The sequence below is a fragment of the Micromonospora sp. C95 genome (genome assembly GCF_018070465.1).
Taxonomy (GTDB): Bacteria; Actinomycetota; Actinomycetes; order Mycobacteriales; family Micromonosporaceae; genus Micromonospora.
The window spans coordinates 227,326-458,011 of sequence record NZ_JAGPXT010000002.1; the positions used below are offsets into that span (position 1 = coordinate 227,326).

A 230,686-nucleotide genomic window follows, 5' to 3' on the forward strand; every position below is an offset into this window, starting at 1 on the left:
CCAGCCCGGCCACCGCCGCGGCGTCGGTCGGGGCGAGCACCGCGCCGAGCACCCAGGCCACCGCCGGGTCGACACCGAAGCGCTGCAGGACCAGCGACACCGCGACCATCGTGACCCCGACCAGGCCGATCGCCAGCAAGGCGATGACCACGATGTTCGCCCTGATCTCCCGCAGACTGACGACCAGGCTCTCCCGGTACAGGATCGCCGGCAGGAACAGCAGCAGCACCACGTCGGGCGCGAGGACCACGTGCGAGAACGGGGGCAGCAACGCCACCAGGGCGCCCAGGCAGATGAGCAGCACCGGCGGGGCGACCCGGTACCGGCCGCCGATGGTGGTGCCGACCAGCACCACGACGCCCAGCGTGATGACCAGCAGCAGCTCGCGCACCTCACCCCCCGTTCGTCGCCCCCCACATGGTGGTACGCCGACGAGCCACCCCGGGCCGATTCGCCGCAGCCTCGGGGCCCTCGACCGGGCTCAGCGACCGGGACCGGCGCTCAGGTCCTCCTCGATGCGCCTGGCGGTGGCCAGTAGCGGTGGCAGCAGTTCCTTTCGGATCATCTCGAACGAGCCTCGGCTGGCGTGGGCGGAGACGTTCACCGCGGCCACCACCGAGCCGTTGTCGCCTCGGATCGGCGCGGCAAGTGACCGCAGCCCCTCCTCCAGCTCCTGGTCGACCAGGGCGTACCCCTGGCTGGCAATCTTCGTCAGGAGGCCGCGCAGCTTGGCCGGGTCGGTCACGGTGCGCCGGGTCAGCGGGCGCAGCTGCGCCGTGGCGAGGTAGTCGTCCAGCCATCGGGACGGCTGCGCGGCGAGCAGCACCCGGCCCATCGACGTCGCGTACGCGGGGAACCGGGTGCCGACGCTGATCCCCACCGTCATGATCCGCTTGGTGGGCACCCGGGCGACGTAGACGACCTCGTCGCCGTCGAGGACCGACACGGAGCAGGACTCGTGCACCTGCGCGACCAGCGCCTCCATGTGCGGCTGGGCCACCTCGGGCAGGCTCAGGCTGGACAGGTAGGCGTAACCGAGGTCGAGGATGCGCGGACGCAGCGAGAACAGCCGCCCGTCGGTGCGTACGTAGCCGAGTTCGACGAGGGTCAGCAGGAAGCGTCGGGCCGCGGCCCGGGTCAGCCCGGTGTTGCGGGCCACGTCGCTGAGGGTGAGCTGCGGGTGGTCGGCGTCGAAGGCCCGGATCACCGCGAGCCCGCGTTCCAGCGACTGGACGAACTCGCCGGGGCGGGCCGTCGCCTCGCCGGTCACCGGCCCTCCTGCCGCAGCGTCTCCTGGGCCACCTTGAACGCCCGGTTCGCCGCCGGTACGCCGGCGTAGACGGCCACCTGGAGCAGCACCTCCCCGATCTCGTCGGGGGTCAGGCCGTTGCGCAGAGCGGCGCGTACGTGCATGGCCAGTTCCTCGTCGTGGTGCAGGGTGGCCAGCACGGCGAGGGTGACGCAGCTGCGGGTCCGCCGGTCCAGCCCGTCCCGGGTCCAGATCTCACCCCACGCGTAGCGGGTGATCAGGTCCTGGAAGTCGGTGGTGAACCCGTCGGTGCCCGCGATGGCCCGGTCGACGTGCGCGTCACCGAGCACCTGCCGGCGTACCGTCATGCCGGCCTCGTACCGCTGCTGGTCGGTCATCTGTTCACCGCGCCCTCCGGGTCGAGGTGGTCGGCGAGCAGTCGGGCGACGGCCTCGGGTTGCTCGACGTTGGCCAGGTGCGCCGCGCCGTCGAGCACCACCAGGCGGGCCGAGGGGATCCGCCCGGCGATGGTGGCGGCCTGCTCCGGTGGCGTCGCCGGATCGTCGGCGGCACCGATCACCAGCGTCGGGGCGCGGACGGCGGCCAGGTCCGGGCGTAGATCCATCGCGGCGATCGCCTCACAGCAGCCGGCGTAGCCGGCGGCGGGGGTGCTGACCAGCATGTCCCGGTAGGCGGCGACGGTGTCCGGTCGGGTCGCGGCGAAGGCGGGAGTGAACCAGCGTTGGACGATCGCGTCGGCGATGCTGTCCAGCCGACCGGCCCGGACGGTGGCGGCCCGGGACCGCCAGCCGTCCGCCGGTCCGAGCGATGCGGAGGTGCAGAGCAGGGCGAGGCGGTCGATCCGGTCGGCGGCGTGTGCGGCCAGCCACATGCCGACCATCCCGCCGAGGGAGAGCCCGGCGTAGTGGACCCGGGCGACGCCCAGGGCGTCCAGCAGTCGCAGCACCTTCCGGCCGAGCAGGTCGATGGTGTACGGCCCGGCCGGCACCGCGGAACCGCCGTGGCCGAGATGGTCGTAGCGGACCACGCGGTACCGCTCGGTCAGCGCCGCCATCTGCGGTTGCCACATCGCGCCCGTGGTGCCCAGGGAGCTGCCGAGCAGCAGCACCGGCGCGTCCGCCGGGCCGTCGACGGTGACGTGCAGCCCGCCGCTCACGGCTGCGCCTCGCGGTCCGGTCCGGCGGTGGCGGCCGGGCCGCCCGTCGCCGCGCGGTCCGGTCCGATGGTCGCGGCCGGGCCGCCCGTCGCCTCGCGGTGCAGGTCGAGGGCGCGGTCGATGAGCTGCCCGGCGCTGCCGAGCCAGCCGGCCGGGTCGAGCGCGGCATCGACGTCCGCTTCGGACAGGTGGGCGCGCAGGTCCGCCTCGGCCAGCAGCCCCGCCCGGAAATCGGGCCGGGCGGCGGCGCGGCGGACCAGGTCGTGGGCGGCGGCACGGCCGAGGGCCGGTGCCAGCCGGGCGGCCACCGCCTCGGCGAGCAGCAGGCCGCCGCTGGCGTCCAGATTGGCGCGCATCCGCTGCGGACGCACGTCGAGGCCGGCGAGCATGCGGGCGGTACGGGCGGTCGCCCCCCCGGCGAGGTGCACCAGGTCGAGCAGTGGCTCCCACTCGGCGTGCCAGCCGCCGGTGGCCCGCTCGTGCTCCTGCGCGGCGGCGGCGAACAACGTGCCGACGAGCCCGGGGCCACGCCGGGCCGCGGCGGTGACCAGCACCGAGTCCACCGGGTTGCGCTTGTGCGGCATCGCCGAGGAGCCGCCGCGCCCCGGCCCACCCTCGGCCACCTCACCGACCTCGCTCTGCGCGAGCAGGCCCACGTCGAGGGCGATCTTGCCGGTGGCGGCGAGCAACCCGCCGAGGGCTGCGGCCAGGTCGAGCAGGGGCTGACGGCGGGTGTGCCAGGGCAACGGGCTCGCCGCCAGACCCAGGTGCGCGGCGTACCGGTCGGCCATCGCCGGCCCGGCCGGGCCGTACCCGGCGAGGGTGCCGACCGCCCCGCCGAGCTGTGCGGGCAGGTCGGCGCACGCTCGGCTCAGCCGGGTCCGCGACTGCACCAGAGCGACCAGCCAGCCGGCCGCCTTGAGCCCGAAGGTGGTCGGCGCGGCCTGCTGGCCGAGCGTGCGGGCGGCCATCAGGGTGTCTCGGTGGGTCCGGGCCAGCCGGGCGGCGGCGTCGGCGGCGTCGGCGAGGTGCCGCAGCAGCGGCCCGGCGGCGCGGACCGCCACCAGCGACAGGGCGGTGTCGAGCACGTCCTGGCTGGTGGCGCCGTGGTGCACCCAGGGCCGGGCCGGTGCGGCGACCGCGGCGGTCAACTCGCGCACCAGTGGGACGACGGGGTTGCCGGCCGCCTCGGCCGCGGCACCGAGCACGGCCGGGTCGTACCGCTCGGTGCGGCACTGCCGGACGATCTCGTCGGCGGCCTCGGTGGGCAGCAGCCCGACGTCGGCGCCGGCCCGGGCGAGGGCTGCCTCCGCGTCCAGCAGCGCCCGCAGCAGGGCGTGGTCGCCGAGTTCGGCGTCGACGTCGGGGGTGCCGGAGAGCCCGCGCAGCAGTGCCTCAGACGGCGAAGAAGACGGTCTCATGCTCTCCCTGCAGCCGGATGTCGAACTGGAACCCGTCCGTGGCCGGCCGGGCCAGCAGCGTGTCACGACGCTGCGGGTCGACGGTACGCAGCACCGGGTCGGTGGCGTTGGCCGCCTCGCCGGGAAAGTAGACCCGGGTGACGAGGCGGTGCAGCAGCCCCCGCCCGAACACCGACAGGGTCAGGTGCGGTGCCTCGGTGTCGCCGTCGAAGGTGGGCAGCGGGCCCGGCCTGACGGTGTGCAACGCGTACCGGCCCTCGGTGTCGGTCTCGGCCCGACCGAAACCCCGGAAGCCGGGGACCGTCGACGGCCGGGCGCCACGGGGATCGTCGGGGTGGTCGAAGCGACCGTCGGGATCGGCCTGCCAGCTCTCCACCATCGCGTCGACCACGGCCGCGCCGGTGCCGTCGACGATCCGGCCGCGCAGCCAGAACGCCTCCGGCGTGCCCTCCGGCACCACGTACGGCCCGTCCGGCCAGCTCAGCCCGATGTGCAGGTACGGCCCGACGGTCTGGGCGGGCGTGACGCCCAACGACTCACTCATCGTCGTCCTCGTCCTCGAACACGGTGGCCTCCCGGCCCCGCAGCACGATGTCGAACTCGTAGGCGAGCGCCCACTCGGGGCGGGTCGCGGCGTGGTCGTAGCGGGCCACCATCCGCTGTCGGGCCTGCTCGTCGCGGACCGAGTTGAAGATCGGGTCCTGGGAGAACAGCGGGTCGCCCGGGAAGTACATCTGGGTCACCAGCCGCTGGGTGAAGGCGCGGCCGAAGAGGGAGAAGTGGATGTGCGCGGGCCGCCAGGCGTTGTCGTGGTTGCGCCACGGGTAGGCGCCGGGCTGCACGGTGACGAAGTGGTAACGCCCGTCGGCGTCGGTCAGGGCGCGCCCGACGCCGGTGAAATTCGGGTCCAGTGGCGCCGGCCAGGTGTCGGCGGCGTGCCGGTAGCGGCCGGCGGCGTTGGCCTGCCAGATCTCGACCAGGGTGTGCGGCACCGCGCGGCCGTCGCCGTCGACGACCCGGCCGTGCACGATGATCCGCTGCCCGAGGGGTTCGCCGTCGTGCTGGCGGGTCAGGTCGTGGTCCAGCTCGCCGAGGCGGCCCTCGCCGAGCAGCGGGCCGGTGACCTCGGTGAGCCGCTGCGGCAGGTAGGTCAACGGCTGCTGAGGTGCCCGGACGACGGTCGACCGGTAGCCGGGGCTGAGCAGCGGCGGATGGGCGTCGACATCGTCGCGCCGGTAGCTCGGCAGGATCAGTCTCCGCTCGGCGTCCTGGGTCACGGCCGCTCCTCTCCGTCAGTCGATCCGAGTATCCGCGACCCGGAGGATTCGAGCGGGTGCCCACTGACGATCGCACCGCCCGGCGGTTCGAGCTGAGGCTGGTCGGTCATGCCGCCGCCCGCATGGTCGCTTCCAGGGCGCGCAGTACGGCGAGTTCCTCGGCGGTGGGCGGCTCGACGGTGCTCAGATCCTGGGCGACGGCGAGCGGCCAGCCGGTGGCCTCGCGGGCCCGCTCGACGGTGACGCCCGGATGCAGTCGGGTGAGGGTGAGTTCGCAGCTGTCCGGGTCGGCCTCGAGGATGCCGAGGTCGGTGATGACGGTGCGGGGTCCACCACCGCGCAGCCCCAGCCGGGCCCGGTCACCGGGGCCGGCGCCGTAGCCGACCGAGGTGACGAAGTCGACGCGCTCGGTGAACGTACGCCGGCTCTGCCGGACGATCACCACCACCTCGCCGCAGGAGGCGGCGATCTCGGGAGCGCCACCGGCACCGGGCAGGCGCACCTTCGGGTCGGTGTAGTCGCCACCGATGACTGTCGTGTTGATGTTGCCGTACCGGTCGAGCTGCGCGGCACCGAGGAAGCCGACGTCGATGCGGCCGGGTTGCAGCCAGTAGTTGAACACCTCGGGCACCGGGATCACCGCGTCGGCGGTGTCGGCCAGGACACCGTCACCGATGGACAGCGGCAGCCGGTCGGGCTTGGCACCGAGACAACCGGACTCGTAGATCAGCACCAGCTCGGGCGCGTGGGTGGCGCGGGCCAGGTTCGCCGCGGTGCTGGGCAGGCCGATCCCGACGAAGCAGGCGGTGCCGTCGCGCAACTGTCGGGCGGCCGCCACCGTCATCATCTCGTCGGCGGTGTACTGACTCATGCCTTCGCCTCCGCCTTGCGCACGTGCCGTTCGATCCACTGTTGGAACGTGTCACGGTCCCGGCTGATCTCGTCCCAGGCCACGTAGAAGGCGTTGTCCCGCACCGAGTATCCCTGCGCGTAGGAGGGATGGGCGCCGCCGGGGACGTGCGCCACGGCGGTGACCGCCCAGCCGGGCAGCACCACCTGGCCGGGTACCGGAGTCAGCTCGTCGACGATCTCCTCGACGGTGACCAGGGACCGGCGGGCGGCCAGCACCGCCTCCTTCTGTACGCCGGTGATGCCCCACATCTGCACGTTGCCGGCGCGGTCGGCGCGCTGGGCGTGCACCACCGTCACGTCGGGGTTCAGCGCGGGGACCGCGGTCAGTGTCTCCCCGGTGAACGGGCAGTCGATGCTGCGGATGTTCGTGGTGTGTCGGGGCAGGTCGGTGCCGGTGTAGCCACGCAGCACGGCGAAGGGCAGGCCGGAGGCACCGGCGACGTAGCGGTTGGCCATCCCGGCGTGGCTGTGTTCCTCCAGCTCCAGCGGGACGGGCCAGGAGTTCTGCACGGCGTCGCGGAAGCGGTGCAGCGACCCCACACCGGGGTTGCCGCCCCAGGAGAAGACCAGGCGGCGGGCGCAGCCGGCGCCGATGAGCTGGTCGTAGACGACGTCGGGGGTCATCCGCACCAGCGTCAGGTCGCGCCGCTCCTGCCGGATGATCTCGTGGCCGGCGGCGAACGGGATCAGGTGGGTGAATCCCTCAAGGGCCACCGTGTCACCGTCGCGGACCAGCTCCGCGACGCCGTCGGCAAGCGAGACGAGCTTCGCCATGAGCCTCCCTGCCTCCTGTGTCGAACGCCCACCGACAAGTGTTCGGTATGCGGACCGGCGTACTTATCTCGAACGTAATCGGCGTTGGTGACGTTCGTCAACGCGCCCCGGCCGACCGGCTTCCCGGACCCGATCCCATTGCAGAAATGTTGCGGCGATCCGTTGACGCGGCTCGGGTACCGTGCAAATGTCCTTGATGAGAACGCTTGTTCGGCAGGCGAACAAGCGACGCGCGACCGGCCCGGGCCACCGCCGGGGCCGCCGCACGTATCAGCCGTGGCCGGACCCATCCCGCCGGCCACCGCCCGTGGCCGTCCCACCTGCGGCGCAAGGAGGATCACCATGCCCCTGCTCGACACCGACACCTGGCACGGCCGGATCTACAGCGACGGCTGGGTGCGGGCCTCCGGCGGCACCGCCGCCGTCCGCGCCCCCGCCACCGGCGAGGAGATCGGCCAGGTCGGCGTGGCCGACGCCGACGACGTCGCGCGAGCCAGCATCCGGGCCGCCGCCGCGCAGCGGGCCTGGGCCGCCACCAGCTACACCGAGCGGGCCGCCGTGCTGCGCCGGGCCGGCGCGTTGTGGGAGCAGCACGCCGCCGAGGTCGGCGAGTGGGTGGTCCGCGAGTCCGGGTCGATCCCGCCGAAGGGCGGCCTGGAGACCGGCACCGCCGCGCAGGAGTGCTACGAGGCCGCGACGCTGCCCTCGCAGTCGCTCGGTGAGATCATCCCGAGCGCTCAGCCCCGACTGAGCCTGGCCCGCCGGCTACCGGTCGGCGTGGTGGGCGTCATCTCGCCGTTCAACGCCCCGCTGATCCTGGCGATCCGCTCGGTGGCTCCGGCGCTGGCGCTGGGCAACGCGGTGGTGCTCAAACCGGACCTGCGTACGGCGGTCTGCGGTGGGCTGTCCATCGCCCGGGTCTTCGAGGAGGCCGGGCTGCCCGAGGGCCTGCTGCACGTGCTGCCGGGCGGCGTCGCGACCGGCGAGGCGCTGGTCGCCGACCCGCGCGTACGGGTGATCAGCTTCACCGGGTCGTCCGCCGCCGGCCGCAAGGTCGGCGAGGCCGCCGCCCGGCACCTGAAGCGGGCCCACCTGGAACTGGGCGGCAACTCCGCGCTGGTGGTGCTCGACGACGCGGACCTGGACCTCGCCGTCTCGGCCGGCGCGTGGGGTTCCTTCCTGCACCAGGGGCAGATCTGCATGACCACCGGCCGGCACCTGGTGCACGAGAGCCTCGCCGAGCGGTACGTCACCGAGTTGGCCGCCAAGGCCGACCACCTGCCGGTCGGTGACCCCGCCAAGGAGCAGGTGGCGCTCGGACCGATCATCGACGAGGCGCAGCGCGACAAGATCCACTCCCTGGTCACGTCGAGCGTGGACGCGGGCGCCCGGCTGGCCGCCGGCGGCACCTACGAGGGGCTGTTCTACCGGCCCACCGTGCTCGCCGACGTCACCCCGGACACCCCGGCGTACGCGCAGGAGGTCTTCGGTCCGGTGGCCCCGGTGCTCACCTTCGGCGACCTGGACGAGGCGGCGGCGCTGGCCGGCGCCAGCGAGTACGGGCTGTCGCTGGGCATCCTCAGCCGCGACGTGATGAAGGCGATGGCGCTGGCCGAGCGCATTCCCAGTGGCATCGTGCACATCAACGACCAGACCGTCAGCGACGAGGCGGTGGCGCCGTTCGGCGGGGTCGGCGCCTCCGGCACCGGTTCCCGCTTCGGTGGGGCGGCGGCCAACATCGAGGCGTTCACCGAGACGCAGTGGCTCACGATGCAGGGTGACGTCACCCGCTACCCGTTCTAGGCCGTCGGAACCAAGGAGGCATGGATGCGTACCCAGGTCGGCATCATCGGAGCGGGACCGGCCGGTCTCATGCTGTCGCACCTGCTGCACCGGCACGGCATCGACTCGGTGGTGCTGGAGAGCCGCAGCCGGGAGTACGTGGAGCACCGGCTACGCGCCGGCGTGCTCGAACAGGGCTCGGTCGACCTGCTGCGCGACACCGGCCTGGGGGCCCGGCTGGACCGGGAGGGGATGCGGCACGAGGGCATCGAGCTGCGCTTCGACGGCGAGTCGCACCGGGTGCCGATGACCGAGCTGACCGGCCGGGCGATCACCGTGTACGGCCAGCAGGAGGTGGTCAAGGACATGATCGCCGCCCGGGTGGCGGCCGGCGGGACGATCCTGTTCGAGGCACCCGCCGACCGGCTGTCCGGGCTGGACAGCGCCCCGGTGATCCACTTTCGGCACCAGGGCCGGGACGAGGAGTTGCACTGCGACTTCGTGGTCGGTTGCGACGGCTACCACGGGATCAGCCGGCCGACCGTGCCCGACGGGGTGCTGACCACCTACGAGCGCACCTACCCGTTCGCCTGGCTGGGCGTCCTCGCCGCCGCCCCACCTGCGGTGGAGGAGCTGATCTACGCCCACCACGAACGCGGTTTCGCCCTCTACAGCATGCGCTCGCCGCAGATCTCGCGGCTGTATCTCCAGGTGCCGGCCGACGAGGACATCGCCGACTGGCCGGACGAGCGGATCTGGGCCGAGCTGCGGACCCGGTTGGAGACGGTGCCGAACTGGACGCTCAACGAGGGGCCGGTGCTGGAGAAGTCGATCACCCCGTTGCGCAGCCTGGTGGTCGAGCCGATGCAGTGGCAACGGCTGTACCTGGCCGGCGACGCGGTGCACATCGTGCCGCCGACCGGTGCCAAGGGCATGAACCTGGCCCTTGCCGACGTCGCGTTGCTCGGTGACGCCTTCGCCGCCTGGTACGCCGACGGCAGCACCGACCTGCTGGACGGCTACTCGCGCACCGCGCTGCGCCGGGTCTGGCGGGCGCAGCAGTTCTCCTGGTGGATGACCTCGATGCTGCACCGGCTCAACGCCGACGACCCGTACGAGGCGAAGCTCCAGTCGGCGACCCTGCGCTACGTCACCACGTCTCCGGCGTACGCCACCAGCCTCGCCGAGAACTACGTCGGCCTGCCCGAGGTGTGAGGGAGGGGCCTTTCAACGTCTCAGGAGTGCGCGTCCGACGTCTCAGGAGTGCGCGGCAGCCTTGCGCGCGAGGATGAGCTGGAAGCGGGGGCTGCCGTCGCGGTGCGTGCCCAGGGCGGGCAAGGCGGCATCCGTCGCGGTGAAGCCGGCCGCCGTCAGGTCGGCACAGAGCGCGGGCAACGGCGCGCTGTGGTAGTACATGACGAACGGCGGGCGCCAGACGACGTTGCGTACCCGCATGACCAGGTCGAATCCGCGCGTCATCCAGTGCGACACCGAGGTGAGCGGTGCCCTGCCGATCGGGATGGCGAAGAGTCCGCCGGGCCGCAGCGCCCGGTACACCCCGGCGAAGAGCGCGGGCCGTTCGGTCGGCAGGAAGTGTCCGAGCGCTCCGGCGCTGACCGCGAGGTCGAAGCCCGCGGCGAACGGCAGCGCCCGAGCGTCGGCCCGGACCCAGGTGGCATCCGGGTACGCGCGGCGGGCCTGGGCGAGCATTCCGGCGCTGAAGTCGACGCCGGTGATCCCTTCGGAACACAGGGACCGGAGCACCCGCATGCCCGCGCCGGTACCGCAGCACACGTCCAGGCCGTGCGCGAACGACCCGAGTTCGGACAGCGCCTCGACGGTCGCGTCGAGCACGCTTTCCGGCGTACGAAAGGGCGTGTGGTCGAACTTCGGCGCCAGCAGGTCGTAGCCGCGCTCGACCGAGGAGAGCGCCTGGACGCACAGCTCCCGCAGCGACGGGCCTTGTGGCGAGAACACCGGCCGAGGGTACCTGCCGACCGTCACCCGCTCCGGCCGAAGTCGGGCCGTACCGCAGTTCGTCAGCTGCGGTTCGCGGTCACGTAGTCGAGGGAGGCGGTGAATTTCTCGACCGGGTCGCCGAGGATCATCCACGGCCACCTGGTGACCATGCCGTCCAGCAGTGCGAACGCGTGCCAGGCCGCGTCGAACTCGTCGGCCAGTTCGAAGGCCATCGCGAACGTCGCAACTCGGGGTGCCCAGCCCGGGCCGGCAGGAATGTAATCCGGGTGGAAGATGGAGTTCTCCGCCGCGGCGAGCAGCTCCGTCCGGACCTCGTCCGAGACGATGTAATCGTTGGCCTCCGCTCGTTCGGTGCGGGCCCACTTCTCGATGTGGGCGACGGCCACCAGCTCATGCAGGAGACTGTTGGGTCCGGCCGCAGCGGCAGCACCCCGGGCGAAGTCGAACATCTGCTCATGACTACCGGACCATTTCGCGCACAGGTACTGCAGCTGCTGCTCGTGCGCGACGAGGTGCCCGGGGTGCAGTCGAGTCACCGCGTCGAACCGCCGCTGAGCCTCGACCGCACCGACGCCCAGCCCGCGGGAACTGGTCACCAGCCACGCCCACGCCGTCACGTTGTCCGGTTCGCGGGCGATCACCTGCTGCAACGTCGCCTCGGCGTAGTGCAACCGCTCGTGGAATCCTCTGAACTGCTCGGCACTTGTGTACTTGGCCAGTTTGCCGCCGCGTGCCTCCCACGCCCAGTGCACCGCGTGACAACCGGCTACCAGCAGCGGCAGCGTCGACTCCGGTTCGGCGTCGATCCATTCGCCGATCCAGTCCTGGATCCCGTCGACCCCGCCGACGGCCTCCATCAGAAAGGCCAGTTCGTCCGGGTCGGCTGCCATGGTGAGCAGCTCCCGGGCCCACTTCCACTTGCGCTTCTCCAGCGCCCGGATCAGGGCCTTGCAATGCGGGTCACCGTAGGTCGGGTCCAGGACCGGCTCCGTCGGGTGCCTCTTGAACGGCCACATGCCAACCCAACCTCCGTGTCGTGCGCCGCACCGGCCGCCGATCCTAGACGATCAAGGTTGGGCGCAACGACGTCGGCCCACCGAGGTCTACTCGCCCCCGGGCGAAATCGGTCCGGCGGCAGGCATGGCGTGCAGCCGCTTCAAGGGGTAGAAACAGGTCGGCGAGAGAGCGCTCTCACGCCACCTTGATCCACCGCTTCGTCCGGGCCCGGGACCGCACCGCGCCCGACGGGAAGGACGTCCGCATGCCGACCTCACCACCACACCGGAGACTCGGTCGCGCTCTGGCCTTAGGACTTGCGCTGACCACCGCCGCCGTCGCCACGAACGCCCCGGTCAGCGCCGGCCCGCCGCATCAGCAGCCCGGGCGCGCCGCAGATCGGCCGGCCACCGCCAACCTCGGGCCCAACGTCACGATCTTCGACCCGAGCATGCCGGTCAGCCAGATCCAGGCGACCCTCGACGCGGCACACGCCGCGCAGGTCGACAACGAGATGGGCACCAGCCGGCACGCCTACCTGTTCCGGCCCGGCCAGTACGGCACCGCCGAGCAGCCGCTCCAGATCAAGGTGGGCTACTACACCGAGATATCCGGCCTGGGCGCCTCCCCCACCGACGTGGTCATCACCGGCAAGGTCGAGGCGTACAACCGCTGCCTGACCGAGGGCGGCACGGCCAACTGCATCGCGCTCGTCAACTTCTGGCGCACGCTGAGCAACCTGTCGCTGCGGATCAACGCCACCGGCCAGGACGACTGCCGCGCCTCGGCCAACTTCTGGGCGGTGTCGCAGGCCGTGTCGATGCGCCGGCTCGACATCAGTGGCGGCGGACTGTCCCTGATGGACTACTGCACCAACGGGCCGCAGTACGCCAGTGGCGGCTTCATCGCCGACTCCCGGCTGCCGGCCACCACCAATGGCTCGCAGCAGCAGTGGCTGACCCGCAACAGCGAGGTCGAGAGCTGGTCCAACGCCGTGTGGAACCAGGTGTTCGCCGGGGTGGTCGGCGCGCCCGACGACGCCGGCTTCCCCGACCCGCCGTACACCACGCTGGACACCACTCCGCTGAGCCGGGAGAAGCCGTACCTGTTCGTCGACGCCAGGGGGAAGTACCAGGTCCGGGTGCCCGCCGTACGCCGCGACACGCGCGGCATCACCTGGGGTAACCGGATGACGCCGGGACGGACCATCCCGATCAGCGACTTCTTCGTCGCCCGGCCGTCCGATCCGGTGCACGTCATCAACCGGGAACTCGCCCGGGGCCGGCACCTGCTGCTCACCCCCGGCGTGTACGACGTGGCCCGCAGCATCGAGGTCCGCCGGCCCGACACGATCGTGCTCGGCATCGGGCACGCCACCCTGACCGCGGTCGACGGCGCGGTGCCGCTCAACGTCGCCGGAGTGCCCGGGGTGGTCGTCGCCGGGGTCACCATCGACGCGGGTCTGAAGGAATCACCGGTGCTGCTGCGGGTCGGCCGCGAGCACGGCCGCAACCACAGCACCCCGCGCAACCCGATCACGCTCTCCGACGTGTACTTCCGGGTCGGCGGCCCGCACATCGGCAAGACGGACACCGCCCTGGAGGTCAACAGCGACCACGTCCTGATCGACCACACCTGGGTGTGGCGGGGCGACCACGGTGTCGAGGGCTTCACCGAAGGCGTCAACGGCGACACCGACCGCTGGCGGACCAACACTGGTCGCTACGGCGTCGTCGTCAACGGCGACCACGTCACCGCCACCGGCCTGTTCGTCGAGCACTTCCAGCGCTACAACACCGTGTGGAACGGTGAGCACGGCACCACGATCCTCTACCAGAACGAGCTGCCGTACGACCCGCCCACCCAGGCGGACTGGCACAACGGCACGGTCAACGGGTGGGCCGGCTACAAGGTCGGCGACCGGGTCCGCCACCACACCCTGCACGGTGGCGGGGTGTACGTGTTCAACCAGAACAACCCGTCGATCCGTACCGAGAACGGCTTCGAGGTGCCGGTACGCCCCGGCATCCGGCTGCACCACATCATGACGGTGAACCTCAGCGCCGGCACCATCGACCACGTGGTCAACGGGGTCGGCGAGGCGGCCGACATGGACCGGGTCGGCGCTCCGGTCTACCTGGAGCAGTACCCGTAACACCGCAGGCGGGGGCCGGCGGCTCGCCGGCCCCCGCCGACGCGGTTCAGTGCACGACCGGGCTGCGGCGTTCCAGCAGGACGACGTCGCGCCAGCGGCCGTGGTGGCGGCCCACCCGCTCGCGGGTGCCGACCACCCGGAAGCCGGCCCGCCGGTGCAGCGCCAGGCTGGCGGTGTTCTCGGGGAAGACGCCGGACTGGATCGTCCAGATGCCGGCCGCGTCGGTCGACTCGATAAGCGCGTCGAGCAGCAGCCGGGCCACCCCTCGCCCCTGTGCGGCCGGGTCGACGTAGACGGAGTGCTCCACCACCCCGGCGTACACCGCCCGGGCAGAGGTCGGCGACACGGCGATCCAGCCGACGACCGGCCCGTCCCCGTCGACCGCCACCAGCCGGTGCGCCGGCAACCGGCCGGCATCGAAGTCGGCCCAGGTCGGTGCGACGGTCTCGAAGCTGGCGTTGCCGCCGTCCAGCCCGGCCTGGTAGATCGCCAGTACCCGGTCGGCGTCGTCCGCCGTCATCGGGCGCAGCCGCACCTCGGCCCCCGCCGGCTCGTCTCGGATCATGGTCGAATCGTAGGCGAGGACGCCGGGACGGCCCGCACGCCGATCGGCACCGCGCCGCAGCACCGCCACCTCGGGCCGGACCGGTCGCGGATCGAAGCGCCATTCGCCGGTCGGGGCCGGACCCGACGACCGCTGCTGGCCAGCGCACTAGCTTGCAGGCCCCCGCCGGTAGCGCTCGACGTGGCAGCCAGGTCGACGTGAGCGGAGCCGCCGGGCCGGGCGCGTCCGGCCGGCGAGTGGGCCCGGCACGGTCGAGTCGCGCTCCCCCTCGGCCACCTCGACGACCGTGTCGAAGGTGCTGGTGAAGCGCTGCCGCAGGGACGGCGGCAGGGGTGCCCGGCTGACCCAGCGGCGCAGCCGGGGCAACGACTCCCGGCCCCGGGCCGCGTCGAGCAGGGCCGCGTACATCGCCGACGTGCCGTGGAAGACGGTGACCTGCTCGCGCAGCATGAGATCGAGCGCCGCCGGGCCGGTGAAGCGGCCCAGCAGCACCAGGGTCGCTCCCGCCCGGAAGGTGCCGGTAAGCGTGACGGCCTGACCGAACCGGCCGCCCAACGGCAGACAGCCGAGCACCACGTCGGTGTCGTCCGGGTCGGCCTCGGTCCGGCCGGCGGGGTCGAGGTCGGTGTCCGCGAACCCGCCGGTCTGGCCGGGTGGGACGTCGCCGAGATCCTCCAACCGGGGCACGTCGGACGGGCCCCGGCCGGGACCGACCGTGAGCAGCGGGACGCCGGCCCGGACGCTGATCCGCCGCCCGGCTGCCAGGTGCGAGGTGTGGCAGACCAGCAGCCGCGCCTCCCGGGCCAGGTGGACGGCCTGCGGACCGACCGGCACGCCGACCGGTACGGCGACCGCACCGGCGGCGAGGGCACCGAAGTAGACCCGGGGGAAGTCCACCACGTTCGGCGCGAGCAGGGCCACCGTGTCGCCGTCGCGTACCCCGGCGGTCCGCAGCCCGGCGCCGTAGCAGCGGGCCTCCAACCACAGTTCGGCGTACGTGACCCGGGCCCGACCGTCGACGACGGCGACGGTGTCGGCGTGCCGGTCGGCGGAACCGGCCAGCACGGTCACCGGGGAGAGCGCGGTCATCGGGGCGGGTCCGCGTACAGCCGGCTCACCGTCTCGGCCACGCAGACCGGCTTGCCGCCGCCGTCGCCGTCCACGGTCACCGTGGCCACCAGCTGCGCCCCGCCGTCGAACGGGCTGACCTGGTCGATCGTGGCGACGACGCGCACCGCGCTGCCGACCCGTACCGGCGCCGGAAAGCGGACCCGGTTGAGGCCGTAGTTGACCCCCATTTGCACCCCGTCCACCCGGTACAGGCGGCCGACCAGGGCGGGCAGCAGAGCGAGCGTCAGGTAGCCGTGGGCGATGGTGCCGCCGTACGGCCCGGCCGCCGCCCGTTCCTGGTCGAGGTGGATCCACTGGTGGTCGTCGGTGGCGTCGGCGAACAGGTTCACCCGATGCTGGTCGATCGGAAACCACGGACCCGGGCCGAGTCGCTCGCCGACCGCGCCGGCCAACTCCTCGATGTTGGCGAAGCTTCTCATCCCAGGTGCCCTCCGAGCTTCGTGTAGCCGCGCAGCAGGTCGCGGGAGATGATCAGGCGCTGCATCTCGTCGGTGCCCTCGAAGATCCGGTACAGCCGCACCTGCCGGTACCAGCGTTCGATCGGCAGCTCGCGGGTGTAGCCCATGCCGCCGTGGATCTGCATGACCCGGTCGACCACCCGGTTGACCATGCCGGCGCCGTAGAGCTTCGCCATCGAGGAGGCGTGCCTCGGGTCCAGGCCGGCGTCTACCGTCCAGGCGGCGCGCAGGATGAGCCAGCGGGCCGCCTCCAGCTCGGTCTCCGAGTCGGCGATCATCCACTGGATGGCCTGGTTGGTGCCGATCTTGGACCCGAAGGTCTCCCGGGTGTTGGCGTGGTCGACGGCCATCCGCAGCGCGCGTTCGGCGATGCCGACGGCGTGCGAGGGGATCGTGTAACGCCCCTTGCCGATCCACTGCATCGCGAGGGTGAAGCCCTGCCCGACCTCGCCGAGGATGTTGCGGTTCGGCACCCGTACGTCGTCGAAGAACAGCGAGGCGGGCCCGCCCTCGCCCATGGTGGGGATGAACTCCGACCGCCAGCCCATCGCCCGGTCCACCAGGAACGCGGTCGCCCCGCCGTCGCGGGCCCCCCGAGCGGGGTCGGTGACCGCGATGACGATGGCGAAGTCCGCCTCGTTGCCGCCGGTGATGAAGGTCTTCTCACCGTTGAGGATCCAGTCGTCGCCGTCGCGGCGGGCCCGGAACCGGATGTTCGCCGCGTCGGAGCCGGCACCCGGCTCGGTGATGGCGAAGCAGGAGTTGCGCTCCCCCTCGATGGTGGGCAGCAGGAACTCCTGCCGCTGCTCGTCGGTGGCGTGGAACAGGATGTTGTCCGCCTCGCCACCGAAGCGGAACGGCACGAAGCTGCGGCCGATCTCCGTCCAGATCAGCGACTGGACGACGGCCGGCAGGTCCATGCCGCCGTACTCCGCCGGCGTGGCCAGCCCCCAGAAGCCGAACTTGCGGGCCTTGAGCTGCAACTCGCGCAGCTCGGAGGGTTCCAGGCCGGGTTGGTGGGCCCGCTCCCGGCGCAGCAGCTCCTGCTCCAGCGGCATGACTTCCCGGGTGATGAAGTCACGGGCGGTGTCGCGGATGGCCCGCTCCTCGTCGGACAGCCCGAAGTCCATGTGCGCACGCTTCCTCTCGCGTTCAGAAGGCGTTGACGCCGGTGAGCGCCCGCCCGATGAGTAACTGCTGAATCTGGCTGGTGCCCTCGTAGAGGGTGGCGACGCGGGCGTCGCGCAGGTACTTGCCGACCGGGTACTCGTCGATGTAGCCGTACCCGCCGAAGACCTGGATGGCGTCGTTCGCCGCGCGGACGGCGGCCTCGCTGGCGAACAGCTTGGCCATCGACGCCTCGGTGGCGAACGGCTGGCCCCGGTCGATCAGGTCGGCGACCCGCCAGACCAGCAGCCGCGCCGCGGCGGTGTCGACCGCGATGCGGGCGAGCAGTTGCTGCACGAGCTGATGCCCGGCGATCGGCTTGCCGAACTGCGTGCGCGTCCCGGCGTAGCCGACGGCGGCGTCCAGGCAGCCCTGGGCGATGCCGACGCAGCCGGCGGCGACCGACATCCGTCCCTTGGCGAGGGTGGCGAGCGCCAGCTTGAAGCCGCCGCCGCACTCGCCGAGGCGGGCGCCATCGGGCACCCGGACGGCGTCGAGGACGAGTTCGGCGGTGGCCTGCCCGCGCAGGCCAAGCTTGCCCTTGATCTCCGACCGGCTCAGGCCGGGGCTGTCGGTCGGCACCAGGAAGGCGGTGATGCCCCGGTGGCCCGGACCACCGGTACGGGCGAAGGTCAGCGCCACGTCGGCCGTGGTGCCGTTGGTGATGAACGTCTTGCGGCCGGTCAGCAGCCAGTCGTCGCCGTCGCGGACCGCGCGGGTGGCCAGCGCCGCCGCGTCCGAGCCGCTGTCCGGTTCGGTGAGCGCGAAGCAGCCGAGCGCGGCGCCGGAGCAGAGCGGCGGCAGCCACCGTTCCCGCTGCTCCGGGGTGCCGTGGGTGGCGATCGACTTGGCGACCAGGCCCAGCGAGACCGACACGATGCCCCGGACGGCGGTGTCCCCCCGGCCGAGTTCCTCAAGCACCAGGCAGTACGCGAGGTGGTCGCCGCCGGAGCCGCCGTGCTCCTCGGCGATGGTGAGGCCGAGGAAGCCGACCTCGCCGAGCTTGCCGACGATCCCAGGGTCGACCGCCTCGCGCCGGTCCCAGGCCGTTGCGTGCGGCACCACCTCGCGGTTGACGAAGTCGGCGGCGAGCGCCCGGACCGCGACCTGCTCGGCGGAGAGGTGAAGGTCCATGGCAGTAAACTAGCGGTGCAAGTTTTATGCTGTCCAGACCCCGGTGTGGCAAAGTTCCCCGCGAGCCACCCACCCGAAGGAGGACGCCCATGCCCCGGCCGCGACAGGCCCTGCTCAGCCGGGACCGGATCGTCGAGGCCGCCGCCGCGTTGATCGACGCCGAGGGGCTCGACGCGTTCTCCACCCGCCGGCTCGCCGCCGCGCTCGGCGTACGCGGACCCTCGCTCTACAACCACTTCGCCACCAAGGACGAGATCCTCGACGCGGTCGCGGACAGCATCACCGGCCAGGTCGACGTGTCGTACTTCGGCCAGGTCGACTGGCGCGACGCGCTGCGCCGCTGGGGGCACTCCTACCGGGCCGCCCTCGCCGCCCATCCGAACATCGTGCCGCACCTGGCCCGGGGCCCCGGTCGACGCCCGGCGGCGCTGGCCATGGCCGACGCCGTCTACGGCGGGCTGGTCGCGGCGGGTTGGCCGCCCGCCCGGGCGACGCACATCGGCGCGCTGATGCGCTACTTCGTGACCGGTTCGGCGCTCGGGTCGTTCGCCCGGGGCTTCGTGGAGGACCCGGGGCTCTACGCGGAGCAGTACCCGCACCTGAGCCAGGCCCACCGCCTCGCCGAGCACCAGCACCAGGTCGACGAGGGCGCCTTCGCGCTGGGCCTGGAGGCGCTGCTCGACGGGCTGTCGCACACCTACGAGCGCGTGGTCGGCCCGCTGCCGCCCCTCCCGCCGGGCCGTCCGGCGTACTAGAGTCCAAACTTGCACCGCTAGTTTTGGTCGAGGTGAGGAGCCCATGGAATCCGTACGGACCGACTTCTACCTCGACGGACGTTGGGTGCGCGCTGCCGGCGGTGAGCCGCTGGAGGTGCACAACCCGACGACCGAGGAGGTCATCGGCACCGTCCCGGCCGGCACGGCCGGCGACGTCGACCGGGCCGTGGCCGCCGCGCGGGCCGCCTTCGAGGGCTGGGCGGCGACCGATCCCGCCGACCGGGCCGCCCACCTCGACCGGCTGCACGCCGCCCTGACCGCCCGCGCCGACGACATCGCGCACACCGTCGCCGCGGAACTCGGCACCCCGCTGAAGGTCGCCACCCGCGTCCAGGCCGGGCTGCCGCTGACCGTCCTGGGCAGCTACGTCGACCTGGCCGCCCACCCGCCCGCGCCGCAGACCGTGGGCAACTCCCTGGTGGTACGCGAACCCGTCGGCGTGGTCGGCGCGATCACCCCGTGGAACTACCCGCTGCACCAGATCGTCGCCAAGCTGGCGCCCGCCCTGGCCGCCGGTTGCACGCTGGTGCTGAAGCCGAGCGAACTGACCCCGCTCACCGCGTACCTGCTCTTCGACGCCATCGACGAAGCGGGCCTGCCGCCCGGCGTGGTCAACCTGGTCACCGGCACCGGGCCGGTGGTCGGCGAGGCGCTCGCCGGCCACCCCGGCGTGGACCTGGTCTCCTTCACCGGCTCCACCGCCACCGGCCGGCGGATCACGCACCTGGCCGCCGACCGGATCGCCCGGGTGTCGTTGGAGCTGGGCGGCAAGTCGGCGAACGTGATCCTCGACGACGCCGACCTGGCCACCGCGGTCAAGGTGGGCGTCGGCAACGCCTTCCTCAACTCGGGCCAGACCTGCACCGCCTGGACCCGGATGCTGGTGCACCGGGACCGCTACGACGAGGCCCTCGACCTGGCCGCAAAGGCGACCGACGGCTACCGGCTCGGTGACCCGCTCGACCCGGACACCCGGCTCGGTCCGCTGGTCTCCGCCCAACAGCGCGACCGGGTACGCGACCACATCACCCGGGGCCTGGCCGACGGCGGCCGGCTGGTGGCCGGTGGCCTGGACGCCCCCGTCCCGCCGCGGGGTTGGTTCGTCGCCCCGACCGTCATCGCCGACGTCGACCCCGACAGCGCCCTCGCGCAGGAGGAGGTCTTCGGGCCGGTCCTCGCGGTCATCCCGGTCGACGACGACGACCACGCGGTACGGGTCGCCAACAACTCCCGCTACGGGCTGGCCGGCGCGGTCTGGTCCGGCGACGAGGAACGGGCGCTGCGGGTGGCCCGCCGGCTGCGCACCGGTGCCGTCGACATCAACGGCGCACCGTTCAACCCGCTCGCCCCGTTCGGCGGCTACAAGCAGTCCGGCCTCGGCCGTGAGCTGGGCGTGCACGGGCTGGAGGAGTTCTGCGAAGTGAAGGCGATCCAACGGTGAGGGGCCTGGTGGTCCGGGGCGTCGGCACGCCGCCCCGGGTGGAAAAGGTCGAGCTGCCCGCCACCGGCCCCGGGCAGGTACGGGTGGCGGTCCGGGCGGCCGGCGTCTGCCACTCCGACCTGTCCATGGTCGACGGCACCATCGCCGCGCCGTACCCGCTGCTGCTCGGCCACGAGGCCGCGGGCGTGGTCGTGGAGGTCGGCGAGGACGTCGACCGGATCGCCGTCGGCGACCACGTGGTGCTCGACTGGGCTCCCCCTTGTCGCGCCTGTTGGAACTGCGGGCACGGCGAACCGTGGCTCTGCGAACGCTCCGGCACCCCGGCCGCCACCGTCGGGCACACCGTCGACGGCGAGCCGCTGCACGTCACCCTCGGCCTCGGCGCACTGGCCGAGCAGGTGGTGGTGCCGCAGCAGGCCGTGGTCTCCGTACCGCCCGAGCTACCTTTTGCCACCGCCGCGCTGCTCGGCTGCGCGGTGCTCACCGGCGTCGGCGCGATCCGCCGTACCGCCAACGTCCGACCCGGCGACTCGGTGGCCGTCATCGGTCTCGGCGGCGTCGGCCTCTCCGCGGTCGCCGCCGCCCGCGCCGCCGGTGCCGCCCGCGTCATCGCGGTCGACGTCGCACCCGCCAAGGCCGCGCTGGCATACGCCGCCGGTGCCACCGACTTCCTGCTCGCCGACGACACCCTCAGCCGCGCGGTACGGTCCCTCACCGACGGCCGGGGCGTCGACCACGCGGTCGAGTGCGTCGGCCGGGCCGCCACCATCCGCGCCGCCTGGCGAGCCACCCGACGCGGCGGGCAGGTCATCGTGGTCGGCATGGGCGGCAAGGACGACATGGTCGCCCTCAGCGCCCTGGAGATCTTCCACTCCGCCCGGACGCTGCGCTCCTCGGTGTACGGCTCCTCCGACCCGGACCGCGACGTGCCCGACCTGGCCCGCGCGGTACTCGACGGCACCCTCGACCTGGACTTCCTGGTCACCGACCGGATCACCCTCGACGTGGCGCCGGAGGCGCTGGCCCGGATGGCCCGGGGCGAGGGCGCCCGCACGGTAGTCCTGTTCGACTGACGCAGGCCGGGGGTAGGGATGGTGCTGTCGCTGGTCAGCCCACCCTGAGGGGGATGGCTCCTGCTCCGACGAGCTAGCTGCCCAGGGGATCGAAGCGACAGGCCACGCCGTTCCCGAAACTAGAGGCTGGTCCGTTCAGGGTGCATGTCGTTGACCATCTCGTGCCCCGGCAACCTCGCGCAGTGCGACCCGGGCTGCGCTCCGCAGACCGGGCACGGCCGCCAATCCTGGACCGGGCCGGCGTCGTGGCCCAACGTCATGGCAATCTCACTGATTTCGTCGGCCAGGTCGTGCAGGGCCGGGTCGCGGTGCCGGACGGCAGCCTCGTGGATCTGCTGGATCGACCGTCGCGCGCGCTCCAGGTTGCGCCGGGCGGGAGCGCCAGGGTCAGACGACAACGGGACGTGACGAGCGGCCATGGCGAGTGAGGGCCTGCAGTAGGTCGGCCGTCGGGCGCTTGGCTGAGCGTGAGAGCAACTTCCCTGTTGTTGTCGTCTACGGGCGCTCCGAGGCGACAACTTCCCTGTTGTTGTCGTCTGCGTTCGCGGTGGCTGGACCTTTACGACCTGGCAGGGGCTGGCGTTGGTCCGTGCCGGTGCGGCTCGCCTGTTCGGTGTGCCGGTGGACAGCATCCGCATGGACGCCGGCATCATTTCCCGCGATCGCCCTGCGGGCGGCGGTCAGCGTCGAGAACGCTCGGTCGTACGGCGGCCGTCCGACGGGCAGACCTAGTCCGTGATTCGCATGCTGCGGCGGGTTGGGCCTGATTCAGCCGCGGTTGCATCCAACTGCTCTAATCGCCTCATGAGGATTGACCCGACGGTTACCGTTGGCATCGTCGCAGCTACCACAGCACTAATGGGATAACTACTTAGCAGCGCCGCTACCAGACGTGCCAAGAGAGCCCGTCGATACGCAGATGCGCTTGAAGTGGCAGAGCGCTACAGGCAACTTCCGTACACGTTCTTTCGGTTGCATGATGGCACTCCCGAGACCCGGGCCAACCTCGCCGAGCTTCTTGGCGACACGCAGAAGGGATGCGCTGGCCAGACCCCCCCCCCGCCGTAGATCTCGACATAGAAGCCGGATACATGTATCTGTTCGATGACCGGGAGGAACGACGTGCCTGCATCCGCCTCATGCGGAAGAACCTGAGCCTGCTCAGGAACCTGCTGTAGGCGAAGACACGAGCCACCGGCCACACCACGGACAAGTCCAGACCCGGAAGGTGCCCACCAGAATGCTTGAGGTGTTGATTAGATTGGCCAGCAACAGGAAATCTGCCGAAGGCAGTACAGCGCAGGTAATCAACATGGCCGTACAGTGATGCCGACTCGATGGTTGCCGTTCAGTCGCGCGAATTTCGTTCGCTCCTGGTCCGGGCTTACGGTACCACCGGTGCGGGTTGTCTCGATGCGGGAGTTGCGCCTGCTGATTGATGTTGCTGAGCGCGGTCGACTGGGGTGGGATGCCGACGCCCTGTCGATAAGCGAAGCGGCTGCCTATCTGCTCCTGCCGTTCGGCTACGAGGAAGAGCCGCTACCGCTCTGGAAATGCCGCATCATAGCCATCGATGAAGGGTTTTCGGCGGAGCACGGTCGAGGTAGGAAAATTTCGTTGGGGCGGCTGGACGTCCCACTGGAAACCTTTGGGCGACTTCGTCTTGCATCACGAAAAGTCGAGCGACAGTTGTTGCACTGGATGGCGTGGAAGGTGGCGGCGGCTGAATGGAAGAAGGGCAACGAAAGCGGGTAGCGACTTCAGCCCCAGCGAGCAGGTCCACGTGCCAAGGTGTGCACTGGCGGTTCATGGTCCGGGTCGTCGCGCCCTGGCCGGAGCCCCGCTCGTATGCTTACCCGCCGGTGTCTGGAGGTTGGTGTGACGGATTGGCAGACCCTCAACGAGCAGGTGCGGTCGCGGTTGCTGGCGGTCGACGCTGGTACGGCGGTGGCGTTCGCCGCTATCACGGCGGAGCGGCTCATGCGGCTGGACCCGCAAGGGCTGCCGTTCACACAGAGCCTGCGACCTCTGCTCGACCTGGTGTGGCGTGCTGCCGCCGGCGATCAGACGGCCTTCAAGCCAATCGCCGTCACCCTCGGCGAGTTCTACATCAGCGAGTACTACCATAACGAGGGGCAGGACGGCCCGGACGACGCCGACGATGACCCGGCCGCAGCGATTCTCTACGCGGCGGAATGCTACCTCCACGCGGAGCCGGCCTTCGCCGTCCACGTCGCGGGCCGGGCCATCGACGCCGTCGACTACCGCATGGAACTGGCGTCCGAGGACTACACCGGCGACGACGACATCGACTTCGACCCCGATGCCGCATTGAATGCGGAGGCGCGGCAACAACATGCCGACCTCGACGCCCTCGCGCCGTACGCCACCCAACTCTCGCGTGCCCGGTTTGGTCTACCTGTTGACGAGCAGGGACTCCTCCTGGCCGCGCTACGCGGCATGGTCGCCGCGCCAACTCCTACGCCGCGAGCTTTGGCGACGTGACGTGAACCGTCGAGACGTCCTCCGGTAGGTGGCCCTCAGTCCCGCCGACCTACACCCTTCCCGCGCTGCGCCACCGCCCCCGATCCGGCCCCGGCCACGTCGTGCAGGACTGGTCGGATCAGGTGCCATCCGACGTCTTCCGGCCGGACGACGCTCGTGCTGGTGTAGTGGTGTCGGCACGTTTGCTGTGGCTCCGCTGCGGTGCTTCCGGGGGCTGCCTGGTCCAGCCGATGAAGCGGCGGTGCAGGGCGCCAGCGGGTGCCCAGGGCATGTCCTCGGCGGCCTGCACGAGATAGCCACCGAGGTAGAGGGCAAGCGACACCGGCGCGTCCGCGTACTCCGCGCACAGCTCCCGCCGCCGGGTCGGACACGGCCACGGCAGGTCACAGCCGCCGCAGCTCCAGACCGGCAGCACCGGCCCGTGCGTGGTCACCGCACACCGCCCAGGAACCGGGCGACGCTCGCACGGGCCTGCTGGCTTGTCGCCCAGTCCACCTGCCAGCAGGGGTACGGGGCCAGCCGCGACCACCACGCCCGACAGCCGACGCACATGCCGTCGAGCCCGCGCACATGCACCGCGAGGATCGTCTGCTCCGGACCGCCGATCACTGCTCACCCTCCTGCGGCCAGTGACCCCGGTTGATCGGAATCCGGTGCCGGGCACGACACGGAAGATCGGCTCCGCAGCGGCAGACGCGCCGCCAGCGCTGCCAGGACCAGACCGGCCGATGCCGTCGGGCGAGGGTCAACGCGGTGGCCGACAGGTACTCGTCGTACGAGACGCGTCGCCTGACCGGAGTCGGTCGTCCGGATGAGCCGGACACGATTCGGCTCACGAGGGTTTCCCTGGCTCAGGTCTGCGGACTGGCTTACCGGGCGTTTCCCACGACCGCTCAGGGGGACTGCCGTCGGGCCGTAGGCGTGCTGCGTGGTCGAGTAGCCGTTGTTGCGCTGCCGCCTGCTCGACGTCCTGATACCGCTGTCCGGTACCCGGCGGTGGTGGCGGTTCAGGACGCCGCAGCAGCCATCGCATGAGTCCGGGCAGGTGCTTTCGGAGCGTCACCGTTCCGCCTCCTCACACAGCGTCGGAAGGGCGGATCCGATGGGAGCTTCTGGGCCGTGGAGGATGCCTGCCCACACCAGGCCCGGCGCGTTGTCGGCGTCGAAGTTCATGTGCGAGACGATGCCGTCGGACTAGCTGTGGCGGCCATGTCGGCTGGTCATGTCACGGTGACATGGCTTGCCTCGACCAGTCCAGACAGCGGCCCTAGGCTCCAACTCGAACACCATGAGTAGTCGACTGACGACGCTGGGAGCCGCTGTGCTGCTCGACCATCTGCGCATTCCTGACGACCTCTGGTCACGCGAGGACATACGTACGGCACTGGCTGCCCGCGATGTTGGCGCACTGTTTCGGCTGCTCGCCAGGCACACAGGCGCGAGCCAGAACCGCATCGGTGCCGCCGTTGGCCTGGAGCAGGGTTACGTTAGTCGGATCATCGCCGGCCGGAAGGTGACGTCGATCGAAGTGTTGGAACGGATCGCCGACGGCTGCGGTATGCCCGACGAGTCACGGATGACGCTCGGTCTCGCTCCGCGCCGGCGGTCATGTCGCCCTGACATGGCCGATCGTCGGGACGGCCGGCGAAGTGATGTGCCGGCCAACCGCTCCTGGCGTGAGGATGTGCGCGCTGCTACGCAGCTATGGGAAGGCGACGTGAACCGTCGAGAAGTACTCCGTCAGACCGTGTTCAGCTCCGCCGCGTACACCTTGCCAGCGCTGCGTTGGTTCACCGCCACCAGCCCGCAACCCGTCGCGCAGGAGGGCCGCCGAACGGTCGGTAAGCCCGACATCGACACCATACGCGAGATGACCGCCACGTACCGACGGCTCGACAACCAGTACGGCGGCGGCCACGCCCGCGAGAACGTCACCCGCTACCTTCACCAGGAGGTCACGCCCCTGCTGACGGAGGGCCGATACGACCCGCAAACCGGCCGCAAGCTGCTCACCGCCGTCGCTGAGCTGACGCAGCTCGCCGGCTGGCAGGCGTACGACATGGCCGAACACGGCCTCGCCCAGCGCTATCTCACCCATGCCCTCGACTTGGCCCGCGCCGCCGACGATCCCGGCCTGGGTGCCGAGATCCTCGCCGCGATGAGCCACCAAGCCACCTACCTCGGCCATAGCGCCACTGGCGTCGACCTCGCCCGCGCCGCTCGGCACACCGCACACCGCGCCGGAATCACCGTGTTGACCGCCGAGGCGCTGGTCATGGAGGCCCACGCCCACGCCGCCTCCCGCGACGCGCCCGCCTGCGCCACCGCCTTGCACCAGGCGGAACGAGCCCTCGACCGAGCCGACCGCAGCAGCGCCCCGCAGTGGCTCGGCTACTTCGACGAGGCGTATCTGTCAGCCAAGTTCGGCCACTGCTTCACCGCACTCGGCCAACACCGCCATGCCGAACGCTTCGCCGCCCGCTCGCTGCGGATGGACGAACTCTACGTACGCGGCAAAGCCTTCAACCTCGCGCTCCTGGCCACCATCCAGGCCCGCCACAGCGAGCCCGACCGCGCCAGCGCCATCGGCGGACAAGCCCTCACCCTTACCACGCAACTGAAGTCCGCCCGCGCCGTCCGCTACGTGCGTGACCTGCAATCGGACCTCATGGCACACCGCCGCCGACCAGCAGTCCGGAACCTCATCACCCGCATCGATGCTGCTCTCGGGCAGCGCCGCTGACTACAACTCGCCGTGAGCCTTACGCGCGACCAGTTCCAATACGGCAATGACCGTACCGGCACCCACGATCTCGCCCTGGGAGACGAGATGCCGGGCCTTCTCCAGCGGGATCCAAGCCACCCGCTCGGCCTCGTTCACGTCCACCGGCGCGCCGATGTGCTCCGCATCGCGGGCAAGAAACAGCAGGTTCTCCGCGTCTGCGGTCGCCACCCACGGCTGGAACGACAGCAGCGGCTCCACCGCACCCGGACGCCAACCGGTCTCCTCCTCAACCTCCCGGACCGCACACGCCGCCGGCTGCTCCCCGTCATCGACATAGCCACCGGGCAGCTCCCACACCCAACGGTCGAACACGAACCGGTGCCGCCGCATCAGCAACAACCGCTCCTGACCGTCAAGCACCGCGACCATCGCCGACCGAGGCGCCCGAATCACGTACTGCTCGAAACGAACCCCGTCCGGCAACTCCACATCAGCGACACTCAACCGCGCCCGCCGGCTACCATCCACCACCCGCTCACCGTGAATCGTCCACCGCGTCGATCCGCTGCCTTGTTCCTCCGCCATCGGGCCAGTATCCGACCGACGACGCCGAGCCGCGGCCATACGGCCCTTCGCTCCGGTATAGCTCGGTGGTGACGATCCCGTACTGGACAAGCAGTCTCAAGCTGTCGGCTGCCACCAGCCGGTGACGATAGTCATCGTCGACGGGCCGAGTGCGGAACCCATCGGTTGATGTTCCGGACCAACCCGCATTCGGGCTTCCGCTGCCTCGCTGTCTAGCGTCTCGACTACACGGTGTCGACTACCCGACATTTGCACAAGTCGGGGCTGACGAGGGCTTGGCCGGGGACGGTAGCCTCCGCCAATGATCCGACCATTTGACCTGTGGGGCCAGCGAGGCTGGTGCAGCCAAGAGGTCGTAGGCGAGTCCAACTACGCCAAGGAGATCCGAGCGGCACTCGGCGCGGACTTCAAGTCATACGGGTCTGAGGTAGAGAAGGACGTGTACCTCGTCCCGGAGCCCACTAACCGATTCGATCCGACCGCCGTCAAGATCGTCTACGGTGGGCAAGTACTCGGGTATCTGCCAAAAGACCAGGCCAAGGTCTACTCGCCCGTCCTCGCGGCGCTCGTCAACCAGGGTTGGACCCCTCAGGTCCGAGCCCGCATCTGGGGACGTGAAGATGAAGACTGGGACGGACGCCGCCGGCCCGAGTTCGTGGGATCGGTAACTCTCGACCTCGCCGAATCGCACATGATTGTTCCAGCCAACATGCCGCCAGCCGACCTGCACGTGGTGCTTCCCCAAGGCCGCGTCGTCCAAGTGACGGGCGAAGAGAAGCACATGACTCACTTGGCTCAGCTAGTGAGCCCGCAGGGCGAGTGCTGGGTTTACGTGACGTTGCACCAGGTTGAGCAGCAGCGGGCTCGATCGACGCGAACGCTGGTCGAGGTTCGAGTCAACGACCAGCCCGTCGGCACCCTGAGCCCCGCGACATCAACCGAGATGTTGCCGGTGCTCTCCCACCTCTCGGAACTCAACATGTTGACAGCGGCCCGTGCAGTCCTGAAGGGTAACCGGGTCAAGGCCGACGTCGCGCTGAACATCTGCAAGGCCAGCTCGTTGACTGATGCGTGGCTGGATGCGCCGCCCGCAGCTGAAGGCACCCGGCCGGCACAAAAGACAGCTGCTGGGAGCCACGGTCACGATGTTGCCCGCGCGCAGCAATGGCGGTTCGTGGTTCCACCGGGATGGCCACCCCCGCCCGCAGGCTGGGTCCCACCCGAAGGCTGGCGGCCCGATCCATTGTGGCCGCCAGCGCCTGACGACTGGCAGTTCTGGGTCCGCGATTGAGAGCGCCCTATGCCTACCCCTCCTTTCACCAACTACAGGTAAAGAAGCGACCGCCAGCCTGGCCATCGGGCCGACCACGCTTCGCCACCTGGGTAGACGTCGTCACCAGTGGTCGTCGCTGGTCGCTCACGATCGGCCTCCGACGGCCTGGCGACGGCCTGGCCGAGTCAACTTGCGCCCTCCGCCCGTTGGACGAGCAGGGCATGCGTGACTGCCGCATGCGTCGGTTGATCGACAAGAAAGATCGTCTGCATGTCTTTCAATCCGTACGCATGTTCGACAGTATTGACGTAACCAACCCAGGGAGTGGTCATGGCAGATAAGAGCGCCATCGAGTGGACCGAAGCGACCTGGAATCCCACGACAGGCTGCGACCGGATCTCTGCGGGATGCGACAACTGCTACGCCTTGAGCCTGGCGAAGCGCCTGAAGGCTATGGGGTCTGCCAAGTATCAGAACGATGGCGACCCGCGCACCTCTGGACCTGGCTTCGGCGTCACGCTTCACCAAGACGCACTGAGCATCCCAGCGCGCTGGCGCGAGCCGCGAACAGTGTTTGTCAACTCCATGAGCGACCTGTTTCATGCTCGCGTGCCGATCGACTACGTGCGCCGCGTGTTTCAGGTCATGGCGGATACTCCGCGCCACACTTACCAAGTGCTCACGAAGCGGGCATCACGGTTAGCGCGAGTCGCGGACCAACTCGACTGGCCGTCAAACGTGTGGATGGGTGTCAGCGTGGAAACGGAGCAGGAGCTGCCACGAGTGGAGCACCTTCGCACTGTCCCGGCGACTGTCCGGTTCATCTCCGCAGAACCACTGCTCGGCCCTCTCAACGGCATCGATCTAACCGACATCCATTGGTTGATTGCTGGCGGCGAGTCTGGGCAGGGTGCCCGTCCTGTAGACCCCGCATGGATCCGAGGTCTACGGGACGAGTGCGGCAAGGCAGGGACGGCCTTCTTCTTCAAGCAGTGGGGAGGGAGGACCCCGAAGGCAGGCGGCCGGCTGCTGGACGGCCACACGTGGGACGAGATGCCGTCGAGAGAACTTACGCCGGCTCGATGAGCGCCTGAAACAACTTGTCCTTGCCCTTGGGGCTGGTCTTGGTCACATCGGGGTACAGCCTCGCCCACGCTTTGCGTAGGTGTTTTTGGCGGGCCTGGCCGGCCGCTTCACCGTACACCTCGCTGTACCGCTTGCTGATGACGAAGGGCTTGCCCTCGGCTAGGAGTCGACGTAGGTTCGCCTCGATCTCGTTGATCCAGCCATCCTCTAGCACCTGCTCACTCGCCTTGAAGCTCGCTTCGTCCGCGAACAGGGTGTCGGCGTTCTCGATGTCGTAGACGGCCTTGCGCCACTGACCGAGGCCAAGAGACAGGGCTTCGGCGAACTCGCTGAATCCGTCGCGGTGGCGAGTTAGGAACACTAGGTAGTAGAGGGGCTTGTGGCGAGCCCGGTTACGGACCGGGGTCACCCACCAGCTGCAACGTTGATTGACAGCCAACCGGCGCGTGTACTCGACGACCACGGCCATCTCCGCTCGTTCCTTGTCGTCTTCGTGATCGAGCCAGACCTTCTGCCACCAGCCACCGCCGCATGCAGCGTCCATCCGGGCGAGGGTTGCCGCTCTTCCCGCGTTCTCCTTGGTGCTTGTGAGAAGCCCAGCTACCCGCCGTAGACCAACCGCGCTGAAGTTGATGAGCAGCTCGGTAGCTGGGGGGTGTTCTGGACGCCGGGCGAACACTTGCGCCGTCTTCGCGAACGGGATCATGACTCCGAACGGGTCGAGGTAGACCAGCGCAGGGATGCCCTTCACCAGGGTCAACAGGTCGTCGAGGTGATCCTCTATGCTGCCGGCAAAAACTTGCATTGGCAGACCTTCGCCCTCTGCTGCAACCACCTGCCGAAGCTTGGTCAGTGACTCCGGGTCGCTCTCGACGAAGTAGCCCTCCAGCTTCCGGTTGATCGGCCGGAGTTCGCGCGCCTTCCGCAGCAAGAGTGCAGGAGAAGCCTCGTCTCCGTTGTCGTACCTACCCTCCCCCGCATACCCGTCGACAATCGCGACCCTGTGATCAGGGGAGTACAGGCCGGTTTTCCCAACGAACGGGCTGATGTACTTGTCGATGATGGCGTGTTTCAAGATCGCCGCCGGCTTTTTACCTTCGAAGAAGCCCACGCGCATCCCCCACTTGGTTGCCTCGCCCACTAGGTCACGCATAGTGAGCAGTCGATGCCATGGGGTTATTATGATCCACTGGCATAGATCCGAGGTACCTTCCGGCGGGCCGACCTTTTGTCAGGTGGACGACAGCAAGCTCCTGGTGCTGTCGCCTTCCATGTCAACCCGCCCCAACGAGGGCTCTGCAAGAAGCGCGGCTAGCGGCCGAGCTGGGCGCGTTCAGCGTGGGCAACGCCGTCGCCCCCAGCCGGTACGCGGTGCCCAGCGCCATACACGTGGCGCACTGCGGACAGGCCAACCAGCCGGTGAGCGACACCCGAGAACCCCTCAATCACATCGTCATGCCACGCAGGCCCAGGATGGCTGTGCCGGCGCGGTCAGTCGGCCTCGTCGCGTGCGGCGGCGTCTCTCTCGGCGGCCTCGATGTTGGCGTCGGTGACGACGAACATGCCGAGCAGCAGGGTAAGCGTCAGCACTCCCATGATGGCGAAGACCGCGCGGAGGCCGAAGACCTCGGCCAGCAGACCGCCGACCAGCGCGCCGGCCGGCATGCTTCCCCAGGCCAGCATTCGGTAGCCGCTGTTGACCCGGCCGAGCAGCCGGTCCGGGGTGATCCGCTGGCGCAGCGAGATGGTGATGACGTTCCAGGTGGCGAGCAGGATCCCGCCGACGAAGAAGACCGCGCCGATCACGAACGGGTTGGTGCTCAGCGCCGGTACGCCGACGACGGCGGCCATCGCCAGCACGGAGAGCGCCAGGGTGCGCGACCGCCCGAGCCGTTGTTCGATCCGTGCGGTGGCGACCGAGCCGAGCACGATGCCGGCGGCGACGCTGGTGAGCAGTATCCCGTATCCGGGTTCGGTGAGGCCGACGGCCGAGTCCGGGCCGACCGCGTAGAGCACCAGCACGGCGAAGATGCCGCTGGTGATGAAGTTGCTGGTCCCGACCATCGTGGCCAGGGTGCGCAGCAGCCGGTGCCGCCAGAGGAAGCGCAGCCCTTCGGCGATGTCGGCGCGCATCGTCGTCGGCTCGCCGCGCTCGATCCGGAACCGGCCGGCGACCAGGAGCAGCGCGGCGACCGCCACCGCCCACAGCACCGCCGGCCCGGCGAGGGCCAGGGCCACCCCGGCGGCGATCAGGAAACCGGCGAGTGGCGGGCCGACGAACTGGTTCGCGGCCAGTTCCACGGCGGCGAGTCGGCCGTTGGCCCGGGGCAGTTGGTCGCGGGTGACCACCTGCGGCAGGATCGACTGGGCTGAGGTGTCGTAGAGGGTCTCGGCCATGCCGAGGCCGAGCGCCACCAGGTAGAGCAGCCAGATCGACCCGGAGTCGAACGCCGCCGCCAGCGCCAGCCCGCCGATCAGCGCCGCGCGCAGGGTGTTGGCGGCGAGCATCACCCGACGCCGGTCGAGCCGGTCGGCGAGGGCGCCGGCCGGCAGCGCGAACAGCAACCACGGCAGGCTGAACGCGGTGGCGACCCCGGCCACCAGCACCGGTGAGCGGGTGTAGCCGACGGCGACCAACGGCAGCGCGATCTTGACGATCCCGTCGGCCAGATTGGACACCGCCGACGCGGACCAGAGCCGCCAGAACCGGCCCCCCAACCCGCTCTCGCTGGCTGGGCTTGTCGCCGTCTGATCGGTACGCACTGGTTCCTCGACCCCCGTCACGCCGCTGATCATCGCAGCGTCGCGGCGACCGGCGAAAGACCGCACGGCCTTTCACTCAGTGAAACCGGAACTGCCGATCAGCGGTCGGGTCACGGGATCATCCGACTGCACCCCGCTCCCGTCCCGAGAGAGGTTGGGTCACCATGGCGTTCGCCCGCAACCAGTGGTACGTGACGGCCTACAGCAACGAGGTCGGGCGGGATCTGCTCGCCCGAACCGTGCTCGGTGAGCCACTGGTCCTCTACCGCACCGAATCCGGGGAGGCCGTGGCGCTCGCCGACCGGTGCGTGCACCGTCGCTATCCGCTGTCGGAGAGCCGACTCGACGGCGACACGATCGTCTGCGGCTACCACGGGTTCACCTACGACCAGACCGGGACCTGTGTCTTCGTACCGGGCCAGCAGCGCATCCCGCGGACCGCGCGGGTGGCCGCGTACCCGGTGGTGGAGCAGGATTCGCTGATCTGGGTGTGGATCGGCGAAGCCGACCGCGCCGACCCGGCCACGATCCCCCGGGCCCCCTGGCTGGACGACCCCCGGTACGCGGTCGTCCGCGGGATGGAGCCGCTGAATGCGCGGTACAGCTTGCTGGTGGACAACCTGATGGACCTGTCCCACGAGACCTACCTGCACGGCGGCTACATCGGCACCCCGGAGGTGGCGAACACGCCGATCACCACCGAGGTCGACGAGGAACGCGGCATCGTCTACGTCAGCCGACACATGGACGACGCCGAGTGCCCGCCGTTCTACGCCAAGTCGACGGGCATCCAGGGCCGGATCACCCGCTGGCAGGACATCGAGTACCACCCGCCGTGCCTGTACCTGCTGCACAGCCGCATCGCGCCGCAGGGCCTCTACCCGCCGACCGAGGGCGAGGACAGCGACGCCTTCCACGCCGAGATCGTGTACGCCATCACGCCGTCGACGGAGCACACCACCTACGACTTCTGGGCGGTGGCCCGCGACTTCGCCATCGACGACGAGTCGGTGAGCGAGTACCTGCACCAGAGCAACCGCACGGTGGTCATGCAGGACGTGACGGCGCTGAACATCCTGGAGCAGGTGATCGCGTCCGAACCGGACAAGTACCAGGAACTCAGCATCAACATCGACACCGGCGGACTCGCCGCCCGCCGTCTGATCGCCCGGATGGTCGAGGCGGGGACGGTGGGGGCGCCCCGATGACCGGACCGGCCCACATGCTCACCGGCGACCGGATCTACCGGATCCACTGGATGCCGGGCACCGACACGCTGCGCGGGATCTGCCACTGCGGTGCCGAGCGCGTCGCCGAGGAACCGGTCGAGCTGTGGGAGTGGCTGCTCGCCCACCCGTACGGTCATCAGCCGCCGGAGGCGGTCGCACCGACCCCGCACGCCGCGCCGACCCGGTCGGCGGTGCCGGCATGACGGCCGACGACCTGGACGGCGCGGAGCTGGTGGTGGCCGACCGGGACCCGGCGGCGACGGGTGTCGCCGTGTTGAGCCTGTGCCGCCCCGACGGCGGCGACCTGCCCGCCTGGTCGCCGGGTGCCCACCTCGACCTGGAACTCGGGCCGGGGCTGGTGCGCCAGTACTCGCTCTGCGGCGACCCGGCCGACCGCGCCACCCTGCGGGTCGCGGTCCAACTGGAGGCGGAGGGACGCGGCGGCTCGCGGCACGTGCACGAACGTCTCACCCCGGGCGCGACCGTCCGGGTGCGCGGGCCGAGGAACAATTTCCCGCTGGTGGCGGCGCCGCGCTACCTCTTCGTCGCCGGTGGCATCGGCATCACGCCGATCCGGCCGATGGTCGCCGCCGCCGACGCCGCCGGAGCCGACTGGCGACTGGTGTACGGCGGGCGCAGCCGCGCCACGATGGCCTTCGCCGACGCGCTGCGGGAAAAGTACGGCGACCGGGTGAGCCTGTATCCGCAGGACGAGACCGGCCTGCTCGACCTGGACGAACTGCTGGGGCAGCCGGTCGACGGGCTGGTCTACTGCTGCGGGCCGGAGGCGTTGATCGCGGCGGTGGAGCAGCGCTGTCGGACCTGGCCCACCGGCACCCTGCACGTCGAGCGCTTCACCCCGCTGGCCCCCACCGAGGCCGTGGACGCCCCCGTCGAGGTGGAACTCGCCCTCAGCGGCCGGACGCTTACCGTGCCGCCGGGCACGTCGATCCTGGAGGCGGTGGAGGCGGCCGGTGTGCAAGTGCTCTCCTCGTGCCGGGAAGGCACCTGCGGCACCTGCGAGACCGGCGTGCTGGCCGGCATGCCGGAGCATCGGGACAGCCTGCTCACCGAGGCGGAGCGGGCTGCGGGCGACACCATGATGATCTGCGTTTCCCGGTCCGTCACGCCCCGGCTCACGCTGGAGCTGTGACCGGCGGGCCGGGGTCGGCATGATGGCGGGGTGGACGCGCAGCCCGGACGGTCGGTCACCAGCAAGGTGCTGGCCCTGCTCGACGCGTTCACCCCGGCCAGCCCGGCGCTGACCCTCAGCGAGCTGGCCCGGCGGGCCGAGCTGCCGTTGCCCACCGCGTCCCGCCGGGTCGCCGAGCTGGTCGCCTGGGGCGCGTTGGAGCGCGGTGACGACGGGCGGTACCGGATCGGGTTGCGGCTGTGGGAGGTCGGTTCCCTCGCTCCCCGGGGGCTCGGGCTACGCGAGCTGGCGCTGCCGACCATGGAGGACCTGTACGAGGTGACCCACGAGAACGTCCAGCTCGCCGTCCGGCAGGACGTGGAGCTGGTCTTCATCGAACGGATCGCCGGTCGGCACGCGGTGCCGGTGCTCACCCGGGTCGGTGGCCGTTTCGCGTTGCACGCCACCGGCGTCGGGCTGGTCCTGCTCGCGTACGCGCCGGCCGAGGTGCAGGAACAGGTGCTGGCCGCGCCGTTGGAGCGGTACACCCCGCTGACCATCACCGAGCCCGGGCGGCTGCGGCGGGGGTTGGCCGAGGTGCGCCGCACCGGGTACGCGGTCAGCGACCGGCAGGTGACCATGGACGCCCTCTCGGTGGCCGCGCCGATCTGCGGACCGGAGGGTTCGGTGGTCGCCGCGATCTCACTCGTGGTCGCGCACCACCGGGCGGACCCGGTGGCGCTGGCACCACTGGTCCAGGCGGCGGGCCGGACCATCTCCCGATCCCTCGGCACCTCGTACGGGCCACGGGGGTCGGTCGGGTGAGGCCGGGTGTCGCCCCGAGGGACGCTCGGCGTCAGCGAAGGCCACGCATGAGGTTGTCCACAAGTGTCCGGGCGAACTCCTCGGTGAGCGGCTGGTCAGGGATGAGCAGGCGGTGATAGCAGGCTCCCCAGAGCTGGTCGATGACCGACTCCGGATCGATGTCGGCCCGCAACTGTCCCCGTGACACCGCCCGGTTGAGGGTCTCCACCCCCAGCGCCCGACGAGGCCCGGAGTAACGCTGACGGTAGGCGGCGGCCAGGTCGGAGTCGGTCTGCGACTGGGCGATGAGCTGACTGATCACCCGCCCGGCGGTGGTGTCGTTCATCAGGTGGACGAACGCGACGAGCTGGCTGGTCAGGTCGGCGACGATGTCCCCGGTGTCGGGAAAGGCCAGCGTGGGCGCGACCACGGCGAAGTAGCCGTCCAGGGCGAGGGCGCCCTTGGACGGCCACCACTTGTAGATCGTCATTCGGCTGGCACCGGCGCGCGCGGCAACCTTCTCGATGGTGAATCCGGCCATGCCCTCCTCCAGGAGGAGATTTCCGGCCGCCGCGAGTATCTCCTGACGCACCTGGTCTGCCGGGCGGCGACCGCGACCGCGCTGGCGCGGCTCGCCGGCTTCCGACGTGGGCTGGCTCACTGCCCCTCCACTCATATGGACACAGTGTCTCCGAGAGAGTTATATGGACGTAGTGTATACAGCAGCGATCGGCTGCCGGTAAGGAACCACCTGTGGAGGATGGACAAGATGACGACCATTGAGCGACGCACGCTCGGCACGACCGGCCCGACGGTCTCCGCCCTCGGCCTCGGCGCGATGGGCATGTCGGACCTGTACGGCCCCGCTGACGAGGCCGAGAGCCTCGCGACGCTGCACGCCGCGCTGGACGCCGGGATCAACCTGATCGACACCGGGGACTTCTACGGGTCAGGGCACAACGAGATGCTGATCGGGCGGGCCCTCAAGGAACGTTCTCGGGAAGACGTGGTGCTCAGCGTCAAGTTCGGCTCCCGCCGCACCCCCGACGGCGCCTTCCAGCCCGTGCCGTACGACGTATCAGGGCCAGCCGTGAAGGACCGGTTGGCATACTCGCTGCGCCGACTCGGAACCGACTACATCGACATCTACCGCCCGTCACGGCTCAATCCCCAGATCCCGGTGGAGGAGACCATCGGTGCCCTGCGGGAGATGCAGGAGGCCGGCTGGATCCGGCACATCGGCCTCTCCGAGGTGGGCTCGGAGACCATCCGCCGGGCGGCGGCGGTGGCACCGATCAGCGATTTGCAGATCGAGTATTCGCTGCTGTCCCGAGGCCCCGAGACGTCCATCCTTCCGACGCTGCGCGAGCTGGGCATCGGTCTGACCGCGTACGGTGTGCTCTCCCGGGGCCTGCTGAGCGGGCACTGGCAGGCCGACCGTCAGCTCACCGGCACCGACTTCCGGGCCGGCAGCCCCCGGTTCCAGGGCGAGAATCTGCAGGCCAACCTGCGCCTGGTCGACGCGCTGGGCCGGGTCGCCAAGCGATTGGGCGCGACCACCAGCCAGGTGGCGATCGCCTGGGTCGCCGCGCAGGGTGCGGACGTCGTGCCGCTGGTCGGCGCACGTCGCCGTACCCGGCTGACCGAGTCCCTGGCCGCCGCCGACCTGACCCTCGATCAGGCTCTGCTCGACGAGATCGAGCAGGCGGTGCCGCATGGATCCGCCGCCGGGGAGCGGTACGCCGCGCCGATGATGGCGCTGCTCGACAGCGAGAAGTGACGGCATGCCCTTGGGGTCCGGCCCGCCGGCGTGAGCTGGCGGACCGGGCCCGCAATGCCGTTCAGCCGGGGAAGGCGAGCAGTCGCAGCAGGCCGGCCAACCGCTCGTGCTCCTCGGGGGTGACCGGGGCCAGCAGGCCCAACTCGACGGCACGGGCGGCCTGCTGGGCGCGGGCGAAGAGGTCACGGCCGGCGTCGGTCGCGACGAGGACGTTGGCCCGCCGGTCGGCCGGGTCGGTGCGGCGCTCCACCAACTGTCGCTGCTCCAGCCCGTCGACAAGCGCGACGACCTGACTCGGGTCGAGGCGGAGGAACTCGGCCAGCTCCCGCTGGGTGGGTCGAACCCCGTCGGCGGCCAGCGCGAGCACCGAGTAGGACCGCGCCTTGAGCCCGTGCTCGGCGAGAGCGGCGTTGGCCGCCGCGAGCGTGAGCGCGTTGGCGCGGGCCAGCAGGAAGACCAGGTCACCGCCGAGCACACTGTCCCGCAGGGCGTCCCGCCCTGGCAGCCGGGTCTTCCCGCTAGCGGACATGGCGACGATGGTAGCGCGTTTCCTCAATGATTGACATTTTCAACGGTTCGTGTTCAGATCGGGCGGACACGAAGGAGTTCTCCATGTCCCTGGACGGCAAGGTCGCCATCGTCACCGGATCCGGCCGCGGTCTCGGCCTCGCGTACGCGCAGGAACTCGCCCGGCAGGGCGCCGCCGTGGTGGTCAACGATGTCGACGCGCAGACCACTGCCGACGCCGTCGCGTCGATCGAGGCGCTCGGCGGCCGGGCCGCCGCGGTGGTCGCTCCGGTCGGCCCGACCGAGACCGCCGAGCAGTTGGTCGCCACCGCCGTCGAGACCTTCGGTCGACTCGACATCCTGGTCACCAACGCCGGGGTGCTGCGCGACACCGTGCTGTGGAAGATGACCGACGAGGACTTCGACACCGTCATCAACGTGCACCTGCGCGGCACCTTCACCACGGTGCGCGCGGCGGTGCGACACATGCGGGCGGCCGGTGAGGGTGGCCGCATCATCTGCATCGGCTCCCCCACCGGCCAGCGGGGCAACTTCGGCCAGACCAACTACGCCGCCGCCAAGGCGGGCATCGTCGGCATGACGCGTACCTGGGCGCTGGAGCTCAAGCGCGCCGGCATCACCGCAAACACCGTGGTTCCGGTGGCCGCGACCGCCATGACCGCCACGGTTCCCTACTTCGCTGCCGCCGTACAGGCGGCCGAGCAGGGCGAACCGATGCCGGCGTTCTTCCGGCACGACCTCGGCTTCGGCACGGCGGACGACGTGGCCGGTCTCATCGCGTTCCTCGGCTCCGAGGCGGCCGGCGGCATCACCGGCCAGGTGATCGGGGTGGGCGGCGACCGGCTCCAGATCTGGACCCACCCGGAGGCGGCGCTGACCGTGCACCGCGAGGGCGGCTGGACCTACGATGCGCTGCGCGAAGCCGGGCCGGCGACGTTCGCTGGTGCACTGCAGAGCGTCGGCGAGCGGTTCCCGGAGCTCCCCGAGGAGTTCAAGACCGCCGGCTCCTGACCCGCTCGGAGGAAAGTTCCCCACCATGTACCGACCCGCCATCGACGTGGACGCCGTCACCGCGATCGACATGCACGTGCACATCGAGATCGACGAGCACGGCCACAACTCGCTGCCCGACGACCTGGTGGCGGCCGTCTCGAAGTACTTCAAGGCCGACGGGCCGCGCCCGGCGATCGAGGCGGTGGCGCAGTACTACCGGGAACGCCAGATGGCCGCCGTCGTGTTCACCGTGGACGCGCGTACCCAGTTGGCGCACCAGCCACTGTCGAGCGTGGAGATCGCCCGCGCCGCGACCGAGCACGCCGACGTCCTGATCCCCTTCGGGTCCGTCGACCCGCGCACCGGGGCGGCGGCGCTCGACCTCGCCACCCGGCTGATCGAGGACGAGGGCGTACGCGGCTTCAAGTTCCATCCCACCGTGCAGGGCTTCGATCCGAGCGACGAGCAGTACGCCCCGCTGTGGGGCCTGCTCGAGAAGGCCGGCGTGCCGGCGCTGTTCCACACCGGGCAGACCGGCATCGGTGCCGGGATGCCCGGCGGCTACGGCTTCCGGCTCGGCCTGTCCAACCCGATGCTGCTCGACCCCGTCGCGGCCGACTTCCCGGACCTCCAGATCATCATGGCCCACCCGTCGGTGCCCTGGCAGGACGAGGCGCTGTCGGTGGCCACGCACAAGCACAACACCTGGATCGACCTGTCCGGCTGGAGCCCGAAGTACTTCCCGGCCGAGCTGGTACGGTACGCCAACTCGCTGCTCAAGCGCCGGGTGCTGTTCGGCACCGACTACCCGCTGCTCACCCCGGACCGCTGGCTACGGGACGTGCGCGACACCGACCTCAAACCCGAGGTGCTCCCCGGCATCCTGAAGGACAACGCCGTCCGGCTGTTGCGCCTGTCCAGCTGACGACGAGAGGACGCTCATGACGACGACGATCACCTACGAACAGCTCGCCGACCTGGCCGGCACCGACCTCGGCTACACCGACTACCGGACGGTCACCCAGGACCAGGTGAACCTCTTCGCCGACGCCACCGACGACCACCAGTGGATCCACGTCGACCCGGAGCGGGCGAAGAACGGCCCCTTCGGCGCGCCGATCGCGCACGGCTTCCTCACGCTGTCGCTGGCGGTGCCCTTCTGGACCGAACTGCTCGACGTGAAGGGGGTCACCACGAAGGTCAACTACGGCCTGGACAAGGTGCGCTTCCCGGCCCCGGTCAAGGTCGGCTCGCGGGTCCGGATGACCGCGACGGTCGCCGAGGTCGTCGAGGTGACCGGCGGCTACCAGATCGCTGTCGACCAGACGATCGAGATCGACGGCGGCACCAAGCCCGCAGTGGTGGCCCGCGGCCTGTACCGCTTCTACGCCTGACGGCCACGGGCAGGCCGACCGGCCACGCATCGACGCACCATCCGCCACCACCGGGAGACCGCTGATGCACGAACAAGGAATCGGTGCCTGGCTGGCCAAGCGCCGGCTCAAGTCCCCCGACAAGCTCGCCCTCGTCCACGGCGAGGGCGCCACCGTGACGTACCGCCAGTTCGCCGACGACACCGACCGGGTCGCCGCGCTGCTGCGGCGGCTCGGCATCGGCAAGGGCGACGCGGTGGCCTATCTGGGCGAGAACAGCCCGGATTTCCTCCGGATGATGTTCGGCGCGGCCCGGCTGGGCGCCGTCTTCGTGCCGATCAACACCCGGCTGGCACCGCCCGAGGTCACCCACGTGCTCACCGACTGCGGCGCTCGGGTGCTGATCCACGATCCCGAGTTCGGCGAGCGGGTGGCCGCCGCGATCGGCACCGGGCCGTCCCCCCGCGTCCTGGTAACCGGCGAGGGCACGGCCGACCGGCCGGGGCTGACCCGGCTGCTGAGCACCACCGCCACGGACCCCACCGCCACCATCGCGGTGAGCCTGGACGACCCGGCCGCGATCATCTACACCTCGGGTACGACCGGGCGGGCCAAGGGTGCCGTGTTGACCCACGGCAACCTCACCTGGGTCGCGCTCAACTGCATGGTCGACTACGACGTCGTGTCGACCGACGTCGCGCTGATGATCTCGCCGTTGTTCCACGTCGCGTCCCTCGGCATGGGAGCACTGCCGGTCATCCTCAAGGGCGCCACGCTGGTGCTGGAGAAGGGTTTCGAGCCGGGACGGGCGCTCGCCCAGATCGAGCGGCACGGCGTCACCATGCTCAGCGGCGTGCCGACCACGTACCAGCTGATGGCCGACCATCCGAACTGGGCGACCACCGACCTGTCGACGTTGCGCAAGCTGACCTGCGGCGGCTCGGCCGTGCCCACCCGCATCCTCAACGCCTACGAGGAGCGTGGCCTGTCCTTCTCGCAGGGCTACGGCATGACCGAGGCGTCGCCGGGCGCGACGTCACTGCCCCCGGCGATGACCCGCGCCAAGCAGGGCAGCGTGGGCCTGCCGCACTTCTTCACAAGCGTGCGGATCGCCGACGAACACGGCGCGCCGATCGGCGACGACGGCATCGGTGAGATCCAGATCTGCGGCCCGAACGTCTTCCCCGGCTATCACCAGCTGCCGGAGGCGACGGCCGAGGCGTTCACCCCGGACGGCTGGTTCCGCTCCGGCGACCTGGGCTACCTGGACGCCGACGGCTATCTCTACATCTCGGGCCGCCTCAAGGACATGATCATCTCGGGCGGCGAGAACATCTACCCGGCCGAGATCGAGGTCCTGCTCGGCGAGATCGACGGGGTGACCGGGGTGGCGGTCATCGGCGTACCGGACCCGCGCTGGGGCGAGGTGCCGTGGGCGATCATGACGGTACGCGGGGACGCCACAGTGGACGTGACCACGGTCCACCAGTTCCTCGACGGCCGGGTCGCCCGCTACAAGGTGCCCAAGAACGTGGTCATCGTCGACGAGCTTCCCCGGACCGCGTCCGGCAAGGTGCGCAAGGGCGACCTGCGGAACCGGTTCGCCGGCTAGGCCCGGCTGCGCCGGGCCGGATCACCGCCCGACCTCGCCGCGACCCCACCGACGTTGCGGGCCGCCGCACCGGTGCCACCGGCGACGAGGGCGGCGAACTCCACGGCGGAGGCCGCGGCCAGCCGCTGGTGCATCCGCCGGTACACCTGCGTCGATCGCCCGGCCGGCCACTGCGCGTCCATGAACTCGCGGGGCAGCCTCGGATCCGCCCGCAGCAACGCGAGCCAGTCGGCCACCAGCATGGTGCGTACGGTGAGCGCGCTCGCCGCCTGGTTGGCGGCGCCCGGGTCGCCCCACACCTCGATGAACGCCAGGTGCTCGCGCCGGATCGCCTCGATGTCCCACGCCGCTCGTACGCTGTCGGCGATCGGGAAGCCGGCGAGTTCCCGGGCGTGGAAGGCGATGACCGTCTTGGGGGGAAGATCCCGGCACAGCGGCTCCAACGAACCGGCCAGGTCGACCTCGCCGGGTGCCAGCCAGAGCCCGTCGCGCAGCGGCGCGAACCCCTCCCAGGTGAGGGTGGCACGCAACCGGTGGCGCAGGGTCCGCTGCCCCTCGGGGATGGTGAACGTGACGAGGGTCCAGCCGGTGCCCTGCGGATCGAACGGGCGCGGGCCACGGACGCGCGCGGTGGCCTCCCGCAACACCGCCACCCCGTGCTCGGTGAGCGAGAACTGGATCTCCCGACCGCTCTTGCTCCGGTCGAGCATGCCGGTCTGCACCAGCCGGTCGAGGGTCGCCCGCGTCGCCGGTGCGGCGACGCCGGCTCCTTCGAGCACGCCGATCAGGACGCTGGCACGGATCGGGCCCGGGTCGTCGTCGACGACGTGCTCGCCGAAGAACGCGAGCAGCAGCTGCTTCGGCTGACGACTGCGCACAGCCCTCCCCCTCGGACGAATCCGCCCCTCAGCACCGTCACGGGGCGACGGTCTGCCCGCGCTTCGCACGCTGGATCTGGTCGTAGACATGCGTACGCAGCTCGGTGAAGCGCGGCATCGCGCGGGTGGTGATCTGGTCGCGCTCCGGCGGTAGGTCGACCGTCAGATCCTCCTGCACCCAGGTCGGCGACGCGGACAACACCAGCACCCGTTCCCCCAGGTACACCGACTCGTCGATGTCGTGGGTGACGAAGAGAACCGAAATCTTGCGGTTGGCGTGCAGCTCTCGGACGAGATCCTCCAGGTCCGCGCGGGTCTGCGCGTCGACCGCGGCGAACGGCTCGTCCATGATCAGCACCTCGGGTTGGTACGCGATGGCCCGCGCGATCGCCACCCGCTGCTGCATGCCGCCGGAGAGCTGCCAGGGGTGACTGCGGGCCGCGTGCGCCAGCCCGACCGCCTCGATGGCGTCGGTGACGAGCTTCTCCCGGGCCGGGCGGGAGAGTCGCTTGTGCCGCAGCGGCAGCTCGACGTTGCCGCGGACGGTCAACCACGGGTAGAGACTGCGGCCGTACTCCTGGAAGACGACGGCCATCGCCGGGCTCGGACCGGTCACCGGCGCCCCGTCCATCTCGACCAGGCCGCTGGTGGGCCGGAGCAGGCCGGCGAGGCATTTCAGCAGGGTGGTCTTGCCGCAGCCGGACGGCCCGACGATGCAGACGAGTTCACCGGAGCGCATGGTGAAGCTGATGTCCCCGATCGCCTCGACGTCGCCGTTCGCGGACTCGTAGACCTTGCGCAGGTGCTCCACCCGCAGCAGCGTGCTCTGGTCAGGCACGGTTGACCTCCCTGATTCCGTGGTACCAGCGCAGCACCCGTCGCTCGACGACACCGAAGGTCGCGGCGAGGAGCACGCCGACGAGGCCGAGCAGGAGGATGCCGCTCCACATCTCGGCGATGAGGTAGTTGCGTTGGAAGTAGGCGATCCGATAGCCCAGTCCGGCGGACGAGGCGAACATCTCCGAGATGACCATCAGGATCAGCGCGACCGAGAGCCCCTGCCGGACCCCGGTCATGATCCGCGGGCTGGCCGCCGGAAGCACGAGGAACCGGAGCCGCTCCCACCAGGTGATCTGGAACGAGTCGGCGGTCTCGGACATCACGCTGTCAGTGGCCCGGACGCCGTCGATCGTGTTCAGCAGAATCGGCCAGACCGCGCCGGAGACGATCACCACCACCTTCATCGTGTCGGTGATGCCGAGCAGCAGCATCACGACCGGGATCAGCACCGGTGGGGGGATGGCCCGGAAGAACTCCAGCAGCGGTTCGAGCAGTTCCCGTAGCCACTGGAACAGCCCGATGAGCGTGCCGGCGGCGATGCCGATCACGATCGACGCCGCGATCCCGAGGGCGAGCCGGTAGAGGCTCGGTAGCACGTCGTCGACGAACGCGGGGCCGATCCAGGTCTCCCGGAAGGCTTCGAAGATCGTCAAGGGGCCGGGAAAGAACCGGTTGGTCGACGAGCTCGACGCCAGCCCCCAGATCACCAGCAGCAGGAACGGCAGCCCGAGGGGGTAGAGGAAACCGCCGGCGACGCGGCGCCCGAGACGCCATCCGGGCGATCGGTGAGCGATTCGGCCGGTGTGCGTGGTCACAGAACCTCCTCACCGCGTACGGACTGGTGCCACGACAACGAACGCCGTTCGATGAACCGGAAGACGAGATTCACCACGAGCCCGAGCAGCCCGGTGACCACCACGAAGGCGTACAGCCCGACCGCGTCGCCGGCGGAGCGGGACAGCTCGATCATCCGTCCCAGACCGGGGTTGCCGATCACCATCTCGGCGGTGATGGCGAGGATGAGGGCGACCGCGGCGGCGAGCCTGACGCCCGTCATCAGATACGGCAGGGCGGTCGGCAGCACCAGGTACGACAACCGCTCACGACGGGTGAGTCCGAAGCTGCGTGCGGTGTCCCGGGCGACCGCGTCGACGTCCGCGACGCCGTAGATCACCTGCACGAAGACCTGCCAGAACGAGGCGTAGATGATGATGAGCAGGGCGGCCTGCATCTGGATGCCGAACAACAGCACGGCGAGAGGAATGAGCGCCACCGACGGAATGGGCCGCAGGAACTCCACCACCGTGTGGGTGGCGCGGCGCAGGAAGGGCACCAGACCGACGATCGTGCCGAGGACGACCGCGGCGGCCGTGGCCACCGCCAGACCGATCGCCCAGGAGGTCATGGTGTACCCGAGCCGCCGCCAGAAGGCGAGGTCACGGACCTCCTCGGCGAGCCGGGCGAGCACGTCGGTCACGTACGGCAGGTACTGCGAGTTGATCAGGCCCAGGGTCGGGACGAGTTGCCAGACGACGAGGAACCCGGTCAGCCCGACAACGCCCAGCATCACCTTGCGCGGCGAACGGGAACGTCGGAGGGACAAGACGTGCATGTTGCTCCCGTGGTCGGCGGCGACGCCCTTCCCGGCCGGTGACCGGGAAGGGCGGGACCGCGCCGGCTACTACTGCTGTTGGATGAGGCGATCGAAGTTGGGCTGCTGATCGAGCACCTTGTACTTGCCGGCGAGCGTGGCCAGCGACTCCAGGCTCGCCCGGTCCAGCTCCCAACCGAACTCCGGCAGCTTCACCGAGTCCGCGACCGCCTCCGGGAGTTCCAGGTTGTCCTTGATCGCCTGGCGGACGGCCGCCTCGTTCGCGGAGTCCTGCGCCCACGCGAGGGTCTCCTTCATCGCCGCGGTGAAGTCGGCGACCAACTCGGCCTCGGAGTCCATCTGCTCCTTGGTCGTGATGGCGGTGAGCGTGGCGAGCCCGGGGGCGACCGCCTGGTAGGGCGCGACGACGAAGGTGTCGCCACGGTTACGCAGCTGGGTGACGAAGGGTTCCGGCACCCAGGCGGCGTCGATGTTGTCGGCTTCGAGCTGCGCCGGGACGTCCGGGAAGGCGACCTCGACGAACTTGATGGTGGACGGGTCACCGCCGTCCTTCTCCACCGCGGCCATGATCGTCACGTCGCCGGCCGCGCCCAGGCTGTTGACCGCCACGCGCTTGCCCGCGAGCTCCGCCGGCCGGGTGATGCCCGACTTGGCCGAGGCCACCACGGCGTTGATGTCGTCGCCCTCGGCGTACGACGACGCGTAGTTACCGATGATCACCACGCCGAGGTCCTGCAGGTCGGCCCGGAACGGGCCGAACGGCTGACCGATGGCGAAGTCGATGTCGCCGTTGATCAGCGCGGGGATGGCCTGGGCACCGCCCTGCGCGGGCAGCACCTCGACCGAGAGTCCGTGCTTTTCGAAGATGCCGGCCTTCATGCCGCCCCACAACGCGGCGGTCTCGGTGATCGGCAGGGCCGCGACACGAACTTGGCGAAGTTCGCCGCTGTCCTCTCCCGAGGGGGTGGCATCCGAGTCCGTACATCCGGCGAGCGCGATCGCGACGCTGGCGATCAGCCCGAGCGTGAATACCTTCTTCATCGACAAGGCCCTTCCTGGGGCGGGGGTGGTGGGCGCGTCAACACCTACGGGTGCCTGGGACCCACTAGGGGCTTCATGTGAGTGAGATCACCTGGCCGTGCTGGCCATCGTCAGCCACCGACCCTCAAATGTCAAGAAAATTCTGACGCCCGTCATGAATCAATTGAATATCGGTTTGGGTACGTCAGCCCAACGCGCGGGCAAGCTCGGTGCGCGAGCGGATGCCGAGTCGATGGTAGATGTTGCGCAGGTGATGGTCGACGGTCCGGGTGGACAGGAACATCTGCCGGGCCACCTCCCGGTTGGTGGCACCGGCCGCGACCAGGTGGGCGATGCGCAGTTGCTGACCGGTGAGCAGCCGTACGGCGTGTGGATCCGGGGTACCGACGGACTCTCCCGCCGCGCGTAGTTCCACTGTGGTCTGTCGTGCCCACACCTCCGCGCCGAGCAGGATGAAGGCCTGCCGGGCCCGGTGCAGGTGGCCGCGGGCCTCCCGGGGGCGCCGAGCGCGACGGAGTTCCCGGCCGAAGAGCAGCTCGGTACGCGCCCGCTCGAAGGTGGCGGCGTCGGTCGGGTGCAGCGACAGCGCGACCCGGAAATGCTGCTCGGCCTCGGCGCTACCGCGCGGCGCCAGCAGGGCGTGACAGCGGGCCGACAGCGCCCGGCGCAGCGGGCTGGCGGTGCTGCCGGCCCACCGGTCGAAGACGGCGAGCGCGGCGCGGGCCTGGGCGTGCCGACCGTCGAGCGCGGCGGCCTCCACCAGGTGCGGCGTGGCCATCACCTGCACCAGAACCTGGCCGCGACCGGTACCCGGTCGCGCCAGCGCGGTCAGCCGGTCCGCGGCGTCGGCGTACCTGGCCTCGACCAGGTCCAGCAACGCGAGAGCCCACTGGGCGAGGGCGTGCGGACGACTGCCCGGCACGGCGGCGTCGCCCAGCTCGGCGACGTGGCCGAGACTGGTGTCGCGATCGGACCGTACGGCCGCGAGCACGGCGAGCAGACCGAGATGTACGCCGACGCTCGTGTGTTGGCCGGCCGCCCGCGCCACCCGCAGCCCGTCCCGGCAGCTGCTCGCCGCGGCCTCGTGTCGGCCCAGCCAGTACTCGCTCATCGCCCGCAGTTCGAGCGCCCTGGGTAGCAGGGAGGTCTCGCCCCGGTCGGCCGCACGTTCGACGGCGCGGTCGGCGAGCCGGTACGCCGCGGCGTCCACCGCGACCAGCAGACCGGCCACGGCCGCACCGGTCAGCGCGGTAGGGGTCGCCGCGGCACCGGTCAGCCGACCGCCCAGCACCACCGCCCGACGCAGCAGCGGGCCACCGTGGGCGTGTTCGCCGCGCAGCGTGGCGGCGACCCCGGCGACCAGGGTGGTCAGCAGCTCTGCCCACGGCGGATCTCCGTCGCGGTGCAGTGCCGCCATCCGGCGGGCCACCTCGGCGTAGCGGTACTGGTCGCCGCAGTAGCAGACGGCCTCGCCGGCCCGGACCAGCGCGACGAGCGCGGACTCGCGGTCGACCTCGGCCAGGGTGCTCGCAGCGGCCAGCAGGGTCGGCAGCGCGGCCGGCACCGGTCCGCAGCGCAGCCGCATCTCGCCACGCAGCAGTTCGGCGAGACCCCGGGTGGCGGCCATCCCCCGGTCGCGCAGCGCTTCGCTGCCGACGCCCTGCCCGGCCGGCGCGGTCGACGCGCCGCCCGGCGGCGCACCGGTTCCGTTGTCGGGCGTTTCCAGCGCGGCCGACACCCCGCCCGTCGGTGCGGCAGTCGGGCCGGGGGGCGCATCCGCGACCCGGTGCAGCAACGCGCGGGCCCGGTCGGGTTCGCCTGCCTGCCACGCATGGCGGGCGGCGCTTACCTGCCGACCGGCGGCGAGCAGCGGATCGTCGCTGAGTTCGGCGGCCCGGACCAGCGCCGTCGCCGCGGCGTGGTGGTCCGTATGCTCCTCGCCCACGGCTTCCGCCAACTCCGTGGCCAGCTCCGGTGCCGGTCCGTCGGTCGCCGCCGCCAGGTGCAGGGCCCGCCGCAACCGGGCTCCGGTGCCGTCGAGCGCGGCGGCGAGCAGCAGATGGGCGGCGCGGCGTGCGGTCACCGCAGCGGTGGCCTCGACCATGGCGCGGGCCAGCGGTCGGGGAAACGCGGCGCCACCCGATGCCGTGAGCCGGATCAGGCCGGCGGCCTCGGCCGGTGCGAGCGCGCCGACGGTGCCGCCGGCCGCTCGCAGCGCCCGGCCCAGCGTCACCGGATCCACGACGCGCGCCTGGTCGGCCCGGCTCGGGTGGGCGGGGGCGGTCGCGGCGAGCACGGCCAGCAGCAGCGCCTGCCGCGCGTCGCCGGGCAGGCGGGAGAGCAGTCCGCGGTAGGCCCGGCCCAGGTCGCCGTCGGCCGGCACCGCCGTGGGCAGCGGCTCGGCACCCTGCCACTGGCCGGGCGTCAGCGAGTCCGCGAGGTCGACCAGGGCCTGCGGGTTTCCGGCCGCGAGGGCGCTCAGCCCGGCCAGCACCGGGTCGGGGGGTGGCGGCCCCGGACGGCGAGCGGTCAGCAGGGCCTGACTGTCCGGTTCGTCGAGCGGCCGCAGCCGATGGCCGGGTATGGCAGCGGCCTCGCTGTCGCTGCCGGCGGCGAGCAGCAGGACGACGGGCAGGTGCGACAGGCGTCGGGCCACCAGGGTCAGCAACCGGGCGGTGGGGGCGTCGCCCGCGTCGAGGTCGTCCATGGTGCACAGCAGTGGACGGTCGTGGGCGGCACCGGCGAGCAGGCCGAGCACGGCATGGGAGAGCACGAGCTGGTCCTGGTCGCGACAGCCTTCGCCGGCCATCACCCGGCGCAACACCTGCCGTTGCCGTTCGGGCAGCGCGCCCGCGCCGTCCAGCACCGGGTCGAGCAGCCGCTGCAACCCGGCGTAGGGCAGCATCGCCTCGTCGGGCAGACCGGTGGCGGAGAGCAGCCGGCGGTCCCGACCGTGCCGGTGGGCGTACGCCAGCAGCGTGCTCCGCCCGGAGCCGGGCTCGCCGTGCAGCAGCAGCGCTCCCCCGGCCGATGCCGCGAGCAGCCTGCGGATCTCCCGACACTCCGCCTGCCGGCCCCGTAGCACATCTATTTGCACCGTTGATGCATTAACCATGCATCGAGTCTCGCCTACCCGTCGGCGCTTGAGAAGAGGGAACTGCCGGGTGGCGGGGGGCCCGGGTCAGCGGCCGGCCGGCTCGGCGAGCAGCGCGCCGACGGTGCGGGCCATCACCGCGCGGGCGGCGTCCACGCCCAGGCCGAGGCCGTCGCGCAGGGTCGACCACGCCGGCCAGGTGCTCGCCGCCACCACGGCGTTGACCACCTGGTCCCGGGCCGGCCCGGCGCGGTCCAGCTCGTCGGCGAACAACTGCTCGACCTCGGCGCGTACCCGGGCGATGTGCTTGAGCCGGTTGCGGCGCAGCTGCGCGGAGACCGGTTCGCGCATCTGCGCGGCCCGGGCCGACGGCGCGATGAGTTGCAGCAGTTTCGCCCGCTGCCGGCAGAACGCGTCGACCCGCTTGGCCAGCGGCAGGGTGGGCGAGATCGGCCGCCAGGCGGCGTCCTGCTGGCGTAGCAGCTCCGCCCCGCTGGCCTCGAACAGGGTTTCCATGTCCTTGAAGTTGGTCCAGAGCGTACGCAGGGAGATGCCGGCCCGCTCGGCGATGCGCTCGCCGGTCGGGCGGAGATCACCCTCGGAGATGAGGGCGAGATGTGCCTCGACGATCGCCGCCCGGGTGCGCTCGGCCCGGGCGGTGCGCCCGTCGACCCGGCCGGCCGCCTCGGCACTGACCATCCCCGCCGTCCCCCTCACCCTGGCGTTGCGTCCGTGCCGAGTCTAGGCATTTGTCAGACCCGGCCCGGACGAGCCTCGTCGAACACCGCCGGGCCGCCGCGCTCGCGGTGGATCGGCTGGCTCACCCCCGGTGGGCACCGCCCGGGCCGGACGGTACCCACCGGCTGAGTGGATCAGGCGCTCGGCACGCCGTTCGCCGGTGGTGGCACCGGCGCTGCGGAGTACTCGTTGACCGGCCCGTCGGCCTCGTCGGTCTCGTAGGTGGGGCCGAAGTAGCGCTGTTCTCCCCCCTCGACCCGGCTCAGCCGGCCGCCGCCGTAGCCGGAGTGGTCGGTGGCGGAGAACCGCAACGGCGCCACCCCGGGCCCCTGGTAACCGCCCTTACGGACGGCCTCGACGAGCGACTCGCGGGTGAGGTCCTTGCCCGCGGCCTGGAGCACCTGCACGAACAGGTAGCCCACCGCCATGCCGTAGACGGTGTTGCCGTCGAACTCCGCGCCACCGTTGTGCTCCGTGTTCACCTTGGTGAACAGCTGGATCCACGGATCGTCGCTGTCCCCCTGCATCGGCAGGTAGTTCAGCCCGATCAGGCCCTCCAGCAGCCCGGCGGCGTCGCCGAGCTGCCGGGACAGCGTCGGCAGGTCGGCGCCCACGTTCGACACCACCCACTGCGGCTTGAAGTCCAGTCGGGCGGCGGTACCGACGGACAGGGCGGTGAAGCCGGGCACGGTGGCGAGGATGACCACCTCGCAGCCGGCCGCCTTGAACGCGCCGATCTGCGGTGCGACGTTGGTGTTGCTGGTGACGTACGTCTGGCGGGCCGCCACGCCGTCGGCACCGAGTATCTTCTCCACGCCGGCCAACGCGTCCCGACCGAAGTCGTCGTCCTGACCGAGGAAGCACACCGACCGGCCCGGCAGGGCGGTCTTCACGTGGTTCGCCAGGATCTTGCCCTCGACCGTGTAGTCCGGGTTGAAGCCGAAGGTGTTCGGGTAGCGGTCGGGCTGGTCCCAGTTACGGCTGCCGGAGGCGACGAAGAGGTCGGGAACCCGGTTGGTGTGCAGGAAGTCGAGCACTCCGGTGTGGGTCGGTGTGCCGAGGCCGTTCAGGATGGCGAAGACCTTGTCCTGCAACACGAGCTGTCGGACCACCTGCTGGGTGGTGGCGGGGTTGTAGCCGTCATCCACGATGTTGTACGTGATCTTGCGGCCGTGCACGCCGCCGTTGGCGTTGACGTAGTCGAAGTACGCCTTCGTCGCCGGGGCGATCTTCGAGTAGCCGGCGGACGCCGGACCGGTGAGCGGCATGTGGGTGCCGACGACGATCTCCGTGTCGGTGACGCCGGGCACCGGCGCGCCCGAACCGGGATCGTCGTCGGCGCCACAGGCGGCCGAGGTGAGCAGCAGGGTGAGGGTGGTGGCGATCACGAGACCGCGTCGTGCCGTGCTTCGCATGGGACACCGACCTTTCATCGGTCCGGTTGTGCGAGATGGGTGGTTGCGGTGAGTGGGTGGAACGGTTACGACCGCCCGACCGGCCAGCGGGCGCGCAGCGCCCGGGTCAGCCGGGACAACAGCCCCTGCACCCCGCCGGGCGCGGCGATCATGACCACGATCAACGTGGCGCCGAAGATCGCCAGTGGCAGGTTGCCCTCCAGCCGCTGTGCCGCCGCCGGCGAGAGGGTGAACAGGTTGGTCAGGGAGTGGGTCAGGTCGGGCAGGGCGACCAGCAGGACGGCACCCCAGGCCGCCCCGGCGAGTCGACCGAGACCGCCGATGACCACCGCCATCAACAGGAACAGCGACAGCGTCAGGCCGAAGGCGCCGGGTGACACGCTCTGCGCGAGCACCGCCAGCAGGGCGCCGCCGAGGCCGGCACTTGCCGCGCTCACCACGAACGCGACGACCTGGGTACGCGCCACGTGGATGCCGGCCAGGCGGGCGGCGACCTCGTCGTCGCGTACCGCCCGGAAGGCGCGGCCGTAGCGGCTGCGGACCAGGTTCGCCAGCAGCACCAGGCAGCTCAGGGTCGCCGCGGCGGCCACCCAGAGCTGCCACCGCTCGTGCGGGAAGTAGCTGCCCAGCCCGGCCGGGGCGGGGGCCACCGGCACCGCCAGGCCCTGCTCGCCGTTGAAGACCCCGTCGAACGTGACGGTCAACGCCGGCACCACCACGGCCACGGCCAGGGTGAGTCCGGCCAGGTACGGCCCGCGCAGTCGGGCGGCGGCGACGCCGACGACCGCGCCGACGACGACGGTGGCCAGCACCGCCACCACCAGCGACACGACCAGCCACCCACCGGCGGTGCGGCCCCCGTCGGCGAGGGCGTTCTGCGCCAGCGCGAGGGTGTACGCGCCGGTGGCCATCAGCGCGCCGTGTCCCAGCGAGAGCTGCCCGCAGAGCCCGGTCAGCACGGTCAGCCCGGCGGTGGCGCAGAGATAGGCCGCCACGGTGGCCAGTTGGAAGTTGCGGAACGAGTCGAGCTGGTAGCTGGCCAGCAGCACCAGCAGCGCGACGCCGGCCGCGACGGCGAGGTGACGGACCAGGGTCGGCAGCGACCGGCCGGGGCGGGCGGGATCGACGGCGGCTGCTCGGCTGGGCGGCGCCGTCGCCCGGGTGGCGCTCACACCCGCCTCGCGGTGACCGGGGCGAACAGCCCGCCGGGGCGCAACAGCAGCACCGTCAGCAGCAACGCGAGCACCGCGAGCGGGATGAGATCGCCGCCGGCGTAGCCGCTGACGTAGGACAGCAGCAGGCCGACACCCAGACCGCCGACGACCGCGCCGGGCGGGCTGTCCAGCCCGCCGAGCACCGCGGCGGTGAACGCGGAGACGAAGACCAGGTCCATCGCGTGCGGATGCAGACCCAGTCCGGTGGGAATGACGAGCATCGCGGCCAGGGCGCCGACACCCGAGGCCAGCGCCCAGCCGAGGGTGAGCATGCCCCCCACGTTCACGCCGAGCAGTCGGGACACCTCGGGGGCGAACGCGGCGGCACGCATGCGCAACCCGATCGCGGTCCGGGTGAAGACCCAGACGAGGGCCGCACCGACGACCCCGACGGTGGCGAAGACGAACAGGTCGTAGGGGGACAGCACGGCGGTGCCGCCCACCGTCAGCGCGGTCCGGCTGAACGGCGTCTGGGCCGGTAGGTACTCGTTGCCGTACACCATGCCGAGCACCGCCTGGATCAGCAGGACCAGCCCGAGCGCGACGATCACCGGATTGAGCGGTGACCGGTGGTCCACCAGCCGCATCACCGCGACGTCGACGATCGCGCCGAGCAGCAGCCCGGCGAGCAACGCCGCGGCGAAGCCGAGCCAGTACGAGCCGGTCGCGGCGGTGACGCTGTACGCGACGTACGCGGCGGCCACCGCCATCGCGCCCTGGGCGAAGTTGACGATCCGACCGGCCCGCCAGATGAGCACCAGGGCGAGCGCGAACGCGGCGTAGACCGCGCCCCTCGACAGGCCGTCGAGGGTGAGGAAGAGGAAGCGGTCCACGGTCCTCCTTGCCTTCAGAATCCGAGGTAGGCGTGGCGCAGGTCGGCGTCGTCGCGCAGCCGGGCGGCCGGTGCGGCCAGGACGACCCGGCCGAGCGACATCACGATGCCCTGGTCGGCGACGGCCAGGGCGCTGCGCACGTTCTGCTCGACCAGCAGCACGGTCAGCCCGGTGTCGTCGCGCAGCCGGCGCAGCAACGCCATGGTCTGGGCCACCACGCGGGGGGCCAGGCCGAGCGACGGTTCGTCAAGCAGTAGCAGGCGCGGCCGGCCGACCAGGGCCCGGCCGAGGGCCAGCATCTGCCGTTCGCCACCGGAGAGCTGGTGGCCGAGGTGTCGCCGCCGCGCGGCCAGCGGCTCGAACAGCTGGTAGACCTCGTCGAGGGCGCGCGCGGCGTCGCCACGGTCCCGCCGCCACAACGCGCCGAGGCGAAGGTTCTCCGCCACGGTCAGCTCACCGATCACGCCGCGCCCTTCCGGGACGTGCGCCATGCCCCGCCGGACGAGTTGCTCGACCGGCGTGCCGCGCAGATCACGGCCGTCGAGGAGGATCCGACCGGCAGTCGGGCGCAGCATGCCCGACAGGGCGCGCAGCAGGGTGGTCTTGCCGGCGCCGTTGGCACCGATGACCGCGGCGATGGTGCCGGTGGGCACCCGCAGGTCGACGTCGCGCAGCACCGGCACCGGCCCGTAGCCGGCGGCCAGGGCTTCGACGGTGAGCAGGTCGCCGCCCACTACGCGGCCTCGTCGACGGCGGCACCGAGGTAGGCGTCCACCACGGCCGGATCCTCACGGACCGCCTCGGGCGACCCGGTGGCGACGACCCGTCCGAAGTCGAGCACCACGATCCGGTCACAGACCGCCATGACCAGGTCCATGTGGTGCTCGACGAGCAGCACCGCGCAGGGGTCGGTGGCCCGGTGCGGCAGTTGCCGGATCAGCTCGGCGAGGGTGTCCACGTCGTCGGCGCCGAGACCGCCGGCCGGCTCGTCGAGCAGCAACAGCCGAGGGCGCGCGGCCAGCGCCCGGGCGAGGGCGACCCGCTGGCGTATCGCGAACGGGAGGGTGCCCGGCGCGGCGTCGGCGTACGCCGTGATGTCCAGGTCGGCCAGGACGGCGCGGGCGTGCTCGCGCAGCCGGCGTTCGTCGCGGTCGCTGCGCGGCAGCCCGAGCAGGGCCGGCAGCAGGCCGCTGCGGGCGGTGTGGCTGGCCCCGGCCATCACGTTCTCCAGCACGGTGAGCCCGGCGAACAGGCCGGTGCCCTGCAGTGTCCGGGCGATGCCCAGCCGGGTCAGCCGGTGTGGTCGCGGTCGCAGTGGCCGCCCGTCGAGGGTCAGCGTGCCGGTGTGCGCGGTGACGAAGCCGCACACGACGTTGAACAGGGTGGTCTTGCCGGCCCCGTTGGGACCGATCACCCCGACCACCTCGCCCGGCCCGACCGTCAGCGAGACGTCGTCGAGGGCGGTCAGGCCGCCGAAGCGGACGCCGACCTGGTGCAGTGCGAGACCGTCCGCCATCAACCCGCCCCTCGCCAGATTATTACACTCGGAGTGTACATTTCTCGCGTGTTTCGTCAACACCTTCGATGAGCCGGTCGTCAGCGGCCGGCACCGTCGTCCGCAGCGGCCCCGCCGACGTGCGGCGCGGGCAGGTCGACCAGCCGGGCCAGGGCCTCCCGGTGCCGGTCGGCGGTGCCGAAGGCGATCGCGGTGCTCTTGGCCCGCTTGAGGTAGAGATGGGCCGGGTGTTCCCAGGTGAAGCCCAGCCCACCGTGCAACTGGACGCAGACCTCCGCCGCCCGCACCGCCACCGGACCGCAGTACGCCTGTGCCAGCGCGGCCGCCAGCGCCGGCTCCGAGCCGACGACCCGTTCGCCGGCCGGCGCGGTGCCGAGCTGGTCGGCCGCGTACCGGGCCACCGCCCGGGCCTCGGTCAGCTCCACCCACAGGTCGGCCAACCGGTGCTTGACCGCCTGGAACGAGCCGACCGGCCGGCCGAACTGGTGGCGCTGCCGCACGTAGTCCACCGTCGTGTCCAGACACCACTGCGCCACCCCGACCTGCTCGGAGGCGAGCAGCGCCGCACCCGCCGTCAGCGCCGCCGTCACCGCCGTGGCGGCCGTCGGACCCAGGGCGAGCGGGTGGGCCGGCGCGGCGGTGAACTCGAGGTCGACGAGCGGCCGGGTGGCGTCCAGCGACACCACGGGAGCCCGGCGTACCGCCGCTTCGGTGCCGTCGACGGCGTACAACCCGTCGCCGGCCGGAACCAGCAGCAGACCGTGCGGCACGGTGTCGGCCACCCCGAGCACCCGGCCGGACAGCGTCGGTCCGGGCCCGACCGTGACCGGTCCGGGCGCCGCGTCGGGCGCGGTGGCGAGACCGACGGCCAACGCCACGTCACGTTCGGCGGCGGCGACCTGGCGCAGCAGGGTGGACTCGCCGCAGGCGAGCAGCGCCGTGGTGGCCACCACGGTGCCCAGGAAGGGCACCGGCGCGACCGCCCGGCCCAACTCCTCCAGCACCACCGCGACCTCGCGGAAGCCGGCCCCGGCGCCACCGTGCTCGACGGGCACCGCCAGGCCGGTCACCCCGGTCTGGTCGACCAGCCGGCGCCACAGCGCCCCGTCGTACGGCTCACCCGCGTCGACGGCGGCGAGGGTCCGCTGCCATGGCGCGTGCGCGGCCAGCAGCGCGCGGACGCTGTCGCGCAGCGCCTCCTCGTCGGCGTCGTAGAGCAGGTCGGTCATCGGTCCACCCTCGGCTCGACGGGCAGCCCGAGCACCCGCTCGGCGATGATGGTGCGCAGGATCTCCGACGTGCCACCCTCGATGGAGTTGCCCCGGGCCCGCAGGTAGCGGTAGGTGGCGGTGCGGCCGAGCAGGTCGGGGGCCACCGGCCGACGCATCGTCCAGTCGTCGTGCCGCAACCCCTCGGCGCCACGCAACTCCACCTCCAGGCCGCTGATCCGCTGGCTCAGCTCGGCGAAGGAGAGCTTCACCGCCGAGCCCTCGGGGCCGGGCTGGCCGGCGGCGATCAGCTGGCGCAGCCGCAGCGCGGCCAGCCGGGCGGCCTCGGCGCATACCCACGCACGCAGCACCTCCTCGTGCAGGCCGCCGGTGCGTAGGTCCGGTCGCTCCCGCCACAACCGGGCCAGCACCCCGACCATCCCGCCCTCCCGGGGCAGCGGTCGGCCGCCGATGGCGACGCGTTCGTTCATCAGGGTGGTGCGGGCGATCTGCCAACCGTGCCCGATCTCCCCGATCCGATGGGTGTCGGGTATCCGGACGCCGGTCAGGAAGACCTCGTTGAACTCCGCCTCGCCGGTGGCCTGCCGCAGCGGCCGCACCCGCACCCCCGGCGCCGTCATGTCGCAGACGAAGTAGGTCAGGCCGTGATGCTTCGGTGCCGCCGGGTCGGTGCGGGCCAGCAGGATCGCCCAACGCGCCTCGTGCGCCAGGGACGTCCACACCTTCTGGCCGTCGACCAGCCAGTCGTCACCGTCGGGCACCGCCCGGGTACGCAGGCTGGCCAGGTCGGAGCCGGCGTCGGGCTCGCTGAACAACTGGCACCACACCTCCTCGCCGGTCCACAGCGGTCGCAGCCAGCGCCGGCACTGGGCCTCGTCGGCGTGCCGCAGCAGGGTGGGCGCGGCCATGCCGAGCCCGATGCTGTTGCGGCGGGGCTGGTTGTCCGGCGCACCGGCGTCGGCGAAGGCGTCGTCCACCACCGCCTGCAGGTGCGGCGGCGCGCCCAGGCCACCGCGACCGGGCGGATGGTGCACCCAGGCCAGCCCGGCGTCGAAGCGGGCGCGCAGAAAATTGGTGCGATCACCGCTCGGGTCGTGCGTCCGCAGGAACGCGGCGACCAGCCCACGCAGCCCGTCGACCGTGTGGTCGGACACTCACCACCTCCATGTTCTTGCACTGCCAATGCAATATACGGCCGCCGGTCCAGGGGACGGAAGACCGGCGGCCGGATGGGGCCCGGGGCGGACGCGACGCGGCCGCCCCGGTCGAGCTCAGTGCGGGCAGGTGTTGCGGTACTCCTCGATCGCCAGGCCGCTCGGCCCCGGGCAGAGGAACTGCTCGTACCGGGTGTCGTCGTCGACGAACCGCTTCAGCCAGGCCACCATCTGCTTGGCGGTGGGGGTGTTGACCGTGTTGGGGAAGAAGTGACCCTCACCGTTGAGTTCGAGGTACGCCTTCTCCGCCGAGGCCGGGATGCTGTTGTAGAACGGCTCGGAGTGCGACGAGACCGAGGCCACGGTGTCGTACTCACCCCCGACGATGAGCGTCGGCACCCGCAGGTTCGACCAGCTCTTGTCCAGGTTCCACGGCGCCAGCGGCACCGCGGCCTGCAACGACGGCCGGCTCGCCGCGGCCTCCAGGCTGCCGCCACCGCCCATCGAGTGTCCGGCCACGGCCAGCCGGCTGGCGTCGATCCGGCCGCGCACCGAACTGCGCTCGGTCAGGTAGTCCAGCGCGGCCAGCAGCTGCCGGCCCCGACTGCTCGGCTGGTCGAATCGGGTGATGGTGTCGATGCCGATGACCACGAAGCCGTGCGAGGCGATCCGTGGGCCCAGCCAGTCCAGGCTCGACCAGGAGGCGGTGTAGCCGGGCGAGATGGCCACCGCGCCGAAGGTGCCCGCCGTGGTGGTGGTCGGGTAGTAGATGACGCCGCCGCCGAAGCCGCTGACCAGCGAGGATACGTTCGTCGACGAGGTGGCGAAGGGGCCGCGGCTGGCCTCCAGGATCGCGTTCGTCGGCGCCGGTCCCCGCTCGTACGGGTTGGCGGCCTGGGCCGGGGACGAGGTGGCGACGACGCCACCGGTGGCCAGGACGGCGGCCATCGCCAGCCGGGCCAGGAGGGAGACGGAACGGGGACGGGTGGTGGTGGTAGATCGCACGTCGGATACTCCCTTGGGTTGGAGTGGTATCGACTGCGATCAGTGTTTGGGGCGCTCCGCCAGCACCGCATCGGCAAAATCACCAGTCCCGGCGCCGTCGGTGGAGCGCGACGGCTCCACCGACGACGCGGGTGTCCTCACCGGACGGTGCAGAGGGTGCCGTTGAGCCGGAAGGCGGTAGGTGTGACGTTCGGCCCGCTGTACTCTCCGACGAAGCCGGCGCTGGTGCCACCCCCGGCCGGGATCCGACGGTTGTCGTCGGTGCCGGTGACCCGGACGGTGGTGCCGACCTGTTCCCAGTTCGCGCTCCAGCCGCTGCCCACCCGCTGCCAGGTCGTCGGCCAGGTCCAGGTCAGCGTCCAGCCGTCGATGTCGGTGTCGGCGTTGTTGACGATGTCGACGTTCGCCACGTAGCCGTTGCCCCAGTCCGTGGTGCGGGTGAAGCGGACACCGCAGCTGCTGGTGGCCGGGCCGCCGGTGGTGAAGGTCAGCGGCGGCGACGCCCACGAGACCCGGCCGGCGGTGTCCCGGGTCAGCACGTTGACCGTGTACCTGCGCCCGGGGACGAGGTTGTCGACGGTGAGCGAGGTGCCCGAGGTCTCGCCGAGCTGCTCGCTGACCGCGCCGTACTGCCGGTGCACCTCGTACTTGGCGATCGGGCTCGCGCCCCGGGTCGCCGCCGGCCAGGAGATCGTCGCGGTCCGGTCGGTGACCTCGGTGGCCGTGGGCTGCCCCGGTGCACCGGGGTGCCCGGTGCCCGGGTCGGCCGGCTGCACCACGAGCGTGGTCAGCGAGTACGGCGGCAGGGTCCGACCGGTCGCGCTGCCGGACCGGCTGGTGGTGATGGCGGTGGCACCGTTGGTGTGGGTGTGCACCGTCGGCACCCCGCTCGACGGGGCGAAGCCGGCGTAGTCGATGGCCACCTCGTGGGCGTTGTCCGGATCCCGGTTCACCAGCAGCACCGCGACCTCGCCGTTGGCCCGGCGTACCGCGTGTGCGGCCACCAGCGGCTCGTCACTGGCCGCCCGGATGAACTGGTCGCCCGTGTGGGCGAAGCGGCTCATCATGGACAGCCCGTGGTACGCGGCGAAGGGGGTGTTCAACGGCGGCTCGCAGACCGATCCGTCCGACGTGCAGGTGCCGCTGGAGAGCATCCCGAAGTCGCCGTAGTCGGTCTGCCCGGCCACGGTCGACACCTGCCCGATGCCGTTGCGCACGTTCCACCAGTGAACGGTGAACACACCGTTGGCCAACAGTCCGCTGTAGGCGTCGGCGAGGAACAGCGCGGCCGGCTGGCTGGTCATCCCCTGGGAGGTGACGTTCACCTCGGTGAGGCTGATGCCGATGTGGCCGGAGTCCGGCCCGGCGTACCTGGTGATCTGTTCCCGGAGCAGGTGGACCGCGTCGGTGATGTGGCTGGTCCGGGGTAGCGATTCGGCGGCGCTGCCGCCCGGGTACCAGTGCACGTCGACGAAGTCGATCTTCTGGCCGGCGATGGACAGCACGGTCTGGTTCCACGGGCCCGGGTCGTCGCCCGCGGTCAGTCCGTCCGGCCAGTTCGCCGGCAGGGTGAGCACCGCGCCGACCTTGATGCTCGGGTCGACGGCCTTCATCGCGTCGGCGTACTCGACCACGAGATTCGCGTAGTAGGTGGCGCTCTTGTCGGGGTGGTGGTCGGCCTCCCACGCCGACCCGTAGTGCCCGTTGCCGTAGTTCTCGTTGCCGACCGTCCAGTACCGGGCGTCGTAGCCCTTTGTCACGTTGGCGTACCGGACCCACTCGGCCGCTTCCTCCGGGGTGCCGGTGCCGTAGTTCGCGATGATCATCGGCTGGGCGCCGGCCCGCCGCACGCCGGCCATGAAGGTGTCGAAGTCGGTGCCGGGGGCGACGTAACCGCCGGGCGCGGTGTGGTCCTCCCAGTGGTAGATGTCGGCGTAGGAGCCGCCGGGATAGCGCATCATCTGCACACCGGCCGCCCGTAGCAGGTCCGAGGTCTCGGTGGTGCCCAGCTGCGAGTCCCAGATGGCGTGGTTGACACCGAGGGCGGTGTCGGGCACGGTGGCCAGCCCGGCCCGCGCGTTCACCGTCACCGCCACCGGCGTGGTGGCCGCGACGGCGGTGGGCTGGTCGACGCCGACGAGTGCGGCGGTGCCGAGTAGCAGGCCCGCCAGCGCAAGGGCCCGCGCGCGTCCGGGTGGGGTCGGGGGTCGAACTCCGAGCCGGTCCGAGATTTCCATGATCTTCCTTCGCGGTCACGCGGAGATCCACCGGTCCCGAGCCCGACGTGCCGGGCTCGGGACCGGTGGAACAGAGACGAATCCGTCCTCGACCGTCGTCCCCCGGAACCGTGGCGGCCCCGGTTGCCCATCGGGCGACGGTCACTCACACGCGCGACAACGCATCGGCGTCCAAGAATCCCACAGCAACGGGCCCGGCTCAACGCCCGGTTCACTGCTCGGAACCAACTGTAAGGTTTGTGAACAGTTGGTGTTACCATCATGTCCGTCGATGAGCGTTCCGCCCTTCGACGTACCCCTCCCCCTGGAAAGGAGTGATCACATGTCGAGATGGCGCGCCCTGGCCGCGCTCGCGGCACTGACGCTCACCGGCGCGCTGCTGGCGGTCATCCCGTCGACCGCCGCCTCCGCCGCCGCCTGTGCCACCGCGTGGCGGTCCGCCGCGGTCTACACCTCGGGCATGCAGGTCTCCCACAACGGCCGCAACTACCAGGCGAAGTGGTGGACGCAGAACGAGGCCCCGCCCGGCACCACCGGAGTCTGGCAGGACCTCGGCGCCTGCGGCGGCAGCACCCCGCCACCCCCGGGCGGCACCTGCAACCATCCGAACTGGACCGCCGGCACCTGGTACCCGGCCGGCAGCATCGTGCGGTACACCAACGGCCAGTACTACATCGCCGAGCACGACAATCCCGGCTACGACCCGATCATCAGCACCTGGTACTGGGACCCGTACACCTGCTCGGGCACGCCGCCCACCAGCAACCCACCGACGAACCCGGGCGGCTTCGTGGTCAGCGAGGCACAGTTCCACCAGATGTTCCCGAGCCGCAACTCCTTCTACACGTACTCCGGGCTGATGAACGCGCTGAGCGCCTACCCGGCCTTCGCGCGGACCGGCAGTGCCACGGTGCAGCGGCAGGAGGCGGCGGCCTTCCTGGCGAACGTGTACCACGAGACCGGCGGCCTGGTGCACATCGTGGAGCAGAACACCGCCAACTACCCGCACTACTGCGACAGCGGCCAGCCGTACGGCTGCCCGGCCGGGCAGGCCGCCTACTACGGGCGGGGACCGATCCAGCTGAGCTGGAACTTCAACTACAACGCGGCCGGCAACGCCCTCGGGCTGCCATTGCTGACCAACCCCTGGCTGGTGCAGACCGACGCCGCCGTGGCCTGGAAGACCGCCATCTGGTACTGGATGACGCAGAACGGGCCCGGCACGATGACCGCGCACAACGCGATGGTCACCGGCGCCGGCTTCGGGCAGACCATCCGCAGCATCAACGGCTCGATCGAGTGCAACGGCGGCAACCCCGCCCAGGTGCAGAGTCGGGTCACCCGGTACCAGCAGTTCGTGGGCATCCTCGGGGTGCCCGCCGGAGCGAACCTCTACTGCTGATCCCCGGCCCCGGTGCCGCCGCCCACCGTGGCGGCACCGGACCGGTCAGCCGACCTTCCGGGTGGCACCGGACCGGTCAGCCGACCTTCGGGGTGGCCCGGTCGATGATCGCGGCGAAGTCGACGCCGGCCGGCAACGTGCCGTAGGCATGTCCCCGGTCGCCGCCCAGCCGGGACGCGCAGAAGGCGTCGGCGACCGCCGGATGACCGTGGCGCACCAGCAGCGCGCCCTGCAACACCAGCGCCAGCTGTTCGACCACCCGACGGGCCCGTACCTCCAGATCGGCCGGATCGGCAAGCGCGGACCGCACCTGGCGGACGGCGGAGTCGAGCCGGGCGTCGGCGCCCGTCGCGGCGGCCACCTCCGCCTCGAACGCCGCCATCACGTCGGGCTGGCCGGCCAGCGCCCGCAGCACGTCCAGTGCGGCGACATTCCCGGAGCCCTCCCAGATGGAGTTGAGCGGCGACTCGCGGAACAGTCGCGGCATCCCGGACTCCTCCACGTAGCCGTTGCCACCCAGGCACTCCAGGGCCTCCGCGGCGTGACCGGGCCACCGCTTGCACACCCAGTACTTGCCCACCGCGAGGGCGATCCGCTTGAACGCCGTCTCGGCCGCGTCGCCCCGCGCGGAGCGGTCCGTCGCCCCGGCCAGCCGCATCATCAGTACGGTGGCGGCCTCGGACTCCACCGCCAGGTCGGCCAGGACGTTGCGCATCAGGGGCTGGTCCACGAGGTAGCGACCGAACGCCCGCCGATGGGCGGCGTGATGGGTGGCGGTGACCACCCCGTGCCGCATGCCGGAGGCCGCACCGATCACGCAGTCCAGCCGGGTCAGGTTGACCATGTCGATGATGGTGGGCACGCCCCGCCCCTCGTCACCGACCCGCCAGGCCACCGCGTCGTCGTACTCCACCTCGGCGGAGGCGTTGGAGCGGTTGCCGAGCTTGTCCTTGAGTCGCATCAACCGCATCGGGTTGCGGGTGCCGTCGGGCAGCACCCGGGGAACCAGGAAGCAGGTCAGCCCGCCCGGCGCCTGGGCGAGGGTGAGGAAGAGGTCGCACATCGGCGCGGAGGTGAACCACTTGTGCCCGACCAACCGGTAGCTGCCGTCGGGCGTCGGGCGGGCCGTGGTGGTGTTGGCCCGCACGTCCGACCCGCCCTGCTTCTCGGTCATCGACATGCCCGCCAGCAGCCCCTGTTTGCCCTGCGGTTCCCGCAGCCCGAAGTCGTAGCTGCGGGCGGTGAGCAGCGGTTCGTAGCGAGCGGCCAGGTCGGGGGCGTGCCGCAGCGCGGGTACCGCCGCGTAGGTCATCGAGATCGGGCAACCGTGGCCGGCGTCGGGTCGCCAGACGTGGAACTTCGCCGCCCGGGCGACGTGCGCGCCGGGCCGCCCGTCGCCCCAGGGGGCGGCGTGCAGGCCGTGCGCCACGGCGGTACGCATCAACTCGTGCCAGGAGGGATGGAACCTCACCTCGTCGACCCGGTGTCCGTAGCGGTCGTGGGTACGCAACACCGGCGGATGCTCGTTGGCCAGCCGGCCGTGCTCGGCTGCCTGTTCGGTGCCGGCCAGCCGGCCGAGTTCGTGCACCTCGGCCGTGGCCCAGCCGGCCCCCTCCCGGGCCAGCGCGTCGAGCAGGGCGGGTTCGTCCGCCGTGTCGTGGCCGACCAGCGGCGGCACCTGGTTGAACACCTCGTGTGTGCTCACGACGGAACTCCCAACGCGCGGTGGATGAAGGTGATCAGGCCGCCGATGGTGTCCGGGCCGGCGACACCGGCGGCCAGCGGGCCGACCATCGCCTCGGCCAGCGCGCCGACCACGGCGGTGGAGGTCAGTTCGGGATCCTGCGCCGGCAGCTCACCGCTGGCCACACCGTCGGCGATGTAGCCGGCCAGCAGCGCCGCGTGGGCCCGCCGGAACACCAGCCGCTGTGCCTCCACCGCCGGATCGACCGGCTCGGCGAGCAGGGCGTACGCCAGACGGGGCGACCGCAGGGCCCGGCCGGCGAAGGTCTCGATGACCGCCCGGACCCGCGCGGCGGCCGTGCTCTCGGCGGTGGCGGCCCGGGTGACGGCGTCGATCTCGCCCTGGCTGGCAGTGCGGAACACCTCGGCGAAGAGGTCGGCCTTGGCCGGGAAGTGCCGGTAGACGCTGCCGGTGGCCAGCCCGGCCCGCTCCGCGACGGCCGCGACCGAGCAGCCGGCGTAGCCGTGCTCGGCGAGGATGCCGAGGGCGGCGTCGATGATCCGCTCGCGCGAGGCGGTCAGCCGCGCCCGCACCCGCTCGGTACTCCGGTACGCCACGCCAAGAATTGAACCACCGTTCATTTCTTGTCGGCAAGCGGGGTCGACCGGTCAGTCCAACGATTTGGCGAACCAGTGGTGGGCGTACGGGTTGTCGTTGTAGCGCGGGATCTCCTGGTAGCCCTCGGCGCGGTAGAGCCGCATCGCCTCGGTGAGGGTGCGGTTGGTGTCGAGACGGATGCTTGTGGCACCGGCCGCCGCGGCGCGCCGCTCCAACTCGCCAAGCAGGCGACGGCCGACGCCGAGCCCGCGCACCGAGGCCGAGACCCAGAGGCGCTTGATCTCGGCGGGCTCGCCCAGGGGTAGCCGCAGCCCACCGCAGCCCACCGCCTCGGTCGAGATGGTGGCAACCAGGAAGAGGCCGGACGGCGGCACGAACTCCCGCTCGTCCGCGCCGCCCTGGCCCAGTTCGAAGCCGACGTCGAAACGCTCGGCGAGTTCTCGCGCGTACGCCCGCAGGCAGGCACGGGCACGCGGCTCACCGGGATGGCAGGGTCCGATGGTGACCAGCGATGCCGTCAACAGGCGCTCGACCTCGGTCATGGCGCAGGTGAGCCGGGCGCGTTGGCCGTCGGTGAGCGGCGCGAGGACCGACCAGGCCAGCTCGTCGGACCTGCCGTCCAGCAGGTGCCACTCGGCACGGCCCGCGTCGGTCAGGCGGACGGTCCGCACCCGACCGTCCCCGTCGGCGGGCCCCACCCGGACGAGGCCCGCGCCCTCCAACGTCCGCAGCAGCCGGCTGAGGTAGCCGGCGTCGAGATCCAGCCGGGTCCGCAGGGCCGCGACCTCGGCACCGTCGGGGCCGATCTCCCAGAGCAGCCGCGACTGCGCCAGAGGCCGGTCGCGGGCGAGATAGCTGTCGTCAAGCGCGCCGACGCGCTGGGTCACCGTGCGGTTGAAGCGCCGCACCACGTCCACGAGTGCACGATCCACGATTGCTGACTTTAGTCAGATATCCCTTCGACGGACACCCGCCGGGGCCGAGTCGCCGGACGAGCGGCGCAGGGTCGGCACCGCCAGGGCCGCCAGCCCGGTCACGGCCAGCACGCCCGCGCAGCCGTACAGCACCGCCGGGACGTGCGCGGCCCCCGCGACGAGACCGAACGCGTTGGCCGTCACCAGCAACGGCAGGCTCTGGACCAGCACCAGCACGGACTGCACCCGGGCCAGGTGGGTGAGCGGCGTGGCGGCCAGCACGAGCGGACCGACGTGCGTGGCGAAGCCGCCGGAGCCGACACCGACGAGCACGCCGGCCAGGGCGGCCGGCAGCGGAGCGCTGCCGACCGCGAGCATGATCACGCCCGCGGCGGCCACCAGCAGACCCACGGCGGCAACCACGCCCGGCCGGCGGGACGCGCCGCGCAGCAGGACACCCACCCCGACTACCGCCGTGCCCAGCGCCATCGCCGCGACGACCGCACCGGTGGCCGACGGCGACCAGCCCCGCTGCCGGGCCAGCAGCGGCACCAGCAGCGTGCCGACCGGCAGCAGAAATCCGGCGACGACGCCGGTCACCAGCAGCGCCGCCCGCAGCACCGGCACCGACCAGGCGAGGCGCAGCCCGTCAACCGCCGCCGATGCCGGCGACCCCGAACCCGTTCCGCCGTCACCAGCCGTCCGGGCGTCACTCGACCGCCCGCGATACGTCCCGGCCTTGAGCGAACGCCCGTGAGCCGCCGCCGGCTCCGGCGACCGCCCACACACCGTCACAGCCTGCGGCGACTGGTCGTGAGCCGGCACCACCTGCGGCGACCGCCCACGACCCGGGCTGGCGTCCGGTGGCCGCCCGGCAGCGGACCGGACGATCAGCAGGACCGCCAGCATCGCCAGGAAGGTGGCGGTGTTGGTCAGGGCCGCCCCGGCAAGCCCGGCCGCCCCGAGCAGCACACCACCCAAGGGCGGACCGGCGAACAACGCGAGCTGTCCGGCGAGTTGCCGGGCCGACAGGGCGCGGGCCAGCGCCGACGGCGGTACCAGCCGGCGCGGCATCGAGCCCGAACTCGGCAGCTGGAAGGCGTCCACGGTGCCGATCGCCAGCGCGGTGAGCAGCAGCGGCAGCCGCAGATCGAGCGTCGACCACGCGGCGGCCGCCAACGCCACGGTGACCACCATCATCGCTGCGGTCGAGGCGAACAGGACGAGCCAGGCACCGAACCGGTCAGCCACCACCCCGCCCACCAACAGCAGCACCACCCGGGGCAGCACGATCGCGGTCGGCACCAGGGCGGCGAAGCGAGCACCCTGTCCGGCCGCCGACCAGGCCATCGCGAACGCCATCGCCTGTACGCCGAGCAGACTCAACGCGGTGCCACCCAGCCACACCCAGTACGTCCCCGGCACCGCCGTGCGGTCACCACTCGTCGCCACCACCGCAGCCCCCCGTCGCCAGCGTCGACCGTCGGTCGGTCGGCCGGTCGGCCGGTGTCGGTGGAGGACGCCGGCCGCCTGTCGTCGGCACCGTCCGACCTCGACCGGGTCGAGGGTCAAATCGGGGTCACCACGTTCGGCTCGTCGCGCGTCTTGCGGACCTCATATCGAAACAGTATGTTAGCGATAACATCGATGAGCTTGGCACGGTCGACGCCGCAGCGACGCACCGCCGGGCCCGGTGGACACGCACGGCGCACCGACGTCACCGCACAGCTTCTCGCCGCACCGGTCGGCCACCACCCCTCGCCGGGCCGGACGGCGATCCCCCATGTCACCACGGAGGTCGTGATGCCCTACCCGTCCCTCAACCGTCGACACGTGCTCCGGGCCGCCGGCGCGGCCGCCGTCGCCGCCGCCGTCGGTCCCGCGCTGGTCGAAGGCACGGCCAGTGCGGCGCTCGCCCCGGTACGTCCCGACCTCGGCGTCTCCGCGTACGCCTTCGAACCGGGCCAGGTGCGGTTGACCGCCAGCCGCTGGCTGGACAACCAGAACCGCACGGTCAACTACCTGCGCTTCGTCGACGTCAACCGGCTGCTCTACAACTTCCGCGCCAACCACCGGCTGTCCACCGCCGGCGCCGCGGCCCTCGGCGGCTGGGAGGCACCCAACTTCCCGTTCCGCACCCACTCCCAGGGGCACTTCCTGAGCGCCTGGTCGTATCTGTGGGCCGTGCTCGGCGACACCACCTGCCGGGACAAGGCCAACCACATGGTGGCCGAGCTGGCCAAGTGCCAGGCCAACAACGGCGCCGCCGGCTTCAACACCGGCTACCTCAGCGGCTTCCCCGAGTCCGACTTCACCGCCGTGGAGAACCGCACGCTCAACAACGGCAACGTGCCGTACTACGCCATCCACAAGACCCTGGCCGGGCTGCTCGACGTGTGGCGGCACATCGGCAACAACCAGGCCCGCGACGTCCTGCTGGCGTTCGCCGGCTGGGTGGACTGGCGTACCAGCCGACTGAGTTCGGCGCAGCTGCAGGCGATGCTGGGTACCGAGTTCGGCGGGATGAACGCCGTGCTGACCGACCTGTACCAGCAGACCGGCGACGCCCGCTGGCTGACCACCGCCCAGCGGTTCGACCACAACGCCGTGTTCAATCCCCTGGCGGCCAACTCCGACCAGCTCAACGGGCTGCACGCGAACACCCAGGTGCCGAAGTGGATCGGCGCGGCCCGCGAGTTCAAGGCCACCGGCACCACCCGGTACCGCGACATCGCCAGCAATGCGTGGAACATGACGGTCAACGCCCACACGTACGTCATCGGTGGCAACAGCCAGGCCGAACACTTCCGGGCGCCCAACGCCATCGCCGGCTACCTGCGCAACGACACCTGCGAGGCGTGCAACACGTACAACATGTTGAAGCTGACCCGGGAGCTGTGGCTGCTGGACCCGAACCGGGTGGCGTACTTCGACTTCTACGAGCGGGCGCTGCTCAACCACCTGATCGGAGCGCAGAACCCGGCCGACAACCACGGCCACATCACCTACTTCACCCCGCTGAACCCCGGCGGGCGGCGGGGCGTCGGACCGGCGTGGGGCGGCGGCACCTGGAGCACCGACTACAACTCCTTCTGGTGCTGCCAGGGCTCACAGCTGGAAACCAACACCACCCTGATGAACTCGATCTACTTCCACAACGACACCACGCTCACGGTGAACCTGTTCATGCCCTCGGTGCTGACCTGGTCGGAGCGGGGCATCACGGTCACCCAGAGCACCACCTACCCGGTCAGCGACACCACGACCCTCACCGTGACCGGCGACGTCGGCGGGTCGTGGACGATGCGGATCCGCATCCCGGCCTGGACGCAGGGTGCGACGGTCAGCGTCAACGGCGCCGCGCAGAACGTCACCACCACGCCGGGCACGTACGCCACCCTCACCCGGACCTGGACCTCGGGCGACACGGTGACCGTACGGCTGCCGATGCGGGTGATCGTGCAGCCGGCCAACGACGACCCGAACGTGGTGGCCGTGACCTACGGCCCGGCGGTGCTCTCCGGCAACTACGGCAACACCGCGCTGTCCGCCCTGCCCGCCCTGGCCACCACCTCGGTCAACCGGACCAGCACCTCGGCGTTGGCCTTCACCGCCACCGCCAACGGCGCCACGGTCAACCTGGGCCCGTTCTACGACGCGCACGGGCACAACTACACCGTCTACTGGAACGCCAACGGCCAGTCCCCGGGCACCGGTACGGCCACCTTCCGACTCGCCAACGTCGCCAGCGGCCTGGTGCTCGGCATCGAGAACATGTCCACCGCCGACGGGGCACCCGCGTTGCAGTGGGGCGACAACGGCACCGCCGACCACGACTGGCAACTGGTCGTCGACGGCAACGCGGTGAAGTTCCGCAACGCCAACAGTGCCAAGGTGCTCGGCGTGCAGAACATGTCGACCGCCGACAACGCACAGGTCCTGCAGTGGTCCGACACCGGCACGGCCGACCACCGGTGGACGATCGTGGACGTCGGCGACGGGTCACACAAGATCCGTAACGGGCACACCGGCAAGCTCCTCGCCACCCTCAACGGTTCCACCGCGCAGGGTGCCCGGGTCGTCCAGGATCCGGACAACGGCACGCCGGACAACCGGTGGCGGTTCGTGCCCAACGGCGCCCGTCGGATCCAGAACCTGGCCACCGGTCTCGTCCTGGGGGTGCAGAACATGTCCACCGCCGACGGCGGCCTGGTGATCCAGTGGGGCGACACCGGCACCGCCGACCACCTCTGGACCGCGATCGTGGACAGCGGCGGCTACCTGCGGCTACGCAACTCGCACAGCGGCAAGGTGCTGGGCGTGGAGAACGGCAGCAGCGGCAACGGCGCCCGGGTGGTGCAGTGGGCCGACAACGGGGCGGCCAGCAACCGGTGGCGGTTGCGGTACGCCGCGAACGGCTACTTCCGGATCCAGTCCGCCAACGGCGGGCGGGTCCTGGGCGTCACCGGTGCCTCGTCCAGCCAGGGTACCCAGATCGTGATCTGGGACGACAACGGCGCGGGCGACCACCGCTGGCGTTTCATCTGAGTCTGACCCGCGGTCGCCGAGGCCGCCGGGCGGGACCCACCACGGGTCGTGTCCGGCGGCCTCGGTCGTCGTCCCGAACCGCCATCGCATCCACAGTCATCGCTTGAGCATGTTATCGATAACATGCTAGTTTCGGGCCAGGAGTCACGGGCACGGCTCCTGTTTCGACTTCCGGTCACCGGGCCACGGCGGGGCCACCCCGCCGCCCCTCCCGGCGGCTGTCCGGGCCGGCATCCGCGAGACGCCGCGCGCTGTCAATCCGCGCGGAAGGGCACGCCTCGACGGCACCGAACGCCGCGTCACCTCGAAGACGGTCGCCCACACCGGCGACCGGCGCATCCCGACACCGCGCGACCCGCACGATCCGCGTCCGGGTCGACCTCGCAGTGCCCGGATCCGGACATCCGGGGCCGGCACGACGGCGGTCGGAGGCTGATCCGTGGCGACACTCCGAACCACCACCATCGAAAGGGCACATCGATGAAACCCGGAACCACCAGAGGCAGGGGCGTGGGCGTTCGGCCGCGTACCGTGCTGATGTCCGTCGCGGCCGGCGCCGCGCTGCTCGTCTCCACCGCACTGGTCGCGCCCTCCGCACACGCCGCCGCCAGCACCCTCGGCGCGGCGGCGGCGCAGAGCGGCCGCTACTTCGGCGCCGCCACCAACTCGTTCCAGCTCTCCAACTCCGCCTACGCCACGATCCTCAACCGCGAGTTCAACTCGATCGTGGCCGAGAACGAGATGAAGTGGTACGCCAACGAGCCGCAGCAGAATTCCTTCAGCTTCAGCGCGGGTGACCGGCTCGTCGCGCACGCCCGGGCCAACGGGATGTCCGTCCGTGGCCACACCCTGCTCTGGCACGCTCAACAGCCCGGCTGGGCGCAGAACTTGTCCGGCAGCGCGCTGCGTAACGCGGCGATCAACCACGTCACCCGGGTAGCCACCCACTACCGGGGGCAGATCCATTCGTGGGACGTGGTGAACGAGGCGTTCGCCGACGGTGGCAGCGGCGCGCGGCGGGACTCGAACCTGCAACGCACCGGCAACGACTGGATCGAGGCCGCGTTCCGGGCGGCCCGGGCGGCCGACCCCGGCGCGAAGCTCTGCTACAACGACTACAACACCGACGGCATCAACGCGAAGTCGACAGGCATCTACAACATGGTGCGCGACTTCAAGCAACGCGGCGTACCCATCGACTGCGTCGGCTTCCAGTCCCACCTGGGCACCACCCTCGCCGGCGACTACCAGGCCAACCTGCAACGCTTCGCCGACCTCGGCGTGGACGTGCAGATCACCGAGCTGGACGTCGCCCAGGGCGCCAACCAGGCGAGCATCTACGAGCGGGTCACCCGGGCCTGCCTGGCCGTGACGCGCTGCACCGGCATCACGGTCTGGGGGGTCTGGGACGCCGCCTCGTGGCGGGATGACAACCCGCTGCTGTTCGACCGCAACGGGAACAAGAAGCCCGCGTACACGTCGGTGCTCAACGCGCTGAACAGCGTCAGCGGGCCGAACCCGACCAACCCGCCGCCGACCACCACCGCGCCTCCGCCGGGTGGCGGCGGCTGCTCGGCCTCGGTGTCGCTGAACTCGTGGAACGGCGGCTTCGTGGCCACCGTCCGGGTCACCGCCGGCAGTGCCGCGATCCGCGGCTGGACCGTACGGATCACGCTGCCCGGCGGCGCCGCGGTCACCGGCACCTGGAACGCGCAGGCCAGCGGCAGCACCGGGACGGTGAACTTCGGCAACGTCAGCTACAACGGCCAGGTCGGCGCGGGCGGTAGCACCGAGTTCGGCTTCCAGGGCACCGGCGTCGGCCCCTCCACCACCCCCACCTGCACCGCAACCTAACCACTCCCACCCCACCCCCACCCGGCCTCCACCACCGGTTGATCAAGAAGTTTTGGTCGCGTCCAGCGCGAAAGGCCGACCAAAACTTCTTGATCGACTTTTAGAGGGTTCCGGGGGTGGGGTGGGGTGGGTTAGCGGCGGGGTGGTGGGGCTACGCTTCGGCGGGCGACCAGGGTCGGGGCAATGGTCCGGCGCAGGGCACCGCCGCTCACCGACTCGATCTGGGTGAGCAGCATCTCCAGGCTCGCCCGCGCCACGGCGCCGAAATCCGGTCGTACGGTGGTCAGCGGCGGGATGAAGTAGGCGGCCTCCGGCACGTCGTCGAAGCCGACCACGCTGATGTCGTCCGGCACCCGGCGACCGTGCTCGTGCAGGGCGCGGAGCACCCCGAGGGCGAGGTGGTCGTTGGCGGTGAAGACGGCGGTGACGTCGGGCATCCGAGCCAGCATCTGCCCGCACCGGTAGCCGGCCGCCGCGGACCAGTCCGCCGGCACCAGTGGCGGGATCTCCGCGCCGGCCGAGGTCAGCGCCTCCCGCCAGCCCTCGATGCGGCCGGCGCTGTCGAACCAGTCCGACGGACCGGAGACGTGCCAGACCGTACGGTGGCCGGCGTCGAGCAGGTGCTGGGTGGCGGCCCGGGCGCCGGCCGCCTGGTCCACGGTCACCAGCGGCATCGGTCGGTGCGGATCACCGTCCACGGTCACCAGCGGCACGTCCTTGGGCAGGCGCTCCAGCGCCTCGCCGGCCGACTCCACCGGAGCGATCACCACGATGCCGGCCACCCGGTGCGCCAGGTGCCGCTCGACCACCGCGGAGATCGACCGATGGTCGAGGTCACGCACGCTGCCCACGCTGACCGCGAAACCGGACTCGGCGGCCGTCTGCTCCAGCGCGGCCAGCAGCGACGCCGGACCGTAGAGGGTGGTGTTCTGCGCGACCACGCCGATCACCTGCGATCGGCCGGTGACCAGCGCACGGGCCGCCCGATTCGGCCGGTAGCCGAGCTCGGCGATCGCCGCCTGGACACGTAGCCGGGTCTGCTCCCGCACGTTCGGGTGCCCGTTCAGCACTCGTGAGACCGTCTGATGGGAGACACCGGCGAGGCGGGCCACGTCCGTCATCGCAGGATCGCGTACGGCCATCTCACACTCCCCGCAATCCAGTCGTCGCCGCAGCCCGTCGGCGATGACTGGCACGGCTCAGGTACAAAGATCCCCTCGCGCGGTGCCCACGCCGGCCGTGCCGTCCGGGTGGAGAGCGCTAGATCACGCACAGTCTAGCGCCAGCAGCCGCCCCGGTGGCCGCCGGGCCGTCCGCGTACCCGGTACAACGTTCTTCATCGCTGCCTGTTAGCGGTCACACTCGGATTCCACCCTGTTCGGTCCGACGCAGATCTGTTGCTTCGAGAGGCTGTGTGGGCAGGCAACAGACAATTTACAGACATTGATGATAGCGATAACATTCCTGTCATCGGAACGGCACGTGCCGACACGGCGCGGCGGGAGCTGCGCAGGGCCCAGAACAGCGTGACGACCAGCGAGATCCGGGCCCTGCACATCGGCGTCCCAAACGACAGCACGCGTACGTGGGGAGCGTGCGCGGGGTCCGGCCGCAACGTTCCACCCGGCCACGCCCGTCGAACGCCGCGATGCCGACGACCGGACCGCTCACCGCACCACCACCAAGGAGGAAGTCAACGTGCGTAGCGCAAGAAGATGGCTGACCGCCGTCCTGGGCATCCTGACGGTGACGCTCGCCGCGAGCTTCGCCGACGGGATCGTCTCCCCCAAGCCGGCGCAGGCGCTGAACAACGGCGTCGCCCGTACCCCACCGATGGGCTGGAACACCTGGAACACGTTCGGCTGCAACATCAACGAGACGCTCATCCGCCAGATGGCCGACGCGATCGTCAACCACGGTCTGCGCGACCTCGGATACAAGTACGTCGTCGTCGACGACTGCTGGTTCGACCCGAACCGGGACGCGCAGGGCAACCTCCAGGCCCACCCGCAGCGGTTCCCCAGCGGCATGAAGGCCCTCGGCGACTACCTGCACTCCCGCGGCCTGCTGTTCGGCATCTACCAGGGTCCCCTGGACCAGACCTGCGCCCAGTACTTCGACTCCTTCCCCGGCTCCACCGGCAGCCTCGGACACGAGTACCAGGACGCCCGGCAGTTCGCCGCCTGGGGCGTGGACTACCTCAAGTACGACTGGTGCTCCCCCACCGGCACCATAAACGACCAGGTGGCGCGGTTCAGCATCATGCGCGACGCGCTGGCGGCCACCGGACGGCCGATCGTCTACAGCATCAACTCGAACAGCATCCACGAGAAGACCGGGCCGCAGCGCAACTGGAGCGACGTGGCAAACCTCTGGCGGACCACCGAGGACATCACCAACACCTGGGACAGCGGCCAGACCAACGGCTACCCGATGGGCATCCAGAACATCGTCAACGTCAACGTGCCACTGGCCGGCTACGCCGGGCCGGGCGGATTCAACGACCCGGACATGCTGGAGGTCGGCAACGGCGGCATGAACGACACCGAGATGCGCAGCCACTTCGCGCTGTGGTCGATGATGGCCGCGCCGCTGATGATGGGCAACGACCTGCGCTCGGCCAGCACCGCGACGCTCGACATCCTGCGCAACCAGCACCTGGTCGCGATCAACCAGGACACGTTGGCGCTGCAGGCCGTCCAGGTCTCCCACGACGGCACCCGGCGGGTGCTGGCCAAGCGGCTGGCCAACGGTGACGTCGCGGTCGCGCTGTTCAACCAGGGCAACTCCACCACGACGATCTCCACCACGGCGGCGGCGATCGGCAAGACCGGCAGCTCGTTCACGTTGCTGAACGCGTGGACCGGCGGCACCTCCACGACCACCGGGGCCATCTCCGCGAGCGTGCCGGCACACGGCACGGTGGTGTACCGGGTCAGCGGCGGCGGCACCACCAACCCGCCGGTACCGAGCACCTTCCGGCTGCGCAGCGAGTCGGCCGGGCGCTGCCTCGATCTCGACAACTCGAACACCGCAAACGGCACCGGAACCCTGATCTGGGACTGCCACGGCAACCCCAACCAGCAGATCACCCAGAACGGCCAGACGTTGCGGATCCTCGGCAAGTGCCTGGACGTGCCGACGAACGCGACAAACGGCACCCGGGTGCAGGTCTGGGACTGCAACGGCGGCACGAACCAGCAGTGGACGTTCAACGGCAACGGCACGGTGAGCAACGGCCGCTTCCCGTCACTGTGTCTGGACGTGAACAACGCGGCCACGGCCAACGGGACCGCGGTGATCCTCTGGTCCTGCCACGGCAACACGAACCAGCGGTGGAGCCGGGCATGAGCACCACGACCCTCCGCCGCGTCGTCGCCGTGCTCGCGAGCACGGCCTGCGCGATCGCCCTGCTACCCGGCACGGCGCGAGCAGACAACCCGATCGTCCAGCACGTCTACACCGCCGACCCGGCGCCGATGGTGCACGACGGTCGGGTCTACCTCTACACCGGCCACGACGAGGACGGCTCCACCTACTTCACCATGCGCGACTGGCGGGTCTTCTCATCGGCCGACATGGTCAACTGGACCGACCACGGCACGCCGATGAGTCTGGCCACGTTCGCCTGGGCGGACGCCAACGCGTGGGCCGGGCACGTCATCGCCCGCAACGGGAAGTTCTACTGGTACGTGCCGGTCCGGCAACGCTCCAACGGGCAGATGGTCATCGGGGTCGGCGTCGCGGACAGCCCGACCGGGCCGTTCCGGGACGCGCTCGGCCGGCCGCTCGTCGGCAACGGCGAGATCGATCCGCACGCGTTCATCGACGACGACGGGCAGGCGTACCTGTACTGGGGCAACCCGAACCTGTGGTACGTACGACTCAACCCCGACATGATCTCGTTCTCCGGCGGACCGACCCAGATCCCGCTGACCACGGCGGGCTTCGGCACCCGGACCGGCAACGCCAGCCGGCCCACCCTCTACGAGGAGGGCCCGTGGGTCTTCAAGCGCAACGGGCTCTACTACAACGTGTTCGCGGCGGAGTGCTGCTCGGAGTTCATCGGCTACTCGACGGCACCCGGCCCGACCGGACCGTGGACGTACCGGGGAACGGTCATGCCCCGGCAGGGCTCCAGCTTCACCAACCACCCCGGCGTGATCGACTTCGCCGGCGGGTCGTACTTCTTCTACCACAACGGTGCGCTGCCCGGCGGTGGCGGGTACACCCGGTCGGTCGCGGTGGAGAAGTTCAGCTACGGCTCCAACGGAACCATCCCCACCATGAACATGACCACCGCCGGGGCGCCGCAGGTCGGCACGTTGAACCCGTACGCGCGTCAGGAGGCGGAGACGATCGCCTGGGGGTCCGGCATCGAGACCGAGCCGTCCAGCGAGGGCGGCATGAACGTCGGGTGGATCGACAACGGCGACTACATCAAGGTCAAGGGGGTTGCCTTCGGTACCGGCGCGACCACCTTCTCCGCACGGGTCGCCTCGGCCACCAGCGGCGGCCGCATCGAGGTACGGCTGGACAGCGCCAGCGGGCCGCTGGTGGGCACCTGCACGGTGGCCGGCACCGGTGGGTGGCAGACCTGGACCACCACCAGTTGCGGGGTCAGTGGCGCCACCGGTACGCGCGATCTCTACCTGCGTTTCGCCGGTGGCAGCGGCAGCCTGTTCAACGTCAACTGGTGGCAGTTCGCCGGTGGCGGTAGCGCCCCGACGGCCTACCGGATCACCAATCGCAACAGCGGGCAGGTCGTCGACGTCCAGCAGCCGAACCTCGACAACCTCGCGGTGATCGGCCAGTGGAGCAGCAACGGCAACGCCTGGCAGCAGTGGCGGTTCCTCGACGCCGGCAACGGCAACGTACGGCTGCAGAGCGTGCACAGCGGCAAGTGCGTCGACATGCGAGACGTCTCCACGGCCGACGGGGCGCAGATCATCCAGTACACCTGCCACGACGGCCTGAACCAGGTGTTCAGCTGGCGGTCGACCGGCGACGGCTACCACCAGTTGGTGAACGTCAACAGCAACAAGTGCCTGAACGTGGTCGGCGGCTCCACCGCCCAGGGCGCGGCCCTGGAGCAGCGGACGTGCAGTTCCGCGTCCAGCATGCAGTGGTCCCGCGCTGCCTGACCCTCGGCGCGCGGACGGATGCCGGGTGGGATCCTCCCACCCGGCATCCGCGTCTTGGGTCGTCGCTGGTGACCAGGTTTCCCGGCCCGGGGATCCGACCGGACGTGGTTGCGCGCGTCCTGTCGAGCTGAGCCGTCTGTGCTCTCACTCGGCGACGTGAGAGCGACCGGCAATAGGGCGGTGGAGGCGAGGCGGGTCCTGGTCGAGGGTGGCAAGGCGGAGGAGGAGGCCATGCCGGTGTTGCATGGCCGACGACGACGCCGCCAGCCGACGTGCCAGGGCGCGTCGCAGGCCCGCCAGTCTTATTTCCGGTCGCTCCAAGTCGTTTGTGCTCTCAGCTCGACAGCGCCAGCACCGTCGCAGCAACTGCGGTGTCCAGGAGCGTTGGCGATGTCGCGGCGAGGTCCAGGCGGCGGTCCGGCAAGGCGGAGGCGGGCGAGAAGGGGCCTGTCGCCCGCTCGGCGGGCAGGCGACAGGCCCCGGTCTGGGGGTGGACCGGCCCCGGCACCGGTAGGACGCCGGGCCGGTCCACCGTCACGTCACGGCGTGGCCAACTCGAAGCGACGTACCGTCACCGATCCGCCCAGCGCCTGGGTGGCGTAGTTGAAGATGGCGAACCGGTAGCCCATGAAGAACGTCCAGTTGTTGTTCAGCGTCAGGGCGTTGCCCAGCGGGACGAAGGTGACCCCGTCGGTGCTGTACGAGAAACGCGCCTGCCGGCCGGAGCCGGGCCGGATGTCGGCGTTGGCCCGCAGCCAGATCCGCCCGCCGGAGACCGCCGCGCTGGCGATCTCGCTGCCGGTGCTGCTGGTGTCCCAGTTGCTGTTCATGTTCAGCCCGTTGGTCATCACCACCCGGGTGGCACCGTTGTCCCGTCGGACGCCGATCCAGGCCGAGACGTCGCGCAGCATGGCCAGGCCGGCGCGGTCGCCGTCGCGCATCGTCGAGTAGTCGATTTCGACCGTTCCGGTCGAGGTCGGGCCCTGGATGCGGTGGGTGATCGTGTTGCGGGCCCGGTAGAGGTCGTTGGTCACGGTGGCGGTCTGCAGCCGCAGCCCGTTGTTCACCGACCATCGGCTGTTGTCCGGGTTGTGGTTCCACTCGTACTGCGGGCCGAGGGTGGTGCCGGTGAACGTGTCGACGCCGGTGAGCGGCTTGACCGGGCGCAGCGGCAGCGGGTTCGGGTAGTTGACTCCCCAGGCACCGTTCACCGTCTGCACCTGCGGCCACCCGTCGGCGGTCCAGGTGATCGGCGCGAGGGTCGGCATCCGACCGCCCGGGTACGCGTCGGTGAAGGCCATGTAGTACCAGGAGCCGTTGGGCAGCTGCACCAGTCCACCCTGGTGCGGCACCCCGCCGCCGGAGATCGGACCCTGCATGTTGAGCAGCACCTGGCGCTGCTCGTACGGACCGAACGGACCGTTCGTGGACTTGAGCACGTACTGGCCGTTGGCCGGGCGGGTCAGCCAGATGTAGTACGCGCCGTTGCGCTTGTAGAAGCGCGCCCCCTCCAGGGTGCCGATGCTCGACGGGGTCTGGTAGACCTGCTGGGCCCGGACCTGGCTGCGTCCGTCGGCGGAGAGCTGCGCGACGCTGATCGTGCCGTTGCCGTACGCGACGTACATGGTGTCGTTGTCGTCGATGAGCATCCCCGCGTCGTAGTAGCACTGCGGCAGGGTGGCGTGCCGGCTCCAGGTGCCGTCGACGGCCGTGGCGGTGTAGATGTGGGTCTGGGCGAAGTTGATGCACCCGGCCCAGTAGTAGGTCTGGTTGCTCGGCCGGTAGTTGAGCGTGGAGGCCCAGATGCCCTCCACGTACGCCTGCTGCCCGGCGGGTAGGTCGTACTTGGTGCCGAAGTCCAGCCGGGGTACGGAGTGCCCGGCGAACTCCCAGTTCACCAGGTCGTACGAGCGCAGGATCGGCGCACCGGGCGAGTAGTGCATGGTGGAGGCGGTCATGTAGTAGACCTCGCCGACCCGGATGACCTCGACGTCGGCGAAGTCCTGCCAGACGACGGGGTTGGTGAAGCTGCCGCCGGGGGGCGGGTCGGTGGGGGTGCCGCCGCCGTCGACGCGGACGAGTTGCCACTGCTGGTTGGCGCCGCCCCAGTCGTCGTACTGCACGATGTTGCCCCCGTCGGCGGTCGAGGCGTTCTGCACCTCCAGCACCTTGTTGGAGTTGCGGTTGATCAGACGTACGTAGCCGCCGGCCGAGTCGGCCAACCGGAACTGCTGGTTGGTCCCGTTGTGGTCGCTCCACTGCACGATCGACGCGCCGTTCGCGGTGGAGAAGTTGTACACGTCGAGCACCTTGCCGGAGTGCCGCGACCGCAGCCGGTAGTAGCCGCCGCCGGAGTCGACGAACTGCCACTGCTGCCACGCGCCGTCGTTGCGCGCCCACTGGGTGATCCGCGCTCCGTCGTTCGTGGCCATGTTGTAGACGTCGAGCGCCTTGCCGCTGTTGCGGTTGACGAGCACGTACCACGCGTTGGTGTCCACCGTGGCGGCGACCGCGGGCGACGGGGCCACCGCGGCGAGGGAGACGCCCACCACCGTGGTCGCCAGGATGGCCGCCACGCGCGACAGCCAGCCGCGCCGGCCCGGCGTGGTCCGGGGGACCTCACCAATGGCAATCATGATTCTCCTTCGGGATGCGAGCAGAACGAACAGGGCGGAACGGCTGTGGCCTACGCCGTCGCCGCCGCGATTCAGTTTGTGATCGCTAACATGACCGCTCTGCCCAAGGGAGAGATCAGGTGACCACCAGTTGTGCAGCAACATGACACGTCCCGGACGGCCACAGATATCGTCCGCCTTCACTATCGACTGTGAGCGATAACACGGCCTTCGTCAAGACGTAACATCAACGACTCGCGCGCCACTCGCGGAGAACTGCTAGCGGTCCCCGGCCGATGAGGGTGGCGCATCGGCCGGGGACGCCTGCCACCCGCCGGCGCGAGCAGCCGAAGGCGTGGCACACGGGCCGCTGTGCGCGGTCCGCCACACCGGCGTCGGACGGGGTCAGAAGCCCCGGGCGAGCCGGTAGTACGCCTGGTTCCAGCGCAGTTCGTCGGCGAACCGACGGGGGTCGGTGTCGGCGTCGATGACGACGAGTTCGGTACGGCTCATCTCGGCCAGGTCGTGCAGTTCCTCCACGCCGACCGCCTGGGACAGCACGGTGTGGTGGGGGGCACCGGCGGTGATCCACGCCTCGGCGGAGCCGGGCAGGTGTGGCCGCGGCCGCCAGACCGCCCGGGCGACCGGCAGCCGGCGCAGTGGCTGCGGCGGAGGCACCACGTCGATCTCGTTCGCCACCAGCCGGAAACGCTCGCCCATGTCCGCCAGGCCGAGCACCACCGCCGGGCCGGGCGCGGCGTCGAAGACCAACCGGACCGGATCCTCGCGACCACCGATGCTCAGCGGATGGATCTCCACGTTCGGCACGTCACCGGCGATCGACGGGCACACTTCCAGCATGTGGGCGCCGAGCACCAGTTCCTCACCCGGAGTGAGGTCGTAGGTGTAGTCCTCCATGAACGAGGTGCCACCCTCGGTGCCGACCGCCATCGCCTTGAGGGTGTGCACCAGCACCGAGGTCTTCCAGTCTCCCTCACCGCCGAAGCCGTAGCCGTCGGCCATCAGCCGCTGCACCGCGATGCCGGGCAGTTGACGCAGTCCGCCCAGGTCCTCGAAGTTGGTGGTGAAGGCCCGGAAACCACCGGCGTCCAGGAAGGTACGCAGGCCCAGTTCCAGCCGGGCGGCGTAGCGCAGCGAATCGTGCCGCTCGCCGCCGGGCCGCAACTCGGCGGCGACCCGGAAGGTGTCGTCGTACTCCTTGACAAGATCGTCGATCTGCGCCTCGGCCACCTCGTCGACCACCCGCACCAGGTCGTTGACTCCGTACGTGTTCACCGAGACCCCGAAGCGCAGCTCCGCCTCGACCTTGTCCCCCTCGGTGACGGCCACGTCGCGCATGTTGTCGCCGAACCGCGCCAGCCGCAGCGAACGCATGGCCGACCAGCCGATCGCCGCCCGGGTCCAGGCACCGACCCGGGAGACCACGCGCGGGTCGGACACGTGCCCGGCGACCGTCTTGCGGGCCACCCCGAGCCGGGTCTGGATGTACCCGAACTCCCGGTCGCCGTGCGCGGCCTGGTTGAGGTTCATGAAGTCCATGTCGATCTCGTCCCACGGCAGTAGGACGTTGGCCTGGGTGTGCAGGTGCAGCAGCGGCGTCTGCAGCGCGTCCAGGCCCGAGATCCACATCTTCGCCGGTGAGAAGGTGTGCATCCAGGCGATCACCCCGACCGCCCCCTGCGTCGCGGCATCCCGGCAGGTCCGCAGGATGTCGGCGCTGGTGGTCAGGACCGGCTTCCAGACCACCCGGGCGGGAATGTGCGGCGATTCGTCGAGCAGAGCGGCGATCTGACGGGACTGGTCGGCCACCTGCCGGAGCGTGTCCTCGCCGTACATTGCCTGGCTTCCGGTGAGGAACCAGACCTCAGGTGCAGGGTGTGTTGCCATGGGAGTTGCCTTCCGCGAGAGGGGCGGTCACTTGTAGCGGATGCCGATGAGGCGCTGGAGCAGGATGAACGCGAAGAGCAGGCCTCCGATCACGATCTTGGTCCACCAGGAGTTGAGGCTGCCGTCGAAGGTGATCAGGGTCTGGATCACGCCGAGTACCAGCACACCGAGCACCGTGCCGAAGATGTACCCCGAACCCCCGGTGAGCACCGTGCCACCGATGACCACGGCCGCGATCACGTCGAGCTCCATCCCGATGGCGATCAGCGGGGCGCCGGAGAGCGTGTAGAAGGACAGCAGGATCCCGCCGATCCCCGCGCACAGGCCGCTGATGGTGTAGACGGCGATCCGGGTCCGGCCCAACGGCAGCCCCATCAGCAGCGCCGACTGCGGGTTGCCGCCGATCGCGTAGACGTTGCGCCCCAGTCGCGTGTACGCCAGCACGTACGCGGCGATCAGGACCACCGCGAACGCGACAAGCACGCTGATCGAGACGAAGTTGCCCCGGGGATCGCCGATCCGGTACTGCGACATGGTGGTCCAGAACCCGTCGTTGATCGGAATCGACGCGTTGCTGATGAACGTGCACATGCCCCGGGCGAAGAACATCCCGGCCAGGGTGACGATGAAGGGCTGGATGTCGAAGAAGTGGATCGCGCAGCCCATCAGGAACCCGAGCGTGGGCCCGATCAGCAGGGCGATCACCAGCACCAGCAGCGCGGGCAGGCCGGACTGGAGCAGCCACGCCGAGACCATCGCGGTCATCGCCGCCACCGAACCGACCGACAGGTCGATGCCGCCGGTGAGGATCACGAAGGTCATCCCGACGGCGATGACGAGCAAGAAACCGTTATCGATGAAGACGTTGAAAACCACCTGGATGTTGGAGAACGCCCGGTACTGGGACACCCCGATGCCGTACATCACCAGCAGCAGCGCCAGCGTCGCCAGCACCGGCATGTGCCGCCGGGGCAGCCTGGCCCAACTCGGAGCGGAGATCGAAAGACTACTCATGCCGGCACTCCGCTCCGCTCCGTGCCGCCATGAGGCACCAACACCCTGCACTGACGATTCGCTCGCTGACGCTCACTCATGCCGGCACTCCGCTCCGCTCCGTGCCGCCATGAGGCACCAACACCCTGCACTGACGATTCGCTCGCTGACGCTCACTCATGCCGGCACCTGCTCCTTCTGCCGCTGCGGCGACGACTGGGGCGGCGGTGGTGTCCCGGACCGTCGCCGGCGGAACTTCGCCCGGAAGGCCGGTGCCTGGATGAGGCAGACCGCGATGACGACGACCGCTTTGAACAGCAGCGCGGTCTGGGGTGAGATGTTCATGGCGTACACCGTGGTGGTGAGGGTCTGGATGATCAGGGCGCCGAGGATCGTGCCGCCGAGGTAGAACCGGCCACCGGCCAGCGACGTGCCGCCGATGACGACGGCGAGGATCGCGTCCAGTTCCACCCACAGGCCGGTGTTGTTGCCGTCGGCGCTGGAGACGTTCGCGGTCATCATGAACCCGGCGATCGCGGCGCAGGCGGCGCTCACCACGTAGACGAGGAAGACGACCCGACCGGACCGGATGCCCGCCAGCCGGCTGGCCTCCCGGTTGCCGCCCACCGACTCGACGATCATGCCGAGCGCGGTGCGCCGGGTGAACGCCGCGACCAGCAGGGCCGCGGCCAGCGCGATGAAGATCGCCAAGGGCAGGGTCAACAGGTGCCCGAGCCCGATCGCCCGGTACGGACCGGAGTTGATGGTGATGATCTGGCCCTCGGCGACCAGCTGTGCGAGACCCCGGCCGGCCACCATCAGGATGAGCGTGGCGATGATCGGCTGGATGCCGATGACGGAGACCAGGACCCCGTTCCAGGCGCCCAGCGCCAGCGCGGCCCCGAGCGCCATCGCGAGCGCGGTCAGCACGGTGACGAGGTTGTCCTGATCCGGTGCCCGGCTGATGTAGAGGCAGGCGATGGCGCCGCTGATCGCGCACACCGAGCCGACCGACAGGTCGATACCGCCGGTGGAGATGACCAGGGTCATGCCAAGTGCGACCAGGATCAGCGGTGCGCTCAGCCGCAGGATGTCGATCGGGGTGCCGTACAGGTGCCCGTTGTTGACCTCGACGGACAGGAACCCCGGGCGGTAGACGGTGTTCGCCGCCAGCATGACCACGAGCACGGCGACCGGCCAGAACAGCCGGTGGCCGAGCAGGGTACGGAAGCGGTTCCCGGCGTCGCTCATCGGCTCGCCTCCTCGTGCTCGGCTCCGCTGGCGATGGTCTGCATCACCCGGTCGGCGTCCACAGTGTCGTCGTTGTCGAGCTGGGCGACCAGTTGACGGTCACGCATCACGGCGATCCGGTGACTCAGGCGCAGTACCTCCTCCAGTTCGGCGGAGATGAACAGCACCGCCATGCCACCGTCGGAGAGCTGTACCACCAGCTTCTGGATCTCGGCCTTCGCACCGATGTCGATGCCCCGGGTCGGCTCGTCCAGGATGAGCAGTCGCGGCTCGGTGATCAGCCAGCGGGCCAGCAGGACCTTCTGCTGGTTGCCGCCGGAGAGGTTGCGCACCGGCATCTCCGGGTTGGCCGGACGGATGCTCAACGCCTTGATGTACCGGTCGACCAGCTCGTCCTGACGACGGCGTGGAATCGGACGCAGCCAGCCCCGGGCCGCCTGCATGGCCAGGATCATGTTCTCCCGGACCGACAGGTCCGCGATGATCCCCTCCGCCCGCCGGTTCTCCGAACAGAAGCCGATGCCCTGGTCGATCGCCTGCACCGGGTTGCGTAGGCCCGTGCGGGTGCCGTCCACCTGTACCTCGCCACGATCGGCGCGATCCGCGCCGAACAACAGCCGCGCCACCTCGGTACGCCCGGAGCCGAGCAGCCCGGCCAGGCCGACCACCTCCCCGGCGTGGATGGTCAGGCTGAACGGAGCGACCGCACCCCGGCGGCCGAGGTTCGACACCTGGACGAACGGGGCACCGCCCTCGGTCGCCGTCGCCGTCTGCCGGGGGTGTTCCTCCATGAGTTCGAGAACGTCGAGCTCCTTGCCGATCATCTTCTCCACCAGCGCCAGCTGTGGCAGCTCGGCGATCGGGTACTCCCCCACCAGCGCGCCGTTGCGCAGCACGGTGATCCGGTCGGCGATGCCGTAGACCTGGTCGAGGAAGTGGGTCACGAAGAGGATGGCGATGCCCTCGTCCCGCAGCTGCCGCATGATCCGGAACAGCTGCGCGACCTCGCCGGCGTCAAGGCTGGAGGTCGGCTCGTCCAGGATCAGCACTCGGGCCTGCACGTCGATCGCCCGGGCGATCGCGACCATCTGCTGCACGGCCAGGGAGAAACTCGCCACCGGCGCGGTGACGTCGATGTCGAGGTCCAGCCGGGCCAGCAGCTGGCGGGCCCGCCGCCGCACCTCGCCCCAGTTGACGGCACCGAGGCGGCGCGGCTCCCGGCCGATGAAGATGTTCTCCGCCACGGACAGGTTCGGGCAGAGATTGACCTCCTGGTAGACCGTGCTGACCCCGGCCGCGGCGGCTTGCATCGGTCCGTTGAAGGCCACCTGCTCGCCGTCGAGGGTGACGGTGCCCTCGTCGATGCCGTACACGCCGGTCAACACCTTGATCAAGGTGGACTTGCCGGCGCCGTTCTCGCCCATCAGGGCGTGCACCTCGCCGGGAAAGAGCCGGAAATCGACGTTGTGGAGTGCGCGCACCCCGGGAAAGGACTTGCTGATCCCGGTCATCGTCAGGACCGGACGACTATCCGTCATCCCATCGATCCTCTTCTACTTTTCATCGATGCGGAAGGGCCAGTTGTCCCGGCACGCCGCCCGGCCGGCCAGCTGGCCGGCCGGGCGGCGTGGGCACGGGACGTCGGGCCGGCCGCCCAGTCCGTCGGGAATGGGCGACGCGGCGGGGCCGCCACGTCGGTGCGGCGGCCCCGTGCGTCATCAGTACTTGCGGTTGGGCAGGGCCTCCTTGGCCTGCTCCTGGGTGAAGGTGGTCTCCTCGGTCTCGATCCGCGGCGGCACCTCCTCACCGGCGTGCACCTTCTTGGCCAGGTCCATCAGCTGTGGGCCGAGCAGCGGGCTGCACTCCGCGATGAAGTTGAACTTGCCGTCGGCCAGGGCCTGCATGCCGTCCTTGACCGCGTCGATGGTGATGATGGTGATGTCCTTGCCGGGCTCCTTGCCCGCCGCGGTGATCGCCTCCAGCGCGCCCAGACCCATGTCGTCGTTGTGCGCGAAGAGCACGTCGATCTTCGGGTGCGCCTTCAGGAACTGCTCCATCACCTGCTTGCCGCCCGCCCGGGTGAAGTCGCCGGACTGGGAGGCGATGACCTTCAGCTTGGGGTCGGCCGCGATCGCCTCGGCGAAGCCCTTCTTCCGGTCGTTGGCCGGCGCCGAGCCGGTGGTGCCCTGCAACTCGACGATGTTCACGTCGCCGGTCGCGTCCTTCTTGTTCTCCACCAGCCACTCACCGGACAGTCGGCCCTCCTTGACGAAGTCCGAGCCGAGGAAGGTCTTGTAGAGCGACTTGTCGGCGGAGTCCACCGCCCGGTCGGTCAGGATGACCGGGATGCCGGCGTCCTTGGCCTCCTTGAGCACCGTGTCCCAGCCCGACTCCACCACCGGCGAGAAGGCGATCACGTCGACCTTCTGCTGGATGTAGTTGCGGATGGCCTTGATCTGGTTTTCCTGCTTCTGCTGCGCGTCGTCGAACTTCAGCTCGATGCCAGCCTCGGTCGCCGCCTCCTTGATGGAGTTGGTGTTGGCCGTACGCCAGCCGCTCTCGGCACCGACCTGGGAGAAGCCCAGGACGAGCTTGCCGTCGTCGCCGCCGTCGCCGCCGCTGCCGGTGTCGCTGTTGCCGCAGGCCGCCACGGCGCCGGCGAGCAGCACGGCGGCCACGACCGCCATGGCGCGCCGACGCGCCATGGGCATTCGCATGTTCCTCATCGGATCTCCTCGGGTGGGGTGCGGTTGTCCACGCCGGCCGCGGAGGTACGCGAGCGGCCGACGCTGGTGGTGCGGATCCTGTGCGTCAGTTGGTACCGGGCGACCCGGCTCACCGGGTCGGTCAGGAGTTCGCCGGGGGCGAAGAACGTTGGCCGTAGACGTTCTGGTAGCGGTCGTAGAGGGCGTCGATGTCGGCCTGCGCCATCGGTACCGGTTGCCCGAGCGCTCGCGTCAGGTGCGCGGTTCGGGCGACGTCCTCACACATCACCGCGGCCTTTACCGCGGCCCGGGCGTTGCGCCCGATGGTGAACACGCCGTGGTTGCGCATCAGCACCGCGGGCGAACGGTGCCCGGTGAGGGTGCTGACGATCCCCTTGCCGATGTCGTCGCCGCCGATCAGGGCGAACGGACCCACCGGGATCTCCCCGCCGAACTCGTCAGCCTGCGCGGTGAGGTGGCACGGGATCGACTCGCCGCGCGCCGCCCAGGCGGTGGCGTACGTGCTGTGGGTGTGCACGACACCGCCCACCTCGGGCATGGCGCGGTAGACGTAGGCGTGCGCCGCGGTGTCGCTCGACGGCGACAGTTCCCCCTCGACCGGCACGCCGTCGAGGTCGCAGAGCACCATGTTGTCGGCCGACAGGTCGTCGTAGTCGACGCCGCTCGGCTTGATCACCATCAGCTCGTGACCGGGCACCCGGGCGGAGACGTTGCCGGCCGTCCAGGCGACCAGACCGTACCGGGTCAGTTCCCCGTGCAGCCGGGCCACGCTCTCCCGCAACTCGCTGATCTGTCGGCTCACTTCGACGTTCACGCGAACACCTCCTGCGGCGACGACGCCGACTCCACTGCCGCGTTGCGGATCGCCCGCAGCCGCAGCATCACGTCGTTGGCGCCGCGACCGAAGTGGTCGTGCAGCGCCCGGTACTCGGCGTAGAGGGCGTCGTAGGCGCGTACCCGATCCGGGTCCGGTTGGTAGACCCCCGCCGACATCCGCCCCATCGCCTGGGACGCCTGGTGGATCGAGGAGTGGGCGCCGGCGGCCACGGCGGCGTGGATCGCCGAACCGAGCGCCGGCCCCTGCGCCGAGCCGATGATGCCCAACGGCCGGTTGGTGACGTCGGCGTAGATCTGCATCAGCAGCTCGTTCGAGGTGAGGCCACCGGCGATCACCAGGTCGTCGACCGGCACACCGGCCTCGACGAACGCCTCGATGATCATCCTGGTGCCGTACGCCGTCGCCTCCAGCAGGGCCCGGTAGATGTCCTCCGGGCGGGTGGCCAGGGTCAGCCCGACGATCAGCCCGCTGAGGTCGTGGTTGACCAGCAGCGAACGGTTGCCGTTCCACCAGTCGAGCGCGACCAGACCGTGCGCGCCGACGGGCTGCGCGGCGGCCAGTTCGGTGAGCCGCTCGTGCGAGTCGACACCGGCCGGGGCGGCGTGCTTGACGAACCAGCCGAAGATGTCGCCGACGCCGCTCTGCCCCGCCTCGTAGCCCCACGCACCGGAACTGATGCCACCGTCGACCACGCCGCACATCCCGGCCACCTCGGCGAGATCGGTGCCGTTGACCACATGGCAGGTCGAGGTGCCCATGATCGCCACCAGTCGGCCCGGGTCGAGCGCCTGGGCGGCGGCCGCGGTCACGTGCGCGTCCACGTTGCCGACCGCGACGGCGATCCCCTCCGGCAGCCCGGTCCAGGCCGCGGCCCGGGCGGTGAGTCCACCGGCCCGCGCGGCGAGGGGCGTCAGCGGGCCGTCCAGTTTGGCCACGAAGTCCCCGAAACCAGGGTTGAGCGCGGTGAGGTAGTCCGTCGACGGGTAGCTGCCGTCCTGGTGGATGCCCTTGTAGCCGGCGGTGCAGACGTTGCGGGTCTCGACGCCGCACAACTGCCAGATGATCCAGTCCGCCGCCTCGATGAACCGCTCGGCCCGGTGGTAGACCTCCGGATCCTCCTCCAGGATCTGCAGGCCCTTGGCGAACTGCCACTCGGCGGAGATCTTGCCGCCGTAGCGGCCGATCCAGGGCTCGCCACGTTCGTGGGCCAATGCGTTGATCCGGTCGGCGTGCGGCTGGGCGGCATGGTGCTTCCAGAGCTTCACCCAGGCGTGCGGTCGCTGCCGCAGCTCCGGCACCTCGCACAACGGCGTACCGTCGGCAAGCGTCGGCAGCACGGTGCAGGCGGTGAAGTCGGTGCCGATGCCCACCACGTCGGCCGGGTCGACCCCGGCGGCGGCCACCGCCGCCGGCACCGCGTGGCGCAGCACGTCGCGGTAGTCCTCCGGGTCCTGCAACGCCCAGTCCGGCGGCAGCGGCGTACCTCCGTCCGGCAGCGCGGAGCTGATCACCGCGTTGCGGTACTCGTGCACCGCGGTTCCCAGCTCGGCACCGTCGCGGACGCGGACCACCAGGGCCCGCCCAGACAGGGTGCCGTAGTCGACGCCGACGACGTACTTGTCGCCCGCTGCCACACCGCTCATCTTCACCTCCGGCCGATGACGGACCTCAGTGTTAACGCTCACATCCGATGTCGTCAAGACACCTCCCGGCAACAGCTCCGTAACGGACTGCATGGTCGCAGGCCCGCCCCCTGGTCGGCTACCCCGGTGCCATCGCATCGACCGTGATTCCGGTACCGACCACCCGTGCTCACGTCTCCGGGCGCCCCCGCGAAGCCCTCGTCAGCCGGACGCCGACGGCCGAGGGCACCGGTTCGGTGAACACCGCCAACGGATCGTCGAGCAACCGGGCGAAACCGAGTTCCGCCGCGCCGACCAGGGTGGCGTCGTCGCCGAGGGCAGCGGTACGCAGTTTCACCGTCTCCCGGGCCACCGGCAGCACGTGACGGGCGATGCGGGCGCGCACCTGGGCGGCGGCTCCCGGGTACAGGTCGCAGAGCATCCCACCGAAAACCACCATGCCCGGATTGAACAGATTGATCAGGTTCGCCACCCCGATGCCGAGCCAGTCACCGACCCGGCGCAGCGCCTCCCGTGCCGCCGGATCGCCACGGTCGGCGTCGTCGGCCACGGACCGGACGGCGCGACGCCCGAACAACTCGGCGGGCCGACCGGCGGCGTCGAGCAGCGCCCGCTCGCCGACCTCCGCCTCCAGGCAGCCGTACGAGCCACAACCGCAGGGCCGGCCGTCGTACGGATTGACCACCATGTGCCCCAACTCGCAGCCGTAGCCACTGTCACCGCCCAGCAGCCGCCCGCCGACGATGATCCCCCCGCCCACGCCGACGTCACCGTGCAGGTACACGAGGTCGTCGAGGCCGACTCCCGCGCCGCGCTGCTGCTCCGCCTGCGCGCCGAGGTGGGCCTCGTTGCCCACCGCCACCGGCAGGCCGAGGCCGAGGCGACGGCCGAGTTCGCCGCCGAACGCCTGGTCGACCCAGCCGAGGTCGGGCCCGTACCGCACCATCCCGTCCCCCGGCCGGATCATCCCGCAGTACGAAGCACCCACGCCGACGCACCTGGCGCCCGGCGGTGCCGCCAGGTGCAGTTGCCGCCCGAAGCGGGCGAGGACCGCGACCACGTCGTGCAGGTCCGGACCGGCGCGCGGACGCACCGCCTCCCGCCGGTCCAGGATCATGCCGCCGAGTCCGACCCGGGCAGCGACCAACCGGTCCACGGCGACGTCGAAGGCCAGGACGTAGCAGCGCTCGACGGCCGGTCGCACCACCAGGGACGGGCGGCCGGCTCGGCCGGTGTCCACCGGCGACTCCTCGCCGACGAGGCCGACCCGGCTCAGGTCGGTGGTCAACCCCATGATGGTGCTGCGGTTCAGGCTCATCCGTTCGCCCAACTCGGCGCGGGACAGCGGACCACGCAGATGCACCTGCCGCAACAGCGTGCCGGCGCTACGTCGGCGGATCTCCTCCTGGACCAATGCGACCTCCGCAGCTCAGCTCCGGGCGACGCGGAGCTGACCCGAGGAGTGTTTCCGCACCGTCACCCGGCGTCAAGCGCGGGGCGCGGGGCCGGCCCCGCGCCCCGACCCTGAGGCCCTCGCTCAGCGGCTGGCACCGGCGCGGCGCTTGTTGTAGACGTCGAAGGCCACGGCGACCAGCAGCACGAGGCCCTTGACCACCGACTGCAACGACTGGTCCACACCCATCAGCTGCATCCCGTTGCTCATCACCGCCATGATCAGCCCGCCCACCATCGCGCCGACGACCGTACCGACACCGCCGGTGACCGCCGCGCCGCCGATGAACGCCGCGGCGATCGCGTCGAGTTCGAACATGTTGCCCGCCGCGGGCTGCGCACCGTTGGAGCGGGAGGAGAAGATGATGCCGGCCACCGCGGACAGGAAGCCCATGTTCACGAAGATCCAGAAGTTCACGGTCCGGACCTTGACCCCGGACAGCATCGCCGCCGAGAGGTTGCCACCGATCGCGTAGACCTGGCGTCCGAAGACCGTCCGCCGGGTGAGCAGTCCGTAGACGAGCACCAGGGCGGCCAGGATGATCAGCACGATCGGCAGGCCACGCGCGTGGGCAAGTTGCCAGGCGAACCACATCACCACGGCGCCGACGAGCGCCATCCGCGCGACGAACAACGCGAAGGACTCGACGGGCTGCTGGTAGCGGACGCGGGCCGCCCGGGTGCGGAAGCCACTCACCACGTAGCCGGCCACCGCGATGCCACCGATGAGCAGGGTGAAGGCGTCGTAGCCGTCGCCACCGATCAGTCCGTTGAGGAACCCGGCCGCGATCCGGTTGTACTCGGCCGGGAACGGCGACAGCGAGATGTTGTCCAGCACCCGCAGGGTGAGGCCGCGGAACAGCAGCATGCCGGCGAGGGTCACGATGAACGCCGGAATGCCGACGTACGCCACCCAGAAACCGTGCCAGGCGCCGACCGCGATCCCGACCACCAGGGCTGCCAGCACGCCGACCCACCACGGTTGTCCCTGCCGGATCACGACCACCGCGGAGACCGCGCCGGTAAGCGCCACCACCGAGCCGACCGAGAGATCGATGTGTCCGCCGATGATCACGATGACCATGCCGATGGCGAGCACCAGGATGTACGAGTACTGAAGGACGATGTTGGTGATATTGCCCGGGCTCAGCGACAGACCGTCGGTCAGGAACGCGAACAGGGCGACGATGACGACGAGAGCGACGAAGATGCCGCTCTGCCGCAGATTGTTCATGATCAGCGTACGCGGGTCGCTGGTGCCGACGTGCACTGCGGCGGAAGCGCTCTCAGCCGACTTCCGGTCGGCCGAGGTGGGCTTGGTGCTGGTCATCCGACGCTTTCCTTGTCCTTCGCCATGAGTTCCATGAGCTTTTCCTGGGTCGCCTCGGCGACCGGCACCTCGCCGGTGATGCGCCCGGCCGACAACGTGTAGATGCGGTCACACATGCCGAGCAGCTCCGGCAGTTCGGAGGAGATCATGATGACGGCCTTGCCGTCGGCCACCAACCGGTTGATGATCGTGTAGATCTCGAACTTGGCACCGACGTCGATACCCCGGGTCGGCTCGTCCAGGATCAGCACCTCGGGGTCGGTGAACAGCCACTTCGACAGGACGACCTTCTGCTGGTTGCCGCCGGACAGCTTTCCCACGATCGACATCACGCTCGGCGCCTTGATGTTCATGTCGCGCCGACTGGTCTCGGCGACCTTGATCTCCTCGTTGTCGTGCACCCAGCCCAGCCGGGCGAGCCGGCGCAGGCCGGCGGCCGAGATGTTGCGCCGGATGTCCTCGATGAGGTTCAGGCCGAAGCGCTTGCGGTCCTCCGTCGCGTACGCGATGCCGTTGCGGATGGCCTCCGCGACGGTGCGTGCCCGCACCTGCCGGCCGTGCATGAACACCCGACCGGTGATGTCGCGACCGTACGCGCGCCCGAAGACACTCATCGCCAGTTCGGTCCGCCCGGCCCCCATCAGCCCGGCGATGCCGACGACCTCGCCGGCGCGCACGTTCAGGTTCGCGCCGTCGACGACCAGGCGGTCCTGGGTCGGGTGGCGCACCGACCAGTCCTCGATGCGCAGCACCTCCTCCCCCGGCGTGGAGACCCGGTCGGGGTAGAAGCTGTCGATGTCGCGGCCGACCATGCCGCGGATGATCCGTTCCTGGGTCACCTCGCCGGAGGCCATCTCGAGCCGCTCCACCGTCCGCCCGTCCCGCAGCACCGTGGTGGAGTCGGCGATCGAGGTGATCTCGTTCAGCTTGTGCGAGATCATGATGCAGGTGATGCCCTCGTCGCGCAGGCGTCGCATCAGGTCGAGCAGGTGGGCCGAGTCGATGTCGTTTAGCGCGGCGGTCGGCTCGTCGAGGATGAGCAGCCGGACCTTCTTGGAGATGGCCTTGGCGATCTCCACCAGTTGCTGCTTGCCGACGCCGAGCTGCACCACCGGCGTCATCGGATTCTCCGCCAGCCCTACCGAGGCGAGCAGTTTCGCCGCCTCGGCGTTGGTGCGGTTCCAGTCGATCAGCCCGCCGGGCCCGCGCTGCTCGTTGCCGAGGAAGATGTTCTCGGCGATCGACAGGTACGGCACCAGGGCGAGCTCCTGGTGGATGATGACGATGCCCCGCTGCTCGCTGTCGCGGATGCCCCGGAAGTGCACCGGTGCGCCGTCGAGAAGGATCTCGCCGTCGTAGCTGCCGGAGGGGTAGACCCCGGAGAGCACTTTCATCAGGGTGGACTTACCGGCGCCGTTCTCGCCGCAGATGGCGTGGATCTCCCCACGGCGTACCGCGAGGGTGACGTCCTGGAGCGCCGCCACGCCCGGGAAGGTCTTGGTGATGCGACGCATCTCGAGGATGTTGTCGTCCGTGCTCACCATCCTGAGCCTCCAGATCGTCGTGGGTGTCAGGGGTGGCGCCGGGCTCGGCGGCGATCGCGCCACCGAGCCCGGCGGTGCCGTCAGCCGGCCTGGCCGGCGGCGACCTCCTCGGCGGTGAAGTAGCCCGAGTCGATCAGGACCGGCTTGATGTCGTCCTTGTACACCGTCTGGACCGGCAGCAGGTACGACGGGACGACCTTGACCCCGTTGTTGTACGTCTCGGTGTCGTTGGCCTCCGGCGCCTTGTCGGTCAGGAACGCCTCGGCGGCGACGACGGCCTGTTCGGCCAGCAGCCGGGTGTCCTTGAAGATGGTGGAGCTCTGCACCCCGTCGTCGATCAGCTTCACCGAGGCGATCTCGGCGTCCTGGCCGGTCACCACGGGGAAGTCGGCGCCCTTGTAGCCGGCGTTCTGCAGGGCGGTGATGATGCCCCGCGACAGCCCGTCGTACGGCGACAGCACGCCGTCGACCTTGGTGCCGCCGGTGTAGCTGGAGGTCAGCAGGTCCTCCATCCGCCGCTGCGCGGCCTCCTGCTGCCAGCGCAGGATCGCCACCTGCTCGATGTTGGTCTGCCCGGAGGTCACCTTCAGGGTGCCGTCGTCGATGAACGGCTTCAGCGTGTCCATCGCGCCGTCGAAGAAGAAGTGGGCGTTGTTGTCGTCGAGCGACCCGGCGAACAGCTCGATGTTGAACGGGCCCTTCGCCTCACCCTTCGCGCCGTCCTTGGTCTGCACGCCGAGGCCGACCAGCAGGGCGGTCGCCTGGGCGACGCCGACCTTGTAGTTGTCGAAGCTGACGTAGAAGTCGACGTTCGGGCTGTCCCGGATGAGCCGGTCGTAGGCGATGACCGGGATGTCCGCGTCGGCCGCCGCCTGCAACTGCCCGCTCAGCGCCGTGCCGTCGATCGCCGCGATGATGAGCACGTCGGCACCGCGAGTGATCATCTGGTCGACCTGCTGGGACTGGGTGGGAATGTCGTCACCGGCGTACTGGAGGTCGACCTGGTAGCCCTTGGCTTCGAGCTTCTCCTTGACGGAGTTGCCGTCCGCGATCCACCGCTCGGAGGTCTGGGTCGGCATCGAGACGCCGATCGTCAGGTCGCCGGGCTGGTCGCTGTCGTTTCCGCCGCTGCCGGCGCCGTCGCCACTACAGGCCGCCATGCTCAGCGCCAGGGCGGCGCTACCGAGAGCGGCCAGGAGTCGTCTGTTCACTGGCTTCCCCAATCTGGAACTCGCGCCGTCGCACCGGCTGCGCGGGTCGCACTTGGGGCCCAAGTGTTAGCGCTCACAATGCGTAGGTCAACACCTGGTTGGAAATACTGCGGTCACGGTCTCGTAACGAACAACGCGCTCACCCATTCGACCGAGTCGTCGCAGGTCAGAGCACTGATCACGAGGGGCGACCGGGAGGTTGCGCAAGCCGATCGGAGGCTGGCCATCGACGTCAGAGAATACGGCAAGCCAGGCCTGGCGGACACCCCTCCGTCCACACCCGACCGGCCGACGGTCGGCACGCCGCCACGGCGCGCCGATGTGAACACTCGGTTTCCACGCCGTTACCAAGGCGACCCTTGACACGGGCCGGGCCGACGCCGATGCTCTGCTAAATCAGTTTAGCGCCCGCTGTTTCGGAGCTCGACAGGGCCGCTCCGGCGCGGAGCCGGACCAGACGGACGCGCGTCCAACGAGGAGGGCCGATGAGACTGCGCAGGACGTTCGTCTCCGTCGCTGCGGTGCTGCTGCTGGCCACGTCCGGTACCGCCGCCTACGCCGCGACCAGGGATCACGGCGGCGGCACCGGTGGCATCCGCAGCGTCACCCCGATCACCACGGTCTACACCTACGGCCAGAAGGTCTCGGCCGTCGCCGTCGAGTACGGCGCGACGGTCAACCCCCGCAAGATCGACAACTCGACCTTCGCGGTCTCCGACACCAGCTACAACTTCCGCTTCAACCCGATCGAGGATCTGCCCAAGCTGACCGAGCGGACGATCATCCACACCTACACCAACAGCACCGCCAACGTCCGCGCCGACCGCCGGTCGGTGCCCGGCCGGTACGTCATCGTCGAGTTGGACCCGGACCAGAACGCCGGCTGGACGGTCATCGTCTCCAAGTGCCCGACGTTCCTGTGCACGGTGAAGGTCAACCCGGAGCTGCCGACCCGGGTGACCCAGCGCAAGGACGTGCACGCCCAGCCGGGCAAGGGCAGGGGTGCCGGGCCGGTGCTGGCCAAGGGCGCGCCGCGTACCTCGCACGGAGTCACCGAGGCACCGGTGAACCTGCTCGTCGACGAGTTCCGCTACGGCTCGTACCTCAGTGGCGGCATGGTGCTGCCCTACCACTACCACCTGCCGAAGAACTACCAGCCCGGCCGGACGTACCCACTGATGGTCGTCCTGCCCGGGCACGGCATGGGCTGGGACGGCGACAACACGGGCGTGCAGATCGCCGCCGACATCCCGGCGACGGCCTGGCTCCAGCCGAGCGTCACCGGCAGCCGGGAGGACGTCATCGTGCTGGCCCCGCAGAACCAGCGGGTGGGCGACGTGGCCGAGGCGGAGCTGCTGGTCAAGCTGGTCGAGCAGTTCAGCAGGGACCACGCGGTGGACACCGAGCGGGTGTACGCCACCACCGTGTCGTACGGCTCGCGGCTGCTGTGGGAGGCGTTCGCCAAGCGCCCCGACCTGTTCACCGCCGGCCTGGTCACCGGTGGTTTCCAGGTCAGCGCCGGTCAGGCGACGGCCATCGCCGGCGCGGAGATCCCGCTGTGGATCACCCACGGCGTCAACGACCACCTGCTGAACATCTCGCTGGCCCGCAACTCGCGGGCGGCGCTGCGTTCGGCGTACGAGGCGCGGGGCGTCTCGTCCGAGCGGATCGCCGAGTTGCTGCACTACACCGAGTACGGCAACGAGGCGTTCACGCTGCCCGACTACCACGCGGCCTACGGTCCGACCTACGACGACCAGAGCATCCTGCAGTGGCTGCTGGCCCAACGGAAGTGAGTGTGGCAGGGCCAGCCGGGACGTGACCGACGGGGCTCGCCGGCCGCGACAGGGGTGTCGTGGCCGGCGAGCCCGGTCTGTTGCCGTCGACGGTGGCCTGGACGACCCGCCCGCAGTCGTCAGCCGCCGATGGCGATGGCGAAGATGTGCATGGTCGGCACGTTCGCCGCCGGACGTGCGCTGATGTTCGGCAGTTCCACCCGGGCCACCGGCTTGTTCTGCAACGCCACCCCGACGTAGTAGACGCAGGCGGCGGTGTTGTGCCGCTGGTTGCCGGGCCGGTTCTGGTACGCCATCACGACGGCGGCGGTGCCGCCGGAATGCGGGCCGCCGTACCAGTCGGGGGTGCTGAGGGTGAACGTCTGCCGGGTGCCGTCGGCGTAGACCACCGCGGCCGTGCCCGACACGGCCCCGTACGTGCCGGTGGCGAGGAAGCCGAGCGTCCGGCCGGTGCCGGTCAGACCGATCGACTGCCCGGAGGCGATGGCGTTGTCCGCACCGCCCGGTGCCACGTTGGGCCAGCGGAAGGTGACCCCGTTGCGGCTCACCGTGCTGCCGGGCGTGACCCCGGCCTGGGCCAGCGCCTGCGCGGAGAGGGTGGCACCGTTGCCGTCGAAGTTTCCGGCGCCGGTGTTGTTGTCGTTCGTGGTGCTGACGTTGGTGAAGCTCTGCTCCAGCGGCGGTGCGGAGGGCGCGCCGCCCGACCCGGTGGCCCGGTAGCTGCGCCCGGCCGCCACGGTCACCTCGATCAGGTCGTTCTCGACCTTCGTGGTCCGGGCCGGGGTGCCGTCGGCGGCATCGACAACGGTGTGGTTGCCGGTGAACATGCGGCCGCGCAGCCGGACGGTGCCGGCCCGGTCCGGCCGGACGAGGATCTCGGTGGCCTGGCCGTTGCTCCAGGTGATGCCGACGGTGTGACCGCCCCGGCCGCGCAGGCCGCTGACCTGTCCGTTGGGCCAGGCCGCCGGCAGGGCCGGCAGGATGTGCAGTTCACCGACGTGGCTGTGCAGCAGCATCTCCGCGATGCCGGCGGTGGCACCGAAGTTGCCGTCGATCTGGAACGGCGGGTGCAGGTCGAACATGTTCGGTGCGAGCCGGGCCGGAGTGGCGAGGAAGCGGATCAGGTCGTGGGCGCGGTTGCCCTCCTCCATCCGCGCCCAGAAGTTGATTTTCCAGGCGAGTGACCAGCCGGTGCCGTCGTCGCCCCGGATCTCCAGGGTGCGCCGGGCCGCCTCGAACAGTTGTGGAGTGCCCCGCCGGGTGATCTGGTTGCTGGGTGCCAGTCCGTAGAGGTGCGAGATGTGGCGGTGGTTCCGCTCGGTCTCGACCCAGTCGTAGAGCCACTCCATGATGTTGCCGCGCGACCCGATGCGGTTCGGCGCGAGCCGGTCCCGGGTGGCGCGCACCTGCGCCCGGAAGGTGGCGTCGGTGTTGAGGATCTCGCTGGCCCGGGCGCATCCGTCGAAGAGATCCCGCAGGATCTGGTTGTCCATCGTGGGCCCGGCGCACACGCTGGCGTCGGCGTGGTGGCCGATCTCCGGCGAGTTCGACGGGTTGGTCACCAGGTAGCCGAGGCTCGGCTCGGTCACCAGGGTGTCGAGGAAGAACTGCGCCGCGCCCTTCATCGCCGGATAGTTGGCCCGGAGGAACTCGACGTCCCCGGTGAACAGGTAGTGGTCCCAGATCAGGGTGGCCAGCCACGCACCGCCGGTCTGCCACATGCCCCAGAAGGCACCGTCGACCACGGAGGTGGCCCGCCAGGCGTCGGTGTTGTGGTGGGTGACCCAGCCGCCGGCACCGTACTGCACCTGGGCGGTGCGGGCCCCGGCCACCGCGAGATCCCGGACCATGTCGAAGATCGGCTCGTGGCACTCGGACAGGTTCGTGGTGTTGGCCGGCCAGTAGTTCATCGGCAGGTTGGCGTTGATCGTGTACTTCGAATCCCAGGCCGGGGTCAGCGAGTCGTTCCAGATGCCCTGGAGGTTCGCCGGCTGGGTGCCCGGCCGGGAGGACGAGATCAGCAGGTACCGACCGAACTGGAACAGCAGTGCGGAGAACTGTGGATCGTTGACGCTGTTGTGCTGGGCGATCCGGACATCGGTCGGCTGGTCCGCCGCCGAGGTACGGCCCAGGTCGAGGCTGACCCGCCCGAACAGCGTCTGGTAGTCGGCGACGTGCCGGCTACGCAGCTGGTCGTAGCTGCTGGCCCGGGCCGCGGTGAGGTGCCGCCGCGCGATGCCCTGGTAGTCGCCGCCCACGTTGCGGTAGTTGACGTAACTGGAGCCGATCGAGACCAGCAGGGTCACGCTTGTGGCGTTGGTGACCCGCAACGTGCCACCGGAACTGCTCACGGTGCCGCCGCTGACGGTGGCGTTGGCCAGCGCCAGGAACCGCACCGCACCGTTGACGCCCTCCTGGTTGCCGGAGAGGCCGTCCAGGGCGATGGTGGTGCCGTCGGGGCTGGAGACGGAGTTCCGCTGCGGGCTGTCGAACGTGGCGGTGAAGGTGATCGAGCCGGTCCGGTCGGCGGTCAGCCGCATCGCGATGACCTGGTCCGGTGCGCTGGCGAACGTCTCCCGCTGGTACCGCACGCCGTTCATCACGTACGACACGCTTGTCGTCGCGGTGGTGAGGTCCAACTGTCGCTCGTACTGCGACGTTCCGCCCGAGGTCGGGAAGGCCAGCCGGAGGTTGCCGACGGTCTGGTACGCCAACTGCCCGACCGGGTTGCCGAGCATGTTCTGGTTGATCAGGTTCTGCGCCTGGGTCCACTGGTTGGCGAACACCAGGCGCCGGATCTCGGCCAGCGCGCCCTGCCCACGGGGGTTGCTCGGGTCGTGCGGTCCGCCGGCCCAGACGGTGTCCTCGTTGAGTTGTAGCCGCTCCGCGTCGACGTTGCCGAAGACCATGGCACCGAGGCGCCCGTTGCCGATCGGCAGCGCCCGCAGCCAGTCGGTGCCGGCGGCTTCGTCGTACCAGAGCGCCAGGTCACCGGCGGCCAGCACCTGTGGCGGTGCCGCCGAGTCCGCCCGGGCCACGGCGGTCCACGGCAGCGGCAGCAGGGCGCCACCCGCACCCGCCGCGCCGATTGCGAGGGCCTGCCGTCGAGTCAGGTCTGACATCGATCCTCCAACCGTGACCGATCCGGCCAGGCGAAGCCTCACTGATCACCGGCAGGCCCAGAACGGCTCATACGTCTGATGTGTTTCGCGAATGTTATCGCCGAGCAGCGTAATAGGCAACGGTCGATTTGAGCAGGAGGCGGGCCGGAACAGGTCAGAAGAAGCCAGCCCCAACAGGCGTTACGCGATCCAGGGCAAGGCGCTGCCACGCCCGGCAGGTCGCCCGGCCACACCGGGCGCGACACCGGGCGAAAGAGTCGCCCCACCATATTCGTCAGATGTAAACGGCAGGACAGGTCAGGGTGCCTCCTCGGTCAGGTGCCAGATTTCCTGCATCGGAGCCCACCAGTGCCCAGATCCGGGTTCGGCGAGGGACTCCTGGCACGGGTCGGTCAGCTTCCACCACGCCTGGGTCTGCGGGTCGTCGGCCATCCGACGCTGGTCCGCGTCCTGGTCGTCGCCGACGTACTCGTAGTAACCGAACAACAGGTCGTCGTGGAGGAAGATGGTGAAGTTGCGGATGTTCCCCTCGCGCAGCGTCTGCTCGACCCCGGGCCAGACCGCGGCGTGCAGCCGCAGGTAGGTCTCCCGGTGCTCCGGTCTGAGCCGGATCACCATGCCGTAACGTCGCACGTCACACCCTCTCGACGGAGTCGATTGGTCCTGGCCCGGCAGCCGCACGACGGGCGAGCAGCGGCGCCGGCAAACGTCCGATGTCTCTATAGTGGTGACGGTCGCCGGCCACGGGCGGCGGCGCCGAGCCGGCGCCCGGTCGACCGGTCCTGAGGGGGCGTGGATGGCACTTACCGACGACGCGATCGCGAAGATCCGGAGCATGATCCAGAGCGGCGAGCTGCCCCCGGGGACGCGGCTGCCACCGGAGCCACAACTGGCCGCCCAGATGGGGCTCTCGCGCAGCGGTGTCCGGGAAGCGGTGAAGGTGCTCGAATCGGCCCGGGTGCTCGACGTGCGACGTGGCGACGGGACATACGTGACGAGCCTCGCCCCCCGGCTGCTGCTGCAAGGGCTCGGCGTCGCGGTGGAGTTGCTGCGCGACGACACCCTGCTGGAGGTCATGGAGGTTCGCCGGATGCTGGAGCCGATGGCGACCGGCCTGGCGGCGCTGCGGATGACCGACGCCGACCTCGACGAACTGGGCCAGATCCTCCAGGACATGCGGGCGGCGGCCGGCGACGCCGAGAAGCTCATCCAGTTCGACGCCGCCTTCCACCACACCGTCGTCGCCACCACCGGCAACGAGACCCTCACCTCGCTGCTGGACGGGCTCTCCGGTCGTACGCTGCGGGCCCGGGTGTGGCGCGGGTTGATAGAGGGCAACGCGGCGCACCAGACCATCGAGGAGCACCACACGATCTACCTCGCCCTGCGCGCGCGTGACCAGTTGCTGGCACAGGCCAGCGCCCTGCTGCACGTCAACACCTCCGAGGCGTGGCTGCGTACGGTGCTCGGCGCGACGTCGTCGGACAGGTAGCGGTCGGATCGGAGCCGGTCGGCCGAGCCGAGGCGAGCCAGACATCAGACGACCCGGCTCGAACGGTGGCGTGGCCGAGGACCCGGCGGGGTTGCGGCGACCGCCCATGGCGCAGGGTCGTCACCGTGCTCCCGGGGCGCATCCGTGATCATGGTTTCGGCGCTCCCGCCTTGACCTCGGCGTCCATCCACGCCGGGCCGTCGGGGAAGCGGTAACGCGCCAACGAGTCGGGCAGGATCCGCGCGCTCATGCCGGCAGCCGCCGGCGCGCGGTACCGTCCACCGCTGACCCTTACCGGATCGACGAAGTGCTCATGCAGGTGGTCGACGTACTCGATGGCCCGATCGTCGGTGCTACCGCTGAGCGCGACGAAGTCGAACATGGCCAGGTGCTGCACCAGCTCGCACAGCCCCACTCCCCCGGCGTGCGGGCAGACCGGCACCCCGAACTTCGCGGCCAGCAGCAGGACCGCCAGGTTCTCGTTCACCCCGGCGACCCGACAGGCGTCGATCTGCACCACGTCGACGGCGTCGGCCTGGAGCAGTTGTTTGAACATGACCGCGTTGTGCACGTGCTCGCCGGTGGCCACCTTGACCGGGGCGAGCGCCTTGCGCACGGCGCCGTGCCCGAGCACGTCGTCCGGCGAGGTCGGCTCCTCGATCCAGTACGGGTCGAACTCGGCCAACTCCCGCATCCAGCGGATCGCCTCGGGCACTCCCCAGATCTGGTTCGCGTCCACCGCGATCCGGATGTCCGGCCCGACGACCCGTCGGGCGATGCCCATCCGGCGTACGTCGTCGGTCAGGTTCCCACCCACCTTGAGCTTGATCAGCCGGTAGCCGTCCTCGACCGCCTCCCGGCAGAGCCGGGCCAGCTTCTCGTCGTCGTACCCCAGCCAGCCGGGGGTGGTGGTGTAGGCGGGGTAGCCCTCGGCCCGTAGCCGCCGCTCGCGCTCGGCCCGCCCGCCCTCGGCGGTGCGCAGCAGCGTCACCGCCTCGTCCTCGGTGAGAGCGTCACGCAGGTAGCGGAAGTCGACCTGGGCGACCAACTGCTCCGGGGTGAGGTCGGCGAGCAGCTTCCACAACGGTTTCTCCGCCCGCCGGGCCGCGAGGTCCCACACCGCGTTGACCAGACCACCGGCGGCCATGTGCACCACCCCCTTCTCGGGCCCGAGCCAGCGGATCTGGCTGTCACCGACGAGCCGGCGAGCCAGCGAACCCGGATCGGCGACCAGCTCGTCGACCCGCTGGCCGACCACCATCGGAGCGAGCGCCTGCACCGCCGCCACCTGGAGGTCGGTGCCCCGGCCCACGGTGAAGACCAGCCCGTGTCCCTCGGCACCGGCCGAGGTCCGCACGATGAGGTACGCGGCGGAGTAGTCGGGGAACGGGTTCATCGCGTCCGACCCGTCCCGATGCCGGGAGGTGGGGAACCGTACGTCGATGGTTTCTACGGACGAGATGCGCTCACTCACCAGCAACTCCTGAGGGGTCGAGCGATGGCCTGGTTGGCTGCCTCGCGATGGGCCCGACCGACGGGCGAGCCGACTCACGTCTGTGCCTTGCCTCCGGTGATGCGGGAGACCACCAGGGCCACCAGGATGACGGTGCCGTTGAGGAAGTTCGTCCACTGCGCGGGCACCCCAGCCAGGGTTAGTACATTGATGATCATAAACAGCAGCAGGACGCCGGTGAAGGCGCCGAAGACGCTGCCCTTGCCGCCGTTGAGGCTGACGCCGCCGATCACCGCCGCCGCGAAGACCTGGAAGATGGCGCCGCTGCCCTGGGCCGACGGCACCGCCGCAAGCCGGCCGCTGATCAGCAGCCCGGCCAGCGCCGCGAGCACACTTGCCACGATGAGGGCCAGCCAGAGCACCCGATCGGTCCGGATACCCGCCGCCCGGGCCGCGTCGGCGTTGCCGCCGATCGCGTACAGCGCCCGACCGGCCCGGGTGTAGCCGAGCACGACGATCCCGGCGGCGAACAGCAGCAGCGACAGCCAGATCGAGGCCGGCACGCCGACCCAGGTGGCGGAGCCGAGATAAGTCATCGACTCGGGCAGCATGAAGAAGGTCTGACCACCGGAGATGCCGGTGAGCAGCCCCCGCAGGACGATCAGCATGCCCAACGTGACGATGAACCCGTTGAGGCCGAAGCGGACGATGAGCAGCCCGTTGAAAGCGCCGACGAGGGCACCGACGAGCAGCACCACCGGGACCGCCCAGGCATCCGGTAGCACGTCGAGACCGAGGCCCCGGGTCAACGCCGGGTCCACGACCAGCCAGGCCGCGACACCCGGCGCGAGGCCGAAGGTGGACTCCAGCGAGAGGTCCATCTTGCCGGTGATCAGCACGATGGTCTGGGCGAGGACCACGATGGCGATCTCCGACATGCTCTGCAGCACGTTGATGATGTTGTCGGTGCTGAGGAAGACCGGGCTGACGATGGACCCGACGATCGCGACCGCGATGATCGCCGGTACCAGCGCCAGATCCCGCAGCCGGGCGAGGGCCAGGCTGCGCGACGAGGCACCCGGTGGGGACGGTGGCGGCGTGGCGGCCGGCCGCTCGGTGGCGGAGAGCGTCTCAGACATGGTGGAGGTCCACCCCTTCCATGGCGGCTACCAGATCGTTGTCGCTCCAGCCGTGGGCCATCTCGCGGACGACCCGGCCCTGGAACATCACCAGTACGCGATCACAGATCCGCAGGTCGTCCAGCTCGTCGGAGACGACAAGGACGCTGGTGCCGCGAGCGCGTACCTCCTCGACGACGCCGAGCAGGGTCTGCTTGGAGCGCACGTCCACCCCGGCGGTCGGGGTGATCAGCACCAGCAGCTTCGGGTCGCTGGCCAGCGCCCGCCCCATGACCACCTTCTGTTGGTTGCCCCCGGACAGGTCGGAGACCGGCACCTGCGGCCCTGATGCCTTGATCGCCAGGTCGGTGATGGTGTCCCGGGCAAGGTCGTCCCGCCGGGTCGGCGAGATGAGGCCCCGTCGACCGATCCGGTCCGGCACGGTCATGGTGACGTTCTCGGCGATGGACAGCAGCGGCACCAGTCCTTCGCGGTGCCGGTCCTGCGGTACCAGCCCGACGCCCGCGTCGAGGGCGTCCGGCACGCTCCCGGGACGCAGCGTCCGACCGTCGACGACGACCGTCCCCCCGGTCGGTCGGGCCAGGCCGACGATCGCCTCGGCGACCTCGACCTTGCCGCTGCCGCCGCCGCCGGCGATGCCGACCACCTCGCCCGCCCGGGCCTCGACGGACAGTTCGGCGCCGGAGGTGGTGACCAGGCCGCGCACGGACAGCAGCACCGGCGCGTCGGTGGTCAGCGGCCGGTGCTCCGCCTCCGGCATGGTCACGTCCTCACCTGTCATCGCGGCCACCAACGCCGGCCGGCTCAGCTGGGCCACCGGGGCGGTGACGATGTGCCGGGCATCGCGGAAGACCGTCACCTGGTCACAGATCTCGTAGATCTCCTGCAGGTGATGGCTGATGAACAGGAAGGTCACGCCCTGCGCCCGCAGCTGCCGGATCCGGCTGAACAGGCGGTTGATGCCGGCACCGTCGAGCTGGGCGGTCGGCTCGTCGAGAATGATGAACCGGGCGCCGAAGGAGAGCGCCCGGGCGATCTCGACGAACTGCCGCTGCTCGACGGAGAGCGTCGACGCGGGCTGGCGTACGTCGACCTCCACCGACCACTCCGCCAGCAGTTGTTCCGCCGCACGACGCAGCCGTGACCAGTGGATCAACCCGGTCCGGCCGCGGGCGTGCCGGTTGAGGAACAGGTTCTCCGCCACGGTGAGGGCACCGATGATCGTGGACTTCTGGTAGACGCACGCCACCCGCTTGCGCCAGGCGTCACGGTCGCCCAGCGGCGGTGCCGGACGCCCGTCGAAGGCCACCGCGCCGTCGTCGGCGGCCTGCAACCCGGTGAGGATGCTGACAAGTGTGGACTTGCCGGCGCCGTTGCGCCCGACCAGGGCGTGCGTCTCGCCACGGCGGACCACGATGCCGGCGTCGGCCAACGCCACCGTCGACCCGAACCGTTTGGTGATCTGCACGGCCTCCACGACGGGCTGGTCGGTGCCGACCAGCCCGTCGGCCGGCCCACTCGGGGTGGCGCTCATGCGTTGTTGCCCCACAGGGACGGGTCGTCGAACTTCAGGGTCGGTTCACCGGCGATCGGCGCACCGTCAAGCGTCACCAGCGGTGCCGGCAACTGGTCCTCCAGCAGTCCGTCACGCACCTGGATGATGGTGCTGCCGTGCTCGGTCGGGCCTGGCTGGAACGTCTTGCCCTCGATTGCCGCCTGCACATACTCCAGGCCGTACTTGGCGTAGAGGTCGGCCGGCTGGCTGACTGTGGCGTCGATCAGCCCTTCACCGATGTTCTTCAGCTCCTCGGGGATGCCATCGTTGGAGACCACGAAGACGTGCTTCGGGTCGGTCGGCGGCACCTGGAGACCCCGCTGCTTGAGGATCTGGAGGGTCCCGGACAGGGCGAAGGAGGACTGCATGTAGATGCCCTTGATGTCCGGGTCCGACGCGAACCGGGTCTGCAGCTTCGACGCCGCCACGTCGGCCTTCCAGTCGGTGGCCTCGCCGAACACGGTGATGTCGGGGAACTGCTGCTGCATGCACTCGTTGAACGCCTCGGTGCGGTCCCGGCCGTTGATCGAGTCCAGGCCGCCCTGGAGCATGACGACCTTGCCCTTGCCGCCGAGCTTGGTGCCGAGGAACTGGCACGCCTTGATGCCGTAGGCGCGGTTGTCGGCACGGACGACCATGAACACCTTGCCGGTGTCCGGCCGGGTGTCGATGGTGACCACCGGGATCTTCTTGCTGTCCAGTTGGGACAGCGTCGGCGCGATGGCCGCGGTGTCCTGCGGCGCCATCACCACACCCTTGACGCCCTGGCTGATGAAGGCCTGGGTATTCGAGATCAGGTTGGCGATGTCGTTCTGCGAGTTGGTGGTCTTGACCTCGACACCCAGCTCGTCGGCGAACTGCGGGACGTACTTGATGTAGGAGTTCCAGAAGTCCGTGTCGGAGCGGGGGTAGTCGACCCCGACGACCTGTGAGCCGCCCGATCCGGTCCCGTCGGCCGCGCCGTCACCGCAGCCGGCGGTGACGGTGGCCGACGCGCCGAGCAGCAGCGTCAGCCCCATAATCGTCAGTGCCCTGCTTCTCATGGTCGTTCCTCCATATCCGGGACGTCACGTCAAGCGCGACGCGGCGACCCGGTCGGGCCGCGAGGGCGCACTCGTCGGACGTGATGTGCGAAGGGGTTCATGTGGGGGCGATGGTCCACCGCAGATTCGTACTGCCGTCCCTGCTCCACCGATCGGCCACCAGGCCTGGCCCGACCCGTGCCGACAACGGCCGCCAGCGTGCGACCAAGGACCGGGTACGGGACATGGCGATCCCTCCAAGACACGGTGGTGGGTGGTGGAGTTCACGTGACTCAGACATCAGACGTTAGGGCTTCCAGACATGTGACGTCAACGTCCGAGATCGCGTCAACCCACCACGAGCCGAGACAACTGGTCGGGACAGACATCAGATCGATTGCGCCGACGAGCAGCACTCCCCGCCCGGCTGGAAGGCCAGCGGCCCGTCAGCACGGCGAGCCCCCGCACCAGTGACTCGCGGGCGGCCGACCGGCCCGGCGCGCGACAGCCACCGAGCGGTCCTCGCCTGCCGATGTTGGCGATCACATCTGCGCGACCATGGCTGTCGTCGGGTACAGAGGTGCTAGCTGGGAACGCTAACATCGATGACACTGAGATTGCCAGCTTGTTTCGGACGCGATCAGGAGGAAGCTGGGCCGTCAACGTCACCGCCCGCCACCACGGTCGCGCACCGAATTGTCGGTCCTGCCTGGCACATTGTCGCCTGGACGCGAACCGATTGGAGCCGCCCGATGAGCCGCCAGATCCAGGTCACCTTCGACGCCCACGACCCGACGGCGCTGTCCACGTTCTGGCGGGACGCCCTGGGCTACGTGCATCCCGGTCCGCCTGGAGTCGACCTCCCCGACGGTGCCGACCCGCTGGCCGCATGGGACGACTTCCTCGCCCGGATCGGCGTACCGCCGGAGCAGCGCAACACCAGGTCGGCCATCGAGGACCCGGAGGGGTTCGGTCCGCGGTTGTTCTTCCAGCAGGTGCCGGAGGACAAGGTCGTGAAGAACCGGGTGCACCTCGACGTACGGGCCGCGCCCGGGCTCACCGGCGCGGAACGGATGGCAGCATTGCAGTCCGAGTGCGATCGGCTGGTCGCGTTGGGCGCCAAGCAGCTGCGCCGGGTCGAGCCCGCGCCGCCACTTGAGGCCGGCTTCATCGTGCTGACCGACCCCGAGGGCAACGAGTTCTGCCTCGACTGACTCGGTGGATCGACGCTCCCGGCCTACGCCGGCTCTCGCTGCTCCTTGATGAGCGCCAGCAGGCCGGCGTGCGTATCCGCGTCGGCCGCCGCGACGAGCCCGCCCAGGCCGCTGCGCCAGGGTTGGCCGTCGAGCCCGGTCACCACGCAGCCGGCCGCCTCGCAGAGCGCGATGCCGGCCGCGAAGTGCACGCTGTCGTGCAGTCGGCCATCGGTGACGTACGCGGCGCGCCGACCGGCCGCAACCCAGGCCAACGCCAACGTGGTCGACACCACCCGAGGCCGAAACCGCTCGACGAAACCCTCGTGGGCCAGCAGCCGGACCGCCCGGAACAACCGCTCGTTCGGAAAGGGCGGGTCGAGGTTGACGTCCACCAGCCCGGACGCCGCCGACGGCACGAGGTGCTGGTCGACACCGCCGCACCGCACCCGGGCGGCGGTGCCGTCGGTCCAGAAGACCTCCTGGGCGAACGGGTCCACGACGGCCGCCGCCGTGACCTCCGCGCCGACCCGCAGGGCCACGTTGACCGAGACCAGCGTGGTGTGTACGGCGAAGTTCAACGTTCCGCACAGCGGATCGACGAGCCACACGCGCCCGTTCCGGTCTGAACCGCTGCGTCCGCTCTCCTCGGCCACCATGGCGTCGTCGGGTCGTGCGGACCGCAGTACGCCGAGGATGGCCTGCTCCGCCTCGATGTCGGCGGTGGTGGCGAAGTCCCCATCCGCCTTCGCGAAGCGGTCCACAGACCTTCCGTGGTGCGAACGGACGACCTCGGCACCGGCCTGCGCGGCCCGGATCGCGAGATCAGCATCGACAAGCGACATCCGCTCACCGTACGTCGACCCCGGTCGCGGGGGTGCCCCGGCTCAGTCGAGCAGCCTGGCCGGGGCCACCGCGTCGGTCAGCTGTGGCCCAGGCAGTCGCGGACCGCTGCGGAGAGCAGGTTGGCGCGCTCGTCGTCGAAGCCGCCCATCTGGTTGACCACGTAGCCGAAGCCGACCTGGTGGGCGTCGTCGCCGAAGGCCAGGTGCCCACCGGCGCCGTCGTGGCCGAAGCTGCGTACGCCAAGCATCGGGCGGGGCACCGAGTGCACCAGGAAACCGGTGCCCCAGCGGTGTCCCGCGTCGGGCAGCCCGTACACCTGTTGGCCGCTGGCCCGGACCGTGACCGCGTCGTCGACGGACGCGGTGGTGAGCAGCCGCGCACCGTCGACCTCGGAGACGCAGGCGGCATACAGACGGGCCAGGCTCTCGGCCGTGCTGACCGCGCCCGCGCCGGGGATCTGGGCGGCCTGTATGGCCGGGTCGTTGAAGCTGACCAGGCCGTTCTCGTCGGCGGGGAAGGCGAAGGCACCGCCCATGGTGATGCCACGCTCGGCGACCGGGTCACCGGCCGGGACAGGTTCGCCGATCGGCGCCAGCATCCAGGCGACCGAATCCCGCTCGGCGGCCGGCAGTCCGATCCAGGTACGCAGACCGAGCGGCTCGCCGAGGACGCGGGAGAAGTAGGCGCCGGGCATCTCGCCGGTGATCCGCCGGATCACCTCGCCGATCAGCCAGCCGTAGGTGATCGCGTGGTAGCTGTGCGCGGTGCCCGGCTTCCACAGTGGAGTTTGTGCCTCGATCGCCTTGATCACCGGCTCCCAGGCCAGCACCTCCTCGCGGGAGAAGTGCTTGTCCAGCGCCGGCAGGCCGGACTGGTGGGTGAGCAGCCAGCGGACCGGGATCTCCGCCTTGCCGTGCTGACCGAACTCCGGCCAGTAGAGGGTGACCGGCGCGTCGAGGTCCAGCCGACCCTCCTGCACCAGCAGGTACGCACAGATCGCCATGATCCCCTTGGTACAGGAGAAGACGACGGCGGGTGTGTCCGCGGTCCAGGGACGTCCCGACCGGGCGTCGGCCAGCCCGCCGTACAGGTCGACGACCTTCCGGCCACGCAGGTGGACGGCGACGGCGGCACCCACCTCCTGCCGGTGGGTGAAGTTGTCCCGAAACACGTCGGCGACCCGGCCGAAGCCGTCGTCGACGTCACCGTGGATCTGGGTGTCGCTCAACCCGCTATCCCTTCACGGAGCCCTGAAGCAGGGCCTTGATGAACTGTCGCTGGAAGATCAGGAACACGATCAGGGTAGGCGTGAGGATGAGCAACGAGCCAGCGCACAGCAGCACCAGATCGGTTCCCCACTGCCCCTGGAAGGCACCGAGAGCGCCGGCCATGGTCCGCTTCGTCGCGTCGTCGACGAGCACGATGGCGAGCAGGAACTGGTTCCAGGTCCACAGGAACAACAGGATGGTCAGCGAGGCGACGGCCGGCCGGGCCAGCGGCACGTGGACCCGCCAGAACAGCTGCCAGGTGTTGCTGCCGTCCACCCGGGCCGCCTCGGACAGCTCCCGGGGCACGTTTATGAAGTGGGCGCGCATCCAGAAGACCGCGAACGGCATGTAGAGACCGATCAACGGCAGGATGATCGCCCAGCGGGTGTTGAGCAGGCCGAGGTCCCGCATCTGGTAGTACAGCGGGGTGACCACCGCCTCGAAGGGCAGGGTCAGGCCGAGCAGCAGCAGCCCGAAGGCGAGGTGACCGCCGGGCACCCGCAGGTGGCCGAGGCCGAAGCCGGCCATGGTCGCGATGAGTACGCCGACCGGCACCACCCCGGCCACGATCAGCGCGCTCGACTTCAGCAGCGCGCCCATGTTGGCGGCGGTGAAGGCGTCGGCGAAGTTGCCCCACTGCGGGTCGCTGGGCCAGGCCAGGCCGGTGGGCACGGTGCCGCGTGGTTGCAGGGCCGCCGACAGCATGCTCAGGAACGGCAACAGGGTGACCACGACCAGCGCGATCAGGAAGATGCGCCCGGTCAGCCGCTCGCTGCGGGTGGTCAGGTTCATCACTTCTCTCCCCGGGTCAGCCGCTGGATCGGCAGTACGCACACCAGCACCAGCGCCATCAGCACCACGGCGAGGGCCGAGGCGAGGCCCACCTGACGCTGGGAGAAGGCGAGCCGGTAGATCTCCAGGCCGGGCACGGTGGTCTGGATTCCCGGACCACCACTGGTGGAGATGTAGACGATGTCGAAGCTGGCCAGCGCCGCGATGATGGTCACGGTCAGGCAGATGCCGATCTCCTGGCGCAGGCTGGGCAGGGTGACCGCGAAGAACTCCCGCACCGGGCCGGCGCCGTCGATGCGGGCGGCCTCGTAGAGCGAGGGGTCGATCTTGCTCATGCCGGTGATCAGCAGGATCGTGCAGAGGCCGAGCATGACCCAGGTGCCGATGACGCCCACCGCCGGCAGCGCGGTGTCGAAGTCGCCGAGCCAGGCCCGGGTGACGCCGTCCAGCCCGACGGCCCGCAGCGCCTGGTTGACCAGGCCGTTGGTGGAGAGCACCCAACTCCAGGCGATGCCGGCGGCGACGAGCGGGATCACCTGGGGCAGGAACAGCACGGTCCGGACCATGGTGCCGGCCGGTCCGGTGGTGATCCGCCGGACCAGGCTGGCCACCAGCAGGCCGAGCAGGACCGGGATGAAGCTGAAGAAGATGATCAGAATGAACGCATTCGAGATGATCTTCAACAGGTCCCGGTCGGTGAAGACCGTGAGGTAGTTGTCCAGCCCCGCCCAGCGGGCCGCACCGATGCCGTTCCAGTCGTACAGCGAGTACTGCATGGTCAGCACGAGCGGACGTAGCACGAAGACGCCGTACATGATCAGGGCGGGCAGGACCCACAGCCACCCGGACCACCGGACCGTGCGGCCCCACCGCTTCTTCCGGTGGGGCCGCACGGGTGCCCGGGTGTCCCCCCGGCCGGGGCGGGACGCGGTGCCCGACCCGGCCGGGGCGCTGCCGAGGGCAGACGTCATCGGGACAGTTCCTTCTCGTACTCGGCCTGGACCGCCTTGACGTACCCCTCCGGGGTCTGCTGGCCGGCGATCAGCTTCTGCATCTCGGGGGTGATGGCGGCGGCGAAGATGCCGCCGGTGGCGTTCGCGGTGAAGTCGACCGCGCCATTGTCCGCACCGAGCTGCTGGGACGCCTTGAGCGTCTGGGCCAGCACGGTCCCCTCCGACACCGGCGGCAGGGCGAGGTCGGCCGGGCCACCCGGGTGCGAGCCGCCGACGTTCACCGAGATCTCCCGGGCCTTGTCGTTCGTGTGCACCCAGTTGAGGAAGAAGGCCGCGGCGTCGGGGCTCTTGGCCTTGGCGCCGACACCGAACGTGTTCGGCGCGGACATCGCGACCCGCTTGGCGTCGGCGGTCTCACCCGGGAAGAGGAAGAAGCCGACCTCGCCGGCCATGTTCTTGTCCAGGTTCCCCGACTCCCAGTCGCCGTTGAACATGAACAGGCCGTTGCCCTTCTGGAACTCGCCCATCATCGCCGTGTAGTCGATGGCGTTGGCGTCCTTCGGGAAGTAGCCGGCCTCGGCCCACTTCTGGATGGTCTGGGTGGCCTTGAGCGCCGCCGGGGTGTCGAAGGTCGCGCCCGGCTTCTGGAAGATCCAGTCGGCGATGGCGGTCGGGTCGCCGTACTGGTTCTGCAGTGCCTGGTGGGGGAAGTTGATGCCGGCGGTGTTCTTGTTGAACTGCATGATCGGCAGCAGGTTGGCCGCCTTCGCCTTGGCCAGCAGTTCCTCGAACTCGGCGATGGTGGCCGGCGGCTGGGTCATGCCGACCTGCTCGGCCTGCTTCTTGTTGTAGAAGACGCCGGTCACGCTGTAGCCCAGCCCCATGCCGTACAGCGAGCCGCTGCCGCGCACCGCGCCGCCGTCGGACAGGCGCAGCTGGACCAGCTGGGAGGCGGGGAACTTGTCCCAGCCGTACGCGTCGAAGTACGGGTCCAGGTTCTTCAGCAGCCCGTCCTTGACCAGATCGACCATGGTGGGCAGCCGGATGATGTCGGGCGCGTTGTCCGAGGCGAGTACCCGGGGTGCGTTCTCCGTGATGACGGTGAACTGGTCCTCGCGGACGTTGAAGGTGACGTTCGGGTGCTGCTTGGTGAACTCGTCCGCGAGAGCCTTGGCCAGCGGGAAGCCGGTCTCGGCGTACATTTCCAGGGTGATCGGGTCGCTACCCAGTTCGGTGCTCACCGGAGCGTCGGAGTCCCCTGCGGGGGTCTCCTCCGAACCCGGTGCGCTACAGGCGGTGATGGCCAGGCTGACGCCCAGTAGGGGCACCAGCAGTGCCAACCGGCGTCGGGTGAACCTCGTCGAGAACTCCGGCACCTCATGCTCCTTGACTCACGTGTCGCACGTCGCGTGCCTGACCCGGCTCGCGGCCCGCGGTACCCAATATGACGTCGGAGGACGCGAAGGCGTCCACCGCAGAGGTGAAACCACGTCGCTAAACTGATTTAGCAGAGCATGCGCGTACCGCCGGAGACTGTCAAGGACGAGTTCGCAACGGTCTGGAAACAGATGGTTCACCAGCCGCCCTGTCAGGCTGGCCACACCGCCGGTGACCACGGACGCGACTCGACCCATCATGATGGAACGACGGCGGCGTCGGGACGACCGCCGTGATCGGAGGACGCAATGGGCCACGAGAGAGCGACACTGGCCGACGTGGCGCGACGGGCCGGGCTGTCCAAGACCGCCGCGTCGATGGTGCTGAACGGCCGCGAGGGCACCCGGCTCTCCGCCGAGGCGCACCAGCGGGTCTTCGCGGCCGCGGAGGAACTCGGCTACCGCCCCAACGTGGCAGCCCGCAGTCTGCGGACCCGCAAGACCGCCACCATCGCGTTCGTCTCCGACATCGTCGCCACCACCCGCTTCGCCGGTGGCCTCATCCGCGGCGCGCTGGATGCCGCCCGTGAGCGCGACCACGTCCTGCTGATCACCGAGACGCAGGGCGACGCGACGTTCGAGCGGTACGCCATCGAGGCCATCCTCGACCGCCAGGTCGACGGCGTGATCTACGCGGCCATGGCGACCCGCCGGCTGGCGGTGCCGCCGGCCATCCTCGGCGGCTCGGTGGTGCTGCTCAACGCGACAAGTCCGGAGTCATTGCCCTGCGTGCTGCCCGACGACGAGGGGGCCGGCGCGATGGTCGCCGAGACGCTGCTCGCCCACGGCCACCGGGACCGGATCGCCCTGATCGGCCGCAACCGACCGAAGGAACGCGACCCGGAGATATCCCTGGCCGCCGACGCCCGGCTTCGTGGCATCCGGGCAACCCTCGCCGCCGCCGGTGTCTCGCTGCTCGCCGAGGGCTTCTGCCCGGAGTGGCTGCCGGAGCACGGCTACGCCGCCATGCGTACGCTGCTGGACCGCCCGACCCGGCCCACCGCCGTGATCTGCATGAACGACCGGCTCGCCTTCGGGGCGTACCAGGCGCTCGGCGAGGCCGGCCTGACCATTCCCGACGACCTTTCGGTGATCTCCTTCGACGACGACCCGATCGCCGCGTGGCTGCGGCCGGGGCTGTCCACCGCGGCCCTGCCGCACGAACAGATGGGTCGCCGCGCGGTGGAGGTGCTGCTCGACGGCGGCGCCGGCGGCGCGTCGTTCGTCCCGATGCCGCTGCGCCGGCGGCGGTCCGTGGCCGCGCCCGCCGGCTGATCCCCACCGTCTCGCTGGCCGGACGGCCCGCACCCGCCGTGGCCGCTAAACCGATTCACTGGTACGTTTCCGGCCATGCTTCGACTGCCCGACCACTGGGTGTGGGACAGCTGGTACACCCAGGACGACGCCGGCCGCTGGCACGCATTCTTCCTGCGCGCCTCCCGGGCCCTGCTCGACCCGCACCGCCGCCACCGGCGCGCCTCGATCGGCCACGCGACCTCCGCCGACCTGCGCTCCTGGGAGCTGCGCCCCGACGCCCTCGTCCCCGCCGACACGCCCGCCTGGGACGATCTCGCGACCTGGACCGGCTGCACGGTGCGCGGACCGGATCGGCGGTGGTACCTCTTCTACACCGGGGTCGGCCGGGCCGACGACGGCCTGGTCCAGCGCATCGGCCTGGCCGTCTCCGACGACCTGGTCAGCTGGCACCGGCACGGCGACGCGCCGCTGCTGGAGGCCGACCCGAACTGGTACGAACTGCTCGACCGTGAGATGTGGTACGAGCAGGCCTGGCGCGACCCGTGGGTCTTCCCGGACCCCGACGGCGACGGCTGGCACATGCTGATCACCGCCCGCGCCAGCCAGGGAGTGGCTGACGCACGCGGTGTCGTCGGCCACGCAACCTCCCCCGACCTGGTGAACTGGACGGTCCGGCCGCCGCTGTCCACGCCGGCCGGCTTCGGTCACCTTGAGGTGCCGCAGGTCGCCGTCGTCGACGGGCAGCCGCTGCTGCTGTTCTGCACCAACGCCTTCGCCGCCGACCGGAAGCCCGAGTCCCGGCTCTGGGTAGCGGCCGGACCCTCGCTGCGCGGCCCCTGGGACATCGCCGCCGCCCAGCCGGTCGCGCTACCGCACCTGTACGCGCCACGCCTGGTCCCCGAGGGCGACGGCTGGTCCCTCATCGGGTTCATCGAGCACGCCGACGGCGACTTCGTCGGCGAACTCAGCGATCCCGTCCCGGTTCGCTACGACCCCACCGTCGGCCTGGTCGCCCGGCACCCGGCACCTGTCGGTCCGTGACGTGTCGTCAGCGCCCGCTCATCCGCCGTGTCAGTGGGGGTCACCCCGCTGACGGGTCGTCGGCCGGGCGACGTCCGCCGCGCGGCGTCTCAGGCAGCAGGACCACGCCGACCAGGTAGGTGGTGAGCAGCCCGATGGCGAGCAGCGCCGGCAGCGCCAGGCCGACCGGCAGCAGGAGCAGCGGTACGACGGCGACGACCAGCTGACTCGTTCGGATGCCCCGGCCGGACAGGTATCGCACCAGCAGGGTACCCAGCAGGTACAGCGCGCTGCCCCCGTAGAGCGCCACCGCCCCGGGCCACTCCAACGGCTCGCCAGCGGGCCTGCCGCCAGCGGAGATCAACGCCAGCACGTCCTCGAAGCCGAGCGCCGTGTAGATCACCCCGGCGATCAGCGGCAGATGCCCCAGCGAGTAGACATCCGCGCCGATCCGGTCCCGCCGCTCACCGCTGGCCCGCAGCAGCGCCCGCTCCGCGAGCGGACTTACCCGGTCGAAGTGGACCAACCACAGGCACGCGATCAGGACGAACCCGACCACCGCACCGGCGAGCACCGGAAGTTTGGTGACCATGGTGCCGACGCCCACCCCGGCGGCGAGGAACGACTCACCCAGCGCGATGATCAGGACGAGTCCGTGCCGTTCGGCGAAGTACTCGGGGCTGCGCACCGGCCAACCGCCCAGGCGGCTCTGCACCACGCCGCGCTGCCCGCCGATCTCGACCAGGAAGGCCAGTACCCACAGCCAGGTCTGCGCCCAGCCGCCGAGCACGGCACCGACCAGGAGCGGAACCCAGGCCAGCACACTCGCCACGGCGAACCGCCTGATCCGCCGCCGCAGCACCGGCTCGCCCGCCCAGTGGTAGAGCGCCAGGTGGATCGCGCGCAGCAGCACGTACGACAGGGCGAGCACCAGCGGCCCGTCCAGACCCGGCGCGCTGTCCCAGGCGCCCGGCATCACCAGCGCGGCGACGAAGAACCCGGCCATCGCGGCCAGCACCAGCACGCGCACCGGAGGTCGATCGACGCGGGTCTGGTTACCCAGCCAGAGATACCCCGACCAGGCGAACCAGAGCAGCATCAGCAGTAGCAGCCCACGGCCCATCGCCACCGGATCCGGTGGCTTGCCCATGAACGCGACGATGCGGGTGAGCGTGAAGACGAAGACCAGGTCGAAGAAGATCTCGAACGGCGTGACCGTCGGCACGTCGCGGCCGGTGGGACGTACCCGCCACCACCGCCACCCGGTCAGCTCCGGCACTCAGCCACGCGGAACCGGTCGCGGGCCATGCCGTACGTCTCGTGCGCCGCACCCGTCGGCCATCACCGCCCCCGCTCCCCGACCTCGTCCCTGCCTGCCCCGTACCGGTCCGGTCGGCGTCCTTCGCCATCGACCCTAGTGCGACGTGCGGGCCCGGGGTGCCGAAAGGCGGGGGCCATCCACAAATTCTGTTCCGGTCCCCCCGTCGGCACCCCGATGTGAGGATGAGCGCGTACGGCTCGGCCGGGCCGGCGCCGCTCGATCCGACCCGACAGGTGGTGAGCATGTCCCAGGACGACGAGGTGCGTCCCTTCCGTCTCGACACGCCGGAGGAGGCGCTCACGGATCTGCGTCGCCGGATCACGGCCACCCGCTGGCCCACCCGGGAGTTGGTCGCCGACCGCTCCCAGGGCGTGCAGCTGGCGACGGTCCAGGAGTTGGCCCGTTACTGGACCACCGAGTACGACTGGCGCGCGTGCGAGGCCAGGCTGAACGCCCTGCCGCAGTACACGACCGAGATCGACGGCGTCGAGATCCACTTCATCCACGTACGGTCGCCGCACGCGGACGCGCTGCCGCTGATCATGACGCACGGCTGGCCGGGCTCGGTCGTCGAACTGCTCGGGGTGGTCGGCCCGCTCACCGATCCGACGGAGCACGGCGGGCGGGCCGAGGACGCCTTCCACCTCGTGCTGCCATCGCTGCCCGGTTACGGCTTCTCCGGCGAGCCGACCGAGACCGGTTGGGACTCCGCCCGGATGGCGCAGGCGTGGGCACAGCTGATGGACCGCCTCGGCTACTCGCGCTACGTCGCGCAGGGCGGCGACGTGGGTTCCTCCGTGACGGACGCGATGGGCCGCCAGGCAGCTGACGGGCTGGTCGGCATCCACGTCAACCTGCTCGCCGCGGCGATCGGTCTCAAGGATCAACTGCCGGCGAAATCTGCGCCGGAACGCGCGGCCCACGACGCGCTCGCCACGTTCACCATGGACGGTTTCGGCTACTTCCTGGAACAGACCACCCGACCGCAGACGATCGGCTACTCGCTGCTCGACTCACCCGTGGGGCTGGCGGCCTGGATGCTTGACCACGACACGGACAGCTACTACAAGATCTCCCGCGCGTTCGTCGACGGCGAGCCGGTGGGTGGTCTCACCCGGGAAACCGTCGTCGACAACATCACGCTCTACTGGCTGACCGGAACCGGTGCCTCGTCCGCCCGGTGGTACTGGGAGTTCGGGCGCTTCCAGGCGGCCGCCGACGCGGCCGGCCAGCCTCCGCCACCGGTCGCCGTACCGGTCGGCTTCACGGCGTTCCCCGGCGAGATCTGGGCCGCGCCCCGCAGCTGGGCCGAGACCGTCTACCCCGGCCTCGCGTACTTCAACGAGGTCGACCGTGGCGGCCACTTCGCCGCCTGGGAGGAGCCGGAACTCTTCGCCGCCGAGGTACGGGCCGCGTTCCGGCCGCTTCGGCAGCCCTGACCCGCCAACTGCCGGCGAGCACCGGGGTCACGTCGACCGCATGGCGCGCACGGCCTCCTTGGCGAACAGGCACGCCGCCCGATGGTCGGGGTCGACCTCGGCCAGCACCGGATCGGTCTCGGCGCACTCCGGACGCGCCTGCGGGCAGCGGGTGCGGAATCGGCAGCCGCCCGGCGGATCGACCGGGCTGGGGATGTCACCGCTGAGGATGATCCGGCGGCGTTCCCGCTCGACCTGCGGGTCGGCCACCGGCACCGCGGACAGCAGCGCGGCAGTGTACGGGTGGGCCGGGTCGCGCCAGATCTGTGCGGGCGTGCCGCTCTCCACGATCCGCCCCAGGTACATCACCGCCATCCGGTCGCTCATGTGCTCCACGGCGGCCAGGTCGTGGGCGATGAACAGGTAGGTCAGCCCCAGGTCCCGTTGCAGCCGGCGGAGCAGGTTCATGATCTGTGCCTGCACGCTCAGGTCGAGCGACGCGATCGGCTCGTCCAGCACGATCAGGTCCGGCTCGCCGGCCAGGGCACGGGCGATGCCGACCCGCTGCCGTTGCCCGCCGGAGAGTTCGTGGGGATGCCGGTCGGCCAGCTCGCCGCGCAACCCCACCATGTCCAGCAGCTCGCCGACCCGGCGGCGACGGGCGGCACCGCCGTCGGTGAGCCGGTGCACGATCAACGGCTCGGCGATGCTCGCCCCGATGGTGAGCCGGGGATCGAGGGACGCCTGCGGGTCCTGGAACACCATGGCCACCCGACGACGCAGCGCCCGCAGCCGTCGCCGGGACCAGCGGGTGACGTCCTCGCCGCCCACCCGCACCGTGCCGGAGGTGGGATCCACCAGCCGCAACAGGGCCAGCCCGGTGGTGGACTTGCCGCTGCCGGACTCGCCGACCAGCCCCAGCGTCTCCCCCCGCCGGACCCGCAGCGACACCCCGTCGACGGCCCGCACCAGACCGGCCGGCGTCGGGAACCACACCGCAAGGTCGTCGAGTTCGGCCACCACCTCGCCCGGTTCCCGCTGCTTCGGCACCCCGCCGTGCGCCGTGCCATCGGCCGGCACGGCCGTGCCGAGATCCGCTCGCTGCCGCTCGCTCACTGGCGCTCCCCGTCGCTCGGCTGCGGATAGAACGTGCGGACCTGGTGCCCGGCCGAGACCGGCACCAGCGGCGGCAGCTCATGCTCGCAGCGGGCGTCACCCCGCACCGGGCAGCGGGGCCAGAACGCGCAGCCCGCCGGCAGATCCAACGGGCTGGGCGGCGCACCGGCGATGGTGACCAGTTCCGCGCCGCCGGCCGCCGGGTCCGGACGGGCGGCCAGCAGAGCCCCGGTGTACGGGTGCGACGGCGTGGCGAAGACGGCGTCGACCGGCCCCTGTTCGAGGATCCGGCCGGCGTACATGACCGCCACGGTGTCGGCGATGCCGGCCACCACGCCCAGGTCGTGCGTGATCCAGACGACCGCGGTGCCGAGTCGCCGTTGCAGGTCGGCGACCAGCTCGACGATCTGGGCCTGGGTGGTGACGTCGAGGGCCGTGGTCGGTTCGTCGGCGATCAGCAGGTCCGGCTCGCAGGCCAACGCCATGGCGATCACCACCCGCTGCCGCATGCCGCCGGAGAACTGGTGCGGGTACGCGTCCACCCGCTGCCCCGCCGACGGGATGCCGACCAGCTCCAGCAGTTCGACGGCGCGGGACCGGGCGGCCCGCCGGGTCAACCCGAGGTGTTCCTCGGCGGCCTCGGTGACCTGCCGACCGACGGTGAGCACCGGGTTGAGCGAGGTCATCGGATCCTGGAAGACGAACCCGATGTGCCGCCCACGCAGCTGCCGGCGGCGATCCTCGCCCAGCCCGGTCAGCTCCGTGCCGAGCAGGTGCACCCGCCCGGCCACCCGCGCGGTGCGGGGGGCCAGTCCGGTGGCGGCCAGCACGCTCATGCTCTTGCCGCTGCCGGACTCGCCGACCAGCGCCAGGGTCTCCCCCGGCCGCACCGCCCAGTCGACCCCGGCGACGGCGTGGGCCGGCCCACGCCGGGTGCCGATGGTGACGGTGAGGTCCTCGACGGCCAGTACCGGCTTCATGCGGTGCTCCTCCTGGCTTCGCTGACGGTGAGCTGGCGGGGATCCAGCACGTCCCGCAGCGCGTCACCGACCAGGTTGAAGGCCAGGACGGTGAGGAAGATCGCCGCACCGGGGAAGAAGCCCAGCCACCAGGCGTCGGTGACGAACCCGCGCCCGTCGAACAGCATCCGACCCCAGGCCGGATCCGGTGGCTGGACGCCGAGGCCGAGGAAGGACAGCGCCGCCTCGGAGAGAATCGCGAAGGCCAGGGAGAGCGACGTCTGCACGATCAGTGGTGCCGCGATGTTCGGCAACACGTGCCGGCGCATGATCCGCAAATCCGACGCGCCGACCGAGACCGCGGCCCGGACGAAGACCTGTTCCCGCACCGAGAGCACGCCGGCCCGGGTGACCCGGGCGAAGATCGGCGTGTAGACCACCCCGATCGCCACCATCGCGGTACTCAGTCCCGGACCGAGTACCGCCACGATCGCCACCGCCAGCAGCAGCACCGGGAACGCGAACAACACGTCCATGCAGCGCATCAGCACGTTGTCGAGCCAGCCACGGTAGTAGCCGGCGAACAACCCGAGGGTCACCCCCACCACCAGCGCGATGCCGACGCTGACCAGGCCGACCTGCAACGACACCCGGGCGGCAACCATGACCCGGCTGAGCACGTCGCGGCCCAGCTCGTCGGTGCCGAACGGGTGTGCCCAGCTCGGCGGCTGGAGCATCTGGTCGACGTTCACCTCGTTGATGCCCGACGGCGCCAGCCAGGAGCCGCCCACACCGACGACGACCAGCACCGCCAGCACCAGGCTGCCGGTCAGGGCCAGCGGATCACGCCGCAGCGCGGCGAGCGCCCGGCGCAGCTGTCCCTCGCGGTTGATCGTCCGCTCGCTCATTTGACCGTGATCCTCGGGTCGAGCCGGGCATAGAGGATGTCGACCAGCAGGTTGACCAGGAGGAACAGCGCTGCCACCAGCAACACCGCCCCTTGCAGCACCGGATAGTCGCGGGCCGCGACGGCGTCGTAGGTGAGCCGTCCGATGCCGGGCCAGGCGAACAGCACCTCGATCACGATCACCCCGCCGAGCAGGCTGGCCAACTGCACCGCCACCACGGTCACCACCGGGATGAGGGCGTTACGCAGCACATGCCGCAACACCACCACCCGGGTACGCAGTCCCTTCGCCTCGGCGGTGCGCACGTAGTCCTCGGAGAGCACCTCAAGCATCGACGAGCGGATGAACCGGGTGAGGATCGAGGCGGTGACCAGGCCGACCGTGGCGGCGGGCAGCGCCACGTGGGACGCCCACCGCCCCGGGTCCTCGGTGAGCGCGACGTACCCCGACGGCGGCAGCCAACCGAGCACCCCGGAGAAGAGCAGGATGCCCATGATGCCCATCCAGAAATCCGGCACCGAGACACCGAACTGGCTGAACACCCGGGCCGCGTGGTCGACGAGCGAGCCGCTGCGGATCGCCGAGACGATCCCCAGTGGAAAGGCGATCGCCATCGCGAACACCACCGCGGTGACTGCCAGCGACAGGGTCGCCGGCAGCCGCTCCAGCACGATCGCGGTGACCGGCCGTCCACTGCGGAAGCTGACCCCGAGGTCGCCGGTCAGCGCCCGCCGCAGGTAGTCGAAGTACTGCGCCACAAGTGGCTGGTCCAACCCGGCTCGGGCCCGCAGCGCCTCGTACGTCTGCGGGTCGAAGCGGGTGCCGAGGGCGACCCGGACCGGGTCACCCGGCACCAGTTGGAGCAGCAGGAACACCACGAGGGTCACGCCGAGCAGCACGACTGCCGACTGCAACAGCCGACGGATGACGAAGCGGGCCACCTGAGGTCCCCCGCCGGGTCACCGGGCGAGGGCCACGTCACGGAACCGGATCGCCCGGTCCGTGCGTACCTCGTAGCCGCTGACCTGCTTCGACCAGCCCTGGGCCACGTCGGGGTTGTAGAGGTAGATGTAGCTGGCGTCGTCCACGATCTGCTTGGCCACCTGCTCGTACTGCTGCTTGCGGGCGGCCTGGTCGGTCTCCGTCCGGGCCTGGTCGAGCAGCCGGTCCACGTTCGGGTTGGCGTACTCGTGGAAGTTGAACGTGCCGTCGCTGTGGTGCTGGGCGTAGTAGAACTCGTCGGGGTCGATGTTGCCCAGCCAGCCGAGCATGAACGAGTCGAAGTTGCCGGCGCCCTGCTCGTCGAGCCACTGCGCGAAGTCCAGCGTACGGATCTCGACGGTGATCCCGACGGCCTCCAACTGTGAGGCGATGACCTGGGCTGCGGTGACCGTCTCCGGGTACTCGCTGGTGACCATGAGATCCATGCTCAGGCCGCTCACCCCGGCCTGGTCGAGCAGTTGCTTGGCCTGGTTCACGTCGTGCGTGTACGGCGCGTACTCGTAGTAGAAGGCACTGTTCTGCGGGATCGCCGTCTGGTTGACCGTGGCCAGCCCGAACTTGGCGGCCTTGGTGATCGCCTCGCGGTCCAGCGCGAAGGCGATGGCCCGGCGGACGTTGACGTCGTCGTACGGCTTGCGCGCCTGGTTGAGGGCGAGGTACCAGTAGTCGGTCGAGGGCACCGACTGCACCGTCGGGTCGTCCCCGTCGAGCAGCGCCGGCACCTGCTGGGGTGGCAGGTTGTCGGTCCAGTGCACCTCACCGGCGCGCAGGTTCTGCAGGGCGACGGTGGGGTCGCTGACGAAGGTGAACCGGACGCCGTCCAGCTTGGGCTTCTCGCCCCAGTAGTTGTCGTTGCGGACCAGCCGGATGCTGTCGCCGGAGCTGTAGTTCTCCACGGCGAACGGGCCACTGCCGACCGGCTTGGTGGTGATCTCGCCGGACTCCACGTTGGACTTCTGGACGATCGCCACCCCCTTGAAGCCACCGAGGTTGGCCAGCAGGTTCGGCGTCGGCGCGTTGAGGGTCACCACGACGGTCTTCGGGTCGGTGGCCTCGATCGACTTCACGGTGCCGAACTTGTACGCGTTGTTCAGCTTCTCGTCGATGATCCGGTTGTAGGAGTAGACGACGTCCTCGGCGGTCAGCGGCGAGCCGTCGGAGAACTTGACGCCCTCGCGGAGGGTGAACGTCCAGGTCAGCTGATCCTCGCTGGTGGTCCACTCGGTGGCCAGGGAAGGCTTCATCTCCAGGTTGGCGTCCGGCTCGACGAGCGTGTCGAAGACGTTCTCCAGCACCTGGAAGCTGTAGTAGGCGGAGGTCTTGTGCGGATCGAGCTGGTCGGGCTCGCCGCCGATCGCGGCGTTGAGCACGCCGCCGGCACCCGCCGTGTCGTTGCCGTCGACGTCGACGCCCTCGCCCCCACTGCATCCCGCCACGGCGGCGAGCATCAGGGCGATCGTCGCGCCGGCCAACCTGAATCTGGTCCTGGACATGGTCCTCCCCCTGGATTCTTCCGCGGCAGTCGAAAGATCTTGCGAGTCTGGTCCCCTGACCGATCGATGTCAACACAAAACGTGGCAAAATGCCCTGGTAGCCGCCTCCCTGTTCGCCCACGCTAACCGCTGAACCGCCGGTCGGCAGGGCTCGGACCGGCGGGCGGACAGGTTCGCCGTCAAGCTGTGACCCAGGCGGTCAGAGGCAGCACCAGCAGTAGAGGTGGTGACCGGCGGCCTGGGCACGGCGGGCCAGGGCGCTGATCTCCTCGATCACCGGCAGCAGTTCACCGGGCGGCAGCGGCTCACCCCAGGCCAGCTCCTCGATCCGCCCCCATCGCGCCGACAGCTCGGGCGACTGGGCGGCGGTGATCGAGGCCAGGGTGTCCCTGGTGGCGTCGTCGAGGACGATCAACCATGGCCCTTCGTCGCCACCGCTCCAGATCAGCCGCTGTTCGATCAGGTCAGTGGACCAGGCCACCCCGCGCACGAAGCCGATCAGCTTGCCGAGGGTCACCGCCGGCTCGATGCCCTTGAGGTCGATCGCGTCCACCCCGGGGCGGCCCCCGGACACGGCGACCGGACCGCCGTCGAGCTCCGCCATCAACCCGATCGCGGCGGCGTCGTCCGCCGCCCGGAAGTAGTCGTAGAGAACACCCATGGCCGTAGCCCATCAGGTGGGTACGACAGCACCCGCGCTACGGACAGTTGTTGCTGGTCAGTCGCAGCGTGTACTCGGCGTCGTCCTGGGTGATGCCCGACGGGGCGCCGTCGAAGTAGGTCTCCACCTTCTGCCAGCCGCGCCGCTGCTCGTAGTGCAGGTGCGGCGCACCGGAGTTGCCGGTGCTGCCGATCCGGCCGATCTGCTGCCCCTGGACGACCCGCTGGCCGGCCTGCACCAGCGGCGGCTCCAGCAGGTGCAGGTACTGGGTCTCCCACCGGCCGCCGTGGTCGATCTTCACCCAGTAGCCACCACCACGACCCCGGGGACCGTCCGGATTGTCCTGGGTACGACCACCAAGCGAACCGTTGATCCCGGCCACGGTGACCGTGCCCTCGTACGAGGCGAGCACCGGTTGTCCCCACGGATCGCCGGAGAGCGGGAAGAAGTCCACGTCGTAGTCGCCGTGCCCCGGGTAGGTGCCGACCTGCCAGGTCTCCCCGCAGGCGACCGGCATCTGGAACAGCGGGCGGGGCCCCGGCGGACGCAGCACGATCACGGCCGCCACGGCCAGTGCGATCACGATACCGAGGCTGAACAGCAGCCCGAACCGGGTCCGGCGGGTGCGGCGGTGGGAACGGGGGTGGCCGGTCGTCACGGCCCAGAGCATGTCAGAGACCGGCAACCCCCGTCGGTCGCCCTCAGGCCGGCACCGCCGGCACGGCGGAACCACTCGGCGCCGGCACCGGCACCGGGATCACCACCACCGGGCAGGTCGCCTTGCGTACGCACTCCTCGCTGACCGAGCCGAGCACGGTGTGCCGCAGCCGGCCGTGCCCGTGACTGCCCAGCACCAGCAGGTCGGCGCCGCGGGCCGCGGCGGTGAGCACGTCGGCCGGCCGACCCTCGACGACCTCGGCCGACACCGGCGCCGCCGACGTGCCCCGGGTGACCTCGCCGATCTCCCGCGCCAGCAGGGCGGTGGCCCGTTCCTCCTCCTCGATCGGGTTCGGCGCGACCATGGCACCACCGTCCAGGCCGTCCCACCGCCAGGCGGTCACCGCCTGCACGGTGCCCTTGCGCTCGGCCGCCTCACCTACCGCCCACCGCAGGGCACGCCGCCCACCGTCCGAACCATCGACGCCCACGACAATCAGATACGTCATCGTTCTCACCTCTCTCCGTCCTGCTTCCAGTGCAGCGCCCGGGCGTGGCGCGGACCAGCGGCCGGAGTCCCCTGCGGACGGGTCGGACGGCCCTGGGCCGGGCAGGACCTGCGACCCGGTCGAGCTGCCGACCCCGAGGAAGATCGCGGTCGATCATGGGCCTTGTGAGGCGTCACGATCACCTGGTAGACATCACATGTCTTGCGGCTCGTTCGCGCCGCGGTATCTGGGGGTGACGGTGAAGCTGCTGCGAGTGGGCCCGCCGGGGCGGGAGACCCCGGCGCTGCTCGACAACGCCGGCCAACTGCGTGACCTCAGCGGCGTGACCGACGACCTGGACCCCGCCTTCCTGGGCACCGACGGCCTGGCCCGCCTGGCCGGCATCGCCCCGCACGACCTGTCTCCGATGGACCCCACCGACCTGCGGATCGGTCCCCCGCTGCGCCCCGGCAAGATCGTCTGCATCGGGCTGAACTACCGCGACCACGCCGCCGAGACCGGGGCGGCCCTACCCACCGAGCCGGTGGTCTTCCTCAAGGCGGCGGACACGGTGGTCGGTCCCGACGACCCGGTGCTGGTGCCCCGCGGCAGCACCAGGACGGACTGGGAGGTCGAACTCGCCGTCGTCATCGGCCGCAAGGCGCGCTACCTGCCGTCGGCCGAGGCGGCGATGGGCTGCGTCGCCGGGTACACCATCACGCACGACGTCTCGGAACGGGAGTTCCAGCTCGACCGGGGCGGCCAGTGGGACAAGGGCAAGTCCTGCGAGACGTTCAACCCGCTCGGCCCGTGGCTGGTGACCGCCGACGAGGTCCCCGATCCGCAGGACCTGCGGCTCCGGCTCTGGGTCAACGGCACCCTGCGGCAGGACGGCACGACGAAGGACATGGTCTTCCCGGTGGCCGAGATCGTCCGCTACCTGAGCCAGTTCATGGTGCTCTACCCCGGCGATGTGATCAACACCGGCACCCCGGCCGGCGTCGCCCTCGGGCAGCCGGAGCCCAAGCCGTACCTGGTCGCCGGGGATGTGGTCGAGTTGGAGATCGACGGCCTGGGCCGGCAACGTCAGACCCTGGCTCCGGCGTGACCGACGACGGGCCGGGATCGGCCGGCAGATCCGCCGGCCCGGGCGAGTTCGCCGGGTTGGCGGCGGTGGTCACCGGCGGCGCCTCCGGCATCGGCCTGGCCACGGCCACCCTGCTCGCCGAGCGTGGTGCCCGGGTGGCCTGCCTGGATCTGAACCCGCAGCAGGTACCCGAGCCGTTGCTCGGCCTGGCCGCCGACGTGACCGACGACGCCTCGGTACGGGCCGCGATCGCCGCCGCCCATGCCGCCCTCGGCGGCCTCGACATCCTGGTCAACAACGCTGCCGTCGGTGCGGTCGGCACCATCGAGGCCGACACCGACGAGCAATGGCACCGGGTGCTCGACGTCAACGTGGTCGGCATCGTCCGGGTGACCCGGGCCGCGCTGCCGCACCTGCGCGCCTCCGCGCACGCCGCGATCGTCAACATCGGCTCCATCGCCGCCTGGCTCGGGCTGCCGCAGCGGGCCCTCTACAGTGCCAGCAAGGGCGCGGTGCAGGCGCTCACCCTGGCGATGGCCGCCGACCACGTGACCGACGGCATCCGGGTGAACTGCGTCAACCCGGGCACCGCGGACACCCCGTGGGTACGGCGGCTGCTCGAAGCCGCCGACGACCCGGCGGCGGAACTGGCTGCGTTGCGGGCCCGGCAGCCCACCGGTCGCCTCACCACCCCGCAGGAGGTCGCCGCCGCCGTCGCGTATCTGGCCAGTCCGCTGTCCGGATCGACCACCGGCAGCGTGCTGGCCGTCGACGGCGGCATGCACGGTCTGCGCCTACCCACGCCACGGCCGGCATGAAAGTCAGGGCCGCCACCCTCGCCGCCACCCGCCTTGCCCGGCTCTCGTCCGCGCGCGGGCCTTCGCCCGAGGCGTTGCTTCAACGGTGACGCGAGCTGCGCACCGGGGCCATGCCTGGTCACGGCCCTGTCGAGCTGAGAGCACCAACGAATCGCGGTGACCGACCGTAGACCCGTCAGGCCTCACATCTTCGGCGGCACGGATAGATTTGTCCGGTCGATTCTGGCTCGCATAACCGACGGACAAGCTGGCGAGGAGCGTGAATGGGCCTCGACCTGAGACGCCGCAGGGGCTCACCGATCGTGGTGGCCGCCGTCGCGATCGTGGTGTTTCTCGCCCTCGGCATGGTGGTGACTGCGGCCATACGGGATCGCGGTCCGACCCCCCAGCAGGAGGTCGCCAGCGAGGGCGTACGGATCTCGGTGCCGGCGGGGTGGCCGCGCAATGCCACCAAATGCGGTACGCCGATGCGCGACACGTACATCGTCGATGTCGATTTGATCGCAGGCTGCGCCGTGCTGCCGACACCTCGCGTCGACTACGCCGAGATACGCCTTGCGAATCTCGATCTCGACCCGGTGGCCCAGCTCGCCACCGAGACGGGCGACGCTTTCGGCCACCCTGTCCTGCGCGGCGGCGACGCGTTGCCCGATGGCCGGACGCGGCAGGTGGTGGTGGTTCCCGACCGGCAGGTAGTTCTCGTCGCCGTGTCCAGCAACCCGGCGGTCGCCGAAGCGATCACTGATTCGCTCCGAGTCGACTGACCTGCGTCGGCAACGCCACGCCTCGCTTGCCGTCGGTCAACCAGCTCAGGAGGATCGGACCCACACGCGGCCGTTGTGCACCACCAGAGGAACGAGATCTTGGAAAGTTTCCGAGCCGCTAACGGAAACTTTCCAAGATCTTGTGCCAGGAGGAACGGGGGGACTGGCGGGCGCGGCGGCGCATGTCGCAGCAGGTGTTCGCCGACCCGCTCGGCGCTACGGGACATCGCTGTCGCGCTGCGGATCGATCAGGCGTTGCTGCTCGGCCAGGACAGTCGACCTGCCGACGCGACTACCAGGGTCGAGGGCGTCGAGCAGATCCGGGCGGCACTGTCCGCGTACGACACTGCTCCAGATCGGCCGGCGGTGCGCGAGGCTGGCGCGGCATCGCGCATGCCTGGACCAATTGTCGGCATGCGCCGACGCTCGCCCGGGTCGCTGTCGCGATCGATCTGGTCCCGTGGCAGCTGCGGTAGTCGACACGCCGGGCGGTCGATACCTCTACTGCCGCGCTTCGGCGACGTGGGTTACGACGGCGCGTGCTGGGGCTGGAGGCTGGGTGCGGGGGCGAGGAGGCGTTGGCGTTCGGCGGCGACCACTTCCTGGACGAGTTCGGCCTCGGACAGGTCCACCGCCTCCGGGCTCGCGTCGGCCGTGTCGCTGACCCGGGCGAAGTCGTCGAAGATGCGGCGCTTGTCCGCCAGCAGTTCCGTGATCCGCTTGTCGACACCATCCTCGGAGAGCAGCCGGTGCACCTGCACTGACTGGACCTGCCCCATCCGGTGCGCCCGGGCGATGGCCTGGGCCTCGGTGGTGGGTTTCAGCTGAGGTTCACAGATGACGACGACGGAGGCGGACTGGATGTTGAGCCCGACGCCACCGGCCACGATCTGGGCCACCAGGACGGCACCGTGCCGGGCGGCCGAGAATTCGTCCACCATCCGCTGCCGGTGGTTGGCCGGCACCGAGCCGGTCAGCGGACCGAAGACCGGGCCGGGAAGGGTACGGGCGACCAGGTCGAGCACCTCCCTGAAATGGGAGAAGACGATGACGCGGCGCTCGTTCTCGGCCGCCTCCCGGACGATCTCGACGAGGCGCTGCATCTTTGTCGACTCGGCGGCCTGGAGCATGGCCGCCTGGCGCATCCGCATGAAGTTGCCCCGCTCGACCGCCTCGCGGTAGCGCGTGGTGTCCGCCGGAGACAGCGGCAGCCACTCCTCGACCTCGATGAGTTCGGGCAGTTCGTCGAGCACGTCGTCCTGGTTGCGGCGCAGGTACGCCGGTGCGATCTGCCGCCGGAACCGCGCGGGTGACAGGTCGGTGGCGTCGACCGTCAGATCGGGGCGTACGTAGGAGGCGAGGTTGCGGAACTCGTCGACCTTGTTCTCCAGTGGCGTACCGGTGAGCAGGATCGCCCGTTCGGCGCGCCCGACGAGTTCCTTCGTCCTGATCGACCGCTGCGCCTGTGGGTTCTTGACGTAGTGGGCCTCGTCGACCACGACGCACGCCAGGTCGGGCAACTCCCGCAGCTCCGACCCCCACCACGCGAGGGTCTCGTAGGTGGTGACCGCCACGCCTCCGTCCCGCCGCCAGGCGCGGGCCGTGGCATCGCGTCCCGGGCCGTGCACCCGGTGTGGACGCAGCGTCGACTTGCCGCTGATCTCACGAACCCAGTTGGTCACCACGGCCGCCGGGCACACCACCAGGAAGTGGCTGCTCCCCCTGCTGTGCAGGTGGGCCAGCACCGCGAGCGCCTCGACGGTCTTGCCGAGGCCCATCTCGTCACCGACGATGACCTTGCGCTGGACCAGGGCGAAGCGGGCGGCGAAGCTCTGGTAACCGCGCAGGGACGCGGTCAGGTGGGCACCGTCGAGTACCTGGTCGCGTACCGCCTGGATGATCTCGTCCGGGAGGTCGCCGTGCACCGCGTTCTCGTCGCCGGTGGCGAATCCCAGCTCGGCGAGCATGGCGAAGTAGTCGGCCGGGCGGGTGAGGAAGTCGTCCCACGGGTCGGCGGGCAGACTCCGCCGGCCGGGCGCGGAAGACCTGACGAGCAGGTCCGCTCGCCGTTTGACGATCTCGATGCTCTCGCCCAGCCCGTCGGCGGCGAGCCCTCGGGTCGGCACCACCAGGAGGTGGCTGGTCCGGCGGTCGATGGTGCCGCCCAGCGGCGCGAGTTCGGCGGCGCGTTCGAGGTCGGCTGCCGCGCCTCGGGTACGCCGGTGCGCGTCCCACTCGGCGAGGCACCGCAGCAGGTGGGTGGAGTCCGGGTGGCGGTGCTCGACGTCGATGCGAACCGGTGTGTCGTCGTGGGTGGTCTGCCGGAGGGTGCGGGCTGCGCCGATCAGGCGGCGCGCCGAGGTCTCCCCGACACCCGGAAGCGACTGAAGCGATGGGCCATGGTGCAGCACGTCCTGCACCGTGACGATTCCGGCATCGGCCAGCGGCCCGAGGCGGAACCGGTCGCGGGTGACGGTCCGCAGCGCCTCCACCGGCATGTCCCGCAGGATTCGTTGCACCTCACGTTGTCTGACCTGCTCACCCGCTTCACGTGCCGCCGACCGGTACGCGGCTTCGCCAGCCACGACCTTGTCGATGGCGGCCAGTGCCGCCGGCAGTCCCGCGAAGACCGACCGGTCCACCAGCTGAGGCTCCGGGCCGGTCGGCTCGGCGAGGAGCGCGAAGCGAAGGGACGGGTCGAGCAGGTCGCGGAGGCTGTCCCGGACCGGGTCGGGAGGTGCGGTCGGGAGGCCGAGGTACGCCAACCGCTCGGGGCCGCCAGCGGCAGTGATTTCCGCGTGCCGGTGACGCAGGAACGTCGCGGCGGTGGCCGCTGACTGCTTCCTGGCCGGCCCGGCGAGATAGCGGCGTACGTCGAGCATGGGTGCGAGGTCGCCGACGGCGCGGGGTGCGTCATCGGTGAGCAGGCGCAGCAGGGCGTCGTCGGCGGCGGTCGTCGCGGGAAGCAGGGCCCGCTGCTGGAGTCGCCGGACGACGTCACGATCACTCTCCCGCAACGCGAGCACCCGCCACGCGGCCCGGCCGGAGCGATCGACCACGACGCTACGGTCCCGCATGGCTCCTTCGGTGGCGCCGGCCGCCTGCTGGACGAGCCGGTGCCGGTCCCGCACATCCTGGGCGAGCCGACCCCACCGCCTGAAGTCCGCCACGAGCCGCCGCAGCTCCGCACGCTCGGCCTTGTCCATCCGCACCCCGGCCCGGTACCCCGCCCCCCACCCGACCATGCCGCATAGCTGACCACGCCGCGCGCCCGCATGCCACCTGCCTCGCCATGCCGCGTCCCGCACCGGGCGTGCCCGACCTTGAGGCAACAACTTCGCCGATGTTGCTGTCTCGGGCGCCCGTGAGTGGACAACATCGCTGATGTTGCTGCTTCCTGTTCCCCGTCGGCCCGCGAGGTTCCCAGGGGTGGCGGGGGACAGTCAGGTGATGAGGAGCTTGCGGCCGGTGCCGGCGCGGAACTGGGTCATGGCGTCGGCGTAGGCGGACAGGGGGAAGCGGTGGCTGATGAAGACCTGCGGGTCCAGCACGCCGGCCGCGAAGAGTTCGGCGGCGCGGTCGAAGCTGTGCAGGACGGCCATCGAGCCGGTGACGGTGATCTCCTTGTTGTAGACGCGGTACGGCTCGATCGGCACCCGGGTGGCGTACTCGGAGACGCCGAACTGGAGGAACGTGCCGGCGGGGGCGACCCGGGTCAGGCCGTCGGCGATGGCCGCCTCGACGCCGGTGCAGTCGACGACCACGTCCCAGCCGCGCGGGCGGTCCAGTTCGTCGGCGTTGGCGGCGCTCGCCGAACAGCCCAACGCCACGGCCGTGGCGAGGCGGTCGGGGTTCGGGTCGACCACGCTGACGGTTGCCGCACCGCAGCGTTTGGCCAGTTCCAGCATCATCAGGCCCATGGTGCCGGCACCGTAGATGAGATAGTGGTCGGCCAGCCGGCGGGGCAGCACGTCGAAGCCGCGTACCGCGCAGGAGAGCGGTTCGATGAGGGCGGCGTCGGCGGGGGCGACGCCGGCGGGCAGCACCACGCAGTTGCGTACCGGGGCGAGCGCGTACTCGGCCGCCCCACCGGAGACGGTGACGCCGATGGCGTTCCACCGTTCGCAGAGGTTGCCCCGGGCCCGGCGGCACTGGTAGCACTCGCCGCAGTGCAGCGACGGGTCCACGGCCACCGGGTCACCGACGCGCACCTCGGTGACGTCCCGCCCCACCGCGACCACGGTGCCGGCGAACTCGTGGCCCGGCACGATCGGGTACGCGGGCGCGAATTCGCCGTCCATGATGTGCAGATCGGTGCCGCAGATCCCGCAGCCGGCGACCTGGACCACCACGTCCCGGGGGCCGGGCGTGGGGTCCGGTACCGACTCGACGCTGATCTGGCCCGGCGTGACGATGACTGCTGCCTTCACTTGACCGCCCCCATGGAGAGTCCTCGGACGAGTTGTTTCTGGGCGATCCAGCCGGCCAGCACGACCGGTAGCGACACGATGGTCGCCGCCGCGCAGAGCCGGGCCAGGAACAGCCCCTCGGACGTGATGAAGCCGACCAGGAAGATCGGCGAGGTGCCGGCCCGGGTGGCGGTCAGGTTGACCGCGAAGAAGAACTCGTTCCAGCTGAAGATGAAGCAGATCAGCGCGGTCGCGGCCAGGCCGGGCGCCACGATCGGTAGCAGGATCCGCCGGATGGTGACGAGCAGGTCGGCACCGTCCATCGCCGCCGCCTCGATCAGCGCGGCCGGCACCTCCAGCAGGAACGACCGCATCATCCACACCGCGAGCGGAAGGTTCATGGCGGTGTAGAGCACGATCAGGGTCCAGACGTTGTCAAGCATGCCGAGGTCCTGCACCAGCAGGTAGATCGGCAGCAGCGCGGCGACCACCGGCAGCATCTTGGTGCTGATGAAGAAGAACAGCACGTCGCGCCAGCGTTCGACCGGCCGGATCGACAGCGCGTACGCCGCCGGGGTGGCCAGCACGAGCACCAGCAGGGTGGACAGCACGCTGGCCATCACCGAGTTGAGCAGGTACGGGGTGATGTCCCGGTCGAAGACCTGCCGGTAGCCGTCCAGCACCGGGGTGAAGAACCAGGACGGCGGGTTGCTGGCGGCGTCGACCTCGCGTTTGAAGCCGGTGAGCACCATCCAGGCCACCGGCAGGAAGAACAACAGGCCGGCCAGCCACGCCAGCACGGTCCACGCGGCCCCGGTGCGGCCCGCGCTGCGCCGGGCCGGACTCGCGGTACGGGTCATCGTGCGTCCTCCATCCGGAACAGGCTGGAGATCACCCGCAGCGCGAAGGTGGCGACGATGATGGTGCCGATCACCACCACGACGCCGGCCGCGGCGGCCTCGCCGTACTCGAACTTGCGGAAGGTGGTCAGGTAGATCTCGTACGGCAGGTTGGTGGTGGCCCGACCCGGGCCGCCCTGGGTGATGGTGAAGACCGCGTCGAAGGTCTGCACCAGGTAGATGGAGCCGAGCAGGGCACCCAGTTCCAGGTAGGGCCGCAGGTAGGGCAGGGTGATCCGGGTGAAGGTCTGCCACGGGCCGGCGCCGTCGACCCGGGCCGCCTCAAGCGTCTCCAGGGACTGGCTCTGCAGGCCGGCCAGGATGATCAGCATCATGAACGGGGTCCACTGCCAGACCAGCGCGGCGACCACGGAGACCATCGGGTACTGCGACACCCAGTCGGTGCTGCCGCCGAGGATGCCGTTGATCAGGCCGTAGGACGGGTTGTAGATGGCGTGTTTCCACAGCAGCGCCGCCGCCATCGGCATCACCAGGAACGGGGTGATGAGCAGGGTGCGGACGATCCCCCGACCGGGGAACCTGCGGTCGAGCAGGATGGCCAGGCCGAGGCCGAGCAGCACGGAGGCGATCACCGAGGAGGCGGTGAGCACCACCGTGTTGAGCAGGGCGGCACGCAGTCGACCGTCGGTGAGCACTGTGGCGTAGTTGGCCAGGCCGATGAACTCACGGCTGCCCGGCCGCAGCGCGTTCCAGCTCTGGGTGGACAGGTAGAGGGTGAACAGGAACGGCAGTTGCGTCACCACGATGGCGAAGACCAGGGCGGGCAGCAGTGGGGCCCGGCGGGCCCAGCGGTGTCGCCGGTCGGGGCGGGTGGGACGCACGGCGGGGCGCGCTGGGGCGTCCGCACCGGTGGTGCTGGTGGTGGTCATCGTTCCGCCTCGGGGGCAGGGCCGGGGCCGGCCGGTCGACCGGCCCCGGCGGGCGGCTACCGGTGGTTGCTGGCGGCTTCCTCGGCCAACCGCTGGCCGTCGGCGAGCGCCTGGTCGACGGTGGTCTGGCCGGCGATGGCGGCCGACACCTCCTGCGACACCTTCGTCCCCAGGTCGGCGAACTCGGGGATGCCGACGAACTGCACGCCGAGGGCGGGTCGCGGTTGCACCCCGGGGCTTACCGGATCGGCCTCCTGGATCGACTTCAGCGTGATGTCGGCGAACGCCTCGGCGGACTGCCGGTACTCGGCGATCTCGTAGGTGGACTGGCGCTTGCCGGCCGGCACCCGGGACCAGCCGAGGGACGAGCCGACCAGCTGCTCGTACTCCTTGCCGGTGGCCCAGGAGATGAACTTCCAGGCGGCGTCGGCGTTCTTCGTGGTCTTCGGCATGGCCAGGGCCCACGCCCACAGCCAGCCGGACGATTCGGTCTTGTCGACCGGCGCGTACACGTAGCCGACCTTGCCGGCGACGGTGCTGGCGTTGGGGTCCTCCAGGGTGCCGGCGGCGGAGGTGGCGTCGTACCACATGGCCGCCTTGCCCTGCCCGAAGGTGTTCAGGCACTCGGTGAAGCCGGACTGCGGCGCGCCGGGCTGGCCGTGTTCGCGCAGCAGGTCGACGTAGAACTTGGTCGCCGCGGTGAACTCGGGTGCGTCGACCTTCGGCGTCCAGTCCTGCTCGAACCAGGTGCCGCCGAAGGTGTTCACCACGGTGGTCAGCGGGGCGAACAGCTCGCCCCAGCCGGGCAGCCCGCGCAGGCAGATGCCGGAGACGCCGGCCGCGTCGTCGTCGAGCTGTTCGGCGAACTCGGCCACCTGCTGCCAGGTCGGCCGCTCCGGCATGGTCAGGCCCTCGGCGGCGAAGAGTTCCTTGTTGTACATCAGGAACGACGACTCGCCGTAGAACGGGGCGGCGTAGAGCTTGCCGTCGGTGCCGGAGAGCGAGGCGACCATCGGCTCCAGCAGGTCACCCTTGTCGTACGCGGTGTCGGCGTCCGCGTACGAGCTGAGTTCGTGCAGCCAGTCGTTCTGCGCCCAGATCGGCGCCTCGTACGCCCCGATCGTCGCCACGTCGTACTGGCCGCCCTGGGTGGCGACGTCCTGGGTGACCCGGTCGCGCAGTTCGTTCTCCGGCAGGATGGTGAACCGCACCTCGATCCCGGTGTCCTTGGTGAAGTTGTCGGCGGTGACCTTGGCCAGGTCCTCCATCTGCGGGTTGCCGACCATCAGCACGGTGATGGCCGTGCCGTCGCTTGAGGAACCGCCGCCCGCTCCGGAACAGGCGGTCGAGACCAACGTGACGGCGAGCGCGACGGCGAGCGCACCGCGCCCACGCCGGCCGCGAGGAGTTCGTGTTTCAGGCACAGCGAACCTCCATGGTGGTGGGTGATGGTGAGGAAAGGTGGGTCGGCCGACGGCGCTCAGACGCGCAGCACCACCGGGCCGAGCAGTGAGTAGCGGTGCGCCTCGGACGCCGGCAGTGCGGTGTCCGTGACGATGGTGTCGACGTCCGCGACGTCGGCGAAGCGGCAGAAACTGTGCCCACCGAACTTGGTGTGCACCCCGGCGAACACCACCCGCCGGGATACCGCCATCACCTGGGCCTTCACGGCGGCCACCGCCGGGTCGGGTGTGGTCAGCCCGTGCTTGCGGGAGATTCCGTTGGCACCGACGTAGGCCAGGTCGATGACGAAGCCGGCGAGCATCCTGGTGGCCCAGTGGTCGACGGTGGCCAGGGTGCGACCGCGGACCCGGCCGCCGAGCAGGAGCACGGTGAGGCTCGGGTACGCGGCCAGCGCCGCCGCGGTGTGCAGGGAGGCGGTGACCACCGTCAGTGGGCGGTGGGTGGGCAGCGCCTCGGCGATCAGTTGCGGGGTGTAGCCCTCGTCAACGAACACCGACTCGGCGTCACCGAGGTGTTCCACCGCCGCGGCGGCGATCCGTCGCTTCTCCACGACCATCCGGGTGGCCCGGGTCTCCAGGGTCGTCTCGAAGCGGGCCGTCTCCACCGGGTACGCCCCACCGTGGGTGCGGCGCACCAGCCCCTGCTGGGCGAGCAGGCTCAGGTCACGCCGAACGGTTTCCGGCGCCACGGCCAGGTCGGCGGCGAGCTTACGCACGTCGACGTCACCCTGACGGCGCGCCAAGCTGAGGATGTGTTGTCGGCGCTGCGTCGCGTCCACCGGCACACCTCCGTTCGGCTCGGGTGCTTTTTTGTAACACCGATGAACGGCAGGTGACCCCGGTCACCTGCCGTTCAATTGAGTGGATTTGGTGACCGGCTTGCACCGCCGAACGGGCAGCACATAACCGCCATACCTGACAAATCACCGCAATACGGCTGCCCGTTTGATGGCATGGTCTGCCCGACCGGCACCCGCGCTGCCCGCTCGGGCACCGGCCGGTCATCCCGGTGCGGCTCCGTTGTCGACCAGCCGGAAGCGCGTGGTCAGCACGGCGTCGCCCAACTCCTCCAGGATCAGGCCCCGGGTCGGTGAGTTCTGCAGGAAGGCCGAGTGGTTGCTGATCGCGTACGTCGGCTCGCCGGCGCGTTGTCCGCTCCGGACCACCGTGAACTGCTGCCTCGGCTCCTGCGGCGCACAGGTGGCCGCGACCACCCGCAACGGCTGGCTGCCCGACGACCGCACCTCCCAGCACACGTCGGTCGCCGCGCCGACCCGCTCGGCGGCCCGGACCAGATAGGTGTCGGAGCCCTGGGGGGTGAACACGAACAGCTGGCGGCCCTCGTCGCCGTCGACCTCGGCGAGGCGGCCGTCGGCGAGCAGGGACAGCCCGCCGCTCTGCTCGGCTGCGCGGACGACGGTCACCTGCCGCCGCCCGGACAGCAGCGGGTCGCTGCTCGACGGACCGGACGTCGCGGACGGGTCGGGGCTGGTCGACGCGGTGGCCGGGGCCGTCGTCGGGCCAGCCGGCCCGACGAGCAGGGAGTCCGGATCTCCCGATGGACGGGCCAGGACCACACCGGCACCGAGCAGACCGACGAGTACGGCAGCCAGGGTGACGGAGGCTGCCTGTCGCCGGCGGCGACGGGTGTCGCCCCGGCGGCGGATGTCGACCGCGGCCGGCACCCTGCCCTGCCGGCCGTGCCCGGCCAACGCGCGCAGGGCCTCGTCGAGATGCGGCTCTGGACCCATCACTGCCCTCCCCCGTCGGCGGTTTCGTAAGCGTCGTCGCTGAGATGCACGGCGAGGGCCCGGCGTCCCCGGGCGAGCCGCGTCTTGACGGTGTTCACGTTGGCGCCGATCTCCGATGCGATCTCGGTCACGCTGAGCCCGGCCAGGTGGTGCAGCACCACCACCCGGCGCTGCTCGGCGGAGATGCGGCGCAGCGCCGACACCACCGCCACGTGATCGACCGAGGTCGCCTCGACCTGCTGGCCGGCCGCCTCCCGCCGGTGGGCACGGAGCCGGTTCACCGTCTTGCGCCAGGCGCTCACCGCGATCCGGTAGGCGACGCGGCGGACCCACGCCTCCGGGCTGTCGCACTCCCGTACCGACGCCCAGCGGTCCCAGGCCCTGGCGTACGCCTCCGCCACCGCATCCTCGGCCTCGGCCCGGCTGCCGATCATCGCGGACAGGTGGCCCAGTACCCGCTGCGCCGACGCCGCGTAGAAGGCGTCGAACTCCTCAGCGTCGCGTTTCACTCACGTTCCCACCCGTACTGTCGCTGCTGGTCGTGGCCGGCGGACGACGGACGCCCCCGGGCCGGGACCGGGGGCGTCACCGCGTCCTACCGTCGGGGTGCCGGTCCGGTGTCGGTGAACCGGAAGCTACTCGCCGCAGGCGCGTCCCCCAACTCCTCCATGATCAGACCGGATCGCGCGGAGTCGCGCAGGTACGCCCACCGGTTGCTGATCAGGTACTCACGGGGACCACCGTCGGCCACGGCGGTGATCTCGAATCGCTGGGCGGGGTCGTCGGTCCGGCAGGTGGCGCCGCGCACGTACAGCGGCCGGCCGTCGCCCGGGTTGCGTACCTGCCAGCAGACCGGCTGGCCGGTGCCGCCACCGTGATAGGCCTTGATGAGGAGCTGTCCCGAACCGACCGGCGTCGGCACGAACACCTGCCGACCCCGGTCGTCGTCCACCTCCGCCAACCGGCCGCCGTCGAGCAACGCCAGCCCTGACTCGAAGGCGCCGACCCGGACGATGGTGACCCGACGCTTGCCGGACAGCAGCGGGTCCGCCGCTGCCGTGGGCGATGGCGTGGCTGTCACCGCCGCGCCCGCCGGGTCGTCACCGGGCGGTTGCGTCCGTCCCGCTGTCACCCCCGCCGGAGCGGCCACGGACGTCGCCGCCCCGCGCGCGGGCCCATCGCCGGAGGCCGAACCCATGGTGTACACCGCGACGGCGGTGCCGGTCAGCACCACCAGGCCCGCACCGGCGAGCCACCTACCCAGCGACACGATTCCTCCCGAGCTGTTCGGCACCGGGGCCAGCCGCCGGGTGGCGGGTGATCCTCGGTCGATTCAGCGGGATGACGCGCACGGGCGGCGGATGGTTTCACGGTTCGGCCGAATCTCGTGTGTCCGGCTCGACGCGACCGGCCGGGCAGCGGGACCGGCCGTCAGCTCAGCTTGACCAGGCGCATGCCGGTGCGGATCAGGACCACCGCGCCACCGGCGGCCATGACCAGGCCGACGCCGGGCATCAGCTGCCCCCAGGCACCGGTGCTGGCGCTGAGACTGATCAGGCGGGCCACCTGCCAGCCGACGATGACGGCGACGACCAGCCCGGGGATCAGGCTGTGCGCGATGGCCACCTTGCGGTACGGCAGCAGGGCACCGGCGACGGCGAGGAACGCCATGCTCAGTGTCCACAGACCGGGGCCGGCCGCCCCGGAGAGTGATCCGAACGGCGTGATGACCCAGGGCAGTAGCGAGCCGACAAGCGCGAGCACGCCGCCGACGATCATGCCGAGACTGCCGGCGTGGAAGACGCGCCGGCGAACCGGGGCGGCGGTGGATGCGGTGTCGGCCATGTCCGGATGCTAGGCGCTGCGCGCCGTTGACCGAACGGGCAGATCGGTGAGCGGTCGGGCGGGATCGGTGGGCGGATGGACCGGGCCCGATAAAACCGCCAAACCGGACGATTCACCGCTCCGGTTCGGGCCGCTCGACCGTTCGCGGAGTCCAACGGACCGCTCAGCGACCCGAAGCCGCACCTGACCGGATCAACTCTTGCCTGGCCAGGCTGCGTCACGTTCGCTTCGCAGACCACAGGTGTGACCGACCGCACAGCCACGTCGAGCAGCACAGCGACGCGGGTGGGCGGGTCGGGCCACGGCACCAGCACCGCGTCACCACCAACCGGGCGCCGTGTCGCAGGCCCCTCGCCGGATCTACCGGTTCCATACCGACTAGGAGGCTCCAGACATGACCGAGGTAACCCCCGATAAGGAGACCCGTGGCGGTGAACCGCCAACGGCGGCACCACCACCGGCGTCCCCGCCGGACAACGGCTGGCGCAAGGAGTACTGGAGCCGCAACCTGCGGCTCATGGTGATTCTCCTGGCCGTCTGGTTCGTCGTCTCGTTCGGCTTCGGAATTCTGCTTGTCGAACCGCTCAACAACATCGTCATCGCCGGATTCCCGCTCGGCTTCTGGTTCGCCCAGCAGGGATCGATCTACGTCTTTGTCGTTCTCATCTTCGTGTACGCGAAGATGATGGACCGCCTCGACAACCAGTTCGGCGTGGACGAGCAGGAGACCGAGGGGGCTGGCAAATGAGTCAGATCCAGATCTGGACCCTCGTCTTCATCGTCGGCTCGTTCGCCGTCTACCTCTACATCGCCTGGCGCAGCCGGGTGAAGGAGACCGCCGGCTTCTACGTCGCCGGCCAGGGCATCCCCACCATCGCCAACGGTGCCGCCGTGGCGGCCGACTGGATGTCAGCCGCGTCGTTCATCTCGATGGCCGGCCTGATCGCGTTCCTCGGCTCCGACGGCACCATCTACCTGATGGGCTGGACCGGCGGCTACGTGCTGCTGGCCCTGCTGATCGCCCCGTACCTGCGCAAGTGGGGCAAGTTCACGGTGCCCGAGTTCGTCGGTGACCGGTACTCGGAGACCGTGCGCACCATCGCCGCCGTGGCCGCGATCATCATCTCCTTCACCTACGTGGTCGGGCAGATGCGCGGTGGCGGCATCGTGTTCAGCCGGTTCCTGAAGCTGGACGTGACCCAGGGCGTCATCCTCGCCGCCGTGATCATCGGCCTCTACGCAGTGCTCGGCGGCATGAAGGGCATCACCTGGACCCAGGTGGCGCAGTACACGGTGCTGATCGTCGCCTATCTGATTCCCGCGTTCGCGGTGGCCCAGCAGATGACCGGAATTCCGATTCCGCAGGTGTCGTTCGGCCAGATCCTCGACGAACTGAACGCGATAAGCGTCGAGATGGGGTTGAACCAGTACACCGAGGCGTTCGCGGCCCGGCCACAGATCGACGTGTTCCTGGTGACGATGGCGCTGATGATCGGTACGGCCGGCCTGCCGCACGTCATCGTCCGGTTCTACACGACGAAGACCGTACGGGGTGCCCGCTACTCGGCGTTCTGGGCGCTGTTCTTCATCGCCCTGCTCTACACCACCGCCCCCGCGGTGGGCGCCTTCACCAAGCTGAACCTGCTCCAGGACGTCAACGGCGTCTCGGCCGACGCCCTGCCCAGCTGGATCGAGAACTGGGCGGCGACCGGGCTGGTCACGGTCAGCGACGGCGCGACGACCATCAACACGGTGAGCAACAGCCCGACCTCCGGCGCCGACCTGATCGTCAACAACGACATCCTGGTCCTCGCCAGCCCGGAGATCGCCGGCCTGCCGGCGCCGATCGTGGGTCTGGTGGCGGCCGGCGGCATGGCCGCCGCGATGTCCACGGCGGCCGGACTGCTGCTGGTGATCTCGTCGTCCTTCTCGCACGACCTGTACTTCCGTCGGGTCAAGCGGGACTCCACCGACAAGCAGCGACTGCTCGCCGGTCGGATCGCCATGGGCCTCGCGGTGCTGATCGCCATCTACGCCGGCATCAACCCGCCCGCGTTCGTGGCGCAGGTGGTCGCCTTCGCCTTCGGCCTTGCCGCGTCGACCTTCTTCCCGGCCATCGTGCTCGGCATCTTCTGGAAACGATGTAACGCCACCGGCGCGGCGGCCGGCATGGTGTCCGGCCTGGTATTCACCGCCACCTACATGATCTACACGCTGCCGGTGTTCGGCACCGCGGCCAATCCGCACATCTTCGACATCAGCCCGGAGGGCATCGGCACCATCGGCGCGATCGTCAACTTCGTCGTCACCATCGTGGTGTCGAAGATGACCGCGCCACCGCCGGACGAGATCGTCGAGATGGTGGAGAGCATCCGCTACCCGGCCACCCGTCGGGAGGTGACCGCCGGCACCGCCGCCGACTGAGCCACCCCTCCCATATCGAGAAACACCGGTCGCCGGCCCCACCATCGACGTTGGGGCCGGCGACCGGCCGTTCCGGAGGACATGCGTCCGTTCAAGATCCGGCGGGATGGTGTGAGGTGTGTTACCAGTGTTGTGGGGAATCAGGTCGGCGCCGCGGGGTTGCAGCCAGATATGACCGTCGCACCACGTTCCGCCCAGTGCTCCGGCCAGCGGGAGACCTCCCGGTGAGCGCCGTCGAGACCGCCGCCGCACCGCCGGCCGCGCTGATGCCGGGCGACCTGATGAGCCGCCGCCAGCGCCTGCGCCTGATCCTCGTCCTCGGCTCGCTGATCGCGGTGGGCCCGCTGACCATCGACATGTACCTTCCCGCGCTGCCCTCGATCGTCGACGGCTTCGGCACCACCTCGGCGGCGGTCCAACTGACACTCACCGGCACGCTGATCGGTCTCGCCCTCGGACAACTCCTGATCGGCCCGCTCTCCGACGCCGTCGGCCGGCGGGCACCGTTGATCGCGGGCACCGCGCTGCACATCGTGGCGTCCGTGTGCTGCGCCCTCGCCCCGAACATCACCGTGCTCGGCGCGATGCGGGTGATCCAGGGCCTGGGTGCGGCGGCGGCCGCCGTCATCGCCATGGCCGTGGTCCGCGACCTGTTCAGCGGCGCGGCGTTCGCCCAACTGCTGTCCCGCCTGTTGCTGGTGATGGGCGCCGCCCCGATCCTCGCGCCGACCCTCGGCAGTGAGCTGCTGCGGTGGACGCAGTGGCGCGGGGTGTTCGCCGCCCTCGCGGTCTTCGGCGTACTGCTGCTGCTGATCGCGATGCTGGGCCTGCCGGAGACGCTGCCGCCGCTGCGACGCCAGCGCGGCGGTGTGCTGCCCACCGTCCGGCTCTACGGTTCGCTGCTGCGTGACCGCGCCTTCGTCGGGCTGGTGCTGGTGGCCGGACTCGCCATGGCGGCCCTGTTCGCCTACGTCGGCGGCTCCTCGTTCGTCCTGCAGGAGCGGTACGGGCTCGACGAGCAGCAGTTCGGGTTGGCGTTCGGTGCCGGCGCCGTCGGGTTGATCGCGGCCACCCAGGGCAACGTACGCCTGCTGCGTCGCTGGTCCCCACAGCGGATCCTGGTGGCCGCCCTGATCGTCGGCTCGGCCGCCAGCCTGGTGCTGCTCGGCCTCGCCGCGACCGGCCTCGGTGGCCTGCCGGCGCTGCTCGCGTCGCTCTGGGTGGTGCTCGCGGCGGCCGGCCTGGCGCTGCCGAACGCCCCCGCGCTGGCCCTGACCCGGCACGGCGAGGCGGCCGGCACCGCCTCCGCGCTGCTCGGCGCGGTGCAGTTCGGCGTCGGCGCGGTGGCCGCTCCGCTCGTGGGTGTGCTCGGCACCGGTGCCGTGGCGATGGCTCTGGTGATCGCCGGCGGCATGGTCGCGGCCCTCGTCGTGCTCGTCGGCGTGGTCCGCCCCGGCCGACTGGCCGTGCCGCAACCGGCGGAGGCGATGGCCGTCGCGGCACACTGAGGAGCCCGGCACCGCCCGGCGTCGAGCCGGTGTCGGTGGGTTGCTCTACCGTGCGGCGGCGTGAACGCAGTCCAGACCTACCGATACCTCGCCCCCTCCACCCTCACCCAACGGTCACTCGCCCTGCAGACCAGCGGCGGTCCCACGCCGAATCCCCGCTTCTTCACCGGTTTCCTGAGCACCGGGCAGGCGGCGGCGGTGGCTCTGCTGGCCGTGGCCGAGGTGGCCCGCACCCGGTACCACCGGCCGGTCAGCCCGGCCAGTCTCGACCCGGTGGTCACCGGCAGCCGCGACCGGCTCCGCTTCGAGTCCTTCTCCGGTTGCTGCGGCGTGTACGCGCGGCTCGACGTGCTGCCCGCCGGCCTTGACGGCGACGTGTCCGAGCACGGCACCACGAACGTCGACGTGAACACCCCACTGCGCGAGGCACTGGCCCGGGTCGGCGGCCTGGATCCGCTGCACCTGTCGGTCGGTCCGGACGACCTCACCGTCTCCACTCTGGACGGTGCGGTGGTGGAGAAGAAGGTGCCGCTGCCGGTGCGCTGGCTGCGCGGCTTCGCCGAGGTGCAGGTTCTCGCGGCCCGGTTCGAGCCGCGGGCGGAGCTGCCGGCGGCGGAGGCCGCCACGTTCCTGCGCCGACTGCCCAGGGGCGGCGACCGCTCGGTGCTCTGGGTGGTGCCCGCCGGCCGGTCTCTGCGGCTGACCTCCCGCCCCGTCGCCGGAGCGGTCTGCCTGGCCGGGGCCGGCCGGCTGGCCGCGCTGCACCCGATGCTGCGCTTCGCGAAGACCCTGCGGGTGTACGGGCCGACGGTGGCCGCCGGCACCGCTCCGGTACCGAGCGTCTGGGAGCTGGACACCGGCGCGCTGCGGCTGTCGCTGACCCTCTCCCCCGAGCCGTACCGGGGTTTCTCCGGCGAGGGAGCCGCACTCGCCGCGCTCGCCGGAGACGACGTCGTCGACGACGCCGACCTGATCTCCGCCCTGCTGTCCTGGGATCCGACAATCGACCCTGACCGGCTGGCCGAGCAGGCCGGCATCGACGCGGGGCGGGTCCGGGGCGCGCTGGCCCAGCTCGGCACCGCCGGCCGGGTCGGCTACGACGTGGCCGACGCGGCGTACTTCCACCGGGTGATGCCGTACGACGCGGGCCGGGCCGAGCGGGACAACCCCCGGTTGGTCGGTGCCCGGGCCCTGCTCGACGCCGGGGCGGTGCAGCTCGACGGCAGGTCAGCGACGGTCCGCAGCGGCGATCAGGTGTACCGGGTCCGCCAGCTCCCGGACGGCTCGCATACCTGCACCTGCCCCTGGTGGGCGAAACACCGGGGGCAGCGCGGGCCGTGCCGACACGCCCTGGCCACCCGGATGCTGGCCAGCGAGCGGGTCGAGGAGCGGGTGTGACGCGGCAGGCTGAGCACACGGTGCGGCGTCGGCGGGAGTTGGCGGCCGGTGGCACGAGTGACCTGTTCGCCCTGGTGAGCAGCGGCGACAGCGAGTCGGTCGCGGCAGCGCTGCAAGGGTTGCCGGAGCAGCGCCGCCGGGAGATCGGCGTCGAGCTGACCGGCTGGTTCAAGCAGCGTGACCGGGACACCTGGTGGTCGGCCGGCACCGGGACCGCCCTGGCGGTCGCGGTGGTCGGCTGCCTGCCGACCGCCGCCCAGGCCGCGGCGATCCTCGGTCGTCCCTCGGTCAATCCGCACGGTCACCGCGCGGCCGAGCTGGTCCGTCAGGTGGCGCAGGAGCGGGGCGTCGACTGGCTGGTCGACCTGGCCCACCGGATCGCCGCCCGGTTCCGTCCGGACACCTGGGTGGGCCGCTGGCATTTCGTCGCCACGCTGCTGCGCGCCGAGGGTGGCGCGCCACCGACCGACGACCGGTGCGTGCAACTGTGGTTGACGGCGGTCGAGTCCCCGGACCAGCGCCACCACGGCCAGCCGGCGCCGGTGGTGGACCGGCTGCGCGACGATCCGTTCCTGGCCGTCATGCTGCCCCGACTGTTCGAGGTGGACGGCATCGGCACCCAGATGATGTTCGTCGCCGCCCATTACAACTGGGACGAACCGGGCCAGCCGGCCCTGCCGGCTGCCCTGGCCCAGCTCGCCACCGAGGGAGCGGTCGACCGGGTGCTGCTGCTCGACGGCTCGATCGGTCGGCTGCTGCGTGGCGACCGGCCCGCCGCACTGCGCGCCTTCACCACCCTGCTCGACCACCTCGCGCCGACCACCACCGAGGTCAACGCCCGGGTCACCGACTACCTGCGGCTGCTCGTCGACGCTCCCGCGCCGGTGGCCACGATGGCGCAGAAGGCGCTGCGGAGGCTGCCCGTGCTGGAGCTCGATTCGGTCCTCGACACCTCCCGGCAGATGCTCATCCGGCCGGACAAGACCCTGGTCAGAACCCAGCTCACCTGGCTCGACCAACTCGCCCGCCGGCACCGGGACCGGGCCGCCGAGATCGCCGAGGTGATCGCGGTGGCCGCCGAGCATCCCGCGGTGGAACTGCGGGAGCGGGCGGCGGCGCTGGCTGCCCGGCACGGCGTCGAGCCCGCACCGGTCGGCCCGGCGCTGACTCGGCCACGCGGCGACGACCTGCCCCCGCCCGCACCGCCGGCACCGGTCCCCGACCCGATCAGCGACCTGGACGAGTTGACCGAGGAGGTCGCCGCGCTGCTCGGCACGCCGTACCAGGGGGCACCGCTGGAGCGCATCCTCGACGGGCTGGTCCGGCTCAGCTCAGCCGACGGACCCCGGGTACACACCGCTCTCGACCCGGTGATCGAGCGGCGGCACTGGTCGTGGGCGAACGAGCACCGCTGGGATCCGCTCTGTCTCTGCGAGACGGTGGTCGAGGTGTTCCGTAGTGCCGGTGTCGGCCGCCCCGACCGGCGCCGGGAACGGTGGGAGAAGCTGCTCACGTCGGTGCACCGGCCCGGCACGGCACCCGAGCTGGCGGTCACCGACCCCAAGGTGCCGCCGGTACACCGACTGTTTCGTGCCCGGCTGGCCGAGATCGGCGCGTACCTCAACGAGCCGGGGCAGTCCGGTCTGCTGGCCCTGCCCACCTCGACAAACGGTGAGCTCGACCCGATGGTGCTGGTGGAACGGCTCGCCGCGCTCGGTGACCGGGAGCCCGGTCACTGGGATCTCACCCAGGCGTTGCTGCGGCTGCCGACGGGCGGGGACGAACCGGTCGCCGCCAAGGCGACGGCGCTCGGCACGCCGTCCGGCCGGCGGCTCGCCGCCTGGTTGCGCGACGGCGGGCTGCCGCAGCCGGTCATCCGGCCCCGCTCCGTCACCCGCGACCCGCGCCGGGGCAACCGCCACTGGGAGTGGGCGTACATGCCGGCCGAGCGGGTCCTGGTCGAACTGACCCCACCCGCCGGTGCGATCGACAGGTACGGGCTGCTCACCGCGCCGGCCACTCCCCTCGGCGGCGACCACTCCGGGTGGGTGCACCGGTGGCCGTCGCTGCTGCCCCGGCACCGGGGCGTGGTCACCGCGTACGCCCTGCCGCTGGTCGCCGGTGCGGCGGACATGGACGAGCGCGACGGCGCGGCGGTGCTGCCGCTGCTCGCGGAGATTGATGGTCCGGGCGGGGTGGCTCTCGACCTGGCGGTGGCCTACGGACTCAGCGCCCGGCACGACCCGGACCGGGTGGCGACGGTGGACGCGCTGCTCGCCCTCGCCGCCGCCGGTGACCTCGACGCGGCCGGCACCGGGGAGCAACTCGGCACGCTGGCCGCCCGGCAACTGGTGAAGCTGTCCCGGGTCGTCGAACCGCTGCGCGACGCCGCACAGGCAGGAGCGCCACTCACCGTGTGGCGGCTGCTCGCCGCCGCGCTCCCGGCGCTGCTGGCCGCGCCGACGCCACCGCGCGGCCTACCGGACCTGCTGACCCTGGCGGCGGAGACGGCCACCGCGACCGGCGTACGGATCGAGGTGCCCGGCCTCGCCGACATCGCCGGGCGGAGCGGCTCCACCCGCCTGGTAACCGAGGCCCGCCGCCTGCACAAGGCACAGACCAAGCCCTAACCTCTCTCCCCCCGGAGCCCCGCCTGATCCGCCTCGTCCGCTGACCCATGTGAATCTTGGTCCGTGAACGCCCTCCCGGGGGCGCTCACGGACCAAGATTCCTACGGCGCGAGGTCGGTCAGGCGACCGAGGTGGGGAAGCGGTGCCAGATGCGGTGGTCGGGCATCAGCTGCCGGAGGGCGGTCAGGACGTCGGTGGCGGAGTCGGCGGTGACCACGCCGGGGGTGCCGGTGACGCCGGCCTGCTCCAGCACCGCGACGCCGGTCCCCCAGGCGCCGATGGCCTTGGCATGCCGCCAGCACTCGTCCACCATCAGCAGCACCCGGGGGTCGACGGAGGCGGCGCCGGCCGCGCCCGCCTTGGCGTCGCGGGCCGGCATCGCGTCCGGGGCCGGCGCGGGCGCCGAGGCGAGCAGGAGCGCGTCGAGTTCGACCGAGCGGCCGGTGGCGAAGCTCCGCTGCGCGGGCAGGTCACCGATCGTGCCACCGTGTGGGGCGATCAGCAGCGGCACCATGTCGGCGGCGAAGACCGCCGCACGGACCGCCCGGACGCTGTCCAGGTCAGCCTCGGGGTCGACGATGATGCCGACCATCCGGCCGTCGGCCGGCCACTGCCGCCCGACCTGGGACAGCGCGGGGCTTGGCTCGACGTCGGCCAACGGCACGGTCGGCTCCGGCGCGGGCAGACCGAGGCCGGTGGCCACCTGGGTGCAGAGCACCGGGTCGATGTTGGCCAGGCACTGGAGCTGCCGTTCCTTGATCGCCTGGTGGTAGCACTTGCCCAGCTCGAAGGTGTACGCCCGGATGATGTGTTCCCGCTCGACCGGGGACATGCTCAGCCAGAACAGGCGGGCCTGGCTGAAGTGGTCGTCGAACGAGGCCGGGTCGGCGCGCACCTTGGGGGCCTGGGCGACCTGCACCGGCACGTCGACGAACGGGTGGTCGTCGTCGCCGGCCGGGAACGGGTTGCCACCGTCCAGGGAGTTCGGCCGGTACGGTGCCACCCCGGCGTGCACGGCGTGCTGGTGAAAGCCGTCGCGCAGCATGTCGTTGACCGGGGCGTGTGGCCGGTTGATCGGGATCTGCGCGAAGTTCGGCCCGCCCAGCCGGGTCAACTGCGTGTCGACGTACGAGAAGAGCCGGCCCTGCAGCAGCGGGTCGTTGGTGACGTCGATGCCCGGCGGCAGGTGTCCCACGTGGAAGGCGACCTGCTCGGTCTCGGCGAAGAAGTTGGTCGGGGTGCGGTTCAAGGTGAGCTTGCCGACCGGCTGCACCGGCGCGAGTTCCTCCGGCACGATCTTCGTGGGGTCGAGCAGGTCGATGCCGGCGAAGGTCTCCTCGGGGGTGTCGGGGAAGATCTGGAGGCCGAGTTCCCACTCGGGGAACGCGCCGGCCTCGATGGCGTCGTAGAGGTCGCGGCGGTGGAAGTCCGGGTCGATGCCGCCGAGCAGTTGGGCCTCCTCCCAGACCAGGGAGTGCACGCCCAGCTTCGGCTTCCAGTGGAACTTGGCCAGCACCGTCTCGCCGGCGGCGTTGACCAGCCGGAAGGTGTGCACCCCGAAGCCCTCCATCGTCCGGTAGGAGCGGGGAATGCCCCGGTCGGACATGTTCCACATGGTGTGGTGCTGCGCCTCGGTGTGCAGCGAGACGAAGTCCCAGAAGGTGTCGTGTGCGCTCTGGGCCTGCGGGATCTCCCGGTCGGGGTGCGGCTTGCCGGCGTGGATGATGTCGGGGAACTTGATGGCGTCCTGGATGAAGAAGACCGGCATGTTGTTGCCGACCAGGTCGAAGGTGCCCTCGTCGGTGTAGAACTTGGTGGCGAAGCCCCGGGTGTCGCGGACGGTGTCGGCCGAGCCCCGGGAACCGAGCACCGTGGAGAAACGGACGAAGACCTCGGTGGTCCGCCCCTTGGCCAGGAAACCCGCCCGGGTGACCGCCTCGGCGGTGCCGTAGGCGGTGAACTCGCCGTGGGCACCCGCGCCACGGGCGTGCACCACCCGCTCGGGAATGCGCTCGTGGTCGAAATGGGTGATCTTCTCCCGCAGGTGGTGGTCCTGGAGCAGGACGGGCCCGCGCGGGCCGGCCTTGAGCGAGTGGTCGGTGTCCCGTAGCCGGGCGCCCTGCGCGGTGGTGAGGAAGGCACCCTGCTGACCGTTGGCGGTGGCCGGCGCGCCGGTCTCGGCGCCGGTCGGCGTACGGGTCTGCGGGGCGCCCTGCTCGGGCTTGGGCGGCAGTGGTTCCTGTGGCGTCGTCGGCTCGTCGCGGGGCGGCGCTGCGCTACCCGGCGCGCCGGGCACCTGCGGGGTCAGCGCGTCGGTCACCTTCTCCGCCGCGGCCTCCACGACATTCCTTACCGCCTCGGCGGGGTTGCGGGCGTTCATCTCGACAGGTACCTCCCTGGGGCACGAAAGCCAGATGACCAGGGCGGTACCCGGGGTAGACCGAGCAAAACGGAGCGAATGGCGCGGATGTGGGTATCTTCGATCACTCTGGCCGTAGCTGCTCGTAGTACGCCTTCATCGGCGGGTGGTAGTCGTCGAACGACGGCAACGCCGCGCCGTCGCGGGCGGCCACCAGACAGTCGAGGTAGTACTCCCAGCCTGGCCCGACCTCGCCGATGCCGGTGGCGTCGTCGAGGTGGTGGACGAAGCGCAGCTCGGTGCCCTCGCCGTGCGAGGTCAGCAGCAGTTCCAGCACCCAGTGGCCGTACTCGTCACGCATCGACACGGCCAGCCGCCGGGGTGGCTCACACGCGTCGATCCGCAGATCGGACCAGGGCGCGTCCTCCTCCATTGCCATCTGGACCCGGACGGTGCGGCCCGGTCCGGCGTCGCCCTCCCAGGGGCCGAACCACCGTGCCGTGCGTTCCGGCTCGGTGAGGCTGGCCCAGACGTCGTCGATCGGGGCCGGGAAGGTGCGGATGAGGACCAGATCGACGCCGTTGTCGGCGCCGAAGAGTCGGCCGGTCGGGATGCGGTTCATGCGGTGCGCTCCTGTTGGGCGGATGGCGAGTCGCCGGTACGGCGATCGCGGCGGGCACGGTAGACCTCGGTCTCCAGGGCGTCGAGGCGGCGTTCCCAGAAATCGGTCCGGGTGAACGGGGTCAGCCACCGGATCAGCTCGGCGAGCCGGGTCGGATCCAGTTCGTAGAGTCGCCGACGGCCGACGACGGTGTCGCGGACCAGGCCGCTGTCGCGCAGGACGCGCAGGTGCCGGCTGATCGCCGGCCGGCTGATCTCGAACTCCTCGGCGATCCGCCCGGCCGGCAGCCGGCGCTCGCGCAGCAGTTCGAGGATGCGCCGCCGGACCGGATCCGCGATCGCGGCAGCCACGTCGTCCACCGCCAAAGCGTAACCGACAGGTTACGTTTTTGTCCGGCACCCGGTGGCGCGAGACCTACTGCGATCGGTGTACGGCCTACTCCGTCTGAGGTGGGCAGCGGAGACCACCTCGAGACGACGCGCCCACCACGCTCCTCGCCGTAGCTTCGGTCACCCGACGAGGAGGTACCGATGCCCGTTCCCGACCCGCAGAACCCCACCAGCGAGGCAGGCCGCCGGCGGGGCCAACGGCTTGCCGCCGACGTCGCGCTCGTCGGGCTGCTCCTGCCCGTGGCCGCCATCGCGGCGGCCGACGCAGTCAACCCGCAGTGGAGCTGGATCGAGCACATGGCCAGCTACTTCGTGCACGGCCGAGCCGGCTGGCTCATCCCGACCGCGGGTGTCGGCTTCGCCGCCAGCGCGGCGCTCCTGATCTTCCTCGTGGTCCGACTCGCCGCGGCGGGGGCTACCGGCGGCTCGCCGAGCGGCGAGCGGCTCGGGTTGTGGCTACTTGCCGTCTGGGCCGCGGGGATGCTGATCGCAGGCGTGTTTCCGGCCGACCCGACTGGTCACTGGGACCGCCCGCCATCGACCGCCGCCATGGTGCACGGACTGGGTGGCCTGACCGCGTTCCTGGCGCTGCCCGTCGCCGCGGTGCTGCTCACCCGGACATGGCGTCGCGACCCGCGCTGGCAACCGGTGGCCCGGGGATTGACGATCGCAATGCTGGTGGTGCTGGCGGCGTTCGCCGTGTTCGTGGTGACCTGGGTCGACGTGTTGGACGGCCCAGACCTCTCGGTCGGCTCGTGGTACACCGTCGTCGGGCTGGTGGAGCGGGCCATGGTGTGGTCGAACACCGGATGGCTCGTGGTGGCGGTGGTGGGACTGCGTCGGATGGCCCGGGACGGATAATCGACCGATGGTGGGAGCGGACGCGACGATGGCGTACCCGAGCACGAAGGCACACCCGGCGTCAGGGGGCCTCGGCAGCACCATCCTCCTGGTCGTGACCACGGTCGCCGCCGTTCCGGCCGGGGTCGCGCTCAGCGGCGGAGCGGTGACCGTGGCGGGCGCGTTGGCGCTGGCCCAGACACTCGCCGCGCTGCTGTTCCTGCGTACCCGGTGGCCCGTCGTCACCCTCGTCGCGTCGGTCGCGGCCATCGCCGCGTACCGCGGCGCCGGTCTGGTCGAGCACGGCTGGGTCTGGCCGGCGACGATCGCCTTCGCCGGGGCCGTGCTGGCCGGCCGGGCCGGTTGGGCGCTGGGGACCGGAGTGGCTTTCCTGGCCTGGGCCGTCAGTTGGGAGGCGAGCGTCGGCGGACACACTGCGGAATGGATCGCGGTGCGGACCGGCGGCGAGGCGCTCTGGTTGACGGTGGTGCTGACCGCTGCGCTGGCGTACCGCGACCGGCGACGCTGGCAGGACGAGGTGGCCGCCCGACTGCGGCAGTCACGGCACGAACAGGAACTGGCCGCGGGTCGGCGCCGCGCAGAGGAACGGGTACGCATCGCGAGGGAACTGCACGACGTCGTCTCCCACACGCTGGCCGTCGTCGGGGTACACCTCAACGTGGCGCTCGACGCGGTCGATTCGGCGCCCGGTGAGGCGCGCGACGCGCTCCGGCTGGCTCAGGAGGTACGCGGCCGGGCGATGGCCGACCTCGGCGCGCTCGTCGCGGTCCTGCGCGACGAGACCGTGCCAGCCGTCGAGTCGCCGGTACCCGGGCTGGACGGGGTGGCCGACCTGGTCGAGCAGGTGCGAGCGGTGGGCCTGGGGGTGACGTTGGACGAGACCGGTGACCGGTCGGCGGTGCCGACGCCGGTGGCGCAGGCCGTGTACCGGGTGCTGCAGGAGGCACTGACGAATGTCGTACGCCACGCTCACGCCGACCAGGTCGTGGTGACCCTGTGTCACGGACCGTCCCGGGTCACCGTCCACGTCCAGGACGACGGGACCACGACGCCCGAGATCACGGGTGGGCACGGCATCGACGGGATGCGGGACAGGGTGCAGGCCCTCGGTGGCACGCTGACGGTCGGACCTGCCGACGGCGGCGGTTTCCTGGTGTCGGCCGTGCTCCCGGTGGCGAGGTGACGATGGCTGTCTCGGTGCTGATCGCCGACGACCAGCAACTGGTCCGCGCCGGCTTTCGTAGCCTGCTGAAACGTGACCGGGGTATCACCGTGGTCGGGGAGGCGTCGACCGGCGACGAAGCGGTGCGCGCCGCACGGGCGACGCGGCCGGACGTCGTCCTCATGGACATCCGGATGCCCGGCCTGGATGGCATCACGGCGACCCGGCAGATCATCGCCGATCCACGGCTACCCGACTGTCGCGTCGTCATCCTCACCACGTTCGAGACCGACGAGTACGTGTTCGCCGCGCTCGCGGCCGGCGCGAGCGGCTTCCTCACGAAGGAGGTGGACCCGGACGAATTGCGCACCGCCGTGCGGGTGGTCGCCGCAGGCGAGGCGCTGCTGTCGCCAAGCGTCACTCGCCGGGTCGTGGCACAGTTCGCCCACCGCCCGGTCACCAGCGGCGATGGTGGTGCCCGGCTCGCGGTGCTCACCGACCGGGAACGTGACGTGCTGCGACTCGTCGCGACCGGGTTGTCCAACGAGGACATCGCTCGCCGGCTGGTGATCAGCCCGTTGACCGCGAAGACCCACATCAGCCGGGCCATCACCAAACTCGGCGTCCGGGACCGGGTCCAGCTGGTGATCCTGGCGTACGAGACCGGCCTGGTCCGCCCGGGGAGCAACACGGGTGTCTCGGACGGCACGACGGGTTTCGATGCGGTGTTCGACCCGCCTCAGCCGTGAAAGTGGTGCTGACCTATGAGCACCCCGCGATGTCCCAGGATTAGCCCTCCGGACGGGCGGACTAGTGCAAAGGTGGCAGGGACCGGCAGGGTTCATATCGGGAGATCTGATGCGGATCGGGTACAAGCTGTCCAGCGAGGGCTTCGGGCCGAACGAGATCATTCGGCAGGCGGTGCGCGCCGAGCAGGTGGGGTTCGACTTCGTCGAGATGAGCGACCACTTCCACCCCTGGTTGGACAGCCAGGGCCACTCGTCGTTCACCTGGACCGTGCTCGGGGCGATAGCCGCCCGGACCGACCGGATCGAACTGGCGACCGGGGTCACCTGCCCAAGCGTGCGGTACCACCCGGCGATCATCGCGCAGGCCGCCGCCACGCTCGCCCTGGTCTCGGACAACCGGTTCACCCTCGGCGTCGGTGCGGGCGAACGCCTCAACGAACACATCGTCGGCCAGGGCTTCCCCGGGGCACGGGGGCGACACGAGCGGCTCCGCGAGGCGCTGGAGATCATCCGGCTGCTCTGGTCCGGCGGCTACCGCTCGTACGAGGGAAAGCACCTCCAGTTGGACGACGCCCGGGTGTTCGACCTGCCGGAGGAACTGCCCGTCATCGCCGTCGCCGCCAGTGGTGAGGTGTCCGCGACCATCGCCGCGGAACTCGGCGACGGCCTGTTCGCCACCGAGCCCGAGGCCGAACTCGTACAGACCTACCAGCGGCTCGGCGGGCAGGGCCCGCGCTACGCCGAGGTTTCGCTCGCCTGGGCACCCGACGAGGCGCAGGCCGTACGCGCGGCCTGGGAGACCAGCCGCTGGGCGGTCACCGGCTGGAAGGTGATGAGCGAACTGCCGAACCCGGTGAACTTCGACGCGGCCTCGCGCACCGTCACCGAGAACGACATCCGGCAGCAGTTCGCCGTCGGTCCCGACCCGGACGTGCACGTCCAGGCGGTGCGGACGTACGTCGACGCGGGCTTCGACCACGTGGTGCTGCAGAACGCCGGCCCGGACCCGGACGGCTTCCTCGACTTCTTCCAGGACACCCTCGCCGCCCGGCTGCGTGCGCTCGGCTGACCGGCCCGGCGCGGCGAGCAGGGCACGGTCGGCCCGCTCGCCAACCGCGCGGTGCTGGGCCTGATGGCCGACGCCGTCGACGGCACCACGCAGGCACCGCGTTTGTTCCAACCTGGTTAACGTCACCTGCCGCCTACGCGACAGGTCTGGTGCTGGCCGCGACATCTTGCGACGCTGGTGATCGTGTATGACTACGACCTGTTGGTGCTGGGCTCCGGGCCCAGCGGTCAGAAGGCCGCCATCGCCGCGGCGAAGCTCGGTCGGCGGGTCGGCCTGGTGGAGCGGCGCGACATGCTCGGCGGGGTGTGCATCAACACCGGCACCGTGCCGTCCAAGACCCTCCGCGAGGCGGTGCTCTACCTGACCGGCCTCAGCCAGCGAGACCTCTACGGCAGCAGCTACCGGGTCAAGGACGAGATCACGGTCAGCGACCTGGCTGCCCGGACCCAGCACGTCATCAACCGGCAGACCGACGTCATCCGTAACCAACTGGCCCGCAACCGGGTCGCGATCATCACCGGTACCGGGCGGTTCGCCGACGCCCACTCGGTATGGGTCGACGGCGACTCCGGTCGCGAGTCCAAGGTCACCTTCGACAAGGCCATCATCGCCGCCGGCACCCGGCCGGCGCGCCCCGAGAGCGTCGACTTCGACGACCGGACCATCGTGGACTCCGACGGCGTGATCAACCTCCAGGCCGTACCTCGCAGCATGGTCGTGGTCGGCGCCGGCGTCATCGGCATGGAGTACGCCTCGATGTTCGCCGCGCTCGGCACGAAGGTCACCGTGGTCGAACGACGCGAGCGGATGCTCGACTTCTGCGACGAGGAGGTCGTCGAGTCGCTGAAGTTCCACCTTCGGGACCTGTCGGTGACGTTCCGCTTCGGCGAGGAGGTGGCCGCGGTCGAGAAGCACCAGACCGCCGCGTTGTGTGTCCTCAAGAGCGGCAAGAAGATCGTCGCGGACACGGTCATGTACTCGGCCGGCCGGCAGGGCCAGACCGACGGGCTGGACCTGGCCGCGGCGGGGTTGACCGCGGACCGGCGCGGCCGCATCGAGGTCGACGCGAACTACCGCACCACGGTGGGGAACATCTACGCCGTCGGTGACGTCATCGGTTTCCCGGCGCTGGCCTCGACGTCGATGGAGCAGGGGCGGTTGGCCGCGCAGCACGCCTGCGGCGAGCCGGACCGCCCGATGCACGAGTTGCAGCCGATCGGCATCTACACCATCCCGGAGATCAGTTTCGTCGGGAAGACCGAGGAGGAGCTGACCGACAGCGCAACGCCGTTCGAGGTGGGCATCGCCCGCTACCGCGAACTGGCGCGCGGCCAGATCGTGGGTGACTCGTACGGCATGTTGAAGCTGCTCGTCTCGCCGGAGGACGGCCGGCTGCTCGGCGTGCACGTCTTCGGCACCGGCGCCACCGAGATCGTGCACATCGGGCAGACGGTGATGGGCTGCGGCGGCACGGTGGACTACCTGGTCGACACGGTGTTCAACTACCCGACGCTGGCCGAGGCGTACAAGGTGGCCGCCCTGGACGCGTCCAACAAGATCCGCAACATCACCCGGATCGACGGCTGACACCTCACCTTGAGTAACGGCACTCTCGCTGCGGAACCGTCACTGTCCGCGACGGCCGCGCGCACCTGACCACCTCCCCCTTCCGTGCTTTGCTCTGCTTCAACCAACGCAAGCGCAACTGAGCTGGGCATCCCCCGCGCCGATCAAGTCAGCCCGGCCGAGGGTCAGTCACATCGTGTCACCGTTGCGTGGGTTGAAGCAGAGCAAAGCGAGCGGGGTGGCAGGTGCGGGGCGGGACGGCGGATACGGAGGGTAATGGCCACCACGGCTGGTTGTCGTGCCGGGTGCCCGCCGCGGTCCCTGGCCGGGCCGCAGCCGGCCAGGGACCGCGACCAGGACCTAGGCGGCCGCCAGGGCCGGCTCCCGGGTGGGCCGCAGGTGCCGGGCGTACGCGCTGGTGGTGAAGAACGCCGGCAGGTCCTCACCGAGGGCGGTCTCCTCGACGATCCGCGCGGCCTGCTCGGCGCGTTCCCGCTCGGCGTCCGCACGCCCCTCGGTCACCGCGGCCAGCTCCTGGTCGAGCATCGACCGCACCAGTTCCTCGGTGACCGATCCCCCGCCGGCCAGCGGGGTGCCGTGGTGCAGCCACTGCCACACCTGGCAGCGGGCGATCTCGGCGGTGGCCGCGTCCTCCATCAGGTTCCACAGCGCCACCGCGCCCGCGCCGCCGAGCCAGGCGTCGATGTAGCGCAACGCCACCGCGACGTTGGCCCGCACCCCCGCCTCGGTGACCTGCCCCGGGGTCTTGTCCACCGAGAGCAGCTCGGCGGCGGTCACCGTCACCTCGTCGCGGCGCCGGTCGAGCTGGTTCGGGCGCTCGCCCAGCACCCCGTCGAAGACCTCCCGGCAGGTCTGCACCAGGCCCGGGTGGGCGACCCAGGAGCCGTCGAAGCCGTCGCCGGCCTCGCGCTGCTTGTCCGCCCGCACCTTGCTCAGCGCCATCTCGTTGACCTGCGGGTCGCGGGCCGGGACGAAGGCGGCCATCCCGCCGATCGCGTGCGCGCCACGCCGGTGACAGGTCCGCACCAGCAGTTCGGTGTACGCGCGCATGAACGGCACGGTCATCGTCACCTCGGCGCGGTCCGGCAGCACGAAGTCCGGCCACTGGCCGAAGTTCTTGATGATGCTGAAGATGTAGTCCCACCGCCCGGCGTTCAGGCCGGCCGAGTGCTCGCGCAGCTCGTAGAGGATCTCCTCCATCTCGAACGCGGCGGTGATCGTCTCGATCAGCGTGGTGGCCCGGATGGTGCCCTGGGGCAGCCCGAGGTAGCGCTGGGCGAAGACGAAGATGTCGTTCCACAGCCGGGCCTCGCGGTGGCTCTCCAGCTTCGGCAGGTAGAAGTACGGGCCCTTGCCGGCGTCGAGCTGGCGACGGGCGCAGTGGAACAGGTACAGCCCGAAGTCGACCAGGCTGGCCGAGATCGGTCGGCCGTCGACCACGATCCCCTTCTCCACCAGGTGCCAACCGCGCGGCCGGACCACGATCGTGGCCAGGTCGTCGCCGAGCGCGTACCGCTTGCCGCGCGCGTCGGTGAAGTCGATCCGGCGGTCCAGGGCGTCGATCAGGTTGAGCTGACCACCGATGACGTTGTGCCAGGTCGGTGCGGTGGCGTCCTCGAAGTCGGCCAGCCACACCTTGGCGCCGGAGTTCAACGCGTTGATGGTCATCTTGCGGTCCGGCGGCCCGGTGATCTCGACTCTCCGGTCCTCCAACCCGGGTGCGGGCGCCGCCACCTGCCAGGTCGGGTCGTCGCGGACCGCGGCGGTCTCCGGCAGGAAGTCGGGCAGCTGGCCGGTGGCGTAGCGGTCGCGACGGGCACGGCGGGTGTCCAGCAGGGCCACCCGGCGGGCGGCGAACTCGCTGTCCAGCGCGACCAGGAAGTCCAGCGCCTCGCCGGTGAGGACCTCGTCGAAGCGTTCGGCCATCGGGCCGATGATCTCGTACCTCATGCGAACTGCTCCTCTTCGGTGGAGCCGCGCAGCGCGGTGGTCTCGGCGGCCGGGTTGAGCACCGTGCTGATCAGGTCGAAGTAACCGGTACCCACCTCGCGCTGGTGCTTGACCGCGGTGTAGCCGGCCGGCTCGGCCGCGAACTCCCGCTCCTGCAGCGACACGTACGCCGACATGCCGTCGGCCGCGTAGCCCCGGGCCAGGTCGAACATCGAGTAGTTGAGGGCGTGGAAGCCGGCCAGGGTGATGAACTGGAACTTGTACCCCATGTGGCCGAGTTCCCGCTGGAACTTGGCGATGGTGGCGTCGTCGAGGTGCTTGCGCCAGTTGAACGACGGCGAGCAGTTGTAGGCGAGCAGCTGGTCCGGGTACTCGTCCTTGATCGCCTCGGCGAAGCGGCGGGCGACCTCCAGGTCCGGGGTGCTGGTCTCCATCCAGAGCAGGTCGGCGTGCGGCGCGTACGCCAGGCCACGGGCGATGCACGGCTCGACGCCGTTGCGGACCCGGTAGAAGCCCTCCGCGGTGCGCTCGCCGGTGACGAACGGCTGGTCCCGCTCGTCGACGTCGGTGGTGAGCAGGGTGGCGGCCTGGGCGTCGGTGCGGGCGATGACCACCGACGGCACGCCCGCCACGTCGGCGGCCAGCCGTGCCGCCTCCAGGGTGCGGATGTGCTGGCCGGTGGGGATGAGCACCTTCCCACCGAGGTGGCCGCACTTCTTCTCGCTGGCGAGCTGGTCCTCCCAGTGCACCCCGGCGGCCCCGGCCGCGATCATCGCGTTCATCAGCTCGTACGCATTGAGCACCCCACCGAAGCCGGCCTCGGCGTCGGCGACGATCGGCGCCAGCCAGTCGATACCGGACGGGTCACCCTCTGCGGTGGTGATCTGCGCCGCGCGCAGCAGGGCGTTGTTGATCCGACGCACCACCGCGGGCACCGAGTTGGCCGGGTACAGGCTCTGGTCGGGGTAGGTGTGTCCGGCCAGGTTCGCGTCGGCGGCCACCTGCCAGCCGGAGAGGTAGATCGCCTTCAGCCCGGCCCGGACCATCTGCACCGCCTGGTTGCCGGTGAGGGCACCGAGGGCGTGGATGTAGTCCTCACTGTTCAGCAGCCGCCACAGCCGGTTCGCACCGTGCCGGGCCAGGGTGTGCTCCTCCTGGATCGCGCCACGCAACCGCACCACGTCCTCGGCGCGGTAGCTGCGTCGCACACCTCGCCAGCGAGGGTTGGTGTCCCATTCGTGCTGCAACTGCTCGACCGCGGTAACCATCGTTTCTCATTCCCTTCGAATTCCGTCGTCACCTGGTGACGCTGCGCGAGACGCCGGGCCGCCGGGTGTGCAGCCAACGGTCACATGGCAGGCCGGAAGCGGTCGAGGGACGGAAAAAGCCAATTATTGAAAAGTCGACGGGCGATTCTGCAAAGTTGTGAAAGCGGCTATTCGCAGCAGTGCTAATGTGGCCGGACCGGTCGCCGGAGCAGGGAGGTGAGGGCGGTCGCCAGGACGTTCGCCGGCGCGCGGCTGCGCCGGATGCGTGAGGAGCGCGGGCTGAGCCAGACGGAGCTGGCCCGGCACCTCAGCATCTCCCCGAGCTATCTGAACCAGATCGAGCACGACAGCCGACCACTTACCGTGCCGGTGCTGTTACGCATCACCGAGCTGTTCGGTGTCGACCCGACGGTGTTCGCCGCGCACGACACCCCTCGGCTGGTCGCCGGGTTGCGCGAGGCGCTGCCCGGACGCGCCGGCCTGACCGAGCTCACCGAACTGGCCACCCGGCTGCCGGAGGTGGCCGCGGCGGTCATCGAGCTGCACCGTCGCTATCAGCAGGCCGACGAGCAGCTCGCCGAGCTGGTCGGAGACCGCGAGCGGATCGGCCGCAGCCCGCACGACCAGGTCACCGAGTTCTTCTACCGGCGGCAGAACTACGTGCCGGATCTCGACGAGGAGGCCGAGCGGCTGGCCGGGCGGATGGGGTTGCGCCGCGGCGAGGTCCGCGCCCTGCTCCGCGACCGGCTGGCGCAGCGGCACGGCGTGCAGGTCACCCGGGAGGACGCCGCCGCGCTCGGCGGTGAGCTGCACCGGTACCGCCCACAGACCCGCACCCTGCACCTGTCCACGTCGCTGCGCGCCGGGCAGGAGGCGATGCGGATGGCGGCGCAGATCGCGCTGCTGGAGTTCGCCGACGTCATCGACGAGATCGTCGAGTCGGAGGAGTTCGACGACGTGCAGACCCAGATCCTCACCCGGGTCGGCCTGGCCAACTACTTCGCGGCGGCGCTGGTCCTGCCGTACGAGCACTTCCTGGCCGCCGCCGAGCAGCGCCGGTACGACATCGACCTGCTCACCCAGCACTACGCGATGGGCTGGGAGACGGTCTGCCACCGGCTCAGCACGTTGCAGCGGCCCCGGGCGCGCGGCGTGCCGTTCTCCTTCGTCCGGGTCGACCGGGCCGGCAACATGTCGAAACGCCAGTCGGCCACCGGCTTTCCGTTCTCCCGCACCGGCGGCACCTGTCCGTTGTGGACGGTCTACGACGCGTTCGGCGCACCGGGACGGGTGGTGACCCAGGTCGCCGCCATGCCGGACGGGCAGCGTTACCTGTGGATCGCCCGCACCATCACCCGCCACCACGGCGGCTACGGCCAACCCGGCAAGGTGTACGCCATCGGGCTGGGCTGCGAGGTGCGGCACGCCAGCCGGCTGGTCTACTCCACCGGAATGGACCTGCACGCGGCCGAGGCGGCGACGCCGATCGGGCCGGGCTGCAAGACCTGCGAGCGGATGACCTGCCCGCAGCGGGCCGCGCCACCGATCAGCCGGCAGCTGGACGTGGACGAGAACCGCAGCACCTTCATCCCGTACCCGTTGCGGACCTGACCTCGGTCCCGCCCGGTACGGATACACTTTCAGCCCCTCCGCGAGCCCAGGGCTGGTGCATGGTTTCTCGTCCGACAGGCGCACGGCCACTTGTGGCCGCCGCCCTGGTCTCCGTCGCCGCGCTGCTGGCCGGCTGCTCGGTGGTGGCACCGGTCGCACCGGCACCGCTGCGCGTACTCCAGCTGAACCTGTGCAACAGCGGCATGGCCACCGGGTGCTACACGGGTCGCGCGGTGGCCCGGGCCGCCGAGGTGATCCGGGCCGAGGCCCCCGACGTCGTCACCCTCAACGAGATCTGCTCCGGCGACGTGGACACCCTGGAACGGGTGATGAGAGAGGTGCACGCCGGCACGGTGGTCGCCGCCTTCCAGCCGGCGCGAAACGGTCGCACCGGCGAGCCGTACCGCTGCGTCAACGGGCAGCAGTACGGCGTCGGGGTGCTGACGCACAGCGCGGCGCCCGCCGAGGACCACGAGGTGCACGCCGGGATCTACCCGGCACAGGACCCGGCGGACCCCGAGCAGCGAGCCTGGCTCTGCGTAGCGGCGCACACCGCGTTCCTCGCCTGCACCACCCACCTGGCGTACACCAGCTCGACCCTGGCCCTCGCCCAGTGCGCGCACCTGGTCGGCACGGCGATCCCGCAGTTGCACGCCGAGGCCCGCTACCGGCCCACCATGGTCAGCGGCGACCTCAACCTGCGGCACGGCGGCACACCCGACGTGCGGTCCTGCGTACCAGCGGACTACCGCCACCGGCACGACGGCGGAGTGCAGCAGTTCATGGCCACGGCGGACCTGCGGATCGAAGCGACCAGGTCGGTCAGCATGGAACGGACCACCGACCACGCCGCCTTCCTGGTGACGCTCACGCTGCCCGGTCCGGGCGAACCCGCCCACTGAGGACCACCCGGGTCAGTCCCACCAGAACGCCCAGGTCGGCGCGTCGACGATACGTTCGGCGTACGCGGCCAGGGTGCACGGTCGCTGCCCCTGCCAGACGTTGTCGGGGCAGAAGGCGAAGTGCTCGGCGGCCACCCGCAGCGCCTCGGTGGTCTCCTCCGGCGGCGCGGCGACGCTCAGATACAGCTCGGCGAAGCCGATCCCGATCACCCGGACCCCGAACCGGTCTTCCCAGCTGCGCAGCACGGCCGACAGCCGGCCGGGATCGTTCGTGTGGTTGACCGCGCCCAGCCAGCCGAGGACGGCCAGGGCGTCGCTGCCCCGCTCGGCCGGGACCAGGCCGAGGCGCATCGCCGGTTGGGCCAGCGACAGCTGCTCGGCCCAGTGGTCCGCGTGCCGATCCGGGGCCGTCCACGGCTCGCCGGGCGATGCCAGCCCCGGCCAGTCCCGCCCGTACGGGGCGGTCACGGCGGCCCGCCGCTCGTTGGACAGCTCGTCGTCACCGTCGTAGGGGGTCGTCTGGTCGGCCCACCAGCCGGCGAGCAGCCGCTCCGGATCATGAGTGGTGGGCGACGAGCTGCGCTCGGGCCAGAACTCGCCGTCGTCCCAGGGTCGCGTCGGCGCACCGTCGTAGCCGTCCAGCAGCAACGGCCACAACCCCGACTGCGGGTGCGCCGCGTGCAACCGCGACCACAGCCCGGCCGGAGCCGGGCCGTCGCTGAGCCAGAGCGTCGGCCGGTCGGCGTCACCCCCGTCGCCGCGGACCGTCCGGCCGGGCGGCAGCGGCACGGGCATCGTCCGAGAGCGGGCAGCCCCGTCCGGGAAGACGTCCCACACGTTGGCCGGCATGTCGTTCAGCTGAGCTGTCACGACGGGTGATGATAACGATCGCATCCGACAATCCCTGGCAAAAGCCGGTCGCGTCGCCAACACGACTCGTGGTCGGTCCGCGTCACTCGACGGCGGCGAATCTCTCGACGTTGTCGACCGGGCCGACCACCAGGATCAGATCTCCGTAGCTCAGCACGGTGTCGGGGGTGGCGTGGGTGAAACCGGGCCGTCGTCCGCCGACGGCCGCCTCCGGCTTAACCGCCACCACCGTCACCCCCCACCGGCTGCGTAGCCGGGACTCACGCAGTGGCATGCCGACCACGTCGCCCGGCGGCTTGGTCTTGATGACGGCGAAGTCCGCGTCCACCTCCACGTAGTCGAGAATGCGGCCGGTGAGCAGGTGGGCGGTGCGTTCACCCATGTCATGCTCGGGTGCGATGACGTGATGGGCGCCGACCCGGGTCAGGATGTTGCGGTGCTGCCCGCTGATCGCCTTGGCCCAGATGTCGGGGATGCCGAGTTCGGCGAGCAGGCTGGTCGTCAGGATGCTGGCCTGGATGTCGGTGCCGATCGCCACCACCGCCCGATGGAAGTCGCCCACGCCGAGTTGCCGCAGCGCCTCGATGTCGGTCGAGTCGGCGGTGATCACATGCGGGAGCTGCCCGACCATGCTCTGCACGGTCTTCGGCTGGTTGTCGATGCCGAGCACCTCGGTGCCCCGCTTGGCCAGTTCAAGCGCCAGCGCGCTGCCGAAGCGGCCCAGACCGATCACGACGACCGGCTCGTTACGGATGTCAGCCAACGATCGTCCTCTCCTCGGGTAGCTCGAAACGCCGGTTACGGTCCCGCAACGCCAGCGCGGAGGCCAACGTGAGCGGTCCGATCCGGCCGGCGAACATCAGCAGTACGAGCAACACGTCGGCCTGCGGCGGCAGGTCACCGGTGATGCCGGTGGACAGGCCGACGGTGCCGAAGGCCGACACCACCTCGAACAGCACCGCGTCGAGCCGGTAGGGGGTCATGGCCAGGAGGATGAAGGTGGCCACGGCCACCGCACCGGCGCTGAGCAGGACGATCGCGAGGGCCTGCCGCTGGTTGCTGGCCGGGATCCGGCGGTGGCCGACGTTCACCTGGGTTTCGCCCCGCATCTCGGACCACAGGACGAAGGCGAGCAGCCCGAAGGTGGTGACCTTGATGCCACCGGCCGTGCCCGCGCTGCCACCACCGATGAACATCAGCACGTCGCTGGCGAGCAGACTCTCCGGACGCATCGCACCGATGTCGACGTTGTTGAAACCGGCGGTACGGGTCATCGCGGCGGCGAAGAACCCGGCGAGCACCTTCTGCGGACCGCCGAGCGGGCCGAAGGTGCCCGGGTTCGCGTACTCGACGAGGGTGAAGACCACCGTACCGAAGGCCAGCAGCGCGACGGTGAGGGCGACGGTTATCCGGGTCGTCACCGACCAGTACGCCGGGCGGCGCCAGGTGCGGAACAGTTCGAACACGACCGGGAACCCGAGGCCGCCGAGAATGACCGCCGCCGTGACGGTCAGGGTGATCCAGGGATCGGTCACGTACCCCATCAGGCTGTCGGAGTAGGTGGAGAAGCCGGCGTTGTTGAACGCCGAGATCGCGTGGAAGACGCCCTCGTAGAGCGCGGCGCCGAACGGGCGCTGGTACGTGGTGGCGAACCGGATGGTGAGCAGCGTGGCCACCACGGCCTCGCTGACCAGGCTGAACACGACGATGCGACGCACCACGCCGCGTACGTCGCCCAGGTTGAGGCTCTTGGTTTCCGCCTGGGCGAGGAAGCGGGCACGTAGCCCGAGCCGACGCGACAGCAGCACGGTGAACAGCGTGGCCAGGGTCATGATCCCGAGGCCGCCGATCTGGATGAGCAGCAGGATGACCGCCTGCCCGAAGCCGGACCAGTAGCTGCCGGTGTCGACCGTGACCAGGCCGGTGACACACACCGCCGAGGTGGCGGTGAACAGCGCGTCCACCAGGTCGGGGGGATCTCCCGATCGGGTTGCCCAGGGCAGGGACAGCAGGCCGGTGCCCACCGCGATCGCACCGGCGAACCCCACGGCGATCATCTGCGCGGGGTGCCGAAACCGGTCGCCACGTCGCTGCCACGCGGGCCGCCGGGTCACCAGACGCACGGCTGCCCACCCGATCCACCCGGCCCGGCCCACCGTGCCCTCGGCCGAGCCGGGATGCCGACGACCCAACCGACGGACCGGCCCGCCGGTCGCGACTGGCCAGCAGCGATCAACACACGGCGCATCGTCGCACGATCGAGCCAGCCCGGGTCCGGCACCCGGCAGGTTGAGTGACCGACACACCGAGGCTCGGCGGCGTACCGTGCCGGTGTGGAGCTGGATCGAACGCCCGGGCAGCGACCGCGCCGGGCGGACGGGTCGGACGCGGAGCTGCTGGCGGCGGCGCGGGCCGGCGATGGTGAGGCGTTCGGTCGTCTCGTCGGGCCGCTGCGGGACGAGTTGCGGGCGCACTGCTACCGGATGCTGGGCTCGCTGCACGACGCGGAGGACGTCGTACAGGACACGCTGGACCGGGCCTGGCGCGCTCTGGACCGCCTCGACGACTACGCCGGGGTCCGGCCCTGGCTGTACCGGATCGCGACGAACCGGGCGTTGACGCTGATCGGGCGGCGACGGCGTCGGGAACTGCCCACCGACCTGCACGCCGGCCCGGCTGCGCCGACCGAGGTGGCCTGGTTGGAGCCGTACCCGGATCGGCTGATGGCCTGGGCCGACCAGCTGGACCCGGCGGCCCGGGTGATCGCCCGGGAGAGCGTCGAGCTGGCGTTCGTCGCCGCGCTGCAACACCTGTCGGCCCGGCAACGCGCGGTCCTGCTGCTGCGTGACGTGCTCGGCTACCCGGCCCGCGAGGTCGCCGGCCTGCTGGACACCACGGTCGTGGCGGTCAACAGTGCGTTGCGGCGGGCCCGTGCGGTGCTCGCCGGCCTGCTGCCGGACCAGACCCAGCACCAGACCCTCGGCACGCTCGGCGACCCGGCGCAGCGCGATCTCGCCCGGCGGTACGCGGCAGCCTGGGAGACCGGTGACGTCGAGACCCTGGTGGCGATGTTGACCGAGGACGCGCGGTACTCGATGCCGCCGTTACGGGTCTGGTACCAGGGCCGCGCCGCGATCCGCGGGTTTCTCGCCGAGGTGGCGCTGTCACACCGCTGGCGGTTTCTGCCGGCCTCGGCGAACGGGCAGCTGGCGTTCGGCACCTACCTCTGGGACGACGCCCAGGCAGGCTACCGGCCGACCGGTCTGGATCTGCTGACGCTGGATGGTGGCCGGGTCACCGAGGTGGTCTCCTTCCTCGACGCTCCGTTCCCGGAGTTCGGCCTGCCCGCCCGACTTTTCGAAGACGAGTTGACCACCCAGCGGTGAGTTCGCGTCCCGGCCGGGGTTGTAGGGGTGACGGACCGACACCCGGAAGGACCGAGCCGAGCATGACCATCCATGACGAACAGATCCGCGAACTGATCGAACGCTGGGCCAGGGCGGTACACGAGGGCGACCTCGCCACAGTGCTCGCCGACCACGCCGAGGACATTGTGATGTTCGACGTGCCGCCGCCGCAGCAGGGAGTTCGTGGCCTCGACGCGTACCGGCAGACCTGGCCGCCGTTCTTCCGCTGGCAGGCCCAGGGTGCGTCGTTCGACATCGAGTCGCTGGAGGTCACCGCCGGCGACGACGTGGCGTTCGCGTACGCCCTGCTGCGCTGTGGCACGCCGGCGAACCTGGCCGAGGTGCCTGACCGGCGGTTGCGCCTCACCCTGGGCCTACGCCGTGACGACGGTCGCTGGGTGGTCACCCACGAGCATCATTCGTTCGCCCTCGACCCGGTGGCCGACCGGAACTCCGCCGCCGACGAGAAGGAGCTGCACGAGCTGCACGAGCGGTGGTTCGCGGCGACGGCGGCCAAGGACCTCGACGCCCTGATGGAGCCGATCGCCGCCGACGTCGTGTCGTACGAGCACGAGGCGCCGCTGCGGTATGTCGGCAAACCGGCGGTACGTGAGATCTGCCAGGCCGGCCTCGACGCATCGGGCGGTGGCTCGGTGAGCTGGGAGGTGCCCGACCAGACGCTCGTGGTCGACGGCGATCTCGCCGTGTCCTGGGGCATGAACCGGGTACGGGTTACCCCACCCGGTGACGAGACCGTCGAGAGCTGGTCGCGCGGTACCCGGGTCTTCGCCCGACGCGACGGCGGCTGGCAGCTGGTGCACCAGCACCTGTCCTACCCGTTCGACCCGGCCACCGGTGCCGCCCGGACCGATCTGCTCTCCTGAGCGGACCGGTCCGGTCCCGGTGCGGCGTCCACCGCCCGCTGGACCTGCCAGCAGGCTAGTCGCCGGGGTGCTCCGGGTTGAACAGATACACGATCGTGCCGCTGGCCCAGGCATCGATGACCCTCGACAGGTCCTGGTCCGGATACCGCTCGCCCGTGTCGGAGTACGAGAAGAGGTTCAGGCGGATGGCGGTCTTCGTGAACTCCTCGAGCGCCTCCCGGCGGTTGATCGCGTCGGAGCTTCGCGGGATTCCGCCACTGACGCAGGCAGCCACGAATTCCACCTGGTCGCCACGCTCACCGCCGTTCGGCCGGGGCACCCCGATCGGCAGCCTGATGAGCGTCTTGTAGAACAGTTTGTTCAGCTTTTCGTTGGCGGGCCCACGGAAGTACAGATTGTTCCGGAGTCCGTTGATCAGTTCCTCGACCGACGTCCGATCCGCCACATCGCGGGGCACGTCGACGAAGTAGACATCGACCTTCTGGAAGTACTCCTGAAGGAGCCCGTAGGAATACGGTTCCTTCGCGATGCGGGCGAGCGCTTCCGGGGGCAGCAGCTCGATGACGTCGAAGCGAAGTTCCTCGGGTACGCCCATGATGAATTCGTCCGGCATGACCGGCACTCCTCTCCGGGAGGTCGGTCAATCGAATGACTTGTCACTCATGCCACTCATCGTTCGGACGCCCGGCCGGCGCCACAACATGTGTGTCAATTTCCGCACTGACGCCAACCGAACACGAATGGTGCTCCGAAGCGACGGGTCAGCGTTGCACGCGGGCGCCGGCCCCACGCACCAGCGCCTCCACCTCGGCCAGGCTGGCCATCGACGTGTCGCCTGGCGTGGTCATCGCCAGCGCACCGTGCGCGGCACCGTACTCCACCGCGAGAGCCAGATCGCCGTCGCGTTCGAGCAGGCCGTAGATCAGCCCGGAGGCGAAGCTGTCGCCGCCACCGACCCGGTCCAGGATCTCCAGGCCGCTTCGGTGGGTGGCCTCGGCGAACGCGCCGCCGGCCCAGGCCACGGCACCCCAGTCGTTCACTGTCGCGCTGCGTACCCCACGCAGGGTGGTCGCCACCACCTTGAAGTTGGGGTACGCCCGCACCACCGCCTCGATCATCGCCTTGAAGTTGCCGGCGTCCAGCGCACCGCTGTGGATGTCGGTGTCCGGCACCGGGAAGCCCAGGCAGGCGGTGAAGTCCTCCTCGTTGCCGATCATCACGTCGACCAGACCGGCGAGCCGGGTGTTCACCTCCCGCGCGCGGTCCTGGCCGCCGACGGCCTTCCAGAGGCTGGGGCGGTAGTTCAGGTCGTACGAGACGAGGGTGCCGTGCCGACGGGCGGCGGTCATCGCCGCCTCGGCGGTCTGCGCGGCCGTGTCGGACAGGGCGGCGTAGATGCCGCCGGTGTGCAGCCACCGTGCCCCGAGCGTGCCGAAGAGGTGGTCCCAGTCGACGTCGTCCGGCTTCAGCTGGCTGGCGGCGGAGTGGCCCCGGTCGGAGGTGCCGACCGCACCGCGTACCCCGAAGCCACGCTCGGTGAAGTTCAGTCCGTTGCGGACGGTGCGGCCGATCCCGTCGTACGGCAGCCAGGTGACGAGGCTGGTGTCGACACCGCCCTGAAGGATCAGATCCTCCAGCAGCAGGCCGACCTCGTTGCGGGCGAACGCGGTGACGATCCCGGTCCGCAGGCCGAAGCAGCGGCGCAGGCCCCGGGCCACGTTGTATTCGCCGCCGCCCTCCCAGACCCGGAACTGGCGGGCAGTGCGGACCCGGCCCTCACCCGGGTCGAGCCGCAGCATGACCTCGCCGAGCGAGACCAGGTCGTAGTGGCAGTCGGCCTTCGGCCGAGGTTTCACTGCGCTCACGCCGCACCCCCGGCCGATGCCAGTGCCGCCCGGGTACGGGCGGTGATCTCGTCCCACTGCTCGCCGGCGATCAGGTCGGCCGCGACCATCCAGCTCGCCCCGACCGCCAGGACCGCCGGCAGGGCCAGGTAGCCGGCGATCACCTCGGCGGTGATGCCGCCGGTGGGGATGAACCGGACGTCGCGGAAGGGTGCCGCGAGAGCCTTGATCATCGCGGCGCCGCCGAGCTGCTGGGCGGGGAAGAACTTGACCACGTTCAGGCCGGCGTCGAGGGCCATCTGAATCTCGGTGGCGGTGGCGGCCCCGGGCACCACCGGCACGCCGGCCTGTTGGCAGGCGCGGACCACGGCCGGTGCGAAGCCGGGGGTGACCACGAACCGGGCGCCGGCCTCGATCGCCCGCTCGGCCTGCTCGACGGTGAGCACCGTGCCGGCTCCGACGGTCAGGTCACCCCGGGCGGCGAGCGCCGCGATGGCGTCCAGCCCGGCGGCGGTACGCAGGGTCACCTCGACGGCGGTCAGACCACCCTTGACCAGGGCGTCACCGAGCGGCCCGGCGTGCCGCACGTCGTCGAGCACCACCACCGGCAGCACCCGACCGACGAGCAGTTGTTCAAAAGCATGAACGTTGGTCACGTACGTGACCTTACTGGAGACGTACGCCCTTCGCTAGAGTGGCCGCGTGCCCACCGTGCCCGAGGAATTCCAGCCCGTGAAGTCGGCCGGACGCACCCTCGACCTGCTCGAACTGCTCGCCGAGCGGCCACAGCCCTGGGCGCTGGCCGACCTGGCGCGCGCCCTCGGCATACCGAAGAGCAGCCTGCACGGCCTGCTGCGCACGCTTGTCGGCCGCGGCTGGGTACAGACCGACGAGAGCGGCAACCGGTTCCGCCTCGGTCTGCGGGCGTTGCGGGTCGGTGCCGCCTACCTGGACGGGGACGACCAGGTCGGCCTGCTGTCCGGTGTGCTGGACGAGTTGTCCCGTCGCTTCGGCGAAGCCGTGCATCTCGGCCGACTCGACGGCGACCAGGTCGTCTACCTCGCCAAACGGGAGTCGGTTCACCGGCTACGGCTGTACAGCGCGATCGGCCGCCGGCTACCGGCGCACGCCACCGCGCTGGGCAAGGCTCTACTGGCCGAACATCCGGACACCGACGTCGACCGGATGCTGACCTGGCCGCTGGCCCGCCTCACCCAACACACGGTCACCGACCCCGAGGCCCTGTACACCGCCCTGGCAGCGGTGCGGACCACCGGCCACGCCGTCGACCGCGAGGAGAACGCCGAGGGCATCCGCTGCGTCGCGATGGCCGTACCGTTGGCGAGCCCGGCGGTCGACGCGGTGAGCGTCTCGGTGCCGGCCAGTCGGCTACAGCCGGAACTCGAAGCGGCGATCGTCGCGGCGCTGCGGGAACTGGTCGGCGGTCTTGCCCAGACCAGGAGCATGCTGACCACCTAGGTCGACCGCCCCTGCCGCCGCTCCCCGGGTCGCTCGCTGCCCCCACCGTCGCTGGACGCCGCCCCTCCGCCAGCCCCGCCAGCCGCAGCTTCTGGTCGGCCCCCGCCCAACCAGCCCCGCCGCCCACCGCCGCCTGATCGGCCCCGCCGTGGGCCAGCCTCAATCGCTGGATGACCCCCTGCGGACCATTCACCATCCATCACGATCAGTTACCGCTCGCCGCCCCACCCCAATACCCCCTCGCCGCCTTTGCTCTGCTTCAACCCACGCAATGCTCACCCTGGGTGTCGGACGTGGACTTACGCACTGATCCTCACCCCCGCAACATCGCTGCTCAGCTACCTGTGCGTCGGTTGAAGCAGAGCAAAGGCGGCTGAGGGCAGGCCCGGGACTCGGTGATGACCTCACGTTCCGTCAACAATCGCGGCGATCCGACTACCGTCACAGGAAGTGACTGCCGAGGGCGGCCGGCCTGCGCCTCACGAGGCCGGCCACCGGTCGGAACTCGCGGTGCCTCAGGCCGGCAGGCGCCAGACCTGGTTGGCGCCGCCGAAGCAGTCCCAGATCTGCAGCCGGGTGCCGTCGGCGGAACTGTTGCCGGTGGCGTCGAGGCACCTGTTCGACACCGGGTTGCGCAGCGTGCCGTTGGACTGTGCCTGCCAGACCTGGGCACCGGTGCCGTTGCAGTCCCACAGCTGGATCGGGGTGCCGTTGGCGGTGCCGGCGCTTGTCACGTCCAGGCACTTGCCGAGGGCACGCAGGCTGCCGTCGCCGGCCACGGTCCACCGCTGCGCGTTGGTGCCGTTGCAGGTGTAGAGCTGGATGGCGGTGCCATTGGCGGTGGCCGCGGCGGCGACGTCGACGCACTTGCCGGCGATGCCGGTGATCTGACCGGTCCGGCCGGTCGGCGGCGGGGAGCCGCCCATCACGGTGTCGTAGATCGCGCTGACCAGCGACGTCGAGCCACCGGTGTCCTGGGTCAGCTCCCAGTTCATCATGCCGCCGGCATTTGCCATCGCCCACTGGGTCTTGCGCTTGACCGTCGGTACGCCGTTGTAGCACTGCTGAGCGCCGCCTACGGTGGTGCAGTCCCGGTTGGCGTTGGCCGGGTCCATGCCGACCAGTTGGGTGTAGGTGTAGTAGCCCGGTCGGCTGTAGAAGGGCACCCCGAGGATCGCCTTGCTGGCCGGCAGGCCCCGAGCCTTCCAACCGTTCACCGCGTTTATCGACCAGTCGTAGTTGGCGTGTGGGCTACCGCCGTCGTACGCCATGATGTTGAGGAAGTCGACGTGGTTGAAGACCGACGTCGGTACGCCGTCGCGGTAGTAGCCCTCTGCGACGACAGCTGCGGTGAGCAGCTTGCCCTGCGGGCGCAGCGCGTTGCTGAGCTGAGACATCAGCAGGCTGAAGTTGTTGGCCGAGGCACCCGGGTCCGGGTACTCCCAGTCCATGTCGACGCCGTCGAGGCCGTACTGGTTCACGAAGTTGACCACGCTGTTGACGAACGTGGTGCGGGTGCCGGCGTTGGCCGCGAGGGCCTCGAAGGCGCTGTCGTCACCGTCGTTCCAGCCGCCGATGGCGATGGAGACCTTGACGTTGTTCGCCCGGGCCAGCGACACCAGGGAGGTGAGCTTGCTCGGGTTCTCCACCGGGCGCAGCGTGCCGTTGCTGTTGGGCAGCACGAAGGCGTAGTTGATGTGGGTGAGCTTCTGGTACTGGACCGAGTTGACGTTGCCGGTCCAGGACGGCAGGTAGCCCACGCTCTTGAAGTTGTCGGGCAGGACCACCGCCTGCGCGGCGGTCGGGGCGACGGCGAGGGTGGCGCCGGCGGTGACCAGCGCGAGCAGACCGGCGGCAAGGGCCGAGCGCGGCCGGGGACGTGGTGAGGACATCGAGGACCTTCCCGTGGCAGGTGAGGGTGCCGTGCCGCCACGGCCGGTCGCTGTGGAGCCGCCGATGACCGGCTGTGGCGTACGGGTGCTGGGTTCCTCGAGGCAGCCAAATCTTAAAGAGTGTTTACGGTAATGGTCAATGACGTCCTTCGATCAGAACTGCGGCCGGGTCAGCCGACGGTGACCTGGTACAACGTCGTGTTGACCTCGCCGCTGCCGGTGAAGATCTCCGGTCCCGCCTGGACGCTGGTCAGGTACTTCGAGCGGCTCATCCAACCCCGGGACACCACGTCGTCGGTGAAGTCGCGGATGTTGAGCGTCGCGCTTGTGGTGTTGCTGGTCCGTACGTAGGAGTAGACGTTCCAGGTGCCCACGTAGCCACGCCACACCTCCCAGGTGGTACCCGCGATGGTGACGGTGCCCTGGTGGCTGCCGGCCGGCGACGCGTTGGAACGGTAGAGCCAGATCATCAGCTCGTCGGTGGGCTGGTCCGCCGAATCCGGGTTGGCCATCGGGTGGAACCACATGTCGTACGCGACGTTCATGTTCGAGGCACCGTCGGAGGTGACGTTGAAGCGCCAATTCGTGTTGACGGCACGGTTCGCGGAGAGCTGCACCGGCAGCCCGGTGTTCGGTCGCCGCCAACCCCAGTGCCAGCCGAGGATCGCCGCCGCGTACGACTTGACGCTGCTCGGGTCGCCGCTCCAGGTGTAGCTGGTCCCCCAGTAGATGGGGTCACCCGGGCCTCCGTTGGACCAGATGCACTGGCTGCCGGTGGATCCGGTGCCGCCCCACTGGTTGTTGGGGATCCAGTACTTGCCGATCTCGATCAGATCGTCGCTGTCGCACAACCGGCCGGTGGGGGGATAGTCGGGCACCGGCGGGGGCGTGGTGCGGGTCGGCGTCGGCGTCGGACCGGGGTTGCCGGAGCCGATGCAGGTCACCCCGTTGAGCGCGAACGCGGTCGGCACCGGGTTGCTGCCGCTCCACGAGCCGCTGAAACCGAAGTTCGCGGTGCCGTTGAGGCCGATCGCCCCGTTGTACGACATGTTCGCCGCGGTCACCTGCGCGAGATCCTGGGTCACGGTGGCGTTCCACGCCTGCGTGACCCGCTGCCCTGCGCCGTACGCCCAGGTCAGGCGCCACGATGTCACCGGGTCACCGAGGTTGGTGATGGTCACGTCGGCGTTGAAGCCGCCCGGCCACTGGGCGGAGACCGCGTATCGCACCGCGCAGGCGACGGTCGCGGCGTGTGCGACCGCGACCCCGACGGCGGCGGTCACGACCGTGCTGGCCACCACGGCGGCGAGCAGGGTGAGGCGGGTACGTTTCACCATTGGTCCTCCTTCAATCCCGGCCGCCACGTGGGCGGCCAGGACTGTTCGCGGTCACGACGGCGGCGGATCCGACGTGCGGTTCGTGATCGCGTACGGAGGCGGCAGCCGGCAGCGGCATGTGCGTGGCCCGGATCGCGCCGGGGGCGCTGGTCCCGGCCACCGCGGCCCATCTCGCCCGGCGACCGTGCCCGAGAAGCCGCCCGGCAGACACGGCGCCGGCTCGGTCGCCCTGCCCATCATCGATGGCTGACGCTGCGACGGTACGACGACAGCCAGACGGTCGTCAATGAATCGCTCGCGCTCCGCAGGGCACCGTCCAGGATGAACGAACACCGGCCGTGCGGGGGCAAGCCCCGCACGGCCGGTGTGGCCAGGCTCGGTCAGCCCGCCGTGCAGGACCTGATCTGCGGACGGGCGCTGGAGTTGCCGTTCATCATCGTGGTGAAGCCGAACGTGTTGCCGCTGCCGTTGGAGCGCATCGTCATCACGTTGCCGCTGCTGTCCCAGGTGGGGCTGCCGCTCCAGGTGGTGGAGATCCGCTGCGGCGGGGTGATGGCGACGACCACCGACCAGGTGCTGGCGCCACTGACCGTCACGGAGGTGTTGTAGCGGTCACCCCAGACCTGGCCGGGCGTCACCGTCGCGGTGCAGCCACCACCGGGCGGCGGGGTGGTCGGGTTGCCGGTGGGCGGCGGGGTCGTCGGGTTGCCGGTGGGCGGCGGGGTCCCGTTGTTCAGCGCGGTCAGCACCGCATCGTACGCCGGCTTCTTCTGACCACTGCCGTTGAACAGCAGCGGGTTCTCGCTGGAGCGCCACGAGTCGGAGTCGCGGATGCCCCACACGGTGATGCCCTTGCAGCGCGCGACGGCGAGGCAGTCGTTCACCACGTTGCGGTACGCGTCGGTCGGGGCGTTGCGGATGTCCAGCTCGGTGATGTGCACGTCGACGCCGAGGGCGGCGAAGCTGGACAGCGTGGTGCGGTAGTTGCTCGGGTAGTTCGAACCGCCGGTGAAGTGCGACTGCAGGCCGACGCAGTCGATCGGCACGCCGCGGCTCTTGAAGTCCTGGACCATCCGGTAGACGGCCTGGGTCTTGGCGTCGTTCCAGTTGTCGATGTTGTAGTCGTTGTAGCACAGGTCGGCGTTCGGGTCGGCCTGCCGAGCGGCCCGGAAGGCCGCCTCGATCCAGTCGTTGCCGGTGCGCTGGAGGTTCGAGTCGCGCCGCGCGCCGCTGCCGCCGTCGGCGAACGCCTCGTTGACCACGTCCCACCACTCGATCTGGCCCCGGAAGTGGGTGGCGACCTGGGTCACGTGGTTGAGCATCGCGTTGCGCAGGGTGGTGCCGGACATGTTCTGCATCCAGCCCGGCTGCTGCGAGTGCCACGCCAGGGTGTGTCCGCGGACCAGCATGTTCTGGCTGCGGGCGTGCTGGACCAGCCGGTCGGCGTTGCCGTAGTTGAACTGCCCCTGGTTCGGCTGGAGCGCGTCGATCTTCATCTCGTTCTCGGCGGTGACCTGGTTGAACTCGCGGTTCAGGATGGTCGTGTATGCCGAGTCGTTGAGCCTGCTCACCGCGACTGCGGTGCCGAAGTAACGACCGCGTTCGGCTGCGGAGGCACCGAGGGTGCTCGCGGCGCTGGCGCTGCCGGGCAGGACCACGGCGCCCGCGGTGGCGAGCAGGCCGACGGCAGCCGAGACGACGAGCGCGGCGCGCAGTCGCCTCGACCGTCCGGGTGCACGGGAAGAGTTGGCCATGACGCTCCTTCCGGGGTCCGGTGGCCCGCTCGGGGCAGCATGAATCCGGACGTGTGTGTGCGAAAATGCCGATGATGCGCATCCCGGTCAAAGGGATCGCATCGGCCGTACTGGGCGGAAGTATTGCAGCGAGATTTCACACACGTCAATGTTTTCCGGAAGTTCCTTCGGAAGTTTCGGAGAGTTGCTGGACCCGGCGGCGAGCGCCGCCGGGTCCGCGTGCCAGCTGCGGCGCCGGACGCTACCGGGCCGAGCAGGCGGGAGTCATCCCGCCGCCGGTACCGGTGCCCTGGAAGCCGAACTCGGTCGACTGCCCGGCGGCGATCGAACCGTTGTAGCTGACGTTGCTGAAGGTGACCGCGCCACTGGAGCCGCTGCGCTGGGCGTTCCAGGCGTTGGTGACGCTGGCACCAGAGGGCAACGTCATGGCCACGGTCCAGCCGTTGACCGGGGCGTCGCCGGCGGTGACCCGTACGGTGGCGACGAAGCCACCCGTCCACTGGTTGATCGACACCGACGCCGAGCAGCCGCCACTCGCTGGCGGCGAGGTGCTGGGTGGCGTGGTCGGCGGCACCGTGGTGGGTGGGGTGGTCGGCGGCACCGTGGTGGGTGGGGTGGTCGGCGGCGTCGTGGTCGGTGGAGTCGTGGGCGGCGTCGTCGGACCGTCGGCGAGGGTCGGGGTCTGCCAGTCCCGCCACTCGGACAGGTTGCCGGCCTTACGGCTGGAGATCCGGAACACGCCCGTGGAGCTGCCCGTGTTGAGCAGGAACTTCTGGATGTTCTGCTGCAACGGGGTACGCCATTCCGGCCGGGAGGCGCAGTGCGTGCCGTCCTGGACGTCGGACCAGTAGCTGATGTTGTCGCCCGCGCCGAGCGCCCGGTAGACCTCCGCGCCAGCCAGCGCGGCGACACTCGAGGATCGGGCAGCCAGCCAGTCGATGTGCGGATTGTCCATGATGAGCAGTCCACGCGGTGCCACCATGGCCACCGTCTGGTGCGTGTCGACCGGCAGGTTCGCCGGGTTGCCCGTGTACGACCCGAAGGCATCGCCCAGCCACGGCTGCTCACCGTACGCGCTGCTCAACGGCTGGGCGCCGGACTCGCCCGGGATGCCGCGGAAGATCGGCGAGCCGGCACTGCCCGACTCGATGGGCATGGTCAGGGCGATGCGCTGGTCGAACGCGCCCGTCACGAAGGCACCCTTGCCGTAGCGGGAGCAACCCGTGACGCCGGTCGCGTCCGCGCGCAGGATGGTGCCGCCCGACTGCTCGATCACGTCGATGATCCGGCTGACCCCCCAGGCCCAGGCGACCAGCAGTCCGCTGCTGCTGGACGAGCCGTAGATGCTGTAGAAGGCGCCCTGTTTGTTGTTGCGGGGGGTGCCCTCCCGACCGACCGCGAGCGGGTCATAGCTGATCACCGCAGCGCCGGCGGACCGGATGGTGGCGGTGTCCGCGCCGAACCCGCCCAGCACCACCACGGCCGGATACGGTCCACTGCCGCCGCTGGGTAGTTGCACGCTCGCGGAGAAGCTGGCAGTGCGGCCGTTGTGGGCCACGTTCACCGTGATGCTGGTGTTCGAGACCGTACCGCTGACGGTCTGCGGTTTCGCCGGCTTGTCGCCGTAGACGTACCGCTGCGCGAGTTGCTTGGTCTCCGCTCGGTGACAACGCCAGTCGGACTTGGCCGAGATCCGGCTGCCGTCGAGCCGCCGGAAGGGGTCGGGCAGCCTGGGGTTGGCCGAGGGCGTTCCGGGATTCGGCGTCGGGCAGCCGATGCCCTCGTCCTCCACCGACGAGACGGCCGCGAGCCCCGCGGCGGCCCTGGCCACGCCGCCCTCGGCCATCGACCATGTCGCCGCCACCAGGGTGAATGCCGCCATCGCCAGTACGACGACCGAACGGTTGCGGGAACGGACCAACTTCGTGATCACTCGGGACCCCTTCCGCACGGACGGCGAGACACCATCGAGCTAGATCGGCAAGTATCGATTGACCGATATGGCAAGTTTCGAACGGAACAACGAAATGTGTCAATACGGTTTCGGTGACTATCGGTCCGCGCCTCCCGGCCGCCTTCACCCCGGCCGCGACTGGCGGCACGCCCCAGGGCCGCGGTCGAACGAGGCCCCACCGGCGCTCGGCGGGTGGCCGGACACGCCCGGAACGAGCGGCGTGCCGCCAGTCACGTTTACCCTTGATTCACCTTCGGTCCATGGTGGGTTCACCCGCACGCGAACACCTGTCGAGCAGGGCAACAGGCCCCACGTCACGGATCACGACGGCGCCTGACGCGCAAAAAGTCCAGGTTGGGCAGCAGATGACCATTGACCTACTTCAATGGTTGCCATTACCCTTCCCGGAATAGTTCCCGCAAGTTTACCGAGATTTTCGGTTGCGTTCGGTCGCCTGACCGCAGCTCGTGCCGACGAGACGAGACGGGGCCGGCGCGACAGCGATCCAGGAGGAAGACACCAGATGTCGCAGCTCATCCTGTTCGCGATCGACATCGGCGCGGTGGTGCTACTCGTCTTCGGGCTCTACTTCCCGAGGCACCGCCGCCGCGATCTCGTCGTCGCCTACCTCGGCGTCAACGTCGGTGTCCTCGCGGTGGCCAGCGCACTCAGCGCCAGCAATGTCGGCGCGGGGCTGGGGCTCGGGCTGGCGCTGTTCGGCGTACTGTCGATCATCCGCCTGCGGTCGACGGAGCTGGACCAGCACGAGGTCGCGTACTACTTCTCCGCGCTGGCGCTGGGCATTCTCGGCGCGTTGAGCACCACCTCGATCTGGCTCAGCGCCGGACTGATGTGCCTCATCCTCGTGGTGATGTTCCTGGGCGACCATCCCCGGCTGCTCCGCCACTACCGGCACCAGATCATGGTGCTCGACTCGGCCGTGACCGACCACGTGACCCTCGTCGCCCAGTTGGAGCAACTGCTTGGCGCACGCGTGCACGTCGCCACCGTGCAACGACTCGACCTGGTCAACGAGACCACCGTGGTCGACGTCCGGTATTCGGTGAAGGGCCGCGCCACCAGGGCGGCCGCAACGCCGGCGAAGGCGGGAGCCGCCCGATGAGCACCCAGTCGATCACCGCGCCGCTGGCGACCATGGACCCGATCGGGCTGGCCGAACTCGTCGACCGGGCCGCGTTGCAGACCAGGGTGGACCGCAAGTACCTCGTCCACCTCGACCGCTTGCCCCACCTGCTGGACCAGCTCACCCCGTACGCACGGGTGCTGGACATCGACGGGGCGCGGAGCTTCCGCTACGAGTCGGTCTACTTCGACACGCCGGGGCTGGCCAGCTACCACTGCGCGGCCTACCGGCGGCGACGCCGCTTCAAGGTGCGCACCCGCACCTACCTCGACTCGGCGCAGTGCTGGCTCGAAGTCAAAATCAGCGGAGCGCGCGACAGCATCACCAAACACCGGCTGCCATACGATCCGCACGACCGCACGACCGTGCTTCCCGGCCGCGCATTCGTCGACGAGGCACTCGTGCGAGAGGCGATCTGCCCGCCCGCCGGCAGCGCCCTCGACCCGGTGCTGGTCACCAGCTACCGGCGGGTGACGCTGCTGCTGCCGGCGACCGCCAGCCGGGTCACCATCGACACCGGGCTCTCCTGGCAGGCCGGCGGCACCGCACTGCACCTGCCGGACCTGGCCGTGGTCGAGACCAAGACCAGCGCCGCCGCATCGCCCGCCGACCGGCTGCTGTGGCAGCGGGGGCTGCGGCCCGCCCGCATCTCCAAGTACGCCACGGGCCTGGCGGCGCTGCGCCCGGACCTGCCGGATTCGCCCTGGCGCCGGACGCTCCGTCGGCACTTCCGCACCACCCCGTCGGTGGGCACGGCACCGACCGCCACCACCCACCGTCCCGTTCAGGAGGCATCGTGCGTCTGACCGACCGCAGCGTCGGCACCTCGGCGGCACCCCCGTTGCGCATCGCGGGGATCGCGGCCGTCGCCATGCTGGTCACCGCAGCTCTCGTCCCGTCGCCGGCACCGGCCGGTGCCGAGCCCCTCGCCGACACGTCCAGGTCCACCACATCGGTCGACCGGACCGCCGCGGACGTCGCCGCCGCGGCCGCCGCCGAGGACCTGGTCGGCGACATCGGCTTCTCCGTACCCAGTGGCACCTTCTCCGGCGAGGTCTCGGTGTCACTGAGCACCACCGTCAGCGGTGCCCAGATCCGCTACACCACCGACGGAGGGCTGCCGAACGCGCAGTCGCCGCTCTACTCCGGATCGGCGCTGCGATTCACGCGTACGACGCAACTGCGGGCCCAGGCGTTCGTCGGGCAGACCGCCTCGGGTGCGCCCGGCACCGCCATGTACGTCGCGCGCAACACGAGCACCACACACGACCTGCCGGTCGTCCTCATCGACTCGTACGGTGCCGGCCGGCCGGAGCGGGAGTACTTCGACGCCACCACGATGATCTTCGAGCCGGGCGGCGGCAGCACCTCGCTGGCAGCCGCACCCACCGTGGCCACCCGGTCCGGGTTCCGGCTGCGCGGGCAGTCGTCGGCGATGTTCGCCAAGACGCCGTTCCGGCTTGAGTTCTGGGACAACGAGGACGACGACGCCGACTACCCGGTGCTCGGCATGCCGGCCGACTCCGACTGGGTACTGCGCGGGCCGTTCAGCGACAAGTCCCTGATCCGGGAGGCATTCGTCTACGACCTCGGCCGACAGCTGGGCCTGCCGGCGCCCCGCTACGCTTTCGCGGAGTTCTACCTGAACACCGACGCCGGGCCGGTCGGTTCCGACGACTACATGGGCGTCTACATGCTCGTCGAGACGATCAAGAACTCGAAGGACCGTCTCGACCTCAAGCAGCTCCGCGAGGACGACCGGACCCTGCCGAAGATCACCGGCGGCTACATCTGGAAATTCGAGTGGATGGCCGCCGAGGAACCCACTCTGCCCTGCACCGGGCCGGCCGCGAGCTGCTGGAACTATCTTGAGGTCGCCGATCCGTCGCCGCTGCAACCCGAGCAACGCGACTGGCTGCGCAACCACATCCAGGAGTTCCACAACGTGCTGCGGGCACCGAACTTCGCCGACCCGGTGAGCGGCTACCGGGCGTACATCGACGTGGGTTCCTTCATCGACCAGCTCATCCTCAACGAGCTGAGCCGGGAGATGGACTCCTACATCCGCAGCGCCTACTTCTACAAGGACCGCGACACCAAGATCTTCGCCGGGCCGCTCTGGGACTACGACCTCAGCTTCGGCGTGGGCGGCTTCTTCCAGAACGACCAGACCGCCGGCTGGCAGTACCAACAGATCCGCCAACCGGTGGCCAACGACTGGTACACGCAGCTGATGCGCGATCCGGCGTTCGTCAACGAGGTACGGGTGCGCTGGCAGGCGCTGCGCCGGGGTCCGCTCTCCGACGCGTCGTTGCAGTCGCGGATCGACGCCCTCGCCGGGCCGCTGACCAACGGGGCACAGCGCAACTTCCAGCGCTGGCCGAACCTCAGCACCCGGATGGTCGGGCCCTTCATCACGCCGACCGCGCCGACCTGGCAGGGACAGGTCCAGTACATGCGGGACTGGATGCTGCGCCGGGCCGCCTGGTTGGACTCGACCGCCGGCTGGGGCGGGTCGACCACGCCACCGCCGACCACGCCGCCGCCCACCACTCCCCCGCCGACGTCTCCCCCACCGACCACGCCGCCACCCACCACGCCGCCGCCCGGCGGTAGCGGCTGCACCGCGACCTACACAGTGACAAACCAGTGGTCCGGCGGCTTCCAGGGCGAGGTACGGGTCACCGCAGGCGGTTCGGCGATCAGGGGCTGGACCGTGACCTGGACGTACCCGGCCGGGCAGGCGGTCACCCAGGCATGGAACGCGACGGTCACCAGCCAGGGATCGACGGTGACCGCCCGCAACGTCAGCTACAACGGCAGCCTCGCCGCGGGCGCCAGCACCACGTTCGGCTTCCTCGGCTCCACCACCGGCACGCCGAGCACACCCACACCGACCTGCACGGCGAGCTGAGCTGCCCGCCACGGTCGCCGAACAGCACATCGAGTAGCTCGTCGGGTGGACCCGCCGTGTCGCCGTTGCCGGAGACCGCCGCGGCCCGACCGGCGTCGTCGCTGCCCGAATGGGGACACGCCCTGGTCCGCGCACGCCCGCCTGTCGGCACCGTCTCGGTTCGGCAGAATGGCCGGTATGCGAATAGATCTTGCTGGCCGGACGGCGCTCGTCACCGGTTCGACCCAGGGCATCGGCCGGGCCATCGCCGCCGGGCTGGCCGCGGCCGGGGCGCGGGTGGGGGTCAACGGACGCTCGCGCGACTCGGTCGACCGGGCTCTGGCCGAGTTGGGCGAGGGTGACTTCGTCGCGGTGCCCGCCGACGTGACAACGGCCGACGGGGCGACCGCGGCGGTCGAGGCGCTCCCCGAGGTCGACATCCTGGTCAACAACCTCGGCATCTTCGGCGCCCAACCCGCCATGGAGATCACCGACGATGACTGGCGGCGGTACTTCGAGGTGAACGTGCTGGCGGCGATCCGGCTGACCCGGGCGTACCTGCCGGGGATGCGGGAGCGCGGCTGGGGCCGGATCCAGTACATCGCCAGCGACTCCGCGGTGGTGATCCCCGCCGAGATGATCCACTACGGGGTCTCCAAGACCGCCCTGCTGGGCGTGTCCCGGGGTTTCGCCAAGGAGGCCGCCGGCTCGGGTGTCACGGTGAACAGCGTCATCGCCGGGCCCACCCACACCGGCGGGGTGGAGCACTTCGTCCGCTCGCTTGTCGGTGACGACCTGCCGTGGGACGCGGCGCAGCGGGAGTTCATGCTCCGGCACCGCCCGCAGTCGCTGCTGCAACGCCTCATCGAGCCGGCCGAGATCGCGAACCTGGTCGTCTACCTGGCCTCCCCGCTGGCCTCGGCCACCACCGGCGCGGCGGTGCGGGTCGACGGCGGTTACGTCGACGCCATCCTGCCCTGACCGCACGGCGCGGCCACCGGGACGCCCTGCCCGCGAGTCCGCACCCTCGGGCGCGGTGCTGTCCGGCTCGACGGCGAGGAACAATGTCCGCAGCAGGCGGATCGGTCCCACTTTTCGTGCTACGGTGAGCCACGTTGCAGTTTTGATTTCCGTAGACGTCGCCAGCGCCTGAGGGTATCCAAACCCCGGGCGCTCTTTGTTTTTCTCGTCCTGTCCGGACGCGGGTGATCAACGCGGCGACCCACGAAGGGCCGCACCGTGCGGCGTTTCGACAGCCTGCGAGGAGAAGACATGGCTTCCGGCACCGTCAAGTGGTTCAACGCGGACAAGGGCTTCGGCTTCATCAGCCAGGACGGCGGCGGAGCCGACGTGTTCGCCCACTTTTCCGCGATCTCCGCCAGTGGCTACCGCAGCCTGGAGGAGAACCAGCGAGTGGAGTTCGATGTGACCCAGGGTCAGCGGGGCCTTCAGGCGGAGAACATCCGCCCAGTCTGAGGTGAACTCCCGGGTACGACGGACCGACTGGTTCAGCGGACTGCCGTACCCGGGAGGCAACCCCGACGTCCGTCCACCGGGTCCCGCCCGCGTGGCCCACGCCGCCCCCTGGGTTCGGGTGACCGGCCGTCCGCTAGGCCCTGTGTCGAGGTCCTCGGTCGAGCCGAGGCGGAGTCCAGGCGACGACCGGCCAGGGACTTCGACACAGGGCCTAACCGCCGAGCCGGTGCCCGCGCCGCCGGCAGGGTCCGGCACGATCGGCAGCATGGTGTTTCACGGGCTCGCGTACACCGCGACACCGCACGACCGGGCCGCTGGCCTACGCGCCGACCCGGCCCGGATCGTCGACCTGCTCGACCGCGACGACAGCCAGGTGCTGCCCATGTGGCGCGACCGACCACTGCTGACGGCAGACGGCAGGCCGGTGCGGCTCACCGGTCCGCCCGCCCGCACCCTGGTGGCGGCGGCCGGTCAGACCGCCCTGCTCGGCCTCGACGGCGCCACGGCGACCTTCGCCGCGGACCTAAGCGAAGTCGAGGAGACCGAGGCGCTGCGCCTGGGTGTCGCCCACACCAGCGCCGACCTGCGCGGACTGGCCGCCACCCTGCCCGGCCCGCTCGCCGCGACCCTGGCGTACGCGCGCGGCCTGCTCTACTGGAACCGGCACGCCAGATACTGCGGCACCTGCGGCGCGTCCACGGCCAGTGCCGAAGCCGGTCACCTGCGGGTCTGTCAGGGCCCCGACTGCGGTCGGCAGCTGTTTCCCCGGATCGAGCCCGCCGTCATCGTGCTGGTGGAGGGCCCCGGTCCGCAGCCACGCTGCCTGCTCGCCCGTCATCACGGTGCCGGCCCGGACGGCTTCTCACTGCTCGCCGGTTTCGTCGAGATCGGCGAGAGCCTGGAGGGCACCGTCCGCCGCGAGGTCGGCGAGGAGGCCGGCGTGACGGTCGGCGCGGTCACCTACCAGGGGTCCCAGGGGTGGCCGTTTCCGGCCGGCATCATGGTCGGCTTCGTCGCCCGGGCCGTCGACGAGACGATCGCCGTAGACGGGCGCGAACTGCTGGAGGCCCGGTGGTTCACCCGAGCCGAGATCGTCGAACGCATTCTCGACGGTCCCGGCTCAGGACCGGCCGACTCCATCGGCGGCCGGCTGCTGCGCCGCTGGGCCGGACTCGACCGGCCACCGCCCCGGCACCCCGAGGTGTGACCCCCGGCCGGCACGGTGCAACCGCGAATGGCGTCCGCCGAGGGCAGCGGGTTAGCCTGCCCTAACTTATCGAGGGTGAGGCGGGGGCATGACACTGACCACGGGGCGACTGATCCGCCTGATGTTCTGGCGGCAGCGTCGCGACACCGCCCTGTGCGCGGCGTTCTGGTCGCTGCACCAGCTGTGTGAGGCCCTGGTCCCGGTGGCCATCGGCCTGGTCATCGACCAGGCCGTCGGAACCGGGTCGACCTCGGCGATGCTCTGGTCCGTGCTGGGCATCTTCGCGCTGTTCACCGCCCTCACCATGGGCTGGCGGTCAGGCTTCTGGTTCCTGTCCCGGGCGGTCACCGAGGAGTCCCACGAGTTGCGGATGCGGGTGGTCCGGCGCGTGGTCGGTGGTCAGGGGATCCGGACCAGCCGCCAGAGTGGGGAGTTGCTCTCGATCGCCACCTCCGACACCCAGTCCGCCGCCGAACTGCTCGAACTGGGCACCCGGGGGGTGAGCGCCCTCGTCGGTCTGACGGTGTCGACGGTCGTACTGTTGCGGATCGACTGGTCGCTCGGGCTCGGCCTGGTAATCGGCGTGCCGATCCTGGTGCTCGGACTCAACGCCCTCGGGCCGATCGTCGGTCGCCGCACGTCCGCCCAGCAGCAGGCGGTCGGTCGGGCCGCCGCCACGGCGTCGGACCTGCTGCGCGGGCTGCGACCGCTACGTGGGTTCGGTGGCGTCGACGAGGCCGTCCACCGTTACCGCACGGCCAGCCGGACGTCGCTGCGCGCGGGCATCGGCACGGTCAAGGCCGGTGCCACGTTCATCAGCGCGTCCACCTTCACCACCGGCCTGTTGATCACCGCCGTCGCCGCCCTGGCAGGCTGGTACGCGCTGGCCGGGCGAATCACGGTCGGACAGCTCATCACGATCGTCGGGCTGGCCACGTTCCTCACCGACCCGGTGCTCAACCTCGCCGACTGCGTCTTCCGGCTGGCGACGGCGCGGGCCAGCGCGGCCCGCGTGGCCGAGGTGCTCGCCGCCCCGGAGCGGGTGCCGTCCGGGACGCGCACGGCCCAGCCGGGAGCGTTGAGCCTCGACCGGGTGCACGCGCCGGGCCTGAGCGGCGTCGACCTCGCCGTGGCCCCCGGTGAGCTGCTCGGCATCGTCACCGCGGAGACCGGCACCGCCGACGATCTCACCGACCTGCTCGCCGGGGCACGGTCGCCGGACCGGGGCGAGGTGCGGTTGGCCGGCATGCCGATGCGGGAGCTGGACCTCGCCTCGTTGCGCCGGACTGTGCTTGTCGAACCACACGGGGTCGACCTGTTCGGCGCCACCCTGCGCGAGGTGCTTCAGAGCGGCGACGACCGCGACGACGTCGCCCTGCGCACCGCGATGGCCGCGGCCGCCGTCGGTGACCTGCTCGCCGATGGCGTCGGGTTCGACCGCGAACTCGTCGACCACGGCCTGAACCTCTCCGGCGGCCAGCGGCAGCGGATCGCGCTGACCCGCGCACTGCTGGCCGACCGACCGGTCACCGTCTTCCGGGATCCGACCACGGCGATCGACGCGGTCACCGAGCACGCCATCGCCGACGGCATCCGGGCCTACCGGAGCGGCGGCGGCCGGGCGACCGTACTTGTCACCACAAGCGCGCCGCTGCTCGACCGGTGCGACCGGGTCGTGTTCCTCCGCGCCGGTCAGGTGGCGGCGGTCGGGCGGCACCGCGACCTGCTCGTCGACTCGTCGTACGCGGAGGTGGTGTTGCGATGAGTGCCACGATCCTGCCGGTGGCGACCGGCCGGGTGACGCTCACCGCCTTCTGGCGTGCCCTGCGGCGTTACCCGACGCTCGCCTGGACGTCGGTGGCGGCGGCCACGGCGGCAAGTGTGGCGGCCGTCGTCGTGCCGATCCTGCTCGGCCGGCTGGTCGACCTGGTGGTGTCCGGCGGCACCGTCGGCGCGCTGCTGCTGACCTGCGCGTTCATCCTCGGCGCGGGCCTGGCCGCCGCGGTCCTCACCGGCGCGGCCAACTGGCTGGTCTCCGAGTGGGGCATGCGGGCCTGCGCCGATCTGCGCGAGGAGGTGCTGGACCGGGCGCTGCGGATGGACGCGGCACAACTGGAGGGCGCCGGTTCCGGCGACGTGGCGTCCCGGGTCACCGAGGACGTGGAGCGGGTCACCGACTCGGTGCGGCTGGCCGCCGGCATCTTCACCGCACTTGTCACCGTCGTCATCACCTTCGCCGGGTTCGCGACGCTCGACTGGCGCATCGCCGTCGCGTTCCTGGTCGTCTTCCCGGTTTACGTGCTGAGCCTGCGCCGCTTCGTGCCACAGGCGAAACGGCTGTACGCCGCCGAGCGGGAAGCCGCGGCGGTGCGTACCCAGAGCCTGCTGACCACCTTCACCGGTGCCCGGACCGTGCACGCCTACGGCATGCAGGATCGCCAGAGCCGACGGGTCGAGCAGGACTCCCGGCTCGCGGTCACGGCTCGCCTGCGCGCGGTGCGGGGGTTCCTCTGGTTCGCGAACACGATGAACTACGCGGAGGCGCTCGGACTGACCGCCGTGCTGCTCACCGGCTTCCTGCTGGTACGCACCGGCGACAGCACGGTCGGCGACGTCACCGCCGCGGCGCTGCTGTTCCATCGACTCTTCGGTCCGCTCGGCTTGTTGTTGATGTCCTTCAACGACGTCCAGTCGGCTGGCGCGGCGCTCGCTCGGCTCGTCGGCATCGCCGGGCTCGACGTTCCCGCAACGCGGTCAGCCGGGTCGGTCTCCGGGTGGCTGCCGACGGGCATCACGGCCAAGTCGGTGTGGCACCGCTACCCCGGCGGCCCCGCCGTCGTGCAGGACGTCTCGATCGAGATCACCGGGGGCGAGTCGTTGGCGATCGTGGGCGAGAGCGGAGCCGGCAAGACGACCCTCGCGGCGATCCTCGGCGGGGTCTTCCCCGCCGCCGAGGGCGAGGTGTGGCTGGGTGACCGGCCGATCGGCGAACTGTCTCCGGCCGAGCTGCGCCGGACCGTCGGCGTGGTCACCCAGGAGGTCCACGTCTTCGCCGGCACGCTCGCCGACGACCTGCGGTTGGCCGCGCCGGATGCCTCCGACGAGGACCTGCACGCCGCGTTGCGGCTGGTCGACGCCGATGACTGGGTGACCGCCCTGCCCGACGGGCTGGCAACCCGGGTCGGCGACGGCGAACACCCGCTCACCGCCGGCCAGGCGCAGCAGGTGGCACTGGCCCGGATCGCGCTGCTCGACCCGCCGGTCGTCGTCCTCGACGAGGCCAGCGCCGAGGCCGGCAGCGCGGGAGCCCGGCAACTCGAACAGGCCAGCGCCGCCCTGATCCGGGGCCGCACGGCCGTGGTGGTCGCGCACCGGCTCAGCCAGGCGCACACCTGCGACCGGATCGCGGTGATGGCGCACGGCCGGGTCGTCGAACTCGGCACTCCGGACGAGCTGGTCGCGGCCGGCGGCCGGTACGCCGACCTGTGGTCGGCCTGGCGACGCTGACCAGACCCGCACCGACCGTCAGTCGCGCAGCAGCGGCAGCACCCGCCGACCCAGCAGGTCGATCCCGCGCTGCGGGGTCAGGCCGTGCGGGGTGCCGAACTCCACCCGGCTCGCCCCGGCGTCGAAGACCGTCGCGGCCTGCCCGGCGACCTGTTCCGGCGTACCGGAGAACGCGAACAGGTCGAGCAGGTCGTCGCCGATCAGCGCGCCGGCCAGGTCGTCCTCGCGGCGGGTGACGTGCTGCTGGATGCGGGCCAGCAGCTCCGGGTCGACCTCGACGGTGGGATCGAGGGCGGCGACCACGGCGAGGTACATGGCGACCTCGGTGCGGGCCACCCGCCGGGCCAGCGCCCCGTCGGTGTCGACGACGGTGACCGCGCCGAGCACCACACCGGTGTCCCGGCCGGAGGCCGCCTCGTCCAGCCACGCCCGCATCGTCTTGGCCATCGCCGGGTTCGCCGACCCGCCGACCTTCACCTCGTCGGCGAACGCGGCGGCGGACCGGGCGGTCTGCTGGCCCCAGGTGCCCACCAGCACCGGCACGTCCGGCCGGGCCGGGGTGTACCGCAGCGCGGTGCCCGGGGCCACGGTGAACTCCCGGCCGACGAAGCCACCGTCGTCACCGGCGAGCAGCCGCCGGACGATCTGCACCGTCTCGGCGATGCGCCGCAGCGGCCGGGTCTGCGCCACCCCGACCTGCTGCAACCAGGTGCCCCGGGCCAGGCCGAGATACGCGCGGCCGTGCGAGGCCAGGTCGAGGGCGGCGACCTGGCCGGCGACCTCCACCGGGTGCAGGGTGAACGGGTTGAGGCAGGCCGCGCCGAGCCGGATCCGGCGGGTGTGCCGGGCGGCGACCAGCAGCGGGAACAGCGGCGGCTGGTACATCAGGTCGCCGAAGACCGACAGCACGTCGAAGCCGTGCCGTTCGGCCAGCTCGGCCAGCACGGCGTACTCGTCGGCGGACTTGTCCGACTGGAGGCCGATGCCGACCAGGCGGGTCACGTCAGCTCCTCGGTGGGGATCTGCCGACGGCCGGTGCGTTCGATGCGCATGATGAGCCGTTCCTCCGGGTCGGGGCAGGCGACGTGGCTGTCCCGGGCCATCCAGTCCCCGTCGTCCAGGGCCCGCTGCTTGGCCGGCAGCAGCGGCAGGCAGGCGGCCAGCGCGTACAGGCAGAAGTGCTGGCCCTCGGGGATGCGCAACCGGCACGACTCGGTCAGCTCGACGTGGTCGCCCGGCTTCATGCCGCAGACCGAGCGTCCCTCGATGCGCTCCACCACGACCCGCAGGTCGTAGACGTCGGTGGTGGGCTGCTCGTCGCTCATCGCACGGCCTCGGCGTGGTGGTGCACGATCCGCCAGCCCGCGTCGTCGCGCCGCAGCACGTCGGTGACCCGGAAGCAGACGTCCGGTCGGTCGTCGGCGTGCCGGGCCCGCAGCACGTACCGGACCAGACCGGTGTCGTCCCACGACTCGGCGTGCAGCTGTTCCGGGGCGACCGTGACCGGCGCCGGACCGGTCGCCTCGGCGGCCCGGCGGTCGCGCAGTTCGTCAAGCGCGGCCAGCCCGGTGAGCAGTCGATCGGCGTCGGACTCCCAGATGGTCAGGTCGGGGTGCAGGTGGGCGTCGAAGGCGGACCGATCCCCCAGTGATCGGTACATGCCGGTGATCGTGGTGGTGAGTTCGTCGATGCTCATCGGGGTCACTTCCGGTCGAGGGAGGCGGCAGCGGGTCGGAACGTCTCGGCGAGGCGGTCACGCAGCGGTTCCAGGCCCATCGGCCCGAGCGCCAGCGCGGTGTGGTGGAACCGTTTGCGGTCGAAGGCGGGGCCGGCCCGGCGCTCGGCGTCCTGGCGGGTCTGCTGCCACAGCCGCGCGCCGACCTTGAAGGCGAGCGCCTGCGCCGGCCAGCCGAGGTAGCGGTCGACCTCGAACCGGGCGGTCGCGGCGTCCAGCCCGGCGACCCGGGTGAGCAGGTCCACGGCCACCGGGTGGCTCCAGCGGGGCGCGTCGGTGAACCCGTTGCCGGCCGGGATCGGCAGGTCGAGGTGCAGACCGAGGTCGATGACCACGCGGGCGGCCCGCCACATCTGCCCGTCCAACATGCCGAGCCGTTCCGCCGGGCCGGCGTAGAGGCCGAGTTCGTCGGCGAGCCGCTCGGCGTAGTGCGCCCACCCCTCGGCGTACCCGTGCACGTGGCACAGCGTGCGCTGCCACGGGTGCAGCTCGGCGGTGGTGAGCGTGATGGCGTGCTGGAGGTGGTGGCCGGGCAGCCCCTCGTGGCAGAGCGTGCCGACGTGCCGCCACACCGGCACCGTCGACTCACCGGGCGGCACCGACCACCAGATGCCGCCGGGGCGGGTCAGCCGCGCGTCCGGCGGGGTGTAGTACATGACTCCGGAGGTGGCGGGACTGATCCGGCACACCACCCGACGGGTGGCGGCGGGGATGTCGAAGTGTGTCCCGTCGAGCAGATCGGTGGTCAGTGCGGTCCGCCTGGCCAGCCACTCCTCCAGGGCGGGACCGACGGGCACCCGCCCGTCCGGGTCGGCATCCAGCGCCGTCCGGGCCGCGACCACGTCCGGATGACCGCAGTCGGCCGCCGCCGCCCGCAGCTCTTCTGCGGTACGGGCCAACTCCGCCCAGCCGTACTCGTACAGCTCGTCCAGGTCGACGGTGGCGCCGAGGAAGGCGCGGGCGGTGACCTGGTAGAGGTCGCGCCCCACCCCGTCGACCTCGGTGGCGGCGAGAGCCAGTTCGGTACGCAGGAACGTGGCGAACCCCGCCGTGGCGACGGTGGCCCGCCGGGCCCCCTCGGCCAACCGCCCGGCCAGCGGCCCGGCCCGGTGACCGGCGACGAGACCGCCGAAGAAGTCGGCGTCGACCCAGGCGGCGCACTGACCGGCGACGGTCAGCACCTGCCGACGGGCGACCACCTGGCCACGCCCGGCGGAGCGCCGCAGCGTGTCGGCGTACTGGTCGAGGGTGGCGGGCAGCCGGTGCAGGTGGTCGGCGACCACGGCCCAGTCGTCGGCGGTACTCCGGGGCAGGTTGTCGAAGACCTGCCGGGCCAGGTGCACCGGGGTGGCCAGCGGGGCGAGCAGCCGGGTGGTGAAGCCGGCGTCGTGGAGCGCCACCTCGCTGGCCAGCCGGTCGGCCAGGGCACCGGCGAGGGCACGCTCGGCCGGGGCGGTCACCGTGGCGGTGGCCACGGCGGTCGCGGTCGCGCGGGCCAGCTCGGCGCGGGCGTCGAAGCCGTCCGGCGACAGGTCGGTCAACCGCCATTGCGGCGTACGCCCGGCCGCCTCGGCGGCCTCCGGGTCGAGCGTGGCGAGGGCGCGCAGGTACCTGTCCGCGACCGTGGTGATGCCGGTCATCGGGGCATCCTGAACCGGTGGTGGTCGTCGCGGTGGACGACGCCGCCCTTGATGACCGCGTGCAGGGTGCGCAACGCGGAGACGGAACGGGTCGGGTCGTCGCGCAGCACCAGCAGGTCGGCGTGCTTGCCGGCCTCGACGCTGCCGAGCGTGTCGGCCTGGTCGAGCCACTCGGCGGGCCGGATGGTGGCCGCCTTCAGCGCCTCGGCGACCGGCATCCCGGCGTCCACCATGAACTCCAGCTCGCGTACGGTCGCGCTGGTCTCGTCGTAGCCCGCGTGCGGCGGCATGTCACTGCCCAGGGCGATCGGCACCCCGTTGCGGATGGCGTGCTGGAGGCTCTCCCAGTGTCGGGGGCCGGCGGCCAACGCCCGGTCCATCAGCCAGCCCGGTACCCCGGAGTCGCGGAAGAACTGTTCACAGCGGCTCACCACGATGGTGGGCACGTACCAGACGCCCCGGTCGGCCATCAGGCGGGTGACCTCGTCGGTCAGCTCGTAGCCGTGTTCCACGCAGTCCAGGCCGAGCTCGACGGCCCGGCGTACGGTGTCGGCCGGGCCGGCGTGCGCGGTGACCTTGCGCCCCCAGTCGTGGGCGACCCGGATGACGGCGGCCATCTCGTCGTCGAGCAGCTGCGGGGTGTCGATCGCCTCGAACTGACCGGCGATCCCGCCGGAGATGCAGACTTTGATCAGGTCGGCGCCGGCCCGGATCTGGGCCCGGGTGAGCCGACGGAAGCCGTCGGCGCCGTCGGCCTCCAGCGCGTCGGCCTCCCAGCCGTGGCCGCCGGTGCAGCACAGCGCGTGTCCGGCGGTGAAGATCCGGGGGCCGTCCACCGCGCCGGCCTCGATGCCCCGGCGCAGCGCGAAGTCGGCGTAGCGTCCCTCGCCGACCAGCCGGGCGGTGGTCACCCCGGCGTGCAGGGTGCGCCGGGCCGAGTCGGCCATCAGCAGGACCAGTTCGGCCAGGTTGGACCGGTGCACCGTGTCGGCGAGGTGACCGGGTAGCCCGAGGGAGAGGTGCACGTGCATGTTGGTCAGGCCGGGCATCACCACGTCGCCGCGAAGGTCGACCACGGGTACGTCGCCGGCCTCGGCGAGCACGTCGTCGACCGCCCCCACGGCCTTGATCATCCCGTCGGCGCCGACCCGGACACCCCGGTCGGGCTGGAGGTGATCGGTGACGCCGTCGTAGAGCGCGAGGTTGACCAGGACCTGTTCGGTTGCGGTGTGCATTGACGACGTCCTCAGTTCGCGGGCACGGTGGCCGGGGCCGACGTGGGGTCGTTGAGCCAACAGGCGGCGCTGCGTCCGCCGAGGTCGAGGGTGGGTGGCTGGTCGCCGCAGGGGGCGAAGGCGTGCGGGCAGCGCGGCCGAAACCGGCAGCCGGTGGGGGCGTTCGCGGGGTCGGGCACCTCACCGGCCAGCGTGGCGGGCAACCGTGGGGTGGGGCCGATGCGGGGCACCGCGTCGATGAGCGCCCGGGTGTAGGGGTGTCGCGGATTCCGCCACAGCTCGCGGGTGGGCGCGCTCTCCACGATGCGGCCCAGGTACATCACGGCGGTCGCGTCGGCGATCTCGTGCACCAGGGCGAGGTCGTGCGAGATGAACAGCATGCCCATGTCGAGATCACGGACCAGGCCGACGAGCAGGTTCACCACCTGCGCCTGGGACGAGGCGTCCAGCGCGGTGACCGGCTCGTCGGCGATGATCATGCGCGGTTGCGGGGCAAGGGCCCGGGCGATGGCCAGGCGCTGCCGCTGCCCACCGGAGAACTGGTGCGGGTACCGCTCGGCGGCGGTGTTCGGCATGCCGACCCGGTCCAGCAGCTCGCGTACCCGGTCCCGGCGGGCCGCGCCGGTCACCGTCGCCGGCACGCCGTCGAGCAGTTGCGCGCCGATGGTGCGCCGGGGATTCAGCGAGGCGTACGGGTTCTGGAAGACCATCTGCAGGCCGATCTCGGTGTCCGGCCGGCGCCGCCAGCCCAGCGGCGTGACCGGCTGCCCGGCGAAGCGGACCGCCCCGGCGCTCGGCGGGGTCAGTCCCACGGCGACCCGGGCCAGCGACGACTTGCCGCAGCCGGACTCGCCGACCAGGCCGACGATCTGCCCGGCCGCCACGTCCAGGCTGACCCCGGCGACTGCGAGCACCCGGCCGCGTCCCCGCGAGCGGTACTCGACCTCGACGTCGCTGATGTCCAGCAGACCGGTCATCGGGCGGTCACCTCCAGGTGCGGGCGGACCACGCAGGCCACCGACCGGTCGGCCGCCGCCGGAGCCAGGGGCGGTGGCGCCGTGCCGCAGGCCGGCTCGGCGTACCGGCAGCGGGGTTGGAACGGGCAACCCGCAGGTGCCTCGCCCGGCGCCGGCGGCGCGCCGGGGATCGGCCGCAGCGTGCCGACGGCCTGGGTGCCGTGCGGCCGGGCCCCGAGCAGCGCCGCCGTGTACGGGTGGGTGGGGGCGGTGAGCAGCGACCCGGTGGGGCCGGTCTCCACCACGCGGCCGGCGTAGAAGACGTAGCCACGGGAGGTCAGCGCGCTGAGCACCCCCAGGTCGTGGGTGATGAAGGCGACGGCCAGCCCGGTCTCCGCGCGCAGCCGGTCGAGCAGGGCGAGGATGCCGGCCTGCACGGTGACGTCGAGGGCGGTGGTCGGCTCGTCGGCGATCAGCAGTCGGGGCCGGGCGGCCAGGGCGATGGCGATGGCCGCCCGTTGCCGCATGCCGCCGGAGAACTGGTGCGGGTAGGCGCGCAGGGCCTGCTCCGGGTCGGGGATCCGGACCTGGTCGAGCAGTTCCACCGCCCGGCGGGTCGCGGACCGGCGGTCCAGCCGCAGGTGCACCCGCATGTGTTCGGTGAGCTGGCGCCCGACGGTGAGCATCGGATGCAGGGCTGCGGTCGGGTCCTGGAAGACCATGGCGATGCCCGCGCCCCGGATCCGCTGCCAGCCCCGGTTGTCCAGGCCGAGCAGGTCGGTGCCGGCGAAGCGCGCCGTCCCGGTGATCCTGGCGCCGGCCGGGAGCAGGCCGAGCAGGGTCTGGGCGGTGAGGCTCTTGCCGCAGCCGCTCTCCCCGGCGATGCCGACCAGTTCGCCCTCGTCGACGGTGAGCGACACGTCGTGCAGGATCGGCAGCGGCCCGCGCGGGCCGGGCAGGGTGACGGCGAGGGAGTCGACGTCGAGCAGCGGCGCCATCTCAGCGTCCCTTCGCGTAGCGGGGGTCGAGCCGGTCGCGCAGCGCGTCGCCGAGCACGTTGAAGGCCATCACGACGGTGAGGATGGCCAGACCCGGGAAGACGCTCACCCACCACATCGACAGGTCCTGGGAGCCGAGAGCGACCATCGAGCCCCACTCGGCGGCCGGTGGGCGCGGGCCCAGCCCCAGGAAGGAGAGCGCGGCGAGCAGCAGCACCGCGTTGCCGAGTTCCAGGGTGGCCAGCACGATCGCCGGGCCGATGCTGTTGGGCAGCACGTCGCGGCGCAGCGCCCGGACCGGTCCGACACCGAGCAGTCGGGCGGCGTTGAGGTAGTCGTCGCCGCGCATGCTGAGCACGGCGCTGCGAATCACCCGGGCGTAGACCGGCCAGGAGACGATGACCAGCGCCAGCACCGCGTTGCGGGTGTTCGGGCCGAAGGCGGCGGTCACCGCCATGGCCAGGATGATCTGCGGGAAGGCGAAGACCAGGTCGGTAAGCCGCATCAGCGCCTCGTCGGCGAACCGGCCCAGATATCCGGCGACCAGTCCGAGCAGGCCGCCGACGAGCAGGGCCAGCGACACGATGGCCAGCGCCAGCGGGATCGACAACCGCGCACCGTGCACGACGCGGCTGAAGATGTCCCGGCCGAGGGAGTCGGTGCCGAACCAGTGCGTCGCCGACGGTGCCGCGTAGGTGTCGGCACTCTGGGCGAGCGGATCGTAGGGCGCGACGAGCGGGGCGAGGATGGCCACCAGCAGCCAGCCGCCGAGAATGGCGAGCGCGACCACGGCGATCGGCTGTCGCCAGACCGGCCGGCCGGCCGAGCCGCCACGCAGCCGACCGAGCCAGCGGCGGCGGGTCAGCGCCCGGTCCACCTTCGGGTCGGGGGCCACCGGATCGGGTGCGATCATCGTCATGACAGGCGGATCCTCGGGTCGATGAGCCCGTACAGCAGGTCGACGGTCAGGTTGACGAGCGTGTAGACGAGCGCCACGAACAGGCTGACCCCGAGGATGGCGGGCAGGTCGAGGGCGGTGGCGCTGCGGTAGGCGTACTGACCGACGCCGGGCCAGCCGAAGATGCTCTCCACCAGCACCGTCCCGGACAGCAGCGACGCGAAGGCCAGGCCGGACACGGTGACCACCGGGACCAGACCGGCGCGCAGCAGGTGCCGGCGCAGCACCACCCGGGCCGGCAGGCCCTTGGCGTACGCGGCCCGGATGTAGTCCTGCTGGAGCACCTCGAGCATGGCGGAGCGGACGAAGCGCACCAGCAACGCGACGGTCAGCGAGGTCAGCACCAGCACCGGCAGGGTCAGGTGCTGTGCCGCGTCCCAGGCCACGTCCCACTGACCGGCCAGCGCCGCGTCCACGGTGTACATGCCGGTGACGGTCGGCGGCGGACTGAACCCGGTGGAGAGCCGTCCGCCGCTGGGGGCCAACCCGAGTTGGTAGAAGAACACGTAGAGCACCACGAGCGAGAGCCAGAACGGTGGCGTGGAGAGCCCGAGCAGGGCACCGACCCGGACGAGCTGGTCGGTGAGCCGGCCGTTGCGGACCGCGGCGAGCATGCCGATCCCGGTGCCGATCACCAGCGCCAGCAGCATGGTCGGGATGGCCAGTTCCATCGTCGCCGGCACGTACCGCACCAGGTCGTCCAGGACCGCCCGACCGGTCTGCTGGGAGACACCCAGGTCGCCGCGGACGAGGTTGCCCAGGTAGTGCAGGTACTGCTGCCAGAGCGGCTGGTCCAGCCCCCATTTCTCGCGGAAGGCGGCGACCGTGGCCGGGTCGTTGAGTGCCTGGTCGGACAGGTTGGCGGTGACCGGGTCACCGGGTACCACGTTGACCAGACCGAACGTCACCACGGTGACGCCCAGCAGCAGTCCGGCGGTGATCGCCAGCCGCTTGGCCAGGAAGGCGAGCAGCGGGTGGGCGCGGCGGGGCCGGGACGCGGTCGTGGTGACCGCGCCCGGCTCGCCGTTGTGGACCGTCGTCATGGTGCTCCGACTACTTACGACCGACCGCGGCGACGTCGACCTGCCAGCCGGCGGCGGAGTAGTCCGCGCCGGTCAGGTCGGCGGTCGCCACCACCGTGGAGGAGTTGCTGGCCAGCACGATGTACGGGGAGGACTGGTTCATCAGCCGCTGCCACTCCTGCATGGCGGCGGCCCGGGCCGCCAGGTCGAGGGTCTCGGTGACCTTCTCGCCGGCCGCCACGATCGCCGGGTCGGCCCGCTCGACCGTCCAGCCCGAGCGCAGCGCGGTGGCCTGACCGGGTGCCATGTTGTTGATCAGCGAGTCGGCGACCGGGTAGTTCAGGCTCTGCGGGGTGAAGCCCAGTGGTGACTTGCCGCTGCGCATCTCGTCGAGGAAGGTGGTCAGCGGTTGCGGGTTCAACTCCAGCGTGATGCCGGCCTCGGCGGCGTCACCCTGCACCTTGGTGGCCACGGTGCCCAGGTCCACGCCCTTGTAGGTGATGGCCGGGTAGTTGAACTTCACCGTCGGGTCGGTCAGCCCGGCCTCGGCGAGCAGCGCCTTGGCCTTCGCCACGTCCCGGGTGGACGCCTCGCTCGCCGGCAGCGTGCCGGGGAAGGCCGGTGCGACCAGACCGGCGCCGGGCGCGGCGCCCTGGCCGTACAGGGCGGCGATGCCCTGGTAGTCGATGGCCGCCCGCAGCGCCTGGTTGAACTTCGGGTTCGAGGTCACCGCCGACACACCCGGGTCGGCGTTGAGGAAGAGGAAGTAGACGGTGTCCTGCACGCCGGAGGTCTGCAGGCTCTCCGGCAGGCCGTCGAGCAGCTTGCCGGAGATGTCCAGCGAGATCTCCGCGCTCTCGGCGCGCTGCATGGTCAACTTCTGGGTCTGTACGTCCATGTTGCGCAGCACCACCCGCTCGAACTGCGGCTTCTCGCCCCAGTAGTTCGGGTTGGCCTCCAGCACCACCTGCGACTCCGGCTCGTACGAGGCGAGCACGTACGGACCGCTGCCGATCGAGTTGGTGTCGAGGTACTGCTGGGCGGTGTCGCCCTGCGCGGCGTCCGCGCCGTCCTTGGCACCGTTGTCCCGGGCCACCTCGGCGTTGAGCACGCCGGTGGACGGCATCGCCAGCACCACCGGCACGTTCGGGTTGGGCGTGGCCGAGGTGACCACGACGGTGCTGTCGTCGGTCTTGCTGACGCTCAACTCGCTCACGGTTACCGCCGGGCTGCCCTTGATGTTCTTCAGTCGGTTGAGCGAGAACACCACGTCGTCGGCGGTGAGCGGGCTGCCGTCGGCGAAGGTCACCCCGGAGCGCAGCTTGAAGGTGAAAGTCTTCGCGTCCGGCGACGCCTCGTACGACTCGGCCAGTGCCGGCACGGGTTTGCCGACGTCGGAGCCCTCGAAGGTGAGCAGGGTGTCGTAGAGGGCGTGCACGGCGGTCAGACCGGTGGCCTCGTAGACCCGGCCGGGGTCGAGGGTCTTGAGCACGAACGACGTGTTGACGGTGAGGGTCTTGGCCTCGCCACCGTTCGCGTTGCCACCGCTGCCGCCGGCCGTGCAGGCGGTGGTGGAGATGATGGCCAGCGTCGCCAGAGCGAGCGCTCCGGCGCGTAGCCGGCGGGGGGACACCGACATGCTGTTCCTACCTTCGTATGGCGCGGCCCGCTGCGCGGGGTCCGCGGGGCATCGTCCGGCGGCACCTCCACCGGCCGGGCCAGACGGCCAGTGACGGTGTTCCGGTTCTCAGGGGTGCGTCGGGTTCTCGGGGTTCGTCGTCGCAGGGTTGGATGTAGGCCGGACTCGCATTCGTCCGGTTCGTGCCTGGACGCGGCGTGTCTACCAGTACCAAACAACACCGGCCTCTTGTTTGACCACCCTAAACAGGGCCGTGTAGCTTGGTCAAACATTTTTAGCCACACTGTTATCGGATCGAGGATCACATGCTCGGTGACCGGCTCCGCGTCCTGCGCCAGCAGCACTCCCTCACGCTGCGGCAGCTCGCCACAGCCGCCGACGTGTCGCCCGCCCTGCTGAGTCAGATCGAGAACGGCGCGACCGACCCGAGCCTGGCCACGCTGCGCAAGCTCGCGCAGGTGTTCGACACCTCGATCGCCGAGTTGTTCTCCGAACCGGAGGCACCGGCGGTGCACGTCAGCCGGGCCGGCAGCCGCAGCCTGCTCACCGCCCCACCCGGCCAGATCACCTACGAACGCCTCACTCCGGGGCGCGGGGACCTGGAGGTGCTTCAGGCCCATCTCGCCCCGGGCGACGCCAGCTCGGCCGAGCCGTGGGCACACCCCTCGACAGAGTGCGCCATCGTCGTCAGCGGCGAGGTGGTCGCCGACATCGGCGGCGAGGCGTACGCCCTCACCGCCGGTGAGGCCGTCACCTTCGACTCACGCCTGGCCCACCTCTACCGCAACGCCAGCGACCAGCCGGCCCACCTGATCATCGCGGTCACGCCGCCCAACCCCTGAGCGGGCTGACAGGCATCGCGCTGTTGCGACGACCGCACCGGTCGCTACTGTCTTCCGCGTGGATCTGGACGACATCGCCACCCGGCTCGGCGTACCGGTCGAGGACGTCGAGCGGGTGCACCGGCTCGCCGGCGACCACCCGTCGGCTCCGGTGCCCGTCAGCGCCGACGCGCCCGCGCTGCTCGACCGGCTCGCGGTGCGGCCGGACGACGCCGCCGAGATCATGGCGGGCTGGCCCGACCCCGACTCCGCGCTGTGGACCCCGGAACTGCGCTGGCTGCTCGACCGCTCGATCGCCCTGGTCCGCGCGGATCTCGGGGGCCACGATTGGCTGGCGCCCGGTCCGGCGCTGCCGCGTGAGCGGGGCCCGGCATGGCGGCATCTCTACGTCTACGCGTACCTGGCCCTGGTCGACGTGGCCAGGGGATATCACCGCGACCACGGGATCCCCGACACCGTCTCCTGGGTAACCCTCGCGGATCTGGGTCGCAACCTCGCGATCGACCGGCGGATGCAGGGCGAGGGTTGGTCGGTCATGCAGAGCTGGCTGACCTTGCACGCGCGCGGCGGCATCTACGAACTCGGCCGGCTCCAGCACCATCGTGGTGGCACCGCCATTGAACTGCACATCCCCGAGTCGGGGCCGATGACCCCCGAGGCGATCGACAGGTCGCTCGACGGAGCCCGGGCGTTCTTCCCGCGCCACTTCCCCGACGAGCCCTACACGTCGTTCGCCTGCGGCTCGTGGCTGCTCGACCCGCAGCTGTCGGAGTACCTGCCCGAGGACTCCAACATCGTCCGCTTCCAACGACGGTTCGAGCTGGAGCCCTATCAGGAGCCGGACGGGCTCGACGCCGACGTCGAGGTGGTGCGGTTCGTGTTCCGTACGCTGACCACACCGCTGGACCAGCTGCCGCGCGACACCGCGCTTCAGCGCGCCGTCATCGACCATCTGAAGGCTGGCCGTCACTGGCAGTGGCGCCGCGGACGCTTCCCGATCGAGCCGGTCCACTGACCGCGGCGGGTCGGCTGGTGCTGCCTGCGCTGCCGCTGTCACCTGGCGCGCCCGGGTAACCCGCAGCCGAGTGCTGGGGCCGGACGGCGATGGCGCCGGCGCAGGATCGGAAGACCGCCGCCGGGCGCGGATCCCGGGTGGGATCCGCGCCCGGACGAGCGCACGGGTCAGCTGACGGTGCAGGCCGCTCCGTTGAGGGTGAACGAACTCGGTTCGCCGGTGTTACCGGTGTGGGTGGCCTGGAAGCCGATGCCGACCGACGCGCTCGGGGCGAGGGTGCCGTTGTACGAGACGTTGCGGGCGGTCACCTGCCCGGAGGTCGGTGAATAGCTGGCATTCCAGCCACCGGTGATGGTCTGCCCGCCGGGCAGCGTGAAGACCAGTGACCAGCCGTTGATGGTGGAGCTGCCGGTGTTGGTGATGGTGATCTGCTCGGTCAGCCCGGTGTTCCAGGCGTTGACCTCGGCGGTGACCCGGCACGCCCCGCCACCGGGCGGCGGCGTGGTCGGGCTCGGGGGCGGGGTGGTCGGGCTCGGCGGCGGAGTGGTCGGGCTGGGCGGCGGCGTGGTGCCGCCGAACTGGGTGAAGAAGCGCCAGGTCTCGCCCGGCAGCCAGGTACGGGAGCCGCTGTCGCCGGGTGCGCCGTCCTGGGGAGCGGCGATGTGTCCCTCGTCGAAGGCCGCCCAGACGACCGGGTAGCCGGACGCGCAGCCGGAGTAGGTGGTGCTGCGGTGGGTGAGGCTGCCCTGCGACGGCTCCGGCGGGTTCTGCGCGGTGCAGCCGTTGTTGCGGACGAACCGGTCCCGCAGCGACCGCCCGTTGGAGATGTTGAGCACACCGTCGCGGATGCCGTGCGCGCCGAAGTAGGCGACCGGCTGGCTGCCGCCGCTGCATCCGCTCAGCTGCGCTCCGCCGTAGACGGCGACGGCGCGGAAGACGTTCGGCCGGGCGCAGGCGAGGGCGTAGCTCATGGCACCGCCGTAGCTGAACCCGAGCGCGAAGCGCTGCGTGGTCTCGACGCAGAGGTCACCCTCGATCTGCCGGAGCATGTCGTCGACGAAGGTGACGTCCTCGCCACCGGAGTTGGCCCAGCCGCTGTTGAGGCCCTGCGGCGCGACGAAGATGGTGCTGTTGTTCGACAGGGGCAGCAGTCCGTAGTAGGCCCAGGTGTCGCGCTGCACGGTCTGGCCGGTGGCGACGTCGGTCGCCGAGCCGTTGAGCCAGTGGAACCCGAACACCAGTCGGTACGGATTGTTGTTGTTGTAGTTGTCCGGCACCCGCAGGATGTAGCTCCGGTTCCTGCCGCTGCTCTGGATGGTGTGCGTACCGCTGCGCAGCGTGGGTGCCTTGCCGCAACCGGCGGTCGCGGCCAGGATGCCCGACTGGGCGGCCGGGACGCTGCCGGGGTTCGCGCTCAGCGCCGTGCCGGCGGCAGCCAGCACCATCAGCGCCGCGAGCGCGATCGGCCCGAAAATCGATTTACGCCTGGACATTCGTGACTCCATTCCGCGCCCGCTGTGGACGCGCGGCGGTGCGGCACATCGCCCTGGTGGCGGCGCCGGGGACGGCCGGCGTACCGCGGGGTATGCGCCACGGTGCGACACCGGCTCGGGCTGTGAGTTCAGGTGGGCGGCCCGGAGCGGCGATGCTCGGCGTGTGCCACGGCTCCCGCGCGTACCGTCAGCCGCCCTGGACCGGCGGCGTGACCCGTCCCGCACGGGGCCCGCAGTACCCGTCAGCCGGCGCCACGCGCCGCGGCTCGCCTGGTCACCGACCGGGCGGGGGACGTCGGAGCGTGCCCTTCGCTCCTGCCTCCGAAACGTAGTCAGTGAGCGATAACATCGCAAGGTGTAAATGTCTAAACTCCGAAGGGAGACGCCGTGCGTCGGTCCCCCTACCTGCTGGCACTGCTCGGCATCGGTCTGTCCGGCACGCTGGCGCTGCACGCGGCTCCGGCGGCGGCGCGGACCGCACCCATCCCCACTCCGGGCATCGTGGTCGTCGACGGCATGACCCAACCGGTGTTCTCGCTCGCCGACGCGATCGAGGAGCGGGTTTACGTTCAGACCACGGTGGACACCGACCACGACGGCCGCCTCGACCGGGTGGCGATCGACATATCCCGGCCTCGGGAGACCGCCACCGAGGGATTCAAGGTGCCGGTCATATTCGAGCACAGCCCGTACCGCAAGGACGTCTGGTACGACGTGCCCTACCCGAGTGTGCTGGTGGACGAACTGCCGCAGAACGGCGTCGAGCGCCGATCCGGCCAACGGACGTCCGACCTGGTGGTGCAGCGGGCGGCGACGAAGGCCAACCTGCCCGGCTCGCTCGATGACTACTACGTGCCCCGGGGCTACGCGGTGGTGCTCGGGCAGAGCGTCGGCACCGGCGATTCCGACGGCTGCCCGACCAGCGGCGACCGGGCCGAGACGCTCGGCACCCGGGCGGTGATCGACTGGCTGAACGGGCGGGCGAAGGGGTACGACGCGGCCGGCGCGCCGGTCAACGCCGGCTGGACCACCGGGGCCGTCGGCATGACCGGTGTCTCCTACAACGGCACCCTGCCCAACCAGGTGGCCACCACCGGCGTCCCGGGGCTGCGGACCATCGTGCCCGTGGCCGCCATCAGCAGCTGGTACGACTACTACCGCGCCAACGGCCTGGTGGTGGCACCTGGGACGTATCAGGGTGAGGACACCGACGTGCTGGCCGGGTTCACCGCCGGTCAGGCCCGGGCACAGGGGCGCTGCGCCGACGAGATCGCGGAGCTGACCGCCCGGCAGGACCGGGTCACCGGTGACTATTCGGCGTTCTGGCGCGACCGCGATTACCTTGACGCGCGGAAGGTGCGGGCCAGCGTGCTCGTTGTGCACGGCCTCAACGACTGGAACGTCAAGACCGAGCACTTCGCCGGCTGGTGGGACGAGTTGGCCCGGCACCGCGTACCGCGCAAGATCTGGCTGCACCAGGGCGGGCATGGTGGCCCGGGCAACGCCGCGTCGGTGACCCTGCCGGACGGCCGGACCTGGACGTGGAAGCAGACCGAGAACCGCTGGTTCGACCACTGGCTGTGGCAGGTGCCCAACGGGATCATGGACGAACCGACGGCCGTGGTGCAGCGCGAGGAGGGTGTCTACACGACGTACGCCGACTGGCCCGATCCGGGCAGTCGGGAGGTCGCGCTGCGGCTGGCCGCCACCGACGCCACCACGGTCGGCACGCTCACCTCCGCCCGGCCGCCGAAGCGTGCCGTCGAGCAACTCTTCGTTGACGAGGGACGCACCATTCACCCGGACACCCTGGTCGCCGACCCGGAAGCGACCAGCCCGCACCGGTTGGCCTACCTGTCTCCCGCGCTGCCTCGCGACGTCCGCGTGTCCGGCCGTCCGGAGCTGCGGCTGCGGCTGGCGATCGCCAACAAGCCGGACGCGAACCTCACCGCCTACCTGGTCGACTATGGACCGGCCGGCTCGACCGCCGCACCGACGGTGGTGACCCGCGGCTGGATGGACCCGCAGAACCGGCGGAGCGTCTCGCGCACCGACCCGCTGCGCCAGGGCAAGCTGTACGACCTGCGGTGGACCCTGGAGCCCAAGGATCACGTCTTCCCGGCGGGCTACCGGATCGGTCTGGTGATCTTCTCCAGCGATCAGGATTACACCCTGCTTCCGCTGGGTGGCACGCGGCTACGAGTCGTACCGCACCACAGTGAGCTGCGCCTACCGGTGGTCGGCGGCAGGGCCGCCCTAGGCTTCTGACCCCGCAGCGATCGGCGCGCCCCACCAGCCGCCGCCCCGCAGTCCGGACCGCTACTCGGTATCGTGCCTGGTGGTGGCAGCGGGACGGTGGGCGGCGCGGCCGGCGCCGAAGACACGTTCGTAGCCGACGAGCACCACGAGGAAGGTGGCGAGCAGGCCGAGAGCGGCCAGGCCGGGCAGGTACCGTCCGGCCGGCAGCAGGGCCAAGGCCACCACGGGCGCGAGCAGTTGCGCCGACGACACCGATCGGACGCTGAGCCCACGGAACAGCACCTCGCCCGCGAGATACAGCGCGACCCCGCCGAACAGCGCGACGGCCGAGGTCCAGGGCAGGCGCGACCCGGCAGCAGCCCAGGGCTCGTGATGCGCCAGCGGAGCGATCACCTCGTGCACCCCGAGCGCCAGGTAGATCGTCCCAGCGACCAGTGTGAAGTGGCCGCCGCTGTAGGCGTTGGCCGCGAGCCGGTCGCGTCGCGGCCCGCGCTCGGTCATCAGCACCTCACCCGCCGCCCCCGAGTACAGCATGTAGAGCCGAAACAGGCAGACCGTGACGACGAGGGTGAACAGCGTGGCCAGCACGGTCGGCCCGTTGATCATTTCGGATCCGATGCCGGCGCCGACCGAGATCAACGTCTCGCCGAGCGCGATGATCACCACGAGGCCGTGCCGTTCGACGAAATGCTCGGAACTACGCAACGGCCACCCGCTCAACGTCGAGGCGATGAGTCCGCCAGCGAAGTCGATCGCGACAGCCGCAGTCCAGAGCGGCAACTGTGCGTCACCGCCGAGGAGTGCTCCGAGCACGAGCGGGATCCAGGACAGCGCGGTGGTCACCGTGTAGATGCGCAACGTGCGGTGCAGCCGCCGGTCGCCCTCGGCCGCCCGGCGATAGAGCGCCAGGTGGACCGCCCGCACCACGAGGTACGACAGCACCAGGATCAGGCGCGAAGCCAAACTCGGTTCCCATACGTTCGGGATGACCACGGCGATGAGAAAGATCGGCCCCATGACCGCGGTGGTGCCGGCCCGGATCAGCCCGATGTCGGCACGGGCCTGGTTGCCCAGCCAGGCGTAGATCAGCCAGGAGATCCACAGCAGCAGCAGGACGACCAGGCCCTTGAGCAGGGTCAGTGGCGAGGCGTGACCAGCCATGTAGGCGGTGATCCGGGTCAGCGCGAAGACGAACACCAGATCAAAGAAGATCTCGTACCGCGTCGTCCGATGCGTCTCCGAGGTCGTCTCGACGCGCCCTCGGAGGAACCGCCCCATGTGCCCATCTTCATCGTTGCGACCGCCGTCGTCCCGATGATTGGCCAAGCTCGACCTAGCGCGGCACCTGCCGCAGGTGGTGATCGAGGGTGACCCGCCGTCGGGCACGAACGGCCAGGCCGGATCGGCGAGTCTTCCCCGTACAGCCGACCTCTCACCGGTGCGGCAGACCAGCCAGCCAGCGTTCGAGTGCCTCCGGTGAATCGAGCAGCAACACCGGCGGGCCGGCCGGATCGGCACGCCAGTCCCGCAGCCGACGCCGTTCCCGGGCGAACTCGGTGAGGTGCCACATCAGCACCGACTCGGTGGACAGCACGCTGCCCAGCGACTCACGGTTGCCGTTGCAGATCTCCTCCCCGGTCGACAGCCGGCGCAGCGTGCGCCGCAGCAACCACCGGAAGGACAGCCCGCGCGGGTAGTCCAGGCCGATGACCAGATCCGCGCGGGCCAACGGTACGTCCCGCCATCCGTGGTACGCCCCGTCGAGGATCCAGCGGTCCCGGCGGCAGATCGTCTCGATCCGGCTGCGTTGGCGCGCCACCGGCACCTCGACCCAGTTGGGCTCCCAGAGCAGGTCGTCGACCGGGTACCAGGGCAGCCCGAGCCGCTCGGACAGGCGCTGCGCCAGGGTTGACTTGCCGCAGCCGTGGACTCCGTAGACCAGGATGCGGGACAGCTCGGCGGTCGGGAAATCTCGCTGCCCGGAGTACGCCTCGCCCGCCCCGGGGTTTCCCGCCTGCCTGCCGCTCATCGCGCGGCAGCCTAACCGGCCCGTGCCACCTAGCCCGTCGGGCGGCCGGTAGCCGGCCGCCCGAGCCGGGATCATCGGTCGGTGGCCAGGTCACCGCAGTCGGCCTCGTCGGGCAGCAGCGGTCGCAGGGCCACCGTCCACCGCTTGCCGTCCGAGACCCACGGGGTGGCCGCGTTCGCCGCCGCCGCGGCGGTCAGCACCTGCTGTGCCTCGTCACCGGTCGCCGTCACACAACCCAGACCAAGGCCCTCGCCGAGTTCGGCGCCCGGCAATGCCGGCCCGGGCCAGGCCACCTCGGGCTGCTCACCGGCCTCGGCGTTGGCGACCCACGGTTCGGCCACGGCGGCGACGGCGGTCGGCACGTACGGCTGCGTGTCCGTCTGTGCGACGCCCAGCGGACCGGACTCGACGCTCAGCGAGTCGGCGAACTCCCGCAGCGTGTCCCGCTTCGCCCGCTGGTCGGCGGTGAGTCCGGTCTGTGCCCCGCCGGACTCGGCGAGGGCGTACACCTCCAGCTCCTCCACCCCGTTGTCACCGAGCACGGTGAACCGGGTCGAGGGGGCGTCGGCAACCGGCGGTGTGCCGAGGTCCGCCGGGCCGCCCACCCCGGCGGCCCGGGCCGCCTTGAGCAGTTCCGCCACCTCGGTGGCGCTGATCGTGCCCAGCTGAAGGTTGGGCAGCGCCGGCCCGGGATAGATCATCGGCACCGGCCCCTGGGTGATCACGCGACCGTCACCGTAGACACTGACCGTGGGTAGGCGGGTGGCCAGCATGGCCGGCGTGACGAAACCCCCGGTGTGTTCCATCCGGAACACCACCGCGTCGGCGGAGTAGGACCGCTCGGGTGAGTCCGCCTCTCCCGATCCGGCGTCACCGGCCTGCTGGCCGCAGGCCGCGGAGGTCAGCAACAGCAAGGGTACGACCGCCAGTCGCCCGCTTCGACGAATGCTCATGCCGATCGGACGCCGGCGGAAGCCGACCGGTTCCGCGCTGGTGGCCGGTGATCAGGTGGCAGCGGAGGTCCGGGTGGACGAGGACGTCAGGCCAGATTGATCGTGAACGCCGCGGTGTGCACCTTCCCGTCCACCTGGAAGTCGAAGAACGCCCGGTAACGGCCGGTGCTGGGCGCGGTCAGCCAGAACTTCGCCGCGCCGTCGACCAGTTCCGGCTCCGGATGGACGTGCAGGAAACCCAGGTCACCCTCACGGAGCACGACCAGGTGCCCGTACGCGCCGAGGTAACGCTCCAACTGCACCGGCCCGGTCGCCCCGTCACGGTCGACACGAAGGGTCAGCGGGACGGTCATCCCGATGGTGGGCGTGCCGGCCATGGACACCGCGTACGGCCCGGTCGTCGTCTGCGGCTGCGGCGGGGGCAGTCCGGCCGGCTGATAACTGCCCGGCACCTCGTGGTCGACGCCGAGCACGAGCGGCAACCCCTGGCCGTCAGCGGTGGTGACGGTGAAGTCCGCGTAGATGCGGTAACCGCCGGGTCGGGTGAGCTTCAGCGGCACGCTCCAGGTGCCGTCCGCCGCCATCGTCGGGTGCAGGTGCTGGTATCCACCGAGGTCACGGCCGACCACGATCATGTGCAGCGGCTTGTCGTGCACCACCGCGAAGCGGGTCACCGGCTGCCCGTCGACCCCCACCACCCGGAACCGGTAGTCGGTCGTCGCGCCCGCCGGCTGGGAGCGCAGCACCGGCTTGAGCGTGTACCCGGCCGCGCTCACCGTCGTACCGGTGGCCTGGTCCTGGCCGTCACCCGGATGCGAGTGCGGGCCGCTACCCGCCGGGTGCTGATGGCCGTCACCTGCCGTCACCGCCTGGGCCGCGCCCCGGCTGTCACCACCCGCTGCCGCGCCCGGCGGTTGCGCCACCGAGGTGGGTTCGTCGGAGGTGCCGATCCGGCCGAGCGCGAAACCGGCCAACAGCGTCAGCACGAGTCCACCGACAAGCAACGCGAGCCGGGTATCGCCGGCACGGTGCCACCAGCCGGTCGACGCGGAACCGTCCGCTGGCGCCTCGGGCGCGGCGAGTGCGGCGGCTTCCGCAGGTTCGGCGGGTGCCACCGGGGTGGTGGTCACCGCCCGCCGAGCCGGGGCCGCCGCCGATACCGTGGCAGTCCTCCGGCCTCGCCGGGCGGCCGGGCCTGCCGCCGTGCCGCCGCGACCCGTGGCGGCTGCCGTGGTACGGCCTCCCTTGGCGGGTGTGGTGGGTTTGCCGCGAGGTCGGGCGGCACCGGATCGGCGTACCACCTTGCGACTCCGGTCGACGCGAGCCGGACGGCGCTGCCAGGCGAAGAAGCCGGCGACCGCGACCACGGCCACTACCAGTGCGGCCCAGCCCAGCGCGCCGATGCCACCCGAGTCGTCGGAGGCGGGTGGCGCGGCGGCCACCGACGGGACCGGTGCCGTCGGTGCGACGGGGGTGGCATCGCCGGACGCCGGCTGCGATCCGGTGTCTCCGTGCTGCTCGGCGGCGGCGAGCAGGGACGGATCCGGCTGGCCGGTGGGCGGTTGCCAGTCCGGCGGCGCGGCCGTCGGCTTGCCGGTGTACCGGAAGGTGACCGTGCCGCGTACCGGGTCACCGTCCGAGGCGACCGACAGGTAGCTCACCGAGTACTGGCCGACGGCGGGCAGGTGCGCGAGGGCCACCACCGCGGGAAAACCGGTGGTGTACTCGCGCGGCTCGAACACCCCGTCGACCAGGAAGTACTCCCGCACCGGGCGGTCGAGTTCGCCGGGTTCGCCATGCGTCCAGCCGTTGTCCACCCGGGCACCGCCCGGCGCGGTGACGGTGAAGTACGCGTCCTCGCGGACCCGCTCGGTGAAGTAGAGCTGCACGGCCGTCACGGCCTCGTCGACGGTGGCGCCCTCGGCCGGTGTGGACATCGCCAGGGTGCCGTGCGCCGAGGCGGGTGTGGCCGGTCCGAGGAGGACGACGCTGGCGGCGAGGACCAGGGCGAGGAGGCCGGCGGTGACGCGGCAGTGAGCCCGAGGGAGATGACGCATCGAACCATCCTCGCGATGACGCCGCTTTCTGCAATAGGTCGTCATCTTTTTGTTCAGATGGGAAAAGTTCTGCTCGGGAGGGCGTTCCGGCTCGCCAGGCCGAGCAGTCCCCTCGTCGAGACGGAAGCCGACCGGGTGACCTGGGCCACGACCGCGATTGCCGCTTCACCGGCCGCATGTCAGCCGCAGATTCGAGGCCCTTCTCGCTTCCTGGCTTGCAAGTGCGTGGCATAGGGTGTGCGATGTGACGACGTTTCGGATGGGCGAGGCGGCCGAGCTGCTGGGCGTCAGCGCGGACACCGTGCGGCGCTGGGTGGATGCCGGCCGCCTCGCCGCCGGGCGCGACGAGCAGGGACATCGAGTGATCGACGGCGTCGAGCTGGCCGCCTTCGTCCGGGCGCAGGCCGACGACCCGGACGACCGGGCCGACGAGTCCTCGGCCCGCAACCGGCTGCGGGGCATCGTCACCGCCGTGGTCAAGGACGCCGTGATGGCCCAGGTGGACATCCAGGCCGGTCCCTTCCGGGTGGTGTCGCTGATGAGCCGCGAGGCCGTCGACGATCTGGGGCTGACTGTCGGTTCGGTGGCGATCGCGGTGATCAAGTCGACCACGGTCGTCGTGGAGCGACCGCCCGCCCACGCCGACAGCAGGAGAAACGGCTCATGACGACCCGACGGCTGGCCCTGCTCGCCGCCATGACGACGGTCGCGCTGGCCGGCTGCGGCGACGGCGGGACCGACCCGCGACCGCAGGATGGTGCCGTGACCGGCGAGGTCACGGTGCTCGCCGCCGCGTCGCTCACCGAGTCGTTCACCCGGATCGGCGAGGACTTCGAGGCGGCGAATCCGGGCGTGCGGGTCACCTTCAGCTTCGCCGGCAGTTCCGCCCTCGCGAACCAGATCGATCAGGGCGCCCCGGCGGACGTGTTCGCCTCCGCCTCGCCGGCGAACATGACGACAGTCGTCGACGCCGGCAACGGCGACGGCAGCCCGCGCGTCTTCGTCCGCAACCAGCTCGTGATCGCGGTGCCCGACGGCAACCCGGACGGGATGGCCGGTCTGACCGACCTGACCCGGCCGGACGTGAAGGTCGCGCTCTGCGCCGAGCAGGTCCCCTGTGGCGCGGCGGCCCGGAAGGCGCTGGACGCCGCCGGGGTGGAACTCAACCCGGTCACCCTGGAACAGGACGTCAAGGCGGCCATGTCAAAGGTGCGGCTGGGCGAGGTCGACGCGGCAATTGTGTACCGCACCGACGTGCAGGCCGCCGACGACGAGGTGGACGGCATCGAGTTTCCCGAATCAACCGGGGCCGTCAACGACTATCCGATCGTCGTGCTGAAGAACGCCCCGAACAAGCCGGCCGCCCGGGCGTTCGTCGACCACGTGCTCTCCCGCCCGGGTCAGGCCGTGCTCACCGCGGCCGGATTCCAGGCCCCGTAGTCGATGTCCCGACACGACAACAGCACGGCTGTGCCCACCCGGTCCGCGCCACCACAGGTAACCAGGCGCACCGGTCGGGTGCCTCTCGCGCTCCTGCTGCCCGCCGCACTCGGCCTGCTCTTCCTGGTGCTGCCGCTGGCCGGCCTGCTGATCCGTACGCCGTGGAGCACGCTCCCGCAGCGGCTCACCGAGCCGGGGGTGCTCGACGCGCTTCGGTTGTCGGTCCAGGCGGCCACCCTCGCCACACTGCTCTGCGTCCTGCTCGGAGTGCCCCTGGCCTGGCTCCTCGCCCGCGTCGATTTTCCGGGCCGACGCCTCGTGCGGGCCCTGGTCACCGTGCCGCTGGTGCTGCCGCCGGTGGTCGGCGGGGTGGCGCTGCTGCTGGTCTTCGGCCGACGCGGCATCCTCGGCGGCTGGCTCGACAGCACCTTCGGGGTGACCCTGCCGTTCACCACGGCCGGCGTCGTGCTCGCCGAGGCCTTCGTCGCGATGCCGTTCCTGGTGATCGCCGTCGAGGGCGCGCTGCGCGGCGCGGACGTGCGGTACGAGGAGGCGGCGGCGACCCTCGGTGCCGGTCGGTGGACAACCTTCACGCACGTCACGCTCCCGCTGGTCGCGCCGGGCATCGCCGCCGGAACGGTGCTGTGCTGGGCTCGGGCTCTCGGCGAGTTCGGCGCCACCATCACCTTCGCGGGCAACTTTCCCGGCCGTACCCAGACCATGCCGCTCGCGGTGTACCTCGCCCTCGAGACCGACCTGGAGGCGGCGATACTGCTCAGTCTCGTCCTGCTCACCGTGTCGGTGGTGATCCTGGCCAGCCTCCGCGACCGCTGGCTCGGCAGCTCGTGACCGCCGCAACGAGCCGGCCCGGTGCCGGCCCACCGGCTGGCGACGCACTGCTCGACAGCCACCTCGTGGTGGACCGTGGCACCTTCCGACTCGACCTGCCGCTGACCGTCCATACCGGCGAGGTGGTCGCACTCCTCGGGCCGAACGGTGCCGGCAAGACAACCGCCCTGCGTGCCCTCGCCGGTCTGATCCCGCTCACCGGCGGACATCTCCGCCTCGCCGGCCGGCACCTCGATCATCCCGGCCGTCGGATCTGGACCCCGACCGAGCAGCGCCAGATCGGGGTCGTCTTCCAGGACTACCTGCTGTTTCCGCACCTGACCGCGTTGGACAACATCGCGTTCGGGCCACGTCGCCAGGGCCTCGACCGGCAGCGGGCCCGGCAGCGGGCCGCGGCCTGGCTGGCCCGGGTCGGGCTAGCCGAACAGGCCCGGCGCAAGCCCCGGCAGCTCTCCGGCGGTCAGGCCCAACGGGTGGCCCTGGCTCGCGCCCTCGCCGTCGAACCGGCACTGCTGCTGCTCGACGAGCCACTCGCTGCCCTAGACGCCCGCACCCGGCTCGACACCCGCGCCCAGCTGCAACACCACCTCGCCGGTCACGCCGGCGCCACGCTGCTGGTCACCCACGACCCGATCGACGCCGTCGTCCTGGCCGACCGGCTGGTCATCATCGAACACGGGCAGGTGGTGCAGGAGGGCGACGTCGCCACCGTCACCGCCCAGCCGCGCACCGACTACGTCGCCCGTCTGGTCGGTCTCAACCTCTACCGGGGGCACGCGGACGGGCACCGCGTCCTGCTCACCGACGGTTTCCCACTCCTCACCGACGCCCGGCAGGACGGCGACGTCTTCGTCGCCTTCGCACCGTCGGCCGTGGCGCTGCATCCGCGCCGCCCCGAGGGCAGCCCACGCAACACCTGGCCCGCCACCGTCGCCGGAGTGCAACGCCACGGCGACAACCTGCGGGTGCAGCTCGACGGCCCGGTCACCGTGGCGGCCGACATCACTCCGGCTGCCGCCGCCCAGCTTCGGCTGGCACCCGGGCAGACGTTCTGGGTCGCCGTCAAGGCCGCCGAGACCCGGGTCTATCCGGCTGCTGCGGCACCCACCGATGCCGGGGCCACCTGAGACCGACCGGCCGCAGTCGCCACGGGACGCCGTCCACACCGCTCATCACCACCGTCGCGGTCGGTCACGGGAAGTCGTCCGGACTGGTGTCGGGTAGCGTCGCCAGCAGTTGACCGGCGAGACCCCGTACCGTGGGGTCGGGCTGACCGGCCAGCCGGACGAGCAACGGCCTGGTGCGGGTGTCCTCGCCGTAGTGCCGGGCGAGCGCGAGCAGCGCGGTGCGGCGGATTTCCCAGTCCTCGTCGTCGACCAGCCGCATCAGCAGTTCCCGCACGCCCGCCCGGTCGGCCAGGTTGGCCGCGAGCTGCGCCGCGGCGCGGCGGCGCACCTCCAGCGCCGGATCGTCGCGCACCAACCCCACCAGCAGCAGCCGGACCTCCGGGTCGTTGCCGAAGTGCTCGCCGAGCGCGGCCGCGATGCGGGCCCGGATCCCCGGATCCCGGTCGGCCAGCCGGCGCATCAGTCGCAACGTCACCGCCATGGCGGTCTCACCGCGCGCGATCAGGCAGCACACCGCCGCGTCGAAGGCGGCGGGGTCGGTGTCGGACTCGATGCACTCCAGCAGCACGTCGGTCACCACGTCCGGATCGCCGTACGCGCTGAGGGTCTCCACCGCGGCGAGTCGGATGCCGGCGTAGCTGTCCCGGCGTGCCCGCCGCGACAGCGTCTCCACCAGCCCGTCGGTGCCGCCGTCGCGGGCCAACGCCTGCGCGGCAGCGCGCAGCACGTTCGGATCGGGATCCCGCCGGACCTGCTCGGCGAGGCACTCCACCACCGCCGCGTCGAGCGGATCGCCGAGCCGGGCCAGGCTGCGGGTGACGCGGAGTCGGACGATCGGATCGCGTTCCTGGGCGGCCCGGCCGATCAGCAGCTCCTGCATGGCGGGCCCGAGTGGCGGCCGACCGGTGAGCAGATCGACGGCGGCGAGTCGGACACCGGCGGTGGGATCCTGGCGGGCCCGCTCCAGCAGCAGCTCGCCGGTGCGGTGATCCGGGTACGCCTCGGCCAGCGCCCGGACCGCGGCCAGCCGCACCGTCGCGTCGTCGTCCGTGCGTGCCGCCCGCGCGGCCACCGCCCACCCGCTGTCGGCCATCCGGTACCGGTCGGTCAACGCCACCACCGCCGCCGCCCGCACCGAGGGGTCCTCGTCCTGCTCGATCCGGTCCACCAGCCGGTCCCGGCACCGCCCGTCCGGGTCGTCGACCAACACCAGCCGCTGTACGGCGACCGCACGGACCCGCGCGGAGGCGTCCGAGCCGGCCAGTTTGAGCAGCAGCTCGGTGCCCTCCGTGCCACCCCGCCCCGGCAGCAGCTCGCACACCAGGCAGCGCCGCACCCCCTCGTGGGGATCACCGGCAACCCGGGACAGGGCCCGCCCACGGGCCGTCTCGCTCTGCTCGGCAAGGGTGAGTAGGCACCGCAGCGCGGACTGCACCACGCCGGGGTCATTGTCGGTGGCCAGCAGCCGGTGCAGCGTCTCGGTGACGTCGGGCAGGTGGAGGCAGCGGGCGGCGAGCACCGCCACGGCAGCCCGCCGCACGCCGGTGTCCCGGTCCTCGGTCGCCCGCGTCAGCACCAGCCGCCGAACGTCCTCGGTCAGCTCGGCCCGTCCGCCGAGGGACTGCACGGCGATCGCCCGGACCGCCGCGTCGGGAGAGCCGGCCAGGTCGCGCAGCGCCACGAGCAGATCGCCGCCGGTGCCGAAGTTGGCGACCAACGCGCGTACGGCGGCCTGGCGCACCGCGGTTGAGCCTCCCGTCAGAGCCTGTGCGAGCAGCAGGTCCTGGCAGTGCCGGCGGCTGCGGCTGGTGGTGTCCAACCGCCCGGCGGCCTCGGCCAGCCCGGCGACCAGCGCGATGCGCGCCTGCCGTTGGCGGCTCTGCCCGAGTTCCCGGACCAGCACCTCCTCCAGCTGCTCGTCGGCGGTGGACAGCGCCGCCGCCGCCCGGGTGGCGAAGGTCGAACCGGAACGCCAACTGGTACGCACCCCGCGGCGGCGGTACCAGTGCAGGAAGACGGCCCGGCCGGGCCACTGCGGTCCGAGCGCCCGGATCGAGGAAAGCAACTCCTGCTCGGTCACCTCGACGACGTTCGGGTCGTCGGCGGAGATGCCGTGCTCGACCAGCAGCACGACCTGGCGCAGCACCGCCTCGCCGGCACCGGCCAACCCGGCCGGCTGCGGCGCCTCCGCCACACACTGCGCGGCCAACACCAGGTTCCACGGCGGGCCGGCCAGGTTCAGCGGCGGCCACGGCCGGTTGACCTGGGTGGCCAGCAGGGTCACCAGGTCGTTGGCGACCTTGGCGGGCAGCGCGCCGGCGACCAGCCGCAGCACCTCCCGCCAGGACGGATCTGCCCAGTTCTCGCGGAACAGCGCACGCAACTGGCCGATCCCCCAGGTGTCCGGGTCGTGATCGAACCTGTCCACGATCTCCTCGGCACAGAAGAATTCCAGAAACGTACGGTGCACAAACCCGAACAGGCGCAGTCCGTACCGTTCCAGGATAAAACTGCGCTGGCGCAGTTTGTCGATCATCGAGTACGCCATGGCGTGCGCGCGTTCGTTCTCGAAACCGTAGAACTCCACCAGGTGGTCGCGGAAGATCCGCGACAGTTCGTCCGCCTCGATGTAATTCCCGGCCGGTCCCGACTCCCGGCACTGCATCCAGAAGGCCAGGTGGCGCAGCAGCCGCAGCTTCGCCTGCGGATCCAGCGGCGGCACGTCGCCGTGGCTCTCCCGCAGTTGCTTGGTCACGTCCCATTCGGAGATCAGCACGTCTGTGACGTGCGCGTAGAGCCGGCGACGGTTTCGGGGCAGGGGGCGGTCCCGACCGACGATCGCCATCAGCATCAACAACAACGGATTACCGGCGATCTCGTGCATCGCCCGGGACCGCCGCACCACGTCGAGGATCTGCCGCCGCTGCCGGTCCGCCTCGACCGACGGGGTCGGCATGACGTACCGGTACCAGTTGCCGAGGAACCGCGCGATGCGGTCGTCGTCGAGATCCTCCAGGGTGAAGTGGTCGAACCCGGCATTGGCGAAGGTGTGCCGCAGGTACCCGGCCGCCCGCGAGGTGACCACCGTGCGCACCCCGGGGTACTCGTTGGCGAAGGTGGCGATCTGCGCGGCCATCTCCTCGCGTTGCGCCGGATCGAACACCTCGTCCAGCCCGTCGAAGAGGAACAGCGCCTGACCACCCTGGCGCAGGTACGCCTCCAGCACCTCCCGGTCGATGCCGGCCAGCCCCTGCTGGTGCCGGTGTCCGACGTAGTCCAACAGGCCGTCGCACCGACCGTCACCACGATGCGCCGCATACGATCGCAGCTCGATCAGGACGGGGAGGTAGCGGTCCAGTGCCGCCAGCCGGGGTTCTTCACAGACCCCGGCCAGCGCGAGGGCGAGGTAGCGTGCCGCCGCCGACTTGCCGGAGCCGGGATCGCCGAGCAGCACGATGGCCCGCCGGGCCGGATCGCACACCACGTCGAAAAGCGCCGACGCCTCCTTGGCCGCGTACTCCTCCCAGAGTCGCTCCACGTCCCTCGGATCCACCACCCCGGGCAGCGCACCGGCGTCACCGTCCGGGCCGGAACCCGCCCAGCGCCACCAGGCCAGCGGCATCTCCGGTCGGGCGTCCTCATGCACCCTCGGCTCCACGAACACGTTCGACAGACCCACGGTGAGGTAGCCGATCGTCGGTCGCGGTGACACCGCGTCCAACGGCACCGCCTGGTACCGCAGCCGAAGCTGCTTGTGGTACTGGCTGCGGACCGCCTCGGGCAGGTGGGTGTCGGGGTCGCCGGGCTCCCGCGCCGGTGACCGGCCGCTGCGCATGTCGGCAAGCGCCACGGTGACCTTCGCCGACAGATCGTCCACGCTGGAGAAGAAGGCACACAGGTGGCGTTCCTTCAATTCGTTGCGCAACGCCACGATCTGCTGCCGGTTGGGATCGACCATGTCGGGCGGCCAGGGCATGTCCTCGGCGAGTAGAAAGATCAGGCACGGTTTGCCGGCCGCGAGCGCCTCCCGGTATTCGAGCTCCGTGATGGAGGACTCCTGGCCCGGTGGGCGGTAACCGTAGCGCCAGGCGAAGAGTCCGACGTAGAGATCACATCGGCGGACGTCGGTCAGACAGCGTTCCAGAGGCGGGCGTACGTCGGCCCCGTACGCCTCCATTGCGACGTCCTCGATCTCCAGACGACGCGCCACCGCGTGCACGGCCGCACGGTATTCCAACAGGTCCTGCTGGGTGGCCGAAATGTAGACCTTCATCGACGGCAAACTCCAGGGGTGGCTGGCGACCGCATTCTTCAAAATATCAGTCGTCGTCACATCCTTCGGACCCGTGAAGTCCGCCGCCCGGGCACATATCGGCTTTCCCGCCACGGATGGGCCTATGATGGCCGCGGGACGGATTCGGTCCGGTCACCGGCCGCTGGCCCATGCCCGCCGGTGTCCCCCGTGGTGCCGATGCGGAGGAACCATGCTCACGGTGGGCGAGGTGCACACCAGCCTGCTGCAGCACAGCACGGCGCTGGCGCAGGACCAGAGCGCCGAGGTGCTCAGCCTGGTGGAGGGCGAGGCAGTGCTGACCTCCCGGCGACCGTCGCTGTACGCGGTGTCGCCCGACGTGCGTACCGGTGTGGACTGCTGGCTGCCGAGCGCGAAGAACCGCCAACTGCGTGGGGTCGGCGCGGTGGTCACCCGGGCGGTCATCACCGGCGGCCGGATCGTGCAGGCCTCCTCCATCATCCAGGTCGTGGCCGGCGAGCGTCGCCGACCGTGGTCGCACTACCTGGCCAACTCGGGTGTGCTGGAGACGGTCGGCAAGCTGGACGCCGACGACCTGACGAACGGTTTCCTGCATGGCAACGCCGCCGACGTGCTGAACCTGGACGCGATCACCGGCCGGGTGCTGGACAGTGTGCAGATGTCCGACCTGTTGGACCGGCGTCCTCCACTGCGTGCGGCGCGCACCCGACTGCGGTGGACCGCGCAGGTGCATCAGCAGCCGGGTCCGAACGCCACGGCCGAGGTCGCGGTGGACTCGCCGACGCTGCGCACCGTGCGACTCACGGTGAGCCCTCAGGACGTCCCGGCGGCGGTCGCCGGCCTCTGCGAGGATCTCGCCCTGCACGACTGGCTGCTCACCATGCTGTCCGCTCTGGTGGAGGCCGCGGTGACCCGGGCCGGCTCGACGCAGGAGCACATCGAACGGCTGCGGCCGGTGCTGGAGCACCTGCTGCACCTGTGGCTGCCCGGTGCCCGGGTCGACCCACGGCTGCGGCCGATCTGGGACCGGCTGGAGCAGGTACCGGGGTTCAGCCGGCAGTGGCAGTCCTCGGTCAACTGGATCAGGGATCAGATCACCGTCGGCAACATGGCGATCCTGCGAGACCTGGCCGGCCGGGCGACGGTCAGCCAGCCGTGCGGGTCCGGCACGCTCGCCGAACCGTTCTCCACCGCCGGCAGCGGCCCGGCGGACCGCAGGTTCGGTCGCGGTACGCAGGCACCACGCGGCTGATCAATCCCCGATGAACACGTAGCTCAACCGGTCGACCAGTTCATCGGGCAGTTCCAGACCCTCACTGCCGGCCCGCTTGGCAACCTGCCGCGCGACCGCGGGCGGCACCGCCACCTGCCCGAGGATGGTCCGCACGGCCAACTCGACCGGCAGGTACCGGGTGTCCATCAGCGTCACCGTGCGGTACCCACAGAAGGGTGTGGCGGCCGGGTTCAGCTGGACGATCGCGGGTAGGCGGTCCCAGTCGGTCGGCAGCGGCTCGTCGGGCGGGAGTTGGTACGGCTGGGTGATCGTCTGTCCCCGGTGCCGCAGCACACCCAGCCGGGTCATCTGCCAGACCGAGGCGAGCAGTGCGCAGGCCCAGACACGGCGGTCCGGCTCTTCGGACCACAGTTCGATGTCGACGAAGATGGAGTGCGGCGCGTCGCCGGACTGCAACGGCGGGGACCACGGCAGCGGTAGCGTCATCGCGGGGGCGTCGGCGTGCCCCGGTGACCGCTTGCCGTTGGACAGCCAGCCCGACTCGCTGAGCGGTGGGCGGCTGCCCGTGGTGTGCCGCGGCGGCTCCACGACGAGCGTGTCCACCACCAGCCGGGCCAGTTCGACGTCGTCGTATCGGGCGAAGCTGGATTCGCGGGCCACGTAGTCGAGCACCAGCCCGTGCTCTGCCGCGGCCTGCTGCACCTGCGGGATCACCTCGCGCGGTGTGGCGAACCGGTGGAAGTAGTCGTCGACCAGGAAACACGTGCTGATCCGGGGTTGCCGTTGGGGACGCAACCCGCGACGGGCCAGCGCCGGGATCGCCTGCGCCCAGTCCGCGATCCGGGCGAACTTGCGCCGTAGGTCCCGGCATCCGTCGCCGAAGTCCTCGGCGTAGACGTGCCCCAACTCCACCGACAGGTGCGAGTACGGCACGCTCTCCGTACGACGCACCGCGGCTGCCTCCTGAAACCTGACATCCACGCTCATCACACGGTCTCCCATGCGGTCTCGTCGAAGAGCTTCTCGGTCAGCTCCACGAAGGCGTCCACGGTCCTGGCATTGGCGATCTTGGTCTGCACGTCGTTGTCTGAGATCAGCTGCTCGCGCCACTGCAGCAGCGGGTCCAACGGCACCGCGCCGAGCAGCGTGGTGCGGCCGGTGCCCTTCCGGCGCGCCAGCTCCCCCAGTTCCGCGTCGCACCGGCGCAGGAACGCCTGCTGCGCCAGGTCGAGGTGCCCCACCTCCGGCCCGCGCGAATCGATCACCGCGGTCCGCACGAACCGCAGCGACTCCCGTAGCCGGTCCGGCTCGTGGCCGTATTCCTTGCCCATGGCCAGGATCCCGCCGGCCTCGAAGGCGAGATCCGCCGCCGCCATCACGTGCTGCGGCGTCCAGCGGTGGAAGACCAGCCACCGCACGGTCACCTTGCGCAGGGTCCGGTTGGCGGTGGCCGCCAACGCGATCTGGCTGGCGTACGAGCGACCAGCGCTCAGATCCACCAGGGTCAGGTCGAACTCCTCCTCCAGCCGGAGGAAGAGTTCGGCGCAGCGTCGGCCGATGTCGGCGTTGAAGCCGAACTCACTGCCGTTGCGCTGCCCGGGCAGCAGCACCAGCGAGCCCGAACCGGTCGGTCGCTGGCGCAGGCTGACCCGCTCCGAGCTGCCCCACACGTCCAACTGCTCCGGGGACGGGATCTCGCCCCGCAGGTAGCGGTGCAGGCCACCGCCGTTCGGGCCGGCGCCCTCGATGCCGTTGGTGGCCTGGGGAATCTGGAACGTGATGCCGGCCGTCGGCGAGCCGAAGTCGTAGTCCAGGTAACAGGTGGAGCGGCCGGAGAGCGCGCTGCGGTAGGCGATGTTCGCCGCGGTCACCGAGCGTCCGGTACCACCCTTGTGCGACGTGACGAAGACCAGCATTCAGATCCCCTCGCTGGCCTTCTGTTGGCCGGTGGTGATGTCGTTGAGCTGTAGCAGCAGGGTGCTGGCCAGCGCGGCGGCCGTGCCCGGCTGGTCGTCCACGAGCGACTGCCCGCGGCGCAACGTCGCCCGGATGCTGCGCATGACGCGCTGCATCGCCTCACCGGCGAACGTGCCACTCATCAGCTCCCGGTCGAACACGTACTCGGCCTCGTCGATGAGATCCTGGGCGTACCTGGCGAGGTTGACAGCTCGGGGGAACGGCCGCTCCCAGAGCAGCTGACCGGCGTTGACCAGCGCCTGCACGACTCGCTCGGTCAGGTACCAGGAGGGCGCCTCGGGCAACGGAGCCAGGTCGGGGAACGCGCCGCCGGCGTGATCCCACAGCCCTCGGTGCCGACCCTCGGGAATGCGCCGCAGCAGGAGGTGCTCCCACACCTCGTCCGCGAGTTCCAGCAGCTCGCTGCGGTGCCGGGCGCTGTTGAGCAGGCCGGCCACGGTGGTGGCCCGCTGGAGCAGCACCGTGGAGAACTCGTTGACGTTCCACGTCATGATCGGCTTCGAGGTGGCGTCGTTGAGAGTCACCTGCTTGCCCGGGGCGTGCACGACCAACGCCGGCTCGTTCGGCGAGGCGCGCCGGGTGATCCGACCCCGCTGCGCCAACTCGACAAGCACGTTTCCGATCCGCCCGAACTCCTCGTCACCGCCTCGGCCGCTGGCCACCAGCCCCTTCACCGCCAGCGACGTGGCCTGCAGGGTGTAGTAGTCGGTCCGGTCACCGTCGGTGGTACGCCAGGGGATGTCCTCGATCGGCCACCGGCGCCGGTTGCCGAAGGTCGCCACCGTCGCCCAGTACCGGCGGGTCAACTCCCAGCGCAGCTGAAGAATCCGGAACAGTCGCTGCTGCTCCTCGTTGAGCAGGCCGAGCAGGCGGGTACGTTCGGAGTTGAGATCGTCGATGGCGTCCACCGCGATGACGGTGAAGTAGAGATAGGGTGCGTTCTCCGCCGAGCCCTCACGCTGCGGGCCGATCGGCTCGATCGTCTCCACCTCGTCGGCGCCGGCGATCGTCCCCCACGACCAGCCGCACTCGAAAAGCATCTCGCTGTTGTCCAGGTCCTCGGTCACCTGACCGGATCCGACCACGACGTTGCGCAGGCTCGCCATGGTGTCCCGTAGCTGCGCACGCAGCGCGGCGACGACCTCGCGGCGCGGCACCTCGTCCTGGTTGACCATGTCGCAGAGCCGGATGCCGAACTCGTCGGTCGCGGCGAAGACCGAGGTGCTGAAGCTGCGCAGCAGCCCGACCATGGCCGCGGTGAGCCGGAGACTGGCCATCTCCTCCAGCTTGTCCAGCTGGGCGCGCAGGTCGGCCCGCTGGGTGGAGGGTCGGTAGATCTTGACGAAACCGATTGTCGCCAGGGTGAGCGTGACGGACACCGCGAACGAGTCGACCACGTCCATGGAGCGTTGCTCCTCGGTGAGGTCCGGGCCGCCCTGAACCGGGGTCAGGTAGCTGCCACCACCGAAGGTCGGCGCGCCACTGTCGTCGGTGTACCGGGCGAAGTACTCGGTCATGATCTTGACGAGCCGGCGGGGGATCTCGATCGCCCCGCCGATCGCACCGAGGGCCTCGATGACCTCCTCGTCGATCCGGTCCGGGTTGTCGAGTGACAGCACCGGGATCTTCGTCGCCGGCAGCAGCACGGTCAGCAGCTGTTCCGCGTCGCTGATGGAATTGGACCCGCTCCGGCCACCCCACTCCCATTCGCCGTTGCGGAGACAGCTGCGCACCGTGGACCGCCAGATGTCGAGAATCTCCTGGCGCGGCTGCATACGCATGGTCCACCACCGTCTGCTGTAGTCGTCGAAACGGAGTTGCTGATTCTGCCTGACCCACGATGATCCACGATGACGTGCACCCATCATCGTATCCCTGCCGGAGCGTGACCTGAATGGCCGCGCGTACCGATCTCCCCGGAGCGGTCAGCCGGTCCAAGAGCCCAGGTGAGCCACTGTTTGAGAATCCGGGACGGACAATGGACGGCTCAGCCGCGGCTGCGTCCGGTGACCAGCAACATGCCCAGATACCCGTCGCGCAACGACGGCCTCGGGCACACCTCGTGCATGTCCACGTCGTACGCACCGGCCGCGATGCTCGCCACCACCTCGGCGCGGTGCAGCTGCACGGCCGGAAACCAGTGCTGCCCGACGCGGTAACCATTCGACCCCAGCATGAACGCGGCGGCGAACGGCGACCCCGGGCGCAGCGCACCCAGGAAACGGCCGATCGCGTGTTCCGCTTCGGCCCGGTCGGCGGAGATCGAGCAGGCCACGAAGAACATGGTGCCCGCACCCCAGGCCCGTCTGGGCAGGTCGAAGACGCTCAGCTGGGACACCCGACCCACCCGGGAGAGGTGGCCACGGGGGTCGGTCAGCGCCGCGTACGCCGGGTGCTCCGCACACACCTGCCAGTACGCGTCCCAGCACTCGTCATAGCCGCTGATCTGGTTACCCAACCAGCGCACATTCGCCGTGGAATATTCGCAGAGTTCGAGACTGCGGGCGAATGGCAGAAGCGACAGCGCCGGGTAGAGGTTTGCACCCGAGCCAACGTCGACACAGTGCGCGCCAGCAATCTTCGCGCCGCCGAAAAAGTCTCTTATCCGACAGAGGATTTCGCGATCATCGTCACGCAGGACCGAGTAGTTGTGCTGGACGTAGGCACCCGGGTCGAAGCCGTCCCACTCCACCTCGGAATTGACCGTTCCCGGGAGCGCGACTCGCGGTGGCGGCGTCGACGGCCCACTACAGCCTGCACCAGCCGCCGGAATCAATGCCATGGAGGCGCCTCCGTTGAAGTCGGCAGATCACTGTGGTCGTCCCTGCCCCGACGCGCGCAGCCCGTTGCCCATTATGCATCGGATGCGATACCGATTCGCAAGTGTCGAGGTAGCGTGACTCGATCAGCGCGTCAAGACCGTTCCGTTCATGACAACGATTGATCGTTATCGACCACAATGGATCCGACGGTCAGCCGCCGGTGCCCTCGGCCGAACCGTCCGGACCGAGCGCACCCTCCACCTCGCCGACATCGAGGTGGACGTGCTGGTGCCCTTGTCCGGCGTCGATGTTGACCTGGTCGAGCTGGGTCGCGGCAACCGACCAGGTGGTGACGGCGAGAGTCGCCTGTCGGGCGGCCAGCTGCATCCGTTCCGCGCGGCCGGTGCTCGGACCGTCCAGCGCGAGAGCGACGGAGTCGACCGCGACGGCAACCTGGTCGACGGCGCTGCGCAGCCCACCACGGGCGACGTTCGTGGCGGTCATGCCCGACGGCGGATCGGCGAACTGGGCGATCAGCCGCCGCATGGTCTGCTGCCACCTGTCGACCTGGGCCCGCTCGGGCGTTCGGCCCGCCTCGGCGTCCTGCCGGACGGCGCGGATGATCGGCGCGAGTTCCTCGCCCGTGCGGTGAGCCAGCTCGGTGAGCTCGACGATCTGCTGTGCGTCCCGTTCGGCGTCGGCCTGGCGCATCTTCGCCACGCTCGCCTCCGTCGGGTCCGGCCGGCCGACAGCGTGCCCGACCAGCCCGCCGGCCGGAGCCGCCACCAGGACCGCCGCCGCGGCGGCGACGACCCACGTCCTCGTCCGTTGCCGCTTCGCGGGCGGAGCGACCAGGTAGGACGGCCTTCCGGTTCGACGGGACATGACACCCCTCGCATCGACGGCTGATGCCTGGGAGCGTAGCCCTTACCCCGAGCGACGTCGATAGTTTCAGTACCGTCGACCGAACTTTCGCCTGCGGCAGTCGAAAGCTGTGGACGGGTCCAAGCCATCGCCCCCAGCCGGGCGAGCGCGGCCCGGGCGCGGCCGCCACGGGGTACGGGGGCGTGGCGGCCAGCCGCCGTACCGGCTCCGATCGGCGTGGCCGGCGAAGACACCCGATCAGGCGAAGCGGGCCGGGTCACCGGCGCCGACCCGGACGATCTCGGGTTCGCCGGCGGAGAAGTCCACCACCGTGGTCGGTTCGGTGCCGCAGTCGCCGGCGTCGATCACCGCGTCGACGGCATGATCGAGCCGTTCCTTGATCTCCCAGCCCTGGGTCAGCGGCTCCTCGTCGTCGGGCAGCAGCAGGGTGCTCGACAGCAACGGCTCGCCGAGCGCGTCGAGCAGTGCGCGGGTGACCGGGTGCGCCGGGATGCGTACCCCGACGGTCTTCTTGCGGGGGTGCCACAGCCGCCGCGGCACCTCCTTCGTGGCAGGCAGGATGAAGGTGTAGCGGCCGGGAGTGGCCGCCTTCACCGCCCGGAACACCGCGTTGTCCAGTTGCACGAACTGCCCGAGCTGGGCGAAGTCCCGGCACACGAGAGTGAAGTGGTGGCCGCTGTCGAGGTGGCGGATCTCCCGGATCCGGTCCATGCCGTCCTTGTTGCCCAGCCGGCAACCCAGGGCGAAGCAGGAATCCGTGGGGTACGCGATCAAACCGTCACCCCGGATGATCTCGACCACCTGGCCGATGGTGCGCGGTTGCGGGTTGTCCGGATGCACGTCGAAGTACCTCGCCATGGGCCGAAGCTTAGGCCGCCCGGGTCCGCTGTCGCGTTGCCGACAGTGGCACACCCGGACAGACGTCGACGTCCATCGTTGTCTCTATGGTCGTACGCGCACCCGGCGGCGGCTACGGGGACCACCTCCGGCACCACCGGACGCCGACCCCGGTCCGGGTCACCGTGCTCGCCTTCGCACTGCTGTCGCTGCTGTTCGCGCTCGCGACGGTGCACCGCTCGCTCGCCGCGACCGGATCCCTCGGCGCCGTCGCCTTCTTCGCCGTGATGGCCACCGCGTGCGGGCTGGTCGCGATCAGCCTGGCGGCCCGCCGCCGCTGGGCGCCCTACCCCGCGTACGCCCTCGCGGGTCTGCTGGCCGCCGCCTCGCTGGGACTTTTCGGCGCCATCACGATCGTCGGCCTGGCCCTGCTGGCCTGGGTGGTCCTGGCCCTCAACACCCGCGTGTCGCGGGACTGGTTCGGCCGGCGTGGTCGGCTGCGCTGACTCGATCCCGCCTCCGGCTGAGCACGGTTGACGGGTGACACCTTGACGCCGGAGTTTTAGTCAGCGATAGTTGAGTCTATGGAGGTTGAGCTTTCTTCGTTGGCGGCGCGATCACGCACCCATGCCGCGCTCGGTGACCCGGCCCGCCTGGCGATCGTGGACGCGCTCACCCTCGGTGACGCCTCGCCCGGCGAGATCGCCAACCGTCTCGACATGCCGACCAACCTGGTCGCCCATCACGTCAAAGTCCTCACCCAGGCCCAGTTGGTGGTGAAGGTCCGCTCCGAGGGCGACCGGCGACGCACCTACCTCCGGTTGCGGCCCGAAACACTCGCCGCTCTCGCCACCCCCCGGCTGACCGGGGTCAATCGGGTGGTCTTCGTCTGCACCCGCAACTCGGCCCGCTCACAGCTGGCCGCCGCGCTGTGGCGACACCGCACCAGCAGCGCCGCCGCCTCGGCCGGCACCCAACCGGCGTCCCGGGTGCACCCCCGCGCGGTCGCCGTGGCCCACCGCCACCAACTCGACCTCGACCCCACCGGCACCGCCCACGTCGCCGACGTCGTGCGAAGCGACGACCTCGTCGTCGCCGTCTGCGACAACGCTCACGAGGGACTGACCGACAAACTTCGCCCCCGGCTGCACTGGTCGGTTCCCGACCCGGTCCGGGTGGACACCGACGAAGCGTTCGAGTCCGTCTACGCCGACCTCGCCGACCGGGTCGCCCGACTCGCTCCCGCCGTCCTACCCGGAGACCCCCGATGACCCACCTCACCCGCAGTTCCCGCCCGGACCTCTCGGTCGATCAACGTCTGGCCCTGCGTACGGCCGCGACCCGCCTCGCCGAAGAGTTCCACGGCACGTACGGCACCGAGACGATCGAACGCTTCCTGCACAGCAGCTACGACCAGTTCGCCGTCGACGGTCGGATCCCCCACTACCTTCCCCTGCTCGCCGAACGCTTCGCCCGCCAGCGGCTACAGGCACTGGCCCGCGTCGAGGGACATCACCGTGACGGCCGCCCCGTCGTCCTGTTCCTGTGCACCCACAACGCCGGTCGCTCGCAGATGGCCCTCGGGTTCCTGACCCACCTGGCCGGCGACCGGGCCGTGGCCTGGTCCGGTGGCAGCGAACCAGGCACCGAGATCAATCCGGCCGCCGTCGCGGCCATGACCGAACGCGGCATCGACATCTCCGACGAGTTCCCCAAGCCCTGGACCGACGAGGTGATCCGCGCCGCCGACGTGGTGGTCACCATGGGCTGCGGTGACGCCTGCCCGGTCTTTCCCGGGACCCGCTACGAGAACTGGGACCTCGCCGACCCTGCCGGCCTCGACGTCGACGACGTCCGGCCGATCCGCGACGAGATCGAACGACGGGTACGGCGTCTCCTCGACGAGTTGAACGTCCCCGCCCGATAACCATCGAGGAGAAGCACAACAAGATGACCATCGCATTCTGGCGGCGCCTGCTGGCCGAGTTCGCCGGCACCGCCCTGCTGGTCACCGCCGTGGTCGGCTCCGGCATCATGGCCACCGACCTGTCCCCGGACGACGTCGGTCTGCAACTGCTGCAGAACTCGGTCGCCACGGCCTTCGCCCTCGGCGTACTGATCCTGATGTTCGGACCGGTCTCCGGCGCCCATTTCAACCCGGTCGTCTCCGCCGCCGACTGGCTGCTCGGCCGCCGCTCGGGCAGCGGCCTCACCCTCCGTGAGTTGGCCGGCTACCTCGTGGCACAGGTGACCGGGGCCGTCGCGGGGTCGGTGCTGGCCAACCTGATGTTCGGCCTGGGCGCGGTCAGCTTCTCCGGCCGGGTGCGCAGCGGTGGCAACCTCTGGCTCGGCGAGGTCGTCGCCACCGCCGGCCTGGTCCTGCTGATCTTCGCGCTGGCGCGGTCCGGCCGGGCCACCGTGGCGCCGGCCGCCGTGGGCGCCTACATCGGAGCGGCATACTGGTTCACGTCGTCCACCTCGTTCGCCAACCCGGCGGTCACGGTCGGCCGCGCGTTCACCGATACCTTCGCCGGCATCGCCCCCGGCTCCGTGCCGGGCTTCCTGGTGGCGCAGGTCGTCGGTCTCGTCGTCGGTCTCGGCCTGCTGGCGGCCCTCTACCCCGACGCCGGTGCCGCCGCCGACCAGGTGGTCGTGCCGACCGACGAGCAGTCGGCCACGAGCGGACGGCGATGACCTGCACCCACGGTCGACCCGCAGCCACCGCTTCCGGATCGAAAGGCATCTCATGACCGACAAGCCCAGCGTCCTGTTCGTCTGCGTACACAATGCCGGCCGCTCCCAGATGGCCGCCGGCTGGCTGCGCCACCTCGCCGGCGACGCCGTCGAGGTGCGCTCCGCCGGCTCCGCTCCCGCCGAGACGATCAACCCGGCCGCCGTCGCGGCCATGCGGGAGGTCGGCATCGACATCACCGACCAGAGCCCCAAGCTTCTCGAGTACGCCACCGCGGAATCCTCCGACGTGATCGTCACCATGGGGTGCGGTGACGCCTGCCCCGTGTTCCCCGGCAAGCGCTACGAGGACTGGAAGCTCGATGACCCGGCCGGCAAGGGCGTGGTGTCGGTGCGCCCGATCCGTGACGAGATCCGTACCCGGGTCGAGAAGCTGCTGGCCGACCTGCGGCAAGCTGCCTGACCAACGCCGCTCGGCGGACGACCGGACTTGCCCGAACACCCACCGGCTGGTTAGGTATGCCTAACCAAAGTTCGGGGAGGGTTCACATGTCGACGCCCGTCGCGTCCGAGGTGATCGACGGTCTGCACAGCACCGTAGCCATCACCGACCAGGTCGACATCGAGGCGTTGGCCGAGGTCTACCGCCGCGTGCACGCCGCCGACCTGCACCTGGTCGACCACACCGTACCGACGGTGGCGGAACGCCTGTGGTGGACCGCCGAGGCCCCCGGTTTCGAGGCGGCGCTCGGGTACGTCGACGGCCACCTCGTGGGGACGGTCATGGGTTGCCCGCTGCCACCGGAGACCCGGTGGTGGCGGGATCTGGCCTCGGCCAAGGATCCCGGCCTCGCGGTGGAGTGGCCGGGCCGCACCTTCGCGGTGTGCGAGGCGTTCGTCCTGCCCGAGTACCGCCGCCACCGCCTCGGCTTCCGGATGACGGTCGAGTTGCTGGCCCGACGGCGCGAGGAGCGGGTGTCACTGGCCGTCGCCGAGACCAACACCCGGGTGTGGCACGCGCTGCAACGGACCGGATTCGACCACGTCGGCGACCTCGTGCCGTTCCCCGGCTGGCGCTCGCACCGGATGTTGGTGCGGGCACTGCCGCTGACCGCCCGCCCCTGAGGCCGGCGCCTACCCTCTCCGCAGGCTCCTCGTCACCCGAACGCATCCACAGTGGAGAAACGTGTGAAACGCAACTGGGAAGCCCTCGTACTCAAGGCGTTCGGGGGCCGGAACTTCCAGCTGACCGTGCTGGAGAACGAAGCCGTCGGAGACCGCTACCAGCGGCTGCTGGTCGACGGGGGCGACCTGCTGCGGGCCTGCGGGGTGCACCCCACCATGTGGATCCGGCTGTGGTTCGACAACGAGGGCCGACCACACCAGCGGGCCTACACGCTTGTCGATCCGGACGCGGCCACCGGACGCTTCCACCTCGTGTTCGCCCTGCACGACGGCTGCGCCGCCCGCTGGGCCACCACCGCCCGGCCCGGGGACACCATCGAGGCGACCGTGCAGGGCAGTTCCTTCGCGTTCCCCGAACCGGTGCCCGGCCGGCTGTACCTGGTCGGCGACGCGGCTTCCCTGCCGGCGGTGAACAGCCTGCTCGACACCGCCGGGCCGGCGTCGGCGAGGATCTGGCTCGAGTACGCCCACGACGGCGAGCGGACGCTGCCACTGCGTACCCGGCCGCACGACCAGGTGGTCTGGGTGCCGCGCCGCGACGAGGGCCAGCACCTGGTGGACACCGTCACCACCGCCCTGACCGATGCCCGGGAGGACAGCCTGTACTGGGTGGCCTGCGAGGCGGCCAGCACCCGCAGCATCGTCCGGCACCTGCGGCGCGGGCTGGGCGTCGGCAAGGAGCAGGTGGCGGCGCTGGCCTACTGGCGCGCCCGGTGACGGCTGCGCACCGCGCCGACTCGTGATGCTGTACCTGACCGCCCTCAATCCGACCGACTCCGTGCTGGACGGCCTGCTGCCGGCCGCCGACGCGCTCGGCGTGCCGGTCACCGTGCTGACCGATCGCCCCGACGACTGGCCCGAGCCGGTGCCGACACGGCGTTGCCCGGTGCGGGACCCGCGAGCCGTCACCGAGACGGTGCGGGACGGACCGGCCGCGGTGGGGCTGTTCTCCAACAGCGATCACCTGCAGACCGCGACGGCGCTCGCCGCCCACCGTCTCGGTCTGCCCGGCAAGGATCCCGAGGCGGCCCGGCGCTGCAAGAACAAGGCCGCCACCCGGCAGGCCGTCGCCGACGCCGGTCTCGACGTGGTGCACGCCCGACCCCTCGAACCCGGGCAGCCGCCGACGTTCGACGTGTTCCCCGCCGTGGTCAAGCCGCGTGACGGCGTCGCCAGTGAGGACGCCTACCTGGTCACCGACGTCGACGAGCTGGCCCGGCGGGTGACCGAGATCCGCCGTCGCCGACCGGACGCGCCACTCGTGGTGGAGGAGTACCTGCCCGGCGACGTGCGCACCCACGACACCCTCGGTGACACCGGGACGCTGGCCGTGCTCGGCGGCTGGCGTACCACGCTCGGCCCGCCGCCCACCTTCACCGAGCTGTGTCTGGAATGGGCACCGGCGGCACCGGCGACGACCGACCGGCTGCGGGCTCAACTGGACGCGCTCGGCGTCCGGTTCGGCGCCTGCCACACCGAGTTCGTCGTGCACCGGGAACGACCTCGGCTCATCGAGGTCAACGACCGGTTGATCGGTGACCGGATGGATCTCGTCCTGGCCGAGCTGCTCGGGGTGCCACTGTTCGAGTACGTCATCCGGCTGCACCTCGGCGAGCCAGTGGCCGACCTCGGTCTGCCGGACCCGGCCGCGATCGAGCAGACCGCCCGGGTCGAGTACGTCTGCGCCGAGCGCGGCGGCACCCTCGTCGCCGCCCCCGGGCGCGTCGACGCGGTACGCGACGGGGTCCGACTCGGCTGCCGCCCGTTGCGGGCGATCGGCACCACCGCCGAGTGGACCGGCACCAATCGCGACTACCTGGCCGTCCTGCACGCCATCGGGCCGGACCCGAGCACCGTCGGCCGGGCGCTCGTCGAGTTCCGCGCCGGACTCGACTGGGTGATCGAGACGTGACCGATCCGGTGGAGCAGCAGTTGTTCCGCCGGGTACTGGACGCCCTGCTGCGCGAGGACCATCTCGGCCTGAGCAGCGGCGGCGGTCCGGACGGCCCCGGCTGGTGGCAGGCACCGCACCGCGCCGGCCGGTTACGTCTTCCGGTGCGGCCCGACGGTTTCCAGCACACCGTCCGCCTCGCCCGCGCCGAGGTGCAGGTGCACCCGCCCGGTCGGGCGCGCACCCGACGGGTCGACACGCTGGCGGGCCTGTTGGCGCTGCTCGCACCGTACGCCGACACCGACGCCGAGCAGGGGTGGCGCGTCTTCACCGACGAGTGCCGGCAGGACCTGCTCGCCCGCCGGCTGGCCGAGGCGACCCGGTCGCACACGTACGCCCGGGTCGCCGCCGCCCGGGTCGACACGCCCACCGGCTTCGGCGGTGCGCTGCTCGACGACGTGCTCGCCGCCCACGCCGGCCATGCCGTCTACCCCACCGACCGGTGCCGCCACGGTCTGGACGAGGCCGAGCTGCTCCGGTACGCACCGGAGCACGCTCCCGCGTTCGCGCTGCGGTGGCTGCCCGTACCGGCCCGTACCCTGCGGCTGCACGGCCGGCTGCCCGACTGGTGGCCGGCACCACGCCAGGCCGGGCAGGTGCTGCTGCCGGTGCATCCACTCACCGCCGACCAGTCGGCCGTGCCCGTGCTCGACGGACCCGACATCACCGTGCGGCCCACGCTGTCGATGCGGACCGTCGCCCTGGACAGCGACCCGACGACGCACCTGAAACTGCCGCTGCCGACCGCGAGTCTGGGTGCGCGCAACCGCCGTACCCTCGCGCCCGACTCGTTGTCCGACGGCGCGGCGGTGGCCGCGTTGCTCGACCGATTCGCCGCGCAGCAGCCGCGCTTCGCCGGCCGGATCGCCCACGCCGACGAGAGCGTCTTCGGTCACTGCGACGACGACGAGCTGCGGTCGTTTCTGCTGCGCCGGATGCCCACCGGGCTGGAGCGGGCGACCGTGGTGCCGGTGGCCGCGCTCGCGGCGGCGGATCCCACCGCCGGCACGGTCGCCCAGCGGATCGGCGGGGACGACCCGGGCCGCCTCCTCGGGTCCTATCTGGATCTCCTGCTCGACTGGCACGTGTGCCTGTGGTTACGGTACGGAGTGGCGTTGGAAGCACATCCGCAGAACATCCAGCTGGTCCTGCCCACCGAGGGTCCGGTCCGGTTGTTGTACAAGGACAACGACGGTGCCCGGCTGGACCCTCGGCACGCCGGCACCCTCCGGCTGCGCGACAAGCGGATGTGGATCCGCCACCCCGGGGAGCTGGCCGACATGTTCGTCACGATCACCCTGCACCTGGCAGCGGCGGCGCCTCTGCTCGCCCTGGCGGAACAGGGCGTCACGGTGCCCTCCCCCGCCGAGGCGCTCGCACCACGGCTGCGCGCCGCCCGCGACCGGTGGGGCGACACACCCGCCGCACGGAAGCTGGTCGACCAGATCCTGACCGCCGACCGGTTGCCGGTCAAGGCGATGCTCACCGCCGGCACGCTGCTGCCCAAGCACCGGACCGGTTGCACCGACGTGAACAAGTTCTACCGTCGGACCGGACCCAACTACCTGCGGAGCGGCGCGTGACCCCGCAGACCGTCGAAGCCACCGCCCGACCGGCGGAACACGCCGCCGATCTGGCCGCCACGCACACCCTGCTCGCCTGCTACCTGCGGGAGGTGGCCGCGCCCGACGGGACGGCCGAGACCGTCGGTGGGCTCCTGCGGATCCGGCTGCCCCACCTCGGGCTGGTGCTCTCCTGCCGGCTGGCCCGGGTCTCCCCCGTGCTGGCGCACCGCTACGTCGGCCCGGTCCGCTGCCGGCCGGCACCGGTCGCCCGCCGTCGCCCGGCCGTGCCGGATCCGTCGACCGCCGGCACGC

The 230,686-nt window shown here is 70.8% G+C and carries 198 protein-coding genes and 1 pseudogene (2 of these 199 running past the window's edge); 76 read left to right on the forward strand and 123 right to left on the reverse strand.

Features of this window, described 5'->3' with window-relative positions; genetic code table 11:
• The 9 genes from KBX00_RS03660 to KBX00_RS03700 all read right to left on the reverse strand — a co-directional run.
• Positions 1–391, reverse strand: the 5' end (the start) of a protein-coding gene (locus KBX00_RS03660; protein WP_210823215.1) for a Na+/H+ antiporter. 1,181 nt of this gene lie to the left of the window's left edge; only the first 391 of its 1,572 coding nucleotides appear in the window; the start codon lies at positions 389–391; the stop codon falls past the left edge of the window.
• Positions 392–481: 90 nt separating this feature from the next.
• Positions 482–1,270, reverse strand: coding sequence for an IclR family transcriptional regulator (locus KBX00_RS03665; protein ID WP_210823217.1), 789 nt, complete (start codon positions 1,268–1,270; stop codon positions 482–484).
• Entirely contained in the window at positions 1,267–1,647 is a 381-nt protein-coding gene (pcaC, locus tag KBX00_RS03670; protein ID WP_210823219.1) for a 4-carboxymuconolactone decarboxylase, read from the reverse strand. Before pcaC ends, KBX00_RS03665 begins: the two co-directional genes overlap by 4 nt.
• Positions 1,644–2,426 (reverse strand): 3-oxoadipate enol-lactonase, encoded by a 783-nt coding sequence (gene pcaD / locus KBX00_RS03675; protein ID WP_307868018.1) that lies wholly within the window; start codon positions 2,424–2,426, stop codon positions 1,644–1,646. Before pcaD ends, pcaC begins: the two co-directional genes overlap by 4 nt.
• Positions 2,423–3,847, reverse strand: coding sequence for a 3-carboxy-cis,cis-muconate cycloisomerase (pcaB, locus tag KBX00_RS03680; RefSeq protein WP_210823221.1), 1,425 nt, complete (start codon positions 3,845–3,847; stop codon positions 2,423–2,425). Before pcaB ends, pcaD begins: the two co-directional genes overlap by 4 nt.
• Positions 3,822–4,391 carry a protocatechuate 3,4-dioxygenase subunit alpha gene (gene pcaG / locus KBX00_RS03685; protein ID WP_210823223.1) on the reverse strand — a complete coding sequence of 190 codons (570 nt, stop codon included), beginning with the start codon at positions 4,389–4,391 and terminating at the stop codon, positions 3,822–3,824. Before pcaG ends, pcaB begins: the two co-directional genes overlap by 26 nt.
• Positions 4,384–5,124 (reverse strand): protocatechuate 3,4-dioxygenase subunit beta, encoded by a 741-nt coding sequence (gene pcaH, locus KBX00_RS03690; protein ID WP_307868021.1) that lies wholly within the window; start codon positions 5,122–5,124, stop codon positions 4,384–4,386. Before pcaH ends, pcaG begins: the two co-directional genes overlap by 8 nt.
• Positions 5,125–5,230: 106 nt before the next feature.
• Positions 5,231–5,995: a CoA-transferase subunit beta gene (locus KBX00_RS03695; protein ID WP_210823225.1), complete on the reverse strand. Its 765-nt coding sequence runs from the start codon at positions 5,993–5,995 to the stop codon at positions 5,231–5,233.
• Positions 5,992–6,810: a CoA transferase subunit A gene (locus KBX00_RS03700; RefSeq protein WP_210823226.1), complete on the reverse strand. Its 819-nt coding sequence runs from the start codon at positions 6,808–6,810 to the stop codon at positions 5,992–5,994. Before KBX00_RS03700 ends, KBX00_RS03695 begins: the two co-directional genes overlap by 4 nt.
• Before the next feature lie 342 nt (positions 6,811–7,152).
• On the opposite strand from KBX00_RS03700, the gene KBX00_RS03705 reads away from it, so the two are divergent.
• Positions 7,153–8,613 (forward strand): benzaldehyde dehydrogenase, encoded by a 1,461-nt coding sequence (locus KBX00_RS03705; RefSeq protein ID WP_210823227.1) that lies wholly within the window; start codon positions 7,153–7,155, stop codon positions 8,611–8,613.
• Positions 8,614–8,637: 24 nt separating this feature from the next.
• Positions 8,638–9,807, forward strand: coding sequence for a 4-hydroxybenzoate 3-monooxygenase (locus tag KBX00_RS03710; protein ID WP_210823228.1), 1,170 nt, complete (start codon positions 8,638–8,640; stop codon positions 9,805–9,807).
• A gap of 42 nt (positions 9,808–9,849) precedes the next feature.
• Here the strand turns inward: KBX00_RS03710 and KBX00_RS03715 are convergent, their stop codons facing one another.
• Positions 9,850–10,569: a class I SAM-dependent methyltransferase gene (locus KBX00_RS03715; protein ID WP_210823229.1), complete on the reverse strand. Its 720-nt coding sequence runs from the start codon at positions 10,567–10,569 to the stop codon at positions 9,850–9,852.
• A gap of 62 nt (positions 10,570–10,631) precedes the next feature.
• Positions 10,632–11,588, reverse strand: a complete 957-nt coding sequence (locus KBX00_RS03720) for a DUF4034 domain-containing protein (RefSeq protein ID WP_210823230.1) — start codon at positions 11,586–11,588, stop codon at positions 10,632–10,634.
• A gap of 245 nt (positions 11,589–11,833) precedes the next feature.
• Between KBX00_RS03720 and KBX00_RS03725 the strand changes: the two genes are divergently transcribed.
• Positions 11,834–13,723 carry an adenylyl cyclase gene (locus tag KBX00_RS03725; protein WP_210823231.1) on the forward strand — a complete coding sequence of 630 codons (1,890 nt, stop codon included), beginning with the start codon at positions 11,834–11,836 and terminating at the stop codon, positions 13,721–13,723.
• Positions 13,724–13,769: 46 nt separating this feature from the next.
• On the opposite strand, the gene KBX00_RS03730 is transcribed toward KBX00_RS03725, so the two are convergent.
• From KBX00_RS03730 to KBX00_RS03750, 5 genes are all read right to left on the reverse strand, one after another.
• Positions 13,770–14,288 (reverse strand): GNAT family N-acetyltransferase, encoded by a 519-nt coding sequence (locus tag KBX00_RS03730; RefSeq protein ID WP_210823232.1) that lies wholly within the window; start codon positions 14,286–14,288, stop codon positions 13,770–13,772.
• A gap of 147 nt (positions 14,289–14,435) precedes the next feature.
• The gene (locus KBX00_RS03735) at positions 14,436–15,377 is read right to left on the reverse strand and encodes an AMP-binding protein (RefSeq protein ID WP_210823234.1); all 942 of its coding nucleotides are present in this window, start codon (positions 15,375–15,377) and stop codon (positions 14,436–14,438) included.
• The gene (locus KBX00_RS03740; RefSeq protein ID WP_210823235.1) at positions 15,374–15,838 is read right to left on the reverse strand and encodes a MaoC family dehydratase; all 465 of its coding nucleotides are present in this window, start codon (positions 15,836–15,838) and stop codon (positions 15,374–15,376) included. The genes KBX00_RS03735 and KBX00_RS03740 overlap by 4 nt, the downstream gene beginning before the upstream one ends.
• On the reverse strand, positions 15,835–17,007 hold the full coding sequence (locus KBX00_RS03745) for an acyl-CoA dehydrogenase family protein (protein WP_210823236.1): 1,173 nt from the start codon (positions 17,005–17,007) through the stop codon (positions 15,835–15,837). Before KBX00_RS03745 ends, KBX00_RS03740 begins: the two co-directional genes overlap by 4 nt.
• Before the next feature lie 22 nt (positions 17,008–17,029).
• Entirely contained in the window at positions 17,030–18,178 is a 1,149-nt protein-coding gene (locus KBX00_RS03750; RefSeq protein WP_210823237.1) for an acyl-CoA dehydrogenase family protein, read from the reverse strand.
• An 89-nt stretch (positions 18,179–18,267) separates the two neighbouring features.
• Here KBX00_RS03750 and KBX00_RS03755 point away from each other — a divergent pair, with 89 nt between their 5' ends.
• The 6 genes from KBX00_RS03755 to KBX00_RS03780 all read left to right on the forward strand — a co-directional run bounded on the left by KBX00_RS03755 (position 18,268) and on the right by KBX00_RS03780 (position 23,973).
• Positions 18,268–18,933, forward strand: coding sequence for a TetR/AcrR family transcriptional regulator (locus KBX00_RS03755; protein ID WP_210823238.1), 666 nt, complete (start codon positions 18,268–18,270; stop codon positions 18,931–18,933).
• Positions 18,934–18,976: 43 nt separating this feature from the next.
• Positions 18,977–20,395, forward strand: a complete 1,419-nt coding sequence (locus KBX00_RS03760; protein ID WP_210823239.1) for an aldehyde dehydrogenase family protein — start codon at positions 18,977–18,979, stop codon at positions 20,393–20,395.
• Entirely contained in the window at positions 20,392–21,468 is a 1,077-nt protein-coding gene (locus KBX00_RS03765) for an alcohol dehydrogenase catalytic domain-containing protein (RefSeq protein WP_210823240.1), read from the forward strand. The genes KBX00_RS03760 and KBX00_RS03765 overlap by 4 nt, the downstream gene beginning before the upstream one ends.
• A 182-nt stretch (positions 21,469–21,650) precedes the next feature.
• The gene (locus tag KBX00_RS03770; RefSeq protein WP_210823241.1) at positions 21,651–21,896 is read left to right on the forward strand and encodes a hypothetical protein; all 246 of its coding nucleotides are present in this window, start codon (positions 21,651–21,653) and stop codon (positions 21,894–21,896) included.
• 970 nt (positions 21,897–22,866) lie between these two features.
• Complete coding sequence (locus KBX00_RS03775; RefSeq protein WP_210823244.1) at positions 22,867–23,223, forward strand: hypothetical protein; 357 nt, start codon at positions 22,867–22,869, stop codon at positions 23,221–23,223.
• 123 nt (positions 23,224–23,346) lie between these two features.
• Positions 23,347–23,973: a hypothetical protein gene (locus KBX00_RS03780; RefSeq protein ID WP_210823246.1), complete on the forward strand. Its 627-nt coding sequence runs from the start codon at positions 23,347–23,349 to the stop codon at positions 23,971–23,973.
• Positions 23,974–24,091: 118 nt separating this feature from the next.
• On the opposite strand, the gene KBX00_RS03785 is transcribed toward KBX00_RS03780, so the two are convergent.
• Entirely contained in the window at positions 24,092–24,406 is a 315-nt protein-coding gene (locus KBX00_RS03785; protein WP_307868024.1) for a hypothetical protein, read from the reverse strand.
• Positions 24,403–24,786: pseudogene (locus KBX00_RS29600) on the reverse strand (hypothetical protein). Before KBX00_RS29600 ends, KBX00_RS03785 begins: the two are co-directional and overlap by 4 nt.
• A 508-nt stretch (positions 24,787–25,294) precedes the next feature.
• Here KBX00_RS29600 and KBX00_RS03795 point away from each other — a divergent pair.
• Positions 25,295–26,716, forward strand: a complete 1,422-nt coding sequence (locus tag KBX00_RS03795) for a helix-turn-helix domain-containing protein (RefSeq protein WP_210823249.1) — start codon at positions 25,295–25,297, stop codon at positions 26,714–26,716.
• On the opposite strand, the gene KBX00_RS03800 is transcribed toward KBX00_RS03795, so the two are convergent.
• Positions 26,717–27,283, reverse strand: a complete 567-nt coding sequence (locus KBX00_RS03800; protein WP_210823251.1) for an NUDIX hydrolase — start codon at positions 27,281–27,283, stop codon at positions 26,717–26,719.
• A 301-nt stretch (positions 27,284–27,584) separates the two neighbouring features.
• On the opposite strand from KBX00_RS03800, the gene KBX00_RS03805 reads away from it, so the two are divergent.
• Together KBX00_RS03805 and KBX00_RS03810 are read left to right on the forward strand one after the other, a co-directional pair.
• A complete protein-coding gene (locus tag KBX00_RS03805; protein WP_210823253.1) occupies positions 27,585–28,574 on the forward strand; it encodes an HIRAN domain-containing protein in 990 nt (329 codons plus the stop codon).
• A gap of 312 nt (positions 28,575–28,886) precedes the next feature.
• Positions 28,887–29,642: a DUF5131 family protein gene (locus KBX00_RS03810; protein ID WP_210823255.1), complete on the forward strand. Its 756-nt coding sequence runs from the start codon at positions 28,887–28,889 to the stop codon at positions 29,640–29,642.
• Here KBX00_RS03810 and tcmP read toward each other — a convergent pair.
• Together tcmP and KBX00_RS03820 are read right to left on the reverse strand one after the other, a co-directional pair.
• On the reverse strand, positions 29,626–30,795 hold the full coding sequence (tcmP, locus tag KBX00_RS03815) for a three-Cys-motif partner protein TcmP (protein ID WP_210823257.1): 1,170 nt from the start codon (positions 30,793–30,795) through the stop codon (positions 29,626–29,628). The genes KBX00_RS03810 and tcmP overlap by 17 nt on opposite strands.
• Positions 30,796–31,133: 338 nt before the next feature.
• A complete protein-coding gene (locus tag KBX00_RS03820) occupies positions 31,134–32,426 on the reverse strand; it encodes an MFS transporter (protein WP_374225245.1) in 1,293 nt (430 codons plus the stop codon).
• 143 nt (positions 32,427–32,569) lie between these two features.
• On the opposite strand from KBX00_RS03820, the gene KBX00_RS03825 reads away from it, so the two are divergent.
• Genes KBX00_RS03825 through KBX00_RS03840 form a run of 4 tightly spaced genes read left to right on the forward strand, consistent with a single transcriptional unit; the run spans position 32,570 to position 35,591 of the window.
• The gene (locus KBX00_RS03825) at positions 32,570–33,613 is read left to right on the forward strand and encodes an aromatic ring-hydroxylating dioxygenase subunit alpha (protein WP_210823259.1); all 1,044 of its coding nucleotides are present in this window, start codon (positions 32,570–32,572) and stop codon (positions 33,611–33,613) included.
• A complete protein-coding gene (locus KBX00_RS03830) occupies positions 33,610–33,837 on the forward strand; it encodes a hypothetical protein (RefSeq protein ID WP_093402248.1) in 228 nt (75 codons plus the stop codon). Before KBX00_RS03825 ends, KBX00_RS03830 begins: the two co-directional genes overlap by 4 nt.
• Positions 33,834–34,787, forward strand: a complete 954-nt coding sequence (locus KBX00_RS03835) for a PDR/VanB family oxidoreductase (RefSeq protein WP_210823260.1) — start codon at positions 33,834–33,836, stop codon at positions 34,785–34,787. Before KBX00_RS03830 ends, KBX00_RS03835 begins: the two co-directional genes overlap by 4 nt.
• Before the next feature lie 30 nt (positions 34,788–34,817).
• Complete coding sequence (locus tag KBX00_RS03840; RefSeq protein ID WP_210823261.1) at positions 34,818–35,591, forward strand: IclR family transcriptional regulator; 774 nt, start codon at positions 34,818–34,820, stop codon at positions 35,589–35,591.
• Positions 35,592–35,622: 31 nt separating this feature from the next.
• Here KBX00_RS03840 and KBX00_RS03845 read toward each other — a convergent pair whose 3' ends face one another.
• A complete protein-coding gene (locus tag KBX00_RS03845) occupies positions 35,623–36,231 on the reverse strand; it encodes a TetR/AcrR family transcriptional regulator (protein WP_269741356.1) in 609 nt (202 codons plus the stop codon).
• A gap of 108 nt (positions 36,232–36,339) precedes the next feature.
• Here KBX00_RS03845 and KBX00_RS03850 point away from each other — a divergent pair, with 108 nt between their 5' ends.
• Positions 36,340–37,350, forward strand: a complete 1,011-nt coding sequence (locus KBX00_RS03850) for an aldo/keto reductase (protein ID WP_210823263.1) — start codon at positions 36,340–36,342, stop codon at positions 37,348–37,350.
• Positions 37,351–37,411: 61 nt separating this feature from the next.
• Here the strand turns inward: KBX00_RS03850 and KBX00_RS03855 are convergent, their stop codons facing one another.
• The gene (locus tag KBX00_RS03855; protein ID WP_210823264.1) at positions 37,412–37,879 is read right to left on the reverse strand and encodes a MarR family winged helix-turn-helix transcriptional regulator; all 468 of its coding nucleotides are present in this window, start codon (positions 37,877–37,879) and stop codon (positions 37,412–37,414) included.
• 83 nt (positions 37,880–37,962) lie between these two features.
• Here KBX00_RS03855 and KBX00_RS03860 point away from each other — a divergent pair, with 83 nt between their 5' ends.
• From KBX00_RS03860 to KBX00_RS03875, 4 genes are all read left to right on the forward strand, one after another.
• Positions 37,963–38,889 carry an SDR family NAD(P)-dependent oxidoreductase gene (locus KBX00_RS03860; RefSeq protein ID WP_210823265.1) on the forward strand — a complete coding sequence of 309 codons (927 nt, stop codon included), beginning with the start codon at positions 37,963–37,965 and terminating at the stop codon, positions 38,887–38,889.
• Positions 38,890–38,914: 25 nt separating this feature from the next.
• A complete protein-coding gene (locus KBX00_RS03865) occupies positions 38,915–39,796 on the forward strand; it encodes an amidohydrolase family protein (RefSeq protein ID WP_210823266.1) in 882 nt (293 codons plus the stop codon).
• A 16-nt stretch (positions 39,797–39,812) separates the two neighbouring features.
• Positions 39,813–40,265 (forward strand): MaoC family dehydratase, encoded by a 453-nt coding sequence (locus tag KBX00_RS03870; RefSeq protein WP_210823268.1) that lies wholly within the window; start codon positions 39,813–39,815, stop codon positions 40,263–40,265.
• 64 nt (positions 40,266–40,329) lie between these two features.
• The gene (locus tag KBX00_RS03875; protein ID WP_301547263.1) at positions 40,330–41,856 is read left to right on the forward strand and encodes a long-chain fatty acid--CoA ligase; all 1,527 of its coding nucleotides are present in this window, start codon (positions 40,330–40,332) and stop codon (positions 41,854–41,856) included.
• On the opposite strand, the gene KBX00_RS03880 is transcribed toward KBX00_RS03875, so the two are convergent.
• From KBX00_RS03880 to KBX00_RS03955, 16 genes are all read right to left on the reverse strand, one after another.
• A complete protein-coding gene (locus tag KBX00_RS03880; protein WP_210823270.1) occupies positions 41,853–42,734 on the reverse strand; it encodes a PaaX family transcriptional regulator C-terminal domain-containing protein in 882 nt (293 codons plus the stop codon). The two genes, KBX00_RS03875 and KBX00_RS03880, sit on opposite strands and share 4 nt — an antisense overlap.
• 37 nt (positions 42,735–42,771) lie before the next feature.
• Entirely contained in the window at positions 42,772–43,572 is an 801-nt protein-coding gene (locus KBX00_RS03885; RefSeq protein WP_210823272.1) for an ABC transporter ATP-binding protein, read from the reverse strand.
• Complete coding sequence (locus tag KBX00_RS03890) at positions 43,565–44,389, reverse strand: ABC transporter permease (RefSeq protein ID WP_307868028.1); 825 nt, start codon at positions 44,387–44,389, stop codon at positions 43,565–43,567. The genes KBX00_RS03885 and KBX00_RS03890 overlap by 8 nt, the downstream gene beginning before the upstream one ends.
• Complete coding sequence (locus KBX00_RS03895; RefSeq protein WP_301547264.1) at positions 44,386–45,177, reverse strand: ABC transporter permease; 792 nt, start codon at positions 45,175–45,177, stop codon at positions 44,386–44,388. The genes KBX00_RS03890 and KBX00_RS03895 overlap by 4 nt, the downstream gene beginning before the upstream one ends.
• A 78-nt stretch (positions 45,178–45,255) precedes the next feature.
• Entirely contained in the window at positions 45,256–46,227 is a 972-nt protein-coding gene (locus KBX00_RS03900) for an ABC transporter substrate-binding protein (RefSeq protein WP_210823276.1), read from the reverse strand.
• Positions 46,228–46,411: 184 nt separating this feature from the next.
• Positions 46,412–49,342: a LuxR family transcriptional regulator gene (locus KBX00_RS03905; RefSeq protein ID WP_301547265.1), complete on the reverse strand. Its 2,931-nt coding sequence runs from the start codon at positions 49,340–49,342 to the stop codon at positions 46,412–46,414.
• Between the two features lie 66 nt (positions 49,343–49,408).
• Positions 49,409–50,020 (reverse strand): TetR/AcrR family transcriptional regulator, encoded by a 612-nt coding sequence (locus tag KBX00_RS03910; RefSeq protein WP_210823277.1) that lies wholly within the window; start codon positions 50,018–50,020, stop codon positions 49,409–49,411.
• Between the two features lie 173 nt (positions 50,021–50,193).
• Positions 50,194–51,474, reverse strand: a complete 1,281-nt coding sequence (locus tag KBX00_RS03915) for an ABC transporter substrate-binding protein (protein WP_210823278.1) — start codon at positions 51,472–51,474, stop codon at positions 50,194–50,196.
• Positions 51,475–51,539: 65 nt separating this feature from the next.
• The gene (locus KBX00_RS03920; RefSeq protein ID WP_210823279.1) at positions 51,540–52,646 is read right to left on the reverse strand and encodes a branched-chain amino acid ABC transporter permease; all 1,107 of its coding nucleotides are present in this window, start codon (positions 52,644–52,646) and stop codon (positions 51,540–51,542) included.
• Complete coding sequence (locus tag KBX00_RS03925; protein ID WP_210823280.1) at positions 52,643–53,521, reverse strand: branched-chain amino acid ABC transporter permease; 879 nt, start codon at positions 53,519–53,521, stop codon at positions 52,643–52,645. Before KBX00_RS03925 ends, KBX00_RS03920 begins: the two co-directional genes overlap by 4 nt.
• A 14-nt stretch (positions 53,522–53,535) precedes the next feature.
• Positions 53,536–54,255: an ABC transporter ATP-binding protein gene (locus KBX00_RS03930; protein WP_210823281.1), complete on the reverse strand. Its 720-nt coding sequence runs from the start codon at positions 54,253–54,255 to the stop codon at positions 53,536–53,538.
• Positions 54,255–55,037: an ABC transporter ATP-binding protein gene (locus KBX00_RS03935; protein ID WP_210823282.1), complete on the reverse strand. Its 783-nt coding sequence runs from the start codon at positions 55,035–55,037 to the stop codon at positions 54,255–54,257. The genes KBX00_RS03930 and KBX00_RS03935 overlap by 1 nt, the downstream gene beginning before the upstream one ends.
• Before the next feature lie 80 nt (positions 55,038–55,117).
• Positions 55,118–56,266: an acyl-CoA dehydrogenase family protein gene (locus KBX00_RS03940; protein ID WP_210823283.1), complete on the reverse strand. Its 1,149-nt coding sequence runs from the start codon at positions 56,264–56,266 to the stop codon at positions 55,118–55,120.
• Positions 56,263–57,420 carry an acyl-CoA dehydrogenase family protein gene (locus KBX00_RS03945; protein WP_210823285.1) on the reverse strand — a complete coding sequence of 386 codons (1,158 nt, stop codon included), beginning with the start codon at positions 57,418–57,420 and terminating at the stop codon, positions 56,263–56,265. Before KBX00_RS03945 ends, KBX00_RS03940 begins: the two co-directional genes overlap by 4 nt.
• Positions 57,421–57,537: 117 nt before the next feature.
• Positions 57,538–58,368: an alpha/beta hydrolase gene (locus KBX00_RS03950; protein WP_210823625.1), complete on the reverse strand. Its 831-nt coding sequence runs from the start codon at positions 58,366–58,368 to the stop codon at positions 57,538–57,540.
• Between the two features lie 194 nt (positions 58,369–58,562).
• Positions 58,563–60,662: a cellulose binding domain-containing protein gene (locus KBX00_RS03955; RefSeq protein ID WP_210823287.1), complete on the reverse strand. Its 2,100-nt coding sequence runs from the start codon at positions 60,660–60,662 to the stop codon at positions 58,563–58,565.
• Between the two features lie 322 nt (positions 60,663–60,984).
• On the opposite strand from KBX00_RS03955, the gene KBX00_RS03960 reads away from it, so the two are divergent.
• Positions 60,985–62,064 (forward strand): glycoside hydrolase family 19 protein, encoded by a 1,080-nt coding sequence (locus KBX00_RS03960; RefSeq protein ID WP_210823289.1) that lies wholly within the window; start codon positions 60,985–60,987, stop codon positions 62,062–62,064.
• A gap of 76 nt (positions 62,065–62,140) precedes the next feature.
• Here the strand turns inward: KBX00_RS03960 and KBX00_RS03965 are convergent, their stop codons facing one another.
• Genes KBX00_RS03965 through KBX00_RS03980 form a run of 4 tightly spaced genes read right to left on the reverse strand, consistent with a single transcriptional unit; the run spans position 62,141 to position 66,735 of the window.
• Positions 62,141–63,769 carry an isovaleryl-CoA dehydrogenase gene (locus KBX00_RS03965; RefSeq protein ID WP_210823291.1) on the reverse strand — a complete coding sequence of 543 codons (1,629 nt, stop codon included), beginning with the start codon at positions 63,767–63,769 and terminating at the stop codon, positions 62,141–62,143.
• Entirely contained in the window at positions 63,766–64,365 is a 600-nt protein-coding gene (locus KBX00_RS03970; protein ID WP_210823293.1) for a TetR/AcrR family transcriptional regulator, read from the reverse strand. Before KBX00_RS03970 ends, KBX00_RS03965 begins: the two co-directional genes overlap by 4 nt.
• A 51-nt stretch (positions 64,366–64,416) precedes the next feature.
• On the reverse strand, positions 64,417–65,298 hold the full coding sequence (locus KBX00_RS03975; protein WP_210823294.1) for a bifunctional helix-turn-helix transcriptional regulator/GNAT family N-acetyltransferase: 882 nt from the start codon (positions 65,296–65,298) through the stop codon (positions 64,417–64,419).
• 15 nt (positions 65,299–65,313) lie between these two features.
• A complete protein-coding gene (locus KBX00_RS03980; protein WP_307868031.1) occupies positions 65,314–66,735 on the reverse strand; it encodes an MFS transporter in 1,422 nt (473 codons plus the stop codon).
• Positions 66,736–67,083: 348 nt separating this feature from the next.
• Here KBX00_RS03980 and KBX00_RS03985 point away from each other — a divergent pair, with 348 nt between their 5' ends.
• Positions 67,084–69,828, forward strand: a complete 2,745-nt coding sequence (locus KBX00_RS03985) for a beta-L-arabinofuranosidase domain-containing protein (RefSeq protein WP_210823629.1) — start codon at positions 67,084–67,086, stop codon at positions 69,826–69,828.
• 480 nt (positions 69,829–70,308) lie between these two features.
• Positions 70,309–71,682, forward strand: a complete 1,374-nt coding sequence (locus KBX00_RS03990) for an endo-1,4-beta-xylanase (protein ID WP_210823295.1) — start codon at positions 70,309–70,311, stop codon at positions 71,680–71,682.
• Between the two features lie 131 nt (positions 71,683–71,813).
• Here KBX00_RS03990 and KBX00_RS03995 read toward each other — a convergent pair whose 3' ends face one another.
• Entirely contained in the window at positions 71,814–72,803 is a 990-nt protein-coding gene (locus tag KBX00_RS03995; protein ID WP_208020885.1) for a LacI family DNA-binding transcriptional regulator, read from the reverse strand.
• Positions 72,804–73,380: 577 nt separating this feature from the next.
• Here KBX00_RS03995 and KBX00_RS04000 point away from each other — a divergent pair.
• Positions 73,381–75,033 carry a glycoside hydrolase family 27 protein gene (locus KBX00_RS04000; RefSeq protein WP_210823296.1) on the forward strand — a complete coding sequence of 551 codons (1,653 nt, stop codon included), beginning with the start codon at positions 73,381–73,383 and terminating at the stop codon, positions 75,031–75,033.
• Complete coding sequence (locus tag KBX00_RS04005; RefSeq protein ID WP_210823297.1) at positions 75,030–76,826, forward strand: family 43 glycosylhydrolase; 1,797 nt, start codon at positions 75,030–75,032, stop codon at positions 76,824–76,826. Before KBX00_RS04000 ends, KBX00_RS04005 begins: the two co-directional genes overlap by 4 nt.
• Positions 76,827–77,365: 539 nt before the next feature.
• Here the strand turns inward: KBX00_RS04005 and KBX00_RS04010 are convergent.
• From KBX00_RS04010 to chvE, 12 genes are all read right to left on the reverse strand, one after another.
• A complete protein-coding gene (locus tag KBX00_RS04010; RefSeq protein WP_210823299.1) occupies positions 77,366–79,462 on the reverse strand; it encodes an RICIN domain-containing protein in 2,097 nt (698 codons plus the stop codon).
• A gap of 384 nt (positions 79,463–79,846) precedes the next feature.
• Entirely contained in the window at positions 79,847–81,349 is a 1,503-nt protein-coding gene (araA, locus tag KBX00_RS04015; protein WP_210823301.1) for an L-arabinose isomerase, read from the reverse strand.
• 27 nt (positions 81,350–81,376) lie between these two features.
• Positions 81,377–82,363, reverse strand: a complete 987-nt coding sequence (yjfF, locus tag KBX00_RS04020) for a galactofuranose ABC transporter, permease protein YjfF (RefSeq protein ID WP_210823302.1) — start codon at positions 82,361–82,363, stop codon at positions 81,377–81,379.
• A 156-nt stretch (positions 82,364–82,519) separates the two neighbouring features.
• Positions 82,520–83,593, reverse strand: a complete 1,074-nt coding sequence (locus KBX00_RS04025; protein WP_210823304.1) for an ABC transporter permease — start codon at positions 83,591–83,593, stop codon at positions 82,520–82,522.
• On the reverse strand, positions 83,590–85,131 hold the full coding sequence (locus tag KBX00_RS04030; protein WP_210823306.1) for a sugar ABC transporter ATP-binding protein: 1,542 nt from the start codon (positions 85,129–85,131) through the stop codon (positions 83,590–83,592). Before KBX00_RS04030 ends, KBX00_RS04025 begins: the two co-directional genes overlap by 4 nt.
• Before the next feature lie 180 nt (positions 85,132–85,311).
• The gene (locus KBX00_RS04035; RefSeq protein ID WP_374225246.1) at positions 85,312–86,319 is read right to left on the reverse strand and encodes an ABC transporter substrate-binding protein; all 1,008 of its coding nucleotides are present in this window, start codon (positions 86,317–86,319) and stop codon (positions 85,312–85,314) included.
• Between the two features lie 121 nt (positions 86,320–86,440).
• Entirely contained in the window at positions 86,441–87,133 is a 693-nt protein-coding gene (locus KBX00_RS04040; protein ID WP_307868034.1) for an L-ribulose-5-phosphate 4-epimerase, read from the reverse strand.
• Complete coding sequence (araB, locus tag KBX00_RS04045) at positions 87,130–88,800, reverse strand: ribulokinase (protein ID WP_210823308.1); 1,671 nt, start codon at positions 88,798–88,800, stop codon at positions 87,130–87,132. Before araB ends, KBX00_RS04040 begins: the two co-directional genes overlap by 4 nt.
• A 169-nt stretch (positions 88,801–88,969) precedes the next feature.
• Positions 88,970–90,214, reverse strand: coding sequence for an ROK family protein (locus KBX00_RS04050; protein WP_210823310.1), 1,245 nt, complete (start codon positions 90,212–90,214; stop codon positions 88,970–88,972).
• A 123-nt stretch (positions 90,215–90,337) separates the two neighbouring features.
• Entirely contained in the window at positions 90,338–91,582 is a 1,245-nt protein-coding gene (gene mmsB, locus KBX00_RS04055; protein WP_210823312.1) for a multiple monosaccharide ABC transporter permease, read from the reverse strand.
• Positions 91,579–93,126, reverse strand: coding sequence for a multiple monosaccharide ABC transporter ATP-binding protein (gene mmsA, locus KBX00_RS04060; RefSeq protein ID WP_210823314.1), 1,548 nt, complete (start codon positions 93,124–93,126; stop codon positions 91,579–91,581). Before mmsA ends, mmsB begins: the two co-directional genes overlap by 4 nt.
• An 80-nt stretch (positions 93,127–93,206) precedes the next feature.
• On the reverse strand, positions 93,207–94,337 hold the full coding sequence (gene chvE / locus KBX00_RS04065) for a multiple monosaccharide ABC transporter substrate-binding protein (protein ID WP_307868035.1): 1,131 nt from the start codon (positions 94,335–94,337) through the stop codon (positions 93,207–93,209).
• Between the two features lie 485 nt (positions 94,338–94,822).
• Between chvE and KBX00_RS04070 the strand changes: the two genes are divergently transcribed.
• Positions 94,823–96,133 (forward strand): hypothetical protein, encoded by a 1,311-nt coding sequence (locus KBX00_RS04070; RefSeq protein ID WP_210823316.1) that lies wholly within the window; start codon positions 94,823–94,825, stop codon positions 96,131–96,133.
• Positions 96,134–96,252: 119 nt separating this feature from the next.
• Here KBX00_RS04070 and KBX00_RS04075 read toward each other — a convergent pair whose 3' ends face one another.
• Both KBX00_RS04075 and KBX00_RS04080 read right to left on the reverse strand, forming a co-directional pair.
• On the reverse strand, positions 96,253–99,255 hold the full coding sequence (locus KBX00_RS04075; RefSeq protein WP_210823318.1) for a glycoside hydrolase N-terminal domain-containing protein: 3,003 nt from the start codon (positions 99,253–99,255) through the stop codon (positions 96,253–96,255).
• Positions 99,256–99,552: 297 nt separating this feature from the next.
• Positions 99,553–99,888 carry an L-rhamnose mutarotase gene (locus KBX00_RS04080; protein WP_210823320.1) on the reverse strand — a complete coding sequence of 112 codons (336 nt, stop codon included), beginning with the start codon at positions 99,886–99,888 and terminating at the stop codon, positions 99,553–99,555.
• A gap of 163 nt (positions 99,889–100,051) precedes the next feature.
• Between KBX00_RS04080 and KBX00_RS04085 the strand changes: the two genes are divergently transcribed.
• Positions 100,052–100,747 (forward strand): FadR/GntR family transcriptional regulator, encoded by a 696-nt coding sequence (locus tag KBX00_RS04085; protein ID WP_210823322.1) that lies wholly within the window; start codon positions 100,052–100,054, stop codon positions 100,745–100,747.
• 148 nt (positions 100,748–100,895) lie between these two features.
• On the opposite strand, the gene KBX00_RS04090 is transcribed toward KBX00_RS04085, so the two are convergent.
• The 4 genes from KBX00_RS04090 to KBX00_RS04105 form a co-directional block, all read right to left on the reverse strand.
• Positions 100,896–102,224, reverse strand: a complete 1,329-nt coding sequence (locus KBX00_RS04090) for an enolase C-terminal domain-like protein (protein WP_210823637.1) — start codon at positions 102,222–102,224, stop codon at positions 100,896–100,898.
• A gap of 71 nt (positions 102,225–102,295) precedes the next feature.
• Complete coding sequence (locus KBX00_RS04095; protein ID WP_210823324.1) at positions 102,296–103,339, reverse strand: ABC transporter permease; 1,044 nt, start codon at positions 103,337–103,339, stop codon at positions 102,296–102,298.
• Positions 103,332–104,873: a sugar ABC transporter ATP-binding protein gene (locus tag KBX00_RS04100; protein WP_210823325.1), complete on the reverse strand. Its 1,542-nt coding sequence runs from the start codon at positions 104,871–104,873 to the stop codon at positions 103,332–103,334. Before KBX00_RS04100 ends, KBX00_RS04095 begins: the two co-directional genes overlap by 8 nt.
• The gene (locus tag KBX00_RS04105) at positions 104,870–105,937 is read right to left on the reverse strand and encodes a sugar ABC transporter substrate-binding protein (RefSeq protein ID WP_301547267.1); all 1,068 of its coding nucleotides are present in this window, start codon (positions 105,935–105,937) and stop codon (positions 104,870–104,872) included. Before KBX00_RS04105 ends, KBX00_RS04100 begins: the two co-directional genes overlap by 4 nt.
• Positions 105,938–106,668: 731 nt before the next feature.
• Here KBX00_RS04105 and KBX00_RS04110 point away from each other — a divergent pair.
• A complete protein-coding gene (locus tag KBX00_RS04110) occupies positions 106,669–107,130 on the forward strand; it encodes a VOC family protein (RefSeq protein WP_210823327.1) in 462 nt (153 codons plus the stop codon).
• Between the two features lie 23 nt (positions 107,131–107,153).
• Here KBX00_RS04110 and KBX00_RS04115 read toward each other — a convergent pair whose 3' ends face one another.
• From KBX00_RS04115 to KBX00_RS04135, 5 genes are all read right to left on the reverse strand, one after another.
• Positions 107,154–107,954 carry an inositol monophosphatase family protein gene (locus KBX00_RS04115; protein ID WP_210823328.1) on the reverse strand — a complete coding sequence of 267 codons (801 nt, stop codon included), beginning with the start codon at positions 107,952–107,954 and terminating at the stop codon, positions 107,154–107,156.
• A 77-nt stretch (positions 107,955–108,031) separates the two neighbouring features.
• Positions 108,032–109,183 (reverse strand): serine hydrolase domain-containing protein, encoded by a 1,152-nt coding sequence (locus tag KBX00_RS04120; protein WP_210823330.1) that lies wholly within the window; start codon positions 109,181–109,183, stop codon positions 108,032–108,034.
• 4 nt (positions 109,184–109,187) lie between these two features.
• Positions 109,188–110,015: a carbohydrate ABC transporter permease gene (locus KBX00_RS04125; protein WP_210823332.1), complete on the reverse strand. Its 828-nt coding sequence runs from the start codon at positions 110,013–110,015 to the stop codon at positions 109,188–109,190.
• Entirely contained in the window at positions 110,015–110,986 is a 972-nt protein-coding gene (locus tag KBX00_RS04130; protein WP_210823334.1) for a carbohydrate ABC transporter permease, read from the reverse strand. Before KBX00_RS04130 ends, KBX00_RS04125 begins: the two co-directional genes overlap by 1 nt.
• A complete protein-coding gene (locus tag KBX00_RS04135) occupies positions 110,983–112,344 on the reverse strand; it encodes an ABC transporter substrate-binding protein (protein ID WP_210823336.1) in 1,362 nt (453 codons plus the stop codon). Before KBX00_RS04135 ends, KBX00_RS04130 begins: the two co-directional genes overlap by 4 nt.
• Positions 112,345–112,653: 309 nt before the next feature.
• Here KBX00_RS04135 and KBX00_RS04140 point away from each other — a divergent pair, with 309 nt between their 5' ends.
• Both KBX00_RS04140 and KBX00_RS04145 read left to right on the forward strand, forming a co-directional pair.
• Positions 112,654–113,679: a LacI family DNA-binding transcriptional regulator gene (locus tag KBX00_RS04140; protein WP_210823338.1), complete on the forward strand. Its 1,026-nt coding sequence runs from the start codon at positions 112,654–112,656 to the stop codon at positions 113,677–113,679.
• Positions 113,680–113,754: 75 nt separating this feature from the next.
• A complete protein-coding gene (locus KBX00_RS04145) occupies positions 113,755–114,702 on the forward strand; it encodes a glycosyl hydrolase family 32 (RefSeq protein WP_210823340.1) in 948 nt (315 codons plus the stop codon).
• A 40-nt stretch (positions 114,703–114,742) separates the two neighbouring features.
• Here the strand turns inward: KBX00_RS04145 and KBX00_RS04150 are convergent, their stop codons facing one another.
• Positions 114,743–115,960, reverse strand: a complete 1,218-nt coding sequence (locus tag KBX00_RS04150) for a low temperature requirement protein A (RefSeq protein WP_210823342.1) — start codon at positions 115,958–115,960, stop codon at positions 114,743–114,745.
• 284 nt (positions 115,961–116,244) lie between these two features.
• On the opposite strand from KBX00_RS04150, the gene KBX00_RS04155 reads away from it, so the two are divergent.
• A complete protein-coding gene (locus KBX00_RS04155) occupies positions 116,245–117,441 on the forward strand; it encodes an epoxide hydrolase family protein (RefSeq protein ID WP_210823642.1) in 1,197 nt (398 codons plus the stop codon).
• A 27-nt stretch (positions 117,442–117,468) separates the two neighbouring features.
• Here KBX00_RS04155 and KBX00_RS04160 read toward each other — a convergent pair whose 3' ends face one another.
• The 8 genes from KBX00_RS04160 to KBX00_RS04195 all read right to left on the reverse strand — a co-directional run bounded on the left by KBX00_RS04160 (position 117,469) and on the right by KBX00_RS04195 (position 124,725).
• Complete coding sequence (locus KBX00_RS04160) at positions 117,469–118,470, reverse strand: ABC transporter ATP-binding protein (protein WP_210823644.1); 1,002 nt, start codon at positions 118,468–118,470, stop codon at positions 117,469–117,471.
• Positions 118,471–118,532: 62 nt separating this feature from the next.
• Positions 118,533–119,516 (reverse strand): ABC transporter ATP-binding protein, encoded by a 984-nt coding sequence (locus KBX00_RS04165; protein WP_210823343.1) that lies wholly within the window; start codon positions 119,514–119,516, stop codon positions 118,533–118,535.
• Positions 119,513–120,403, reverse strand: a complete 891-nt coding sequence (locus KBX00_RS04170) for an ABC transporter permease (RefSeq protein ID WP_210823345.1) — start codon at positions 120,401–120,403, stop codon at positions 119,513–119,515. Before KBX00_RS04170 ends, KBX00_RS04165 begins: the two co-directional genes overlap by 4 nt.
• On the reverse strand, positions 120,400–121,344 hold the full coding sequence (locus KBX00_RS04175) for an ABC transporter permease (protein ID WP_210823347.1): 945 nt from the start codon (positions 121,342–121,344) through the stop codon (positions 120,400–120,402). The genes KBX00_RS04170 and KBX00_RS04175 overlap by 4 nt, the downstream gene beginning before the upstream one ends.
• 18 nt (positions 121,345–121,362) lie before the next feature.
• Positions 121,363–122,898 (reverse strand): ABC transporter substrate-binding protein, encoded by a 1,536-nt coding sequence (locus tag KBX00_RS04180; protein WP_210823349.1) that lies wholly within the window; start codon positions 122,896–122,898, stop codon positions 121,363–121,365.
• Between the two features lie 199 nt (positions 122,899–123,097).
• The gene (locus KBX00_RS04185) at positions 123,098–123,559 is read right to left on the reverse strand and encodes a hypothetical protein (RefSeq protein ID WP_210823351.1); all 462 of its coding nucleotides are present in this window, start codon (positions 123,557–123,559) and stop codon (positions 123,098–123,100) included.
• A gap of 37 nt (positions 123,560–123,596) precedes the next feature.
• Positions 123,597–124,217, reverse strand: a complete 621-nt coding sequence (locus KBX00_RS04190; RefSeq protein WP_307868040.1) for a M23 family metallopeptidase — start codon at positions 124,215–124,217, stop codon at positions 123,597–123,599.
• Positions 124,218–124,260: 43 nt separating this feature from the next.
• Entirely contained in the window at positions 124,261–124,725 is a 465-nt protein-coding gene (locus KBX00_RS04195; protein WP_210823355.1) for a universal stress protein, read from the reverse strand.
• Positions 124,726–124,963: 238 nt separating this feature from the next.
• On the opposite strand from KBX00_RS04195, the gene KBX00_RS04200 reads away from it, so the two are divergent.
• The 3 genes from KBX00_RS04200 to KBX00_RS04210 all read left to right on the forward strand — a co-directional run bounded on the left by KBX00_RS04200 (position 124,964) and on the right by KBX00_RS04210 (position 127,373).
• Positions 124,964–125,812 (forward strand): fumarylacetoacetate hydrolase family protein, encoded by an 849-nt coding sequence (locus KBX00_RS04200; protein WP_210823357.1) that lies wholly within the window; start codon positions 124,964–124,966, stop codon positions 125,810–125,812.
• Positions 125,809–126,609, forward strand: coding sequence for an SDR family NAD(P)-dependent oxidoreductase (locus tag KBX00_RS04205; protein ID WP_210823359.1), 801 nt, complete (start codon positions 125,809–125,811; stop codon positions 126,607–126,609). Before KBX00_RS04200 ends, KBX00_RS04205 begins: the two co-directional genes overlap by 4 nt.
• Before the next feature lie 263 nt (positions 126,610–126,872).
• On the forward strand, positions 126,873–127,373 hold the full coding sequence (locus tag KBX00_RS04210; RefSeq protein WP_210823361.1) for a hypothetical protein: 501 nt from the start codon (positions 126,873–126,875) through the stop codon (positions 127,371–127,373).
• 527 nt (positions 127,374–127,900) lie between these two features.
• On the opposite strand, the gene KBX00_RS04215 is transcribed toward KBX00_RS04210, so the two are convergent.
• The 10 genes from KBX00_RS04215 to KBX00_RS04260 form a co-directional block, all read right to left on the reverse strand.
• The gene (locus KBX00_RS04215) at positions 127,901–130,618 is read right to left on the reverse strand and encodes a DEAD/DEAH box helicase (RefSeq protein ID WP_301547269.1); all 2,718 of its coding nucleotides are present in this window, start codon (positions 130,616–130,618) and stop codon (positions 127,901–127,903) included.
• Positions 130,619–130,816: 198 nt separating this feature from the next.
• Entirely contained in the window at positions 130,817–131,803 is a 987-nt protein-coding gene (locus KBX00_RS04220; RefSeq protein WP_210823363.1) for a zinc-dependent alcohol dehydrogenase family protein, read from the reverse strand.
• The gene (locus KBX00_RS04225; RefSeq protein ID WP_210823365.1) at positions 131,800–132,642 is read right to left on the reverse strand and encodes a carbohydrate ABC transporter permease; all 843 of its coding nucleotides are present in this window, start codon (positions 132,640–132,642) and stop codon (positions 131,800–131,802) included. The genes KBX00_RS04220 and KBX00_RS04225 overlap by 4 nt, the downstream gene beginning before the upstream one ends.
• Complete coding sequence (locus tag KBX00_RS04230) at positions 132,639–133,571, reverse strand: carbohydrate ABC transporter permease (protein ID WP_210823367.1); 933 nt, start codon at positions 133,569–133,571, stop codon at positions 132,639–132,641. The genes KBX00_RS04225 and KBX00_RS04230 overlap by 4 nt, the downstream gene beginning before the upstream one ends.
• A gap of 56 nt (positions 133,572–133,627) precedes the next feature.
• On the reverse strand, positions 133,628–134,995 hold the full coding sequence (locus KBX00_RS04235; protein WP_307868042.1) for a sugar ABC transporter substrate-binding protein: 1,368 nt from the start codon (positions 134,993–134,995) through the stop codon (positions 133,628–133,630).
• A 56-nt stretch (positions 134,996–135,051) separates the two neighbouring features.
• Complete coding sequence (locus KBX00_RS04240) at positions 135,052–135,813, reverse strand: DeoR/GlpR family DNA-binding transcription regulator (protein ID WP_210823369.1); 762 nt, start codon at positions 135,811–135,813, stop codon at positions 135,052–135,054.
• Between the two features lie 222 nt (positions 135,814–136,035).
• A complete protein-coding gene (locus KBX00_RS04245) occupies positions 136,036–136,785 on the reverse strand; it encodes a hypothetical protein (RefSeq protein ID WP_210823371.1) in 750 nt (249 codons plus the stop codon).
• Complete coding sequence (locus KBX00_RS04250; RefSeq protein WP_210823373.1) at positions 136,785–137,294, reverse strand: sigma-70 family RNA polymerase sigma factor; 510 nt, start codon at positions 137,292–137,294, stop codon at positions 136,785–136,787. Before KBX00_RS04250 ends, KBX00_RS04245 begins: the two co-directional genes overlap by 1 nt.
• A gap of 86 nt (positions 137,295–137,380) precedes the next feature.
• Entirely contained in the window at positions 137,381–138,055 is a 675-nt protein-coding gene (locus KBX00_RS04255) for a hypothetical protein (RefSeq protein ID WP_210823375.1), read from the reverse strand.
• A gap of 161 nt (positions 138,056–138,216) precedes the next feature.
• The gene (locus KBX00_RS04260; protein WP_210823378.1) at positions 138,217–138,630 is read right to left on the reverse strand and encodes a hypothetical protein; all 414 of its coding nucleotides are present in this window, start codon (positions 138,628–138,630) and stop codon (positions 138,217–138,219) included.
• A gap of 394 nt (positions 138,631–139,024) precedes the next feature.
• On the opposite strand from KBX00_RS04260, the gene KBX00_RS04265 reads away from it, so the two are divergent.
• From KBX00_RS04265 to KBX00_RS04285, 5 genes are all read left to right on the forward strand, one after another.
• Entirely contained in the window at positions 139,025–139,378 is a 354-nt protein-coding gene (locus tag KBX00_RS04265; protein WP_210823380.1) for a DUF4212 domain-containing protein, read from the forward strand.
• The gene (locus KBX00_RS04270) at positions 139,375–141,054 is read left to right on the forward strand and encodes a sodium:solute symporter family protein (RefSeq protein WP_210823382.1); all 1,680 of its coding nucleotides are present in this window, start codon (positions 139,375–139,377) and stop codon (positions 141,052–141,054) included. Before KBX00_RS04265 ends, KBX00_RS04270 begins: the two co-directional genes overlap by 4 nt.
• Positions 141,055–141,335: 281 nt before the next feature.
• Complete coding sequence (locus KBX00_RS04275; RefSeq protein WP_210823664.1) at positions 141,336–142,562, forward strand: multidrug effflux MFS transporter; 1,227 nt, start codon at positions 141,336–141,338, stop codon at positions 142,560–142,562.
• Between the two features lie 60 nt (positions 142,563–142,622).
• Positions 142,623–143,960, forward strand: a complete 1,338-nt coding sequence (locus KBX00_RS04280; protein WP_210823383.1) for an SWIM zinc finger family protein — start codon at positions 142,623–142,625, stop codon at positions 143,958–143,960.
• Positions 143,957–146,590, forward strand: a complete 2,634-nt coding sequence (locus KBX00_RS04285) for a DUF6493 family protein (protein WP_307868045.1) — start codon at positions 143,957–143,959, stop codon at positions 146,588–146,590. The genes KBX00_RS04280 and KBX00_RS04285 overlap by 4 nt, the downstream gene beginning before the upstream one ends.
• 118 nt (positions 146,591–146,708) lie before the next feature.
• Here KBX00_RS04285 and KBX00_RS04290 read toward each other — a convergent pair whose 3' ends face one another.
• From KBX00_RS04290 to KBX00_RS04300, 3 genes are all read right to left on the reverse strand, one after another.
• Complete coding sequence (locus tag KBX00_RS04290) at positions 146,709–148,970, reverse strand: catalase (protein WP_210823385.1); 2,262 nt, start codon at positions 148,968–148,970, stop codon at positions 146,709–146,711.
• Positions 148,971–149,073: 103 nt separating this feature from the next.
• The gene (locus KBX00_RS04295) at positions 149,074–149,571 is read right to left on the reverse strand and encodes an SRPBCC family protein (RefSeq protein ID WP_210823387.1); all 498 of its coding nucleotides are present in this window, start codon (positions 149,569–149,571) and stop codon (positions 149,074–149,076) included.
• The gene (locus KBX00_RS04300; RefSeq protein WP_210823389.1) at positions 149,568–149,930 is read right to left on the reverse strand and encodes a metalloregulator ArsR/SmtB family transcription factor; all 363 of its coding nucleotides are present in this window, start codon (positions 149,928–149,930) and stop codon (positions 149,568–149,570) included. Before KBX00_RS04300 ends, KBX00_RS04295 begins: the two co-directional genes overlap by 4 nt.
• 171 nt (positions 149,931–150,101) lie before the next feature.
• Between KBX00_RS04300 and KBX00_RS04305 the strand changes: the two genes are divergently transcribed.
• The 5 genes from KBX00_RS04305 to sthA all read left to right on the forward strand — a co-directional run bounded on the left by KBX00_RS04305 (position 150,102) and on the right by sthA (position 155,388).
• Positions 150,102–150,821, forward strand: a complete 720-nt coding sequence (locus KBX00_RS04305; protein WP_210823391.1) for a DUF998 domain-containing protein — start codon at positions 150,102–150,104, stop codon at positions 150,819–150,821.
• A gap of 7 nt (positions 150,822–150,828) precedes the next feature.
• Positions 150,829–152,004 (forward strand): sensor histidine kinase, encoded by a 1,176-nt coding sequence (locus KBX00_RS04310; protein ID WP_301547271.1) that lies wholly within the window; start codon positions 150,829–150,831, stop codon positions 152,002–152,004.
• A 2-nt stretch (positions 152,005–152,006) separates the two neighbouring features.
• On the forward strand, positions 152,007–152,732 hold the full coding sequence (locus tag KBX00_RS04315; protein ID WP_210823670.1) for a response regulator transcription factor: 726 nt from the start codon (positions 152,007–152,009) through the stop codon (positions 152,730–152,732).
• A gap of 109 nt (positions 152,733–152,841) precedes the next feature.
• Complete coding sequence (locus KBX00_RS04320; protein ID WP_210823393.1) at positions 152,842–153,801, forward strand: TIGR03557 family F420-dependent LLM class oxidoreductase; 960 nt, start codon at positions 152,842–152,844, stop codon at positions 153,799–153,801.
• A 183-nt stretch (positions 153,802–153,984) separates the two neighbouring features.
• On the forward strand, positions 153,985–155,388 hold the full coding sequence (gene sthA, locus KBX00_RS04325) for a Si-specific NAD(P)(+) transhydrogenase (RefSeq protein ID WP_210823395.1): 1,404 nt from the start codon (positions 153,985–153,987) through the stop codon (positions 155,386–155,388).
• A gap of 339 nt (positions 155,389–155,727) precedes the next feature.
• On the opposite strand, the gene aceB is transcribed toward sthA, so the two are convergent.
• Together aceB and aceA are read right to left on the reverse strand one after the other, a co-directional pair.
• On the reverse strand, positions 155,728–157,338 hold the full coding sequence (aceB, locus tag KBX00_RS04330; RefSeq protein WP_210823397.1) for a malate synthase A: 1,611 nt from the start codon (positions 157,336–157,338) through the stop codon (positions 155,728–155,730).
• The gene (gene aceA, locus KBX00_RS04335; RefSeq protein ID WP_210823399.1) at positions 157,335–158,606 is read right to left on the reverse strand and encodes an isocitrate lyase; all 1,272 of its coding nucleotides are present in this window, start codon (positions 158,604–158,606) and stop codon (positions 157,335–157,337) included. The genes aceB and aceA overlap by 4 nt, the downstream gene beginning before the upstream one ends.
• 216 nt (positions 158,607–158,822) lie before the next feature.
• Here aceA and KBX00_RS04340 point away from each other — a divergent pair, with 216 nt between their 5' ends.
• Both KBX00_RS04340 and KBX00_RS04345 read left to right on the forward strand, forming a co-directional pair.
• The gene (locus KBX00_RS04340) at positions 158,823–160,217 is read left to right on the forward strand and encodes a short-chain fatty acyl-CoA regulator family protein (RefSeq protein ID WP_210823401.1); all 1,395 of its coding nucleotides are present in this window, start codon (positions 158,823–158,825) and stop codon (positions 160,215–160,217) included.
• Between the two features lie 59 nt (positions 160,218–160,276).
• The gene (locus tag KBX00_RS04345) at positions 160,277–161,119 is read left to right on the forward strand and encodes an endonuclease/exonuclease/phosphatase family protein (protein WP_210823403.1); all 843 of its coding nucleotides are present in this window, start codon (positions 160,277–160,279) and stop codon (positions 161,117–161,119) included.
• Between the two features lie 12 nt (positions 161,120–161,131).
• On the opposite strand, the gene KBX00_RS29605 is transcribed toward KBX00_RS04345, so the two are convergent.
• The 3 genes from KBX00_RS29605 to KBX00_RS04360 all read right to left on the reverse strand — a co-directional run bounded on the left by KBX00_RS29605 (position 161,132) and on the right by KBX00_RS04360 (position 164,046).
• A complete protein-coding gene (locus KBX00_RS29605) occupies positions 161,132–161,989 on the reverse strand; it encodes a DUF4253 domain-containing protein (protein WP_210823405.1) in 858 nt (285 codons plus the stop codon).
• 82 nt (positions 161,990–162,071) lie between these two features.
• Positions 162,072–162,752 carry a TrkA family potassium uptake protein gene (locus tag KBX00_RS04355; RefSeq protein WP_210823406.1) on the reverse strand — a complete coding sequence of 227 codons (681 nt, stop codon included), beginning with the start codon at positions 162,750–162,752 and terminating at the stop codon, positions 162,072–162,074.
• On the reverse strand, positions 162,745–164,046 hold the full coding sequence (locus tag KBX00_RS04360) for a TrkH family potassium uptake protein (protein WP_210823409.1): 1,302 nt from the start codon (positions 164,044–164,046) through the stop codon (positions 162,745–162,747). Before KBX00_RS04360 ends, KBX00_RS04355 begins: the two co-directional genes overlap by 8 nt.
• Before the next feature lie 339 nt (positions 164,047–164,385).
• Here KBX00_RS04360 and KBX00_RS04365 point away from each other — a divergent pair, with 339 nt between their 5' ends.
• Together KBX00_RS04365 and KBX00_RS04370 are read left to right on the forward strand one after the other, a co-directional pair.
• On the forward strand, positions 164,386–165,375 hold the full coding sequence (locus tag KBX00_RS04365; RefSeq protein ID WP_210823672.1) for a sigma-70 family RNA polymerase sigma factor: 990 nt from the start codon (positions 164,386–164,388) through the stop codon (positions 165,373–165,375).
• 62 nt (positions 165,376–165,437) lie between these two features.
• On the forward strand, positions 165,438–166,280 hold the full coding sequence (locus KBX00_RS04370) for an SgcJ/EcaC family oxidoreductase (protein ID WP_210823410.1): 843 nt from the start codon (positions 165,438–165,440) through the stop codon (positions 166,278–166,280).
• Between the two features lie 55 nt (positions 166,281–166,335).
• Here the strand turns inward: KBX00_RS04370 and KBX00_RS04375 are convergent, their stop codons facing one another.
• From KBX00_RS04375 to eda, 3 genes are all read right to left on the reverse strand, one after another.
• On the reverse strand, positions 166,336–166,893 hold the full coding sequence (locus KBX00_RS04375) for a hypothetical protein (protein WP_210823412.1): 558 nt from the start codon (positions 166,891–166,893) through the stop codon (positions 166,336–166,338).
• Positions 166,894–167,041: 148 nt separating this feature from the next.
• The gene (locus KBX00_RS04380) at positions 167,042–168,145 is read right to left on the reverse strand and encodes a sugar kinase (protein WP_307868051.1); all 1,104 of its coding nucleotides are present in this window, start codon (positions 168,143–168,145) and stop codon (positions 167,042–167,044) included.
• Positions 168,142–168,780 (reverse strand): bifunctional 4-hydroxy-2-oxoglutarate aldolase/2-dehydro-3-deoxy-phosphogluconate aldolase, encoded by a 639-nt coding sequence (gene eda / locus KBX00_RS04385; protein ID WP_210823414.1) that lies wholly within the window; start codon positions 168,778–168,780, stop codon positions 168,142–168,144. Before eda ends, KBX00_RS04380 begins: the two co-directional genes overlap by 4 nt.
• A gap of 46 nt (positions 168,781–168,826) precedes the next feature.
• Here eda and KBX00_RS29610 point away from each other — a divergent pair, with 46 nt between their 5' ends.
• Positions 168,827–169,603 carry an IclR family transcriptional regulator gene (locus KBX00_RS29610; RefSeq protein ID WP_210823416.1) on the forward strand — a complete coding sequence of 259 codons (777 nt, stop codon included), beginning with the start codon at positions 168,827–168,829 and terminating at the stop codon, positions 169,601–169,603.
• Between the two features lie 515 nt (positions 169,604–170,118).
• On the opposite strand, the gene KBX00_RS04395 is transcribed toward KBX00_RS29610, so the two are convergent.
• The 4 genes from KBX00_RS04395 to KBX00_RS04410 all read right to left on the reverse strand — a co-directional run bounded on the left by KBX00_RS04395 (position 170,119) and on the right by KBX00_RS04410 (position 176,519).
• Entirely contained in the window at positions 170,119–171,495 is a 1,377-nt protein-coding gene (locus KBX00_RS04395) for a glycosyl hydrolase family 18 protein (protein ID WP_210823418.1), read from the reverse strand.
• A gap of 170 nt (positions 171,496–171,665) precedes the next feature.
• Positions 171,666–172,832, reverse strand: coding sequence for a cellulose binding domain-containing protein (locus KBX00_RS04400; RefSeq protein ID WP_210823420.1), 1,167 nt, complete (start codon positions 172,830–172,832; stop codon positions 171,666–171,668).
• A gap of 380 nt (positions 172,833–173,212) precedes the next feature.
• Positions 173,213–174,586 carry an endo-1,4-beta-xylanase gene (locus KBX00_RS04405; RefSeq protein WP_210823422.1) on the reverse strand — a complete coding sequence of 458 codons (1,374 nt, stop codon included), beginning with the start codon at positions 174,584–174,586 and terminating at the stop codon, positions 173,213–173,215.
• Between the two features lie 241 nt (positions 174,587–174,827).
• The gene (locus tag KBX00_RS04410) at positions 174,828–176,519 is read right to left on the reverse strand and encodes a cellulose binding domain-containing protein (RefSeq protein ID WP_374225247.1); all 1,692 of its coding nucleotides are present in this window, start codon (positions 176,517–176,519) and stop codon (positions 174,828–174,830) included.
• A 544-nt stretch (positions 176,520–177,063) separates the two neighbouring features.
• On the opposite strand from KBX00_RS04410, the gene KBX00_RS04415 reads away from it, so the two are divergent.
• The 8 genes from KBX00_RS04415 to KBX00_RS04450 all read left to right on the forward strand — a co-directional run bounded on the left by KBX00_RS04415 (position 177,064) and on the right by KBX00_RS04450 (position 186,767).
• Positions 177,064–177,663, forward strand: coding sequence for a DUF4956 domain-containing protein (locus KBX00_RS04415; protein WP_210823424.1), 600 nt, complete (start codon positions 177,064–177,066; stop codon positions 177,661–177,663).
• Complete coding sequence (locus KBX00_RS04420) at positions 177,660–178,490, forward strand: polyphosphate polymerase domain-containing protein (RefSeq protein ID WP_210823426.1); 831 nt, start codon at positions 177,660–177,662, stop codon at positions 178,488–178,490. Before KBX00_RS04415 ends, KBX00_RS04420 begins: the two co-directional genes overlap by 4 nt.
• Positions 178,481–180,598 (forward strand): CotH kinase family protein, encoded by a 2,118-nt coding sequence (locus tag KBX00_RS04425; RefSeq protein ID WP_374225248.1) that lies wholly within the window; start codon positions 178,481–178,483, stop codon positions 180,596–180,598. Before KBX00_RS04420 ends, KBX00_RS04425 begins: the two co-directional genes overlap by 10 nt.
• A 177-nt stretch (positions 180,599–180,775) precedes the next feature.
• Positions 180,776–181,558: an SDR family NAD(P)-dependent oxidoreductase gene (locus KBX00_RS04430; RefSeq protein WP_210823427.1), complete on the forward strand. Its 783-nt coding sequence runs from the start codon at positions 180,776–180,778 to the stop codon at positions 181,556–181,558.
• 291 nt (positions 181,559–181,849) lie between these two features.
• Positions 181,850–182,053, forward strand: a complete 204-nt coding sequence (locus KBX00_RS04435; RefSeq protein ID WP_210823429.1) for a cold-shock protein — start codon at positions 181,850–181,852, stop codon at positions 182,051–182,053.
• Between the two features lie 265 nt (positions 182,054–182,318).
• Positions 182,319–183,260: an NAD(+) diphosphatase gene (nudC, locus tag KBX00_RS04440; protein ID WP_210823431.1), complete on the forward strand. Its 942-nt coding sequence runs from the start codon at positions 182,319–182,321 to the stop codon at positions 183,258–183,260.
• 88 nt (positions 183,261–183,348) lie between these two features.
• Positions 183,349–185,025, forward strand: a complete 1,677-nt coding sequence (locus tag KBX00_RS04445) for an ABC transporter ATP-binding protein (RefSeq protein ID WP_210823433.1) — start codon at positions 183,349–183,351, stop codon at positions 185,023–185,025.
• The gene (locus tag KBX00_RS04450) at positions 185,022–186,767 is read left to right on the forward strand and encodes an ABC transporter ATP-binding protein (RefSeq protein WP_210823435.1); all 1,746 of its coding nucleotides are present in this window, start codon (positions 185,022–185,024) and stop codon (positions 186,765–186,767) included. Before KBX00_RS04445 ends, KBX00_RS04450 begins: the two co-directional genes overlap by 4 nt.
• 18 nt (positions 186,768–186,785) lie before the next feature.
• On the opposite strand, the gene KBX00_RS04455 is transcribed toward KBX00_RS04450, so the two are convergent.
• Genes KBX00_RS04455 through KBX00_RS04500 form a run of 10 tightly spaced genes read right to left on the reverse strand, consistent with a single transcriptional unit; the run spans position 186,786 to position 196,950 of the window.
• Positions 186,786–187,769 (reverse strand): LLM class flavin-dependent oxidoreductase, encoded by a 984-nt coding sequence (locus KBX00_RS04455; RefSeq protein WP_210823437.1) that lies wholly within the window; start codon positions 187,767–187,769, stop codon positions 186,786–186,788.
• Positions 187,766–188,092 carry a TIGR04076 family protein gene (locus KBX00_RS04460; protein ID WP_164447174.1) on the reverse strand — a complete coding sequence of 109 codons (327 nt, stop codon included), beginning with the start codon at positions 188,090–188,092 and terminating at the stop codon, positions 187,766–187,768. The genes KBX00_RS04455 and KBX00_RS04460 overlap by 4 nt, the downstream gene beginning before the upstream one ends.
• Positions 188,089–188,463: a nuclear transport factor 2 family protein gene (locus tag KBX00_RS04465; RefSeq protein WP_210823439.1), complete on the reverse strand. Its 375-nt coding sequence runs from the start codon at positions 188,461–188,463 to the stop codon at positions 188,089–188,091. The genes KBX00_RS04460 and KBX00_RS04465 overlap by 4 nt, the downstream gene beginning before the upstream one ends.
• Before the next feature lie 5 nt (positions 188,464–188,468).
• Entirely contained in the window at positions 188,469–190,142 is a 1,674-nt protein-coding gene (locus tag KBX00_RS04470; protein ID WP_210823440.1) for a DUF885 domain-containing protein, read from the reverse strand.
• A complete protein-coding gene (locus tag KBX00_RS04475) occupies positions 190,139–191,377 on the reverse strand; it encodes an amidohydrolase family protein (protein ID WP_210823441.1) in 1,239 nt (412 codons plus the stop codon). The genes KBX00_RS04470 and KBX00_RS04475 overlap by 4 nt, the downstream gene beginning before the upstream one ends.
• 11 nt (positions 191,378–191,388) lie before the next feature.
• A complete protein-coding gene (locus KBX00_RS04480; protein WP_210823442.1) occupies positions 191,389–192,354 on the reverse strand; it encodes an ABC transporter ATP-binding protein in 966 nt (321 codons plus the stop codon).
• A complete protein-coding gene (locus KBX00_RS04485) occupies positions 192,351–193,331 on the reverse strand; it encodes an ABC transporter ATP-binding protein (protein ID WP_210823443.1) in 981 nt (326 codons plus the stop codon). Before KBX00_RS04485 ends, KBX00_RS04480 begins: the two co-directional genes overlap by 4 nt.
• Before the next feature lies 1 nt (position 193,332).
• Entirely contained in the window at positions 193,333–194,250 is a 918-nt protein-coding gene (locus tag KBX00_RS04490; RefSeq protein ID WP_210823444.1) for an ABC transporter permease, read from the reverse strand.
• Positions 194,247–195,332: an ABC transporter permease gene (locus KBX00_RS04495; RefSeq protein ID WP_210823445.1), complete on the reverse strand. Its 1,086-nt coding sequence runs from the start codon at positions 195,330–195,332 to the stop codon at positions 194,247–194,249. The genes KBX00_RS04490 and KBX00_RS04495 overlap by 4 nt, the downstream gene beginning before the upstream one ends.
• Before the next feature lie 10 nt (positions 195,333–195,342).
• Positions 195,343–196,950, reverse strand: a complete 1,608-nt coding sequence (locus tag KBX00_RS04500) for an ABC transporter substrate-binding protein (protein WP_210823447.1) — start codon at positions 196,948–196,950, stop codon at positions 195,343–195,345.
• Between the two features lie 305 nt (positions 196,951–197,255).
• Here KBX00_RS04500 and KBX00_RS04505 point away from each other — a divergent pair, with 305 nt between their 5' ends.
• Both KBX00_RS04505 and KBX00_RS04510 read left to right on the forward strand, forming a co-directional pair.
• Complete coding sequence (locus KBX00_RS04505) at positions 197,256–197,792, forward strand: cupin domain-containing protein (protein WP_210823449.1); 537 nt, start codon at positions 197,256–197,258, stop codon at positions 197,790–197,792.
• Between the two features lie 58 nt (positions 197,793–197,850).
• A complete protein-coding gene (locus KBX00_RS04510; RefSeq protein ID WP_210823451.1) occupies positions 197,851–198,807 on the forward strand; it encodes an acyltransferase domain-containing protein in 957 nt (318 codons plus the stop codon).
• Positions 198,808–198,974: 167 nt separating this feature from the next.
• Here the strand turns inward: KBX00_RS04510 and KBX00_RS04515 are convergent, their stop codons facing one another.
• Positions 198,975–200,300 (reverse strand): cellulose binding domain-containing protein, encoded by a 1,326-nt coding sequence (locus KBX00_RS04515; protein WP_210823453.1) that lies wholly within the window; start codon positions 200,298–200,300, stop codon positions 198,975–198,977.
• A 387-nt stretch (positions 200,301–200,687) separates the two neighbouring features.
• Here KBX00_RS04515 and KBX00_RS04520 point away from each other — a divergent pair, with 387 nt between their 5' ends.
• On the forward strand, positions 200,688–202,568 hold the full coding sequence (locus tag KBX00_RS04520) for a Xaa-Pro dipeptidyl-peptidase (RefSeq protein WP_307868055.1): 1,881 nt from the start codon (positions 200,688–200,690) through the stop codon (positions 202,566–202,568).
• A 51-nt stretch (positions 202,569–202,619) separates the two neighbouring features.
• Here KBX00_RS04520 and KBX00_RS04525 read toward each other — a convergent pair whose 3' ends face one another.
• The 4 genes from KBX00_RS04525 to KBX00_RS04540 form a co-directional block, all read right to left on the reverse strand.
• The gene (locus tag KBX00_RS04525) at positions 202,620–203,837 is read right to left on the reverse strand and encodes a low temperature requirement protein A (protein ID WP_210823455.1); all 1,218 of its coding nucleotides are present in this window, start codon (positions 203,835–203,837) and stop codon (positions 202,620–202,622) included.
• A 154-nt stretch (positions 203,838–203,991) separates the two neighbouring features.
• Positions 203,992–204,588: an AAA family ATPase gene (locus KBX00_RS04530; protein ID WP_210823457.1), complete on the reverse strand. Its 597-nt coding sequence runs from the start codon at positions 204,586–204,588 to the stop codon at positions 203,992–203,994.
• Between the two features lie 71 nt (positions 204,589–204,659).
• On the reverse strand, positions 204,660–205,541 hold the full coding sequence (locus KBX00_RS04535; RefSeq protein WP_210823459.1) for a hypothetical protein: 882 nt from the start codon (positions 205,539–205,541) through the stop codon (positions 204,660–204,662).
• A gap of 86 nt (positions 205,542–205,627) precedes the next feature.
• Positions 205,628–207,598, reverse strand: coding sequence for a copper resistance protein CopC (locus KBX00_RS04540; protein ID WP_210823461.1), 1,971 nt, complete (start codon positions 207,596–207,598; stop codon positions 205,628–205,630).
• 244 nt (positions 207,599–207,842) lie between these two features.
• Between KBX00_RS04540 and KBX00_RS04545 the strand changes: the two genes are divergently transcribed.
• The 4 genes from KBX00_RS04545 to KBX00_RS04560 are packed head-to-tail and all read left to right on the forward strand — an operon-like array spanning position 207,843 to position 211,014.
• Positions 207,843–208,265 (forward strand): molybdopterin-binding protein, encoded by a 423-nt coding sequence (locus KBX00_RS04545; protein WP_210823463.1) that lies wholly within the window; start codon positions 207,843–207,845, stop codon positions 208,263–208,265.
• Complete coding sequence (gene modA / locus KBX00_RS04550; protein WP_210823465.1) at positions 208,262–209,038, forward strand: molybdate ABC transporter substrate-binding protein; 777 nt, start codon at positions 208,262–208,264, stop codon at positions 209,036–209,038. Before KBX00_RS04545 ends, modA begins: the two co-directional genes overlap by 4 nt.
• 3 nt (positions 209,039–209,041) lie before the next feature.
• Positions 209,042–209,887 carry an ABC transporter permease gene (locus tag KBX00_RS04555; protein ID WP_210823470.1) on the forward strand — a complete coding sequence of 282 codons (846 nt, stop codon included), beginning with the start codon at positions 209,042–209,044 and terminating at the stop codon, positions 209,885–209,887.
• Complete coding sequence (locus KBX00_RS04560; RefSeq protein ID WP_210823471.1) at positions 209,884–211,014, forward strand: ABC transporter ATP-binding protein; 1,131 nt, start codon at positions 209,884–209,886, stop codon at positions 211,012–211,014. The genes KBX00_RS04555 and KBX00_RS04560 overlap by 4 nt, the downstream gene beginning before the upstream one ends.
• Positions 211,015–211,078: 64 nt before the next feature.
• On the opposite strand, the gene KBX00_RS04565 is transcribed toward KBX00_RS04560, so the two are convergent.
• Positions 211,079–215,287, reverse strand: coding sequence for a HEAT repeat domain-containing protein (locus KBX00_RS04565; protein WP_210823472.1), 4,209 nt, complete (start codon positions 215,285–215,287; stop codon positions 211,079–211,081).
• 211 nt (positions 215,288–215,498) lie between these two features.
• Here KBX00_RS04565 and KBX00_RS04570 point away from each other — a divergent pair, with 211 nt between their 5' ends.
• Positions 215,499–216,539 carry an SCO2521 family protein gene (locus KBX00_RS04570; protein WP_210823473.1) on the forward strand — a complete coding sequence of 347 codons (1,041 nt, stop codon included), beginning with the start codon at positions 215,499–215,501 and terminating at the stop codon, positions 216,537–216,539.
• On the opposite strand, the gene KBX00_RS04575 is transcribed toward KBX00_RS04570, so the two are convergent.
• The 6 genes from KBX00_RS04575 to KBX00_RS04600 all read right to left on the reverse strand — a co-directional run bounded on the left by KBX00_RS04575 (position 216,540) and on the right by KBX00_RS04600 (position 223,003).
• Positions 216,540–217,508 carry an SCO2522 family protein gene (locus KBX00_RS04575; RefSeq protein ID WP_301547272.1) on the reverse strand — a complete coding sequence of 323 codons (969 nt, stop codon included), beginning with the start codon at positions 217,506–217,508 and terminating at the stop codon, positions 216,540–216,542.
• Positions 217,508–218,437, reverse strand: coding sequence for an SCO2523 family variant P-loop protein (locus tag KBX00_RS04580; RefSeq protein ID WP_210823475.1), 930 nt, complete (start codon positions 218,435–218,437; stop codon positions 217,508–217,510). The genes KBX00_RS04575 and KBX00_RS04580 overlap by 1 nt, the downstream gene beginning before the upstream one ends.
• Positions 218,438–220,279 (reverse strand): SCO2524 family protein, encoded by a 1,842-nt coding sequence (locus KBX00_RS04585; protein ID WP_210823478.1) that lies wholly within the window; start codon positions 220,277–220,279, stop codon positions 218,438–218,440.
• A 206-nt stretch (positions 220,280–220,485) separates the two neighbouring features.
• Positions 220,486–221,280, reverse strand: coding sequence for an SCO2525 family SAM-dependent methyltransferase (locus KBX00_RS04590; protein WP_301547273.1), 795 nt, complete (start codon positions 221,278–221,280; stop codon positions 220,486–220,488).
• 190 nt (positions 221,281–221,470) lie between these two features.
• On the reverse strand, positions 221,471–222,145 hold the full coding sequence (locus tag KBX00_RS04595; RefSeq protein ID WP_210823481.1) for a hypothetical protein: 675 nt from the start codon (positions 222,143–222,145) through the stop codon (positions 221,471–221,473).
• 237 nt (positions 222,146–222,382) lie between these two features.
• The gene (locus tag KBX00_RS04600) at positions 222,383–223,003 is read right to left on the reverse strand and encodes an L-threonylcarbamoyladenylate synthase (protein ID WP_210823483.1); all 621 of its coding nucleotides are present in this window, start codon (positions 223,001–223,003) and stop codon (positions 222,383–222,385) included.
• Between the two features lie 86 nt (positions 223,004–223,089).
• On the opposite strand from KBX00_RS04600, the gene KBX00_RS04605 reads away from it, so the two are divergent.
• The 10 genes from KBX00_RS04605 to KBX00_RS04650 all read left to right on the forward strand — a co-directional run.
• Positions 223,090–223,488 (forward strand): hypothetical protein, encoded by a 399-nt coding sequence (locus KBX00_RS04605; RefSeq protein ID WP_210823485.1) that lies wholly within the window; start codon positions 223,090–223,092, stop codon positions 223,486–223,488.
• 78 nt (positions 223,489–223,566) lie between these two features.
• Complete coding sequence (locus tag KBX00_RS04610) at positions 223,567–224,253, forward strand: helix-turn-helix domain-containing protein (RefSeq protein ID WP_210823486.1); 687 nt, start codon at positions 223,567–223,569, stop codon at positions 224,251–224,253.
• Entirely contained in the window at positions 224,250–224,909 is a 660-nt protein-coding gene (locus KBX00_RS04615; protein WP_210823487.1) for an arsenate reductase ArsC, read from the forward strand. Before KBX00_RS04610 ends, KBX00_RS04615 begins: the two co-directional genes overlap by 4 nt.
• 23 nt (positions 224,910–224,932) lie before the next feature.
• Entirely contained in the window at positions 224,933–225,676 is a 744-nt protein-coding gene (locus tag KBX00_RS04620) for an MIP/aquaporin family protein (protein ID WP_210823488.1), read from the forward strand.
• A 52-nt stretch (positions 225,677–225,728) separates the two neighbouring features.
• Positions 225,729–226,136, forward strand: a complete 408-nt coding sequence (locus KBX00_RS04625; RefSeq protein ID WP_210823489.1) for an arsenate reductase ArsC — start codon at positions 225,729–225,731, stop codon at positions 226,134–226,136.
• An 86-nt stretch (positions 226,137–226,222) separates the two neighbouring features.
• Complete coding sequence (locus KBX00_RS04630; protein ID WP_210823491.1) at positions 226,223–226,798, forward strand: GNAT family N-acetyltransferase; 576 nt, start codon at positions 226,223–226,225, stop codon at positions 226,796–226,798.
• Between the two features lie 63 nt (positions 226,799–226,861).
• Entirely contained in the window at positions 226,862–227,575 is a 714-nt protein-coding gene (locus KBX00_RS04635; RefSeq protein WP_210823493.1) for a siderophore-interacting protein, read from the forward strand.
• A 25-nt stretch (positions 227,576–227,600) separates the two neighbouring features.
• On the forward strand, positions 227,601–228,770 hold the full coding sequence (locus KBX00_RS04640; protein WP_301547274.1) for an acetyl-CoA carboxylase biotin carboxylase subunit family protein: 1,170 nt from the start codon (positions 227,601–227,603) through the stop codon (positions 228,768–228,770).
• Entirely contained in the window at positions 228,767–230,392 is a 1,626-nt protein-coding gene (locus KBX00_RS04645) for an IucA/IucC family protein (RefSeq protein WP_210823497.1), read from the forward strand. Before KBX00_RS04640 ends, KBX00_RS04645 begins: the two co-directional genes overlap by 4 nt.
• Positions 230,389–230,686: the beginning of an IucA/IucC family protein gene (locus tag KBX00_RS04650; RefSeq protein ID WP_307868061.1), read on the forward strand. 1,379 nt of this gene lie beyond the right edge of the window; the window shows 298 of its 1,677 coding nt (coding positions 1–298); its start codon is at positions 230,389–230,391; the stop codon falls past the right edge of the window. The genes KBX00_RS04645 and KBX00_RS04650 overlap by 4 nt, the downstream gene beginning before the upstream one ends.

Coding starts and splice junctions, on each gene's coding strand:
- KBX00_RS03870 (WP_210823268.1), top strand. CDS start 39,813: ATGACGACGACGATCACCTACGAACAGCTCGCCGACCTGGCCGGCACC.
- KBX00_RS04450 (WP_210823435.1), top strand. CDS start 185,022: ATGAGTGCCACGATCCTGCCGGTGGCGACCGGCCGGGTGACGCTCACC.
- KBX00_RS04185 (WP_210823351.1), bottom strand. CDS start 123,559: ATGGGTGTTCTCTACGACTACTTCCGGGCGGCGGACGACGCCGCCGCG.
- KBX00_RS04400 (WP_210823420.1), bottom strand. CDS start 172,832: ATGGTGAAACGTACCCGCCTCACCCTGCTCGCCGCCGTGGTGGCCAGC.
- KBX00_RS04405 (WP_210823422.1), bottom strand. CDS start 174,586: ATGGCCAACTCTTCCCGTGCACCCGGACGGTCGAGGCGACTGCGCGCC.
- KBX00_RS04625 (WP_210823489.1), top strand. CDS start 225,729: ATGACCGACAAGCCCAGCGTCCTGTTCGTCTGCGTACACAATGCCGGC.
- KBX00_RS03825 (WP_210823259.1), top strand. CDS start 32,570: ATGGCGTTCGCCCGCAACCAGTGGTACGTGACGGCCTACAGCAACGAG.
- KBX00_RS04375 (WP_210823412.1), bottom strand. CDS start 166,893: ATGCCGGACGAATTCATCATGGGCGTACCCGAGGAACTTCGCTTCGAC.
- KBX00_RS04515 (WP_210823453.1), bottom strand. CDS start 200,300: ATGTCCAGGCGTAAATCGATTTTCGGGCCGATCGCGCTCGCGGCGCTG.
- KBX00_RS03705 (WP_210823227.1), top strand. CDS start 7,153: ATGCCCCTGCTCGACACCGACACCTGGCACGGCCGGATCTACAGCGAC.
- KBX00_RS04575 (WP_301547272.1), bottom strand. CDS start 217,508: ATGAGCGTGGATGTCAGGTTTCAGGAGGCAGCCGCGGTGCGTCGTACG.
- KBX00_RS04010 (WP_210823299.1), bottom strand. CDS start 79,462: ATGATTGCCATTGGTGAGGTCCCCCGGACCACGCCGGGCCGGCGCGGC.
- KBX00_RS03735 (WP_210823234.1), bottom strand. CDS start 15,377: ATGACCGCGCTCTCCCCGGTGACCGTGCTGGCCGGTTCCGCCGACCGG.
- KBX00_RS04555 (WP_210823470.1), top strand. CDS start 209,042: ATGTCCCGACACGACAACAGCACGGCTGTGCCCACCCGGTCCGCGCCA.
- KBX00_RS04580 (WP_210823475.1), bottom strand. CDS start 218,437: ATGCTGGTCTTCGTCACGTCGCACAAGGGTGGTACCGGACGCTCGGTG.
- KBX00_RS04195 (WP_210823355.1), bottom strand. CDS start 124,725: ATGACGTATCTGATTGTCGTGGGCGTCGATGGTTCGGACGGTGGGCGG.
- KBX00_RS04465 (WP_210823439.1), bottom strand. CDS start 188,463: ATGAGCATCGACGAACTCACCACCACGATCACCGGCATGTACCGATCA.
- modA (WP_210823465.1), top strand. CDS start 208,262: ATGACGACCCGACGGCTGGCCCTGCTCGCCGCCATGACGACGGTCGCG.
- KBX00_RS03750 (WP_210823237.1), bottom strand. CDS start 18,178: ATGGACCTTCACCTCTCCGCCGAGCAGGTCGCGGTCCGGGCGCTCGCC.
- KBX00_RS04360 (WP_210823409.1), bottom strand. CDS start 164,046: ATGATCGCCGTGGGGTTCGCCGGTGCGATCGCGGTGGGCACCGGCCTG.
- KBX00_RS03695 (WP_210823225.1), bottom strand. CDS start 5,995: ATGAGTCAGTACACCGCCGACGAGATGATGACGGTGGCGGCCGCCCGA.
- KBX00_RS04480 (WP_210823442.1), bottom strand. CDS start 192,354: ATGACCGGTCTGCTGGACATCAGCGACGTCGAGGTCGAGTACCGCTCG.
- KBX00_RS03915 (WP_210823278.1), bottom strand. CDS start 51,474: ATGCGAAGCACGGCACGACGCGGTCTCGTGATCGCCACCACCCTCACC.
- KBX00_RS03740 (WP_210823235.1), bottom strand. CDS start 15,838: ATGAGAAGCTTCGCCAACATCGAGGAGTTGGCCGGCGCGGTCGGCGAG.
- KBX00_RS04320 (WP_210823393.1), top strand. CDS start 152,842: ATGCGGATCGGGTACAAGCTGTCCAGCGAGGGCTTCGGGCCGAACGAG.
- KBX00_RS04615 (WP_210823487.1), top strand. CDS start 224,250: ATGACCCACCTCACCCGCAGTTCCCGCCCGGACCTCTCGGTCGATCAA.
- KBX00_RS04025 (WP_210823304.1), bottom strand. CDS start 83,593: ATGAGCGACGCCGGGAACCGCTTCCGTACCCTGCTCGGCCACCGGCTG.
- KBX00_RS04530 (WP_210823457.1), bottom strand. CDS start 204,588: ATGAGCGGCAGGCAGGCGGGAAACCCCGGGGCGGGCGAGGCGTACTCC.
- KBX00_RS04170 (WP_210823345.1), bottom strand. CDS start 120,403: ATGAGCGAGCGGACGATCAACCGCGAGGGACAGCTGCGCCGGGCGCTC.
- KBX00_RS04505 (WP_210823449.1), top strand. CDS start 197,256: ATGCTCGGTGACCGGCTCCGCGTCCTGCGCCAGCAGCACTCCCTCACG.
- KBX00_RS03720 (WP_210823230.1), bottom strand. CDS start 11,588: ATGTGGCCGTTCAAGAGGCACCCGACGGAGCCGGTCCTGGACCCGACC.
- KBX00_RS04595 (WP_210823481.1), bottom strand. CDS start 222,145: ATGTCCCGTCGAACCGGAAGGCCGTCCTACCTGGTCGCTCCGCCCGCG.
- KBX00_RS04605 (WP_210823485.1), top strand. CDS start 223,090: ATGGTCGTACGCGCACCCGGCGGCGGCTACGGGGACCACCTCCGGCAC.
- KBX00_RS04500 (WP_210823447.1), bottom strand. CDS start 196,950: ATGTCGGTGTCCCCCCGCCGGCTACGCGCCGGAGCGCTCGCTCTGGCG.
- KBX00_RS03865 (WP_210823266.1), top strand. CDS start 38,915: ATGTACCGACCCGCCATCGACGTGGACGCCGTCACCGCGATCGACATG.
- KBX00_RS04145 (WP_210823340.1), top strand. CDS start 113,755: ATGCTTCGACTGCCCGACCACTGGGTGTGGGACAGCTGGTACACCCAG.
- KBX00_RS04535 (WP_210823459.1), bottom strand. CDS start 205,541: ATGAGCATTCGTCGAAGCGGGCGACTGGCGGTCGTACCCTTGCTGTTG.
- KBX00_RS04225 (WP_210823365.1), bottom strand. CDS start 132,642: ATGACCCGTACCGCGAGTCCGGCCCGGCGCAGCGCGGGCCGCACCGGG.
- KBX00_RS04110 (WP_210823327.1), top strand. CDS start 106,669: ATGAGCCGCCAGATCCAGGTCACCTTCGACGCCCACGACCCGACGGCG.
- KBX00_RS04075 (WP_210823318.1), bottom strand. CDS start 99,255: ATGTCAGACCTGACTCGACGGCAGGCCCTCGCAATCGGCGCGGCGGGT.
- KBX00_RS03810 (WP_210823255.1), top strand. CDS start 28,887: ATGGCAGATAAGAGCGCCATCGAGTGGACCGAAGCGACCTGGAATCCC.
- pcaG (WP_210823223.1), bottom strand. CDS start 4,391: ATGAGTGAGTCGTTGGGCGTCACGCCCGCCCAGACCGTCGGGCCGTAC.
- mmsB (WP_210823312.1), bottom strand. CDS start 91,582: ATGACCAGCACCAAGCCCACCTCGGCCGACCGGAAGTCGGCTGAGAGC.
- KBX00_RS04180 (WP_210823349.1), bottom strand. CDS start 122,898: ATGTCCAGGACCAGATTCAGGTTGGCCGGCGCGACGATCGCCCTGATG.
- KBX00_RS04070 (WP_210823316.1), top strand. CDS start 94,823: ATGAGACTGCGCAGGACGTTCGTCTCCGTCGCTGCGGTGCTGCTGCTG.
- KBX00_RS03835 (WP_210823260.1), top strand. CDS start 33,834: ATGACGGCCGACGACCTGGACGGCGCGGAGCTGGTGGTGGCCGACCGG.
- KBX00_RS04165 (WP_210823343.1), bottom strand. CDS start 119,516: ATGAAGCCGGTACTGGCCGTCGAGGACCTCACCGTCACCATCGGCACC.
- KBX00_RS03710 (WP_210823228.1), top strand. CDS start 8,638: ATGCGTACCCAGGTCGGCATCATCGGAGCGGGACCGGCCGGTCTCATG.
- KBX00_RS03910 (WP_210823277.1), bottom strand. CDS start 50,020: ATGGTCAGTGCCGAGGCGGCCGGCCGGGTCGACGGGCGCACCGCCCGG.
- KBX00_RS03900 (WP_210823276.1), bottom strand. CDS start 46,227: ATGAAGAAGGTATTCACGCTCGGGCTGATCGCCAGCGTCGCGATCGCG.
- KBX00_RS04310 (WP_301547271.1), top strand. CDS start 150,829: ATGGTGGGAGCGGACGCGACGATGGCGTACCCGAGCACGAAGGCACAC.
- KBX00_RS04260 (WP_210823378.1), bottom strand. CDS start 138,630: ATGGCCGACACCGCATCCACCGCCGCCCCGGTTCGCCGGCGCGTCTTC.
- KBX00_RS03725 (WP_210823231.1), top strand. CDS start 11,834: ATGCCGACCTCACCACCACACCGGAGACTCGGTCGCGCTCTGGCCTTA.
- KBX00_RS04475 (WP_210823441.1), bottom strand. CDS start 191,377: ATGCACACCGCAACCGAACAGGTCCTGGTCAACCTCGCGCTCTACGAC.
- KBX00_RS04030 (WP_210823306.1), bottom strand. CDS start 85,131: ATGACGGATAGTCGTCCGGTCCTGACGATGACCGGGATCAGCAAGTCC.
- pcaB (WP_210823221.1), bottom strand. CDS start 3,847: ATGAGACCGTCTTCTTCGCCGTCTGAGGCACTGCTGCGCGGGCTCTCC.
- KBX00_RS04095 (WP_210823324.1), bottom strand. CDS start 103,339: ATGTCTGAGACGCTCTCCGCCACCGAGCGGCCGGCCGCCACGCCGCCA.
- KBX00_RS04445 (WP_210823433.1), top strand. CDS start 183,349: ATGACACTGACCACGGGGCGACTGATCCGCCTGATGTTCTGGCGGCAG.
- nudC (WP_210823431.1), top strand. CDS start 182,319: ATGGTGTTTCACGGGCTCGCGTACACCGCGACACCGCACGACCGGGCC.
- KBX00_RS04590 (WP_301547273.1), bottom strand. CDS start 221,280: ATGGCATTGATTCCGGCGGCTGGTGCAGGCTGTAGTGGGCCGTCGACG.
- KBX00_RS04305 (WP_210823391.1), top strand. CDS start 150,102: ATGCCCGTTCCCGACCCGCAGAACCCCACCAGCGAGGCAGGCCGCCGG.
- KBX00_RS04470 (WP_210823440.1), bottom strand. CDS start 190,142: ATGACCGGCATCACCACGGTCGCGGACAGGTACCTGCGCGCCCTCGCC.
- KBX00_RS03860 (WP_210823265.1), top strand. CDS start 37,963: ATGTCCCTGGACGGCAAGGTCGCCATCGTCACCGGATCCGGCCGCGGT.
- KBX00_RS04460 (WP_164447174.1), bottom strand. CDS start 188,092: ATGAGCGACGAGCAGCCCACCACCGACGTCTACGACCTGCGGGTCGTG.
- KBX00_RS03755 (WP_210823238.1), top strand. CDS start 18,268: ATGCCCCGGCCGCGACAGGCCCTGCTCAGCCGGGACCGGATCGTCGAG.
- KBX00_RS04490 (WP_210823444.1), bottom strand. CDS start 194,250: ATGACGATGATCGCACCCGATCCGGTGGCCCCCGACCCGAAGGTGGAC.
- KBX00_RS04600 (WP_210823483.1), bottom strand. CDS start 223,003: ATGGCGAGGTACTTCGACGTGCATCCGGACAACCCGCAACCGCGCACC.
- KBX00_RS04370 (WP_210823410.1), top strand. CDS start 165,438: ATGACCATCCATGACGAACAGATCCGCGAACTGATCGAACGCTGGGCC.
- KBX00_RS04115 (WP_210823328.1), bottom strand. CDS start 107,954: ATGTCGCTTGTCGATGCTGATCTCGCGATCCGGGCCGCGCAGGCCGGT.
- KBX00_RS03745 (WP_210823236.1), bottom strand. CDS start 17,007: ATGGACTTCGGGCTGTCCGACGAGGAGCGGGCCATCCGCGACACCGCC.
- KBX00_RS04640 (WP_301547274.1), top strand. CDS start 227,601: ATGCTGTACCTGACCGCCCTCAATCCGACCGACTCCGTGCTGGACGGC.
- KBX00_RS04570 (WP_210823473.1), top strand. CDS start 215,499: ATGCTCACGGTGGGCGAGGTGCACACCAGCCTGCTGCAGCACAGCACG.
- araB (WP_210823308.1), bottom strand. CDS start 88,800: ATGAGCGGTGTGGCAGCGGGCGACAAGTACGTCGTCGGCGTCGACTAC.
- KBX00_RS04620 (WP_210823488.1), top strand. CDS start 224,933: ATGACCATCGCATTCTGGCGGCGCCTGCTGGCCGAGTTCGCCGGCACC.
- KBX00_RS03850 (WP_210823263.1), top strand. CDS start 36,340: ATGACGACCATTGAGCGACGCACGCTCGGCACGACCGGCCCGACGGTC.
- KBX00_RS04215 (WP_301547269.1), bottom strand. CDS start 130,618: ATGGTCGGGTGGGGGGCGGGGTACCGGGCCGGGGTGCGGATGGACAAG.
- KBX00_RS04525 (WP_210823455.1), bottom strand. CDS start 203,837: ATGGGGCGGTTCCTCCGAGGGCGCGTCGAGACGACCTCGGAGACGCAT.
- KBX00_RS03855 (WP_210823264.1), bottom strand. CDS start 37,879: ATGTCCGCTAGCGGGAAGACCCGGCTGCCAGGGCGGGACGCCCTGCGG.
- KBX00_RS04430 (WP_210823427.1), top strand. CDS start 180,776: ATGCGAATAGATCTTGCTGGCCGGACGGCGCTCGTCACCGGTTCGACC.
- KBX00_RS03935 (WP_210823282.1), bottom strand. CDS start 55,037: ATGGCGGACGGTCTCGCACTGCACCAGGTCGGCGTCCGCTTCGGCGGC.
- KBX00_RS04005 (WP_210823297.1), top strand. CDS start 75,030: ATGAGCACCACGACCCTCCGCCGCGTCGTCGCCGTGCTCGCGAGCACG.
- KBX00_RS03805 (WP_210823253.1), top strand. CDS start 27,585: ATGATCCGACCATTTGACCTGTGGGGCCAGCGAGGCTGGTGCAGCCAA.
- KBX00_RS04485 (WP_210823443.1), bottom strand. CDS start 193,331: ATGGCGCCGCTGCTCGACGTCGACTCCCTCGCCGTCACCCTGCCCGGC.
- yjfF (WP_210823302.1), bottom strand. CDS start 82,363: ATGAGTAGTCTTTCGATCTCCGCTCCGAGTTGGGCCAGGCTGCCCCGG.
- aceB (WP_210823397.1), bottom strand. CDS start 157,338: ATGAGGTACGAGATCATCGGCCCGATGGCCGAACGCTTCGACGAGGTC.
- KBX00_RS04495 (WP_210823445.1), bottom strand. CDS start 195,332: ATGACGACGGTCCACAACGGCGAGCCGGGCGCGGTCACCACGACCGCG.
- KBX00_RS04630 (WP_210823491.1), top strand. CDS start 226,223: ATGTCGACGCCCGTCGCGTCCGAGGTGATCGACGGTCTGCACAGCACC.
- KBX00_RS04035 (WP_374225246.1), bottom strand. CDS start 86,319: ATGAGGAACATGCGAATGCCCATGGCGCGTCGGCGCGCCATGGCGGTC.
- KBX00_RS04295 (WP_210823387.1), bottom strand. CDS start 149,571: ATGAACCGCATCCCGACCGGCCGACTCTTCGGCGCCGACAACGGCGTC.
- KBX00_RS04210 (WP_210823361.1), top strand. CDS start 126,873: ATGGGCCTCGACCTGAGACGCCGCAGGGGCTCACCGATCGTGGTGGCC.
- KBX00_RS03700 (WP_210823226.1), bottom strand. CDS start 6,810: ATGGCGAAGCTCGTCTCGCTTGCCGACGGCGTCGCGGAGCTGGTCCGC.
- KBX00_RS04230 (WP_210823367.1), bottom strand. CDS start 133,571: ATGACCACCACCAGCACCACCGGTGCGGACGCCCCAGCGCGCCCCGCC.
- KBX00_RS03990 (WP_210823295.1), top strand. CDS start 70,309: ATGAAACCCGGAACCACCAGAGGCAGGGGCGTGGGCGTTCGGCCGCGT.
- KBX00_RS04265 (WP_210823380.1), top strand. CDS start 139,025: ATGACCGAGGTAACCCCCGATAAGGAGACCCGTGGCGGTGAACCGCCA.
- KBX00_RS04085 (WP_210823322.1), top strand. CDS start 100,052: ATGGCACTTACCGACGACGCGATCGCGAAGATCCGGAGCATGATCCAG.
- mmsA (WP_210823314.1), bottom strand. CDS start 93,126: ATGGTGAGCACGGACGACAACATCCTCGAGATGCGTCGCATCACCAAG.
- KBX00_RS03760 (WP_210823239.1), top strand. CDS start 18,977: ATGGAATCCGTACGGACCGACTTCTACCTCGACGGACGTTGGGTGCGC.
- tcmP (WP_210823257.1), bottom strand. CDS start 30,795: ATGCGTGACCTAGTGGGCGAGGCAACCAAGTGGGGGATGCGCGTGGGC.
- KBX00_RS04140 (WP_210823338.1), top strand. CDS start 112,654: ATGGGCCACGAGAGAGCGACACTGGCCGACGTGGCGCGACGGGCCGGG.
- KBX00_RS04565 (WP_210823472.1), bottom strand. CDS start 215,287: ATGAAGGTCTACATTTCGGCCACCCAGCAGGACCTGTTGGAATACCGT.
- KBX00_RS03830 (WP_093402248.1), top strand. CDS start 33,610: ATGACCGGACCGGCCCACATGCTCACCGGCGACCGGATCTACCGGATC.
- araA (WP_210823301.1), bottom strand. CDS start 81,349: ATGGCAACACACCCTGCACCTGAGGTCTGGTTCCTCACCGGAAGCCAG.
- KBX00_RS04125 (WP_210823332.1), bottom strand. CDS start 110,015: ATGAACCTGACCACCCGCAGCGAGCGGCTGACCGGGCGCATCTTCCTG.
- KBX00_RS04610 (WP_210823486.1), top strand. CDS start 223,567: ATGGAGGTTGAGCTTTCTTCGTTGGCGGCGCGATCACGCACCCATGCC.
- KBX00_RS03955 (WP_210823287.1), bottom strand. CDS start 60,662: ATGGAAATCTCGGACCGGCTCGGAGTTCGACCCCCGACCCCACCCGGA.
- pcaC (WP_210823219.1), bottom strand. CDS start 1,647: ATGACCGACCAGCAGCGGTACGAGGCCGGCATGACGGTACGCCGGCAG.
- KBX00_RS04270 (WP_210823382.1), top strand. CDS start 139,375: ATGAGTCAGATCCAGATCTGGACCCTCGTCTTCATCGTCGGCTCGTTC.
- KBX00_RS04290 (WP_210823385.1), bottom strand. CDS start 148,970: ATGAACGCCCGCAACCCCGCCGAGGCGGTAAGGAATGTCGTGGAGGCC.
- KBX00_RS04275 (WP_210823664.1), top strand. CDS start 141,336: ATGAGCCGCCGCCAGCGCCTGCGCCTGATCCTCGTCCTCGGCTCGCTG.
- KBX00_RS03995 (WP_208020885.1), bottom strand. CDS start 72,803: ATGACGGACGTGGCCCGCCTCGCCGGTGTCTCCCATCAGACGGTCTCA.
- KBX00_RS04395 (WP_210823418.1), bottom strand. CDS start 171,495: ATGTCCTCACCACGTCCCCGGCCGCGCTCGGCCCTTGCCGCCGGTCTG.
- KBX00_RS04435 (WP_210823429.1), top strand. CDS start 181,850: ATGGCTTCCGGCACCGTCAAGTGGTTCAACGCGGACAAGGGCTTCGGC.
- KBX00_RS04415 (WP_210823424.1), top strand. CDS start 177,064: ATGTCGCAGCTCATCCTGTTCGCGATCGACATCGGCGCGGTGGTGCTA.
- KBX00_RS03800 (WP_210823251.1), bottom strand. CDS start 27,283: ATGGCGGAGGAACAAGGCAGCGGATCGACGCGGTGGACGATTCACGGT.
- KBX00_RS04345 (WP_210823403.1), top strand. CDS start 160,277: ATGGTTTCTCGTCCGACAGGCGCACGGCCACTTGTGGCCGCCGCCCTG.
- aceA (WP_210823399.1), bottom strand. CDS start 158,606: ATGGTTACCGCGGTCGAGCAGTTGCAGCACGAATGGGACACCAACCCT.
- KBX00_RS04245 (WP_210823371.1), bottom strand. CDS start 136,785: ATGGGTCCAGAGCCGCATCTCGACGAGGCCCTGCGCGCGTTGGCCGGG.
- KBX00_RS04315 (WP_210823670.1), top strand. CDS start 152,007: ATGGCTGTCTCGGTGCTGATCGCCGACGACCAGCAACTGGTCCGCGCC.
- KBX00_RS04585 (WP_210823478.1), bottom strand. CDS start 220,279: ATGCGTATGCAGCCGCGCCAGGAGATTCTCGACATCTGGCGGTCCACG.
- KBX00_RS04420 (WP_210823426.1), top strand. CDS start 177,660: ATGAGCACCCAGTCGATCACCGCGCCGCTGGCGACCATGGACCCGATC.
- KBX00_RS04155 (WP_210823642.1), top strand. CDS start 116,245: ATGTCCCAGGACGACGAGGTGCGTCCCTTCCGTCTCGACACGCCGGAG.
- KBX00_RS04105 (WP_301547267.1), bottom strand. CDS start 105,937: ATGAGAAGCAGGGCACTGACGATTATGGGGCTGACGCTGCTGCTCGGC.
- KBX00_RS03905 (WP_301547265.1), bottom strand. CDS start 49,342: ATGGTTAATGCATCAACGGTGCAAATAGATGTGCTACGGGGCCGGCAG.
- KBX00_RS04540 (WP_210823461.1), bottom strand. CDS start 207,598: ATGCGTCATCTCCCTCGGGCTCACTGCCGCGTCACCGCCGGCCTCCTC.
- KBX00_RS03730 (WP_210823232.1), bottom strand. CDS start 14,288: ATGATCCGAGACGAGCCGGCGGGGGCCGAGGTGCGGCTGCGCCCGATG.
- KBX00_RS03985 (WP_210823629.1), top strand. CDS start 67,084: ATGCCCTACCCGTCCCTCAACCGTCGACACGTGCTCCGGGCCGCCGGC.
- KBX00_RS04100 (WP_210823325.1), bottom strand. CDS start 104,873: ATGAGCGCCACCCCGAGTGGGCCGGCCGACGGGCTGGTCGGCACCGAC.
- KBX00_RS03960 (WP_210823289.1), top strand. CDS start 60,985: ATGTCGAGATGGCGCGCCCTGGCCGCGCTCGCGGCACTGACGCTCACC.
- KBX00_RS03875 (WP_301547263.1), top strand. CDS start 40,330: ATGCACGAACAAGGAATCGGTGCCTGGCTGGCCAAGCGCCGGCTCAAG.
- KBX00_RS03940 (WP_210823283.1), bottom strand. CDS start 56,266: ATGACCGACCTGCTCTACGACGCCGACGAGGAGGCGCTGCGCGACAGC.
- KBX00_RS04130 (WP_210823334.1), bottom strand. CDS start 110,986: ATGACGTCTGCCCTCGGCAGCGCCCCGGCCGGGTCGGGCACCGCGTCC.
- KBX00_RS03950 (WP_210823625.1), bottom strand. CDS start 58,368: ATGGCCGCCGTCCTGGCCACCGGTGGCGTCGTCGCCACCTCGTCCCCG.